The organism is Tenacibaculum dicentrarchi, from assembly GCF_964036635.1.
Taxonomy (GTDB): Bacteria; Bacteroidota; Bacteroidia; order Flavobacteriales; family Flavobacteriaceae; genus Polaribacter; species Polaribacter dicentrarchi.
Genome location: NZ_OZ038524.1, coordinates 2,384,042 through 2,614,727, shown reverse-complemented (window position 1 = coordinate 2,614,727; position 230,686 = coordinate 2,384,042). Strand labels below are relative to the sequence as shown.

At 30.2% G+C, this 230,686-nt stretch carries 215 protein-coding genes and 9 tRNA genes (2 of these 224 cut by a window edge); 119 read left to right on the top strand and 105 right to left on the bottom strand.

From position 1 onward, the window contains the following. Nucleotides 1–2,599, bottom strand: the 5' portion of a protein-coding gene (locus ABNT14_RS11500) for a glycosyltransferase family 117 protein (protein WP_101903335.1). 518 nt of this gene lie to the left of the window's left edge; only the first 2,599 of its 3,117 coding nucleotides appear in the window; it begins with the start codon at nucleotides 2,597–2,599; its stop codon lies beyond the left edge, outside the window. Between the two features lie 180 nt (nucleotides 2,600–2,779). On the opposite strand from ABNT14_RS11500, the gene ABNT14_RS11495 reads away from it, so the two are divergent. Then, nucleotides 2,780–2,851 (top strand) — tRNA-Gln (locus tag ABNT14_RS11495). Between the two features lie 80 nt (nucleotides 2,852–2,931). Next, nucleotides 2,932–3,003, top strand: a tRNA-Gln gene (locus ABNT14_RS11490). Nucleotides 3,004–3,045: 42 nt separating this feature from the next. Here ABNT14_RS11490 and ABNT14_RS11485 read toward each other — a convergent pair. Beyond that, nucleotides 3,046–3,396, bottom strand: coding sequence for an arsenate reductase family protein (locus ABNT14_RS11485; RefSeq protein WP_101903334.1), 351 nt, complete (start codon nucleotides 3,394–3,396; stop codon nucleotides 3,046–3,048). 52 nt (nucleotides 3,397–3,448) lie between these two features. On the opposite strand from ABNT14_RS11485, the gene ABNT14_RS11480 reads away from it, so the two are divergent. Then, a complete protein-coding gene (locus ABNT14_RS11480) occupies nucleotides 3,449–3,904 on the top strand; it encodes a DinB family protein (protein ID WP_101903333.1) in 456 nt (151 codons plus the stop codon). A gap of 68 nt (nucleotides 3,905–3,972) precedes the next feature. Here ABNT14_RS11480 and ABNT14_RS11475 read toward each other — a convergent pair whose 3' ends face one another. After that, a complete protein-coding gene (locus ABNT14_RS11475) occupies nucleotides 3,973–4,581 on the bottom strand; it encodes a superoxide dismutase (protein WP_101903332.1) in 609 nt (202 codons plus the stop codon). A gap of 123 nt (nucleotides 4,582–4,704) precedes the next feature. Next, entirely contained in the window at nucleotides 4,705–5,739 is a 1,035-nt protein-coding gene (fbp, locus tag ABNT14_RS11470) for a class 1 fructose-bisphosphatase (RefSeq protein WP_101903331.1), read from the bottom strand. Nucleotides 5,740–5,899: 160 nt separating this feature from the next. Between fbp and ABNT14_RS11465 the strand changes: the two genes are divergently transcribed. From ABNT14_RS11465 to ABNT14_RS11455, 3 genes are read left to right on the top strand one after another with little or no spacing between them, the layout of a single operon-like run. Then, nucleotides 5,900–6,385, top strand: coding sequence for a GNAT family N-acetyltransferase (locus tag ABNT14_RS11465; protein WP_101903330.1), 486 nt, complete (start codon nucleotides 5,900–5,902; stop codon nucleotides 6,383–6,385). Continuing rightward, the gene (locus tag ABNT14_RS11460) at nucleotides 6,372–7,646 is read left to right on the top strand and encodes an aspartate kinase (RefSeq protein ID WP_101903329.1); all 1,275 of its coding nucleotides are present in this window, start codon (nucleotides 6,372–6,374) and stop codon (nucleotides 7,644–7,646) included. The genes ABNT14_RS11465 and ABNT14_RS11460 overlap by 14 nt, the downstream gene beginning before the upstream one ends. 56 nt (nucleotides 7,647–7,702) lie before the next feature. Continuing rightward, on the top strand, nucleotides 7,703–9,511 hold the full coding sequence (locus ABNT14_RS11455; protein WP_101903328.1) for a GNAT family N-acyltransferase: 1,809 nt from the start codon (nucleotides 7,703–7,705) through the stop codon (nucleotides 9,509–9,511). A 141-nt stretch (nucleotides 9,512–9,652) separates the two neighbouring features. Here the strand turns inward: ABNT14_RS11455 and ABNT14_RS11450 are convergent, their stop codons facing one another. Both ABNT14_RS11450 and rseP read right to left on the bottom strand, forming a co-directional pair. Further along, nucleotides 9,653–10,354, bottom strand: coding sequence for a hypothetical protein (locus ABNT14_RS11450; RefSeq protein WP_101903327.1), 702 nt, complete (start codon nucleotides 10,352–10,354; stop codon nucleotides 9,653–9,655). Nucleotides 10,355–10,533: 179 nt separating this feature from the next. Next, nucleotides 10,534–11,883: an RIP metalloprotease RseP gene (gene rseP / locus ABNT14_RS11445; RefSeq protein ID WP_101903326.1), complete on the bottom strand. Its 1,350-nt coding sequence runs from the start codon at nucleotides 11,881–11,883 to the stop codon at nucleotides 10,534–10,536. Between the two features lie 159 nt (nucleotides 11,884–12,042). On the opposite strand from rseP, the gene ABNT14_RS11440 reads away from it, so the two are divergent. Beyond that, nucleotides 12,043–12,717, top strand: coding sequence for an SCO family protein (locus tag ABNT14_RS11440; protein ID WP_101903325.1), 675 nt, complete (start codon nucleotides 12,043–12,045; stop codon nucleotides 12,715–12,717). A gap of 53 nt (nucleotides 12,718–12,770) precedes the next feature. Here ABNT14_RS11440 and ABNT14_RS11435 read toward each other — a convergent pair whose 3' ends face one another. Both ABNT14_RS11435 and ABNT14_RS11430 read right to left on the bottom strand, forming a co-directional pair. Beyond that, a complete protein-coding gene (locus tag ABNT14_RS11435; protein WP_101903324.1) occupies nucleotides 12,771–13,115 on the bottom strand; it encodes an SdpI family protein in 345 nt (114 codons plus the stop codon). A 19-nt stretch (nucleotides 13,116–13,134) separates the two neighbouring features. After that, nucleotides 13,135–14,493, bottom strand: a complete 1,359-nt coding sequence (locus ABNT14_RS11430; RefSeq protein ID WP_101903323.1) for a serine hydrolase domain-containing protein — start codon at nucleotides 14,491–14,493, stop codon at nucleotides 13,135–13,137. 90 nt (nucleotides 14,494–14,583) lie between these two features. Between ABNT14_RS11430 and ABNT14_RS11425 the strand changes: the two genes are divergently transcribed. Further along, nucleotides 14,584–15,795: an aminotransferase class V-fold PLP-dependent enzyme gene (locus ABNT14_RS11425; RefSeq protein WP_101903322.1), complete on the top strand. Its 1,212-nt coding sequence runs from the start codon at nucleotides 14,584–14,586 to the stop codon at nucleotides 15,793–15,795. 370 nt (nucleotides 15,796–16,165) lie between these two features. On the opposite strand, the gene ABNT14_RS11420 is transcribed toward ABNT14_RS11425, so the two are convergent. Then, complete coding sequence (locus ABNT14_RS11420) at nucleotides 16,166–16,867, bottom strand: Bax inhibitor-1/YccA family protein (RefSeq protein WP_101903321.1); 702 nt, start codon at nucleotides 16,865–16,867, stop codon at nucleotides 16,166–16,168. Between the two features lie 178 nt (nucleotides 16,868–17,045). Here ABNT14_RS11420 and ABNT14_RS11415 point away from each other — a divergent pair, with 178 nt between their 5' ends. Both ABNT14_RS11415 and glpQ read left to right on the top strand, forming a co-directional pair. Then, entirely contained in the window at nucleotides 17,046–18,539 is a 1,494-nt protein-coding gene (locus tag ABNT14_RS11415) for a YfcC family protein (protein ID WP_348719385.1), read from the top strand. 3 nt (nucleotides 18,540–18,542) lie between these two features. Beyond that, nucleotides 18,543–19,529, top strand: coding sequence for a glycerophosphodiester phosphodiesterase (glpQ, locus tag ABNT14_RS11410; RefSeq protein ID WP_101903319.1), 987 nt, complete (start codon nucleotides 18,543–18,545; stop codon nucleotides 19,527–19,529). Nucleotides 19,530–19,533: 4 nt separating this feature from the next. On the opposite strand, the gene ABNT14_RS11405 is transcribed toward glpQ, so the two are convergent. Both ABNT14_RS11405 and ABNT14_RS11400 read right to left on the bottom strand, forming a co-directional pair. Beyond that, a complete protein-coding gene (locus ABNT14_RS11405; protein WP_145993585.1) occupies nucleotides 19,534–20,781 on the bottom strand; it encodes a hypothetical protein in 1,248 nt (415 codons plus the stop codon). After that, nucleotides 20,768–23,230, bottom strand: coding sequence for a DUF2339 domain-containing protein (locus ABNT14_RS11400; protein WP_101903317.1), 2,463 nt, complete (start codon nucleotides 23,228–23,230; stop codon nucleotides 20,768–20,770). Before ABNT14_RS11400 ends, ABNT14_RS11405 begins: the two co-directional genes overlap by 14 nt. A 187-nt stretch (nucleotides 23,231–23,417) precedes the next feature. Between ABNT14_RS11400 and ABNT14_RS11395 the strand changes: the two genes are divergently transcribed. From ABNT14_RS11395 to ABNT14_RS11360, 8 genes are all read left to right on the top strand, one after another. Beyond that, nucleotides 23,418–23,921, top strand: a complete 504-nt coding sequence (locus ABNT14_RS11395; protein WP_101903316.1) for a hypothetical protein — start codon at nucleotides 23,418–23,420, stop codon at nucleotides 23,919–23,921. Nucleotides 23,922–23,983: 62 nt separating this feature from the next. Continuing rightward, complete coding sequence (locus tag ABNT14_RS11390) at nucleotides 23,984–24,658, top strand: hypothetical protein (protein WP_145993584.1); 675 nt, start codon at nucleotides 23,984–23,986, stop codon at nucleotides 24,656–24,658. Beyond that, nucleotides 24,658–25,662 carry a PspA/IM30 family protein gene (locus ABNT14_RS11385; protein WP_101903314.1) on the top strand — a complete coding sequence of 335 codons (1,005 nt, stop codon included), beginning with the start codon at nucleotides 24,658–24,660 and terminating at the stop codon, nucleotides 25,660–25,662. Before ABNT14_RS11390 ends, ABNT14_RS11385 begins: the two co-directional genes overlap by 1 nt. 46 nt (nucleotides 25,663–25,708) lie before the next feature. Then, nucleotides 25,709–27,259: a phosphate ABC transporter substrate-binding/OmpA family protein gene (locus tag ABNT14_RS11380; RefSeq protein WP_101903313.1), complete on the top strand. Its 1,551-nt coding sequence runs from the start codon at nucleotides 25,709–25,711 to the stop codon at nucleotides 27,257–27,259. After that, nucleotides 27,259–28,221 carry an ABC transporter permease gene (locus ABNT14_RS11375; RefSeq protein WP_101903312.1) on the top strand — a complete coding sequence of 321 codons (963 nt, stop codon included), beginning with the start codon at nucleotides 27,259–27,261 and terminating at the stop codon, nucleotides 28,219–28,221. The genes ABNT14_RS11380 and ABNT14_RS11375 overlap by 1 nt, the downstream gene beginning before the upstream one ends. A 13-nt stretch (nucleotides 28,222–28,234) precedes the next feature. Beyond that, nucleotides 28,235–29,044, top strand: coding sequence for an ABC transporter ATP-binding protein (locus tag ABNT14_RS11370; RefSeq protein WP_101903311.1), 810 nt, complete (start codon nucleotides 28,235–28,237; stop codon nucleotides 29,042–29,044). Between the two features lie 13 nt (nucleotides 29,045–29,057). Then, nucleotides 29,058–30,962: an AAA family ATPase gene (locus ABNT14_RS11365; RefSeq protein ID WP_101903310.1), complete on the top strand. Its 1,905-nt coding sequence runs from the start codon at nucleotides 29,058–29,060 to the stop codon at nucleotides 30,960–30,962. A gap of 2 nt (nucleotides 30,963–30,964) precedes the next feature. Further along, entirely contained in the window at nucleotides 30,965–31,885 is a 921-nt protein-coding gene (locus ABNT14_RS11360) for a 2OG-Fe dioxygenase family protein (protein ID WP_101903309.1), read from the top strand. Between the two features lie 21 nt (nucleotides 31,886–31,906). Here the strand turns inward: ABNT14_RS11360 and ABNT14_RS11355 are convergent, their stop codons facing one another. From ABNT14_RS11355 to ABNT14_RS11345, 3 genes are read right to left on the bottom strand one after another with little or no spacing between them, the layout of a single operon-like run. Beyond that, nucleotides 31,907–32,791, bottom strand: coding sequence for an rRNA adenine N-6-methyltransferase family protein (locus ABNT14_RS11355; protein ID WP_101903308.1), 885 nt, complete (start codon nucleotides 32,789–32,791; stop codon nucleotides 31,907–31,909). A gap of 33 nt (nucleotides 32,792–32,824) precedes the next feature. Continuing rightward, complete coding sequence (locus ABNT14_RS11350) at nucleotides 32,825–33,652, bottom strand: tetratricopeptide repeat protein (RefSeq protein WP_101903307.1); 828 nt, start codon at nucleotides 33,650–33,652, stop codon at nucleotides 32,825–32,827. Next, nucleotides 33,624–34,178 carry a hypothetical protein gene (locus ABNT14_RS11345; protein WP_101931408.1) on the bottom strand — a complete coding sequence of 185 codons (555 nt, stop codon included), beginning with the start codon at nucleotides 34,176–34,178 and terminating at the stop codon, nucleotides 33,624–33,626. Before ABNT14_RS11345 ends, ABNT14_RS11350 begins: the two co-directional genes overlap by 29 nt. Nucleotides 34,179–34,277: 99 nt before the next feature. On the opposite strand from ABNT14_RS11345, the gene ABNT14_RS11340 reads away from it, so the two are divergent. Next, nucleotides 34,278–35,051, top strand: a complete 774-nt coding sequence (locus tag ABNT14_RS11340) for a hypothetical protein (RefSeq protein ID WP_101903305.1) — start codon at nucleotides 34,278–34,280, stop codon at nucleotides 35,049–35,051. Nucleotides 35,052–35,339: 288 nt separating this feature from the next. Here the strand turns inward: ABNT14_RS11340 and ABNT14_RS11335 are convergent, their stop codons facing one another. From ABNT14_RS11335 to ABNT14_RS11310, 6 genes are all read right to left on the bottom strand, one after another. Continuing rightward, nucleotides 35,340–35,534, bottom strand: a complete 195-nt coding sequence (locus tag ABNT14_RS11335) for a hypothetical protein (RefSeq protein WP_101931406.1) — start codon at nucleotides 35,532–35,534, stop codon at nucleotides 35,340–35,342. A 59-nt stretch (nucleotides 35,535–35,593) separates the two neighbouring features. Continuing rightward, nucleotides 35,594–36,313, bottom strand: coding sequence for a DUF1266 domain-containing protein (locus ABNT14_RS11330; protein ID WP_101903304.1), 720 nt, complete (start codon nucleotides 36,311–36,313; stop codon nucleotides 35,594–35,596). Between the two features lie 4 nt (nucleotides 36,314–36,317). Beyond that, entirely contained in the window at nucleotides 36,318–36,575 is a 258-nt protein-coding gene (locus ABNT14_RS11325; protein ID WP_101903303.1) for a hypothetical protein, read from the bottom strand. Nucleotides 36,576–36,750: 175 nt separating this feature from the next. After that, a complete protein-coding gene (gene aspS, locus ABNT14_RS11320; protein ID WP_101903302.1) occupies nucleotides 36,751–38,505 on the bottom strand; it encodes an aspartate--tRNA ligase in 1,755 nt (584 codons plus the stop codon). A 137-nt stretch (nucleotides 38,506–38,642) separates the two neighbouring features. Beyond that, the gene (locus tag ABNT14_RS11315) at nucleotides 38,643–38,837 is read right to left on the bottom strand and encodes a helix-turn-helix transcriptional regulator (protein WP_101903404.1); all 195 of its coding nucleotides are present in this window, start codon (nucleotides 38,835–38,837) and stop codon (nucleotides 38,643–38,645) included. Nucleotide 38,838: 1 nt separating this feature from the next. Continuing rightward, nucleotides 38,839–39,261 carry a hypothetical protein gene (locus ABNT14_RS11310; protein WP_101903301.1) on the bottom strand — a complete coding sequence of 141 codons (423 nt, stop codon included), beginning with the start codon at nucleotides 39,259–39,261 and terminating at the stop codon, nucleotides 38,839–38,841. A 184-nt stretch (nucleotides 39,262–39,445) separates the two neighbouring features. On the opposite strand from ABNT14_RS11310, the gene ABNT14_RS11305 reads away from it, so the two are divergent. Next, nucleotides 39,446–39,793, top strand: a complete 348-nt coding sequence (locus ABNT14_RS11305) for a HopJ type III effector protein (protein ID WP_101903300.1) — start codon at nucleotides 39,446–39,448, stop codon at nucleotides 39,791–39,793. 212 nt (nucleotides 39,794–40,005) lie between these two features. Here ABNT14_RS11305 and ABNT14_RS11300 read toward each other — a convergent pair whose 3' ends face one another. Together ABNT14_RS11300 and pheS are read right to left on the bottom strand one after the other, a co-directional pair. After that, nucleotides 40,006–40,401 (bottom strand): hypothetical protein, encoded by a 396-nt coding sequence (locus ABNT14_RS11300; RefSeq protein WP_101903299.1) that lies wholly within the window; start codon nucleotides 40,399–40,401, stop codon nucleotides 40,006–40,008. An 83-nt stretch (nucleotides 40,402–40,484) separates the two neighbouring features. Then, on the bottom strand, nucleotides 40,485–41,504 hold the full coding sequence (pheS, locus tag ABNT14_RS11295) for a phenylalanine--tRNA ligase subunit alpha (RefSeq protein ID WP_101903298.1): 1,020 nt from the start codon (nucleotides 41,502–41,504) through the stop codon (nucleotides 40,485–40,487). A 309-nt stretch (nucleotides 41,505–41,813) separates the two neighbouring features. Between pheS and gdhA the strand changes: the two genes are divergently transcribed. Then, nucleotides 41,814–43,157, top strand: coding sequence for an NADP-specific glutamate dehydrogenase (gdhA, locus tag ABNT14_RS11290; protein ID WP_058885994.1), 1,344 nt, complete (start codon nucleotides 41,814–41,816; stop codon nucleotides 43,155–43,157). A gap of 72 nt (nucleotides 43,158–43,229) precedes the next feature. Here the strand turns inward: gdhA and glmS are convergent, their stop codons facing one another. The 3 genes from glmS to ABNT14_RS11275 are packed head-to-tail and all read right to left on the bottom strand — an operon-like array spanning nucleotide 43,230 to nucleotide 47,504. Beyond that, nucleotides 43,230–45,086 (bottom strand): glutamine--fructose-6-phosphate transaminase (isomerizing), encoded by a 1,857-nt coding sequence (glmS, locus tag ABNT14_RS11285; protein WP_101903297.1) that lies wholly within the window; start codon nucleotides 45,084–45,086, stop codon nucleotides 43,230–43,232. 9 nt (nucleotides 45,087–45,095) lie between these two features. Beyond that, nucleotides 45,096–46,676, bottom strand: a complete 1,581-nt coding sequence (locus ABNT14_RS11280; protein WP_159459554.1) for a DUF4270 family protein — start codon at nucleotides 46,674–46,676, stop codon at nucleotides 45,096–45,098. Between the two features lie 9 nt (nucleotides 46,677–46,685). Further along, nucleotides 46,686–47,504, bottom strand: coding sequence for a glycogen/starch synthase (locus ABNT14_RS11275; protein WP_101903295.1), 819 nt, complete (start codon nucleotides 47,502–47,504; stop codon nucleotides 46,686–46,688). A 96-nt stretch (nucleotides 47,505–47,600) separates the two neighbouring features. Between ABNT14_RS11275 and panC the strand changes: the two genes are divergently transcribed. The 4 genes from panC to radA all read left to right on the top strand — a co-directional run bounded on the left by panC (nucleotide 47,601) and on the right by radA (nucleotide 51,411). Beyond that, the gene (panC, locus tag ABNT14_RS11270; protein WP_101903294.1) at nucleotides 47,601–48,446 is read left to right on the top strand and encodes a pantoate--beta-alanine ligase; all 846 of its coding nucleotides are present in this window, start codon (nucleotides 47,601–47,603) and stop codon (nucleotides 48,444–48,446) included. Nucleotides 48,447–48,495: 49 nt separating this feature from the next. Next, complete coding sequence (gene panD, locus ABNT14_RS11265; RefSeq protein ID WP_101903293.1) at nucleotides 48,496–48,846, top strand: aspartate 1-decarboxylase; 351 nt, start codon at nucleotides 48,496–48,498, stop codon at nucleotides 48,844–48,846. A 44-nt stretch (nucleotides 48,847–48,890) separates the two neighbouring features. Beyond that, on the top strand, nucleotides 48,891–49,796 hold the full coding sequence (locus tag ABNT14_RS11260; RefSeq protein ID WP_232121238.1) for a lysylphosphatidylglycerol synthase transmembrane domain-containing protein: 906 nt from the start codon (nucleotides 48,891–48,893) through the stop codon (nucleotides 49,794–49,796). Nucleotides 49,797–50,049: 253 nt separating this feature from the next. After that, nucleotides 50,050–51,411: a DNA repair protein RadA gene (gene radA / locus ABNT14_RS11255; protein WP_101903290.1), complete on the top strand. Its 1,362-nt coding sequence runs from the start codon at nucleotides 50,050–50,052 to the stop codon at nucleotides 51,409–51,411. 195 nt (nucleotides 51,412–51,606) lie between these two features. Here radA and arfB read toward each other — a convergent pair whose 3' ends face one another. The 5 genes from arfB to ABNT14_RS11230 are packed head-to-tail and all read right to left on the bottom strand — an operon-like array spanning nucleotide 51,607 to nucleotide 54,143. After that, complete coding sequence (arfB, locus tag ABNT14_RS11250; protein WP_101903289.1) at nucleotides 51,607–52,011, bottom strand: alternative ribosome rescue aminoacyl-tRNA hydrolase ArfB; 405 nt, start codon at nucleotides 52,009–52,011, stop codon at nucleotides 51,607–51,609. Next, nucleotides 51,989–52,609: an AAA family ATPase gene (locus tag ABNT14_RS11245; protein ID WP_101903288.1), complete on the bottom strand. Its 621-nt coding sequence runs from the start codon at nucleotides 52,607–52,609 to the stop codon at nucleotides 51,989–51,991. Before ABNT14_RS11245 ends, arfB begins: the two co-directional genes overlap by 23 nt. Next, nucleotides 52,570–53,214 (bottom strand): nicotinamide riboside transporter PnuC, encoded by a 645-nt coding sequence (pnuC, locus tag ABNT14_RS11240; protein ID WP_101903287.1) that lies wholly within the window; start codon nucleotides 53,212–53,214, stop codon nucleotides 52,570–52,572. Before pnuC ends, ABNT14_RS11245 begins: the two co-directional genes overlap by 40 nt. After that, on the bottom strand, nucleotides 53,198–53,458 hold the full coding sequence (locus ABNT14_RS11235; RefSeq protein WP_101903286.1) for a hypothetical protein: 261 nt from the start codon (nucleotides 53,456–53,458) through the stop codon (nucleotides 53,198–53,200). Before ABNT14_RS11235 ends, pnuC begins: the two co-directional genes overlap by 17 nt. Before the next feature lie 49 nt (nucleotides 53,459–53,507). Continuing rightward, nucleotides 53,508–54,143: a 4'-phosphopantetheinyl transferase family protein gene (locus ABNT14_RS11230; RefSeq protein WP_101903285.1), complete on the bottom strand. Its 636-nt coding sequence runs from the start codon at nucleotides 54,141–54,143 to the stop codon at nucleotides 53,508–53,510. A gap of 63 nt (nucleotides 54,144–54,206) precedes the next feature. Here ABNT14_RS11230 and ahcY point away from each other — a divergent pair, with 63 nt between their 5' ends. Then, nucleotides 54,207–55,523 (top strand): adenosylhomocysteinase, encoded by a 1,317-nt coding sequence (gene ahcY, locus ABNT14_RS11225; protein WP_101903284.1) that lies wholly within the window; start codon nucleotides 54,207–54,209, stop codon nucleotides 55,521–55,523. A gap of 88 nt (nucleotides 55,524–55,611) precedes the next feature. Here the strand turns inward: ahcY and ABNT14_RS11220 are convergent, their stop codons facing one another. The 11 genes from ABNT14_RS11220 to ABNT14_RS11170 form a co-directional block, all read right to left on the bottom strand. Beyond that, nucleotides 55,612–56,118 carry a ferritin gene (locus tag ABNT14_RS11220; RefSeq protein ID WP_101903283.1) on the bottom strand — a complete coding sequence of 169 codons (507 nt, stop codon included), beginning with the start codon at nucleotides 56,116–56,118 and terminating at the stop codon, nucleotides 55,612–55,614. Nucleotides 56,119–56,638: 520 nt separating this feature from the next. Continuing rightward, the gene (locus ABNT14_RS11215; RefSeq protein WP_101903281.1) at nucleotides 56,639–57,646 is read right to left on the bottom strand and encodes a TlpA family protein disulfide reductase; all 1,008 of its coding nucleotides are present in this window, start codon (nucleotides 57,644–57,646) and stop codon (nucleotides 56,639–56,641) included. Nucleotides 57,647–57,697: 51 nt separating this feature from the next. Then, nucleotides 57,698–59,236, bottom strand: a complete 1,539-nt coding sequence (locus tag ABNT14_RS11210; protein WP_101903280.1) for a YifB family Mg chelatase-like AAA ATPase — start codon at nucleotides 59,234–59,236, stop codon at nucleotides 57,698–57,700. 136 nt (nucleotides 59,237–59,372) lie between these two features. Further along, nucleotides 59,373–61,340: a protein-disulfide reductase DsbD family protein gene (locus tag ABNT14_RS11205; RefSeq protein ID WP_101903279.1), complete on the bottom strand. Its 1,968-nt coding sequence runs from the start codon at nucleotides 61,338–61,340 to the stop codon at nucleotides 59,373–59,375. A 26-nt stretch (nucleotides 61,341–61,366) separates the two neighbouring features. Then, on the bottom strand, nucleotides 61,367–62,680 hold the full coding sequence (gene tilS, locus ABNT14_RS11200) for a tRNA lysidine(34) synthetase TilS (RefSeq protein WP_101903403.1): 1,314 nt from the start codon (nucleotides 62,678–62,680) through the stop codon (nucleotides 61,367–61,369). Nucleotides 62,681–62,682: 2 nt separating this feature from the next. Further along, nucleotides 62,683–63,543: an alpha/beta hydrolase gene (locus ABNT14_RS11195; protein ID WP_101903278.1), complete on the bottom strand. Its 861-nt coding sequence runs from the start codon at nucleotides 63,541–63,543 to the stop codon at nucleotides 62,683–62,685. A gap of 12 nt (nucleotides 63,544–63,555) precedes the next feature. Beyond that, nucleotides 63,556–63,855 (bottom strand): DUF190 domain-containing protein, encoded by a 300-nt coding sequence (locus ABNT14_RS11190; RefSeq protein WP_234985005.1) that lies wholly within the window; start codon nucleotides 63,853–63,855, stop codon nucleotides 63,556–63,558. Beyond that, nucleotides 63,856–65,205, bottom strand: a complete 1,350-nt coding sequence (locus ABNT14_RS11185) for an anthranilate synthase component I family protein (protein WP_101903277.1) — start codon at nucleotides 65,203–65,205, stop codon at nucleotides 63,856–63,858. A 135-nt stretch (nucleotides 65,206–65,340) separates the two neighbouring features. Then, entirely contained in the window at nucleotides 65,341–65,868 is a 528-nt protein-coding gene (locus ABNT14_RS11180) for an inorganic diphosphatase (protein WP_101903276.1), read from the bottom strand. 121 nt (nucleotides 65,869–65,989) lie between these two features. Continuing rightward, nucleotides 65,990–68,494: a DUF5686 family protein gene (locus tag ABNT14_RS11175; protein WP_101903275.1), complete on the bottom strand. Its 2,505-nt coding sequence runs from the start codon at nucleotides 68,492–68,494 to the stop codon at nucleotides 65,990–65,992. Nucleotides 68,495–68,586: 92 nt separating this feature from the next. Beyond that, on the bottom strand, nucleotides 68,587–69,570 hold the full coding sequence (locus ABNT14_RS11170; protein WP_101903274.1) for a pyruvate dehydrogenase complex E1 component subunit beta: 984 nt from the start codon (nucleotides 69,568–69,570) through the stop codon (nucleotides 68,587–68,589). A gap of 549 nt (nucleotides 69,571–70,119) precedes the next feature. On the opposite strand from ABNT14_RS11170, the gene ABNT14_RS11165 reads away from it, so the two are divergent. From ABNT14_RS11165 to gldA, 10 genes are all read left to right on the top strand, one after another. Beyond that, entirely contained in the window at nucleotides 70,120–70,908 is a 789-nt protein-coding gene (locus tag ABNT14_RS11165; protein WP_101903273.1) for a hypothetical protein, read from the top strand. 73 nt (nucleotides 70,909–70,981) lie between these two features. Beyond that, a complete protein-coding gene (locus ABNT14_RS11160) occupies nucleotides 70,982–71,308 on the top strand; it encodes a hypothetical protein (RefSeq protein ID WP_145993583.1) in 327 nt (108 codons plus the stop codon). Then, nucleotides 71,283–71,951 (top strand): carboxypeptidase-like regulatory domain-containing protein, encoded by a 669-nt coding sequence (locus ABNT14_RS11155; RefSeq protein WP_145993582.1) that lies wholly within the window; start codon nucleotides 71,283–71,285, stop codon nucleotides 71,949–71,951. The genes ABNT14_RS11160 and ABNT14_RS11155 overlap by 26 nt, the downstream gene beginning before the upstream one ends. Nucleotides 71,952–72,201: 250 nt before the next feature. Beyond that, a complete protein-coding gene (locus tag ABNT14_RS11150) occupies nucleotides 72,202–72,939 on the top strand; it encodes an electron transfer flavoprotein subunit beta/FixA family protein (protein ID WP_101903270.1) in 738 nt (245 codons plus the stop codon). A gap of 98 nt (nucleotides 72,940–73,037) precedes the next feature. Then, on the top strand, nucleotides 73,038–73,991 hold the full coding sequence (locus tag ABNT14_RS11145; protein ID WP_101903269.1) for an electron transfer flavoprotein subunit alpha/FixB family protein: 954 nt from the start codon (nucleotides 73,038–73,040) through the stop codon (nucleotides 73,989–73,991). A gap of 146 nt (nucleotides 73,992–74,137) precedes the next feature. Next, complete coding sequence (locus ABNT14_RS11140; RefSeq protein ID WP_101903268.1) at nucleotides 74,138–74,758, top strand: bifunctional nuclease family protein; 621 nt, start codon at nucleotides 74,138–74,140, stop codon at nucleotides 74,756–74,758. 13 nt (nucleotides 74,759–74,771) lie between these two features. Next, a complete protein-coding gene (locus tag ABNT14_RS11135; RefSeq protein WP_200809382.1) occupies nucleotides 74,772–76,532 on the top strand; it encodes a NupC/NupG family nucleoside CNT transporter in 1,761 nt (586 codons plus the stop codon). Between the two features lie 95 nt (nucleotides 76,533–76,627). Further along, a complete protein-coding gene (locus ABNT14_RS11130; RefSeq protein WP_101903400.1) occupies nucleotides 76,628–77,452 on the top strand; it encodes a thymidylate synthase in 825 nt (274 codons plus the stop codon). Between the two features lie 88 nt (nucleotides 77,453–77,540). After that, on the top strand, nucleotides 77,541–78,032 hold the full coding sequence (locus ABNT14_RS11125) for a dihydrofolate reductase (protein WP_101903267.1): 492 nt from the start codon (nucleotides 77,541–77,543) through the stop codon (nucleotides 78,030–78,032). A 56-nt stretch (nucleotides 78,033–78,088) separates the two neighbouring features. Next, a complete protein-coding gene (gene gldA, locus ABNT14_RS11120; RefSeq protein WP_101903266.1) occupies nucleotides 78,089–78,985 on the top strand; it encodes a gliding motility-associated ABC transporter ATP-binding subunit GldA in 897 nt (298 codons plus the stop codon). A gap of 94 nt (nucleotides 78,986–79,079) precedes the next feature. Here gldA and ABNT14_RS11115 read toward each other — a convergent pair. Continuing rightward, nucleotides 79,080–79,161, bottom strand: a tRNA-Leu gene (locus ABNT14_RS11115). Between the two features lie 101 nt (nucleotides 79,162–79,262). Here ABNT14_RS11115 and ABNT14_RS11110 point away from each other — a divergent pair. Further along, nucleotides 79,263–80,651 carry a dipeptidase gene (locus tag ABNT14_RS11110; RefSeq protein ID WP_101903265.1) on the top strand — a complete coding sequence of 463 codons (1,389 nt, stop codon included), beginning with the start codon at nucleotides 79,263–79,265 and terminating at the stop codon, nucleotides 80,649–80,651. A gap of 110 nt (nucleotides 80,652–80,761) precedes the next feature. Here the strand turns inward: ABNT14_RS11110 and ABNT14_RS11105 are convergent, their stop codons facing one another. The 4 genes from ABNT14_RS11105 to ABNT14_RS11090 form a co-directional block, all read right to left on the bottom strand. Beyond that, nucleotides 80,762–81,577 carry a purine-nucleoside phosphorylase gene (locus tag ABNT14_RS11105; RefSeq protein ID WP_101903264.1) on the bottom strand — a complete coding sequence of 272 codons (816 nt, stop codon included), beginning with the start codon at nucleotides 81,575–81,577 and terminating at the stop codon, nucleotides 80,762–80,764. A gap of 171 nt (nucleotides 81,578–81,748) precedes the next feature. After that, nucleotides 81,749–81,832 (bottom strand) — tRNA-Leu (locus ABNT14_RS11100). Nucleotides 81,833–81,902: 70 nt separating this feature from the next. Then, nucleotides 81,903–81,986: transfer RNA gene (locus tag ABNT14_RS11095), tRNA-Leu, on the bottom strand. A gap of 51 nt (nucleotides 81,987–82,037) precedes the next feature. Then, a tRNA-Gly gene (locus ABNT14_RS11090) sits at nucleotides 82,038–82,109 on the bottom strand. 180 nt (nucleotides 82,110–82,289) lie between these two features. Here ABNT14_RS11090 and cyoE point away from each other — a divergent pair. The 10 genes from cyoE (at nucleotide 82,290) to tsaB (ending at nucleotide 89,676) form a co-directional block, all read left to right on the top strand. Beyond that, on the top strand, nucleotides 82,290–83,192 hold the full coding sequence (gene cyoE, locus ABNT14_RS11085) for a heme o synthase (RefSeq protein WP_058885952.1): 903 nt from the start codon (nucleotides 82,290–82,292) through the stop codon (nucleotides 83,190–83,192). Nucleotides 83,193–83,197: 5 nt separating this feature from the next. After that, nucleotides 83,198–83,782: a cytochrome c oxidase subunit 3 gene (locus tag ABNT14_RS11080; RefSeq protein ID WP_058885951.1), complete on the top strand. Its 585-nt coding sequence runs from the start codon at nucleotides 83,198–83,200 to the stop codon at nucleotides 83,780–83,782. A gap of 56 nt (nucleotides 83,783–83,838) precedes the next feature. Beyond that, a complete protein-coding gene (locus ABNT14_RS11075) occupies nucleotides 83,839–84,852 on the top strand; it encodes a cytochrome c oxidase subunit 3 (RefSeq protein WP_101903263.1) in 1,014 nt (337 codons plus the stop codon). 18 nt (nucleotides 84,853–84,870) lie between these two features. After that, on the top strand, nucleotides 84,871–85,209 hold the full coding sequence (locus ABNT14_RS11070; protein WP_058885949.1) for a cytochrome C oxidase subunit IV family protein: 339 nt from the start codon (nucleotides 84,871–84,873) through the stop codon (nucleotides 85,207–85,209). Between the two features lie 76 nt (nucleotides 85,210–85,285). Continuing rightward, complete coding sequence (locus ABNT14_RS11065) at nucleotides 85,286–85,966, top strand: hypothetical protein (RefSeq protein ID WP_101903262.1); 681 nt, start codon at nucleotides 85,286–85,288, stop codon at nucleotides 85,964–85,966. After that, complete coding sequence (locus tag ABNT14_RS11060; protein ID WP_101903261.1) at nucleotides 85,953–86,600, top strand: SCO family protein; 648 nt, start codon at nucleotides 85,953–85,955, stop codon at nucleotides 86,598–86,600. The genes ABNT14_RS11065 and ABNT14_RS11060 overlap by 14 nt, the downstream gene beginning before the upstream one ends. 14 nt (nucleotides 86,601–86,614) lie before the next feature. Further along, nucleotides 86,615–87,136, top strand: a complete 522-nt coding sequence (locus ABNT14_RS11055) for a DUF420 domain-containing protein (protein WP_101903260.1) — start codon at nucleotides 86,615–86,617, stop codon at nucleotides 87,134–87,136. Further along, on the top strand, nucleotides 87,129–87,344 hold the full coding sequence (locus ABNT14_RS11050) for a hypothetical protein (protein ID WP_101903259.1): 216 nt from the start codon (nucleotides 87,129–87,131) through the stop codon (nucleotides 87,342–87,344). The genes ABNT14_RS11055 and ABNT14_RS11050 overlap by 8 nt, the downstream gene beginning before the upstream one ends. A 212-nt stretch (nucleotides 87,345–87,556) precedes the next feature. Then, on the top strand, nucleotides 87,557–88,891 hold the full coding sequence (locus ABNT14_RS11045; protein ID WP_101903258.1) for a TolC family protein: 1,335 nt from the start codon (nucleotides 87,557–87,559) through the stop codon (nucleotides 88,889–88,891). 107 nt (nucleotides 88,892–88,998) lie between these two features. Then, complete coding sequence (gene tsaB / locus ABNT14_RS11040; RefSeq protein ID WP_101903257.1) at nucleotides 88,999–89,676, top strand: tRNA (adenosine(37)-N6)-threonylcarbamoyltransferase complex dimerization subunit type 1 TsaB; 678 nt, start codon at nucleotides 88,999–89,001, stop codon at nucleotides 89,674–89,676. On the opposite strand, the gene ABNT14_RS11035 is transcribed toward tsaB, so the two are convergent. Further along, nucleotides 89,673–90,479: a mechanosensitive ion channel family protein gene (locus tag ABNT14_RS11035; RefSeq protein WP_101903256.1), complete on the bottom strand. Its 807-nt coding sequence runs from the start codon at nucleotides 90,477–90,479 to the stop codon at nucleotides 89,673–89,675. The two genes, tsaB and ABNT14_RS11035, sit on opposite strands and share 4 nt — an antisense overlap. Before the next feature lie 571 nt (nucleotides 90,480–91,050). Beyond that, on the bottom strand, nucleotides 91,051–91,251 hold the full coding sequence (locus ABNT14_RS11030; RefSeq protein ID WP_058885941.1) for a dodecin family protein: 201 nt from the start codon (nucleotides 91,249–91,251) through the stop codon (nucleotides 91,051–91,053). A gap of 182 nt (nucleotides 91,252–91,433) precedes the next feature. Between ABNT14_RS11030 and ABNT14_RS11025 the strand changes: the two genes are divergently transcribed. After that, on the top strand, nucleotides 91,434–91,781 hold the full coding sequence (locus ABNT14_RS11025; RefSeq protein WP_101903399.1) for a toxin-antitoxin system YwqK family antitoxin: 348 nt from the start codon (nucleotides 91,434–91,436) through the stop codon (nucleotides 91,779–91,781). A gap of 96 nt (nucleotides 91,782–91,877) precedes the next feature. Here ABNT14_RS11025 and ABNT14_RS11020 read toward each other — a convergent pair whose 3' ends face one another. Continuing rightward, nucleotides 91,878–92,513, bottom strand: coding sequence for a viroplasmin family protein (locus ABNT14_RS11020; RefSeq protein ID WP_101903255.1), 636 nt, complete (start codon nucleotides 92,511–92,513; stop codon nucleotides 91,878–91,880). A 9-nt stretch (nucleotides 92,514–92,522) separates the two neighbouring features. Beyond that, nucleotides 92,523–93,110 carry a phosphoribosylglycinamide formyltransferase gene (locus ABNT14_RS11015; RefSeq protein ID WP_101903254.1) on the bottom strand — a complete coding sequence of 196 codons (588 nt, stop codon included), beginning with the start codon at nucleotides 93,108–93,110 and terminating at the stop codon, nucleotides 92,523–92,525. Between the two features lie 178 nt (nucleotides 93,111–93,288). Between ABNT14_RS11015 and ABNT14_RS11010 the strand changes: the two genes are divergently transcribed. The 5 genes from ABNT14_RS11010 (at nucleotide 93,289) to pyk (ending at nucleotide 97,521) form a co-directional block, all read left to right on the top strand. After that, nucleotides 93,289–93,525, top strand: coding sequence for an acyl carrier protein (locus tag ABNT14_RS11010; protein WP_068702406.1), 237 nt, complete (start codon nucleotides 93,289–93,291; stop codon nucleotides 93,523–93,525). A gap of 17 nt (nucleotides 93,526–93,542) precedes the next feature. Further along, the gene (gene fabF / locus ABNT14_RS11005; protein WP_101903253.1) at nucleotides 93,543–94,793 is read left to right on the top strand and encodes a beta-ketoacyl-ACP synthase II; all 1,251 of its coding nucleotides are present in this window, start codon (nucleotides 93,543–93,545) and stop codon (nucleotides 94,791–94,793) included. 6 nt (nucleotides 94,794–94,799) lie between these two features. Continuing rightward, nucleotides 94,800–95,537 carry a ribonuclease III gene (gene rnc, locus ABNT14_RS11000; protein ID WP_101903252.1) on the top strand — a complete coding sequence of 246 codons (738 nt, stop codon included), beginning with the start codon at nucleotides 94,800–94,802 and terminating at the stop codon, nucleotides 95,535–95,537. 82 nt (nucleotides 95,538–95,619) lie between these two features. Next, on the top strand, nucleotides 95,620–96,090 hold the full coding sequence (locus ABNT14_RS10995; RefSeq protein ID WP_101903251.1) for an IPExxxVDY family protein: 471 nt from the start codon (nucleotides 95,620–95,622) through the stop codon (nucleotides 96,088–96,090). A gap of 3 nt (nucleotides 96,091–96,093) precedes the next feature. Continuing rightward, the gene (gene pyk / locus ABNT14_RS10990; RefSeq protein WP_101903250.1) at nucleotides 96,094–97,521 is read left to right on the top strand and encodes a pyruvate kinase; all 1,428 of its coding nucleotides are present in this window, start codon (nucleotides 96,094–96,096) and stop codon (nucleotides 97,519–97,521) included. A gap of 54 nt (nucleotides 97,522–97,575) precedes the next feature. Here the strand turns inward: pyk and ABNT14_RS10985 are convergent, their stop codons facing one another. Both ABNT14_RS10985 and ABNT14_RS10980 read right to left on the bottom strand, forming a co-directional pair. Next, entirely contained in the window at nucleotides 97,576–97,926 is a 351-nt protein-coding gene (locus ABNT14_RS10985) for a hypothetical protein (RefSeq protein WP_058885933.1), read from the bottom strand. Between the two features lie 104 nt (nucleotides 97,927–98,030). Next, on the bottom strand, nucleotides 98,031–99,866 hold the full coding sequence (locus ABNT14_RS10980; RefSeq protein ID WP_101903249.1) for a hypothetical protein: 1,836 nt from the start codon (nucleotides 99,864–99,866) through the stop codon (nucleotides 98,031–98,033). 942 nt (nucleotides 99,867–100,808) lie between these two features. On the opposite strand from ABNT14_RS10980, the gene ABNT14_RS10975 reads away from it, so the two are divergent. Both ABNT14_RS10975 and ABNT14_RS10970 read left to right on the top strand, forming a co-directional pair. Further along, nucleotides 100,809–101,147, top strand: coding sequence for a single-stranded DNA-binding protein (locus ABNT14_RS10975; RefSeq protein WP_101903247.1), 339 nt, complete (start codon nucleotides 100,809–100,811; stop codon nucleotides 101,145–101,147). Between the two features lie 159 nt (nucleotides 101,148–101,306). Further along, nucleotides 101,307–102,164: a YitT family protein gene (locus tag ABNT14_RS10970; protein ID WP_101903246.1), complete on the top strand. Its 858-nt coding sequence runs from the start codon at nucleotides 101,307–101,309 to the stop codon at nucleotides 102,162–102,164. 231 nt (nucleotides 102,165–102,395) lie between these two features. Here the strand turns inward: ABNT14_RS10970 and ABNT14_RS10965 are convergent, their stop codons facing one another. Both ABNT14_RS10965 and metG read right to left on the bottom strand, forming a co-directional pair. Then, on the bottom strand, nucleotides 102,396–104,519 hold the full coding sequence (locus ABNT14_RS10965; RefSeq protein ID WP_101903245.1) for a Tex family protein: 2,124 nt from the start codon (nucleotides 104,517–104,519) through the stop codon (nucleotides 102,396–102,398). Between the two features lie 72 nt (nucleotides 104,520–104,591). Further along, nucleotides 104,592–106,646, bottom strand: a complete 2,055-nt coding sequence (gene metG, locus ABNT14_RS10960; RefSeq protein ID WP_101903244.1) for a methionine--tRNA ligase — start codon at nucleotides 106,644–106,646, stop codon at nucleotides 104,592–104,594. A 153-nt stretch (nucleotides 106,647–106,799) separates the two neighbouring features. On the opposite strand from metG, the gene ABNT14_RS10955 reads away from it, so the two are divergent. The 4 genes from ABNT14_RS10955 (at nucleotide 106,800) to ABNT14_RS10940 (ending at nucleotide 111,553) form a co-directional block, all read left to right on the top strand. Next, on the top strand, nucleotides 106,800–109,247 hold the full coding sequence (locus ABNT14_RS10955; protein WP_101903243.1) for a TonB-dependent receptor: 2,448 nt from the start codon (nucleotides 106,800–106,802) through the stop codon (nucleotides 109,245–109,247). Nucleotides 109,248–109,315: 68 nt separating this feature from the next. After that, a complete protein-coding gene (locus ABNT14_RS10950; RefSeq protein ID WP_145993581.1) occupies nucleotides 109,316–110,095 on the top strand; it encodes a hypothetical protein in 780 nt (259 codons plus the stop codon). 88 nt (nucleotides 110,096–110,183) lie between these two features. Beyond that, nucleotides 110,184–111,194: a S66 peptidase family protein gene (locus ABNT14_RS10945; RefSeq protein ID WP_234985002.1), complete on the top strand. Its 1,011-nt coding sequence runs from the start codon at nucleotides 110,184–110,186 to the stop codon at nucleotides 111,192–111,194. Continuing rightward, nucleotides 111,194–111,553: a YraN family protein gene (locus tag ABNT14_RS10940; protein WP_101903241.1), complete on the top strand. Its 360-nt coding sequence runs from the start codon at nucleotides 111,194–111,196 to the stop codon at nucleotides 111,551–111,553. Before ABNT14_RS10945 ends, ABNT14_RS10940 begins: the two co-directional genes overlap by 1 nt. 65 nt (nucleotides 111,554–111,618) lie before the next feature. Here the strand turns inward: ABNT14_RS10940 and ABNT14_RS10935 are convergent, their stop codons facing one another. Together ABNT14_RS10935 and ABNT14_RS10930 are read right to left on the bottom strand one after the other, a co-directional pair. Further along, nucleotides 111,619–113,001, bottom strand: a complete 1,383-nt coding sequence (locus tag ABNT14_RS10935) for a TlpA disulfide reductase family protein (RefSeq protein ID WP_101903240.1) — start codon at nucleotides 112,999–113,001, stop codon at nucleotides 111,619–111,621. Between the two features lie 132 nt (nucleotides 113,002–113,133). Next, nucleotides 113,134–113,499 (bottom strand): hypothetical protein, encoded by a 366-nt coding sequence (locus ABNT14_RS10930; protein WP_101903239.1) that lies wholly within the window; start codon nucleotides 113,497–113,499, stop codon nucleotides 113,134–113,136. A 126-nt stretch (nucleotides 113,500–113,625) separates the two neighbouring features. On the opposite strand from ABNT14_RS10930, the gene ABNT14_RS10925 reads away from it, so the two are divergent. Continuing rightward, nucleotides 113,626–114,111 (top strand): CvpA family protein, encoded by a 486-nt coding sequence (locus tag ABNT14_RS10925; protein WP_101903238.1) that lies wholly within the window; start codon nucleotides 113,626–113,628, stop codon nucleotides 114,109–114,111. 15 nt (nucleotides 114,112–114,126) lie between these two features. Here the strand turns inward: ABNT14_RS10925 and ABNT14_RS10920 are convergent, their stop codons facing one another. Next, nucleotides 114,127–114,483, bottom strand: coding sequence for a hypothetical protein (locus ABNT14_RS10920; protein ID WP_101903237.1), 357 nt, complete (start codon nucleotides 114,481–114,483; stop codon nucleotides 114,127–114,129). A gap of 2 nt (nucleotides 114,484–114,485) precedes the next feature. Then, on the bottom strand, nucleotides 114,486–118,859 hold the full coding sequence (gene dnaE, locus ABNT14_RS10915; protein WP_101903236.1) for a DNA polymerase III subunit alpha: 4,374 nt from the start codon (nucleotides 118,857–118,859) through the stop codon (nucleotides 114,486–114,488). Between the two features lie 271 nt (nucleotides 118,860–119,130). Here dnaE and ABNT14_RS10910 point away from each other — a divergent pair, with 271 nt between their 5' ends. The 4 genes from ABNT14_RS10910 to ABNT14_RS10895 all read left to right on the top strand — a co-directional run bounded on the left by ABNT14_RS10910 (nucleotide 119,131) and on the right by ABNT14_RS10895 (nucleotide 121,653). Further along, nucleotides 119,131–119,322, top strand: a complete 192-nt coding sequence (locus ABNT14_RS10910) for a cold-shock protein (RefSeq protein WP_101903235.1) — start codon at nucleotides 119,131–119,133, stop codon at nucleotides 119,320–119,322. 171 nt (nucleotides 119,323–119,493) lie between these two features. Further along, a complete protein-coding gene (locus ABNT14_RS10905) occupies nucleotides 119,494–119,994 on the top strand; it encodes a 30S ribosomal protein S16 (RefSeq protein WP_101903234.1) in 501 nt (166 codons plus the stop codon). Between the two features lie 20 nt (nucleotides 119,995–120,014). Next, nucleotides 120,015–120,542, top strand: coding sequence for a ribosome maturation factor RimM (gene rimM, locus ABNT14_RS10900; protein ID WP_101903397.1), 528 nt, complete (start codon nucleotides 120,015–120,017; stop codon nucleotides 120,540–120,542). Between the two features lie 520 nt (nucleotides 120,543–121,062). Beyond that, nucleotides 121,063–121,653 (top strand): PhnA domain-containing protein, encoded by a 591-nt coding sequence (locus ABNT14_RS10895; RefSeq protein ID WP_101903233.1) that lies wholly within the window; start codon nucleotides 121,063–121,065, stop codon nucleotides 121,651–121,653. 199 nt (nucleotides 121,654–121,852) lie between these two features. Here ABNT14_RS10895 and ABNT14_RS10890 read toward each other — a convergent pair whose 3' ends face one another. Together ABNT14_RS10890 and ABNT14_RS10885 are read right to left on the bottom strand one after the other, a co-directional pair. Continuing rightward, nucleotides 121,853–122,902: a nucleoid-associated protein gene (locus ABNT14_RS10890; protein ID WP_101903232.1), complete on the bottom strand. Its 1,050-nt coding sequence runs from the start codon at nucleotides 122,900–122,902 to the stop codon at nucleotides 121,853–121,855. 33 nt (nucleotides 122,903–122,935) lie between these two features. Beyond that, nucleotides 122,936–123,535, bottom strand: a complete 600-nt coding sequence (locus ABNT14_RS10885; protein WP_101903231.1) for a ribonuclease HII — start codon at nucleotides 123,533–123,535, stop codon at nucleotides 122,936–122,938. Nucleotides 123,536–123,605: 70 nt separating this feature from the next. On the opposite strand from ABNT14_RS10885, the gene ABNT14_RS10880 reads away from it, so the two are divergent. Then, nucleotides 123,606–125,570 (top strand): putative porin, encoded by a 1,965-nt coding sequence (locus ABNT14_RS10880; protein ID WP_101903396.1) that lies wholly within the window; start codon nucleotides 123,606–123,608, stop codon nucleotides 125,568–125,570. 183 nt (nucleotides 125,571–125,753) lie between these two features. Beyond that, entirely contained in the window at nucleotides 125,754–127,259 is a 1,506-nt protein-coding gene (gene nhaC, locus ABNT14_RS10875) for a Na+/H+ antiporter NhaC (RefSeq protein ID WP_101903230.1), read from the top strand. Between the two features lie 68 nt (nucleotides 127,260–127,327). On the opposite strand, the gene ABNT14_RS10870 is transcribed toward nhaC, so the two are convergent. Next, entirely contained in the window at nucleotides 127,328–127,786 is a 459-nt protein-coding gene (locus tag ABNT14_RS10870; protein ID WP_101903229.1) for an Lrp/AsnC family transcriptional regulator, read from the bottom strand. Between the two features lie 211 nt (nucleotides 127,787–127,997). On the opposite strand from ABNT14_RS10870, the gene ABNT14_RS10865 reads away from it, so the two are divergent. Together ABNT14_RS10865 and galE are read left to right on the top strand one after the other, a co-directional pair. Then, complete coding sequence (locus tag ABNT14_RS10865) at nucleotides 127,998–129,125, top strand: DegT/DnrJ/EryC1/StrS family aminotransferase (RefSeq protein WP_101903228.1); 1,128 nt, start codon at nucleotides 127,998–128,000, stop codon at nucleotides 129,123–129,125. A 76-nt stretch (nucleotides 129,126–129,201) separates the two neighbouring features. Beyond that, nucleotides 129,202–130,209 (top strand): UDP-glucose 4-epimerase GalE, encoded by a 1,008-nt coding sequence (galE, locus tag ABNT14_RS10860; protein WP_101903227.1) that lies wholly within the window; start codon nucleotides 129,202–129,204, stop codon nucleotides 130,207–130,209. Between the two features lie 298 nt (nucleotides 130,210–130,507). Here the strand turns inward: galE and fabD are convergent, their stop codons facing one another. Next, nucleotides 130,508–131,410, bottom strand: a complete 903-nt coding sequence (gene fabD, locus ABNT14_RS10855; RefSeq protein WP_101903226.1) for an ACP S-malonyltransferase — start codon at nucleotides 131,408–131,410, stop codon at nucleotides 130,508–130,510. 268 nt (nucleotides 131,411–131,678) lie between these two features. Between fabD and ABNT14_RS10850 the strand changes: the two genes are divergently transcribed. From ABNT14_RS10850 to ABNT14_RS10820, 7 genes are all read left to right on the top strand, one after another. Next, on the top strand, nucleotides 131,679–132,929 hold the full coding sequence (locus ABNT14_RS10850; RefSeq protein ID WP_101903225.1) for a mechanosensitive ion channel family protein: 1,251 nt from the start codon (nucleotides 131,679–131,681) through the stop codon (nucleotides 132,927–132,929). Continuing rightward, a complete protein-coding gene (locus ABNT14_RS10845; protein ID WP_101903224.1) occupies nucleotides 132,904–133,992 on the top strand; it encodes an ABC transporter permease in 1,089 nt (362 codons plus the stop codon). Before ABNT14_RS10850 ends, ABNT14_RS10845 begins: the two co-directional genes overlap by 26 nt. Before the next feature lie 79 nt (nucleotides 133,993–134,071). Further along, nucleotides 134,072–136,462, top strand: a complete 2,391-nt coding sequence (locus ABNT14_RS10840) for a TonB-dependent receptor (RefSeq protein WP_101903223.1) — start codon at nucleotides 134,072–134,074, stop codon at nucleotides 136,460–136,462. A 76-nt stretch (nucleotides 136,463–136,538) separates the two neighbouring features. Continuing rightward, nucleotides 136,539–137,612 carry a PepSY-associated TM helix domain-containing protein gene (locus ABNT14_RS10835; RefSeq protein WP_101903222.1) on the top strand — a complete coding sequence of 358 codons (1,074 nt, stop codon included), beginning with the start codon at nucleotides 136,539–136,541 and terminating at the stop codon, nucleotides 137,610–137,612. An 88-nt stretch (nucleotides 137,613–137,700) separates the two neighbouring features. Next, entirely contained in the window at nucleotides 137,701–138,141 is a 441-nt protein-coding gene (locus tag ABNT14_RS10830; RefSeq protein WP_101903221.1) for an acyl-CoA thioesterase, read from the top strand. A gap of 16 nt (nucleotides 138,142–138,157) precedes the next feature. Then, nucleotides 138,158–138,952, top strand: a complete 795-nt coding sequence (locus ABNT14_RS10825) for a DNA/RNA non-specific endonuclease (protein ID WP_101903220.1) — start codon at nucleotides 138,158–138,160, stop codon at nucleotides 138,950–138,952. A gap of 156 nt (nucleotides 138,953–139,108) precedes the next feature. After that, on the top strand, nucleotides 139,109–141,547 hold the full coding sequence (locus ABNT14_RS10820) for a helix-turn-helix domain-containing protein (RefSeq protein WP_101903219.1): 2,439 nt from the start codon (nucleotides 139,109–139,111) through the stop codon (nucleotides 141,545–141,547). Between the two features lie 266 nt (nucleotides 141,548–141,813). Here ABNT14_RS10820 and sufD read toward each other — a convergent pair whose 3' ends face one another. The 5 genes from sufD to ABNT14_RS10795 all read right to left on the bottom strand — a co-directional run bounded on the left by sufD (nucleotide 141,814) and on the right by ABNT14_RS10795 (nucleotide 146,614). Beyond that, entirely contained in the window at nucleotides 141,814–143,130 is a 1,317-nt protein-coding gene (sufD, locus tag ABNT14_RS10815; protein WP_101903218.1) for a Fe-S cluster assembly protein SufD, read from the bottom strand. Between the two features lie 8 nt (nucleotides 143,131–143,138). Further along, nucleotides 143,139–143,891, bottom strand: coding sequence for a Fe-S cluster assembly ATPase SufC (sufC, locus tag ABNT14_RS10810; protein ID WP_101903217.1), 753 nt, complete (start codon nucleotides 143,889–143,891; stop codon nucleotides 143,139–143,141). Between the two features lie 25 nt (nucleotides 143,892–143,916). Then, on the bottom strand, nucleotides 143,917–145,365 hold the full coding sequence (sufB, locus tag ABNT14_RS10805) for a Fe-S cluster assembly protein SufB (RefSeq protein ID WP_101903395.1): 1,449 nt from the start codon (nucleotides 145,363–145,365) through the stop codon (nucleotides 143,917–143,919). 13 nt (nucleotides 145,366–145,378) lie between these two features. Continuing rightward, complete coding sequence (locus ABNT14_RS10800) at nucleotides 145,379–145,708, bottom strand: HesB/IscA family protein (protein ID WP_101903216.1); 330 nt, start codon at nucleotides 145,706–145,708, stop codon at nucleotides 145,379–145,381. A gap of 153 nt (nucleotides 145,709–145,861) precedes the next feature. Then, the gene (locus ABNT14_RS10795; RefSeq protein ID WP_101903215.1) at nucleotides 145,862–146,614 is read right to left on the bottom strand and encodes an MbnP family protein; all 753 of its coding nucleotides are present in this window, start codon (nucleotides 146,612–146,614) and stop codon (nucleotides 145,862–145,864) included. Between the two features lie 76 nt (nucleotides 146,615–146,690). Here ABNT14_RS10795 and thiL point away from each other — a divergent pair, with 76 nt between their 5' ends. The 8 genes from thiL to ABNT14_RS10755 all read left to right on the top strand — a co-directional run bounded on the left by thiL (nucleotide 146,691) and on the right by ABNT14_RS10755 (nucleotide 154,383). Then, nucleotides 146,691–147,749: a thiamine-phosphate kinase gene (gene thiL / locus ABNT14_RS10790; RefSeq protein ID WP_101903214.1), complete on the top strand. Its 1,059-nt coding sequence runs from the start codon at nucleotides 146,691–146,693 to the stop codon at nucleotides 147,747–147,749. Nucleotides 147,750–148,090: 341 nt separating this feature from the next. Beyond that, complete coding sequence (gene lysM, locus ABNT14_RS10785; protein WP_101903213.1) at nucleotides 148,091–148,579, top strand: peptidoglycan-binding protein LysM; 489 nt, start codon at nucleotides 148,091–148,093, stop codon at nucleotides 148,577–148,579. A gap of 123 nt (nucleotides 148,580–148,702) precedes the next feature. Next, nucleotides 148,703–149,605: a DMT family transporter gene (locus ABNT14_RS10780; protein WP_101903212.1), complete on the top strand. Its 903-nt coding sequence runs from the start codon at nucleotides 148,703–148,705 to the stop codon at nucleotides 149,603–149,605. Between the two features lie 31 nt (nucleotides 149,606–149,636). Then, nucleotides 149,637–150,503: a YicC/YloC family endoribonuclease gene (locus ABNT14_RS10775; protein WP_234985001.1), complete on the top strand. Its 867-nt coding sequence runs from the start codon at nucleotides 149,637–149,639 to the stop codon at nucleotides 150,501–150,503. Between the two features lies 1 nt (nucleotide 150,504). Next, complete coding sequence (gene gmk / locus ABNT14_RS10770; protein ID WP_101903210.1) at nucleotides 150,505–151,104, top strand: guanylate kinase; 600 nt, start codon at nucleotides 150,505–150,507, stop codon at nucleotides 151,102–151,104. A 45-nt stretch (nucleotides 151,105–151,149) separates the two neighbouring features. Next, nucleotides 151,150–151,746, top strand: a complete 597-nt coding sequence (nadD, locus tag ABNT14_RS10765) for a nicotinate (nicotinamide) nucleotide adenylyltransferase (protein WP_101903209.1) — start codon at nucleotides 151,150–151,152, stop codon at nucleotides 151,744–151,746. A gap of 264 nt (nucleotides 151,747–152,010) precedes the next feature. Beyond that, the gene (locus ABNT14_RS10760; RefSeq protein WP_101903208.1) at nucleotides 152,011–152,874 is read left to right on the top strand and encodes a M23 family metallopeptidase; all 864 of its coding nucleotides are present in this window, start codon (nucleotides 152,011–152,013) and stop codon (nucleotides 152,872–152,874) included. Between the two features lie 15 nt (nucleotides 152,875–152,889). Beyond that, nucleotides 152,890–154,383, top strand: coding sequence for a GH3 auxin-responsive promoter family protein (locus tag ABNT14_RS10755; protein ID WP_101903207.1), 1,494 nt, complete (start codon nucleotides 152,890–152,892; stop codon nucleotides 154,381–154,383). A gap of 214 nt (nucleotides 154,384–154,597) precedes the next feature. Here the strand turns inward: ABNT14_RS10755 and ABNT14_RS10750 are convergent, their stop codons facing one another. The 4 genes from ABNT14_RS10750 to ABNT14_RS10735 all read right to left on the bottom strand — a co-directional run bounded on the left by ABNT14_RS10750 (nucleotide 154,598) and on the right by ABNT14_RS10735 (nucleotide 157,757). Then, nucleotides 154,598–156,160, bottom strand: coding sequence for a S41 family peptidase (locus tag ABNT14_RS10750; protein ID WP_101903206.1), 1,563 nt, complete (start codon nucleotides 156,158–156,160; stop codon nucleotides 154,598–154,600). Further along, nucleotides 156,147–156,578 (bottom strand): deoxycytidylate deaminase, encoded by a 432-nt coding sequence (locus ABNT14_RS10745; RefSeq protein ID WP_101903205.1) that lies wholly within the window; start codon nucleotides 156,576–156,578, stop codon nucleotides 156,147–156,149. The genes ABNT14_RS10750 and ABNT14_RS10745 overlap by 14 nt, the downstream gene beginning before the upstream one ends. A gap of 70 nt (nucleotides 156,579–156,648) precedes the next feature. After that, nucleotides 156,649–157,230, bottom strand: a complete 582-nt coding sequence (locus tag ABNT14_RS10740; RefSeq protein ID WP_058885881.1) for a HupE/UreJ family protein — start codon at nucleotides 157,228–157,230, stop codon at nucleotides 156,649–156,651. A gap of 65 nt (nucleotides 157,231–157,295) precedes the next feature. Further along, nucleotides 157,296–157,757 (bottom strand): Lrp/AsnC ligand binding domain-containing protein, encoded by a 462-nt coding sequence (locus ABNT14_RS10735; RefSeq protein ID WP_101903204.1) that lies wholly within the window; start codon nucleotides 157,755–157,757, stop codon nucleotides 157,296–157,298. Nucleotides 157,758–158,208: 451 nt separating this feature from the next. Between ABNT14_RS10735 and ABNT14_RS10730 the strand changes: the two genes are divergently transcribed. After that, entirely contained in the window at nucleotides 158,209–158,646 is a 438-nt protein-coding gene (locus ABNT14_RS10730; protein ID WP_101903203.1) for a LexA family protein, read from the top strand. Between the two features lie 56 nt (nucleotides 158,647–158,702). Here ABNT14_RS10730 and ABNT14_RS10725 read toward each other — a convergent pair whose 3' ends face one another. Then, nucleotides 158,703–159,113: a BrxA/BrxB family bacilliredoxin gene (locus tag ABNT14_RS10725; RefSeq protein WP_101903202.1), complete on the bottom strand. Its 411-nt coding sequence runs from the start codon at nucleotides 159,111–159,113 to the stop codon at nucleotides 158,703–158,705. A gap of 275 nt (nucleotides 159,114–159,388) precedes the next feature. Between ABNT14_RS10725 and ABNT14_RS10720 the strand changes: the two genes are divergently transcribed. The 7 genes from ABNT14_RS10720 (at nucleotide 159,389) to ABNT14_RS10690 (ending at nucleotide 167,917) form a co-directional block, all read left to right on the top strand. Next, nucleotides 159,389–160,144 (top strand): TerB family tellurite resistance protein, encoded by a 756-nt coding sequence (locus ABNT14_RS10720; RefSeq protein WP_101903201.1) that lies wholly within the window; start codon nucleotides 159,389–159,391, stop codon nucleotides 160,142–160,144. Nucleotides 160,145–160,233: 89 nt separating this feature from the next. Continuing rightward, on the top strand, nucleotides 160,234–163,632 hold the full coding sequence (gene ileS / locus ABNT14_RS10715; protein WP_101903200.1) for an isoleucine--tRNA ligase: 3,399 nt from the start codon (nucleotides 160,234–160,236) through the stop codon (nucleotides 163,630–163,632). Between the two features lie 26 nt (nucleotides 163,633–163,658). After that, the gene (locus tag ABNT14_RS10710) at nucleotides 163,659–164,036 is read left to right on the top strand and encodes a TraR/DksA family transcriptional regulator (RefSeq protein ID WP_101903199.1); all 378 of its coding nucleotides are present in this window, start codon (nucleotides 163,659–163,661) and stop codon (nucleotides 164,034–164,036) included. A 135-nt stretch (nucleotides 164,037–164,171) separates the two neighbouring features. Beyond that, nucleotides 164,172–165,599, top strand: coding sequence for a gliding motility-associated C-terminal domain-containing protein (locus ABNT14_RS10705; RefSeq protein ID WP_159459552.1), 1,428 nt, complete (start codon nucleotides 164,172–164,174; stop codon nucleotides 165,597–165,599). A 46-nt stretch (nucleotides 165,600–165,645) separates the two neighbouring features. Next, the gene (locus ABNT14_RS10700) at nucleotides 165,646–166,569 is read left to right on the top strand and encodes a PorP/SprF family type IX secretion system membrane protein (RefSeq protein WP_101903197.1); all 924 of its coding nucleotides are present in this window, start codon (nucleotides 165,646–165,648) and stop codon (nucleotides 166,567–166,569) included. 68 nt (nucleotides 166,570–166,637) lie between these two features. After that, the gene (locus tag ABNT14_RS10695; RefSeq protein WP_101903196.1) at nucleotides 166,638–167,210 is read left to right on the top strand and encodes a lipoprotein signal peptidase; all 573 of its coding nucleotides are present in this window, start codon (nucleotides 166,638–166,640) and stop codon (nucleotides 167,208–167,210) included. Between the two features lie 95 nt (nucleotides 167,211–167,305). After that, on the top strand, nucleotides 167,306–167,917 hold the full coding sequence (locus tag ABNT14_RS10690) for a DUF4230 domain-containing protein (protein ID WP_101903195.1): 612 nt from the start codon (nucleotides 167,306–167,308) through the stop codon (nucleotides 167,915–167,917). A 150-nt stretch (nucleotides 167,918–168,067) separates the two neighbouring features. Here ABNT14_RS10690 and ABNT14_RS10685 read toward each other — a convergent pair whose 3' ends face one another. The 9 genes from ABNT14_RS10685 to pdxA all read right to left on the bottom strand — a co-directional run bounded on the left by ABNT14_RS10685 (nucleotide 168,068) and on the right by pdxA (nucleotide 175,292). Further along, entirely contained in the window at nucleotides 168,068–168,481 is a 414-nt protein-coding gene (locus ABNT14_RS10685; protein WP_101903194.1) for a DUF6691 family protein, read from the bottom strand. A 15-nt stretch (nucleotides 168,482–168,496) separates the two neighbouring features. Continuing rightward, nucleotides 168,497–169,060 carry a YeeE/YedE family protein gene (locus ABNT14_RS10680; RefSeq protein ID WP_101903193.1) on the bottom strand — a complete coding sequence of 188 codons (564 nt, stop codon included), beginning with the start codon at nucleotides 169,058–169,060 and terminating at the stop codon, nucleotides 168,497–168,499. Beyond that, a complete protein-coding gene (locus tag ABNT14_RS10675) occupies nucleotides 169,060–170,298 on the bottom strand; it encodes a 3-deoxy-D-manno-octulosonic acid transferase (RefSeq protein WP_101903192.1) in 1,239 nt (412 codons plus the stop codon). The genes ABNT14_RS10680 and ABNT14_RS10675 overlap by 1 nt, the downstream gene beginning before the upstream one ends. Nucleotides 170,299–170,366: 68 nt before the next feature. Further along, on the bottom strand, nucleotides 170,367–171,710 hold the full coding sequence (gene accC / locus ABNT14_RS10670; protein ID WP_101903191.1) for an acetyl-CoA carboxylase biotin carboxylase subunit: 1,344 nt from the start codon (nucleotides 171,708–171,710) through the stop codon (nucleotides 170,367–170,369). 72 nt (nucleotides 171,711–171,782) lie between these two features. Then, nucleotides 171,783–172,268, bottom strand: coding sequence for an acetyl-CoA carboxylase biotin carboxyl carrier protein (gene accB / locus ABNT14_RS10665; RefSeq protein ID WP_101903190.1), 486 nt, complete (start codon nucleotides 172,266–172,268; stop codon nucleotides 171,783–171,785). A gap of 27 nt (nucleotides 172,269–172,295) precedes the next feature. After that, nucleotides 172,296–173,291 carry a beta-ketoacyl-ACP synthase III gene (locus ABNT14_RS10660; protein WP_101903189.1) on the bottom strand — a complete coding sequence of 332 codons (996 nt, stop codon included), beginning with the start codon at nucleotides 173,289–173,291 and terminating at the stop codon, nucleotides 172,296–172,298. A gap of 152 nt (nucleotides 173,292–173,443) precedes the next feature. Beyond that, entirely contained in the window at nucleotides 173,444–173,638 is a 195-nt protein-coding gene (gene rpmF / locus ABNT14_RS10655) for a 50S ribosomal protein L32 (RefSeq protein WP_028892219.1), read from the bottom strand. A gap of 6 nt (nucleotides 173,639–173,644) precedes the next feature. Next, nucleotides 173,645–174,181, bottom strand: coding sequence for a YceD family protein (locus ABNT14_RS10650; RefSeq protein ID WP_101903188.1), 537 nt, complete (start codon nucleotides 174,179–174,181; stop codon nucleotides 173,645–173,647). Nucleotides 174,182–174,254: 73 nt separating this feature from the next. Next, nucleotides 174,255–175,292, bottom strand: coding sequence for a 4-hydroxythreonine-4-phosphate dehydrogenase PdxA (pdxA, locus tag ABNT14_RS10645; protein ID WP_101903187.1), 1,038 nt, complete (start codon nucleotides 175,290–175,292; stop codon nucleotides 174,255–174,257). Between the two features lie 75 nt (nucleotides 175,293–175,367). Here pdxA and ABNT14_RS10640 point away from each other — a divergent pair, with 75 nt between their 5' ends. Next, a complete protein-coding gene (locus ABNT14_RS10640) occupies nucleotides 175,368–175,955 on the top strand; it encodes a riboflavin synthase (protein ID WP_101903186.1) in 588 nt (195 codons plus the stop codon). An 89-nt stretch (nucleotides 175,956–176,044) separates the two neighbouring features. Here ABNT14_RS10640 and ABNT14_RS10635 read toward each other — a convergent pair whose 3' ends face one another. The 3 genes from ABNT14_RS10635 to ABNT14_RS10625 form a co-directional block, all read right to left on the bottom strand. After that, nucleotides 176,045–176,251 (bottom strand): hypothetical protein, encoded by a 207-nt coding sequence (locus ABNT14_RS10635; protein WP_101906937.1) that lies wholly within the window; start codon nucleotides 176,249–176,251, stop codon nucleotides 176,045–176,047. Nucleotides 176,252–176,465: 214 nt separating this feature from the next. Continuing rightward, nucleotides 176,466–176,539, bottom strand: a tRNA-Ile gene (locus ABNT14_RS10630). 49 nt (nucleotides 176,540–176,588) lie between these two features. Next, nucleotides 176,589–177,560, bottom strand: coding sequence for a polyprenyl synthetase family protein (locus tag ABNT14_RS10625; RefSeq protein WP_101903185.1), 972 nt, complete (start codon nucleotides 177,558–177,560; stop codon nucleotides 176,589–176,591). Nucleotides 177,561–177,686: 126 nt separating this feature from the next. On the opposite strand from ABNT14_RS10625, the gene ABNT14_RS10620 reads away from it, so the two are divergent. The 5 genes from ABNT14_RS10620 to ABNT14_RS10600 all read left to right on the top strand — a co-directional run bounded on the left by ABNT14_RS10620 (nucleotide 177,687) and on the right by ABNT14_RS10600 (nucleotide 184,884). Beyond that, complete coding sequence (locus ABNT14_RS10620; RefSeq protein ID WP_101903394.1) at nucleotides 177,687–178,292, top strand: TetR/AcrR family transcriptional regulator; 606 nt, start codon at nucleotides 177,687–177,689, stop codon at nucleotides 178,290–178,292. 90 nt (nucleotides 178,293–178,382) lie between these two features. Beyond that, a complete protein-coding gene (locus tag ABNT14_RS10615; protein ID WP_232113844.1) occupies nucleotides 178,383–179,633 on the top strand; it encodes a TolC family protein in 1,251 nt (416 codons plus the stop codon). A 9-nt stretch (nucleotides 179,634–179,642) separates the two neighbouring features. Next, nucleotides 179,643–180,854: an efflux RND transporter periplasmic adaptor subunit gene (locus ABNT14_RS10610; RefSeq protein ID WP_101903393.1), complete on the top strand. Its 1,212-nt coding sequence runs from the start codon at nucleotides 179,643–179,645 to the stop codon at nucleotides 180,852–180,854. A gap of 5 nt (nucleotides 180,855–180,859) precedes the next feature. Beyond that, nucleotides 180,860–184,324 carry an efflux RND transporter permease subunit gene (locus ABNT14_RS10605; RefSeq protein ID WP_101903183.1) on the top strand — a complete coding sequence of 1,155 codons (3,465 nt, stop codon included), beginning with the start codon at nucleotides 180,860–180,862 and terminating at the stop codon, nucleotides 184,322–184,324. A gap of 77 nt (nucleotides 184,325–184,401) precedes the next feature. Next, nucleotides 184,402–184,884, top strand: a complete 483-nt coding sequence (locus tag ABNT14_RS10600; protein ID WP_101903182.1) for a regulatory protein RecX — start codon at nucleotides 184,402–184,404, stop codon at nucleotides 184,882–184,884. On the opposite strand, the gene ABNT14_RS10595 is transcribed toward ABNT14_RS10600, so the two are convergent. Further along, a complete protein-coding gene (locus ABNT14_RS10595; protein WP_101903181.1) occupies nucleotides 184,871–185,401 on the bottom strand; it encodes a hypothetical protein in 531 nt (176 codons plus the stop codon). The two genes, ABNT14_RS10600 and ABNT14_RS10595, sit on opposite strands and share 14 nt — an antisense overlap. A 249-nt stretch (nucleotides 185,402–185,650) precedes the next feature. Continuing rightward, nucleotides 185,651–186,505, bottom strand: a complete 855-nt coding sequence (locus ABNT14_RS10590; RefSeq protein WP_159459551.1) for an AraC family transcriptional regulator — start codon at nucleotides 186,503–186,505, stop codon at nucleotides 185,651–185,653. A 95-nt stretch (nucleotides 186,506–186,600) separates the two neighbouring features. Between ABNT14_RS10590 and ABNT14_RS10585 the strand changes: the two genes are divergently transcribed. The 9 genes from ABNT14_RS10585 to ABNT14_RS10545 all read left to right on the top strand — a co-directional run bounded on the left by ABNT14_RS10585 (nucleotide 186,601) and on the right by ABNT14_RS10545 (nucleotide 192,488). Further along, nucleotides 186,601–187,260 (top strand): NAD(P)H-dependent oxidoreductase, encoded by a 660-nt coding sequence (locus ABNT14_RS10585; RefSeq protein ID WP_101903179.1) that lies wholly within the window; start codon nucleotides 186,601–186,603, stop codon nucleotides 187,258–187,260. Nucleotides 187,261–187,267: 7 nt separating this feature from the next. Then, nucleotides 187,268–189,040, top strand: coding sequence for a polysaccharide deacetylase family protein (locus ABNT14_RS10580; RefSeq protein WP_234985000.1), 1,773 nt, complete (start codon nucleotides 187,268–187,270; stop codon nucleotides 189,038–189,040). Between the two features lie 4 nt (nucleotides 189,041–189,044). Next, nucleotides 189,045–189,464, top strand: coding sequence for a DoxX family membrane protein (locus ABNT14_RS10575; RefSeq protein WP_101903178.1), 420 nt, complete (start codon nucleotides 189,045–189,047; stop codon nucleotides 189,462–189,464). After that, on the top strand, nucleotides 189,454–189,837 hold the full coding sequence (locus ABNT14_RS10570; RefSeq protein WP_101903177.1) for a cupin domain-containing protein: 384 nt from the start codon (nucleotides 189,454–189,456) through the stop codon (nucleotides 189,835–189,837). Before ABNT14_RS10575 ends, ABNT14_RS10570 begins: the two co-directional genes overlap by 11 nt. A gap of 1 nt (nucleotide 189,838) precedes the next feature. Then, nucleotides 189,839–190,330 (top strand): DUF1097 domain-containing protein, encoded by a 492-nt coding sequence (locus tag ABNT14_RS10565; protein ID WP_101903176.1) that lies wholly within the window; start codon nucleotides 189,839–189,841, stop codon nucleotides 190,328–190,330. A gap of 12 nt (nucleotides 190,331–190,342) precedes the next feature. After that, on the top strand, nucleotides 190,343–191,452 hold the full coding sequence (locus ABNT14_RS10560) for an alkene reductase (RefSeq protein ID WP_101903175.1): 1,110 nt from the start codon (nucleotides 190,343–190,345) through the stop codon (nucleotides 191,450–191,452). A 74-nt stretch (nucleotides 191,453–191,526) separates the two neighbouring features. Continuing rightward, nucleotides 191,527–192,117, top strand: a complete 591-nt coding sequence (locus ABNT14_RS10555; RefSeq protein ID WP_101903174.1) for a thioredoxin family protein — start codon at nucleotides 191,527–191,529, stop codon at nucleotides 192,115–192,117. A 164-nt stretch (nucleotides 192,118–192,281) separates the two neighbouring features. Beyond that, nucleotides 192,282–192,354: transfer RNA gene (locus ABNT14_RS10550), tRNA-Lys, on the top strand. Nucleotides 192,355–192,405: 51 nt separating this feature from the next. After that, nucleotides 192,406–192,488, top strand: a tRNA-Tyr gene (locus tag ABNT14_RS10545). Nucleotides 192,489–192,548: 60 nt separating this feature from the next. Here ABNT14_RS10545 and rodA read toward each other — a convergent pair. From rodA to ABNT14_RS10510, 7 genes are all read right to left on the bottom strand, one after another. After that, on the bottom strand, nucleotides 192,549–193,826 hold the full coding sequence (gene rodA, locus ABNT14_RS10540) for a rod shape-determining protein RodA (protein ID WP_101903173.1): 1,278 nt from the start codon (nucleotides 193,824–193,826) through the stop codon (nucleotides 192,549–192,551). After that, complete coding sequence (mrdA, locus tag ABNT14_RS10535) at nucleotides 193,807–195,690, bottom strand: penicillin-binding protein 2 (protein ID WP_101903172.1); 1,884 nt, start codon at nucleotides 195,688–195,690, stop codon at nucleotides 193,807–193,809. The genes rodA and mrdA overlap by 20 nt, the downstream gene beginning before the upstream one ends. Before the next feature lie 57 nt (nucleotides 195,691–195,747). Further along, the gene (gene mreD, locus ABNT14_RS10530) at nucleotides 195,748–196,254 is read right to left on the bottom strand and encodes a rod shape-determining protein MreD (protein WP_101903171.1); all 507 of its coding nucleotides are present in this window, start codon (nucleotides 196,252–196,254) and stop codon (nucleotides 195,748–195,750) included. Then, nucleotides 196,247–197,062, bottom strand: a complete 816-nt coding sequence (gene mreC, locus ABNT14_RS10525; RefSeq protein WP_101903170.1) for a rod shape-determining protein MreC — start codon at nucleotides 197,060–197,062, stop codon at nucleotides 196,247–196,249. Before mreC ends, mreD begins: the two co-directional genes overlap by 8 nt. 17 nt (nucleotides 197,063–197,079) lie before the next feature. Further along, nucleotides 197,080–198,108, bottom strand: a complete 1,029-nt coding sequence (locus tag ABNT14_RS10520; protein ID WP_058885847.1) for a rod shape-determining protein — start codon at nucleotides 198,106–198,108, stop codon at nucleotides 197,080–197,082. A gap of 83 nt (nucleotides 198,109–198,191) precedes the next feature. Then, a complete protein-coding gene (gene purH / locus ABNT14_RS10515; protein ID WP_101903169.1) occupies nucleotides 198,192–199,718 on the bottom strand; it encodes a bifunctional phosphoribosylaminoimidazolecarboxamide formyltransferase/IMP cyclohydrolase in 1,527 nt (508 codons plus the stop codon). 69 nt (nucleotides 199,719–199,787) lie between these two features. Continuing rightward, nucleotides 199,788–200,240, bottom strand: coding sequence for a GAF domain-containing protein (locus ABNT14_RS10510; RefSeq protein ID WP_101903168.1), 453 nt, complete (start codon nucleotides 200,238–200,240; stop codon nucleotides 199,788–199,790). A 107-nt stretch (nucleotides 200,241–200,347) separates the two neighbouring features. On the opposite strand from ABNT14_RS10510, the gene ABNT14_RS10505 reads away from it, so the two are divergent. The 3 genes from ABNT14_RS10505 to ABNT14_RS10495 all read left to right on the top strand — a co-directional run bounded on the left by ABNT14_RS10505 (nucleotide 200,348) and on the right by ABNT14_RS10495 (nucleotide 203,425). Beyond that, the gene (locus ABNT14_RS10505) at nucleotides 200,348–200,761 is read left to right on the top strand and encodes an HYC_CC_PP family protein (protein WP_101903167.1); all 414 of its coding nucleotides are present in this window, start codon (nucleotides 200,348–200,350) and stop codon (nucleotides 200,759–200,761) included. 68 nt (nucleotides 200,762–200,829) lie between these two features. Further along, nucleotides 200,830–203,061 carry a TonB-dependent receptor gene (locus tag ABNT14_RS10500; RefSeq protein ID WP_101903165.1) on the top strand — a complete coding sequence of 744 codons (2,232 nt, stop codon included), beginning with the start codon at nucleotides 200,830–200,832 and terminating at the stop codon, nucleotides 203,059–203,061. Nucleotide 203,062: 1 nt separating this feature from the next. Then, nucleotides 203,063–203,425, top strand: coding sequence for a heavy-metal-associated domain-containing protein (locus ABNT14_RS10495; protein ID WP_101903164.1), 363 nt, complete (start codon nucleotides 203,063–203,065; stop codon nucleotides 203,423–203,425). Between the two features lie 61 nt (nucleotides 203,426–203,486). On the opposite strand, the gene ABNT14_RS10490 is transcribed toward ABNT14_RS10495, so the two are convergent. The 7 genes from ABNT14_RS10490 to ABNT14_RS10460 form a co-directional block, all read right to left on the bottom strand. After that, the gene (locus tag ABNT14_RS10490) at nucleotides 203,487–204,422 is read right to left on the bottom strand and encodes a pseudouridine synthase (RefSeq protein WP_180947659.1); all 936 of its coding nucleotides are present in this window, start codon (nucleotides 204,420–204,422) and stop codon (nucleotides 203,487–203,489) included. A gap of 38 nt (nucleotides 204,423–204,460) precedes the next feature. Further along, on the bottom strand, nucleotides 204,461–205,378 hold the full coding sequence (locus ABNT14_RS10485) for a geranylgeranylglycerol-phosphate geranylgeranyltransferase (protein ID WP_101903162.1): 918 nt from the start codon (nucleotides 205,376–205,378) through the stop codon (nucleotides 204,461–204,463). 11 nt (nucleotides 205,379–205,389) lie between these two features. Further along, on the bottom strand, nucleotides 205,390–206,316 hold the full coding sequence (locus tag ABNT14_RS10480; RefSeq protein WP_101903161.1) for a mevalonate kinase family protein: 927 nt from the start codon (nucleotides 206,314–206,316) through the stop codon (nucleotides 205,390–205,392). A 50-nt stretch (nucleotides 206,317–206,366) separates the two neighbouring features. After that, entirely contained in the window at nucleotides 206,367–206,690 is a 324-nt protein-coding gene (locus ABNT14_RS10475; RefSeq protein WP_101903160.1) for a hypothetical protein, read from the bottom strand. A gap of 166 nt (nucleotides 206,691–206,856) precedes the next feature. Then, on the bottom strand, nucleotides 206,857–207,951 hold the full coding sequence (locus tag ABNT14_RS10470) for a diphosphomevalonate/mevalonate 3,5-bisphosphate decarboxylase family protein (protein WP_101903159.1): 1,095 nt from the start codon (nucleotides 207,949–207,951) through the stop codon (nucleotides 206,857–206,859). Between the two features lie 144 nt (nucleotides 207,952–208,095). Beyond that, the gene (locus tag ABNT14_RS10465; RefSeq protein WP_101903158.1) at nucleotides 208,096–209,544 is read right to left on the bottom strand and encodes a SusD/RagB family nutrient-binding outer membrane lipoprotein; all 1,449 of its coding nucleotides are present in this window, start codon (nucleotides 209,542–209,544) and stop codon (nucleotides 208,096–208,098) included. 15 nt (nucleotides 209,545–209,559) lie between these two features. Then, nucleotides 209,560–212,724 (bottom strand): SusC/RagA family TonB-linked outer membrane protein, encoded by a 3,165-nt coding sequence (locus ABNT14_RS10460; RefSeq protein WP_101903157.1) that lies wholly within the window; start codon nucleotides 212,722–212,724, stop codon nucleotides 209,560–209,562. Nucleotides 212,725–213,131: 407 nt separating this feature from the next. On the opposite strand from ABNT14_RS10460, the gene ABNT14_RS10455 reads away from it, so the two are divergent. The 4 genes from ABNT14_RS10455 (at nucleotide 213,132) to ABNT14_RS10440 (ending at nucleotide 214,941) form a co-directional block, all read left to right on the top strand. Then, nucleotides 213,132–213,365, top strand: coding sequence for a hypothetical protein (locus ABNT14_RS10455; protein WP_101903156.1), 234 nt, complete (start codon nucleotides 213,132–213,134; stop codon nucleotides 213,363–213,365). Between the two features lie 21 nt (nucleotides 213,366–213,386). Beyond that, nucleotides 213,387–213,674, top strand: coding sequence for a hypothetical protein (locus ABNT14_RS10450; protein ID WP_101903155.1), 288 nt, complete (start codon nucleotides 213,387–213,389; stop codon nucleotides 213,672–213,674). Between the two features lie 92 nt (nucleotides 213,675–213,766). Further along, a complete protein-coding gene (locus tag ABNT14_RS10445; RefSeq protein ID WP_101903154.1) occupies nucleotides 213,767–214,363 on the top strand; it encodes a hypothetical protein in 597 nt (198 codons plus the stop codon). A 131-nt stretch (nucleotides 214,364–214,494) separates the two neighbouring features. Further along, a complete protein-coding gene (locus ABNT14_RS10440) occupies nucleotides 214,495–214,941 on the top strand; it encodes a KTSC domain-containing protein (RefSeq protein ID WP_101903153.1) in 447 nt (148 codons plus the stop codon). Nucleotides 214,942–215,030: 89 nt separating this feature from the next. Here the strand turns inward: ABNT14_RS10440 and ABNT14_RS10435 are convergent, their stop codons facing one another. Genes ABNT14_RS10435 through ABNT14_RS10425 form a run of 3 tightly spaced genes read right to left on the bottom strand, consistent with a single transcriptional unit; the run spans nucleotide 215,031 to nucleotide 218,505 of the window. Next, nucleotides 215,031–216,239 (bottom strand): NAD(P)/FAD-dependent oxidoreductase, encoded by a 1,209-nt coding sequence (locus ABNT14_RS10435; RefSeq protein WP_101903152.1) that lies wholly within the window; start codon nucleotides 216,237–216,239, stop codon nucleotides 215,031–215,033. 48 nt (nucleotides 216,240–216,287) lie between these two features. After that, complete coding sequence (locus ABNT14_RS10430) at nucleotides 216,288–217,229, bottom strand: GYDIA family GHMP kinase (protein WP_101903151.1); 942 nt, start codon at nucleotides 217,227–217,229, stop codon at nucleotides 216,288–216,290. Between the two features lie 4 nt (nucleotides 217,230–217,233). Continuing rightward, complete coding sequence (locus tag ABNT14_RS10425; protein ID WP_101903150.1) at nucleotides 217,234–218,505, bottom strand: hydroxymethylglutaryl-CoA reductase, degradative; 1,272 nt, start codon at nucleotides 218,503–218,505, stop codon at nucleotides 217,234–217,236. Nucleotides 218,506–218,647: 142 nt separating this feature from the next. Between ABNT14_RS10425 and ABNT14_RS10420 the strand changes: the two genes are divergently transcribed. From ABNT14_RS10420 to ABNT14_RS10405, 4 genes are all read left to right on the top strand, one after another. Next, nucleotides 218,648–220,792: a DPP IV N-terminal domain-containing protein gene (locus tag ABNT14_RS10420; protein ID WP_101903392.1), complete on the top strand. Its 2,145-nt coding sequence runs from the start codon at nucleotides 218,648–218,650 to the stop codon at nucleotides 220,790–220,792. 12 nt (nucleotides 220,793–220,804) lie between these two features. Further along, the gene (locus tag ABNT14_RS10415; protein ID WP_101903149.1) at nucleotides 220,805–222,175 is read left to right on the top strand and encodes a peptide MFS transporter; all 1,371 of its coding nucleotides are present in this window, start codon (nucleotides 220,805–220,807) and stop codon (nucleotides 222,173–222,175) included. A 17-nt stretch (nucleotides 222,176–222,192) separates the two neighbouring features. Continuing rightward, entirely contained in the window at nucleotides 222,193–224,310 is a 2,118-nt protein-coding gene (locus ABNT14_RS10410; protein ID WP_101903148.1) for a peptide MFS transporter, read from the top strand. A gap of 98 nt (nucleotides 224,311–224,408) precedes the next feature. Next, nucleotides 224,409–224,927, top strand: coding sequence for a thioredoxin family protein (locus tag ABNT14_RS10405; protein ID WP_101903147.1), 519 nt, complete (start codon nucleotides 224,409–224,411; stop codon nucleotides 224,925–224,927). Nucleotides 224,928–224,944: 17 nt separating this feature from the next. Here ABNT14_RS10405 and ABNT14_RS10400 read toward each other — a convergent pair whose 3' ends face one another. Further along, complete coding sequence (locus tag ABNT14_RS10400) at nucleotides 224,945–226,969, bottom strand: ComEC/Rec2 family competence protein (RefSeq protein ID WP_101903146.1); 2,025 nt, start codon at nucleotides 226,967–226,969, stop codon at nucleotides 224,945–224,947. Nucleotides 226,970–227,123: 154 nt separating this feature from the next. Continuing rightward, nucleotides 227,124–228,818, bottom strand: coding sequence for a lysine--tRNA ligase (gene lysS / locus ABNT14_RS10395; protein WP_101903391.1), 1,695 nt, complete (start codon nucleotides 228,816–228,818; stop codon nucleotides 227,124–227,126). 627 nt (nucleotides 228,819–229,445) lie between these two features. Between lysS and ABNT14_RS10390 the strand changes: the two genes are divergently transcribed. Both ABNT14_RS10390 and ABNT14_RS10385 read left to right on the top strand, forming a co-directional pair. Further along, complete coding sequence (locus tag ABNT14_RS10390) at nucleotides 229,446–229,814, top strand: BlaI/MecI/CopY family transcriptional regulator (protein WP_101903145.1); 369 nt, start codon at nucleotides 229,446–229,448, stop codon at nucleotides 229,812–229,814. Further along, nucleotides 229,811–230,686: the 5' portion of a M56 family metallopeptidase gene (locus ABNT14_RS10385; RefSeq protein WP_101903144.1), read on the top strand. 660 nt of this gene lie beyond the right edge of the window; 876 of the gene's 1,536 nt are visible here — the first part of the coding sequence; it begins with the start codon at nucleotides 229,811–229,813; the stop codon falls past the right edge of the window. The genes ABNT14_RS10390 and ABNT14_RS10385 overlap by 4 nt, the downstream gene beginning before the upstream one ends.

Below are 230,686 nucleotides of genomic sequence, written 5' to 3'. Positions count from 1 at the left end.
TCCATTTTTTAACGTTATCGTACATTTTTTTAGTGTCGATACGTCCCATACTCATTATTGATTTCCCTTTGTTTGATGTTTTAATAGGAACAAATTTGTATGACATTCCGTCTAACTGTAAATAATCTTTTAACCAAATATATTCTTCATCTGCATTTGCACCTCCTGTAAAATAAATAGGACGTTTCCACTGAAAATTATTTAAAATATCGAGCATTAAAATTCGATTTTTGGTTAAACCTTGCTCGCTAACAGTAATATCGATATAGTCTAAAATTTTATCGGCATCTTTTTGTGCTACCAATCCTGTTTTTAAAACATTGGCTTTATTTACAGGAATTCGAATATGATTTGTAGGATAAAACTTTTCTCTAACATCATTTTCTTCATCAATATAATAGGTTTGGTCATTATCACTTTCAATCCATCGCATAAAATTATTTATAGACATTATAGAGTCTTTAAATCGTGGATGTGCAATATGATACGCCATATCTAAGGTTCCGTATTTATATTGTTCGTGTGTTAATTGCGACGGAATAGGTTCAGCTTGGTATGTTTTCTTTTTCATTTGGTCGATATACCAAGCAGTTTGAAAAAGACTCGTATTTACAATTTTAATATCCTGACGAACACCCTCGACCTGTTGCATGTACCAAAGTGGAAAGGTATCATTATCGCCAATGGTAAAAATTATCGCATTTGGATCGCAACTCTCTAAATAGGTTTGTGCATTTAATTGTGCTATAAAACGGTCGCCTCTATCGTGGTCATCCCAATTTTGAACGCCCATTAATACAGGAACAGCCAATAATGAAACTGCCGATACTCCAATAGCAACGGTTCTTTTGTTAGCATAATTTTTTAAATAATCATACAAAGCAAAAACACCAAAACCGATCCAAATTGCAAATACATAAAACGAACCAACTACGGCATAATCACGTTCACGAGGTTCAAAAGGTCTTGGGTTGGTGTAAAATATAATAGCAAAACCAGTAAAAGCAAAGAATAGGGCAAGGGTATATAAATTGTTTTTATCTTTTTTAGATTGATAAATTAATCCGATTAATCCTAAAATTAAAGGCAAGAAAAAGTATTTATTACGTCCTTTATTATTTTTGATGTCATCAGGTAAGTTTTGTTGAGAACCCAAGCGGATTTCATCAATAAAATCGATACCGCTTAACCAGTTTCCGTTTTCAATATCTAAATGACCCTGTGCATCGTTTTGTCTTCCAACGAAATTCCACATAAAATAACGCCCATACATGTATCCAAATTGATAATCAATCATGAATTTCATGTTCTCAATAAAAGTTGGTCGTCTTTTACTACGTGCAGGAATTCCTGTAATTCGTTTGTAATGTTGTTCTGAAGCAGGGTTTACCATTCTTGGAATAAATCCTTTGTGTTTGCTCGAATAATTAGGAACTATATTTTTGTATTTATTTACAATAATATATTTTCCGTTTTTCTTTTCGTATTTCGGTTTATCATCCTTAAAAGGTTGCTCAGCATCCTGTGTTCTATCATGTGCAACTGAATAATAATTATCATAAAAAACATTAGCATCACCATATTGTTCACGGTTGTAATAGGCTAATAATTCACGAGCACTCGACGGATTATTTTCGTTAATAACAGTGTCGGCATTGGCACGAATAGGCAACATCAACCAAGATGAAAAACCAATCATAATAAAGAGTACTGACAATACCAAAGTATTTGCCATTACTAGGTTTTTTTTGCGGGTAAAACTTAATCCGAAGTAAAATAACCCGATTAAAATAATTCCAGCAATAATAGTTCCTGTGTTGTATGGTAAGCCTATTTCATTGATAAAAAATAATTCTGAAACACTAAAGAATTTAAGGGTAAACGGAAACAAAAATTTAAAAACAAAAGCTAAAACTAATATGGAAATTAAAGTAGCAACTGCGGTTGTTTTTAGGGTGATATTTTTATAGGTTTTGAAGAAATATAACATCACAATTGAAGGAATAACTAAGAGCGATAAAATATGAACTCCAAACGATAATCCAACTACAAAACTAATAATTACGAGCCATTTGTGTCCTCTTGGAGTATTTATTTCGTCTTCCCAACGTAGTCCTAACCAAAATAATAACGCCATTAAAAATGACGACATTGCATATACTTCACCTTCTACGGCACTAAACCAAAAACTATCTGAAAAAGTATAGGTTAATGCACCAACTAATCCACTACCTAAAACGGCGATGGCTTCATTTTTACTGAATTTACCATTTTTGATAGCCATTTTTTTAGCCAAATTGGTAATGGTCCAAAACATAAATAAAATAGTAAAAGCGCTGGCTAAGCCTGACATGAAATTTACCATTTTAGCCCATTGACTAGGGTCGTTACTAAACATAGCGAAAAAAGCACCTAACATTTGAAACAAAGGCGCTCCTGGTGGATGCCCAACTTCTAGCTTAACAGCGGTAGAAATATATTCGCCACAATCCCACGAACTAACGGTTGGCTCTAGAGTTAATGTGTAGGTTATTAGCGCTACAGCAAATGAAAACCACCCTAAAAGAGTGTTCCATTTTTTATAATTAAAATTGTTCATAGTTTTTATATAGTAAAATACGAAAGTATTAATAACTGTTCATTTTTTATTGAAAACAAAAATATAATTTTAAGGAATTTAAGCAAATAGTAGGCTACATAAAAAGATGTTAAAATAAAAAAGTAAAAAAAATTTGTGAATATAAAACTTTATGCTATATTTGCACCCGAAATAAGTAATTGGCCTATGGTGTAATTGGTAACACACCGGTTTTTGGTACCGACATTCAAGGTTCGAGTCCTTGTAGGCCAACTTAGTAATTTTAAAACTTTAAGTTAGCTTTAAAAATTACTGAAATATGAAAAATATTTTTATATTTGCAACTTATTAACTGGCCTATGGTGTAATTGGTAACACACCGGTTTTTGGTACCGACATTCAAGGTTCGAGTCCTTGTAGGCCAACAAAAGCTTCATAATCGTTAAAATTATGAAGCTTTCTTGGTTTTATGAATTTAATTCTTTTTTTACCACTTCAATTACTTTTTTACTATTTCCGATAAATATTTTATCTTCCAAAATAAAAACAGGGCGCTTTAAAAAAGTGTATTCTTCTAAAATAAAATCACGATATTCAGCTTCTGTAATATCTTTATTCTTTAAATCTTTTTCTTTGTACAATCTTGCACGTTTATTGAATAAACTTTCATAACTGTCGGTTAATTTTCGCATTTCTTCTAATTGGCTAACAGTAACGTTATTGGTTTTTATTTCTTGCTTTTCAAATCCCTTAATGTTCACTTCTTTTAAAATGCGTTTGCAAGTGTCACAAGTTTGTAAAAAATATACTTTCTTCATCGTTTGACTGGTTTAATAATTATCTTTGAATTCCGCTAAAATAGGTAGAATAATGAACACGCAATTTGAAATTTTAAGAAAATCAAGAGGAATAGTTTTAAAAAAAACAGAAAACTTATCGATAGAGCAATTACATAAAATTCCTGAAGGATTTACAAATAATATAGCTTGGAACCTTGCTCATTTAGTAGTAACTCAACAGTTATTACAGTATAAATTATCAGGATTAAATTGCTTGGTTTCTGATGAATTAATTGAAAATTATAAAAAAGGAACAGTTCCTACAGAAACATTTTCGGAAGAAGAGCTGGAGGAAGTAAAAGAGTTGTTTATCGGCTTACCTGATACCTTACAAGAAGATTTTGAGGCAGGTATTTTTACAGAATATACAGCTTATGAAACAAGTACAGGTTTTACAATAGATTCTATAGAATCGGCAATAGCTTTTAATAACTTACATGAAGGTATTCATTTAGGTGTTATTTTAGCTTTAGTAAAGTTAGTTTAAATTATAAAAAAACTCCAAAGTAATTATTACTTTGGAGTTTTATATTCTTTAAAAAAATTGCTTAAAGATTATTTAGCTTCAGTAAATCTTCTTTCTACTTCGTTCCAGTTGATTACTTTAAAGAAAGCATCAATATAATCAGGACGACGGTTTTGGTAGTTTAAGTAGTATGCATGTTCCCAAACATCTAATCCTAAAATAGGAGTTCCTTCACAAGCAACACCAGGCATTAATGGATTGTCTTGGTTTGGAGTAGAACAAACTTCAATTTCTCCACCTTTTTTAACACATAACCAAGCCCATCCTGAACCAAATTGAGTTGCAGCAGCCTTAGAAAAAGCTTCAATAAAAGCTTCTTTTGAACCAAATTTAGCTTCAATAGCATCTTTTAATTCTCCAGATAAGTAACCTCTATCTTCAGGGTTCATTACTGTCCAGAATAAAGAGTGATTAAAAAAACCACCTCCGTTATTACGGACTGCTCCGTTACTCATATCTAAATTAGCAAGAATATCTTCAATAGATTTTCCTTCTAAATCAGTACCAGTAACTGCAGCATTTAATTTAGATGTATATCCGTTATGGTGTTTACTATGGTGAATTTCCATAGTTCTTGCGTCAATATTTGGTTCTAATGCATCGTAAGCATATCCTAATTCAGGTAATTCAAAAGCCATAATTATTTATTTTTAAGTGAGTTAATTTTTTGTTTTAATAAATGTAAATTTAATTCAAAAAAATAAGGCAAACAACTGTTTGCCTTATTCTAAATTTATAGAACTATAAATAATTGTTATTATTTAATATATAGGTTTTTCATCCGAAGAAAATTCTCCCATAAATTCTTCTGCTTTTTCTACCATTTGCTTACTTCCACAGAAAAAAGGTACACGTTGGTGTAATTCTGATGGCGCAATATCCATAATTCTTGTAAAACCATCGGTTGCTTTACCACCTGCTTGTTCACAAATAAAAGCCATTGGGTTACATTCGTATAATAAACGTAATTTTCCGTTAGGGCTAATAGTGGTTGATGGATAAATATAAATTCCTCCTTTAATCATATTTCTATGAAAATCGGTTACTAATGAGCCAACATAACGTGCTGTATAAGGTCGGTTATCTGCTTTGTTTAAATCTTTACAATGTACTAAAAAGCGCTTCATTCCTTCTTGAAAATACGTAAAATAGCCCTCACTTACAGAGTATATTTTACCAATGTCAGGAAATTTCATGTTTGGGTGCGATAGGTAAAAAGTACCAATTGCAGGGTTTAGTGTAAATCCGTTTACGCCATTTCCTGTAGTAAAAACTAACATGGTTGAAGTTCCGTAAGCAACATAACCAGCTGCTACTTGTTCGCTTCCTTTTTGTAAGAAGTCTTCTTTTGTTACAGGAGTTCCTACAGGAGAAACTCGTCTGTAAATAGAAAAAATAGTTCCTACAGATATATTTACATCAATATTTGACGAACCGTCTAAAGGGTCCATTAATAAGACATATTTATTTTCGTTTGTTTTATTTTTTCCTTCAACAATTACAAAATCATCTTCTTCTTCACTAGCAATACCACAAACAATTTCACGGTTTATAAGTGTTTGTTTAAAAAGATCGTTTGCTAAGATATCTAGTTTTTGTTGTGTTTCTCCTTGTACGTTGATATCGCCAGAAGCACCTGTAATATCTACTAAACCAGCTTTTCTAATTTCATGATTTACTACTTTTGCAGCTAAACGAATTGAGTTGATTAAACGAGATAACTCACCCGTAGAGTATTTAAAATCTTTCTGATATCCAATAATAAACTCTCCTAGAGTCATGTGCTTGTTGTTCATGTCAAATTTTTGTGTGGTTTACAAAGATGCCAACTTTTTTGCGCTTTTACAATGTTTTTATTTGTTAAAAATTTTTAACAAATAGAAACGATGTGTTTTAAATTTCTATTTGTTTTTTAGCAAGATATATTAAGAATTATCTTTACACAAAATTTTTAGAATGAGTTTTATAATTAGAGAAGGAGAAAAAAAAGATGCACAATCAATATTAAATTTAATTATTGAATTAGCTGTTTTTGAAAAAGAACCAAATGCTGTTGAAATTAATCTTGACACTTTAATTGCCGATGGTTTTTCTAAAAATCCGAAGTTTAAAACCTTTGTAGCTCAGGATATTGATGGAACAATTATAGGGATGACACTTTTTTATGAACGATATTCTACTTGGAAAGGAAAAACAATTCATTTAGAAGATTTAATGGTTACTCAAGCAAAAAGAGGCATTGGTGCAGGTAAAAAATTATACGGTTCTGTGATGAATTATGCACAAAAAAATGGTTTTAAAAGAGTTGCTTGGGAAGTATTAGATTGGAATACAAATGCCATCGATTTTTATAAAAAAACAGGAGCAACTGTTTATAATCAGTGGCGAGTTTGTCAAATGGGAGAACAGCATTTAATACAATTTTGTAATGAGAATATTTAAGTTTGGAGGCGCATCAGTAAAAGATGCTAACGCTGTAAAAAACGTAGCAAACGTGTTACAGCACGAAGGTACAGAAAATGTTTTGGTAGTAATTTCGGCAATGGGAAAAATGACCAATGCTTTTGAAGAAATTATCAATGCTTATTTTTATAAAAAAGATAATTTAAAAGAAGCGATTTGTTTTGTTGAAAATTTTCATCAAAAAATAGTAACCGATTTATTTGACAAAAAGCATCCTGTTTTTAATAAAGTAAACCATTTATTAGGTGAATTAAGTGGTTTTATGGTTCAAAATACTTCGGATGATTATGATTATGTCTACGACCAAATTGTTGGTTTTGGCGAGTTGTTATCGACGATTATTGTGAGTGCTTATTTATCTGAAATTGGCATAGAAAACAAGTGGATAGACGTTAGAAACTGCATTAAAACGGATGCCAATTATAGAGATGCAAAAATTGATTGGAAGCTAACTGAAGCGCAAATAAATACGTATATTGTTAAAAAAACCTTAAATATTACCCAAGGTTTTTTAGGAAGTACATCACTTAAAACAGTTAAAAACAAGCAAAATACGCCTATAACAACAACCCTAGGAAGAGAAGGTTCTGATTACACAGCAGGTATTTTTGCTTATTGTTTAAATGCCAAAAGTGTAACTATTTGGAAAGATGTTACAGGAGTTTTAAATGCCGATCCTCGGGTGTTTACACAAACGGAATTGCTACACGAAATTTCTTATACCGAAGCTATTGAAATGGCTTTTTATGGAGCGTCTGTAATTCATCCAAAAACGATTCAACCTTTAGAGAAAAAAAATATCCCACTTTTTGTGCGTTCTTTCGATGATTTATCAAACAAAGGAACTTGTGTAGGAAAAGGCACTAAAATTAATCCTGAAGTACCGTGTTTTATAGTAAAAAAACATCAAATTTTGATTTCAATTTCGGCTAAAGATTTTTCTTTTATGGTAGAAAGCAATATCAGTGCTGTTTTTGAGAAATTACATAAATATAAATTAAAGGTAAATTTAATTCAAAATTCAGCCATTAGTTTTTCGGTTTGTGTAGATGATAAATATGATTTATTCGACGCTTTTTATACCGATTTAAAATCAGATTTTAAAATAAAAACTTACAAAGAAGTTACACTTTATACTATTCGTCATTTTGATGAAAAAGCGCTTGAAAAAATACGTAAAAAAGGAAAGTCAATTATAAGTCAAATTAATACAGAAACAGCGCAGTTGGTTATACAATAAAAAATTATAGTCTCGCAAAATTCAGTTATATTTGCATTTATGCCAAATTTGAATTAATGGGAATAGTTACATCAAAAGAAATTGCTAAAGTTATCGGATTAGATAAATTAGGTGTTGTAGGAACTTTTACAGGATGGTTATTGATGAGGGTTTTACGCATTTCTGCAATTAATAAAATATATGATAATAATAAAGATAAAACAGACTTAGAATTTTTAAATGGTGTTTTAGCTGACTGCAAAGTTACTTATGAAATACCTGAAGAAGATTTAAAAAGAATTCCTAAAGAAGGACCTTTTATTACTATTTCTAATCATCCTTTAGGGGCTATGGATGGTGTTTTATTACTTAAAATATTAGTAGAAAAAAGACCAGATTACAAAATTATAGCCAACTTTTTATTACACAAAATTGAACCTTTACAGCCGTATATAATGCCAGTAAATCCTTTTGAAGATAGAAAGGATGCTAAATCGAGTATTGCAGGGATTAAAAATTCATTATTGCATTTACGTGAAGGAAAACCTTTAGGAATTTTTCCTGCCGGAGAAGTTTCTACGCATCGTGATGGTAAATTAATGGTTGATAAACCTTGGGAAGATGGAGCTGTACGCTTAATTAAAAAAGCAAAAGTACCGGTAATTCCTATTTATTTTCATGCTAAAAACAGCCCGTTATTTTATTTACTGTCTAGAATTAGTGGAACTCTTAGAACAGCAAAATTACCATCGGAAGCAGTTTCTCAAAATAATAAGGTGATAAAAGTACGAATAGGAAAAGCTATTTCTGTAAAAGATCAGGCAGAATTTAAAGATATTCCTTCTTTTTATCAATTTATAAGAAAGAAAACATATATGTTGGCGAATCCTTTTGAAAAAGAATCGTCAAAAATATTATCACCTAAAAATTTAAAAATCCCTAAAAAAGCTAAAAAAATTACGACACAAAGAGCACCCGATTTATTTACTAAAGAAGTAGATGCTTTAAGGGAAAAGGGAAGCCGATTACTAGAAAGTAAAAATTATGAGGTCTTTTTTGCAAATGCAAAAGAAATACCAAATGTTTTACATGAAATTGGCCGTTTACGTGAAATTACCTTTAGAGATATTGGCGAAGGAACAAACAAAGCCATCGATTTAGATAAGTTTGATAAATATTATCATCACCTATTTTTATGGGATAGCGTTGCTAAAGAATTAGTAGGGGCTTACCGAATGGGGTTAGGGAAAGATATTTTTAAAAAGTACGGAATTAACGGTTTTTATATACATACTTTATTTCGAATTGAACCTGAATTGTATAGCATGATGGAAAATTCGATGGAGTTAGGGCGTGCTTTTGTTGCAAAGAGTTATCAGCAAAAACCAATGCCATTATTTTTACTTTGGAAAGGAATTGTACACGTTACATTGCGTCATCCTGAATATAAATATTTATTGGGCGGTGTGAGTATTAGCAATAAATTTTCGGCGTTTTCGAAGTCGTTAATGATTGAGTTTATGAAGTCTCATTATTACGATCCGTATGTGGCGCAATATATTTATCCGAAGCAAGAATTTAAAGTAAAACTAAAAGATGCCGATAAAGATTTTGTATTTGATGCCACCAAAGCAGATATGCAAAAATTTGATAAAATTATCGATGAAATTGAGCCAGGAGCATTGCGTATGCCAGTACTTATTAAAAAATATGTAAAGCAAAATGGGCGTTTAGTAGCTTTTAATGTCGATCCGAAATTTAATAATGCTGTGGATGGTTTGTTGTATATAAAAGTAGCTGAAATACCTGACAGCACTTTAAAACCTGTTATAGAAGAGTATCAGGCACAATTAGAAAAGCAAGCTTCTGAAAATTTAAAGAAGTAGTTTTTAAAGGTTTTGAAATCAAATAAAATAGAAAAGCATCGTGGTTATTACGATGCTTTTTTTGTGTTTAAATCGACGCTAATTTCACTGATTTTTGCAAATATTGAGTTTAGAATCTGTTTAAATTCTATCTAAAAAAAATTACAGTAATTCGTCTATACCTCTCATTTCTAAGGTTCTTAAATTGACTACATTATGAATAAAAACATAAGGCTCATTATCATTATTCTTTTGAATAAAGAAGCCGTCAGGTGAACTTTCTATATGCCCGAAAATATAATATTCATCATCAGATATTGTTATATTTTTATCAAAAAAAGAAGTTATTCTAAATTTAAGACTATTTTTTTTAACGTAAATTTTTGTTATAAAATCACAGTTTTCTTTTTTAATTTTTTCAATTTTAACTTTAAAACTAATATAGCCGAAAAGATCATTATACTCAGATAATTTTTTACCTTCTACATATTTGTTTGTAATAATTGAATCTATTTTTGATTTGAGTATTGTTTTTTTTAAAATTTTTTGATTTAAAAAATCGAATGATAGTTTATTAAAGTAACAACATTTACTAGAAAGGGAAGTGAGTATTTTTGATTTTAAATAATTTTTTTTCTTAATCTCAATATTATAAATATCTGCTTCTTTTTTAGTTAAGTTAAACTTCTTCTTAATTATATTCTGACAATTAGTAAATTCAATTTTTAGGTTTTTATAATTTTCAATTTTCTGAATACATTCGCATAAATTCGGTGTTATTTTATCGATTAAACGATCAATTTCTTGTGAATTTATTGTGGTATAATTTATTAAAAAGATAAAAAATACAATTAATTTATTCATTTTAAAGGTGTTAAGTGTTTTATTAATAAAGCCTGTACTGTATTTCGGGAAAAACAGATTTTATGAAATTATTTTATCCGATTCTATTGTAAATATTTTCTAAACACGAATATAGCCCAAAAAAAGGGACTCGTTAAAACGAAATCCCTTTTTAAATTATAATTATTTAGTTAACTATTTTACTTAAAAAATGTCCTAAAAATATCATTACCGTTGGCAAATAAAAGCAAGGTTATCAACAAGATAAAACCTATTAATTGTGCGTATTCTAAAAATTTATCACCAGGTTTTTTACCGGTAATCATTTCCCATAAAGTGAACACTACATGACCACCATCTAAGGCAGGAATTGGCAATAAATTCATAACGCCTAACATAATTGATAAGAAAGCGGTGATGTTCCAAAAAACTTCCCAGCTAAATTCGGCAGGAAAAATACTTCCGATTGAAATAAAACCTCCCAAACCTTTATAAGCACCTGTGCTTGGGTTAAAAACCTTTTTTAATTGCTTAATATAATTGGTAACCGTTGACCATGCTTTTACTGTTCCCGCAGGAATCGCTTCGCTAATTGAATATGTTTTTTTAGCTAATTTATAATAGCCTAATTTTTCTAAATCTTTTGAAGATAATTGCCCTAATCCAACTCCTAATTTTCCTTTTTCAGTAATTTTTACAGGAATACTTAAGCTTTCAGAAGCTCTTTGAATAGTTATATTAACCGCTTGTCCTTTGTTTTTTTCTAGTTCAATTTTTGCCTGATCTAAATATTTTGTTGAAACACCATTTATTGCAGTAACAATATCTTTAGCTTGTAAATCGCTATTAATATTTGGTGAATCTTTAGAAATATTTGCAATAACAAGCGGTAAACGAACCGAAATAAAACTTCCAGAATTTTTATCTCTATCAACTAATTTTGAAATAAAATCAGTAGGAATTTCTTTTTCAATAACAACGCCATTTCTTTGAATCGTATAATTATTTCCGTTGATAAACTCTAAAGGAAGTTCGCTAAATTTTCGAATTGCTTTCCCGTCAATTGTTAATATTTTATCACCAGTAAGTAATCCTAAATCTTTTCCTAGCTGATTTTGTACCCAAACACCATCTTTTAAATTATCGTTTGGTAAAAATTTTTCGCCGTAAGTGTACATCAAACAAATGTAAATTACAATCCCTAAAATAAAGTTTACCGTAACACCACCTAGCATAATAATTAACCGTTGCCACGCTGGTTTTGAACGAAATTCCCAAGGTTGTGCGGGTTTATTTAGCTGTTCGGTATCCATACTTTCGTCAATCATTCCCGCTATTTTTACGTAGCCTCCAAGCGGAATCCACCCGATTCCATACACGGTATCGCCTATTTTCTTTTTGAAAATAGAAAACTTATAATCAAAAAATAAGTAAAATTTTTCAACCTTAGTTTTAAATATTTTTGCAGGGATAAAATGCCCTAATTCATGTAAAACAATTAAGAGCGATAAGCTCAAAATAAATTGTACTGCTTTTATTAACGTCTCCATAAAGATGTATTTCTAAATTTAAAAATAGCACAAATGTACGTATTTTCAATACAGCTGTAAAAGTTTGTAGTATTGATGTGGTTTTGTTTTTATATTTTTCTTTAGATAAGATATATAAAAGTTGTTTTTAGCTGTATTTTAGCTGAAATTTAATCAAAAATGGATTTAAAATTCTTTAAAAAATCAAAAAGCACCTTACTTTTTTTACTTGTTTTTTCGCTGGTAGGCATTCCTGTTTTTTATCATTTGGTAAAAGTAGATGATAAATTACCTGTTTACAATCCTGCCGATATCAACCCTCGATTGGTAGATACATCAGTGCGTTCAAAATCAAAAAATCATAAGATTGGCGCTTTTAAACTCATCAATCAAAATGGCGAAATAATTACCAATGCCAATTATAAAGATAAAATTTATATTGCCGATTTCTTTTTTACCCGATGCCAAACAATTTGTCTTTTGATGGCATATAATATGAGTGAATTGCAAGAAAATTTTAAAAATGATGACGACATTATGTTTTTATCGCATTCGGTAACCCCTGTAATGGATAGCGTTCCGCAATTACGAAAATATGCCGATGCAAAAGGTGTAATTGATGGAAAATGGAACGTAACTACTGGCGATAAAAAGCATATTTATAACTTAGCCCGTAAGCATTATTTTGCTGTTTTAGATGAAGGCGATGGCGGTGACCAAGATTTTGTACATACCGAAAACTTTGTTTTAATCGATAAAAAAGGACAAATTCGAGGAATGTATGACGGTACAAAAGAAGAAAATATGCAAAAAATTATTGATGATGTTGCCTTGTTAAAAGAGGAGTATAAATAGAATATAATAGACCTCACAGGTTTTTAAAACCTGTGAGGTCTGACAGACTAATTTTACTTTAATTTATTTCCTTCATCATCAAAATTTTTGCTAATTTCTTGCTCTGTTTTAATTACCGATACGGCTAACGACAATAACATAATCGCCATAGGTTGCCAGCTGATGGTTTTATTTAAAGAAACAAAAATTAACGAAGCGACTAATGAAATACTCGAATAGATTAAAAATTGTTTGGTAAAAAACTGATTTGCAAATTGCCAAATAGTTTCATTTTTGATGGTTTTATTGGTGCGATACCCATAAATACTATTTATTTTTTTAGGCGGAAAAAAATAAAAGATAATACTGAATAAGAATAAAAATCCGTTTATGGAAAGCACGTAATAATAAGGGTTCATATTTATTTTTTAATTTATTTTAGTTATTTTTTAGTCTTTTTTTAGTTTTAATCGAAGCTATTATTTCTTTTAAAAATAGATTCATATCGGCATTTTTGGTTAATCCTGTACGAACGATGACCAAATTTTCAGTGGGCAAAATAAACACATTCTGTCCTTTATACCCATTAAAAGAATACATATTTTTTGGCACATCAGCATATTTTCCGCCCGCATTTAACCATATTTGCGCACCGTATTGCTTATCGGAAGTTGGGGTAGGCTTGGTGGCGTACTCTACCCAATCTTTATCAAAAAGATGCGTTCCGTTCCATTGACCGTTGTGCAAGTATAAAAGCCCGAGTTTTGCCCAATCTCTAGTGGTTGCCCAACCATAAGAAGAACCTACAAAGCTACCATTTACATCAGTTTCGATAAGCATTGAATTCATGCCTATTTTATCGATTAAAGCCGTGTACCAATATTCTAAATATGCTTGATGCGTGTTAAATTTACTACGAATAAGCCCCGAAATTAAATTTGTTGTTCCTGATGAATAATTCCAATTTTCGTTCGGTTTTGATGTTAAAGGTTTTTTTAACTGTGTTTTAGTCATGTCATTTTCTAGAAAAAGCATTTTTGTAGCATCGCAAATGCTGTTGTAATCTTCTTTCCAAGCCAAGCCTGAATTCATCTGTAATAAATTATGAAGCGTAATATTTTTACGCTCATCGTTTTGCCATTCTTCAAATAAATTAGCAGTATTTACCTTTATTTTGCCTTCGCATTGCATAATTCCAACAATGGTACTAACAATACTTTTAGTCATCGACCAACCTAATTGTTTGGAGTTTTTATCAAAACCATCGGCATATTTTTCGGCAATAATTTTATCCTTATAAATTACTAAAACCGACCGTGTTTTGTTTTTTACATCAAAAAGGGTGTCAATAACGTTGTTTAATTTTTTATAGTTGATATTCTTAAAAATGCTGTCTTTCTGATTGGCATTTCCGTACGGAAAAGGCGTAGTATTATCGGGTTTACTACGTTTTGGAATGTGTGTTTTTTTAGTGATATCATAATCATCATTAATTAAAACAGCGCCTAAACCTTCACGATAAACGGCTTTTCTGGTTAATAAACCAAAAACGGAACCTGTTGCTGATTTTTCCTCGATATTTATTTCATCCGAAGTTAAATTTATTGGCGAAAAATTATTGTCGTTTTTATCGGTAAATTCTAAACTTCTACTCGCCAAAAAAACGGAGGAAGTGGTGTTTTTAGCCGAATATCCTGCTAGTATGTTTAACTTCGGATAATTTAAATAAACAAGAATGCCAAGTGTTAAAACACTAAAAAAAGTGATGAATAACACGATTTTCTTTAAATTTTTCATAAAAAACAGTTTTAACAAATGTAAGAATTTAATTGATTGATGTTTGTAATTGAAATACAACTGCTACCTTTGTTACAAATATTATTTTTTATGTTTATTGTAGATAAAATTAGAGCTGATTTCCCGATTCTTAACCGAGAAGTTCACGGAAAAAAATTAGTATATTTTGATAATGGAGCAACTTCTCAAACGCCACAAATTGTTATTGATGCTATTGTTGATTATTATTCAAATTACAATGCAAATATTCATCGAGGCGTGCATACGTTAAGCCAAGAAGCTACCGATAAATATGAAGAAGCGCGTTTAAAAGTACAACAACATTTTAACGCTAAACATTCGTATGAAATTATTTTAACCGCAGGAACAACGCATAGTGTTAATGTGGTTGCTTCGGGTTTTTCGGCTATTTTAAAAGCAGGAGATGAAGTAATTGTATCGTCTTTAGAACATCATTCAAATATTGTTCCTTGGCAGATGCTTTGTGAAAAAACAGGCGCTATTTTAAAGGTAATTCCGATGAATGAAGATGGTTCTTTAAAAATAGAAAAATATCATGAATTATTAAATGCAAACACAAAATTAGTATTTTGTAATCATGTTTCAAATGCCTTAGGAATCATCAACCCGATTCAAGAAATTATTGATTCGGCACATAAATTTGGTGCTTATGTTTTAATTGATGGAGCGCAAGCAGTACCACATATAAAACCAGATGTACAAGCCTTGGATGCTGATTTTTATGTAGCATCGGCACATAAAATGTGTGGGCCTACGGGAGTTGGTGTATTGTACGGAAAAGAGGAATTGTTAAAATTATTACCGCCTTATCAAGGAGGTGGCGAAATGATTGAAACGGTAACTTTTGAAAAAACAACCTACGCAGGATTGCCTCATAAATTTGAAGCAGGAACGCCAAATATTTGCGGTGGAATTGCTTTTGGAGCGGCAATAGATTACTTAAATTCAATAGGTTTTGATAATATCGCCAAACAAGAAAACGAATTATTAGCCTACGGAACACAAGAATTAGAAAAAATTGAAGGCTTAAAAATTTACGGAACAAGCGATAAGGTTGCTGTAATTTCTTTCAATTTAGAAGGAATTCATCCGTATGATGTAGGGTCGATTTTAGATAAATTAGGCGTAGCAGTTCGTACTGGGCATCATTGTGCACAACCGATTATGAATTTTTACGGAATCCCTGGAACGGTTCGAGCGTCGTTTGCTTTTTATAATACAAAACAAGAAATTGACGTTTTAGTAGCTTCTGTAAAAAGAGCCAAAATGATGTTGAGTTAATTTCTTTTTTTTTGATGCTAATTTTTGTCAATTCGAGTGATTTTAATGACTAAAAAGAATTAAAATTGTATCGAGAATTTGATTTTTTTATGTTGATGAATTTTTATTCATTTTGATGTTAAAAAAGTTCTCGATACAATTTTTTTGAAGGAAAAAAATCACTCGAACTGATATTTTGTTTGTAATAAAGCCAAGTATAGGTTCTAAAAATAGTTCTTATAAAATATACTTGGTTTTAGCTACTTATAAAATGAAGCAGAAATTCCTAGCCCCGATTGAAGCAATTGTTTGAGCTCTTTTTTTGATTTTTCTTCAAAAAAAAGCGAGTGCGGAAAGCGGGAAATAGCTTCAAATAATTTTTATAGTTCTTTTAATCTCTCGACATAAAAATTTGTAAAACATACCAAAATAACAGCATTAAAGAAGCAAATAATCCAATGGCAGCAGGGATATAGTCATCAGTAGAAAATTTGTGAACAAGGTTTGAGGTTTGGTATAAAATAGACCCCGCAGCTAGTACGCACATTCCTACAGAAAACCATAAACCAAGGTTAAAACCAAATAATGTTCCTGCAATTAATAAGGCAATGGCAATGAAAAAACCAATACTTAAACCTGCTTTTATAAAGGAGAAATCTTTTTTGGTGATAAATACAATTGATGAAATTCCTGCAAATAATCCTAGGGTTACAATTCCTGCTTGCTTGATAATTTCAAAATTATTGGTGTATGAAATTGCCATGTAAATTAACGGAATAAAGATAAATGCTTCGGCAAATACATAGCCGGAATAGGCTAAATATTGTAAGTTTTTGTCAGTTGTTTTTAAGGCGGTGCTTTCGGCATAATTGGTTATTAGCATAAAACCACCGAGCAATAACAGCCACTTGTAGCCTTGTGTCATTGATAATGCAAATTCGACAATGCTGGCGTTTTGCAATAATAAATATTCAAAAAAGATAAATAATAATACGCCTAAACCAACGTGTGCGTATGTTTTTTTGTAAAAAGAAACGCGGTCTGTTACTGATAATTGCCCTACGCGAATTTTGTTGTTAAATGAGTTTTCCATGAAAATTTTTTAAGATAAAATGTAAATGTAAAGGTATGTTTTTTAAGTGAAATTTAATTTTTGTTTTACTTTTTGAAAAAACCTTTTTTGTAATTTTTGTTTCATAATTATTTATTTAACAAGGGCTGTCTGTGTCTTGAATTTGTTTTACTTTTATCAAAAATAAAATTTTTACATTTTGAAAAATATTAAATTTCCTACACCGCATACTATTTTGTTATTAATAGCTGGTTTGGTGGCACTTTTAACTTGGTTTATTCCTGCGGGTAAATTTGATGCTTTGCAGTATCAAAAAAGTAGTAATTCGTTTACATATTCACATTTAAAAGAACAAAAAACACTTCCTGCAACTCAAGAATCATTAGCGGAATTAGGGATTAAAATTCCTTTAGAAAAATTTACAAATGGCGATATTTCTAAACCGATTAGTGTGCCGGGAACTTACACCGAATTACCTGCGCAACCTCAAGGAATTTTGGCTTTTTTAAAATCGCCAATAAGAGGAATCACCCAATCGTCAGACATTATTTTGTTTGTGTTAATTTTAGGAGGTGTTATCGGAATTATGAATTTTACGGGTGCTTTTGATGCAGGAATTGCATGGCTGGCAAAAAAATTAAAAGGGAAAGAATATTGGTTAATTTTTGTGGTAACAAGTTTAATAGCCACAGGTGGAACTACCTTCGGATTGGCAGAAGAAACCATTGCTTTTTATCCTATTTTAATTCCTATATTTTTGGCGGCAAGATACGATGCTATTGTTGCTTTAGCCTGTGTTTATATAGGTTCATCTATTGGAACAATGTGTTCAACAGTAAACCCGTTTAGTGTTATTATTGCTTCGGATGCGGCAGGAATTAACTGGACAACAGGTTTTGCAGGAAGGTTGTTAATGCTGGTTTGTGGAATTGTTATTTGTGTTATTTATATTTTACGTTATGCTAATAAAGTTCAAAAAAACCCTACGAAATCAATTATTTATGACCAAAAAGAAATGATTGAAAATATCTTTGGAAGTAGTACTTCTGATACTCACGTTTTAACAGGAAGATTACGTGTTATATTAACTGTTTTTACGCTTTGTTTTGTGGTAATGATTTACGGGGTTTCTCGTTTAGAATGGTGGTTTGAAGAAATGACTGTGGTCTTTTTAGTAGGGGCAATTCTTATTGGTTTTTTAGCCAAAATGAAGGAAGAAAATTTTGTAACAACCTTTATAAAAGGTGCAAATGATTTATTGGGTGTTGCGTTTATTATTGGAATCGCACGAGGGGTTTCAATATTGATGGAACAAGGATTAATTAGCGATACTATTTTACAAAACGCTAGTGAATTTACTACAGGAATGCCAAAAGGAATTTTTGCAAACGTGTTATTGTTTATTTATTCGGGCTTATCATTTTTTATTCCAAGTTCGTCAGGAATGGCGGTTTTAACCATGCCGATAATGTCGCCACTAGCCGATACGGTTGGTATTGGGCGTGAAATTATTGTCAATACTTATTTATACGGAATGGGTTTATTTTCGTTTATCAACCCAACAGGATTAATTTTAGCCTCTTTGGCAATTGTAAAAGTTGGTTATGATAGATGGCTGAAATTTGCACTTCCTTTGGTTGTTATTTTAACAATTTTTACCATGATTTCTTTAACAATTCAGGTATATTTATAAACGATGAAACATTATTATACATTTATTCTTTGCTTTTTTATCTTCGGATGTAATAAGGTAGACAAAACGAGTATTAAAAAGATGAAATTATCTAAAATAGTAATTGCACATCGTGGTGCATCAGGATATTTACCTGAACATACCATGGAATCAAAAGCAATGGCATATGCTATGAATCCTGATTATATTGAGCAAGATTTGGTACTAAGTAAAGATAATATTCCAATTGTTATTCATGATATTTATTTAGATGATGTTACCAATGTAGCTACTATTTTTCCTGATAAAAAAAGAGCAGATAATCGGTATTATGTAATCGATTTTACTTTTGATGAATTACAGCAATTACAAGTAACCGAACGGTTTGATACCAAAACACAAAAACAATTTTATCCAAAGCGATTTCCTAAAGGAAAAGGAAATTTTAAACTTCATTCTTTACAACAAGAAATTGAACTTATTCAAGGTTTAAATTATAGTACAAATAAAAATATTGGAATTTATCCAGAGATAAAAAATCCTGATTTTCATCATAAAAATGGAAAAGATATCGCTAAAATAACGTTAGATATTCTTTCTGATTATGGTTACAAAACTAAAAAAGATGCCTGTATTTTTCAATGTTTTGATGCCAAGGAATTAGAAAGAATTCGAAAAGAATTAAAATCCGATTTGTTTTTAGTTCAGTTAATAGAATTTGAAGAAGAAACAAAAGAATTAAAACATTTTGCAACTTATGCCGATGGAATAGGACCTTGGTATAAGCAAATTTTAGCCGAAAAAATAGCAGATAAATTTACTTTTACAAATTTAGTTTCAGAAGCGCATCAGCTCGGCTTAAAAGTGCATCCATACACTTTTAGAGCCGATAGTTTAGACGAATTCTCTTCGTTTGAAGAAATGATGCAAGTATTATTTTTTGAAGCTAATATTGACGGTGGTTTTACTGATTTTCCTGATAAAATGGTCGCTTTTTTAAATGATAATTAAATTTTTAAGATTGTTTTTTTTCTTGATTACCAATATCTTTTATCAAAGAAAAAGCAAAATAAATAATAAAACCACCACTTAATACAATACAAATCCACATAAAAATAGTGGTTTGCCAAAAAGGTGTATTTTTAGGCGATACAGTTTTAGTTTTGTTTTTAGAAAACGATGTAATACTTGTTTCTGTGATATTTTTTGTAGTCGATGAAATGAAATTTTCTAAATCGTACGACGGTTTTGTTAAGGTAGAATCAACTATTATTTTGTAATTATTTGCTTTCTTTAAATTAGCAATTAAATAAATTGGCTTCTGAAATAATTGGATATTTTCTATTGCTAAAGCAGGATTATCTTTATTTTCAATTGCTATGATAAACTCTTTTTCGTTTAAGTTGTTAAACGTAAATGAGTTTTTGTTTTTAGAATTTAATTGAAAAGAAGCGATGTTTTCAGTGTAAGTTTCTACACGTTTTTTAATTTTTCGTTCTCTTTTTACAAGGATTTTAGCATTTCTTAGAAAAAAATCAGTGTCAATTTTAAAAGAAATACTATTTATTTTATGCGAATTTTCAGCCGTAAATTTAAGTTGTGTAACCTTTTTCTTTTTTTCGGTAGAAATAGCTTCTTGTTTGTATTGATTTATTTCAATTGCATTTTGAGTGAAAATTTTACTTTTATAGATTCCTGCTTCTAAAATATTTATGGGTAATGAGTTTTTATCATCAAAATTGATGCGTAAAAAAGGATAGGTATTTAAAGGGAAATGAATAGTTTGCTCTAAAAATATTTTTCCTGAAGCTGTTTTTTTAGGTGTGCTTTTATGCGATAAAATACGATTAGAAGTTAATCCAAACCAGTCAGAACCATTGTCACTTCCGTATAGATTATAGCTTTTTATTATTTTTGTATTGGCAATTTTTAGCGTAATTGTAGCTAGTTTTTCTACGGATTTATTTTCGATTACAATTGACGTTACAGAATCTTTAATAACATTTTTTGATGCTATTTTAAGTTGCTCAAAGGTTGAGAATTTTTTATCATTATTATATATTAAAACATACGGAACATCGTTTTTTAAAGAGTCTTTAATTCTTAAAAAACTGTAATTTTCAGCTGCTGCCGAACGAACTTTTATCGGTAGCATTATTTTATGCAAACCGTTTTCATTTATCGGATGAATACTACCTGTATAATTTTGAGTAAAAGTAGTAAGAGAAATGAATAAGCTAATTAATAAACTATATTTTTTCATCTTGATGGTTTTTTTTAGCGTCATTTTCAATATCATTTTTAGCTGTTTTTTCATCAATAACTAATTTTTTTAATTTTTGATACACAAAAGAAATTATCAAAATTAAAACCCCTAATAATATAAAGGCAATAATTTTTCCTGTTTCTGAAACGTTTTTAATATCGTAAATAAAAAGTTTTAAAATAGTTAAACCAAGTAACGATAGTGCGATTACTCGTAAGTTTTTCCATTGTTTTTTTATCCCAATAATTAAAAAGATAAAAGAAAAAACTCCCCAAAGTATTGGATATCCTATTTTAATAATTTGTGTTTTAGTCGCTGATATTTGGCTGCGTACAAAAATATTTTTATCGTAAAAATCATTTTTTGATTCCGTGAATTTTTCAGATAATACTACTGTATCAATTGTATTTGAAAGATGTAAACCATGTATCATTATTTCATTACTTAAAATATATACAATGGCAAAAGTAAATATCCAAGGCAATAATTTAGCCAATTTTGGTCGTATTTTAAATAAAATATTAAATTTTAAATAACACTGATATCCAAAATAAATTAAACAACTTAAAACGATATAATGAAAGTAAAAAGCATAGTTTGTATCAGTGTTTTCTACGAAGTTTTCAATTAATTCGTTTGCAGGTAATTTGTAAAAATCAACAATATAAAGTGCTGTTGAAACAATACCTACCACTAAAATTCCTTTTGAAATATTTTTATTTTTTAATATTGATGCTACATATAATATGGTCGTAATAAATATAAAATGATATGTGACAGGAAAAGATAAGGCAGAAAAAGTGTTCTTTAAATATTGATAAGCTTGATAATTTACTTCTAAAATACCCGTAAAATAAGTTATTAAAATAGTGATAATTAAAAGTATATTTCGATATAAATTAATATTTATAGAAAAGTGTTTTATAACGATTTCTTTCTCTTTTTTTAATAACCAGTATGTTAAAAATAGCGAACTACTAACCACTAAACCTGCAATAAATAACGGATTTAAAATGATAGTTAAATCTTTTGTAAAGCTGTATTTTTCCCAATCTAAAAATAAACTGATAAGTGTTAAAACTTGTATTATAAATCCACCAATTTTAAAGGTGTTTATTTTTGATTTTTGAGATAACCAAAATAATAAAATAGCTTCCGAAGCCCAAAAAAGAGTAATGATATTACCTTCAAACTGAATTGGAATTGTTAAGGTAACAAAAGTTAAAGCAAGTCCGATTAATAAGTAAATAGCGTTTTTATCTAATCCGAATTTTTTATATAAAACAGTAGCGTAAGCAATGTTATAAAGTGCCAATAATAACGTAAATAATCCTGTTAAATTTGATGCTAAATCATTTAAAATTAACATTCCTAATCCGAAAAACACAAAGGTATTTGCTACTAAAATAAAATATTCTATTTTAGAAAAAACACCTTTATTTCTAAGGTTATTTAAAACAATAGTGATGCTAAATATAAAATAGAATAAGGTTGCAAAAATTAAAGCTCCTGAATGTGAAAATGTGTTGCTACCTATTTTTAAAGCACACCAACTTCCGAATAATATTGTTGTAAATATAAAAGATAATATTGTTGAAATTCGCCATTTTTTAAAATAAGAAATCCCTAATATTCCGATGTTTAAAATAGCAATGTACGTAAATAAAACTACGTAATTACCTTCGCCCGTACTTACCATAAATGGCGCTGAAAATCCACCAATTAATGATAAAACAGCGAGTTCTTGTCGGTTATAAGAAACCGCAACAAGCGTACTGAAAATGGTTATTACCGTCATAATAGCAAAAGCTACCGTTTGACTAAATAACTCATATTCATGAAAAGCAATATAAATAGTAAAGTAAAAAATACTAATAGCTCCCGCCACTAAAACAGAACTAAAAGAAGTGTAATTTTTCTTTAATTTATGAGCAATTACCATAATTAAAGAACCACATAAAACACCAATTCCAACTCTTGCAGGTTCGTTTATCCAATCTTTATCAATGGCATATTTTACAAAAAAACTAATACCTAATACTAAAATTAAGATTCCAAGTTTATTAATCAAATTTTCACCGATGAACTTTTCTAAATCAGGATTTTTCTCCTTAAATCGTTCAAAAAATGATTTTTTAGGAATTGATTTTATGGTATCTTTAATCGGTTTTTCTATTGTTTTTTTATCCTCTAAAATAGGATTGACTTTTAAAGAATCAGTAATAGGAGGTATTATAATTTCCTCTTTTTTAGGAGTAGGAATTATCGGAGTTACTATTTCTTCTTCTTCGGATGCTACATTTTTATTAGCTATAACGGTGTTTTTTGAAAAAATTTCTTTTTGTAAATCTGCAATTGTTTTATTGAGTTGCTCAAATTTTTTGTTGATATTTTTATTGATAAAATAAAAACAGAGTAAGGGCATTATAAAGTATAAAAATTCCATAGCATATCATTTTGAATTTCACATCAAATGTAAACCTTTATAATGATACCGATTTTTAATATCATCAAAAGTAAAAAATACGTTTATAAAAGCTGTTATTATTTGTTTTTTGATATTTTTTAGGTAAAAACTAAATCAATAGTATTATTCTTATAAATTTGTGAGTCAGCTATAAAAGAAGAAAAACATGACAGTATACGACCTTATAAACATACTTAGTAATAATTCAAACAATATAATAAACTACTATGTAGCCTTACTTTTAGTTACATTATTAGGGCTTTTATTTTCAAATATGATTCGTCCTAAATCGCCAATTTTATATGTGTATAGTATTTTAATATATGCTTTAGCGATACCTGGTCTTTTAGCTATTATTTTGGTTATTTATAATTTTTTCTTCTTGCGTAAAAATTTAATGCAACTTCAATTAGTAACCTATTATTTACCGATAATAGCTATGATATTGCTGTTTTTAATTATTAAAAAAACAGTTCCTTTAAAAGAAATTCCTGGTTTTGATAAATTATCAGGCTTATTTATCATCTTATTTATTACTTTTTTAAGTACCTATTTTATTCAAAAAGCAATTATAGGTGTTTTCTTTATTGGTAGTTTTACTCAGCTTATAGCTATATTCTTAGTCTTATTAGTGGTTTTAAAATTAGGTTGGAATAAATTTGTAAAGTAATGTATTAGGATAAAGACTTTTACTTGGTTAATTTTTTTAAATTTGTTAAAACTAGAGTAACTATGTTAAAAAATTTAAAATCGCTATTTTTTACTGAAGATGAAAGTGAAGAGGTGAACAAGAAAAAGGTAGTTTCAAAAGAGACACCAAAATCATCAGTAGAAAAAGTAAGTGTTGTAAATGAATCAGCACCTATAAGTTCTAACACAAATACTAGTGGTACTGTTGATAATGCTATTGTAGAAAAATTATTAGTAGCAATTGAAAACAATAACTTAGAAGGATTTGATTATCTAGAATTTAAAAAAGCCTTAAAAGCTTTAGAAAAAATTCCGATGGACGAGGCTACAAAATATCGTTCAACCTATGCAGCAGCTTCGACAATGGGAGCAACTTTAGAGAGTTTATTAGAAACTATAAATCATTATATTGGGGTATTAGATACTGAAAATAGTACTTTTACAAAAGCTTTTGAAGGGCAATTAGTAGCTAAAATAGGTAATAAAGAAAAAGAAATTACACAGTTTGAAGCGGTTGTTAATGAAAAATCAGAAAAAATAAAACAACTTACAAACGAAATTACAAAGCATCAAAATCAAATTGAAGAGTTAAAAAAATTGATAGCTGATAGTAGCCATAAAATTACAAAAACTCAAAATGATTTTAAAATGTCGTACTTACATTTAAGAACGCAGTTTGAACAAGATGCACAAAAAATAAAACAATATATAAAATAATGGAAAATTTTGCACCCAAATCTTTTTGGGAAAAACCAGAAGGAAAAACAGGAATGTTTTTTACAGCACTATTAGCAGGTGGAAGTATGTATTTTTTATACAAAGCACTGCCTTATCTTATTAATATTGTTGAAAACACCTTACATTTAGGATTACTTTTAGCAGGTTTAGGAGCGTTAATTTATATGATTTTAGATCCTAAAATGCGTAACCTGATTTTTTATATGTATAAATCATTTATGCGATGGATTACAGGTTTATTTATTTTAATTGACCCAATAGGAATTTTAAAAAGTTATATTGATGATTTAAAAGATAACTTAAAGAAAATGAACAAACAAATTGCTGTTTTAAAAGGTCAAATGAGAAGGCTACAGCAAATAATGAATGAAAATAAAAAGAATATCAATAACAACTTAAAGCTTGCAAGTGCTGCCAAAGAGAAAGATAAAAAAGGAATTATGATTCTGAAATCTCGAAAAGCAGGAAGATTAAGAGAATCTAATTTAAAGCTTGATGAGTTGTACAGAAAAATGGAAATTTTATACAGAGTATTAACAAAAATGTATGAAAATTCTGAAATTTTAGTAGAAGATATTGAAGACCAAGTAATGGTAAAAGAACAAGAACGTAAAGCAATACGTGCGAGTCATTCTGCTATGAAATCGGCAATAAATATTATTTCTGGGAACAACGATAAAAAAGAAATGTTTGATAGAGCTTTAGAAGCAATTGCTGATGATGTTAGTATGAAAATTGGTGAAATGGAGCGTTTTATGGAAATGTCAAACGGTTTTATGGATTCTATCGATTTACAAAACGGAATTTTTGAAGAAGAAGGTTTAGAGTTATTAGATAAATGGGAAAAAGAAGGAGTTTCTTTAATCCTTGGAAATCAAAAAGATTTATTAGTAAATGACAGTCATAGTGTAGATTTAGATGCACCAACATTAAAGAAAAACAAAAATCATAATAATCAGTATTCAGATTTATTCAATTTTTAAATCTTTACAATCTAAAAATAATATCAAAAAAAGTAAATAGTAAATTATGGCAGGAAAAAAATTAACTCCATTATCTAAAATATTAATTGTTGCAGTAATTATTGGAGGTGTTTATTTTTTATTAAATAAACTAAGAGACCCAAAAGTTAAAGACAAAATAAATGAAGTAACTGCAAGTGCTGATAATTCAGAAACTAAAGAAGGGTATCAAGATGTACTGAATATCGGAGTTGTTACTTGGGGAGGTTATGCTGGTGGACAGTATTTTAATGAAGGTTTTAAAGCAAATACAAATTCTCGATTTTATAAAGATTACGGATTTAAAGTAAATTTTAAAGTAATTGATGATTTTGATGCTTCTCGTGATGCGTTTAAAAATGGCGATATCGATTTAATGTGGGCAACTATTGATGCCTTTCCTACCGAAGTAGCAGGATTATCGCAATATCAACCACAAGTTGTTTTTCAAGCAGATTGGAGTCGTGGAGGAGATGCAATTGTTGCACGTAGAGGAATTAATAAAGTAAGCGATTTAAGAGGTAAGAAAATTGCAGTAGCACCAATGACACCATCGCACTCGTTTTTAATTTGGTTATTAGAAGCTGGAGATATCAGTGTAAAAGATGTTAAAATAATTGAAGTACCAAGTGCTATTGATGCTGCCGATGCTTTTAAAAGTGGAACTGTAGATGCTGCCGTTGTTTGGAGTCCTGATGATGCAGATTGTGTTCAAAAAGTAGCAGGAGCTAGGGTTTTAGAAAGTACTAAAAATGCAACGCATATTATTGCTGATGTTTTTGTCGCTAAAAAAGATTTTATCGAAAATAATAAAGAACAATTAAGAGAATTATACGAAGGTTGGATGATTGGAGCATCTGAACTTAATAATTCGGATGCTAATAAAAAGAAAGCAGCTAAAATTTTAGCTGAAGGTTTATCGCAACCAGAAGATTTTTGTTATGATGCGATTAATAATGTACGTTTAGCTACGCATGGCGATAATCAAAATTTCTTCGGATTAAATACTAATTACAACGGTGTAACAGGAGAAAATTTATACAATAAAATGAAAGTAAAGTATCAAAATTTAGGATACAATACTTCAGGTGCAAAAAGTTGGAGATTACTTTCTACAAAAGATTTAGTAACAAAAACAACTTCGTTAACAGGAGCAAATCATGTTTCAGAAAAAGAAAAACAATTTTCTAAAGCCAATGATAAATTAGCTAAAAAGGCATCTTTATCATCAAAAAAAGTAAGTATCAGTTTTAGAACAGGTCAGTTTATTTTAAGTGATAATGCAAAGCAATTAATAGACGTACAATTTACGCCAATAGCAAAAGCTTTTGCAAATACACGCATCCGTATTGAAGGAAATACAGATAATGTTGGAAAAAGAGGTTCTAATGTGTTACTTTCTAGAAGAAGAGCACAATCGGTTGCTAATTATTTAATTGATGAACATAATATGCCTAAAAATAGGTTTATTATTTTAGGAAATGGACCTGATAAACCAGTTGCTGGTTGTGAGAGAAATCAGAATAAAAACTGTCAGGCTAAAAATAGAAGAACCGATTTTGAATTAGTTGTAGACTAATGAATTATAAAAAATTATTTGAGTTACGAGGAGAACTTACATCAAAAGAAAAAATTACGCTAACCATTCTGGGAAGCGTAATTTTGATGTTATTTTGGTTTGTATTTGCAGAAGTTTTATCGAAAACAATTATTACTCAAAACGATAAAATTTCACCTAGTTCTTTATCCGAAGAAAATAGAAAATACTACGAAAGCGATTCGCTTTTAGTTGCTAATTATACACTTTTAGAAACAAAAAGTATAGAGAATTTAAAAGAGTTAGGTTTAGTTAAAAACAAAGTATATCCTATTTTACCTTCGCCAATAAAAGTAATCAAAGCTTTTCCTGAATTAAATAAGGATGATGACGTTATTGGAAATACTTTTTTATCAATTAAATTAAATGTTTTAGGATATTTATTAGCAATTATTATTGCAATTCCGATTGGATTTTTATTAGGATTAGTACCTCTTTTTAGAGGTTTGTTTAGCAAAATAATTGATTCATACCGTTTTATTCCGCTAACAGCAGTAACAGGAATTTTTATTATGTGGCTCGGTTTAGGAAGTCAAATGAAAGTTAGTTTTTTAGCTTTTGGTATTATTGTTTATTTAATTCCTGTTGTGGTTCAGCGAATCGATGAGGTTCAAAAAGTATATTTAAATACTGTTTTTACTTTAGGAGCAACACCATGGCAAACTATAAAATCGGTTTATATGCCGTATGTATTTTCAAAATTAATTGATGATATTCGAGTATTAACCGCAATTTCTTGGACATATATTACCATTGTAGAAATGCTAAATAAAGGAGGTGGAATTGGTGAGTTAATTTGGACAGCAAAAAGACAAAGTAGAATAGATAAGGCGTTTGCAATATTAATTATCATTGTTATTATTGGCGTAATACAAGACCGATTATTTGTAATTATAGACAAACTATTGTTTCCTTACAAACACATTAATACCAACAAACGTTAATAAAAAATAAACGATGAGTTTACTATTTACAGACAACGCACAGGCATCTAATATTATTGAATTACGCAATATTGAGCAGTCGTATAATAACGGACAAACTAAAATTATTCAAAATTTAGATTTACTAATCGAAGACAAACCAATGCAAGGGCAACTCGCTGTTATTTTAGGAATGTCAGGCTGTGGGAAATCTACTTTATTGCGTTATATAGCAGGTTTGCAACAACCAACATCAGGAAGTGTTTTGGTAAAAGGGCAACCTGTTAGCAAACAAAATAGGGTGAGTATGGTTTTTCAGCAATATTCTTCTTTACCTTGGATGACTGTTTTAGATAATGTTGGTTTAGCATTAAAATTTGAAGGGATTTCTAAAAAAGAACGTGATGAACGTGCTATGGAAATGATTCAATTAGTAGGTTTAGACGGACACGAAAAAAAGTATGCGCAATATCCTAATTTATCAGGAGGACAGTTACAGCGAATAGCCATTGCACGTAGTTTAATGTCGAATCCAGAAATTTTATTGATGGATGAGCCTTTCGGAGCTTTAGATGTTAAAACGAGGTTACAAATGCAAGATTTATTAATCAATATTTGGGAGAAATTTAGCCCAACTATTTTGTTTGTAACGCATGATATTCAAGAAGCGGTGTATTTAGCTGATGATATTTACATAATGAAACACGCACCGTCAAATTTTGTAAAACATATTAATGTCGATTTACCTTTTCAACGAAATAGAGATACTAAAAGATTACCTCATTTTGATGAATTAGTGCATCAAGTAGAAGATGCAATGATGGCAATAGATTCAAAAAATTAATAATAAATAGTCTATGAATAGTACAAAATCGTATAAAATAATCGACCTGTTTTTTAAGAAATTATCTTTAGAAAATACGCCTTATTTTTTTAAAGGGAAATTGGTAAATCCTTTAAAAATAATTGCTATTTCTGCCGATTTTTCAAAACTGAAAATTAAAGATGAAGATTTATTATTGCTTTATTCGTCAAAGAAAGATAGCAATAATTTCGATTTTGTAATTACCTCAAAACATATTCACACAAAAAGTAACACGTATTTATTAGAAATTACGGCTTTAAAAAATGACGAATTTCTTTCTTTTGATGAAGAGCATTTATCATTAATAAGAAATTTGGTGAGCGATTTAGGTGTATCAGTAAATGAAGAAAAGAAAAATTTAGCTTCTTTTACTGATAAATTTAAACGCTTTGTAAATCAAAAAGAGAGTAGTGCTACTAATTTTGATATCGATGCTTCTTTTTTAGAAATTTTAAAAAATGAAGGTGATAAAATTCAAAATTTAGCAGACGATTTAAATAATAACAAACGATTTTCATCAGTAATTAATGATATTGTAACTAAAACTGATGATGCCGTAAAATTTACAGCCGAACACATCATATTACAAGATATTATTAAAGTTTTTAATAAGGTTTGTAATTTAACAAGTGAAGAAAATAAAGTAGCAACGCTAAGAATTAAATTTTTATTGGCTTTTTTGTTTGAAAAATTACAAGGAAATGATATTATAAGTAGTTTGAGTATCGCTCGAATAAATGAATTTGTTGCTTCGGATAGTTTTGATAAAAATATTGAAATTATAAAAAAAGCCACTCTTTTTGATTTAGGAGATACCTATAAAAATGAGTTTTTGTTACCGTTAATTTTAAAGCGATTAAAGAATCCACATTTTTCAAATTCAGCTGCTTTTTTATATCGAATTGCTTCTTTAATTGTAAAAGCAGATGGAACAGTATCTGAAAAAGAACAAGAAATTCTTAAAAAGATAAACGATAAATTACAGCATCCGAAGGAGAAATTACAAGGTGTAAAAGAGGTTGAGATTGATGAAAATGAGACTTTAGAAGAAGTTTTAGAAGAATTGAATCAATTGGTAGGTTTGGACAATATTAAAGTTGCAATTGCTGAATTATCGAATTTTTTAAAGGTTCAAAAATTACGAGAATCTGAAGGATTAAAAAGTGTAAATAATTCGTTGCATTCTGTTTTTATGGGGCCTCCAGGAACAGGAAAGACCACGGTAGCACGTTTAATTTCTAAAATATACAAACATTTAGGATACTTAGAAAAAGGACATTTAATAGAAACTGACCGTAGTGGAATGGTTGCGGGGTATGTTGGGCAAACAGCTTTAAAAGTAGAAGAAATTGTAACTGCTTCGTTAAATGGTGTTTTATTTATTGATGAAGCATATGCGTTGGCAAAAGATGCTAAAAAAGATTTTGGAAACGAAGCAATTGAAGTATTGCTGAAAAAAATGGAAGACCACAGAAAAGAATTGGTCGTTATTGTTGCTGGATATCCTGATGAAATGAAAAGCTTTGTCAATTCAAACCCAGGATTACAATCTCGTTTTAACAGGTATTTTACTTTCGACCATTATAAACCGACAGAATTGGTCGCTATTTTTGAACTTTTTTGTAAAAAGAACGATTTTGTTCTAGCTTCTGAAGCTAAAGAAAAGCTCTTATTTATCTTTGAAAAACTTTACGGAAAAAAGGATAAAAACTTTGGAAATGCTCGTGTAGCAAGAAATCTTTTTGAAAAAATAATTGAATATCAAGCAAACAGAATTATTGCAATTGCTCCCATAACAAAAGAATTATTAATTACCATTGTTGAACAAGATATACCGCCAGTAAATAAAACAGTGGAAAAATATTTGATGTTTCAAGAAGCTGAAGAAGTAGTATAAAAATGATTACTGAAAAAGAGATATCCGAACAATTAAAACGAACTATAAAAGCGCCAATCCGTATTGGTTCGTTAACTGATTTAGCCATTAATAAAGCTGATTTTATAGCATCTTTTAAACCTTTTTTTGATGCTGATTTAATGGATGATGAGTATTTGGTTAAAAATAATCAAATTGCATTTTTAAAGTCGATTTTTATAGAAGATAGAATTTCTTTAGAAAAAATACATCAAGATTATTTTGAAGGAAAGTTATCAAAAACTGTTTTAAATCCGTGGATTGATAAGTTATCAGAAAATCAAAAGAAAGAATTTTTAATCCTTTCTAAAATTACAAGACAACGAAATATATCTTCTTTTACAGTAGAAAAATTATCAAAAAAACAAAGAGATAATTTACTTGTAAAACGAATTGAAGTAAAATCATTTAAACAAGATGTATCTGATTTTAGAGTTTGGAAACGTGTTTTTAAACAAGCATCTAAAGCATCCGTAGAAAATGAATTATTTAAAACTCTTTTAAAACAAGTATTTCTTTTGATAAGTGAAATTCATCCAACGGTTCAAAAGATAAAAATTACGAGTCATTTTATGCGCACAATTTCTGATATTCAGATAAAAGGAGAAAACTCTCCAGAAGGTGTTCATGAAGATGGTGCAAAATATATTGTGTCTGCTTTGGTTATCAACAGAACGAATATTTTAGGTGGAGAAACTCAAATTTTTGAAGCTATTTCAGAAAAAAAAGAACTTATTTTTAATACGATTTTAGAAGAAGGAGAATTTGCTTTTCAAGCAGATACTGGCGAAGAAAAAGAGTTCGGAACTGATTTATGGCATTATGTAACGCCTATTCAGCCCATAAATTTAGCTGAAAAAGGCGTTAGAGATATTATTGGTTTTGATATTGAAATCGTATCTTAATAAATAATGTTTACTCTAAAATTAAGAAAGCATACAGCTAATTTTATCAAGAGAATCGCCATATTTAAAACTAAAATCAATATGTATTAAATCACCTGCTTTAACATCTAAAGTATTGGTGGTTTTTAAAACGGTAGGAGGCATTAAACTATCTGTTCCTGTAAAATTAGCACCTTCTGTAACTTCTACATACGATTCTAAATACAAAGCATTAATTGTGCCCGAAAATAAAGCAGGAACTGAAAAACTTAAATTTACACCTTCTTTTTTCTCTTTTAACAATTCGATTTCATTAGCTAAAAATTGTTGCGATAAAAACATCGGCTGATGTCTTGTAAACATTACAGGATAATGGTGTACATTTTCATCTATTTCAGCCTCGCATAACCTTGCAAAGTTTACAATTCTATTTGGGAATAATTTACCATCAGGTTTTAAAAACTGACGCATATGCTGAAAAATTTGTACTTGAAATTCATTAGCACAATAAATACTCATTAATTCACCAATAATATGGTCAACTTTTTCGGGTAAATTGACGGTAAGTGCATCGGCATAAATAACTTCTACTTTATCTTTCCAATCGTATTTTTGAATTTCTTTGTTGATAAAAGGGATTAAATCAGGATTGTTTTCAATTAAATACGCCTTTTTAACATACGGCATATATAATTTTGTTAGCGGTAAAGTACCAACGCCAATTTCACAAACAACGGTATCTTTAAAGTTATTATGTAGCTCAAAAGCTTTTTTAAATGCGTTGACTCTTTGTGTATCAGTTTCCATTATTTTATAATAAATTTCAGGAAAACCAAAATGAGATTCATCAAAAGTTTGTGCTTTTAACAAGGCATATTTTAACGTATCGTAATTATCTATAATTTGATTGTGTAATTTATCATTCATTAATTTTGTAGCTTTTTAATTTTTTAAAGCATTTTATAAAGTGGCTTCTAACTCTTGATAATCGCCTAAATATAATTGTCTTAAAGCTTCTATATAAGGTCTTTTATTGTAGTAACCATCATTAAAATCTTTAAGAGCAGTAGTTAGCATTATTTTTGCTTCTTCGTTTTTTCCTTGTTTAGATAATATCAATGCTTTGTAATATTTAGCATCGGCACTAAAACCGTAAGAGTTTTTTATCATCTTATTAAAAGAAGCTTCAGCTTTAGCGTAATTTTTTAATTCAAGATAGGCAATTCCTTGGTATAAAAAAGCAGTAACATCAACAGAGTTTTCACTAAAATCTTCAATTTCTTTTTTTATATATTTATCAAAATAAAAGATAGCTTTCTTATAATTATTTAAACCTAAATAAGCAATACCACGCCAACAATCTACACTAAGTCCTTGAGGAGCATCAATAAAATTAGGTGTTAAAACATCACTCATATCAAAATCTGCAATTGCTTTTTTATAATCACGGTAAAACCACAAATACAAATAACCACGCCATGGAATTCTTTTAATAGAATCTAATTTTACAGCTTTGTTATATTGAGGTTTCCATTTATGAGGCATTCCTCTTTTTAAATGTGCAACAGATAATTCGTAAACAGCTGCCTCATAGGTTGAATCTATTGTTACGGCTTCAGCAATACCATTTTGAAATGGAGTAGAACCTTGCCTGAATTTGATAGCTTTTTCATATCTTTTTTCGGCAAGCATTCTTTTTTCTGATGCGTTTAAAACGGTTTCTTTTTCACAAGATACAACCATCAAAACAATGCTAATACTAAGGGATAATTTGAGTAACTTTTCCATTTTCTATTCTATAAGATACGTACATATAATAATTTTGAGGTTCGTTATTGTAAGGAATAATATTCCAACGAGCTGGTTTTGAGGTAAACTTAAAAAGCTCATTAACCATATTTGTATTTAAAGTCGCTTCTTTTAAGTCTAAATCCATTTGAATAGTTTCAAACCAACCTGCATTTCCTTCACAATTCACTAAAAATCGAAAATTTAAATAACCTGAATCAGTATAATTATTAGTGTTAAAATTGGCATTTAAAGCATCTCTAAACTGTTTTTTAGAGCCTTTATAGGCTTTTAAACTAGCTCCGCTATAAGTGTTGTAAATATCACCATCATTACATAATTGATATTTATTATTAAGTAAAGCTTTGTTTTGATCGATATAACCAATGTAGTTTTTATAGGGTTTGTTTTCGGTATTGTAGGCCTCTTTAAAATAGCAATATCCGTAGAGTAGTACTCCAGCAATCATCACAAATAGCGTTGTAATAATGATGATAGTAATTTTTATAATTTTCTTTTTTTTCATAGGATAAAAGTACTAAAAAATCTCTTAGTAAAATTAGCATAAAATACGCTTAATTTTAGTAAAAAGCTGTAATTTTAACCTTAAAACAAAACAAGAATAATGAAGTATTTTACCGTAATTTTTTTAGTAATAACAAGTGTTTTAACAGGGTGTAAAAATTCAGGAAAAGTAACAACTAAAAATCAAGAATCTACAACAGAAAAAGTTGCTGTAGAAAAAACCAATGAAACAATAGCAAGCTCTTCAAACACACACAAAGTGGTTGTAATTGAAAAAATACCTGCAGGAGGTTATGTTTACTTGAAAGTTTCAGAAAAAGAGAAACAATATTGGATTGCCGTTCCAGGAAAACAAGTAAAAATAGGTGCTACTTATTATTACGATGGAGGAATGGAAATGAGAAATTTTGAAAGTAAAATTTTAAAACGAACTTTTGACCGTGTTATTTTTGCACAGGGGATTCGAGAAAAAAATAATGAAGTAGGGAGCAAGCCTAAAAAAGAAACTAATAAGAAGGTAAATGCTGTTAAAAAAAAGAATACGACACCAAAATCGAAAGTAGGTATTATTGAAAAAGCAAGCAACGGAATACGAGTTGCCGATCTTTTTGAAAACCCAAAAGCGTATCAAAATAAACAGGTTATTATTAAAGGGAAAGCTGTAAAGGTAAATAATGGAATTATGGGTGTTAATTTCATCCATTTACAAGACGGAACAACAGGGAACGGGCAATATGATATTACCGTAACTAGCGATGAAATCGTAAAAATTGGCGATATTATTACGCTAAAAGGAACTGTTATTTTGAATAAAGATTTCGGAGCAGGCTATGTTTTTGATGTTCTTATCGAAAAGGCGGTTGTTTTAAAATAGTTCTTTAAAAAAAAGTATCTAAACTGAACTGAAATCCCTTTTAAAAATATGTTTTTAAAAGGGATTTTAATTTTATATATCTTTAATTAAAAATAATTAGCAGGAAAAAAAAGTTCGAACGGACTATCTTTTTTAACTTCTAAACACGTTTTTGTGTATTTAATAAACAGCTTTTAGTTTAAAATAAAGGGAAAAAAAGTTCCTTTAAAAAAAGAATAACTTATTTCTATCAAAAATAGTACAACAACGATTGTTAAAGTAAATTTTACACTTTTTTTCGCACCTAATTTATTTGGTTTTTTCTTCAATTTTTATAGTTTTATTGATAAATAGTAATACTACCGATGCAATAAGAAGTATTGAAGCGCTTATAAAAATCCAAGTGCTTTTTGATTCAATATTGAAAGTAGCAAAGTCAAAATTTAAAATAGTTAAAAACATAGCCAATATAGTCATTACTAATGATAGCTTTCTTTTAGTCATGTTATAATCGATTTAATTATAAGGTATTTCACAATAATTTTTAATGCTATAAGTTGTTATTATTTGTACGGAAATCTTGAATAAACAGTTAAAAATTCTTTTTCTCCAAGTAAATTTTTACCACTTAAAAGCTGTTCAGATTCTATAATTACATCGTCTAAATCAAAACCTTGCATTGTTCTTCCTAATAAAAATGAAATGGTATAATCTTTCCAATTTGAACCTAAATTTTGTGCTGTATTAACTGCTTGATTAATAAAGCCCCAACATTCTTCTTCTGTTAAATAATCACACCAAAAACACCATTTTGCTAAGGATACTGCTCTACAAATATCCCAAGAAAAAGTTGATTTTACTTGCTGTATTTCTCCTAGTTCTAATTTTAAGCCTTTTGCTATTTTCTTTGCTATCTTGGTTAAATCTTCCGAAGGATTTGATAGATATTTATCAAATTCTTGACTTCTTTCAAGTGAAATTAAAGTACTAATTGTTTGAATAGCTTCTTCTTTAGTTGATATTTCCCAAGAGTCTCTTAATCCGTTTTTATAGGTGTCAATTGAATCTTTAGGTTTAATTTCTAAGATATCTTCACCTCTGTGGTAAGAAAGTATTGCTCCAAAGACTAAGGCATTTTTTTCGTTTTTGTTTAAAGGTTTAAGATTATTAAATTTTTCTAATTGTTTTTTCTTTCTTTTACTAGCGTAAGTAATTACAAAAATTATATATATGGTAAAAATGATTGCAATTCCTCCTATTATGTAGTATGTATTTTGATTCATATTATTATAATTTATTTCTTAATTGTTGTATTCCTGAAATTAATGCAAAAAGCCCTAAGCCTTCAAAAATTGCAAGAATTGCGTATTTCCCACCAAAATCATAGACTATTTGAAATATTTTTTTCATTCTTACGGGTAATCCAGCTTCTTCTGTGGTTTTCATATCAAAAAAGAAATATATTCCTCCAATAATTAAAACGATACCAACAATAAATACCCAGAATTTGTTTTGTTTCTCTAATACATTTTCAATTTTTTCCATATTTTTTTATCTTATTTTAAATACGAATATAATTAATCTAAATAAATTTTATTGATTTTAAAATGTTAATTTCGATTAAGTTAGATAAATAATATTAGCCCAATCCCAACAACAAAAAAATCCCGCACTAAAAGCACGAGATTTTATAATATTTTAAAAAATAGATTACTCAGTATTATTCTTTCAAGTTTAATTTAATGCTTAATTCTGATAATTGTGCATCATTTAAAGCAGCAGGAGCATCAATCATTACATCACGCCCAGAGTTGTTTTTAGGGAAAGCGATAAAATCACGAATTGTTTCTTGTCCGCCTAAAATAGCAACCAATCTATCTAATCCGAAAGCCAAACCTCCGTGTGGTGGTGCACCATATTCAAAAGCATCCATTAAGAAACCGAATTGCTCTTTTGCTTCATCTTCGGTAAATCCTAAATGTTTAAACATGATTGCTTGTGTTTCTTTGTCATGAATTCTGATAGAACCTCCACCGATTTCATTTCCGTTTAACACTAAATCGTAAGCGTTTGCTTTAACTGCTCCAGGATTTGTATCTAACAATTCTAATTGCCCAGGTTTTGGCGATGTAAACGGGTGGTGCATTGCGTGATAATGCCCTGTTTCTTCGTCTAATTCTAATAATGGGAAATCAATAACCCATAACGGAGCAAATACTTTAGGGTCTCTTAAACCTAAGCGTTCTGCTAACTCCATTCTTAAAGCAGATAATTGAGCTCTTACTTTATTTGTATCTCCAGATAAAACACAGACTAAATCACCAGCTTTTGCGCCTGTAATTTTTGCCCATTTCGCTAAATCTTCTTGATCGTAGAATTTATCTACAGAAGATTTGAATGTTCCATCTTCGTTTACACGAGCATAAATCATTCCTAAAGCGCCAACTTGAGGACGTTTTACCCACTTAATAATATTGTCTATTTCTTTTCTTGTGAATTTATTTCCTCCAGGAACAGCGAAACCAACCACTAATTCAGCACTATTAAAAACGCCAAAATCTTTGTGTTGTGTTACTTCGTTTAATTCGCCAAATTCCATTCCAAAACGGATATCAGGTTTATCATTTCCGTATAAACGCATTGCGTCATCATATAACATTCTAGGGAATTTATCAACTTCAACATTGTTGATTTCCTTTAATAAATGACGTGTTAATCCTTCAAAAATATTTAAAATATCTTCTTGCTCAACAAAAGCCATTTCACAGTCAATTTGTGTAAATTCTGGCTGACGGTCGGCACGTAAATCTTCATCTCTAAAACACTTTACAATTTGAAAGTATTTATCCATTCCACCAACCATTAATAATTGTTTGAAGGTTTGAGGCGATTGTGGTAAGGCATAAAATTGCCCTGCATTCATTCGAGAAGGCACTAAGAAATCACGTGCTCCTTCAGGAGTTGACTTGATTAAATAAGGCGTTTCAACATCAATAAATCCTTCATCTGTTAAATATTTACGTACTTCCATAGATACTTTTGAACGGAAAATCAAACTATCTTTTACAGGATTACGACGAATATCTAAATAACGATATTTCATTCTGATATCTTCACCACCATCTGTTTCATCTTCAATAGTAAAAGGCGGTGTTTTTGCTTGGTTTAAAATTTCTAATTTAGAAACCAATACTTCAACTTCACCAGTAGCGATGTTTTTATTTTTAGATTCTCTTTCAATAACAGTACCTGTAACTTGAATTACAAATTCACGACCTAATGTTTTTGCTTGTTCCATTAAATCACTAGAAGTACGTTCTTCGTCAAAAATTAGTTGTGTAATTCCGTAACGATCGCGTAAATCGACCCAAATCATAAAACCTTTATCACGTGATTTTTGTACCCAACCAGCAAGGGTTACTTCCGTATTAATATGCGAGGCAGTTAATTCGCCACAAGTATGCGTTCTGTACATTTTTAGAATTTTAGATATGCAAAATTACGCAATTATAAATATATTTTATCTAAGTTTTTTAACTTAAGATTATTAGCAATTTTTCTATAAGGTAAATGATAATTATGAGAATAATTTGTATCATAATTGTATTTTTTTTACTGATCAATATCAAATAAATATTCTACGGTAACATTAAATAAGCGTGCCATTTTAATTGCCAATGTTACTGACGGATTAAATTTTTGGGCTTCAATTGCGTAAATAGTTTGCCTTGAAACCCCTAATTTTTCAGCCAAAGCACCTTGGGTTAAATTATGCCTTGCACGTTCTACTTTTAGTAAGTTTTTCATGTTAAAATTGTCTTTTTTTAATCCCAAAAATGAGTAAATAAATCCATGAGTAAACGCTAATAAAACTGTCTATATTAACAGTGAAATTATTAGAAATACAATAAAGTAACAGGGATGCCGATAATACAATTAATGCTGTTATCTGATAAGATTCTAACCTTAGTTTATTGATATAGTCATCTTCTATTTTTTCTTTGGATACTATATAAATAATCATCCCAATTAAAGAGAACATTCCAAATAAATGAATCAAATTATCGCCAAAATACTCTCGAAAGGTAAATACTCCTGTATTTTGAAGAGATTGATATGGTTTTCCTGTAAATCCTTCTATAAAATTGTCTCTTCCTTCTATAAAAGAACCGATTACAAAAACGGTTAAACCTATTTTTTTACACCAATTAGGTAAAATTTGCGTGTTCATTTTTTTTTTATCAAATGTAAATAAAACTTTACATTATTAAATTAAAACTTTACTTTTTTTCTATTGATGCGATACTGAACTAAATTCAGTATGACGAGAATCTAGTTTTTATTTAGTTTTTTATCCTTTGAAATTGTTTTTTTGTAGTGCTATTTTATCAAAATAATAATTAAAATATATACTTATGACCTTACAAGAATTTAAAAACAAACTAAAAAATACGCCTAAAGAATTAGATTTTTCTGAAACAATTAATATTATTGAAGATAACTATAATTTTACGCCATCGGCATTTAAAAATGGCGATTTACAAAATACTAGCACCCAAAATTTAGGTTCGTGTAAAGTACTTTCATTTGCTATTAAACAGCAATTAACCAAAGAAGAAACCTTGGCTTGTTTTGCACAATATTATTTTATTGATGTTTTAGAAAATCCAACAGCAACCGACCATCAGAATATTAGAAATTTTATCAAAACAGGTTTCGAAGGACTTTCTTTTGAAAATGAAACTTTAAGCGAAAAAGTATAATTTTCAAATATAAATAATCAAAATTAGTAACAATGCCTAGCCCTGATTGAAGCATTTGTTTGAGCTCTTTTTTTGATTTTTCTTCAAAAAAAAGCGAGTGCGGAAAGCAGGAAATTGCTTCAAAAAAAAAAGTGGCTTGTAATAATGTTACAAGCCACGTTTAGGTATTTTCGTTGAATTAAGTATCAAAAAAAAGCTATTTGAAAATGAAATTATTTACAAACTACGCCTTCTTTATTTAAAAGGTCGATATGTCTGAAAAACCCTTTTTGAATTGTTCCTTCTTGAAAGATAAATGTTTTATCGTGTAAAATATTATTTTCGAAAAAAGTAACCTGAAATTGATTGTCTAAAGCAAATAATTCTGGTTGCATTATTTCAAATTTAGAAAATGATTTCGCTTTTAAAAGATCTATTTTTCTTCGGAATAAAGAGGTTTTTTTAGTTTCAGAAAATCCTTGTGATACAATAACAACCATTTCTAAATCTACGTCTTTTTTGTTGATAATATAAACGCTCCATTGTTCTAAATTATCCTGTGGATTTTTTTCTAAAGTGATGGCAATTTCTACATCAGTAACTCCTGGTATTTTTATGTCTTTTCTCATGTAATAGGTGTTAAAAGCAAAAAGTTGAAAAGCAGAATTGATTCTTTACTTTTCAACTTTTTGTATTTAATAGTAACTTTTATTTATATAACTGATTTAAATTGCTCTAAGAAACGTTTGTCGTTTTCGTAAAACATTCTAATATCAGGAATTTGATATAATAACATTGCGATACGTTCAATTCCCATTCCGAAAGCGTATCCAGAATATTTAGTAGGATCAATATTAGCGTTTTTCAATACATTAGGATCTACCATTCCGCAGCCCATAATTTCTAACCAACCTGTTCCTTTTGTAATTCTGTAATCGGTTTCAGTTTCTAATCCCCAGTAAATATCTACTTCGGCACTTGGCTCTGTAAATGGGAAATAAGAAGGTCTTAAACGGATTTTAGACTTCCCAAACATCTCTTTGGTAAAGTATAATAAAGTTTGCTTTAAATCGGCAAAAGATACATCAGTATCAATATACAAACCTTCTACTTGATGAAAAATACAGTGTGCTCTGGCAGAAATATCTTCATTTCTAAAAACACGACCTGGCGAAATAGTTCTAATAGGAGGCGTGTTATTTTCCATATATCGAACTTGTACCGATGAAGTATGTGTTCTTAATAAGGTATCAGGATTTTTGTCGATAAAAAAAGTATCCTGCATATCGCGTGCTGGGTGGTATTCAGGCAAGTTTAATGCAGTAAAGTTATGCCAATCATCTTCAATTTCTGGCCCTTCAGAAACGGTAAATCCAATTCTGTTAAAAACCTCAATAATCTGATTTTTCACCAATGAAATTGGATGACGAGAACCTAAGTTAATCGGTTCTGACGGACGGGTTAAATCGCCATAAAAACTTTTATGCTCAAAAGTGCTATCTAAATTATCATTTAATTCGGCAACTTTTTGTTCTGCAGATTTTTTTAAAGTGTTTAATGCCTGCCCAAAATCTTTACGCATTGCTGGATCAACATTTTTAAATTCAGCAAATAAATCTTTCAATAACCCCTTACTTCCTAAGTATTTTATTCTGAAATCTTCTACTTCTTGTTTTGAAGTTGCTTGAAAAACATTTACATCACCAATCAATTCTTTTACTTTGTCTAACATCTTATCTGTCCAAAATTTGACTGCAAATTTAATATTTTTATATCAAAATACATAATAACTGTCATTAACTATCTTAATTAAAAAGTAGTGAATAAATAAGAAGCTTAGTAACTTGGTAATAATGACTATAAAAAAAAATTAGTGATTATTTTTTTCGTTGTAATTTGCTTTTATGATTGAAAATCATAAATAAATATTAAAACAGTTAATTTTTGATGATTTTAAATTTAACAGATTGTAAATTAATTATATTTGCCTAAAGGAATTTGTTAATCAGAATTACAACACATAAATAACACAAACTAGATTATGGAATCTAAAATAAATGATTTTATGAATTACGTTAACGAACGTAATTCTAACGAGCCAGAATTTTTACAAGCTGTTCACGAAGTAGCAGAAACTGTAATTCCATTTATTGAAAACAATCCTAAGTATCAAGGGAAGAAATTGTTAGAAAGAATGGTTGAACCAGAAAGAACTTTAATGTTTAGAGTTGCTTGGGTTGATGACAAAGGAGAAACGCAAGTAAACAGAGGGTACAGAGTAGAGTTTAACTCGGCTATCGGACCTTACAAAGGTGGTTTACGTTTTCACCCGTCTGTAAACTTATCAATCTTAAAATTCTTAGGATTCGAACAAGTATTCAAAAACTCTTTAACTACTTTACCAATGGGTGGAGGAAAAGGAGGTTCTGATTTTAATCCAAAAGGAAAATCTGATAGAGAAGTTATGGCTTTTTGTCAGGCTTTTATGTCGGAATTATTCCGTCATATTGGAGCTAATACTGATGTTCCTGCGGGAGATATTGGTGTTGGAGGAAGAGAAATCGGGTTTATGTTCGGTCAATATAAAAAATTACGTAACGAATTTGTTGGAGTTTTAACTGGTAAAGGTGCCTCTTGGGGTGGATCTTTAATACGCCCAGAAGCAACAGGTTACGGTGATGTTTATTTTGCTCAAAACATGTTAAAAGTAAAAGGAGATTCTTTTGAAGGAAAAACTGTTGTGGTTTCAGGTTCAGGGAATGTTGCACAATACGCTACTGAAAAAGCTACTGAATTAGGAGCTAAAGTAGTTACTTTATCAGATTCTTCAGGATATATTTATGATGCTGATGGAATCGATGCTGAGAAATTAGCACACGTTATGGAAATTAAAAATGTTCGTAGAGCTAGAATTAGCGAATATGTAACGAAATATCCTAACGCAAAATTCTTTAAAGGCGAAAGACCTTGGAGCGTTAAATGTGATGTAGCTTTACCATGTGCAACTCAAAATGAGTTAAACGGTGAAGAGGCAAAAACATTAGTTGCAAATGGAGTTATTTGTGTTGCAGAAGGAGCAAACATGCCTTCGACACCAGAAGCTGTTGAGGTTTTCCAAAACGCAAAAATCTTATTTGCACCAGGAAAAGCATCTAATGCAGGTGGAGTAGCAACTTCAGGATTAGAAATGAGCCAAAACTCATTACGTTACAACTGGACAAGAGAAGAGGTAGATGCAAAATTAAAACAAATTATGAACGATATTCACGCATCTTGTGTTGAGTATGGTACTCAAGCTGATGGTTTTGTAGATTACGTAAAAGGAGCAAATGTTGCTGGTTTCGTAAAAGTTGCCGATGCAATGTTAGATCAAGGAGTTGTATAATAATTCCCTATTATAATAATTAAAAGCACGCTATTTATAGCGTGCTTTTTTTAATTTTAAAATAATAACAGTTTATTCAACAGTTACAGATTTCGCTAAATTTCTAGGCTGATCTACATTTTTATCTAGTAATACCGCAATATGATACGATAATAATTGAAAAGGAATTGTTGTTAATAATGGCGTAAAAGCTTCTTCAGTATCAGGAATTTCAATTACATGATCTGCAATTTCTTTTACTGTAGTATCGCCTTGTGTTACAATAGCGATAATTTTACCACTTCTCGATTTTATCTCTTGAATATTACTTACTACTTTTTCGTAGTGTCCTTTATTAGTAGCAATTACAAAAAGAGGCATATCTTCATCGATTAAAGCAATAGGTCCGTGTTTCATTTCGGCAGCAGGATATCCTTCTGCATGAATATATGAAATTTCTTTAAGCTTTAAAGCACCTTCTAAGGCCACAGGGAAATTAAATCCTCTACCTAAATACAAGCAGTTTTTAGCATCTTTATAAACCTTTGCAATTTCTTTAATTTGTGCATCTGCTTTTAATAAAGTTTCTATTTGCGTAGGAATTTGTTGCAAGGTTTGTAAATAGGTATTTACAGCAGATTTAGATAGTGTCCCTTTTACTTGTGCAATCTTTAAAGCAATTAATGATAAAACGGTTATTTGCGTAGTAAATGCCTTGGTTGATGCAACTCCAATTTCAGGACCAGCATGTGTGTAAGCCCCTGCGTGAGTTTCTCTAGCAATAGATGAACCTACTACATTACAAATACCAAATACAAATGCCCCTTTTGATTTAGCTAACTTAATAGCAGCTAAAGTATCGGCAGTTTCTCCTGATTGAGAAATAGCAATAACAACATCATTTTCATTAATAATTGGGTTTCGATATCTAAATTCAGAAGCATATTCTACTTCAACAGGAATACGAGCCATATCTTCAAAAAGATATTCACCAACTAAACCAGCATGCCAAGAAGTACCACAAGCAACAATAATAATTCTGTTTGCATTGGTAAATTTTGATAAATTATCATCAATACCGGCCATACGAATAATGCCTTTATCGGCTAACATTCGTCCTCTGTAAGTATCAATAATAGCTTTTGGTTGTTCATAAATTTCTTTTAACATGAAATGCTCATAACCACCTTTTTCAATTTGCTCTAAGCTTAACTGAAGTTCTTGAACGGTAGCGTCAATTTCTTTGTCATTTTCAATTTGATGAACTTTGATTCCTTTATTTTTTTTGATGATAGCTAATTCACCATCTTCTAAATAAATAGCATCTTTAGTATATTCAATAAAAGGAGAAGCATCCGAAGCTATAAAAAATTCTTCGTTATTTTTTCCAACACCAATAGCAATAGGGCTTCCTAGACGAGCAACAACTAGTTCATTTGGTTTCTTTTTATCAAAAACAGCAATTGCATAAGCACCAATAACATTTGTAAGTGCTAATTGAACAGCTTTTCCTAATTTACATTTTTCATTTTTTTTAACCTCTTCAATGAGGTTAATTAATACCTCTGTATCGGTATCACTTTTAAAAGTGTATCCTCTTGATGTTAATTCTTTTTTTATGGTATCATAATTTTCAATAATTCCATTATGAACAATCACTAAGTTTCCAGATTGAGAAATATGAGGATGTGAATTTACATCGTTTGGTACTCCATGAGTAGCCCAGCGTGTATGTCCAATTCCTATGTTTCCTTTCTTTCGTTTTTCGTCTTTATTTGTAATGTTTTCTAGGTCAGCAACTTTTCCTTTTGTTTTTGTTAAATGGATTGTTTTACCATCGTACATCATAATTCCTGAACTATCATAACCTCGATATTCTAGACGTTTTAATCCATTAATAACAATAGGATAAGCCTCTCTGTGCCCTATATAACCTGTTATTCCACACATAGCAATGTTTTATTTTTCTTTTGAATATGATATTTTTAATACGGTTCTTTTTGCTCCATTAGCCGCTTTGTTTCCATTTAATAAGGTAACACCTCTTGGGTTCCAGTTATAGGTTTTAACATTTACATCAGGTACTTTATTTTTAAAAGCATTATCTGTAGGGTTGTTGTAAACCTTTAAAATTAAAGGGTCAATACTGCCATTACCTTCTAATAAATTAGTAATATAATCTGTTATTCTGAAAGAATATTTTTCAGGTTTATCATCTTCCGATATTTCTAGATTACCACCAAAAAAAGCTACTTCTTTATAAGCGTCTGTTAATTGTATTGCTTGAACACCTTCTATTCCTTTGTCTATATTTTGATAAACAAATAACTTTTGAGGAACTGTTTTTTTATCGGTATTAATATTTTGATTTACATGAAAAGTTAATGAAGCATCATTAATTAGTAAATTATTAGCTCTTAACTCCTCAAGTTTTGTTGTATTTAATAGCGTGATTTTAGCCATTGAACCTGCAGTTCCTTGAATTACAAAATTATTAGAAGGTACAGGTATTTTTGCCTCAGACATTATATATTTACTATTTTTAATACCTGATAAAGCAAAAGAATACTCTTCATTTTCGCTACTTTCAACTTTACCTTCTTTTAAAATAGATTTCGAATACTGAAATGTTAAAGAAGCATCATTGGTTAAATTTAAAGGAATTAAAGCACCCTGATTACCAGAAGCCATAATTTTTAATCCTTTAAAATAAATATCAAAAGCTTGTTTAGAAGCAAAATTAGTGCCTTCAAATTTATCCCAAAATAAGGTTTTCATCTTAGCAAGATTTAAAGGAATTGCTAAAAAAGGTACTGCTGCTGATTTACTTGATTTTTTAACTTTAACCTCCTCTAAATATGTTTTAGAAGTGTCCATTCTATCTATTCTTTGATAGTTAAAAACAGTATCTTTTTTTGTATCGATAATAAAGGTAAAATTAGGATCTTCGTTTAATAAATTATCACCTAAATATTCAGCATTTGATAAATAAGTATTTCTTTTACCAGGGTTGTCTTGTGTAGGATTATCACTCTTTAAAAATGTTTCATTTTGAAATACTTTTAAAGAAGTCGGTTCTGTTAAGTTCCCTAAAAACGAATCAAGTTCAAAACTAGTTCCTTGTTTCGATGTTGTTTTAGCAGTTGTTTTGTAAGGTATTTTTAAAATAACTTTATCTAAGTTATAAATAGTGTCTGTACCAGAAACGGCTTTGTTTTTTAGCCCTGATACGTATGCTAATTGACTAATAACAGATGCTTCAATTCCTTTATAATTTTCATTATTTTTAGAAACACCTAGCCAATATTCATTTAAAGAACCAAGACTAATATTATCTGCTCTAACAGCTTTATAAGCATCATTTGTATTGGTATTTGCGATGTCAATTTTTTCAATTTTAACATCTAACAATAGTTCACCAGTTTCAAATTTTGAGTTATTAATAACATTACCTCCTAGGTCACTAAAATCTTTTTCACACGATATTGTGGTTGCTAAACATAGCAAGCTAAAACCTAAAACACCAATTTTTTTTATCATTTGCATTGTTTATTCGCTTAATTCTAAAACATTTTCTTTGTAGAAATCTAAATATGCTTCGGCTAAAGTTTCTTCTGATTGAAATTCTAAAACTTTTGTGCTTTTTTCTGCAATAAAAGCATTTATTTCATCAGGTAAAACTTCACTACCTTTTACAATAGCATCTGAATTTTCAATAGCACTTTTTAAAATATTGATTTGATTAGGAGTTGCAATTGTTGCAATTTTAGATTCCTCAATTTTATCAAATCTAATTTTATTTGCCAATTCAGTATTTAATTCACCTTCAAAATTATTTTCATAAATTGAAGTTACAATTTTACTTTCTGTAAACAATGGTTCTTCTTTATAAAATTCTCTTAAATATAATGGAAGTAAAGATGCCATCCATCCGTGAATATGAATCACATCAGGTGCCCAGTTTAATTTTTTAACAGTTTCGACAACTCCCTTTGCAAAGAAAATCATACGTTCGTCATTATCATCAAACATTTTGTCATCTTCATCAGAATATACAGCTTTACGCTTAAAATACTCTTCATTGTCAATGAAATATACCTGCATTCTTTCTTTAGGGATTGAAGCAACTTTAATAATTAGTGGCATATCCATGTCATTAATTATTAAATTCATTCCAGACAAACGAATAACTTCATGTAATTGATGCCTTCGTTCGTTAATTACGCCAAAACGAGGCATGAAAATACGGGTTTGAACTCCTTTAGAATGTGCATTTTTAGCAACATTGAATGCAGTAGACGATAATTCTGTTTCAGGTAAATAAGGTATTACCTCCGATGAAACATATAATATTCTCTTATCCTTCATTAAATCTGTCTCTTTTATTAAAGAAGCAAAAATACGAAAATTTATGCTATAATGATGTTAAATTGCTAATTTTGCACCTTTTCCAACTATAAGACCATGAAAATTTATAAAACCAAATCAGCATTGAAAGAATATTTAGCAAGCCTTAAAAAGGCTGATAAATCAATCGGGTTTGTCCCTACTATGGGCGCTTTGCATCAAGGACATTTATCGCTGATAAAAAAATCAAAACAGCATAATGCTATTACGGTAGTGAGTATTTTTGTAAATCCTACGCAGTTTGATAATCAAGAAGATTTGGTAAATTATCCAAAAACCATTGACCAAGATATTGCCCTTTTAGAAACTGTAAACTGTGAGGTATTATTTTTGCCATCAGTAGCCGAAATTTATGATGAAAAAATAATAGCAGAAAATTTTAATTTTGATGGATTAGAGCATCAAATGGAAGGGAAATTTCGTGACGGACATTTTGATGGTGTAGGAACTATTGTAAAATCATTATTTGAAATAGTAACACCAAACATGGCTTATTTTGGTAAAAAAGACTTCCAACAATTGCAAATTATCAAAAAATTGGTTAAAAAACACAAAATTCCTGTAAAAGTAAAAGGCTGTGCTATTTTTAGGGAAGAAGATGGTTTGGCAATGAGTTCTCGTAATAGCCGTTTATCGGAAGAATACAGAGAAGTTGCACCTTTTATTTATAGAACACTAAAAAAAGCTAAGAAAAAATTTGGCATAAAAAGTGCAGATAAAGTAACAAAATGGGTGGTTAAAAAGTTTAAAAAACATCCGTTATTACGCTTAGAATATTTTACTATTGCATCCGAAGAAACCCTAAAAACTGTTAAAATAAAAGTCGAAAACGAAAAATACCGTGCCTTTATTGCTGTTTTTGCAGGCGATATCCGATTGATAGATAATATTCGATTAAAATAAAATTAATCAAAAAACAATACATTAATCATTAAAAAACTATTTTTGCAGTATGTTAGTACAAGTAGTAAAATCTAAAATCCACCGCGTAAAAGTTACGGGTGCCGATTTAAATTATATAGGAAGCATTACCATTGATGAAGATTTAATGGATGCTGCAGGAATTATAGAAGGGGAACGTGTTCAAATTGTGAATAACAATAATGGAGAACGTTTAGAAACATACGCTATTCCAGGACCAAGAGGAAGTGGTGAAATTACATTAAACGGAGCTGCTGCAAGAAAAGTAGCTAAAGGTGATGTATTAATTCTAATCGTGTATGCGTTTATGGAATTAGAAGAAGCTAAGAAATTTAAACCTTCTTTAGTTTTTCCTAATGAAGCAGATAATACCCTTACGTAATTTTGAATTTCAAAAAAATCTTAAAAATCATATTACCGCTCATTTTGGGCGGTTTTTTAGTTTGGTATTCTGTTTCTAAAATTTCATTAAATGTTTTAGTTCAATATTTTAAAGACGCCAATTACAGTTGGATAGCCTTGGGCTTATTTTTTGGAATTTTAAGCCATTTATCAAGAGCCTACAGATGGAAATTTCTGTTAGAACCAATGGGTTATAAACCCGATTTTGGTAATAGTACATTAGCTGTTTTGGTTGGTTATTTAGTTAATTTAGCATTACCAAGAGCAGGCGAAGTTTCACGAGCAGCTGTGCTAGCAAACTACGAAGATATTCCTTTTGAAAAAGGATTTGGAACCATTGTAGCCGAAAGAATTGCTGATGTAATTATGATGTTAAGCATCATTGCAATCACCCTTTTTTTACAGTTCGATTTTATTTATAACCTGCTTACTAAAAATTTTGACCCGCTAAGAATCGTCATTATTTTAAGTGTTTTAGCATTTGTTTTTTACGCCATAACCCGTTATGTAAAAAAAGCAAAATCAGGGATTGGTTTAAAAATTAAAACTTTTATTTCAGGCTTAGTCGAAGGCGTAACAAGTATTTTTAAAATGAAACACAAGTGGGCTTTTATATTCCACACCGTTTTTATTTGGGTAATGTACGTGTGCATGTTTTGGGCAACAATCCCTTCAATAAACGGCTTAGAAGTTCCGTTAGGCGGCGTTTTAATTGGTTTTATTGCAGGCGCATTTAGCATCGCAGCCACCAATGGAGGCATCGGTTTATACCCAATTGCCGTGGCAGGAGCAATGGCATTATTTGGAGTATCGGCAGAACCCGCAACCGCTTTCGGTTGGATTATGTGGACGTCACAAACCGCTATGATTATCATTTTCGGAGGCTTGGCATTTCTATTTTTACCACTTTATAATAAAAGCAAGAAATAACAATATTTTTTTGGGCGTTACCTTGCAGGTCGCGCTTTCATTACTCGCTTTTTTTATTTTTTTAAAAAGAAAAAATAAAAAAGAGCTCAAACATGCCATTCAATCGCTAACGCAGTTTCCGAGTAAAATTTTTACATTAAAATTAAACAAGCTTTTAAAAAACAACGATTCATATTTAACGATTAGTTTGTAACTTTGAATCTTACTTATAATAGTACGAATTAAGATTTTAAAAAACTTCAAATTACTTCCAATGGCAAAAATAAAAACAACATTTTCCTGTCAAAGCTGTGGCGCACAACATTCAAAATGGGCTGGGCAGTGCAACACTTGTAAAGAATGGAATACCATTGTTGAAGAAGTAATTCAAAAAGAAGAAAAAAGAAGCTGGAAGACTCCTGAAAATGTAGGGAAAATAGTTTCGAAACCCTTAAAAGTACAAGATATTGAGTTAAATTCTGAAGAACGTATTGCTACTAAAAACACCGAATTAGACACCGTTTTAGGCGGAGGAATTGTAAAAGGAGCTGTTGTTTTATTAGGAGGAGAACCAGGAATTGGAAAATCAACATTATTGTTACAAATAGCATTAAATATTCCTCAAAAAGTACTGTATGTTTCAGGAGAGGAAAGTCAATCGCAAATAAAAATGCGTGCCGAACGCTTAGAAGCAAGCAATTCAAACTGTTTAATTTTAACAGAAACCAACACCCAAAAAATATTTAAAAATATTGCTGAAGTAGTACCAGATGTATTGGTTATCGATTCTATTCAAACCCTACATACCGATACCATTGAAGCATCACCAGGAAGTGTTTCTCAAATTCGAGAAACCTCGGCAGAGCTTATAAAATTTGCAAAAGAAACAGGAACACCAGTTTTATTAATCGGGCATATTAATAAAGACGGACATATCGCAGGACCTAAAATTTTAGAACACATGGTTGATGTTGTTTTACAATTTGAAGGCGATAGAAATCATACGTATAGAATTTTACGCTCTCAAAAAAACCGATTTGGTTCCACTGCCGAGTTAGGAATTTACGAAATGCTATCTACAGGATTGCGAGAAGTATCAAATCCATCAGAAATATTAATATCTAAAAAAGATGCCGATTTAAGCGGAACCGCAATTGCTTCAACTCTAGAGGGAATCCGTCCGCTAATGATTGAAATTCAAGCTTTGGTAAGCACCGCAGTTTATGGAGTTCCACAGCGTTCTACCACAGGATATAATTTAAAAAGATTACACATGATTTTGGCTGTTTTAGAAAAACGAGCAGGTTTTAAATTAGGCGCAAAAGATGTGTTTTTAAATGTTACTGGAGGAATCCGTGTCGATGATCCCGCAATTGATTTAGCCGTTGTTGCTGCAATTATTTCTTCCAATCAAGACATGGCAATAAACCCGAATGTGTGTTTTGCTGCCGAAGTTGGTTTATCAGGAGAAATAAGACCTGTTTCAAGAATCGACCAACGTATTTTAGAAGCCGAAAAATTAGGGTATAAAACTTTAGTCGCATCAAAATATAACAAAATATCTTCAAAAAATCACTCTATAAAATTGCTTTTAGTCGGTAAAATTGAAGAAGCTTTTGCAACGTTGTTTGCTTAAAAATAAGGTTTTATGATAAGAACCTGTTTAAATTTCATCTAAAAAACATTTTAGCTAAAAAATCGAATATGTCAAACTGAATTTATTTCAGTTTCACATCCTGATTTGCCGTGACTCTTCACTTTATGCGATTCTGAAATAAATTCAGAATGACGATAATTTGGTTTTTATTTAATTTTTAAAAAGACTTTAAAACTACTCTAAATTCGGTTTTTTTCGGAGCGATTTTTTTAACTTTTGTCGTTTTTTATTTTCGTGTTTTCTTAGTACCGAATTTCGGCTAGGTTTGGTTGCACGTCTTATTTTGGGTCTTTTTAAACCGTCTTTGATAAGTGCTAAAAAACGTTTAATCGCCAATTCTTTATTTCTGTGTTGCGAGCGAGTTTCATCAGAAAAAAGTATTAAAATCTGTTCTTTTGTTAGGCGAGAAGCGAGTTTTGTGCAAAGTATTTCTTTTTGATTTTCTGATAATTGATTAGACTTAGCTACATCAAAAGAAAGTTCAATTTTAGAAGATACTTTATTTACATGTTGCCCGCCTGCACCAGAACTTCTAGTGGCTTTAAAATGTAATTCTTTAATCAGTTCGGGAATATTCATCGTTTAAAAGAGTAGAAAAAGAATATAAATCTTTTTTATTAGCAAGTAAATTATCAATTATTTCAACGGCTTTTTTAAGACGGGTTTCTTTATCGCCTTTTAACAAAACATACGGACGCTTATATTTGATCAAGGTATTTTCAAAAGCTTTAAACATTTCTAAACGTTCGCCAGGTTTATCACGCAAATCGTCAGCTTCCCAAGGAGTATCAATATAGGTTAAAAAATAAATGTCGTAGGTGTTTTTAATGGCTGCTTCATCTAAATTAGCATCTACAAAACCACCATAATATTCTTCTGAATATACTTTTGTTTCAAGTAAATCGGTATCGCAAATTAATACTTTATCGGCTTTTTTTGATAATTCATTTTCCAACTTAATTTGACCTTCGGCAATGGGAATAATGTCTTTTTGTTCGCAAATTTTACGCTCATTATTCCATTTATCTTGCAAATATTCACGGGCAAATTCGGGTGTCCAAACAGTATTGTAATGTCGTGCTAATTGCCCTGAAAGTGTGGTTTTTCCAGTAGATTCTGGTCCGAATAAAACAACTTTTACAAGATTGCTTTTTTGTTGTTTAAGTCTTTTTTCCATGCTAAATAACCGCTAACGGCAATAAAAGTAAATATTAAATATTGAAAAGAGGTAAAGGTAAATCCTTTGTAAAAATAAAGGGGGACAGAAATAATATCGCCAATAATCCAATAAATCCAATTTTCGATTTTTCGCTTTGCCATCAGCCACATTCCTACAAAGAAAATTGCGGTCGTAAAAGTATCGACATAAGCAGTCCAATTGTTCCATTTATCAAAATAAGTATAAACCGCATACACGAAAATTAACGTTGCTAAAAAGATAAAAACACTGGTTTTTTTTTCTACTGATGTTGTTTTTGAAATCGGGTTTATTGGTGAATTATCCACAGTTCTCGTCCAAAGATACCAGCCGTAAATACTCATTATAAAATAATAGGCGTTAATCATCATATCACCTAATAATTGCCATTTTAAAAGTAAATAGACAAAAATAAGTGTACTAATCATTCCTGTTGGAAATACCCAAATTTTATTCTTTTTAGAATACCAAACTGATAAAAAACCAAAAATAACAGCAATAATTTCAAGCCAAATATCTAAAGCATCATAACTTTGATATTGACTAAAAAGAAAATCAAAAACAGTATTAAAAACTTGGCTCATATTTGCTACGGTCAGATTTTACAATTTTTAACAAAATTATTCCGCTGTCTATTAATTCGAAAGCATCTTTTATTTCCGAAGTTAATAATTTCATTACGGTATCATAATCGCCATAAACTTGCGTGCTTAAAGGGTTTTCAAGAATTGTTAAACCTGAAGTTCTTAATTTTTTGATGAAATTTATAATCGGTGCTTCAAATTCATTTTGAAGTGGCATTAAAGTAAGTTCTACGGATATTTTCATGTGTTTTTGATATATTATTATAATAAAAATTTAAAAAAACAAAGATACTTTAAATAGCATAAACACAGGTAAAGCCTTCGGTTTCTAAGAAATAAATTTGATATTCATCAGTAATTCCTTCGTATAAAATTTTCCCTGTGGTTTTGTTATTTTCGTTGCTTTCAAACGAGAAATCATCAATATAAATATTTTTTAAAAAGTGTAATTTCTTTTTTCCGTAAATTTTATATAAACTTTCTTTTGCCCCCCAAACAATGGTTAATTTACTCACCAAAGCACTATGATTCGCAATAGATTTATAGGCTTCAATAGGCGTAAATTTAGGGGCTATTTTAACGATTTTATCACGCTGTTTTTCAATGTCAATTCCAACAGGTTTATCATCAGAAATAATAATAGCCGAAAAAATAAAGGAATGTGTTATCGAAATAAATTTGCCATCTTTTAAATGTGGCTTTCCAAATTCATCATAAATTAAATCATCATCAGTATAGCCTGCTTTTTTTAATAACTGACGAACACTCAAAAAACCTTTACGATGCAAGTCTGATTTCATGCTGTTAAGCCTGTTAATACTTCGTTTATTAAGGGTAATATTTTCCGATAATTCATCAAAAGATTCTTCAATCTTCCAAATCAATACGTTAGTGTTTGAATTTATGGTTATTGTTTTGTGAACAGGCATAAGTTAAAAAGTTATTTCGTAATTTTGCTCTATAAAAATTTAGATACATAAATATACATAAATATGAGCACAAAAACCGCTGCATACGTTCCTTTTAAGGTAAAAGATATTTCTTTAGCCGATTGGGGAAGAAAAGAAATTAAATTGGCAGAAGCTGAAATGCCAGGATTAATGAGTTTACGTGAAGAATATAAAAACGAACAACCATTAAAAGGCGCAAGAATTGCAGGGTGTTTACACATGACTATTCAAACTGCGGTTTTAATTGAAACGTTACAAGCTTTAGGTGCTGAGGTAACTTGGAGTTCTTGTAATATTTTTTCTACACAAGACCAAGCTGCTGCTGCAATTGCTGCTGCTGGAACACCTGTGTATGCTTGGAAAGATATGACAGAAGAAGAATTTGACTGGTGTATTGAGCAAACATTATTTTTTGGTGAAGATAAAAAACCATTAAACTTAATTTTAGATGATGGAGGTGATTTAACCAACATGGTTTTGGATAGATACCCTGAATTAGCTGCAGGAATCAATGGTTTATCTGAAGAAACAACTACAGGAGTTCACCGTTTATACGATAGAGTAAAAGCAGGAACGTTACCAATGCCAGCAATTAACGTAAACGATTCTGTAACAAAATCGAAATTTGATAACAAATACGGATGTAAAGAATCGGCAGTTGATGCAATTCGTCGTGCAACCGATATTATGTTAGCAGGAAAACGTGTAACCGTTTGTGGTTATGGTGATGTTGGTAAAGGTACAGCCGCTTCTTTTAAAGGTGCTGGTTCTATTGTTACTGTTACTGAAATTGACCCAATTTGTGCGTTACAAGCTGCAATGGATGGTTTTGAAGTTAAAAAATTAGAAACTGTTATAGCAAATTCTGATATTGTTATTACCACTACTGGAAATAAAGATATTATTCAAGGTCATCATTTTGAGGCTATGAAAGATAAAGTTATCGTTTGTAATATTGGTCACTTCGATAATGAAATTGACATGGCTTGGTTAAACGAAAACCACGGAAATACAAAAGATACTATTAAGCCTCAGGTTGATAAATATAATATTAACGGAAACGATATTATTATTTTAGCAGAAGGACGTTTAGTAAACTTAGGATGTGCAACAGGTCACCCAAGTTTTGTAATGAGTAATTCATTTACAAACCAAACGTTAGCACAAATCGAACTTTGGAATAATAAAGAATCATATACAAACGATGTGTATATGTTACCAAAACATTTAGATGAAAAAGTAGCAAAATTACACTTGGCTAAAATAGGTGTAGAGCTTACTGAATTACGTGAAGACCAAGCATCTTATATTGGTGTAACTGTTCAAGGACCATTTAAACCAGAGCACTACAGATACTAATATATAGTATTTAATAGTTTTAAAATTAGAAAAGGTTGCTATGAAAATAGCAACCTTTTTATGTAATATATTTTTATAAGACTGTTTTTTAAGCAGTAGGAATACGCTCGTCAATCATTTTTAAAGGCATATCACCCATTAAATTTATCATATCTAAAATATCTCTTACTTTTTCTTCTTCTTCAGCTTGTTCGGTAATAAACCATTGTAAAAATATTTCTGAAGTAAAATCACTTACTTTTCTAGCAGTTTTAAATGTGTGATGAATAGCGTTAGTTACTTCAATTTCAGCATCTAAAGAAGCTTCAAAAACAGCTTGCAGACTTTCATATTCATGCGTAATTTCTGATACCGTAGGAGATTGTGCATTTCCACCGTTATCATTAATAAACTTAAATATTTTCATCATATGAGTTCTTTCTTCTTCTGCCTGATTATAGAAATAAGTAGCACTATTTCTAAGTTCTCTTTGGTCGCACCATGATGCCATAGCTAAATATTTTGAAGAAGCTTGTTGCTCCATCATTACTTGATTATTTAGTAAATCTACAACTTCTAGATTCAAAATTATATCTCTTCTTACTGAAATTTCCATAGTGGTTTTTTAATTTATTAGGTACTATAAAGATACTTAATAAAGCATTTCAAAAAGCCTTCTCAGCTTAATTTAAAAGTAATCTTAGTAAATATGAAGTTTGTGTGTGTTTATTATTTAAAAGCTGATAATAAAGCTTTTTTTAGTTTTAATATTTGAGGCACATCCAGTAACAATACATGTTTATTATCAGCTACAAAAATTAGTATAAAATTATCTGTATCTATTATATTCTCTAGTGCTAGGCAAGAAGAATTGTCTAGTATTTTTTTTCGAAAGGTTAATAATTGACAAAAAGTAAAATCAATTATTTTATACCCCAAGTTTAACCGATAGCTATTTCTAGCTTTAGATACTAAAATTTGAGAGGAGGTATGTTTAAGGGTACAATTCACGCTACAAAGATACTTGTTTTTAATCAATCTAAAGAAGAATAGTTTATTTTATGAAATTTAATTAAAAAAATCCTGCAATTTAATTGCAGGATTTTAGAGGTAATAATATTATTAAATGAAAAAAATTAAATTTTTAAAGAATCAAATAAGGTAATTAATTTAGGGTTAGAAGGTCTTGGTGCATTTGCGTCTACAATATTTCCTTGTGGGTCAATTAAAATAAAACGAGGAATACTATTTACTTTATAAGCTCCTGAAAAAGTTTTATCACCTTTTGCATACAATTGAATTCCGCTTAAATTTTTATCAGCAACCATTTGTTTCCACTTTTCATAATCTCTTTGATCATCTACAGAAATACTTACAAACTCAATTTTTTTATCATGATATTTTTTCTCAACTTTTTGTAAAAAAGGAATTTCTTGTTTACAAGGATTACACCAAGTTGCCCACATATCAATATAGACATATTTTCCTTTTAAATCATCTAAAGATATATTTCCACCTTTATGATTTTCATATTTAACAAATTTAGGTGATACCGCTCCTTTTGCTAATTTTGTTGCTGAATATGATTTATCAGCATAGGTTTTGTTTAAATACTTTGTTAATTCTGTAATATTTTTTTCTTGAAAAGAAACAAATGCGCTATCTAAAGTTGTATTTTTCATATTAGTGTTAAAATCATTTACAAAATGATTTACTTTGGCATCAAATTTTTCTTTAGATAGGTCATATAAGTTTTTATCTTTAAAAAAGTCTTCTTGTAATAAAATGACTTTTGCTAAAAAATTATTTTCATTAGCACCTTCTCCTGTAAATTTAGCAGTACTTAAAAAATCTTTAGCATCGATATTTAAGGTAATATTGTCACCATTTTTTAAATATAAGGTTGTCATTTTTTGTCCATTAGAAAGACGGTAAAAATCACTTTTTACTTTTAAAGTATCTTTAAAAGCACCATTTTGGTCAAGTTTAATTGTTTTTTCAAATTTTAATTGTGGGTTCGAAATTACAACAGATTCGGCATTTTTATTCGTTATTTTTCCAGAGAAAGTAACAAAGTTATTTGGTTCTTTTTTACAAGAAATGACTGTGATGGCAATAGCCATTAAATAGATTATTTTTTTCATTTAGATTATTTTTTAGTAAAAATTAATAATTTACTAAATTACTATTTTTTTTTATCCTAGCCATCCATCTCTATCTAAGCTTCTGTATTGTATTGCTTCTGTTAAATGTTCCGATTTTATATTTTCTTCGGATGCTAAATCGGCTATAGTTCTTGATACTTTTAAAATTCGATCATAGGCTCTTGCCGATAGGTTTAGTTTTTCCATGGCATTTTTAAGAAGGAGGTAAGATTGTTCTGAAAGTTTACAGTAGTCACGTTGCTGTTTTACATTCATTTGTGCATTATAATGAACAGTTTCGGAGTTTATAAAACGAGCAGTTTGAATTTCACGAGCTTTGGTAACTCGTTTTCTAATTTTAACACTCGATTCTCCTTTTCTTTCTTCGGATAATTTATCAAAAGGAACAGGGGTAACTTCAATGTGAATATCAATTCTATCTAATAATGGTCCTGAAATTTTACTTAAATAGCGTTGCATTTCAGCAGGTGATGAGGTCATTGGAGAGTCAGGGTCATTAAAAAAACCTGATGGGCTAGGGTTCATACTTGCTACTAACATAAAACTACTTGGGTAATTTACGGTAAATTTTGCTCTTGAAATAGTTACTTCTCTATCTTCTAAAGGTTGTCTCATAACTTCTAGAACACCGCGTTTAAACTCGGGTAATTCATCTAAGAAAAGCACTCCATTATGGGCTAATGAAATTTCGCCCGGTTGTGGTAAGTTATTTCCACCACCAATAAGTGCGATGTCAGAACAACTATGATGTGGTGCTCTAAATGGACGGTTGTATTGTAGTCCTGTACTTTTTACTTTACCAACAACCGAATGTATTTTTGTTGTTTCAAGTGCTTCTTCTAAGGTCATTGGAGGTAGAATAGAAGGTAGTCTTTTTGCTAGCATTGTTTTTCCAGCCCCAGGAGGACCAATTAAAATAATATTATGACCACCAGCGGCGGCAATTTCCATACATCTTTTGATACTTTCTTGTCCTTTTACATCAGAAAAATCAAATTCAGGAAAGTCTACATGTTTATAAAATTCTGCTCTAGTATCTACAATAGTAGGGGTAATTATTTTACGACCTTCTAAATGATTTATAACTTCCATAATATTATTGACAGCCAATATATTTAAGTCATTAACAATAGCAGCTTCTTTGGCATTTTCTTTAGGTAATATAAAATTTTTATAACCTTCTTTACGTGCTTTAATAGCAATTAGTAAAGCGCCTTTAATGGGATGTACACTTCCGTCTAATGAAAGCTCGCCCATAATTATATATTCTTCAATATTCTTAGCATTAATTTGTTTAGATGCCGATAAAATTCCAACAGCTATGGTTAAATCATAAGAAGCACCTTCTTTGCGAATATCGGCAGGTGCCATGTTTATAATTATTTTTTTCCCAGGGAGTTTATATCCATTATTATTGAGTGCAGCAGAAATTCGATACGAACTTTCTCTAACTGCATTATCAGGTAAGCCTACCAAATGATAACCAATTCCTTTATCAATATTTACTTCCACCGTAATGGTTGTAGCATCAATGCCAAAAACAGCCGATCCATACGTTTTTATCAACATAACTTTCTCTTTGTGTTAAAGATAGCTAAAAAAAATAGCTAATTATAAATTAGCTAAAAAATAGTTGGATTTTTTTAAGTTAAAACGAAAAAAAGCCCCTTTATAAAAGAGGCTTTTTAAAATATAATACGTTTATTTATTTTTTATTAAAATTATCTAATCCTGTTTTTAACCAATTAGAATATTCTGAATGACTACTATATTGTTGAGGTGAATTTAGTAATTCTAAACTAGGACTCATTAACACATAAAATGGTTGAGAAGCTGTTTTAAAGTTTGCAACTTGTAGTGTAACCCATTTATCACCATAGGTTCTAATTCTTTTTACTTTACCATTTGGCTTAATAAAATCGAACTGTTCTTCTTTAGGTAATTGTCTTTGATGGTCATCAACGTATAATGAAATTAATACATAATCATTATTAATCATGTTGTAAATTTCGGGTTTAATCCAAATGTTTTCTTCCATTTTACGACAGTTTACACATGCCCACCCTGTAAAATCTAATAAAACAGGTTTATTTACTGATTTTGCATAAGCAATACCTTCTTCAAAGTCTTTAAAACAATTTAAACCTAACGGACATTGATTATCTTTTACGTAAATACTATGAAATTTAGGAGGTGCAAAACCACTCAATAAATTATTTTGATTCCATGTTGGATTTTTTAAAACCCCTGGAGCTAAATAGATTGATAAAGCTAAACAACTTCCTCCTAGTAAAACTCTAAAAAAAGATATTTTACCATACTTTTGCCCCATAAGCCCCAGTAAATATAACGACATCAACAAGGCTATTACAGACCATATTCCGATAAAAATTTCTCTTTTGAAGAAGCCCCAATGCCCAACTAAATCAGCATTTGATAAAAATTTAAAAGCAAACGCTAATTCTAAGAACCCTAAAACAACTTTAACGGTATTTAACCATCCACCAGATTTTGGCAAAGTAGTTAACCAACCAGGAAACATAGCAAATAAGGCAAAAGGCATCGCTAAGGCAAGTCCAAAACCAATCATACCTGCCGATAATTGCATAGCACCACCATTGCTTCCTAATGATCCTGCAAGTAAAGAACCTAAAATAGGACCTGTACAAGAAAAAGATACAATTGCTAAGGTTAAAGCCATAAAAAATATTCCAATAATACCACCAATATTCGATGCGGTATCTGCTTTGTTACTCCAAGAACTAGGTAAGGTTAATTCATAAAATCCAAAGAAAGACCCAGCAAAGAAAACTAAAATGGTAAAGAAAAATAAGTTCAACCACATGTTGGTCGAAATACTATTTAAAATTTCAGGATCTAAAGTGTCTAAATAATGAAAAGGTAAGCTTAATAAACCGTAAATTAAAATTATAAAAGAACCATATAATATAGCACTTCCGATTCCTTTACCTCTTTTTTCTGTATGTTTTGTGAAAAAAGATACTGTTAAAGGTACCATGGGAAAGACACAAGGTGTTAAAAAAGCTAATAAACCACCAACAAATCCAAGTAAGAAAATATTTAATAAAGAGCTATCTTCTTTTTGATTATCTGCTTTTTTTGCAGTGTTTTTTAATAATGCAGTATTCTTTAAGTTTAAATTTAATGATTGTGACATTGCCTGACTTTTATCATCAACTTCTGTAACAGTTTGTGATACTTTTTCACCAGTTAATGAAAAAGTAAAGTCTTCGTCAAAAGGCAAACAGTATTCTTTACAAACTTGTGCATCTAGGTTTAAGGTTATTTGAGTTAAACCAGTATTTGAAACAGTAATTCTTTGTGTTAAAAGACCTTCCTCAGCAAAGAAAACTTCATCTTTCCCCCAAATTTCACTAAACTCAGTATGAGTTTCTCCTTCTTTGGCTTTTCCTTTCAGCGCATAACCACTTTGTCCTTCAGCAGGAGATATAGTCATCGGTAAAGAAGCGTCTTCAGGGTTATATTGCGAATATAAATGCCAGTCTTCTGCAATTTCAATATTGAAAATTAAGTCGTATTCTGTCTCCGAAATTTTTTCAACGGTAGGTGTTATAACAATAGGATTATCATCAGATTGAGAGAAGACCATTAAACTTAAGAATAATAAAAATAGCGTAAATAATTTTTTCATTCGATTTAGTTTATAAAGGGTTGTTTTTAATTAATTATTCTTAATAATTCTGTTGTTTCATTGCTTGGTAAAAACCGTCTATCTTGACGTTTTCCGATAATCCATATAATGTTATCATCATTTGTACAAAGCAACCAAATATTTTTTTTATCAAAAAGGGAAAGCTTTTCGTCTTTAAAGTATTTACTAACTTTTTTCTTGCCCAACATACCTGTTGGATAAAAATAATCACCAGTTTTCCATCTTCTAATAGTGAGGGGGTAATTTAATAAAATTTTATCAACAAAAATAGTGTTTTTATTAAAACTTGTTTTTTTATCAACTTCTGTAAGTTCTAACTTGATAGGGCTTGTTACTTTAGTATTTTCTTTATGTATGCTAAATTGTTCCTTTTCTAAAATTTTGTTTTTATCTATGTTTTGTAGCAATAAAAAACCCCTATCTTTTAATAAAATATGTGAATTACTGCTAATTTTTTTACCTGATTGCCCATATATTAACTGGTAAACATCTTCCCATTCTGTAAATTTATAATCTTTTAAAAGTTGGTATAAATAAGCTTTTGGATTTGATAATTTTAAGACTTCTGAAATGTCTATTTTAAGTAAATTCCCTTGCTTACAAACGATTTTTAAAGAAATTTCATCGACTTTATCAGTAATAATTTGTTGTGATTGCTTTAAAAAATCGGTTGTTTTTAGATGTGCTTTTAATAAACTAGGGTTTAATTCTTTTAAAATAGGAATTACTTGGTGCCTTATTTTATTTCGAAGATATTTTGTTTTGGCATTGCTAGCATCCTCTCGCCATTTTATATTATTTTCTAGGGCAAAATTTTCAATTTTTTCTCTTGAAAAAATTAATAACGGACGTACAATAGTTCCGTTTATAGCAGGAATTCCTGTTAAACCGTCCAAACCAGTTCCTCTTGTGAGGTTAATTAACACGGTTTCTAAGTTGTCATCGGCATGATGCCCTGTTAAAACATAGTCAAAATCATGTTTTTTAAGCAATTCATCAAACCAATTGTAGCGTAATTTTCGTGCAGCTAATTGCGTTGATAATTTATTTTGATTAGCATATTTACTCGTTTCAAAACGTGTTGAAAAAACAGGAATTTCTAATTCTTTACCTAAATTTTTAACAGATTTTTCATCTAAATCACTTTGATCACTTCTTAATTGAAAATTACAATGCGCTAATGAAATATCGTATTTTAATTGATGCAATAAATGTGTTAAAACCACGCTGTCAACACCGCCAGAAATAGCAATTAAGAGTTTTTTATCTTTTAAAAATAAAAAATTATGGTCTATATGTTTCGCTAATTGTTGTAGCATTTTTATTTCTGTGCTTTTTTTAGTTGATTTTCTAACCAATGAATCACATCTTTTAGCATTTCATCTTTGCATAAATCATGTTGCAATTCATGATAAGCACCTTTGTAAAGCTTTAAATTTGCGTTTTTTGTTGCGTTTGCAAATTCTTGTGAACCTTTATAATCAATAATTTTATCGGCAGTTCCGTGTAAAACGAACATTGGAATTTGCAATAATTGTGCATTATCAATCGCCCATTTTCCAGCATCTATAAACGATAAAGAAAAATTAGGGCTAATTTTATCGTGTACTAGAGGATCGTTTAAATATTTTTGAACTTCAATTTCATCTCTAGAAATATCGGCGATATCTAGTTCATTACTCAAGGTAATTGACGGCGCGATTTTTTGCATAATTTTACCCAATTTAAGTTTCCAAGCAGGTGGAGTAAAGGCTAAATTTAGCATCGGGCTTGTGGCAATAACACCGATTAAATGTTTGTTTTTTTGAATATTTTTTCTGCGAAGCACATAATTAATAACAGCATTTCCACCCATAGAATGTCCGTATAAAAACTGCGGTTTATCGCCAAAAACTGCGGATGCTTTTTCAATTAATTGAGAAATACTTGTTAAAACTGCATCAAAACCCGGATTATGCCCTCTTTTTCCTGTGGTTTTTCCGTGTCCGAAATGATCAAAAGCAATCACACCAAAATTAGCATCCGTTAAATTTTTTGCAACCGATTGATAGCGCCCCGAATGTTCTCCCATTCCGTGAACAATAATCACGACAGCTTTTACTGAATTTGGATTTTTAGGTTGCCAAAACTGCCCGAAAAAATTCGTGTTATGATACTTAAAATGGAACTCTTGATGTGTCATTTTTTGATTATTTTATTGTTTTTGCAACCAAATTCGGATATCTTTACGTAAAGAAACTTCAGGTTTTGGTAAAGGTATTGTTTTTCCAAATTGTTTACTTCTTTTAAATTTAGAAAAGGTAATTTTATGTTGTTTCCAAGCCTCAGGATATAAGTCTAAAAAAGCATTAAAAAAACTTTGTTCATTTACATTTCCTTCTATTGTAGGAAGTACTGCTTTAAATTTTTCTTCTTGGTCAATAATCATTAATTCTATTATTTTAGGTACGTTTTTGTAAGCGTTTTGTTCTTGATTTATTGAAAATATAAGCAACTATTTTGAATGAAGTAACACATATTTCATTGCTTTTGCTTTTAGCAAACATTCTTCATATTCTTTTTCAGGAATTGATTTTGCAGTAATTGCGCCACCCACCGAAAAGGACACGTATTTACTGTCTGAATTGTATAAAATACTTCGGATAATTACATTAAAATCAAAATCGCCATTAGGTGTAAAATACCCTATAGTTCCTGAATATAAACCCCGTTTTGTTTGCTCTAATTTTTCCATTATTTTCATTGCCGACACTTTCGGGGCGCCCGTCATACTACCCATTGGAAAGGTATCTTTTATAACATCAATAGGATGTGTATTTGGTGTAATTTCCGATACAATGGTCGAAATCATTTGATGCACCTGTTTAAAAGAATGGATTTTACAAAGTTCCTCTACCTTAACACTTCCTTTTTTAGCGGTTTTCGATAAATCATTGCGTACCAAATCGACAATCATAATGTTTTCAGCACGTTCTTTTTCATCTCTAGCTAAATCGAAGGCAATTTTTTGATCTTCAATAGGGTCAATTAAGCGTTTTGCAGTTCCTTTTATGGGTTGCGAAATTATTTTATCACCTTCCTTTTTTAAATACCTTTCAGGTGTTGCCGATAATACATACAAATTTTCATGTCTGAAAAAAGTAGCAAATGGAGGTGTTGATATATCGTTTAAATGCGAATATATTTTATATGGATTGATACGTGTATTTTCGGCATAAAATTCTTGACAAAAATTAGCTTCATAAATATCGCCTCTATGAATATGTTCTAAAACTTTTGTTACTTTTTGTTGATATTCATCTTTGTGAATTCGAAGTTTTATTTTGAGGTTATCTTCTTTTATTTCTTCGGATGTTTTTTCCGCTTCTTTTTTTAGGGTATCAGAAAGGGTAGTGATATGATTAATATTACTGATAATATCTTCAAAATCTTCTTCAATTTCATCATCAATCATTTGCAAATACTCAAATTCAATGGTATTTCCTTTGATGAAAATTAATTTTTGAGGCTGAAAAAAGTACAAATCAGGAAAGTTTAAACCATCAAAATTAGTAGAAGTGAGTTTTTCAACGTCATTTTTTACATCATAAGAAATATAGCCAAAAATATAATCTTTTGTGTAAGATTGATATTCTTTTAGTTTTTCAAAAGCATTTTGATAATCTGTTTTTATTGCCGTAAATTCTTCGACAGCCAAGCAGACATCAAAACAAGAATAGGCTTGTTCGTAATTATTAGAATCTAGCCAAATAGCGGTTTCAAACTGTTTTGCCCAAGCAAATAATTTCTGCTTAAAGTTTGTTGAATCGTCTATTTTAAAATTACGTTTGGTTCTTTTAAACATTTTGCAAAAATAAGAAACCCAGTATAAATACAGGTATTTGTAAGGGTTTTAAAAATGAAAAAAGCCATTTTAGCATAGACTAAATGGCTTTTTTTGATAAGAATTTTTTAAATTAAGGCTTAAAATTAAGTTTAATTATATTTTAAAATCTCCTTTTGCTTTGTGTTCGCTATCTTCATAACGCTTGATACAAGTATCTAAAATTTGGTATGCTTCATCAGCATTTCCCCAATCTCCAATAATTACTTCTTTCTTTTCTAAGTCTTTATAAACTTTAAAGAAATGTGTAATTTCGTCTTGTAAATGAGCGTTTAAGTCTGATAAATCATTGTATTTATTCCAAATAGGATCTGAAACTGGTACACAAATAATTTTTTCATCTGGCCCTTTTTCATCCGACATATGGAAAACACCAATTGGTTTTACTTCCATAACACACATTGGAAATGTTGGTTCTGCACTTAAAACTAACACGTCTAAAGGATCATTATCTAAGGCTAAAGTTTCAGGAATGAAACCGTAATCACCAGGGTACATCATTGATGAAAACAACATTCTATCGAAACGGATTTTTCCTAAATCAAAATCGTATTCGTATTTATTTCTACTTCCTTTAGGTATTTCAATTAAAACATCAACTGTCTTTTTCTCTTTTGAAGTCATATATATCTTTTCTTCGTTTCTAAAAATCGGATTGCAAAAGTAATAATTTATTGTCATTTTAAATAAAAAATAACGTTATCTTATTATTAAATCGATTTATAAAAGGTATTACTGTATGTTTTTAAAGGCTTGGTTTTATTGCCAAACGTATTGAAAATTTTGGTGTTGGCGCTATTATTGAACCTGCTGGTGGCGTGTAATTGCTTCTCCAAATAGCATCGATTCGTAAAAAACGTAAGTTTCCGTACCCAATATTGTCTAATCCAACGCCATATTCATAATACACTTTATTAGGAGCGTTGTAATTAATATTCGATTTGTTAGCAGCAATATTTTTATCAGAAATAGTTCCGTAAGCGGCTCTAAAAGTGAGCAAACTTCGCAGTTTTAATTTATTTAATAACGGAATTCTATTTAAAATAAAACCGTTAAAATTGTGTTCAAAATGCGATGCTACATATTTATCTGTGACAAAATCGTAGTAATTTAACAAAGCAAAGGTATTTTCAACCAAGGTAAAAGTTTGATTTGCTGGAATAACATTTAGCAAGGCAATTGGCACAGTTCCGAATGTTTTTCCAGCTTCAAAAGTCGCATTAAAAATACCGAATTTACCTAACAATATAGGCTGATTATATTTGAATTGCAGTTTGTCATAATTATGAGATCCGTTAAAAAAACCTTTATATCCTCGGCGATAATTTAGAATAAAAGTAGGGTATATACCTCCTCCAAAACTCCTTTGAACACCTAGTCCGTACACATATCTTCCAGGTGTAAATGAAATATAAGGGCTGGAGGTTACGTCGGTTATTTGAGACTGTATGATGTTATTTTCATCCTTATAATTGATTGAAAAATCAACAGGAGAAGCCGATTGTATTTTCGAGTGGGCAAAATTAATACCGATATGCAGGTTTTTTTGTAGCTGATAATCAAAATTAGTGGCTATTTTTTCAACTTTAGATAAAAAGAAATTATCACCTCTTGAAAGCAATCCGCCCGTTCCGATACTTCCTCCTAAGAGTTGCGAAGTATTTAGTAAAACACTCCCTAATTGTTCAATGTCTTTTTGATATGCCACTCCTACCGAAATTCGTGGTGTGTATGACAAAAGATAACGTGCTTCTGCGCCGTATTTTATTTTTTTATCTTTCAAACCATAGGCTAAGTGCGCTTTTAAACGAAACCTATCTTCTCTTGATTTATAGGTTCTAAAGCCAAATTTTATCCGATATCCTTCCACTTGATTGTTTCCTAGAATGTTCCATAACGAACCGAACTGAATACCATATTTAGTATCAACATAGCCACTTGCAAGCATATTAATAAGCCCTGTAATATTTTTTATTTGCTTTATTTCTTTAACCTCTTGAATTAGTTTATAGGTTGATTTTTTATCATCATTTTGTTTTGAATTCCAGTAACTAGCTTCCTTTTTATATTGATTTGGCTTTATTTTTAGGCGTTTTTGTAGGTAAAAACTTTCCGCTAACGGTTTATTTAATAGGTGTTTATTTAGGATAGTGTTTTTTTTAACCGTTAATCCTTTATTTTTATCACTTTTATCGATGACCGTAAAATCACCTTCGTATCCATTTTTAGTGGAAATATAAATACTATCATTTTTTACTTTAAATTCTTTTTCAAAAGATAAACTTCGCACAAAATTAAGATTGATACTTTCGTGGACTTTCATTTTTATTTTGTTGATAGAAAAAGCGGTATCGGTAACCCAAAAATTTCCTTGAAAAGCCAAATCGCCATCTCTAATAGGAAAGAAATAAATATTGTATAATTTTTTATTATTTTTAATAATACTGTCGTATAAAACGTAATCGTAGGTAGCAAAACCATCGCTAGACAAAGGGCTAACAAATGATTTATCTAACAGAGTGATGTTATTTTTAAAGATGTCAATTTCTTCAAAAGTATTGGCAATTCGATTAAAAACAAAGCCTTCTGCACCTAAACCTTCTATTTTTTCGGCTTCAATATCTTCTCTAAGAGTTTTGTTTTTATTGTTTCCATAAACCTTTGAAACTTGTTCTTTGATATAAATAGGAATGTAGTAATTAACACCATCACTATCATATTTTACCTTATTTAGCGTTTCTTTATATTGTTTTTTAAAGATTCTTTTTAAAAAGGTGGTATCTAAATTATTCAGCCCAATTTCGGTGGTACTGTGTTTTTTATATTGATAATAATCGACTAAATCAAGCCCATTTTTTCGTTTTCGTTTCCAAATTTCTTTTAAAATTTTATATGCAGGATTTTCTTTTTTCTTTAAGCGTTTTTTAGGTTTGGTAACAATAATGACCTCATCAAGTTCGTTAGCATCTTCTTTGATGATAATTTTTAAGTTTTTTGTTTGCTGATTTACTGGTAGGGTTTGGGTTTGAAACCCAACAAAAGAAATTTCTAATACGCCTTTTTTCTTTTTTGTTTTCAGATAAAATTCACCCTTATTATTGGTTGTAGTTCCTTGAACAGTGTTTTTTAAATAAACACTAACAAAAGGCATCGGATTGTTAAATTCATCAATAACTGTACCTTGTAATGTAAGTTGTGCGTATAAAATATTGGTTGCGAGTAGTAGAAGTATTAATAGCTTTTTTTTCATCTTTTTCTTTACTAAAAAATCCTTTTGACAGCAGCCAAAAGGATTTATTTATTATTCAAATATACCTAAAATGGTATTGAACTTATCAACAATTACTTGTTAATATATAATACATCTTTTACTGCTTTAATAACATCGTTAGCATTTGGCATCCATTCCGCTAATAAAACAGGAGAATATGGCGCTGGAGTATCGGCAGTGGTAATTCTTTTGATAGGCGCATCTAAATAATCAAATGCTTCATCTTGTATTCTAAAGGTAATTTCTGATGAAATACTTCCAAAAGGCCATGCTTCTTCTAAAATAACTAATCTATTAGTTTTCTTTACAGATTCTAAAATAGTTTTATGATCCATTGGACGAACGGTACGTAAATCAATAACTTCAACAGAAATACCTTCTTTTGCTAATTCATCAGCAGCTTTATATGCTTCTTTTATAATTTTTCCAAAAGAAACAACAGTAACATCTGTACCAGCTCTTTTAATGTCAGCAACTCCAATAGGGATAATATATTCTCCTTCAGGAACTTCCATTTTATCACCATACATTTGTTCTGATTCCATAAAAATTACTGGATCATCATCACGAATAGCAGCTTTAAGTAAACCTTTCGCATCATAAGGATTAGAAGGAACGATAACTTTTAAACCAGGAGTATTTGCAAACCAGTTTTCAAAAGCTTGTGAGTGTGTTGCTCCTAATTGTCCTGCAGCACCTGTTGGTCCACGAAAAACGATAGGACAATTAAATTGACCACCTGACATTTGGCGAATTTTAGCTGCGTTATTGATAATTTGATCAATACCAACTAAAGAGAAGTTAAAAGTCATGTATTCAACAATTGGACGATTTCCGTTCATTGCCGATCCAACTGCAATACCACCAAAACCTAACTCTGCAATAGGAGTATCAATAACTCTTTTTGCACCAAATTCATCTAGCATTCCTTTAGAAGCCTTGTAGGCTCCGTTATATTCAGCTACTTCTTCACCCATTAAGTAAATGCTTTCATCTCTTCGCATTTCTTCACTCATGGCCTCACAAATAGCCTCTCTAAATTGTATAGTTTTCATACCTTATATTCGTAGTTGTTTATCAATATAGCAAAAATAACAAAAATAGAAATAACAAATAGGTTTTTAAGGATAAACAAATCATTGTTCTATCTTTAACTTGTTATTTGAAATATACTATTTGTAATTTTTTATCTGAATATGATGATATATATATTCGTGTAAAATTTAATATATGAAAACAAGAAAAAACAAAATTGAAAAAGTTTTAAAAGCAGGGCTACTATGTTTTAGTATTTCCTTATTTTTATGGAGCTGTGAAAATGAAGAAATTTTAAAATTGAAAATCAGACATTAGACAACTTTCTATATAAAACCGTATCTTTTGATGAAATTTCTAATTTTAAAAAGAGCTATAACTTTGCTTCAAAATCTAGTAGAAAAGACAAGTTAAATTTAAAATTAGATTTTTCTAAGATTCAAAAACAAAAAATAAAAAACACCAATGAACTTACGACTATTATACCTGCTAAAACAAAGTATAAAAATATTACTTCAAAAGTAATACTTATTAGTCAAAATAATAATACCATTAAAGTATTAATAAGTTTGATTCCTGATAAAAATACATCTTCTGAAAATTTTACAGGAATACTAAGTATTAATGATCTAAATGGAGATTTTATTAATGGCTATAGATTAAAAAATGGACTATTTAAAACTAGATTTATTAAGCGGATTAAAAAGAAAAGTACTCTTCAATTTCGTAATCCTGAACCTGATTGTGATGAAAATGCCGCTCCTGATATTTTTTGTGATAATGAATTAGATGAAGTTATTATAGGTGGAAGTGGAAGCTCTTCTAATTATACTATAACTACTCCTATTCCTACAGGACCTAGTGCATATTCTTATAGTTTTAGTTCTAGCTCTAATTCTAATTATGGTGGAAGTTCTTCAAATCATCAACCCGCTAATTATAACAATTATGTTAATGTATTTCCTTGTAATGATTCTGTTCATGGTTGTCAAAAAACACCTTGTGATAATGGGAATGGTTATCAAGATTATTATGGAAATTGTCTAGAGGATGATGATAAGATTATTAATAAGCTTACGAACCCTTGCGCTAAAAGTATTTTTACAGAATTAGAAAGTGGGCTATATAAAGATCATCCTTTAAAACCTAATGTTCAAATACCAAACACTTCTACTTCTTTAAATCTTTCAAAAATAATTTTGAACTTATTTAATAATAGTAAGAATATCCATTTAACAATTCAAAATGGTGAAACGGGTGACTCAAATGCTAACACATTTGGTACTACAATTACAATTGGAAATGGATACCTCTCCAATGCAACTGAACTATCTATTGCTAGAACAATGATTCAATGAAGGTTTACATGCTTATTTAAATCTTTTATATTCAAGCCCTTTTTCTTTTAATAGCATGTCATTAAGGCAAAAAATGGATAAATATGCAGAAGATAATGGGTATGTTATTGGAACTAATAATTTTCATCATAATTTTATGGGAAAATATATAGAAGCTATGGCATATTCTTTATATGATTGGGATAAAAAAGATGGGACAGGCGGAAATCTTGGTTGGCAATATTATAAATCTATGGCTTATGGGGGAATGTTTCAAGTAGACTCAAGTGGAAATATTGCTATAGAAACAGATACTTTTAAAAAATTAGTTCCAAAGCTAAATGATAGACAAAAAATAGCGAATATAGTTGTTAATGAACAAAAGAATAATGATTATGCAAAAGGAACAAAATGTGATTAAATGGATATTAATAATGTGGATTTTTTCTTTATCAAGTCAACTCTATTGTCAAGAAGAAATTATTGGAAGATATACTAATTTAATGTCTTATCAAGAACACTACAATTATTTTAATTTTAATGAAAATGGAGTATTTGAATACCATTCAGGAGCAAGTTTAGGAGATGATGAGTTTGGTAAAGGGCATTATTTAATAAAAAATGATAGTTTAATTTTAAACTATGATTTAACTGAACCAAGTTTTAAAAGTTATCATAAAATAAAAGAATATTATAATTCTAAAGGTTCTATCTCTATAAAAATTGTTGTGAAAGACTTTAAAAACAACCCAATTATTAATGCTGAGACCTATATCTTAAAAGAAAATAAAGGGTATATCGTAAATTCTAATGGAAAAGCTATTTTTGATTTAAAAAAAGAAGATAAAAACTTTGTTTTAGGTGTTTCTGATGTAGGATATGAATCTTATAATATAAAATTATCAAAATTAAAAAATTATATAATAGAGGTTTTTTTAAAACAAGGATCTAATGCTCCAAAAGCAATAAAAGGTGAGATTTTAAAATATAAATTAATTGAATATAACAATAGTTTCATTAAAATAAAAAAGAAGAATAAAGTTTTGAAACTAATTAAACAATAAAACACAAACTACACATCAAAAAAACAGCAGTTAAGCACAAATTTTAGTTCTTAACTGCTATTTTAAATTCAATGTATTTTACTCTGCTACTTTTTAGCTAATAATTGCCATTATTATACCGACATTTATCTAAAATTTTTTGAACTAAGCTGAAAATTAACTTTAAAATTTATTATGCACGCATAGTAAATTTTTAAAAAAAAAGTGTAACTTGTCAGCTCAAAATTAAGTTTCTTAAAAACAACGATATATGAAAATATTAGTTTGTATTAGCCATGTACCTGATACTACCTCGAAAATTAACTTTACTGATAACGATACAAAGTTTGATACAAACGGCGTTCAATATGTTATAAATCCTTACGATGAATTTAGTTTAACTCGTGCCATGTGGTTTAAAGAAAAACAAGGCGCAACTGTAACGGTTGTAAACGTTGGAGAAGCTTCAAGCGAGCCAACCTTACGTAAAGCATTGGCAATTGGTGCCGATAACGCAATTCGTGTAAACGCAGTGCCAACCGATGGTTTTATGGTGGCTAAAGAATTAGCCGAAGTGGTTAAAAACGGAGCATATGACTTGGTTTTAGCAGGAAAAGAATCTGCTGATTATAACGGGCAAATGGTACCGGGAATGTTAGCGGCTTTGCTTGATTTTAATTTCGTGAATTCTTGTGTAGGTGTTGAAATTGAAGGAACAAACGTAACTTTAAATAGAGAAATCGACGGAGGAGAAGAAAAAGTTTCTTCAGTATTGCCAATGGTTATTGCTGGTCAAAAAATGGTCGAAGAAAAAGATTTACGTATTCCCAATATGCGTGGAATTATGATGGCTCGTAAAAAACCATTATCAGTAGTAGAATCAGTAGGTGCAACGCCAAGTACAGCAACCAAAAACTTTGAAAAACCTGAAGCAAAAGGCGCTGTAAAATTAGTAGATACTGTAGATGCTTTAATTGATTTATTACACAACGAAGCAAAGGCAATTTAAATATCTATTTGAAGTAAAGAGTCATTTAAAAAAAATCAAGTTTTAAAACCATATTGTTACAAAATCATTTTTTGTGATAAATTAAAAAATATAAAAATATGTCTGTATTAGTTTTTGCCGATTCATCGGAAGGGAAATTTAAAAAAACTGCTTTTGAAGTAGTTTCATACGGAAAAAAAGTAGCCGAACAATTAGCTAGTGATTTGGTTGTTTTAACAATAAATGCAGGCGATGCTTCTGAATTATATACTTACGGAGCTCAAAAAGTTGTGGAAGTAAAAAATGATGTAGCATCATTCAATGCCAAAGCATACGCATCAATAATAACACAGGTTGCCCAAGCAAAAAATGCCGATACGGTAATTATAGATTCAAGTATTGACGGTTTTACCGTAGCGCCTTTAGTAGCAGTAGCCTTAGAAGCAGGATATGCTTCAAATGTAGTTGCTTTGCCAAGTAGCACGAGTCCGTTTACAGTAAAAAGAATTGCTTTTTCGAACAAAGGATTTAACAATACGGAAATTTCTACGGATAAAAAAGTAGTAGGTGTTGCTAAAAACTCTTACGGAGCACACGAAAATCCAGTAAGCGGAGCTACCGAAAGCTTTGATGCTGTTTTACCTGAATTAGGCGTAAAATCAGAAAGCATTAATAAAGCTAGCGGAACAGTAACTATTGCTGATGCTGATATTGTAGTTTCAGCAGGTAGAGGTTTAAAAGGTCCTGAAAATTGGGGAATGATAGAAGAGTTATCGTCAGTTTTAGGAGCAGCAACTGCTTGTTCTAAGCCAGTTTCTGATTTAGGATGGCGACCTCACAGTGAGCACGTTGGGCAAACAGGAAAACCTGTAGCGTCTAATTTATATATCGCTATTGGGATTTCTGGTGCAATTCAGCATTTAGCAGGAATTAACGCATCAAAAGTAAAAGTAGTTATTAATACCGATCCTGATGCGCCTTTCTTTAAAGCTGCAGATTACGGAATTGTTGGTGATGCCTTTGAGGTAGTGCCAAAATTAATAGAAAAATTAAAAGTATTTAAACAAGCATAAATTTTAATAGAAGAATTTTCTTTTTATAGAAATTAGAAATCAATTCATAATTTTTAGTAAATTGCACCCGATTAAAATGGCTGTCTAAAATTTGAAGCATATCGCCAAAATTTAGACAGCCTTCTTTTTATTTATTATAATCATACATGAGTTTAATAAAACTGAATATTAAAGGAATTTCGTATAGCCAAACTCAAAGTGGTGCGTATGCGTTAGTGCTAAGTGAAACAGGTGGAGAGAGAACTCTGCCTATAATTATTGGTGCTTTTGAAGCTCAATCTATAGCCATTGCTTTAGAGAAAGAAATTCGTCCACCACGACCACTTACCCACGATTTATTTAAAACATTTTCCGATAGATTTTCGATTAAAGTAATTCAAGTTGTTATCCATAAATTGGTAGATGGCGTTTTTTATTCGAGCTTAATTTGTGAAAGAGATGGATTTGAACAGGTTATTGATGCCCGAACTTCGGATGCAATTGCATTAGCCGTTCGTTTTGATGCTCCTATTTTTACCTACGAAAATATATTAGATAAAGCAGGTGTATTTTTAAAAATGGATGAAGAATTAATTATTGAAGAAGATTTAGAATCGGATGAAATAGCGTTTTCTTTAGAAGATGAATATGATGATGACCATAATGATGAACAAGGATATTCAAACCTGTCTTTACCCGAATTAAACGAGCAGCTTAATGAAGCTGTAGCGAATGAAAATTATGAATTAGCTGCGGAAATTCGCGACGAAATTAGCAAACGTTCTTAATAAACCACATACAATGAATAAATTATTTACCCTTCTGATGCTTTTTGCATCTGTAATTACTTTTGGGCAAAACATAGAGAAAAATTGGAACTTCTCATCAATTACAACAATAAAAGGAACATCTTTAGTATCATCTACAGACGCTAAAGATGTTTTAAATTTATCGAAAGGTGAATTTAACTATTCGGTATTTGCTAAAGATAGTTTACACTTTTCAGGAAGTTACATACATCAAAACAATTTATTAATTTTTAATTATAAACAGCCAAAAGACACGGTTCGTTATTATAATATTACCCAATTATCAGACAGTTTATTAACTTTTTCTGAAAACAATGTGCTATATAATTTTAGCTCAAAACCTCAAAAAGTAATGTCGGAAGTGGCGGTTTTAAAGGCATCCGAAGAAAAAAATAGTAGTATCGAAATAGTTCCAAGTCAAGGATTTTCAACACAAAGTTTATGGCGAGGTGTTTTAGGAATGTTTTCATTATTATTGATTGCATTTTTATGTAGCGCTAACAGAAAAGGGATCGATTGGAAAATAGTTGGGCTAGGGCTTGCTTTTCAATTGGTAATCGCAATTGGTGTATTAAAAGTTCCTTTTGTACAATCAATTTTTGAATTTATAGGAAAAGGATTTGTTAGTATTTTAGGATTTACCCAGGCAGGAAGTGAATTTTTATTTCAAGGATTAATTTCTGATATGGATACTTTCGGATTTATTTTTGCCTTTCAAATATTACCAACAATTATTTTCTTTTCGGCATTAACATCTTTATTATTTTACTTAGGGGTGATACAAAAAGTGGTAAAAGGCTTGGCGTGGTCATTAAGTAAGGTGTTAAAAATATCAGGTGCAGAAAGTTTATCGGTAGCAGGAAATATCTTTTTAGGGCAAACCGAAGCACCTTTATTGATCAAGGCATATTTAGAAAAAATGAATAAGTCGGAAGTGTTATTGGTAATGATTGGCGGTATGGCAACTGTTGCTGGAGCGGTTTTAGCAGCTTATATCGGGTTTTTAGGTGGCGATGATGAAACGTTAAAATTGTTTTATGCAAAACATTTATTAGCAGCCTCAGTAATGGCAGCGCCTGGAGCAATTGTTATTTCTAAAATTTTGTATCCGCAAACCGAAGAAATTGTTACCGATATAAAAGTGTCGCAAGACAAAATAGGTTCAAATATATTAGATGCCATTGCAAACGGAACTACCGAAGGCTTACAATTGGCAATGAATGTAGGAGCAATGTTATTGGTTTTTGTCGCTTTTATCGCTATGATAAATGGAATTTTAGGAGGAATAGGAGGCTTTGATGGAATCAATTATTTAGGCTGGAAATTTACTTCTTTAAACAGCCTTATTGAAAGTTCAACAGCTTATAAAAACTTTTCTTTAGAATTTATTTTAGGGTATATTTTTGCACCTTTAATGTGGTTAATTGGTGTTGCTAGAGAAGATATGGCTTTAATGGGACAGTTATTAGGAATTAAATTAGCTGCAAGTGAATTTGTAGGATATATTCAGTTATCAGAGCTTAAAAATGCAGCAAACTTAACACATTTAACTTATAATAAATCAATTATTATGGCTACTTATATGTTATGTGGTTTCGCAAATTTCGCCTCTATTGGTATTCAAATTGGTGGAATTGGGTCGTTAGCGCCAGGACAACGTAAAACATTATCAGAATTTGGGATAAAAGCCTTAATTGGTGGAACAGTTGCTTCTTTAATGTCAGCAACAATTGCTGGTATGATTATTGGGTAATAGCCAAATTTAATAATAGTATATCATTTAAAAAGTTTCAATACTAAAAATTGAAGCTTTTTATTTTATCAGCAGGGTATTTAGAACAACAACAAATGAAGCAATATTTAGACTTAGTACAACAGATTTTAGAAAACGGAAACGAAAAAGGAGATAGAACAGGAACAGGTACAAAAAGTGTTTTTGGGCATCAGATGCGATTTGATTTAAGTAAAGGTTTCCCGATGGTAACCACTAAAAAGTTGCACTTAAAATCGATTATTTATGAATTACTTTGGTTTATAAAAGGCGATACAAATATTAAATATTTGCAAGAAAATGGTGTTAAAATTTGGAATTCTTGGGCAGATGAAAATGGCGATTTAGGACCTGTTTATGGGCATCAATGGCGTAACTGGAATAGCGATGAAATTGATCAGTTAAAAGAGGTAATTGATACATTAAAGAACAATCCGAATAGCCGTAGAATGTTAGTTTCTGCTTGGAATCCTTCTGTAATGCCCGATACTTCAAAATCATTTTCAGAAAATGTAGCCAACGGAAAAGCAGCATTACCACCCTGTCATGCATTTTTTCAGTTTTATGTAGCTGACGGAAAATTATCATGTCAATTATACCAACGAAGCGCCGATATATTTTTAGGTGTTCCTTTTAATATCGCTTCTTACGCTTTGTTTACCATGATGATTGCACAGGTTTGTGGCTATCAGGCGGGCGACTTTATCCATACTTTTGGCGATGCACATATTTATAATAATCATCAAGAGCAGTTAGCTTTGCAGGTTTCTCGCGAGCCAAAACCGCTTCCGACGATGAAAATAAACCCGGCAATTAAAAATATTGAAGATTTTACTTTTGAAGATTTTGAATTAGTTGGTTATGATTCGCATCCGCACATAAAAGGTGTGGTGGCGGTGTAATTTTTTATATCTTCGGAAAAGAAAAAATAAAGCGGTATAAAAGCATCATAAAAGTGTAAGAAAATAGCCGTTTATTAAATTAAAATCTATGATTACAATAATTGCAGCAATAGCAAATAACAATGCTTTAGGGAAAGGAAACGATTTAATTTGGCATTTACCTGCCGATTTAAAACGCTTTAAAAAAGTTACCACTGGGCATCATATTTTAATGGGACGAAATACCTTTGAAAGTATCGGGAAGCCTTTGCCAAACCGTACTTCTGTTATTATCACCAGAAATAAAAATTACCTTAAAGAAGGCTGTTTAATTGCCGATTCTATTGAAAAAGCTATTGATTTATCAAAAGATGAAACCGATATTTTTATTATTGGAGGCGCACAGATTTACAAGCAAGCACTTGAAAATAATTTAGTAGATAAGCTAGATATTTGTTTGGTACATCAGGAGTTTGAAGCAGATGTTTTTTTCCCTGAAATTGATTTGAATATTTGGGAACAAACCGCTAGAGAAGATTTTAAAGCAGATGAAAAAAATAAATATGATTATAGTTTCGTTTCTTATCTAAAGAAAAAATAATTTAGATTGGTTTAATTTTTTTTGATACTAAAATTTGATAAAAATATAGCAATAAAATGTCAATACAACTTACCGAAATTTCTAAATTTTATGGCAGTCAAAAAGCTGTTAATAGCATTTCTTTTGATGCTCAAAAAGGAGAAATTGTTGGTTTTTTAGGACCAAATGGTGCTGGGAAATCAACGAGCATGAAAATTTTAACAGGTTTTATTCTCCCAAGTGAAGGATCGGTTTTTGTAAGTGGTATCGATGTGCTTAAAAACCCTATTGAAGCGCAAAAAAAAATCGGCTATTTACCAGAGCATAATCCGTTGTATTTAGAGATGTATGTTCGAGAGTACTTGCAATTTCAAGCAGGTATTTATAAAATTACTAAAAATAAAATATCCGAAGTTATTCAAAAAGTTGGATTAACAGCTGAAGCACATAAAAAAATAGGGCAATTATCAAAAGGATATCGTCAAAGAGTAGGCTTGGCAGCGGCTATTTTACACGACCCTGAAGTGTTAATTTTAGATGAACCAACCACAGGTTTAGACCCAAATCAGTTGGTTGAAATCCGTGAATTAATTAAAGAACTCGGTAAAGACAAAACAGTTTTAATTTCTACGCATATTATGCAAGAAGTAGAGGCGGTTTGCACCCGAGTAATTATAATAAATAAAGGAAAAATAGTTATTGATAAACCTATTGCCGAACTTAAAACAAGCAAAGAACAAATTATAAAAGTAACCTTTGATTATAAGCTAGAAGAGCAATTTATTCAGCGTTTACCAAATATTGTACATTATAAAAATACGGTTGAAAACAACTGGATACTGACTTTTGAAACATCCGAAGATATGCGTCCTGTAATTTTTGATTTCGCTCAAGAAAATGGCTTGAAAATACTCGGTTTAAATACCGAAAATAAAAATTTAGAGAGTTTATTTAGAGAGTTGACTAAGGAGTGAAAATTGTTTAATGCTTGAAAATAATGATTTTAAAATAATTTTCAACCAACAAAAAACCCTTAATTCGAAAGAATTAAGGGTTTTATAATTAAAGTACGGGCGGAGAGACTCGAACTCTCACACCTTTCGGCACTAGATCCTAAGTCTAGCGTGTCTACCAATTCCACCACGCCCGCGTACCTAGGTAATTGTGGGTGCAAATATAAACAATACTTCGAAACTACAAAGCAGAAGCACAAAAAATTTATTATTTTTGTGAGATATTAAATAACAACACATGGAAAACGTACAAAAATACATTGAGCAACATAAAGATAGGTTTATAAATGAACTTATCGATTTATTAAAAATACCTTCAGTAAGTGCCGATCCTGCCTACAAAAAGGACGTGTTAAATACTGCTGACTTTGTAAAAGAAAGCTTAGAAAAAGCAGGTTGCGATAAAGTAGAAATTTGTGAAACTCCAGGATATCCTATTATTTATGGTGAAAAAATAATCGATTCTAGCTTACCAACTATTTTAGTGTATGGTCATTATGATGTACAACCAGCCGATCCTATCGAATTATGGACTTCGCCACCGTTTGAGCCTGTTATCAAAAAAACAGACATTCATCCTGAAGGAGCAATTTTTGCTCGTGGCGCTTGTGATGATAAAGGACAGATGTATATGCACGTAAAAGCGCTAGAATACATGACAAGTACAGGGAGTTTACCTTGTAATGTTAAATTTATGATTGAAGGTGAAGAGGAAGTTGGTTCAGAGAGTTTAGCTTGGTTTGTAAAGCGAAACCAAGAAAAATTAGCCAACGATGTTATTTTAATTTCTGATACAGGAATGATAGCCAAAGATGTACCTTCTATTACTACAGGTTTACGTGGATTGAGTTACGTAGAGGTTGAGGTTACAGGTCCTAATAGAGATTTACATTCTGGTTTATATGGTGGAGCAGTGGCAAATCCTATAAATATATTAACAAAAATGATCGCTTCTTTACAAGATGATAAAAACCAAATTACGATTCCTGGTTTTTACGATAATGTAGAAGAATTAAGTTTGGAAGAGCGTGCAGAAATGGCGAAAGCTCCTTTTTCGATAGAAGCTTACAAAGAAGCTTTAGATATTAAAGAAGTACATGGTGAACAAGGGTATACGACAAACGAACGTAACTCTATTAGACCAACTTTAGATGTAAATGGAATTTGGGGAGGCTATACTGGCGAAGGTGCAAAAACGGTAATTGCGTCAAAAGCTTATGCCAAAATTTCTATGCGTTTAGTACCACACCAAACTCCTGATGAAATTACAGAGAAGTTTACTACTTACTTTAAAAGTTTAGCTCCAGATTCGGTTACAGTAAAAGTAACTCCGCATCACGGAGGGCATGGTTATGTTACGCCAATTGACAATATCGGTTATAAATCGGCAAGTAAAGCTTATACAAAAACCTTTGGAAAATCGCCAATTCCGCAACGTAGTGGAGGAAGTATTCCTATTGTTTCTTTGTTTGAAGAAGAATTAAATAGTAAAAGTATTTTAATGGGATTCGGATTAAATTCAGATGCCATTCATTCGCCAAACGAACATTTTGGTGTTTGGAATTACCTAAAAGGAATTGAAACAATTCCTTATTTTTATGAGTATTTCACCGAATTATCAAAATAAAATATCTTTTAATTATAAAAATAGCCTTGATTTATTTCAAGGCTATTTTTTTTATCAATAGTTTTAATGCTAGCTATTATTCATTTAATAGCGCTTATTTATAAATAAGATTATAATTTAGCGATTAATTCTTTAAATAATACAATCATTTTTGGTTCTGCTTTACCCGCCACGGCAATAATATCAGCAATATTTACAGGCTGTAAATTTTTAGGATCACACTCATCGGTTAAAACAGAAATAGCAGCACAAGGAAGGTTTAATTGCTTTGCTACAATCACTTCAGGAACGGTACTCATCCCTACAGCATCTGCTTCTAAAATTTGTAACATTCGGTATTCTGCTCTGGTTTCTAATTGCGGCCCTACAACACTTGCATACATTCCTTCATGTAATTCTATGCTATTATTACTTGCAATTTCTTTTAATAAAATATTGATTTTTTTAGAATATGGTTCAAGCATATCAGCAAAAATATTTCCGAAATTTTTAGCTCCTTTAAAAGCTAGGGGAGAACCGCCTTGTAAGTTTAAATGGTCTTCTAAAAGCATTAAATCGCCTTTTTTATAGCTTAAATTAATTGCTCCAGCGGCATTTGAAATTAGTAAGTTTTTAATTCCTAAGCTGTGCATTGTTCTAATTCCGTAAGTAACTTCCCATAAATTATAACCTTCATAAACATGAAAACGCCCCGCCATTACAAGTACTTTTTTTCCTGATAAAGTTCCATAAATTAATTTCCCTGAATGAGATTCAACAGTTGCCTGTGGAAAATGAGGAATATCGGTATATAAAATTTCTTTTTCAATATCAATTTCGTTGATTAATTTACCTAAACCTGTTCCTAAAACAATTCCTATTTCGGGGTTTGTAACTCCGTTATCGATTAAATATGTAGTAGTTTCTTGTAAGTGTTGTTTTTTCATTTTTGATGATTTAAGAAAACAAATTTACGGTTACTTTTTGATATTTTTTTGTTAAAGAATATAGTGAGTTTTAAGAAACTGTTTGAAATTTATTGGTAATTAAATTTCAACTTTCAATCATTTAAATAAAAGACAATAAAAAAGCCTTAACAAATAAATGTTAAGGCTTAGTACTGAAGGCGGGACTTGAACCCGCACGACCCAAAGGTCATTGGATTTTAAGTCCAACGTGTCTACCAATTCCACCACTTCAGCAAGTGGATTTTTATATTTAATTTTTTGACTCTTTCTTAAAATAAACCTCGCTAATAAAAGCGAGGCTTAGTACTGAAGGCGGGACTTGAACCCGCACGGCCCAAAGGCCATTGGATTTTAAGTCCAACGTGTCTACCAATTCCACCACTTCAGCTTGTTTGATTGTAATTAATCAAATTGGTATATTTTTTTAAGAAAGTCTCAGAGCGAAAGACGGGATTTGAACCCGCGACCCCCACCTTGGCAAGGTGATGCTCTACCCCTGAGCTACTTTCGCGTAGTCAAAAATTATTTTAAAGATCGTTTGCATGTGTTGCAATGCGGGTGCAAATCTACAACCTTTTATTAGATAAAAAAAACTTTTTTCATTTTTTTTTAAAATATTTCAATTACCCCCCTTTTTTATGGTCATTCAGTAAGAAAGAAATATCTTTGCAAAAATAAAATAACCATCGCATTGAACTCAAAATTACCCGTACATAATAAAGTATCTTTAAAATCATTATTTAATGATTTTAAACAATTAACCAAAGTAGGCTTGTCTATAAGTGTTGTTTTCACTTCTATTACTGGGTACTTATTAGGGGCTGAAACAATCGATTATACGGTAGTACTTCTATTAGCCTTTGGAGGTTATCTAATGGTAGGAGCGTCGAATGCTTTTAATCAAGTTATCGAAAAAGATATTGATGCTTTAATGCAGCGAACTAAAGATCGCCCTTTACCAGCAGGTAGAATGAGTACAGCTGTAGCATTAACTATTGCAATTATTTTTACTATAGTAGGTATTGGTGTTTTATACGTCATTGACCCTAAATGCGCTTTGTTTGGAGCGGTGTCAATTTTTTTATACACCAGTGCTTACACGCCTTTAAAAGCCGTAACACCTTTGGCTGTATTTGTAGGCGCTATTCCTGGAGCCATTCCTTTTATGTTAGGTTGGGTTGCTGCAACAGGTCATTTTGGTATTGAAGCAGGATTTTTATTTATGATTCAGTTTTTCTGGCAATTTCCTCATTTTTGGGCAATTGGTTGGTTGCAATTTGAAGAATATAATAAAGCAGGCTTACACATGCTTCCTATGGATAAAAAAGACAAAGGAGCAGTTGTCCAAATAATTTTTTATACCTGTATAATGATTTTAATGTCGGTAGCACCGGTGTTAAAAGTAACAGGTAACTTTTATATTTATCCATTAACCGCTGTAATAGTATCATTATTAGGGGGGGTAATGTTGTACTATGCTTTTCAATTATATAAATCAGAAAAAAATACTGACGCACGAAAATTAATGTTAGCCAGTGTTTTTTATATAACAATCGTACCTATAATTTACGTGGTCGATAAATTTTTACACTAATAAAAATGAGCGCACAAACTTTACAAGAAGAATTAAGGGCTGGTAAAAGAAAATCAGCAAAACCAATGTTATGGATAGCCATGATTAGTATGGTGATGTTTTTTGCCGGACTAACAAGTGCTTACGTAGTAAGTATGAAACGAGATGACTGGGTTACTTTTGATTTGCCACAGGCATTTTACATTAGTACCGTTTTAATAGTATTAAGTAGTATTACTTTAATAATATCTCAAAAACTTCTAAAAAAAGATAATTTAAAAGCTTCGTTGCTCTTTTTGTTAGCTACTTTAGTATCAGGGGTTGGTTTCGTATGGTATCAATATGTAGGTTTTAATGAATTAAGAGCTGTTGGCTTATTTTTTACAGGACCTGAAAGTACTGTATCTACATCTTTTATTTTAGGAATTACATTTATGCACATTCTACACCTTTTAGCAGGTGTAATAGTCTTATTAGTCGTTATTTATAATCATTTTAAAAAGAAATATTCATCAGCTGATATGCTTGGCTTTGAGTTAGGTGGAATCTTCTGGCATTTTGTAGATATTTTATGGATTTATCTATTTTTCTTTTTCTATTTCATAAGATGATGAAAATTACGTAATTTTGGCACACTGTTTTAACAAAAATTAACAAAAAAAGATTTATGGAAGCAAATATTGCTGTAAATTCTGACAAGAAAGAAGCCTGGGGCGGCGGTGGTGAAAAACCATTTGGTGCTACCTATGGTAAAATGATGATGTGGTTTTTCATCGTTTCAGATGCGTTAACCTTTTCAGGTTTTTTAGCCGCTTATGGATTAACTCGTTTTAAATTTATTGATTCATGGCCAATCGCCGATGAGGTGTTTACTCACTTCCCAGGTTTACATGGTGTGCATGCACCGATGTATTATGTAGCCTTAATGACATTTATTTTAATTATATCATCGGTAACAATGGTGTTAGCGGTTGATGCGGGGCATCAAAAGAAAAAAAATAAAGTTGCTTGGTATATGTTTGCAACGATCATTTTCGGAATTATTTTCGTAGGATCACAAGCATGGGAGTGGAAAAACTTTATCAACGGTTCTTATGGAGCTGTTAAAACGACCAATAATCATATTTTACAGTTTGCAAAACAAGATGGTGTTGATGCTGAAGGAAACCCTAAATATCATCAAATAGCTTTAGCTGATTTTGTACATGCGCAAAGAAAAGATGATAGAATTCAGCACACACGTGAAAACGGGTTGTGGTTTGAAAAAGAAGCAACAGTTTCTGAGTATTCAGTAGCACAAATTAAAGAAGCTTTTAAAGCGGATCCTTCTTTATTAATAAGAACGGAAAAATTAGACCTTGCTACAAAGCAAAAAATAGTTTTATCAAGAGCTGAAAGTTTAGCTAAATTACCTTTAATAACCAAGGTTGTTGAAGGAGCTAATTTACATGAAAATGAATATGGGAATCCTATTTTTGCTGATTTCTTTTTCTTTATTACAGGTTTCCACGGTTTTCACGTATTATCAGGAATTATCTTAAATATTATTATATTTTTCAATGTAATTTTAGGTACTTACGAACGTAGAGGGCACTATGAAATGGTTGAAAAAGTAGGTTTATATTGGCACTTTGTAGATTTAGTTTGGGTATTTGTATTCACCTTTTTCTATTTAGTATAATTAAAAAACGATATTAAAATGGGTCACGCACACGAATCAAATAAAAAAAGAATCTGGATTGTTTTAGCAATTTTAACAATGCTGACAACTGTAGAAGTAATACTAGGTATTATTAAGCCAGATTCATTACATTTAAATGGAGTAGGTACTAGTTGGTTAAACTGGATTTTTATCATTCTAACCCTTGTTAAAGCATATTATATTGCATGGGCATTTATGCACTTAGAAGGCGAAAAAACATGGTTTAGAAGATCAATTGTTTGGACAGCGGTATTTTTAGTTTCTTATTTACTATTTATTATTTTAATAGAAGGTAATTATTTACATGAAACATTAGCGCCATTAGTAAAATGGTAATCAAATAAAATTTTTAGAAAAAAGGTGGTTTTAACCACCTTTTTTTGACTTTAATTAGAACTGAATTAGATTTAAAATGAAAAATTTTAAAAAATTTACGGTATTATTTGCACTCTTTATAGTGCCATTATTGTTTTATATACTACTACAATTAGGAACGCATAATTTTGGAAAGTTACCAATAGTATCTAAAAGTGTTATCGATATTTCGCTAATCGATAAAAGTATTTCTTTTGATAGAAGAGTATCGGTAGTTACTTTTTTAGGAAATGACATCGCCTTGGCAAAAGGAGAGGTGTATAATTTAAAGGAAAAAATTTACAATAAATTTTCTAATTATGTAAGTTTTCAAATGATTTCTTTGGTTGATAAAAGCCAGAAAGAAGAAATAGAGGCTCTGAAAAAAATGCTAAGTGTTAATACTGATTTAAGCAGGTGGGATTTTGTTTTTGCTTCATCCGAAGAAATGCAAGCCTTACACGAAAGCTTTAAGACTCCAAATCTTTTAGATAAAAATAGTCATTCACCAAAAGCCTATATTATTGATAAAGAACTTAATTTAAGAAGAGGTAAATCAACAATTAAGAGTTTAGAAAACGAAAATTTATTTGGTTATACGATGAGTTCTGTAGCCGAACTTAAAAATGATATGATTGATGATATCAGCGTTGTTTTAGTCGAATATAAAATGGCATTGAAAAAGAATAATAGTAGTGACGACCGAAGAAAAAACAGTATTTCAAATGAAAAAAAATAACTATTCATACGTTGGAATTTCGTTTATAATTTTATTATTTGGTATTTATTCGATACCAAAAATTGTAAAACACTTTCAAACTTCCGATTTACATACTTTTAATAAAGTACCAAGTTTTGAGTTTATCAATCAAAATGGTAAAACAATTAGCAACAAAGATTTCGAAAATAAAGTATATGTTGTAGAGTTTTTCTTTGCTAGTTGCCCAAGTATTTGCCCTATAATGAATGCTCAAATGGTTACCATTCAAAATGAGTTTATGGGAAATCCTAACTTCGGAATTGCTTCTTTTTCGATTACTCCCGAAATTGATAGCCCAAGGCAATTAAAACAATATGCACTTCAAAACGGCATTAATCATAAAAATTGGCATTTATTAACAGGTAAATCTGAAGATGTTGTGTATGATTTATCGAATAGAGGATTTAAACTATTTGTAGGAAAAGGAGAGGTTTCGCACGGAGGTTTTGAACATTCAGGCTTGTTTGCTTTGGTTGATAAAAACGGAAATATCCGCTCTCGTTATGACGAACATGGAAATCCTATTATGTATTATCGAGCCTTAGATGAACACGGTTTTGGAAATCAAATTAAAGAATTAAAACAAGATATTAAGTTATTATTAAAGGAATAATTTAAACAAGTATTATGAATACAAAAGAACAAAAATATAAAAAATTAATCAGCATTGTATCTATTGTAATTCCAATAGCTGTTGCAGCATTGTTTGGAATTAAAATCCCTAATGTTGAGCCACTATCGTTTTTACCACCAATATATGCGAGTATAAACGGACTAACCGCTGTATTATTAATAGCATCAGTAATTGCGATTAAAAAAGGAAATAAAAAATTACACGAACAACTAAATACTACAGCAATTGTTTGTTCGGCACTATTTTTAGTACTGTATGTGGCATATCATATGACTTCAGATTCCACCTCATTTGGAGGGCAAGGAATTGTGAAGTATATCTATTTATTTATTCTGATAACACATATTATATTATCAATAATTGTAATTCCTTTTGTATTGATTACCTTTATGAGAGCTCGTTTAGGTGATTTCCCTGAACATAAAAAAATAGCAAAAATTACGTTTCCTTTATGGTTATATGTTGCTGTAACAGGTGTAATTGTGTATTTAATGATATCTCCATATTATGTATAAAAAACTTTTAATAATTTTAGTATTAATTATTTCTTCGGATGCAAATGCCCAATGCGCTATGTGTAAGGCGGTTGTAGAAGGCGGAAATGAAACCATTGCCGAGGGTGTTAATAACGGAATTACCTATTTAATGATATTTCCTTATATTTTAGTAGGAGTATTATTTTACTTTATCTATAAACATAAAAAATCATCAAAAAAGTATTAAAAAATGAACACTCTAAATAAGAGTGTTTTTTTTTGTAACATATATTCATTTTAGTCGTCTTATAAAAAAAAGAAAATACTGGTTTTTTCATTATACTTAAAAATAAAAAAGAAACCTGTTTAAAAACACATCGTTTAGTAATCAATAACTTAGTAATTTCATTTTATTGATGACTTCTTTTGAATTAGCTAACTATATTAAAAACATTCGTCTTGAAAACAAAAATGGTAATACTCGCAGCTTTATGTACTTCGATAGCTGGTTTTTCTCAAAAACAATGGACATTAAAACAATGTGTTAATCACGCATTAGAAAATAATATTACGATTAAACAAAATAAGCTACAAATTAAATTAGCTGAAAAAGATACAGAAATAGCAAAAGGTAATTTTTTACCCAACCTAAACGGTTCTACAAGTTCCAATTTAGGTTTTGGTTCCACTTTACATCCTGTTACAAGAAATTTAGTATCACAAAATACCTTTGGAAACTCATATAGTTTAAATACAGGAGTAACAATTTTTAATGGTTTTAGAAATTTAAACACCTTAAAACAAGCAAGGTTAGGCGTTCAATCACGTAAATTAGAGGTAGCCAAAATAACTAATGATATTTCTTTAAACGTTGTAAATTACTATTTAAATGTACTGTTTGCAAAAGAAAATTTAAAGGTCGCTAAGGTACAGTCTGAAATAAGTAAAAACCAAACAGCACAAGCAACTATAAAATTTGATGTAGGTGCAATACCAAAAAGTGATTTATTAAATGCAAAAGCAACTGCTGCTAATGACCAACAAAATTTAGTACTACAAGAAAACACCTTAAACTTAGCCTTGTTAAATTTAAAGCAAGTATTGCAAGTTTCTAGCCCTAATTTTGATGTAGCAGCTATAAAAATTGACGCACCATCTGCCGCTTTATTGTATGATTCGGCACAAAGTGTTTACAGAAAAGCGCTTACAAACAGACCTGAAATAGCCAAAGCTAAATTGAATATTAAAAATGCAGATTTAAGTATTGAAATGGCAAAAGGAGCTTATTTACCAACACTAACAGCCTCAGCAAATGCCGCCACAAATTTTGGGCATAGTTTTGATTTACTTCCAGGGCAAAAACCTAACACTTACTTTTTTAAACAATTAAAAGATAATTTAGGCTATGGTATTGGGCTTTCATTAAATGTGCCTTTATTCAATCGTTTTCAAACTAAAAATAGGGTCGCAAAAGCTGCAATTAACAAAGAACAAAGTACTTTTAATTTACAAAGCAAACAATTACAATTAGAACAAGAAATAACAACGTCATTTTTAGAAGCCAAAGCAGCAGCAAAAACATTTGAAGTAGCAAAAATATCATTAGAAGCACAACAAGAAGCCTTTAAAAATGCACAAGTAGGTTATAAACATGGTTCAATAACACAATTTGATTTTGACCAAGTACGCAATAAGCTGGTAACTGCTCAAGGCGCAATGATTCGCTCTAAATACGATTATGTGTTTAAAACAAAAGTCTTAAAATTCTATTTTGGAGAAGCTATTGTTGATTAATAATCACATTGTTTTATACTAAAAAATAGCGTTATGTAAAAATGAACGCCATTTTTTGTTTATAATGTATCTTTGCAAAAAATTTGTAATAAATAAATAGATTTCAATTGGCGATAATTTTAAATATAGAAACAGCAACTAAAAATTGTTCGGTATGCTTAGCAGAAAATGGCGAAATTATCGCTATTAGAGAATTAAACGACGGTAATTATTCTCATGCAGAAAAATTACACCCTTTTATTGATGAACTTTTAAAAGAAGCAAAGATAACAGCTCCTAATATTGATGCCGTAGCCGTTAGTAAAGGACCAGGCTCATACACAGGGCTTCGTATTGGTGTTTCGGCAGCAAAAGGAATTTGTTTTGCCATAAATAAACCGTTAATTTCTATTGAAACATTAAATTCATTAGCACATAGTATTTCTGTAGATCAGGGTTTAATTGTACCGATGTTAGACGCTCGAAGAATGGAAGTATATTCAGCAGTTTATAACTCAAAATATGAAGATGTACGTGAAATTCAAGCTCAAATTATTGATAAAAACTCTTTTAAAGAAGAATTAGCACAAGGAAACGTTTATTTTTTAGGCGATGGAGCAGCTAAATGTAAAGAAATATTACAGCATGATAACGCTATTTTTATTGAAGATAAATTTCCATCGGCAACACAAATGGCAGTATTAAGTGAGGCTAAATACAAAAAAAACGACATCGAAGATGTCGCTTATTTTGAACCTTTTTATTTAAAAGATTTTGTTGCTGGTGTTGAAAAAAAGAAAGTTTAAGCTTCTTTTTGAATTTCAACAGCATGTGGATAAGGAATTTCAATTCCGGCCTTATCTAATGCTATTTTCATATTTTCAATAATATAAAAATGAGCCGTCCAGTAATCGGCAGATTTCACCCAAGTTCTTGTGGTAAAATTAACAGAACTATCTGCTAATTCACTAACCATAACAGCAGGTTCAGGATTTTTCAAAGCATAAGGAGTATTGTTTAAAACACTTAACAATACCTCTTTTGTTTGTTTGATATCAGCATCATAAGAAACACCAAAAACCAAATCAACACGCCTGTTTTCTTCCGAAGAGTAATTAACAATATTTCCGTTAGATAATATCCCGTTAGGAACAATTACTTCTTTATTATCAACAGTATTTAATTTTGTTGTGAATATTTGAATCTCTTTAACAGTACCTTGTTCACCTTGGGCTTCAATATAATCACCAATTTTAAAAGGCTTAAAAACCATAATTAATGCACCACCAGCAAAGTTAGATAAAGCACCTTGTAATGCCATACCAATAGCCAAACCTAAAGCGGCAATAATTGCTGCAAAAGAGGTTGTTTCTATCCCTAATTGACCTGCAACAGTAACGAATAAAAATATTTTTAAACCCCAACCAATTAAACTAGCTAAAAAACCTTGTAAAGAGGCGTCTAAATTACGTTTTAGCATTAATTGATTTACTGCTTTTGTTAGAATTTTAATAACCCAAAGTCCTACAAATAAAAGAATTAATGCCGAAATTACTTTTGGGCCAAATTCAAATAAAAGGTCTTTTAATTTTAGGATGTTTTGTTCCATTTTATGATTTTTTTAAATTAGACTGTAAAAGTAAAGTATAAATTTAAAAATATCTGTAAATTTTTTTTAAATGAAAAAATAAATAAACGACACTAAAACTCTAAAAACAGGAACTATATAAAGGTATTTACTGCCTTGTTTCGTTATTTTATTTTGAAGCAATTTCCCGCTTTACGCACTCGCTTTTTTTATTTTTTCAAAAAGAAAAATAAAAAAGAGCTCAAACAAATGCTTCAATCGGGGCTAGGCATTGTTACTAATCTTCAACTATTTTACAAAATAGGTTGTATCTTCTTTAAAAAAAGAGGAGTAATTGTATTCAGGTTTTAGCATCTGTTTAAATTTTATCTAAAAATTTTTTGTAACATAAAAATAAAAAATAGCATCCGTCAATCTGAATTTATTTCAGTTTCACATCCTTATTTTCCGTAAGTTTTTAGCTTTTTTTTGATGATTCTTGTTAATTCGAGTGTTTTCTTGAAGCTATTTTGATTCTATGTGTTTATTTTTAGCTAAAAAAAGCGGTTTTGCTTTCACAAAACCACTTTTATAATAGTAAGTGTTTATAGTATTACTTTACTTCAAAAGTAATTTTCAAATTGACTCTAAACTCAGTAACATCATCACCATCAACCACTGCACTTTGCGATTGTACAAATACCGATTTAATATTTTTTACCGATTTAGAAGCTTGTTTTACTGCTTTTCTTGTTGCTTCTTCCCAACTTTTATCAGAATTAGATAAAACCTCAATAACTTTCATAACTGCCATATTATTTTTGTTTAAAATAGTTAATACATTGTAAATGTAGTGATTATAAAATTAATTTAAGAATTAAATAATACGCCATAAAACCCCAATGTTAAATTAATGTTACGTAAATGGTTGTTTTATGTAAATTTTTTTATATATTTGTAATATCGAAAGAGAATATTAATTTAAAAAGAACATATATGAAAAAATTTATATTAGTTGTTTGCATATTATCTATATCATTATTGCAAGCTCAGACGCCAGAAACAACATTTGAAAAAGAAAATGATTTAGTAAAAGCTACTTACTTTCATGAAAATGGTCAAGTAAAAGAACAAGGCTTTTTTAAAGATAAAAAATTAACAGGAACTTGGATTTCTTTTAATGAGAAAGGCATTAAAACTACAATTGCACATTATGAAGCAGGAAAAAAAGTAGGGAAATGGTTTATGTGGAAAGAAGATGGTTTAAAAGAAATTGACTATAATAATAATGTTATTGCAAGTGTTCAAACCTGGAAAGAGGAAACAAAAATGGCTATTAAATAGTTTTAAATAGCTATAGTGCGTTAACAATAATTTCTTATTGTTAATAAATTGGAAATAACCAAGTACAAATTTGTACTTGGTTATTTTTTTGTTATTTTATTTCCTGCCAAAATCGGCGGGTATTTCACCCCAAGCCTTGGTTTCCCATTTCAATATAGGGTTGTTATAAGTGTTTTCTTTGAGCCATTTTTCGGCACGTTTTATCAAATTTAAAATTTCTTGATTACTACTATTAAAAGCTAAGTTTGTTCTACATTGTTTTTTTTGAACCCAACTCATTGCTGTTCTAGAATCAGAATAAATAGGGTAGGTATCCATTTTTTTATTCTTTAAAAGAGCAATTCCGTGTACTAAAGCTAAAAATTCACCAATATTATTGGTGCCTTTTTTAAAAGGACCTAACCTAAAAATTTCTTTTTTACTTTTGGTTAAAACACCCCTGTATTCCATTACGCCAGGGTTTCCTGAACAGGCGGCATCTACTGAAATACTTTCTAAATTAGGTATTCCGTAGCTTGCTTTTTCTTTATCAGATAAAATAACTTTTTTGGTGTCTTTTCCTTTATAGTCATCGTAACTTTTGGTAAAAGCGATTTCGGCTTGTTTTTGATCGATAAAAGCCTTGTATTGGGCTCCTTGAAAATTAGTGATGTACTTTTTACAAACATTCCAAGAGGTAAAAACACCTGTTTTTTGACCTTTCCAAACGACGTAATATTTTTTTTTAGCCATTTTTTGATATTACTTCTTCAAGTCTTCTTCAATAATTTTTTTAATGACCTGTTCAATAACTTGAGGAAAATTATCCTGCTCTAAAACATGAATTTTAGCGGCTATATCATCCGAAGAATCCGAAGGAGTTAAAGCTGTTTTTGCTTGAAAAATAATAGCACCTTCATCGTAATTTTCATTTACATAATGAATGGTAATACCTGTTTGAGCTTCGTTATTTTCTTTAACTGCCTTATGAACATTATTACCATACATGCCTTTTCCACCGTATTTAGGAAGTAAAGCAGGGTGAATATTGATGATTTTATTAGGAAAAGCAGCAACTATTTTAGCAGGAATACGCCATAAAAAACCAGCAAGTACAATTATGTCAGCTTCTGCTTGTAAAAAAGATAAAACAGTGTCATCTTTTGTAAAGCTCTCTTTATCAAATAATGACGCGTCAATTTGTAGGCGTTCACATCTGTCAAAAACTTTGGCATGTTCATTGTTAGATAGTACATGAGTAACGGTGGCGGTTGTACTTTTTTGAAAGTATTTAATAATATTTTCGGCATTACTACCCGAACCTGAAGCAAAAATTACGATACGTTTCATGTTAAATTTGATTATTTTGTTACTACAAAAAAAAGGATAATTATTAACAACGACGGTGTTTGTAGCAAAAGATTTAGAATTATTTTTATATAAAACATCACATTTTTGTACAAAAGTTAGTATTAATAGCTAAGATTTGTATTTTTGCCTCGACTTTAAATTTAAAAACAAACAAATTATGTCAGACATAGCATCAAGAGTAAAAGCAATTATCGTAGATAAATTAGGAGTAGACGATAACGAAGTAACGAACGAAGCAAGCTTCACAAATGATTTAGGAGCAGATTCATTAGATACTGTTGAATTAATCATGGAATTCGAAAAAGAATTTGATATCCAAATTCCAGACGATCAAGCAGAAAACATTGGGACTGTTGGACAGGCAGTTAGCTATATTGAAGAAGCTAAAAAATAATTTTATATAAAATTCATATGCAATTAAAACGAGTTGTAGTAACTGGACTTGGCGCATTAACGCCAATAGGAAATAATAAAGAAGAATATTGGAATAGCTTAGTTAACGGAGTTAGCGGAGCAGCGCCTATAACGTATTTCGATGCTGCCAAGTTCAAAACTCGTTTTGCATGTGAGTTAAAAAACTTTACGGTAACAGATTTCATTAACAGGAAAGATGCCCGTAAAATGGATCGCTTTACCCAATATGCAATGGTAGCTTCTGATGAAGCTATTGCAGATTCTAAATTAAACTTAGACCAAATTAACAAGTTTAGAGTAGGTGTAATTTGGGGAGCAGGTATTGGAGGTTTAGAAACTTTTCAAAACGAAGCAATAAACTTTGGTGCTGGTGACGGTACCCCTAGGTTTAATCCATTTTTTATACCTAAAATGATTGCTGATATCGCACCAGGTCATATTTCTATTAAAAATGGATTTATGGGACCTAATTATACAACGGTATCTGCTTGTGCATCATCGGCAAATGCAATGATTGATGCCTTAAACTATATCAGATTAGGGCACTGTGATGTTATTGTAACAGGAGGTAGTGAAGCTGCAATTACATATGCAGGTGTTGGAGGTTTTAACGCAATGCATGCACTTTCTACAAATAATGAAAATGCAACATCGGCATCAAAACCTTTTGATGCAAACCGTGATGGTTTTGTTTTAGGTGAAGGAGCTGGAGCAATTGTTTTAGAAGAGTACGAACATGCAAAAGCTCGTGGAGCTAAAATTTATGCAGAAGTTATTGGTGGAGGTATGTCATCAGATGCACACCACATGACTGCGCCACATCCTGAAGGTATTGGAGTTGTTGCTGTAATGAAAAACTGTTTAGAAAATGCAGGGCTTCAACCAGAAGATGTTGACCACATTAACACACATGGTACTTCTACTCCATTAGGAGATGTAGCCGAATTAAAGGCAATTTCTAAGGTTTTTGGTGAACATGCTAAAAATATTAATATTAACTCAACAAAATCTATGACAGGGCATTTATTAGGTGCTGCTGGTGCTGTTGAATCTATTGCTGCAATATTAGCAATGGAACATGGAATTATTCCTCCAACAATTAATCATGTTAATGTTGATCAAAATATTAATCCTGAATTAAATTTAACACTAAATAAACCTCAAAAAAGAGATGTTAAAGTAGCGATGAGTAATACATTTGGTTTTGGTGGGCATAATGCTTGTGTAGTTTTTAGAAAATTAGATTAATAATATATGGATTTTCTTCGTAGAATAGTTAAACCCCAAAATAAAGAGGATGAAATTTTTTACTACGAGTTAAAAAAACTACTTAATTTTAAGCCTATAAAGCTTTCTCATTATAAAAAAGCATTTACACACAGGTCTTTAAAATTAGTTGATAAAAAAGGACGCCCTATTAATTATGAACGTTTAGAGTTTTTAGGCGATGCTATTTTAGGGTCTGTAATTGCATCTTACTTATACAAAAAAGTGCCTGAAGGTGATGAAGGTTATTTAACTCAAATGCGCTCTAAAGTAGTTAGTAGAGAGCATTTGAATACTTTAGGTAAAGACTTAGATTTAATACGTTTTGTAAAAAGTAATATTGCACAAGAACATATAAGTAATAACCTTTATGGTAATATTTTTGAAGCTTTAATTGGCGCTATTTATTTAGATAGAGGTTATAATTACTGCCTAGAATTTATTTACAAGGAAGTGATATTACCATATGTTAATATTGAAAGACTAGAAGGTAAAATATCGAGCTATAAAGGATATGTTATTGAGTGGTGTCAAAAAAATAAGAAAAAGTATAAATTTGAATCATTTGAAGATTCAGGAAATCAAGCTAAAAAACACTTTAGTGTAACACTTCATATTGATGGAAAGGTTACAGGAAAAGGAAGAGCTACATCAAAAAAGAAAGCAGAAGAAATAGCCGCAAAAAGAGCTTATTTTGCAATGCAAACACAAATGGGAAAATCTTAACATAACTACATAAAGGTTTTCTTGAAATTCACATTATATTTAGATACATTCAGTAATTTAGCCATAAGCAAATAATTGTTTTATGGTTACTTATACATTAAATATAGATGAGTTATCTATTAATGATTATACATTAATAGGTGTTCAAACAGTACTAGATGAATATAAACTAGCCTATTTACTAAATAAATTTTTAGGTACAAAATTTAGTAAAGCAGTTTATAATTTAGACTTCACAGAAAAAAATAATACATTTTTTTATCCTGTATATGAATATAAAGATACAGTATTGGGCTACGATTGGTTTTTAATAGCTAATTCTTATAAGGCTATTGATAAAATAGGAGTAACAACTATTTTTGATAAAAAAAATGAAGTTAAATATCTTCTTCCAGAAAAACAAAAAATAGACTATTTTTTAAAAATAGAAAGTGGTTTAGATATTAATTACATTATTGAAATAATTAAAAAAATAAATGAAATTCCCCAAATTATAACCTCATACGAAGTAAAAGTTGAATCTTTAAAGTCGAAAGATTTTTTAATATTTTAAATTATGCCACACAATAAAAAAACAAAAATAGTAGCAACATTAGGTCCTGCAATTAACAACAAAGAAATTTTAACAGAAATGGCAACTGCTGGAGTTAATGTTTTTAGAGTAAATTTTTCACATGCCGATTATGATAATGTAAAAAATCGTATTCGAGAAATAAGAGAAATTAATGAAGAAAAAGGTTATAACCTAGCAATTTTAGCTGATTTACAAGGTCCTAAATTACGTGTAGGAGTTATGAATGATGCTGTAGAATTAAAAGCAGGTGACACATTTACTTTTACAACAGAAGAATGTATTGGTACAAACGAAAAAGCATTTATGACTTATCAACGTTTTCCTAAAGATGTGAAAGCAGGAGAACATATTTTAGTAGATGATGGAAAATTATTATTTGAAGTAGTTTCTACTGATAAACATAAAGAAGTAAAAACAAAAGTAGTTGTAGGTGGTATTTTAAGTTCAAAAAAAGGGGTTAATTTACCAAATACTAATATCTCATTACCAGCATTAACGGAAAAAGATAAAAAAGATGCAATTTTTGCTTTACAACAAGAAGTAGATTGGATTGCTTTATCATTTGTTAGAAATCCTGAAGATTTGAGAATGTTACGCGATTTAATAGACCAAAACTCTATGTATAGAGTTCCTGTAATTGCTAAAATTGAAAAACCAGAAGCAATTGAAAATATCGATGCTTTAATTCCGTATTGCGATGGGTTAATGGTAGCTCGTGGTGATTTAGGTGTAGAAATACCAATGCAAGATGTTCCATTAATTCAAAAAATGTTGGTTCGAAGAGCTAAACAAGCAAGAATTCCTGTAATTATTGCTACTCAAATGATGGAAACCATGATTGAAAATGCCGTTCCAACAAGAGCAGAGGTAAACGATGTTGCAAATTCAATTATGGATGGAGCAGATGCAGTTATGCTTTCAGGTGAAACATCAGTAGGAAAGCATCCTTTAAGAGTTATTCAAAAAATGACTGAAATTATCGGAAGTGTTGAGTTTTCAAATTTAATAGAAGTACCACAAGAAGCACCACATATTCGTACTAATAGATTTATTACAAAATCGATATGTCATCACGCTGCTTTAATGGCAGATGATATGAAAGCATCAGCAATTACAACTTTAACAAATAGTGGATATACAGCTTTTCAAGTTTCGGCATGGCGACCAAAATCGCACGTATTAGCTTTTTCATCTGAAAAAAGAATACTTGGAAAATTAAACCTTTTATGGGGAGTTAGGGCTTTTTATTACGATAGAAATTTAAGTACCGATGATACCCTAGAAGATATTAACGAAATAGCAAAAGAAAAAGGTTTTGTGAAAACTGGCGATTTTATGATTAATTTATCGTCAATGCCTGTACAAGCAAAAGGAATGGTAAATACTTTGCGTGTATCTCAAATAGCATAGTTTTTTAATAATAGTATTAAAAAAGCGTTTTACTACTAAAGTAAAACGCTTTTTTTAATCTTGTTTAACTAATAAATAAAGTTCGTTTTCGAGTACTAAATAACCTTGGTCATATACATAAAAATAGGTGTTTCCTGTTTTTGTAGTATATATTGATGTAATGAATTTAAAGTCAAATCCTTTGTCAAATAATGTGCGCCTGCTTACTTTTGTTTTTCCTGAAATATTTAGTTCGCTTAGTGTTTTATAGTTTTTTCGCAAGCGATTATTCGTGTTTCTAATCAGGTTTTTACTCTGTTTATTAACTTTGTTATTATAGGCATTTCTACAATAATCAGAACAGAATTTTTTATCAATTCGACCGATAACCTTGTTTTCACATTCTAAACATTTCTTATATTCCATAAGGTCTCATATATTTATAAGTTGATGTTACAAAATAGTGTGTTTTTAGAAGTATTACAACATTAGAACTTCTCAAAATAATTTTTATATAAAAGAATATCCTTTTAAAATTCTGAAAATCGTAATGCTTTACCATCGTTAAAAAAAAGATACATTTTGCTATTAATTTTTTTTAAATATTCTAATTGTAAATTATTAGTACTATTTATTTCTTCTATTGGTAAATTTGAATAGACGCATTTTTCATTAATAAGTTTTTTGTTATTGTCAAATTCTCGATATGTTATTTGGTATAAATAATTTGTTCTATGAGTACTTACAATACCAAAGCCACTTTTATTTTTGACTATGATTGAAGAATATCTATTGTAATTGTGATTTACTGGGATAAATTTTTCGTTTACTTTTTTTAAATCAAGGCTGTATGTCCATACATTAATTTTTGGATTTTTACCCCTATTATAATAGTCGTCATCTTGGTTAATAAACTGAATTAAATTAGAAGATTGAATAGCCGTAAATTTATCTTGAATTTTAGATGAAATTTTACTTAGACTTACATTATTTAAATTGCTATTCATTTTTATAATATAATAATTATTATGACTTCCAAAGGCGGTAATAAAATATTGACTAGTATTACTTCCGTAGTTTAATTTAGCAATTGAACTGTTTTTTTTATCATATTTAATATCAACTCTTTTTGTAAGCTCGGTAATACTTTTTATCGCTGTGGTTTCTCCATTTTTAGTGTTTAGACTTACGATGTAAATTTCTTTTGTATCTTCTGTTTGAAACGTAAAAAACATATTAGTAAGATTTGTATAAGTTTGGTCAATAGGAGGTCTTTTTTTGTTTTTAGTGAATTTAGGAGGAAGAATATCCTTTTTAGAAACCAAATCATAGTTATCAGTTTCTGTGTTTAGTTTATAATGAAACCATTTGAAATACTTATTTATTAAATATAAGTTATCATTATTACTTTCAATTGCTTTAATGCCATTAGGAATATTTTTGGGATTAAATTTTCTTTTAAAATCTTCTCCTTGCTCAAGGTCAAAAGCTAAAATTTGTTTGTTTTGATACTTTTTGTAGTTAGGATTTACTTCTATTCGTAAAACTTGATTATTACTTGAATTAAGATTAAATTTTGCTGGGTCTCTAAAGTTGTTTTTGAAATATGAAGGTTTACTCCAGTTTTTTGAGTTGCAGTCTTTCAGTGTTTTAGGTTCGGTATTTATGGTGTTTTCAAACCATTCTTGCCACTGTTTTTTAGTCCAGTTCTCTCTATCGATTTCCCTAAATAAATTTGCGACATAATGTAATTGTTGCTTTGCTAAATGGGAAATTGATTTTTTATAAAAAACAGATTTTGATTCAAATTCTCTTAGATATTTACCAGTTATCCCACAATTCCTAGAGCTAGTTTTAATGACGACTTCTTTCGGATTATCGATATTTTCAATCCATTCTTTGGTGTAGGTTAGTTTATGCTGATTGCCTTTTACCTGCCTGTATTCAATAGTATCTTTGATTGTTGTGATTTTAAAAAACTCCTTGTTTATATCACTTGAAATTATATCGTTTTTAATGTAGTAAACAAACGGATTATCAGGGGTGAGTTGGCATACTTTTAGATTAAGAATTTTGCCTTTACTATCATTAAATTCATACCTATGTTTTGAGGGAATTATTACTAAATATTTTCTGTCGTATTTTATTGCATCTTCTTCTGTAAGCATTAAAATAAACCCATATTCAGGTAATATAAGATGTCCTTTTGTCTTTATAAATAATGCTCTTTGAACTTCTTTACTAATATATAAAGTGCTGTTTTGCTCCATAAATTTTCCAGAAACAGCAACTACTTTCTCTTGAGCAGAAAGATTTCTTAAACAACTAAATAAAATTAAAGTAAAAACTATATTCACATTTTGCATTAGTTATAGCGTTTATATATAAGATTAGTTGCGTGTTTTAAGCACTAAAGTTAGTAAATAAATCACGGATAGAAAGTCTGCAAGGACTTTCGTAAATTGGCTAAAATCAGCAATTAATATTATACTGTACTGGCTATCAATGTTTTTAGCCTTCGTTTTTCGGCATTAATTTACTCTAAAACACTAATTTATATTCATAAAAGTTATTTGTATGTCAACTATTCTTTAGTTTCTGATTGTACTTTGTATAAATAATCCAGCCTACATATGTTAATATTGAGGTAAACCACCCAGGAAAACAAAAAATAATGGCAACCATAGGTGTAGGCAACAAACAATTCCTTGGATATCTAATTCTTCCTTCAGAATCTGCGATAGGTTCGGGTTTGTTCATTTCGAAAATAATTTGGAAAAACACAAAATAAAACAATAAACTTAAAAACAATATGAACCCATTTGTCATTTTATTTCCTTTATATTTATGTAGTACTAATTGTATTAAAAGTATTAAAAGTATTAGAAAATAAAATACTATCAAAAGATATGACATAATTCTTTTTTATATTAAGTATGCAACTACAAATTCTTGTTTTTTCAAATATTCAAATATTAATTGTAAAAAGGTTTATCATTCCATTGCTTAAAAAATTTTATAATGTTTCGTTGTTCAGTATTTCCTTTTTAGTTTAATATTCCCATCGTTGCTCTTATATTCTAACCAAACGTTAGCATAAAGTAATTATTTTCTTTCCCGAAAAAAGGGGAATTGTTGCCAACTTTCTGATAAAACACGAAGTATTAAAGTAAATTAAACGTTTACATTCATTTACAAACGAAAACAAACGATTACTAACCGATTAGAGGTTTAATACTGTTTCATCTTTGCAGTGTCAATTTATTTGAAAGGCAATTTAAAATTATTTAACTATAAAAACAAACATGATGAACGCATTAAAAAACAAAGTACAGTTAGTAGGAAATTTAGGAAATGATCCAGAAATAATTACATTAGAAAGTGGTAAAAAGTTAGCTAAATTTTCATTAGCAACTAACGAAACCTATAAAAATTCGGCTGGTGAAAAAGTAACAGATACACAATGGCATAATTTAATAGCCTGGGGTAAAATTGCGGAACTTATTGAAAAATACCTAAAAAAAGGAAAAGAAGTAATGGTTGAAGGTAAATTAACCTATCGTTCTTATGAACCTTCGGAAGGTGAAAAACGATACGTAACTGAAATAACTGTAAATGAGTTTTTAATGTTGGGTGCTAAAAAGTAACTATCTTCTGAAATAGAAGCAGTAAAAATATGAAATGTAAATAAACGGTCTATTAAACTTAATTTGTGCTGAATTTTACTCAAATAAATAACATTAAAAATACTCTTATTTTTTAATATTAGAGGTATTTTTGCGCCCTAAAAAAATAAAACAATAAGAATGAATATTATAAAATTAAAAAATGAGTTAAAAAATTATTTTTTCATACTCAGTGGTAGTTTAATTTTAGCTATTGGTGTTGTTGGCTTTTTAGCACCAAATAAAATAGCAACAGGAGGAACTTCTGGTTTGTCAATTGTGTTAAATTATATTTCTAATATTCCGATAGGGATGTTGTTGTTAATTACAAATGCACCTTTATTATTAATAAGTGTAAAATATATAGGAAAACGTTTTGCTTTTAGAACTATGATTTCTATTGTTTCTTTGGCTTTATATATTGATTTATTTAGAGAGGTTTTTAAATTCCCTGCATTAAGTGATAACACATTGTTATCTACTATTTATGGTGGTGTTTGTGTAGGCTTAGGGATTGGAGTTATTTTTAAAGGAGATGCGTCGGCAGGTGGTGGTGCTATTATAGCACGTATTTTAAAAGATAAATATGACTTTAAACCAGGAACAGTAATTTTAACTTTAGATATTTTAATAATTCTTTTATCAGCACTTGTTTTTAAAGATTTAGAACTTGCCTTGTGGGCAATGCTAAGTATTTTTGTAGCTAGTAAATTTATAGATTTAGTAGTTACAGGACGTAAGCAAAATAAAATTGTACATATTGCTTCAGATGATTTAAATACCTTAAAAATGGTGATAGCCTCTAAAATGGGAATTTCAGGAACTTTAATTGAAGGTAATAATTTATCGCAAGGTAATCAGCGTAATATTTTATTTTTATCGATAAATAAAAATAGAATTATGACGCTTAAAAATCTTGTTGAAAAGCACGACTCAGAAGCTTATATGATTGTTTTAGAAGCAACACAATTATTAGGTTCTTCAAATACAATAAAGTAAATTGTATCTTTTTTGATATAAAAAATACCCGAAAATTTAAACGTTTTCGGGTATTTTTATTTGATAACTTATGATTTTAAAATTATCTAATAATTTAAAAATGTGTACAAATTTCTAGCCCCGATTGTAGCATTTGTTTGAGCTCTTTTTTTGATTTTTCTTCAAAAAAAAGCGAGTGCGAAAAGCGGGAAATTGCTTCTAATAATTATTTGTTTTATCCTTAAAAAAATATTAGAAATTCATAGAAAGTTGAATGCGTTTTCTTGTTACATCGACCTCTAAAACCTTTACTTGTACATGCTGATTTAAAGTAACATGTTCATTTATATCTTTTACAAAAGTATTTGAAAGGTTAGAAACATGAACTAAACCACTTTCTTTAATTCCGATATCGACAAAACAACCAAAATTTGTAATATTGTTGATAATTCCTGGAAGAATCATTCCTATTTTTAAATCATCAATAGTTTTAACGTGTTCGTTAAAACTAAATTCTTTTGCTTTTTCTCTAGGATCTAATCCAGGTTTTTCTAATTCTTTTACAATATCCTGAAGGGTAGGTAATCCGTAAGAATCGGTAACATATTGTTGTAATTTTAATTGTTTTAAAACTGAGTTATTTCCTATTAAATCGATAATTTTATTACCAGAATCTTTTGCCATTTGTTTAACTAAGGCGTAACGTTCGGGATGTACAGCCGAATTATCTAAAGGATTATCGCCATTTTTAATACGTAAAAAACCTGCGGATTGTTCAAATGCTTTTCCGCCTAAACGAGGTACTTTTTTTATGGCAGTTCTGTTTTTAAAAGCACCATTTTCATTTCGATAATTTACAATATTTTCGGCTAGTTTTATTCCAATCCCTGAAACAGCACTTAATAACGAAACACTAGCCGTATTTATATTTACGCCTACTTTATTTACACAATGTGCTACAACAGTATCTAATGATTTTTTTAGCTTATTTTGGTCAACATCATGTTGATATTGCCCTACACCAATCGATTTTGCATCAATTTTAACTAATTCAGCCAATGGGTCAGCCAATCTACGACCAATAGAAATTGCACCACGAACGGTAACATCGTAATCAGGAAATTCATCTCTAGCAATTTTTGAAGCCGAATAAATAGATGCTCCAGCTTCACTAATAACAAAAACCGAAATGTTATTTTTAAAAGATATTTTTTTGATAAACTGTTCCGTTTCTCTTGATGCAGTTCCGTTTCCAATTGCAATTGCTTCAATGTTATGTTTTTCAACTAAAGCATTTATTTTTTGAATAGCTTCATCAGATTTATGTTGCGGTGCGTGTGGATAAATAGTTTCATTTTGTAATAAATCGCCTTGTTTATTTAAGCAAACCACTTTACAACCTGAACGAAAACCTGGGTCAATCGCTAAAATTCGTTTTTCGCCTAACGGAGCACTTAATAAGAGTTGTTGTAAATTTTTTGTAAATACTGTTATTGCACTCTCATCTGCTTTTTCTTTAGCAATTACCATTGCTTCATTTGTTAAAGCAGGCAACAATAAGCGTTTATAAGCATCGGCAATAGCTAATTCAATCTGTTCACTACAATTATTTTGAGAACGAATAATACTGTTTTCTATTTTCTGAATAGCTCTTTCGTTATCTATATCAATTTTTATTCTGATAAAACCTTCCTTTTCGGCACGAAGAATAGCTAAAAATCTATGAGAAGGAATTCTACTAAAACTTTCATTCCAATCAAAGTAATCTTTAAATTTTTGGGCGTTTTCTTCTTCTTTTTTTGTTTTTACAATTTTAGTATTTATAACAGAAAAACGTGCTAATTCTTTACGAATATTATTTCGAACATCGGTGCGTTCATTTATCCATTCTGATATAATATGACGTGCGCCTTCTAAGGCTTTTTCTTCGGATAAAACTTCTTTGTTTTTATATTTTGATGCAGTAAAATTTAAGTCATTTATACGCTGACTCATTATCATTTTTGCCAGAGGTTCTAATCCGTTTTTACGAGCAGTTTCGGCTTTTGTTTTTCGTTTCTTTTTATAAGGAAGATAAATGTCTTCTAAAGCAGTAATATTTTCTGTTTTATCAATCTTATTTTTTAGTTCATCGGTTAAAGCATCTTGTTCTTCAATGGCTTTTATGATTGTTTTTTTTCTTTTTTCAAGGATTTCAAATTGCTCTTTTAATTCGACTATTAAACCGATTTCAACTTCATCTAAATTACCAGTTTTTTCTTTTCTGTAGCGAGCAATAAAAGGAATAGTACAATCTTCATTTAATAATTCAATAGTACTTTGAATCGATTTTAAAGAAATTTGACAGCGAGAAATTATATAATTGATGAGTTGCATAGCGTAGTTATTTGAAATAAAAAAACCTCACTTTTTAAAGTGAGGTTTCAAATATAGTAAAATGTTATTTTTTTAAGATATAAACTCTCCGTTTGTTACCTTTTCAGAAGGTTGTGAAAATGCAAGTTTACCATCAGGCGTATCAATCATTAAAATCATTCCTTGACTTTCTATTCCTTTTAATTTACGTGGTGCTAAATTACAAACAACAGAAACTTGTTGTCCAATAATATCTTCAGGTTTAAAGCTTTCAGCAATTCCCGAAACAATTGTTCTGGTATCAAGCCCAACATCAACAGTAAGTTTTAATAATTTTTTAGTTTTTGCAACTTTTTCGGCAGCAGTAATAGTTCCTACACGGATATCTATTTTTGTGAAATCATCAAATTCAATGGTTTCTTTTTGAGGCTCAAGAACTCTGTTTTCAGCTTCATTTGCTTTTTTAGTAGCTTCTAATTTTGCTAATTGTTTTTCAATTTCAACATCTTCAATTTTAGAAAATAATAATTCGGCTTTATTAATTTGATGATTATCTGAAATTAAAATGTCTTTTTCTGATACATCATTCCAAGTTAAATTAGCATCAATATTTAAAATTGATTTTAACTTTGTTGAAGTAAAAGGTAAAAAAGGTTCTGATAAAATAGCTAATCCAGTAGCAATTTGTAAAGCTACATTCATAATTGTTTTAGTACGTTCTGTATCAACCTTAATCATTTTCCAAGGCTCTTCATCGGCTAAATATTTATTACCTAAACGTGCTAAATTCATTAATTCTTGAGATGCTTCTCTAAAGCGGTAACGCTCAATTGATTTAGCAATTACATTAGGAAACTCTTTTAAAGTAGCTAAAGTATCTTCATCAACTTCTGATAAATCACTCGCAACAGGTACTTTTCCTTCGTAATATTTGTTAGTTAAAACAACCACACGATTTATAAAATTCCCAAAAATAGCGACTAACTCATTATTATTTTTTGCTTGAAAATCTTTCCAAGTAAAATCGTTGTCTTTACTTTCAGGAGCATTTGCTGTTAAAGTGTAACGTAAAACATCTTGCTGATTTGGGAAATCTTCTAAATATTCGTGCAACCAAACTGCCCAGTTTTTAGAAGTAGATAATTTATTACCTTCTAAATTTAAAAATTCGTTTGCAGGTACATTTTCAGGTAAAATATAATCTCCATGTGCTTTTAACATTGATGGAAAAATAAGACAGTGAAATACAATATTGTCTTTTCCGATAAAGTGTACTAATTTAGTATCGTCTTTTTTCCAATAATCTTCCCAATTTTTACCTTCACGTTCTGCCCATTCTTTGGTTGATGAAATATATCCGATAGGCGCATCAAACCAAACATATAAAACTTTTCCATCAGCTCCTTCAGCAGGAACAGGAATTCCCCAGTCTAAATCACGAGTTACGGCTCTTGGGCGTAATCCGTCATCAATCCAAGATTTACATTGCCCTAAAACGTTTGGTTTCCAATCACTTTTATGACCTTCTAAAATCCATTTACGTAAAAAATCTTCGTGTTTATCTAAAGGTAAAAACCAGTGTTTTGTTTCTTTTAAAGTAGGAATATTTCCCGTAATTGCCGATTTTGGATTGATTAAATCTGTTGCATTATGGCTTGTTCCACATTTTTCACATTGGTCACCATAGCTTTCTTCATTTCCACATTTTGGGCAAGTTCCAACCACAAAACGGTCAGCTAAATATTGATTAGCTTCAGCATCGTATAATTGCTCTGTAACTTCTTCAATAAATTCTCCATCATTATATAATTTTGTGAAAAAATCAGAAGCTGTTTTATGATGAACTTCAGAAGATGTACGAGAGTAATTATCAAAAGAAACACCAAAATCAACAAATGATTTTTTAATAATTCCGTGATATTTATCAATAATATGTTGTGGTGTAACACCTTCTTTTTTTGCACGCATTGGTATTGCTACACCATGCTCATCAGATCCGCAAATAAAAGTAACATCTTTTCCTTTTCCACGTAAAAAACGTGCGTAAATATCTCCAGGAACATAAACACCTGCTAAATGCCCAATGTGTATAGGACCGTTTGTATAAGGTAATGCCGCTGTAATTGTATATCTTTTTGGTGTAGTCATTTTAAAAATCAATTTTGATAGGCAAAAATACTTAAAATTAAACAGCTTTTTAAAATATCCTTAAAAACAGTTATCTTTATTTTGTCTAAATAAGAATAATGATATACTTTTGTCCTCATTTAAAAATTATTATAAATAAAATATATAAATAAGATGAATAATAAAGGACTATTGTTATTAATGATGTTCGTAACATCCGTCATTTTTTCTCAAGATTTAAAAACAGTAAAAGGGAAAATCACAGACAAAAATGGAAATCCAATTGAAAATGTAACAATTGTATTATCTGACCTTAATAAAGGTGTGTATTCTAATAGTAAAGGAGAATTTTATTTAGATAAATTAAAATCTAAAAAAATAGTTTTAAAAGCTTCAAAAATAGGGTATGCAACAATTATAAATAAGATTACATTATCAACTAAAAATAATATTGTAAATCTAGTAATGTTGTCTAAAACCGAAGCATTAAAAGAGGTAATAGTTAATGGTAATTTACAACAAAAAAACAAATCTAAAGTATCTACAAACCGATTAGGTGCTAAAACTATTGATATGCCAAATTCATCTGATGTTGTAGGTAAATCATTAATAGAACAACAACAATCCTTGACTTTAGGGGAGGTAATGACTAATGTTTCTGGAGTTTTTCAATTTAATAAAGGTTATGGAGGAGTTTCTGAAACTTTTGGTGCTAGAGGTTTAAGTTTACGTTACTTAGGTTTTATGTTTAGAGACGGTATAAGGTTTAGTACTAATCAATATTTAGCAACTCCTGAATTACAATCATTTGAAAAAGTAGAAATTTTAAAAGGTGGAGCGGCTATTAATTTTGGATATGTATCGCCAGGAGCAACTATAAATTATGTGACTAAAAAACCATTTTTTGAAACCAAAGGAACTATTTCTTTCAGATATGGAAGCTACGATTTTATCAAGCCAACGTTAGATTATAATTTTAAATTATCAGAAAAATTAGCCTTCAGATTTGTTTCTACAACCGATATGGCAAACAGTTTTAGAGAAACCGTAAAAACCAAGCGTTATTTTAATTATGGAGCTTTTAGATATTTAGCATCAGAAAATACCACTATCGATTTGAATGTAGAATATTTAAAAGATAAACGTCCGTTTGATTTTGGATTGCCAATTTTTGAAGATAGAATTATTACAGGAACAACAATAGATAATGAAGGAAAAGAAAAACCTGTTTATTTACAAGAAAAAGGACAGCAACGTTTGTATTCTAAAATAACAAAAGATTTAAGAAAAAGATTTATAGGAAGTCCTTTTAATAACAGAAATTCAAATCAATTTAATGCTAATTTAAAATTAGATTCTCAATTAAATGAACAATGGAATTTAAATATTGCCTTAGGAACTTCTATTTCTGATTATGATTATGTTAGAACAGGAAGTGGTTTTTCTAATCAATATTTTTTAGAAGGAAATGATATTAGAATTAGCAGAACACTAGAAAAGCAATCTTGGATTGAAAACGGTTTTGGAGCACAAATTAATTTAACAGGTAAATATGCTGTTTTAGGAATGAAAAATCGTACTAGTTTTAGTATCGATTATGATAATAGAAATCAAAAAACAGTAAATTATAATTCAATAAGAGGCTTTGATGATGTTTATTTATTTAATAAAAACACAATTCAAAAGGGATTGGTAACGATGGATAAATCTTATTTAGGCGATAATAAATTTGTAGGCGTAGGAATTTCGTTTCAAAATTTATTAAGCATTACTGATTATTTAAACTTATTGGCATCTGTAAGAATGGATGTTGTTGATGGTAGTTCAGAAAATGTTTACTTAATCGATTACAGCGGAAATAAACCTGGGGATATTGTATTGAAAGAATATGATGATGTCGCTTTTACACCAAGTATCGGTTTAACGTATAAACTCACAGAAGATAATTCAATTTTTGCAAGTTTTACAAATACTTTTAATCCAAATAATAGATTCAGGTTAAATGATGATGATGATATTTTACCATCATTTTACACAAATCAATTTGAAGTAGGAACAAAAAATAGTTTTTACGCTGGAAGATTTAATGTAAATGCGACTTATTATATTATTAATAGTGATGATTATGTAACAAGTCCTAATAGACCTGAAAGACATGCAATAGGTCCTGGAACAAAATATAGAGGTTTAGAGTTTGATGCTTCTGCAAAACCTTTTGAAGGATTAACATTAAGTGCAAATTATTCTTATATAGATGCCGAATATGGCGAAGGCGGATTTTTTAAAGCAGGAACTAGACCACAGCAAACTCCAGAACATCAGTTAGGTTTTTGGTCTAATTATAAATTTAATAGTGGTGCTTTAAAAAATTTCTCTCTTAATTTTGGAGGTCAATATACAAGTGAACGCCTTGGAAATGATTTTTATAGAGGAAATAATCCATACATCCAAAAAGCATACACATTGTTAAATGCGGGTGTTGGTTATCAGCAAAAAAACTTTGATGTGAATTTAAAAGTAACCAATATTTTAGATGAATTTACATTTTTTGCCTATCGATATGGTAGTGTAAACCCTATAGACCCAACACAATTTAGCTTAACAACACGATACAGATTTTAATTCCCCTAAAAAAAACTTACACAATTTTATAGTTTTAAGATTGTGTCGGTTTAAAAAAATAATATATCATGAAAAAAATAAATTTTTTAATAATTTTGATAGTATTGCCAATATTCATGTCACATAGTGTTTGGATGCAAATAAAAAATAAAGGAAAAGTAGGCGATAAGGCTAAAGTGAATTTATATTTTGGTGAAATTAGAGAAAATGTTATAGAAAAAGGCTTAAAATGGTATGATGGTGAAATTTTTAAAGAATTTAAAGGCTATGTAAAACTTCCTAATTCGGATAATAAAGAAACCTTATTATTAACACCTTCTGAAACATCTGTATCAGGAAAATTTACCCCAAAAACATCTGGAATTTATCAAATAGTAGCCTTTAACGAAACAGGTACAATTAAAGATTATACCAAACATGGTTTAGGTTTATTAAAGGATGCAACTTATTTACGTACTACTTTTGAAGCTACTTCATGGAGAACAAAACAAGAAGGAACGCCCAATTTAAAGCCGATGATGAAATATGATATTGTTCCTTTTCCTGCTAAAAATGGCTACGGAAGTTATAACAGTCATAAAGCTACTTGGCGAGTAAAAGAAAAAGTATATGCTACGTTTTATATTGATGGAGAAATTGCTATTGATAAAGAAATAAAAGTATATAGCCCCGATGGTTGGACATCAGTTAAAAAAACTGATAAAAATGGAATGTTTTATTTTATACCTTATAAAAAAGGAACGTATCAGGCGATTTATCAATTAAAAAAGAAAGAAAACGGTGTTTATAAAGGAGAAAAATATAATACCACACGAATAAAAATGATTACCAATTTAAATATTGAATAATTTCTAGATTAAAAAAGAAGTTAAAAACTAGTTGAATATTATTAGTTTTATTATTTTGAGCGTAAATTAACTTAAAACAACATTATTTATGAGATTTACGAAACAAAAAATGTTTGTTTTTTCATTGTTAGTATCGCTATTATTGTCAATGTCAATGAACGCTCAAAATAATTTTATGAAATTAAAAACACCACCATTTTTACAAAAAGGCGATACTATTGTAATTCTAGCTCCTGCTGGAATTTTAAAAAATAGAAAACATATTATTGATAAAGCCAAAAAACTTGCCCAAAGTTGGGGATTAAAAGTTGTTTATGGAAAACATATGTTTAATCAATCTCATCATTTTTCGGGAACAGACGAACAGCGTTGTCAAGATTTTCAAGATGCTTTAGATAATCCGAATATTAAAGCTATTTGGTCGGCTCGTGGCGGTTATGGTTCTGTTAGAATATTAGATAAATTAGATTTTTCTAAATTTATTGAAAATCCTAAATGGGTAATTGGTTATTCTGATATTACAGCGTTTCATAATCATATTCATAATTTAGGCGTAGAAACGATTCACGGAATAATGGGAACAAGTTTGCAAGATAAACCTGAAGTACTTGCAGAAAGTATTGCATCGCTTAAAAAAGTATTGTTTGGTGAAAAATTATCATATCAAATTATAACGTCAAAATATAATAGAACTCCTAATAAAATAAATAAATTTTCAGGTGAATTAATTGGCGGAAATATTGCTATTTTAACATCGATGTTAGGCTCGGAGAGTCAAATATCAACAGAAAATAAAGTTTTATTTATTGAAGAAATAGGCGAATACAAATATTCGATTGACAGAATGTTACAAAGCTTAAAACGTGCAGGATATTTTACAAAAGTAAATGCCGTTATTGTTGGCGATATGACTAAGGTTAAAAAAAATTCAACACCTTGGGGAAGTTCTATCGAACAATTAATTTTAGATGTAATTCCTAAAGATATTCCTGTTGTATTTAATTTTCCTGCAGGTCATGAACCTGATAACAGAGCTTTAATTATGGGAAGAACTGTTGAAGTAAATAATGATAAAATAGTAACTGTAAAATTTAAGTAGTGGCACAACATAATGAACTTGGAATAAAAGGTGAGCAGTTAGCTATTGAATATTTACAAAATAAAGGATACGTTATAGTTGAGAAAAATTATCGATTTAAAAAGGCTGAAGTTGATATTATCGCTAAAAAGTCAGATACTTTAATTGTTGTAGAAGTAAAAACAAGGTCTAGTTCTTATTTTGGTAATCCACAAGATTTTGTAAATCCGAAGAAAATAAAATTATTGGTTTATGCAATTGATAATTATGTAAATCAAAAAGATTTAGATGTTGAGGTTCGATTTGATATTATCGCAATTTTAAAAAACAAAGAAGGTTTTAATATTCATCATATAGAAGACGCATTTTTATATTTTTAAAACAGCAACCCCAACAATAATGTTAGGGTTGCTGTTTTAATCAACGTATTTATAAAATAAATGTTTTATTTTGATTGTTTTGCGAAATATTTTTTAACATCTTCTAAATCGTTTGGTATCGCAATTATTTTTTTATCTTTATCTAAAACAAAATAAGAAGGCGTTCCTGTTAAATTGTACTTAACTATGGTTTCGTTGTCAAATTTATAGGTAGGATGTGTTCCCATAGCATTGTGCCAGTAAGGTAGGTTTTTTTGAAATTCATTCCAATCAGTTGACTTGTAGTTTTCAACAGCAAATGATACTACTGATACTTCATTGTATTTTTGCATTAGGGTATGTAATTCAGGAATGTCTCTAGTACAGTGAGGACAAGAGGTGCTCCAAAAAATTAATAAATATTTTTCACCATCAGCTAAGGTTGATAATTTAAGTTCTTTACCTGCTTCTTCCCATGAAAAATCAGGTGCTATTCTACCAACGGTAGCATTTAAAAATTGTAAGGTTTCTTTTCTAAATACAGGATCAATTTCTTCTTCAGGTAACTTATCATAGTAGTTTTCAAACATCCAATCTACTATTGGACCATTGCGTTTTTCAGCTAAAGAAGTAATTAAAAATACTGTTACTGATTTTTTTAATTGAACACCAGAAAGTTTGCCCATTACCTTTGTAATAGATTCTTTAAGTAGTTTTTGTTGTAATTCTTTATTATCAGAATAATTTAAGTAAAAAACATAATCGGCAATGCGATCTACTAAAAAAGAAGAGTTATATAAAGCCTCATTTTTAAAATCGATATATTTAAAAAAATGATTAACTGTAGAAGAAAGATATTCGTCCATATTATCAATAGGACTAGATGGGTTATAACGTTGTGAAGCTTCTATAAAATTATTAACTAACATACCATCTGATTTATTTTCATAAATATCTTGCACATCTTCTAATTCTTTTACGGCTACTTTATATGCTTTTTTAGTTTCTTTATTTCCATTTTTAATATAATCAACTTGATTTTCGTCAATTTTATTTTGAATTAAAGCATAAGATTGTAAATATTCGGTATATAATTTATTTTCTCTAGAAGCTGTAAAAACAATAGATTGTCCTGGGTATTTCGGATTGAATATAAATTCGATATTTTCTTTATTGAAATAGAAGTCTACAAAACCAGCACCTTTATTTCGATAAGTAGCTCTGTATGCACCAGCAGGAGCATCTTCAGGAAGAGTAAATTCAAATTTACCTAAAGTTTGTTTTTCTCCACCAACAACAATGGTGTTCGATTTTATAGTTGTATTACCGATAAATTTAGGCTTAGCTCCTTGTAATTTATGTAAGTAAACCCAGTCACTTTTTTCAGGAGGAGTCATTGTTCCTTTAATTGTGTATTGAGCACTAACTATTGAAGTAGCAAGTATTAATAGCGAAAGTAATTTTTTCATTAGTATATTTTATAAGAGTTGAATTAATATTTAAAACTAGTCATTTACTAACTTCTATCCAAGAAGTGTACCAATTTTATTTTTTGTTGTTTTATCAAAATAAAAGTACTATTTATGATTTTAAACGAATATTTAATTCTTTTTTTTAAAGAATGCTATTAATTCAAAATAATTAATAATAGCTTCTTTTATTAAAACGGCTTGTTCTCCTGGTTTTAAATTAGGTAATTCTGTGATAGTTTTATAGTGAGGCCAACCATCTTGATCAAAGAAATCAAACTCATAATATCCGTAGGGTTCTAAAAGTTTACAAATAGCAATGTGCATTAAGTTTACTTTTTCATCTTTTTTAAAAGGTCGTTGTCCTTGTCCTAGTTCTTGAACTCCAATTAAATATACAATGGAGTCTACATTTAATGTATCGCCATCGGCAAATTGTTCTGATAAATTTTTTATCAGAAAATCCCATTTTTCTTTTAAGTTAACTTCTTTTGACATCTGTGTTTTTTGAATAGACAAATATACAACTGAGTTATGTATATTTGATGTACAATTTACAGGCATAACATTTTAATTGAGATGCTATTTTTTAAACGATATTTTATAACCCTTATTTTTATACCTATGAATATTTTTGATATTATAATAGCTGTTCTTTTACTATTTGGTTTTGTACGAGGAATTCTCAAAGGATTATTTGTTGAGGTAGCCTCTTTGGTAGCTTTAATTGCGGGAGTTTATGGTGCAATGCATTTTTCTTATTTTATTTCAGATTGGTTAGCAAGCAGTGTTTCTTGGGATGAAAAATACATTAGTTTAACTGCCTTTGCAGGAACATTTATTGTTATTATTATAGTAATATCTTTACTAGGAAAAATACTAACTAAAGTTGCCGATTTTGCTTCTTTAGGAATTTTAAATAAAATATTGGGCGGTGTTTTTGGTGCTTTAAAAATTGGATTAATATTAAGTGTCGCTTTTATTTTCTTTGGAAAAATGAACGATACCATTCCTTTTGTAACCAAAGAAAACTTAGCCGAATCTATTTTATACCGCCCTGTTAAAAAAATTGCCCCGATGATTTTTCCATCAATAATTAAAGAAGATTAAATAATAAAAACCTAATTAACGGGAATAATTGGCGTTAAACCATACTTTTTTCCAAACTCTTTTTAAGATTAAAAAAACAACAGTTTTTACGTAATTATCAATATCGGAAGTATCAATTTTTTGTATCATTTCTTCAGGAATATCAATAATATATAAAAGCGTTTTATAAGTATTCGAATCTTTAAGAATTAAATTTTTTATAGCATTAGTTAGTACTTTTTTTAACGTATCAGGAGGAGTTTTTTCTGAGATTTTTAAATCAGAATTTGCCAAGCCAAAATCTTTAGTAAGCTGTATAATCAGCTTACTAAACAATTCGTTTTCTGCTACGTTTATTAATAAATCGTTGCTATTATTGTAAGTTGGTAGCATTTTTAATTCAATTTATATTTAATATGTTGATTTTCTAAAGAACTTAAAAAATCATTAGTTACTTTTACTTTAGTATTTCTACTAGGCATATTTAATTCTATTTTTTCTTTAGTATCCCAAATGGTAAAATGTAAATTTTGAGAACCTTTATTAGTTGTAAATAAATGTTGTAAGTTTTTTATTCGGTTTTCATTTACTTCTTTTAAATGCATTTTTATAGTTATTTTTTTACACATTTTATCCATAATATCATGAAGTAATATAAACTCTGTAAACCCAACTCTTGGGTCTCCTTTTATACCTTCTCTATTTGTCCAACCAGGTTTTACCATAGTTTTTACAAATAAAAATGAATTAGGAACTAAAAAATGTTTGAATTTTAAATATTCTTCACCAAAAATTCTGAACTCAAAATTTTCACTATAATCTTCAATAAAAAATGTTGCCCATCCTTTTCCTGCTTTCGAAATTCGATGTTGTACATCGGTAACAATTCCTCCAAAAGTTAATGCCATACCTTCATATTTAGGTAGGTCATTATAATAAGAAAGCTTTGCATTACAAAAACTCAATTCATTTTTAAAATCATCTAGCGGATGTGCAGAAATATAAATACCAACAACTTCTTTTTCTTTTCCTAACAACTCCATAGTTCCCCAAGTATCGCAAATAGGTATAATTGGTTCGGGCATTTCTTCTTCGGATGCACCACCAAATAATGAAACTTGTGCTGAATTTAAATTTTCTTGATATTTATTTCCAAAACGCAATACTTTTTCTATAAATTTTTGGTTTTTTTCATCTTCGATAAAATATTGAGCTCTGTGTGTATTTTTAAAAGAGTCGAATCCACCTGCTAAAATTAAACCTTCAAAAGCTTTTTTATTTGCTACACGTAAATCAACACGTTTGGCAACATCAAAAACAGAGTTAAACCCTCCATTTTTTTCACGTTCGGTAATAATCGCTTTTACAGCAAGTGCACCAACCCCTTTAATAGCTGCCATTCCGAAACGAATAGCACCTTCTTTATTTACTGAAAATTTAGAAAAAGATTCATTAACATCAGGACCTAAAACTGTAATTCCAGCTCGTTTACATTCCTCCATAAAAAAGGAAACGGATTTAATATCATTCATATTATTTGACAATACCGCTGCCATATATTCGGCAGGATAATGCGCTTTTAAATAGGCTGTTTGATACGCAATCCAAGCATAACAAGTAGAGTGTGATTTGTTAAATGCGTAGGATGCGAAGGCTTCCCAATCTGTCCAGATTTTTTCTAGTTTTTTTTCATCATGTCCGTTTGCAATTGCTTGTTTTACAAACTTAGGTTTCATTTTATCGAGTACTGCAATTTGTTTTTTACCCATTGCTTTACGTAAAACATCGGCTTCACCTTTTGTAAAATCGGCTAATTTTTGCGATAATAACATTACTTGCTCTTGATAAACTGTAATTCCGTAGGTTTCAGATAAGTATTCTTCCATTGCTGGTAAATCGTACTCAATTTCTTCATCTCCGTGTTTTCTTCTGATAAAAGAAGGAATATATTCCATCGGTCCAGGACGATACAAGGCATTCATAGCAATTAAATCTTCAAAAACAGTAGGTTTTAAAGAACGCATGTGTTTTTGCATCCCTGGAGATTCATATTGAAAAATACCAACAGTTTCTCCTCTTTGGAAAAGTTCGTAGGTTTTCACATCATCTAAAGGAAAAGTTTCGGGGTCTAAAAGTACATCGTGACGTGCTTTTACAATTTTAACGGTATCTTTAATTAAAGTTAACGTTTTTAATCCTAAGAAATCCATTTTTAATAAACCTGCATCTTCCACAACCGAGTTATCAAACTGAGTTACGTACATGTCAGAATCTTTTGCCAAAGCAACGGGTACAAACTTGGTAATATCATCGGGTGTAATAATAACACCACAGGCATGAATACCCGTATTACGAACAGAACCCTCTAAAATTCGTGCTTTATTAATGGTTTCTGCCATTAAATCAGAACCATTAGAAAGTCTTTTTAGTTCGTTTACCAATTCAATTTCTTCGGCTCTAAGTTTTTCACTTAGTTGTTTATCATCCAAAGAAAATATTTTCTTCAGCTTCATTCCTGGAATTAATTTGGCAATTCTATCGGCTTCAAACAGCGGTAAATCTAGTACACGAGCAGTATCTCTAATAGAAGATTTTGCCGCCATAGTACCGTAAGTAATAATTTGCGCTACCTGATTTGCACCATATTTATCAATTACATAATCCATAACTCGACCACGTCCTTCATCATCAAAATCAATATCAATATCGGGCATTGATACACGTTCAGGATTTAAGAAACGCTCAAAAAGTAAATCGTATTTAATTGGGTCAATATTTGTAATCCACAAACAATATGCAACTACCGAACCTGCTGCCGAACCACGCCCCGGACCTACGGCAACATCCATTTTTCTTGCTTCACGAATAAAATCTTCAACAATTAAAAAATACCCTGGATACCCTGTTTTTTCAATTACTTCCAGCTCAAAATCTAAACGTTCACGAATACTTTCTGTAATTTCTCCGTATCGTTTTTTTGCACCAACATAGGTTAAATGACGTAAAAAATTATTTTCTCCACGTTTTCCTTTATCTTGGTTGTCTTTTTCATCTTTAAATTCATCAGGAATATCAAAAGCAGGTAATAAAACATCACGAGCTAGGGTGTAAGGTGTTATTTTATCAACAATTTCTTGAATATTTATAATTGCTTCAGGAATGTCAGCAAACAACGTTTTCATTTCTTCGGATGATTTGAAGTAATATTCATCGTTAGGTAAACCGTATCGATAACCTCGTCCTCGTCCTTTTGGAGTTGCTTGTTTTTCGCCATCTTTTACACACAATAAAATATCATGAGCATTGGCATCTTTTTTATCTAAATAAAATGTGTTGTTAGAAGCAACTGTTTTTACGTTATGTTTTTTCGAAAATTTTAAAAGTGTTTCATTTACAACTCTTTCATCATCTTGGTTATGACGCATTAATTCGATGTATAAATCATCACCAAATTGTGCTTTCCACCAAAGTAATGCTTCTTCGGCTTGTGCTTCACCAACATTTAATATTTTACTAGGAACTTCACCGTATAAACTACCAGTAAGTACAATAATATCTTCCTTGTATTGTTCAATTACTTTTCTGTCGATTCTGGGGATATAATAAAATCCATCAACAAAAGCGATAGATGACATTTTTGCTAAATTGTGATATCCTTTTTTATTTTTTGCTAATAAAACAACTTGATAACCGTTGTCTTTTTGGCTTTTATTAGTATGGTCGGTACAAATATTAAATTCACAACCAACAATAGGTTTTAAAGGTTTTTGAGTAGGGACTTCTCCTTTCTCAATGGCTTCAGTGTTTGCTTTTTCTACGGATTTATTATGATTTAAAACTGCTTGTACAAAATGAAAAGCAGCCATCATATTTGCTGTATCGGTCATTGCAACTGCCGACATATTGTCTTTTGCGGCAGCTTTTATAATATTACCAATTTGAGTGGTAGATTGTAAAACAGAATATTGTGTATGATTATGAAGATGTGCAAAAGCTACATTTTCTAATTTAGCTAATCCTTCATTGGTACTTACAGTTGTTGTAACACCTTTAGCCTTTTCAATTCTATCACGAATTTTTTCACTTTCTTTTTTTAAATTTAAGTGATTTAATCCTATTACCTGAATAGGAGTAGGGTTGATATTATTGTAGTTATCAAAGAAATCATCAGAAACATCTAATTGTTCTTTTGTAAATTGACGTAAACGAATCAATTCTAAAAAACAACGTGTTGTAGCTTCTACATCGGCAGTAGCATTGTGGGCTTCACCAAAACCAATACCAAATAAATGTTGATGTAATTCGGTTAGTGTTGGTAATTTAAATTTACCTCCACGACCACCAGGAATTTGACACATTTTAGCAGTTTGCTCGGTACAGGTATCTAAAATAGGGAGGTCGTTTAAAATGGTATCAACCCCTAAACGATGAAATTCACATCCCATAATATTTAAATCAAAACCAACATTCTGACCAACAACAAATTTTGTTTTACTTAATGCTTCGTTGAATAAAGCCAAACCTTCGGGAAGTTCAATTCCTTGTTCTTGAGCTAAATCAGTAGAAATACCGTGTATTCTTTCAGCATCATAAGGAATATTAAATCCTTCTGGTTTGATAAGAAAATCATTATGTTCAATTAAATTACCTACTTCATCATGTAATTGCCAAGCAATTTGTATTGCTCTAGGCCAATTATTAGTGTCAGTAATTGGAGCGTTCCAGTTTTTTGGTAATCCAGTGGTTTCAGTATCAAAAATTAAATACATCTAGTGTGTCGGTTTTGAAGTTTTTTAATGATTTTTTATTAAAATAAAATGTAAAAATACAAAGAATTTATCGTGTTTATCATACAGGTTGCTAATCGGCTTTTAGCGTGTGAGTTGTTTTAGGAGTAAAATCATTTTGATAACTAATTGATAATTAATTGTTACTTTGGTGTTAAGTTTTTTTTTTTGATAAAAAAAAGCAATTTATAGTTGATTTATAAATATTTTTTAAAAGTATATTTGCGGCATATTTAATATAATATTTTTTACAATGAAAGAAGGAACAATTAAGTTCTTTAACGAATCTAAAGGTTTTGGATTTGTTACAGAGTCAGGGTCAAACACAGAATATTTTGTACACGTATCAGGTTTAATCGATGAGGTTAGAGAAGGTGATACTGTAGAATTTGACCTTAAAGAAGGAAGAAAAGGATTAAATGCTGTTGATGTTAGAGTTTTATAACATTTAAACATAACTTATTTTCTTAAGAGCTTGGTATTCAAGCTCTTTTTTATTGTATTAATGTTTGATTTTTGCTTTTTAATTAAAAATAAATTATACATTTGCATCCGCTTATCACGAGATGATAAGATTTATTAATAATAAAGGTCGAGAACCTTAAAAATTAAAATTATGCCTGTAAAAATTAGATTACAAAGACACGGAAAGAAAGGAAAACCTTTTTACTGGGTAGTAGCTGCTGATTCAAGAGCTAAAAGAGATGGACGTTTCTTAGAAAAAATTGGAACTTATAACCCTAACACTAACCCTGCAACTACTGACTTAAACGTTGATGTAGCTGTATCATGGTTAGAAAAAGGAGCACAACCAACAGATACTGCTAGAACTATTTTATCTGATAAAGGAGTTTTATTAAAAAAGCATTTAGCTGGTGGAGTTAAAAAAGGTGCTTTAACACAAGAACAAGCAGATGCTAAATTTGCAGCTTGGTTAGAAGAAAAAACTGGTATCGTTGCAAGTAAAGTTGATGGTTTAGCTAAAGCAGAAGCAGAAGCTAAAGCAAAAGCTTTAGAAGCTGAAAAAGCTGTAAATGCTGCACGTATTGCTGCTAACACTCCTGTTGCTGATAGCGAAGAGGTTGTTGCTGAAAATGGAGCAGATAGCGAAGAATAAAAAACTGTACTATAATGATGATGCAAAAAGAAGATTGCTTTTATCTTGGCAAAATCGTTAAAAAACATAGTTTTAAGGGAGAAGTTGTTATCAAATTAGATACCGATGAACCCCATCTTTACGAAAATTTGGAATCAGTTTTTGTCGATTTAGGCAATAATCTGGTTCCTTTTTTTATTGAAAAATCTTCATTAAGTAAAAGTACTATGTTTCGCGTAAAATTTGAAGACGTAGATTCTGAACCAGATGCAGATGCCATTATGAGAGCAGGAATTTATTTACCTTTAAATTTATTGCCAAAACTTTCAGGAAATAAGTTTTATTATCATGAAGTTATTGGTTTTAGCATTGTTGATAAAAATTTTGGTGAAGTAGGTACTTTAGCATACATAAATGATAAAGCTGCTCAACCTCTTTTTGAAATTGAAAATGGTGATACTGAAATTTTTATTCCTATGATTGATGACTTTATTAAAAAAGTTGATAGAGCTAATAAAATTATTGAAGTTGAAACTCCTAAAGGATTGATTGAATTATATTTTGAATAAAAATAAAGTGATATTACTTTTTTATGAGTTATTAGAATATAATTCAGTAGATTTTAATTAGTTATAGTTTACTGTAGTTTTTAAAAAGTAAAACCTTGACGATTAATTGTCAAGGTTTTTTTATTTCGGGGGATTTCTTAATGGCAATATATTGGTATAACTCAAATAGAGAGTCCGAAATCATGTAAAATGGATGATTTGGAACAAATTTTTGGTTTATTATGTACTTATTTGGCTTTAAAAGTTAATTATAATACTTTATTTATTATTATTTGATAAGCTATTTATAATTTTATTTTGATGATGTACTACTATGAAATTAGCACAAATTCCTAGCCCCGATTGCAGCAATTGTTTGAGCTCTTTTTTGTTTTTCTTTTTAAAAAAACAAAAAAAGCGAGTGCGGAAAGCGGGAAATTGCTTCAAATAATTTATATCTAACTGATTTTAAATCCATTTTAGATTTATTTCTGATAAAATAATAATGTATTTTTACAACTTATAATTTATAGTAAAAAAGATGGGGTTATTACAAGACTTAGAAGATAGAAGTGGAAAGCAATGTGAATTATGTGCTTCAAAAGAAAATTTATCAATTTATGAAGTAAAACCAATGCAAACTGGTGGTGTAGATGGAAGTTTATTAGCATGTAATACTTGTATTGAACAAATTGAAGATGCTGAAAAAACAGCACCTAATCATTGGCGTTGTTTAAATGATAGTATGTGGAGTGAGTATAGAGCTGTAAAAGTTGTTGCTTGGAGAATGTTATCAAGACTTCGTAACGAAGGTTGGCCTCAAGATTTACTTGATATGTTATATTTAGAAGATGATGATTTACGTTTTGCTAAAGAAAGTGGAGACCATTTAGATGAAAGTGAAAAAATTATTCACAGAGATGCAAATGGTGCTATTTTACAGGCAGGTGATTCTGTTGTATTAATTAAAGATTTAAAAGTAAAAGGTTCTAGCATGGTAGCTAAACAAGGAACAGCTGTTCGAAGAATTTCTTTAGACCATGAAAATGCTAATTATATTGAAGGTAAGGTAGGACCTACTCAAATTGTAATTATTACTGATTATGTGAAGAAAATGTCTGAAAAAGAGTAATTTTTTATAAAAAAAACAAAAAAGCTGAAGTTTTAAAACTTCAGCTTTTTTGTTTAAAATAAAGTGTTTTTCAAGACAGATAAACGTCATGCTGAATTTATTTCAGCATCGCATCAACAGGAAAACTACGGCAAATCAGAATGCGAACCTGAACTAAATTCAGGTTGACGGATGCGATTCTTTATTTTTCTGTGTTTTTTTATTTTTCAGTATTGTAAAAAACTTTGTAGTATTTCATTTTTTTATCTTCATCATAACCTTGTTCTAAGTAATCTGAAGAAGCATCAGGAGCATCAATATCAATTTTAATTTGAATATTGGTATCTAATTTAATTTCAGTTTTAAATTTGCTTTTTTCTTTCTTTAAAACAACATCAGAAACTTCAAAATTATTACGAATTAAAACATCATTTAACTTTTCAAAATGTTTTTTGTAGTCTTCAAACATTCCTTGATGTTTATCATCTTCAAAAACTTCTTCTTTAAATTTATGATAGTCTACATCTTCATTTTCTTTGAAATAATCAACGGTGCTGGCTAAGAAATTACTTTGTTCTTGTTTACCAAATTCAGGTTTGATGATTTCTTCAGAAAAATCTTTACACATCTCTAAATAATTTTGAGTATGTAAGTTTCTATCATCTGCAAATTTTGCGTTTAAGAAGTTTTTAATCCAATATTGGGCATCATAATTATTATTATCAACAGATAAAATTACAGTTCCTTCTGCATCGGTAGAATTTACAATTAAACAACCTTTATCTAATTTTTTAGTTGAAATTCCTTTTTGAACTACTACATCAAAACTATCATCATCTAAATAAGTTTGTAAAAAATCTACTTTACTTTCAATTTTAAAAACACCAACAGCATCTGTAAGAATATCTTTATATTCGATGTTTTCAAAATAAACAACAAGTACATCACCGGTTTTTATATTTGCAGAATTTGATTGCTCATATAAATGATTTACAATATTTTTTGAATGTTCAATAAACGTTTCATTATTGTCAAAAATATCAGAAGTATATTTGTTAATTTCGTTTAAACGAACATCAGCATGATGCTTAAAACGATAACTTTGTGTAACTGTTCCAAAGTTTTTTAATAAAAAAGGCATCAGTAATTCGTAACTTTCTTCATCAAAACGAACTAAACTTTCTGAAAAAGCATTTTGACCGCTATTATACTTATTAGCAACTTTATGAATAATACATTTGCTAATTTCTGCACGTGTTCTTTTAATCATCTTCTAAGTTATTGGATGACAAAAATAAAGAAACTAAAGCTTTAATTTAAGTTGTTCGGGAAGTAATTTAAAAGTCTTCCTATGATATGGTGTAATACCAAACTCACGAATAGCATTTCTGTGTTCTTTTGTAGGATATCCTTTGTTTTTTTTCCAGTTGTATTGCGGATATTCTTTATGGATTTTCTCCATATATTCATCTCGATATGTTTTTGCTAAAACAGATGCCGCAGCAATACTCATAAATTTGGCATCACCTTTTACAATTGTTTCATACGGAATATCTTTATAAGGATTGAATTTATTTCCATCAACAATAATAAATTCGGGTTGTATAGAAAGTTTTGAAATAGCACGATGCATACCCGTTATAGAGGCTTGTAAAACATTTATTTCATCAACTTCTTGATGACTGATAAAAGCAACACCATACGCTAAGGCATGTTTTTCAATATATGGGCGTAATTCTTGGCGTTTTTTTTCTGAAAGTTGTTTGGAATCATTCAACAAATCATGTTTAAAATTTTCAGGTAAAATAACGGCAGCAGATACCACAGGCCCACTTAAGCAACCTCTACCAGCTTCATCCGTTCCTGTTTCTAATTTGTATTGACTATAATTTAATTTTAGCATGCTACAAATTAACAGTTTTCAAAGAAAATATTCACAATTTTTGTCGTTTAATTATTTTACTTTTGTAGTTATGAAGAGATTTTTTGTAGTGTTTTTTTGTTTGCTAAGTGTTCAGTTGTTTTATGCTCAAATAAGGCAGTTAGATGGTGGGATGGCTAATTTTAATGGCGGTGGTTTGAATCAAAACTTAGATTCAATTTCTGATACTGAAATTAACGTAAAACTTAGTGGGAAAACTAAATATACCGATTATAAAATTATATCATTTAAAAACGATACCACCATTGTTGACACCACTTTAACCATTCAAAAACATTATAAATTCAATTTTTTAAGAAAAGATAATTTTGAGTTATTAGGTTTTCATAATCAGGGGCAAACGTTTACCAATTTAGGCTATAATTTTACAGATATTTCATCATTTCCTGACATTGGTTTTCGCGCCAAACAATTTAATTTTTTTGAAAAGGAAGATGTAAATTATTATCATGTACCAACACCCACTACAGAGGCTATGTACAAAACAGGTTTGCAGCAAGGGCAGGTGTTAGATATTTTATTTACAAGCAATTTTTCAAAACGATTTAATGTAGGAATAGCTTATAAAGGACTTCGTTCATTAGGTGCTTATAGGCGTTCGTTGGTGAGTTCGGGTAATTTTAGGGTTAGTTTTAGCTATGAAAGCCCAAAACAGCAGTATGCGATGCGAGGTCATGCGGTAAATCAAGATATTTTAAACCAAGAAAACGGCGGTTTAACAGACGATTCATTAGCTGCTTTTTTTAATGATGATCCTAATTTTAGTAAAGATAGAGGTAGGTTAGATACCAAATTAATCGATGCTCAAAATAAATTAGATGCAAAACGCTTATATTTTGAACAGACTTTTAAATTACTAGCCTCTAAAGATAGTTTACATCAAAAAGATTTTTCAAATTTAAAAATAGGACATTCATTTACTAGAAGTTCAAAACATTATACTTTTGAGCAAGGAACAGCAACGCCTCTTGTTTTTGGAAAAACAATTTTAGCAAATAATATTAATGATAAAACCTCTTATTTACGTTATAATAATTCGGTTTTTTTAGATTTTAATTCAAAATATATTTTAGGGAAATTCAGTGTGAAAACAGGTTATACAACCTATGAATATGGCTACGATAACTTGCAAAATAATGTGGTAGGCATCACTAAAAATAAATTAATAGGAAAAGCGGTTTCTTTTGGTGCAAGTTGGAATGGAAAAATTAAAAACTTTCATGTAAACGCCCTTGCAAATATAACACCAGGCAATGCTAGGCTTTCAGGGAACAACTTAAAAGCCGAAGCTTTTTACAAAAAAGATAGTGTATTAACAGTAAAAGCACATTTAGAAATTAGCAATAAACGCCCAAATTTTAATTTTTTACTACATCAAAGTAGCTATAACGATTATAATTGGGAACATAATTTTACATCCGTAGGTACAAGAACAATTGGTGGGGTTTTATCTTCAAAATGGATAAGTACTTCTTTAGATATTACTAATATTGACAACTACACCTATTTTGATCAAAATAATTTGCCAAAACAATTTTCAGGAAATATTAATTATTTAAAAGCAAAAGTTTCCAAAGAATTTACGCTAGGGAAATTTGCCTTAGATAACACACTGATGTATCAAAAAGTTGCCAGCGGAAACCAGGTTTTTAGAGTGCCCGAATTGGTAACACGAAACACCTTTTATTATTCCGATAATTGGTTTAAGGGAAAACCTTTATTTGTACAAATAGGCGCAACGTTTAAATACTTTTCTAAGTATAAAATGAATGCTTATAATCCGTTATTGGCTGAATTTACTTTGCAAGATAATACCGAAATAGGGTATCCAACAGTTGATTTATTTTTCAATGGAAGAGTGCGTCGAACTCGTATTTATTTTAAGGCTGACAACATCAGTTCTTTTGTGTTAGATAAAAATTATTTATCGGCACCAAATACTCCATATCGAGATTTTACAATTCGTTTTGGAGTTGTTTGGAACTGGTTTATTTAATAAAATAACGTCTTTTTAGTAATTTTATGAAGATAATCGAACTGGTTTTATTCGATAATCTTCTAGAAAAATTAATCAAATTAATTAAATTAGTGTAATTTAACTATTAATTATGTTAGAAACTGATTCTATTTGCGTACTTCTTAGTAATATCGTAACATTACATATCTAAAAAAACTATAAATGCAAGACGGTAAAAACATCTCTGAGATTAAAACAGGAGACCAAAAAATTATTGAAAATAAAGAGTTAAATATCTGGGAAGCTTTAATTCCTGTATTTGCTTTAATAGCAATGTTGGCGTATAATGTTTTTATTTATGGAGATGACGCTTTGGGCGGAAGTAATCAATTTATTTTATTGTTAGGTGGTGCAGTAGCTGCAATTGTAGGTTTTAGAAACAAGGTTTCTTACAAAAGAATGATGGATGAGGTTGCTGAAAATATCAAATCAACCGCAGGAGCTATTTTAATTTTGTTGATGGTGGGGTCATTAGCAGGAACTTGGCTCATTAGCGGAATAATTCCTTCCATGATTTACTACGGATTACAAATTTTAAATCCTACCATATTTTTAGTAGCATGTTTAATTATTAGTGCCGTAATATCAATAGCAACAGGTAGTTCTTGGACAACATCAGCAACAGTTGGTATCGCTTTAATAGGTATTGGAGAAGCTTTAGGAATTTCATTAGGAATGACCGCAGGAGCTGTTTTATCGGGTGCTTATTTTGGTGATAAAATGTCGCCAATGTCCGATACTACAAATTTAGCTCCCGCAATGGCAGGAACCGATTTGTTTACTCATATTCGCTATATGACCTATACTACCATTCCTACTTTTATGGTAACAATGATCTTTTTTATTATTTTAGGATTTACACAAACAGCAACAGGCGAAGCCAATACACAAGGAATTCTTACCGATATTGATAAAGCCTTTAATATTACACCATTACTATTCTTAGTGCCAGTATTTGTTATTGTTTTAATCATCAAGAAAACACCTCCTTTAATTGCTTTATTAGCAGGAACACTTTTAGGCGGAGTTTTTTCATTAATATTTCAACCTGAGGTAGTGGCACAAATTGCAGGGGTAAAAAGTTTAGATTTTAAATCGGCATATAAAGGCGTAATGCAGGCAATTACTGTAGAAACTTCAGTGGCTACTGATAATGAGGTTTTAAAAGATTTATTTACCGCAGGCGGGATGAAAAAAATGCTAGGAACTGTTTGGTTAATTTTATTAGCGATGGTTTTTGGTGGTATTATGGATGCCATTGGAGCATTGGCAAGAATAAGTAGCTTTATGCTTGGTTTATTTGATTCTGTTTTTGGGTTATTTGCCAGTACAGTTGCAACTTGTATCGGTTTAAATTTTACAGCTTCAGACCAATATTTAGCTATTGTAGTACCAGGTAAAATGTATGCAAAAGCCTATCGAGATAAAGGGCTAGCTCCTGAAAATTTGAGTAGAACTTTAGAAGATTCAGGAACAGTAACTTCTGTTTTAATACCTTGGAATACTTGTGGAGCATATCATTCAGGTGTGTTAGGTGTTCCTGTAATTGATTATGCTTTCTTTGCTATGTTTAACTGGTTAAGCCCATTTATGACCTTATTATTTGCAGCCTTCAGAATAAAAATTAGAGAACTAGCGAAACCATCAAAAGAAAATATTAAAAAATAACATAAATTATCAACACAACAAAGCCTTATTTTAAAAGTGAGGCTTTTTTAGTGATATCAATAAAAATATTATAAAACAATAGTATTTGAATTTTTAACCTGTCCAATAGTAAAAGTACTATGAGTACTACCAATATGCTTTAAAGTTGTTAATTTATGTACCATAAATTTACGATATTCATCCATGTCTTTCAGGTAAATTTTAAGAATATAATCATAATCACCACTTACATGAAAACACTCTGTTACTTCTTGTAATTTACTAATTTCTCGCTCAAAAATTACAATATATTCTTTGGTATGTTTCTCTAACTTGATATGACAAAAAACTAAAAAATTCTTTTCAATTTTATTTTTATTTAGTAATGCAACATACTGAGTTATTACGCCTTCTCTTTCTAATTTTTTAATTCGTTCATAAACTGCCGTTACTGATAATCCTAAATGTAAAGACAACTGTTTGGTAGTTTGTTTGCTATCTTTTTGGAGTAATACTAAAAGCTTTTTATCAATTGTATCTAATTTCATTTGAAAATTTTCACAGTTTAAAACATAAAGGAATCTCAAAATTAAATAATTTTAGTTTTAAATATCTAAATAATTTTTATTTCTTCTATTATTTTTTAAGAAACATAAATAATGTTACTTACTAAAATTAATATTTACTCACGAGTTTATTTCATTAAAGATAACAGAAATTTAATTCGTATTTTTGAAACTCAATAAATCGATTTCTTAGATGAAAAAAATTCAAATGGTTGACCTACAAGGTCAATATGCAAAAATAAAACCACAAGTAAATAAAGCTTTTGAGAGTGTTTTAGACACTGCCTATTATATTGGAGGTCCTGAGGTTAAAGGATTCGGAAGCGATTTAGAAAAATATTTAGACGTAAAACACGTAATTCCATGTGCTAACGGAACCGATGCTTTGCAAATAGCAATGATGGGTTTAGGTTTAGAACAAGGTGATGAAGTTATTACTGCCGATTTTACTTTTGCTGCAACTGTTGAAGTTATTGCTTTATTAAAGCTAACACCTGTTTTAGTTGATGTTGAAGCAGATACCTTTAACATGAATATTGATGCTTTAAAAAAGGCTATCACCCCAAAAACAAAAGCTATTGTTCCTGTTCATTTATTTGGTCAGTGTGCAAATATGGAAGCTGTAATGCAAGTAGCTAAAGAACATAATTTATTTGTTATTGAAGATAATGCTCAAGCAATTGGTGCTGACTATACTTTTTCTGATGGAACAAAAAAGAAATCTGGAACTATTGGAAATGTAGGAACCACTTCTTTCTTCCCTTCTAAAAACTTAGGTTGTTATGGTGATGGTGGTGCTATTTTTACTAATGATGATGATTTAGCTCATACAATTAGAGGAATTGTAAATCACGGAATGTACAAACGTTATTACCATGATGTTGTTGGTGTAAATTCTCGTTTAGACAGCTTACAAGCAGCTGTTTTACAAATAAAATTACCTTTATTAGACGGTTTTTGTGATGCTCGTAGAAAAGCAGCTACTTACTACTCTAATGCTTTTGCTAATAATCCAAATATTATTACACCAACAATTAGCGATTTTACTACGCATGTTTTTCATCAATATACGTTAAAAATTACAAACGGAAAACGTAACGAATTACATCAGCATTTATTAGACAATAATATTCCTAATGCTATTTATTATCCTGTGCCATTACATGCTCAAAAAGCATATACAGACGAGCGTTATAATGAAGATGATTTTAAAGTTACCAATCAACTAATTGACGAAGTAATTTCATTACCAATGCACACCGAATTAGATGAAGAACAATTAGCTTTTATTACTAAAACTATTTTAAATTTTATAGGTTAATACATATTTTACAACAAAAAAGCTAACGTTAATATGTTAGCTTTTTTTGTTAATCTAATTAAAAAAATCACCAAATATGAAAAAGATATTAGTTACTGGTGGCTTAGGTTTTATAGGCTCACATACAGTTGTAGAATTACAAAACAAAGGTTTTGAAGTTGTTATTATTGATGATTTATCAAACTCTAAAATAACTGTTTTAGATAAAATTACAGAAATAACAGGGGTAAAACCCGATTTTCATCAATTAGATTTACGTATTAAATCAAATGTTACTAATTTTTTCAATAATAATTCTATTGATGGAATTATTCATTTTGCTGCTTTTAAAGCCGTAGGTGAAAGTGTTCAAAATCCGTTAGATTATTACGAAAATAACATCGGAAGTTTAGTTTATTTACTACAAGAAATTAGAAACAGAAAAATTGATAATTTCATTTTTAGTTCATCTTGCACCGTTTACGGACAAGCCGATGAATTACCTATAACAGAAAATGCACCAACAAAACCAGCTGAATCTCCTTACGGAAACACAAAACAAATTGGCGAAGAAATTATAAAAGACACCTGTCATGCACACAATATAAATGCTATTGCATTGCGTTATTTTAATCCGACAGGAGCGCACGAGAGTCTTAAAATTGGAGAATTACCTTTAGGAATTCCTCAAAATTTAATTCCGTATGTAACGCAAACAGCTGCAGGAATTAGAAAAGAGTTAGCGGTTTTTGGTGATGATTACGATACGCCTGACGGAACAGCAATTCGTGATTATATTCATGTAGTCGATTTAGCAAAGGCACATATTGCTGCGTTAAATCGTTTATTAGATAAAAAGAATAAAACTAATTTTGAGTTTTTTAATGTGGGTACAGGAACAGGAAGTTCGGTTTTAGAGGTTATAAATTCATTTGAAAAAGTTACCAATAAAAAACTAAACTATAAAATTGTTGAAAAACGAGCAGGTGATATTACAGCTGCATATGCCGACACTACCATTGCAAATAAAGAACTGAATTGGAAAACTGAAAAAACTTTAGAAGACGCGTTATTATCTTCTTGGCAATGGCAAGAAAACCAGTAAAATACTTTTTTATAATTATTAAAAACAGGGTTCAATATTTTTTTATTGAATCCTATTTTTTTTATTTGAAGCAATTTCCCGCTTTCCGCACTCGCTTTTTTTTGAAGAAAAATCAAAAAAAGAGCTCAAACAAAGCTTCAATCGGGGCTAGGCATTTGTACACTATTTTAAACTTTTAGTTAACATACTAAAAACAACTAATATTTATTTTCTTTAAATAGTAATAAATACAAAACAAAACCTCCAGCTAAGTAAATAGTTGGAGGTTTTTTATTGAATAATTAGGTGTAAAATAATCTTAAATTTCAGTTTGTTCTACAGGTAAAACAGCTGCGCTTGCAGTAACGCTTCTATCAATTTTACGCATTAAACCTTGTAAAACTTTACCAGGACCAACCTCAATAAACTCTGTTCCACCATCGGCAACCATTGCCTGAATACACTGAGTCCATTTTACAGGAGCAGTTAATTGGGCTATTAAATTTTCTTTAATCTCCTCTGGGTTAGTAACTGCTTTTGCCACTACATTCTGATATACTGGGCAAGTTGGCTCACTAAAAGTAGTTTCTTGAATTGCTTTTGCTAATTCCTCACGAGCAGGTTCCATCATTGGTGAATGAAATGCTCCTCCAACAGGTAAAACTAAAGCTCTACGTGCGCCTTTTTCTGTTAATATTTCACAGGCTTTTTCAATAGCTGTTACTTCTCCTGAAATTACTAATTGCCCAGGGCAGTTATAATTTGCCGCCACTACAATTCCATCAATTTCGGCACAAGTATCTTCAACAATTTTATCTTCTAAACCTAAAACAGCTGCCATAGTTGATGGCTTTATTTCACAGGCTTTTTGCATTGCCAAAGCTCTTTTTGAAACTAAAGTTAATCCATCTTTAAATGATAAAACACCGTTTGCTACTAATGCTGACAATTCTCCTAAAGAATGTCCTGCAACCATTTCTGGTTTAAAATTATCGCCTAAAACCTTTGCTAAAATTACCGAATGTAAAAAAATAGCTGGCTGGGTAACTTTGGTTTGTTTTAATTGTTCGGCTGTACCTTCAAACATTACGTCTGTAATACTAAAACCTAATATATCGTTTGCGCTTTCAAATAGCTCTTGGGCTAAAGGATATTTTTCATATAAATCTAATCCCATTCCTGTAAATTGTGCTCCTTGACCTGGAAAAATATATGCTTTCATCTGTTTATTTGTTGTTTTTTATGCTATGCAAACATACACATTTTAAAAATTTATCGTTAATGAGTTAATGTATTAAGTTCGGTTTTATAAAATGATGCAGAAATACCTAGCCCCGATTGTAGCAATTGTTTGAGCTCCTTTTTTTCTTTTAAAAAAAAGAGCGAGTGCGAAAAGCGGGAAATAGCTCCAAATAAATAGTTATAGTGTTTTGAAAAAAATAAGTAACAATTGCCCTAGAAATTCCTACTTTTGATACTCAAATAAAATTATGATAAGTAAATCTTTTTATCGATTAATTAAAAATTATTTTTCAACCTCAGAAGCATTAGCGATTAACTTAAATTTGATAGCAAACTTACTTGTTATTGGAATTTTAGGCTATATCTTTTTTAAATTATTCCGTTATTATGGAACGCGTTTTGTAAAAAAAATAGTGTCAAAAACAAGTACTAATTTTGATGATTTTTTATTGAATAATCGGGTGTTTTTAAATGCTTCTCGAATTGTAGTTTTTTTATTCTTATATTCTTTACTAGCTCCTCTTTTAATTGATTTTCCTAATGTTTTAAACTATGGACAACGTTTTATTAATTTAGCTATTTTACTTTCAATCATCTGGTTTGTTCGAAGTATTTTATTAACAATTAAAGATTTTTTACGCACTTTAACCGCCTTTAAAGACAAGCCTTTAGAGAGTTATGTTCAAATTTTTATGATTGTTTTATGGATTATCGGTTTTGTTATTTCGTTTTCGATAATAACAGGAAAACCATTGATTCGTTTTTTAACGGCTTTAGGAGCTTTTTCGGCTGTTTTATTACTTATTTTTAAGGATACAATTTTAGGTTTTGTAGCAAGTATTCAAATAACGGTAAACGATACGGTGCGTTTAAATGATTGGATTACCATTGATAAATACAATGCCGATGGAAATGTAACGGCAATTAATTTAGCCTCCGTAATTGTGCAAAATTTTGACAATACTGTAACCAGTATTCCTACGTATTCGTTGATTTCGGAATCGTTTAAAAACTGGCGTGCCATGGATAATTCTGGCGGACGTAGAATAAAACGCTCGGTACTTATAAAATCGAATAGTATTCATTTTTTAACAGATGAAGATATTGAAAACTATAAAAAAATAAGCTTATTAACCGATTATGTTACCACAGCTTACCAAGATATAAAAGCGCATAATTTGAAAAATAATATTGATAAATCAATATTAATTAACGGTAGAAACTTAACTAATTTTGGGATGTTTCGTAAATATTTAGACGAATATTTAAAACAACATCCGAAGATAAATCAAGAATTATTGTTTATGTCACGTCAGTTACAGCCTACCGAAAACGGGATTCCGTTAGAAATATATGCGTTTTGTAAAAATAAATCTTGGCATATTTATGAACGAGATATGGCAGATATTTTTGACCATATATTAGCTAGTGTTTCTTATTTTAATTTAGAAATTTTTGAAAATCCAACAGGAAATGATATTTCAAAACTTAAAAAATAATTCTTTATGGCAATTGGCTTTGCGAAAATTTATAGAAAGTAAAACAGGGGTTTTTAGCTTTTTATTTATCGTTTTCTGCGGATGTATGGCTGTTTTTTGTTATCTAATTGCACCTGATAATAGCAATTCTGCAAATCAGATGCACTTAGAAATTCATTCAAAATCACCAGGTTTTTCAGTACAGATGCTTAGTATTCCGTCAAAATTAAAAGAAAAACAATCGTGGTTTTCGGTTTTTATCGATGGAAAAAAAAATGTTGCTACAGAAATTCCTATAAAGTCGTATCAATTAAAAGATAATCAATTAGAAATTGTAAAATATTCGGATGGTTTATCAAAAGCATATCCGCTGTCTTTATTTAAAAATAAACCTGAAAAATATATTCAACAAAAAACATTTTGGTTTGGAACAGATAAATATGGACGCGATTTATTAAGTCGCTTATTAATTGGAGCACGAATTTCATTTTTCATCGGATTTATAGCTGTTTTTATATCGCTTTTAATCGGTATTCCTGTTGGAGCAATTGCTGGGTATTTTGGTGGAAAAATCGATAATTTTATTATGTGGATTATCAATATTACTTGGTCTATTCCTACATTGTTATTGGTAATCGCTATTACTTTAGCTTTAGGAAAAGGTTTTTGGCAGGTGTTTATCGCCGTAGGCTTAACCATGTGGGTGGAAGTTGCTCGTGTAGTACGAGGGCAGGTAATTACCACCAAAGAACAACAGTATGTAGAGGCTGCAAAAGCTTTAGGTTTTTCTGATTTTCGAATTATTTTTAAACATATTTTACCTAATATTTTAGCGCCTATTATTGTAATTTCATCAGCAAATTTTGCAGCGGCTATTTTAATTGAAAGTGGGTTGAGTTTTTTAGGAATCGGTGCGCAACCTCCAACACCATCGTGGGGCGCGATGATTAAAAATCATTATAATTACATCATTTTAGGAAAGCCTTTTTTAGCCTTAATCCCAGGATTGGCAATTATGAGCTTAGTAATGGCTTTTATGCTAATAGGAAATACGCTTCGTGATGCTTTGGATGTAAAAGGGTAGTTTTTGGGTTTAAAATACATCTATCTTTATTTACTCTAAATAAGAATAAGTTGTATTTTTGCATCCAAAAATAACTAAAATGAAAATATATAAAATTTTATTAATAACATTATTCTCGGTATTTAGTGTGTATTCACAAAATGTACTAACAGGAACTATTACTGATACGCATGGAGAGGGAATTGTAGGGGCTGCTATTTTTATAAAAAAAATAGAAAAAGGAACAACAACAAATATTGAAGGAAAATACGAACTTAAAAATTTAGAAAAAGCAACGTATTTAATAATGTTTCAATCTTTAGGATACAAAACAGAAGTTAAAGAAGTAAGTATTACTACTAATATTACGACTTTAAATATGGTTTTAGAAGAGGATAAAAGTCTTTTAGATGAAATTGTTGTTTCTGCAGGAAGAACTTCAGAAAAAATTTCAGAAATACCTGCTTCTATTACAATTGTAGGAACAAGGGAGTTGGAAAAATTAGGTACAACGACTACGAATATTAATGATATTTTAGAGTTTTCTGTCCCTGGTTTAGCTTCTAGTACAGGAACTTATTCTAATTGGGGGCAAACACTTCGTGGTAGACAACTGCTAGTAATGGTAGATGGAATACCGCAATCTACACCTCTTAGAAATGCCAAAGTGGGTTTAAAATCTTTAAATCCAAATGATATTGCCAGAGTTGAAGTTATAAAAGGAGCTACTGCTATTTACGGTAATGGTGGAGATGGTGGTATTATAAACTATATTACAAAAAAGCCAAATAAATATAAAAAATTAAGTGGTACAACAAATTTGTGGCAAACTGCTAATTTGACTAAAACTAAAGATGCTTTAGGATGGGGAGCATATCAATCTTTATCAGGAAATATAAATAATTTTTCATACTATGCCTCTGGAAGTTTCGAGCAAACAGGTAACAAATATGATGCAAATGCAGATGTATTATTACCTACTTATGGCTTAGATAACACAAAAATATTTAGTGGTTTATTAAAATTAGGCTATCAACTTAATGACAATCAAAAATTAAGTTTAATGGCGAATCATTATCAAACTCGTCAAAACACTCCTTTTGTTGCTACATTAGGTTCAATAACGGTATTAAATAAAGAAGGAGATTACAAAATAACTCCAGGAAAAGGAATATTACCAACATCAACAAATCCGATACTAGGTAGTGAAACAGGAGTTACCACTACAAATGCACAATTAAAGCACCAATTATCTGATATTTTTAACGGTACAACAAATTTAGATACTGATGTATTTTATCAAAAAAGTAAAAATATATTTTTCTATTCTCCTAGGTTTGTTGGTGGAGGACAATCTGTTGTAAATTCAGAAAAAATAGGTTTTAGACCTAATTTTCATACTGTTTTAAACATCGATTCTCTCATAAATATGTCTTTTACTTATGGTGTTGATATTTTAAAAGATAAAACAAACCAAGGGTTATTAGATGGACGCTTATGGGTTCCTAATTTAGATTTATTTAGCTACGCACCATATTTGCAAGCTAAATTTAAATATAATCAAGATTGGGTTTTTAAAGCAGGTGTACGTTACGATGCGATGAATCTTAAAATTGAAGATTTTACTACATTACCTTATTCATCTAAGTCAGATAATAATTTTACAGATCCTGTTAATGTTATTGGTGGTGATTTAGATTTTAAAAATACCGCTATAAACTTAGGGCTTAGATATATTAAAAATGATGAATTTATACCTTATGCAAGTTATTCTCAAGGGTTTTCTCTACCTGATTTAGGTAGAACATTAAGAACTGCAATGACTGATAATGTAAATCATTTAGATATTAACGCAATCAAAACAAACAATTACGAATTTGGATTTTTATCAAAATTTAAGCACGTACGTTTCGAAGCTGTAGGTTTTTATAGTACTTCAAACTTCGGGTTGGGGCTTATTTTTAACGATGATATTAATAGGTTTGAACAATCTAAAAATCCTCAAAAAATATATGGAGCTGAAGTTGCTACTGATTTTACTTTTTTAGAAGATAAATTACAATTTGGTGGTTCGTATTCTTTTGTTGAAGGATTAAAACATACTCCAGGAAATCCAAATGATTTAAGTTATATTGGTGGCGATGTTATTTCTCCTCCTAAAACGACTGCGTATATTAATATTGAACCAATAAAAAATCTAACGTCATCAGTGCGTTTAATTTATACAGGTAATCGCAATCGATTTAATCCGAAGGAAAAAGAAGGTATATATTCTTATAATTATAGAGAAGTACCTGTAAAAGGATACACAATGCTTAATTTTTCAAGTACATATACTGTAAAAAATAATATAAAATTATCGGTTGCGGTAAATAACTTATTAAATGAGTTCTTTTTACCTGCAAGAGCACAATGGGCAGCCCCATTAAGAAGTCAAACTAGCGCAGGTGAAGGAATAAATGCTAAACTAGGAGTGGTTTATGAATTTTAGAAGAAAATAAATAAATAATTTTATCAAAAAAAGCGAATGATTTACATTCGCTTTTTTTTAATATGTAACGAAGTAAATGAAACCCTATAAAATAATTAAAATACTTCATTTATGGCTTGGTTTAACTGTTGGAGCTATTGTTTCTTTTTCAGGAATAACAGGCTCTTTATATCTTTTGCAACCTGAAATTGCTGCTTATTTAACAGCTAAAGAATTAAATATTGATACTTTTAATAAAACAAAGATATCTTATCAAAAAAATATTCAGACAGTCGCTAAACTAACAGAAATACATGGTGATTCTATCAAAAAAATACAACTTCCTTATCGAAAAAATAATTATATTATTTTAACTTTTTTAAATGGAACAACTTCTTATTTTCATCCTGAAAAGGGTGTTTATTTAGGAAATAATTTAAAAATAAACTCTTTTTTTGAAATACTATTACAACTTCATAGAAACTTATGTTTTAAACCTTATGGAAGTTATATTATAGGAGTGTCATCTCTTATTTTTTGCTTTTTGATATTAATTTCAGGGTTTTTATTGTGGCGTAGGAGCTATAAAAAAAGATGGAAAAAAGGGTTTACGATAAATTGGTATTCTTCTAAAAAGAAATTTAATTATAATTTGCATAAAGTAGCAGGCATTTATTTTATAATACCATTAATAATGCTTTCTTTTTCAGGAGCATATTTTACTTTTCATAAAGAATATAGAATATTATTATCGGTATTACCAGCGTATAAAATAGCAGAAAACTCTAGTATTCATAAAACCAAAATAGGTGGTTTTTTCGATATTGAAAAGCAAACAAAAAGGTTATTTCCTGATGATAAACTTTGGTCAATATATTATCCTTCAAAAAAAGATGAATATTATCGATTTAGGTTTATAAACACGCTTAAAATTGAAAGTGGACTTAGAAAGTCAACAGATATTTTTACAGATAAAAATTCAACAATAGTTAAAATAAACTCTTTTTATAAAAATCCATTATCTTTGAGAATAACAGCACAAATGTATCCAATTCATATTGGCGAATCATTCGGCTTTTTTCATCGTATTTTAGTTTTTATTACAGGGTTTATTCCACTGATTCTTTACATAACAGGAATTCGTTTTTATTTATATAAAAAACGTAGATAATCCATTATTAAAAATGATTTTTGAAAACAGTTTAACTGAATTTCAATATTATAAATTATGATGTACTTTTGTTATTAAAAAAGAACAGATGAGTTTTAGCGTACAATTTAAAACACGATGGGCAGATTTTGATGCCAATATTCATATGCGTCATACCGCATACAACGATTATGCTGCCGAAGTTAGATTGCGTTTTTTTAAAGAACACAATATTTCTATTCAAGATTTTACTAAAGAAAAAACAGGTCCTATTTTATTTGAAGAAAACACCAAATTTTTACGTGAAATTCACATGGGAACTGATATTTCGGTAAATTTAAAAATTATTGGTTTATCAAATAAAGGTGAGCGTTGGAAAATTCAACATGAAGTTTTTAATGAAAAAGGCGATTTATCGGCAGTAATTACCGTGTATGGAGCTTGGTTAGATTTGGAAAAAAGAAAATTAACGGTTCCGTCTGAAAAATTTCAAACAATTTTCAATAAAGTAGAAAAAACAGCCGATTTTCAAGAAATTATCTTAAAATAATAGTAAATAATATTTAATGAGTATATCTAAAAAAATAAAATTAATTGTAGCAATTATTGTCCTTATTACTGGGTGTTTATTAAAACAAACCCCTGGCGATACTACCACAGATGTTACACGAAATCCTAGTGGTTTTAATTATTTACCTACTTCAACAACGGGCGTTATTGTAAAGCATGATGGTTTTCAATTATCGTATAACGAAAAACATGAACAGGCAGAATGGGTAGCTTATTCTTTGAGTAAAAATGATATTAAGACTACTAAAATTAAGCGTCCTTATTTTATTAATGACCCAAAGGTAAAAACACGGTCGGCAAATTATAAAAGTTATAAAAAATCAGGCTACGATAGAGGTCATTTATGCCCTGCTGCCGATAAAAAATATTCAGTAGAGGCGTATAATGAAACTTTTTACACTTCTAATGTTACGCCACAAAGACATAGTTTTAATGCAGGAATTTGGCTTCGATTAGAAGAAAAAACGCGTTATTGGGCTAAGAAATATCAAAATATATATGTGGTAACAGGTGGTATTTTACAAGATGATTTAAGAACTATCGGACGTGATAAAGTATCTATTCCTAAAGAGTTTTATAAAATAATTGTAGATTATACAAATCCAAGCCAAGCAAAAGCGATTGCTTTTTTAATACCTCATAAAAAAAGTAAAAAACCGTTGTATGAATTTGTGGTTTCTATTGATGCTTTAGAAGCAAAAACAGGAATCGATTTTTTCCCTGAATTACCAGATAATATTGAAGATAAAGTAGAAAGTTCTAGTAATTATAAAGCGTGGGTTTTTAGGTAAATTAAACCTAGTTATCTATTATAGAATATGAAATAAAATCCTACGCAAAATGTGTAGGATTTTTTATTAGTGAGTATTCTATTCAAATTAAAATAAAAGAGTATCTTAAAAAAAGTACTTTTACATTTCCAATAAATAGCGTAGCATAACTTTGTAATGATAGAAAATAAAGAATTAGACCTTGCCGTTCAGTTTATAGAAAAAACAGATAGAAACCTTTTTATCACAGGGAAAGCAGGAACAGGAAAAACTACTTTTTTACATAAAATAAAAAATGAATCTTTAAAAAGAATGGTTATTGTAGCGCCCACTGGCGTTGCGGCAATTAATGCAAAAGGAGCAACGATTCATTCTTTTTTTCAGATGCCTTTTGGGCCTATTTTACCAAATCAGATTGAAAATACTTCGACTCAGCAACGTAAGTTTAATAAAACTAAAATTGATATTATTAAATCATTAGATTTAGTAATTATTGATGAAATTAGTATGGTTCGAGCCGATTTATTAGACGGAATTGACCAAGTTTTAAGAAAATATAAGAATCGTCATAAAGTTTTTGGCGGTGCACAGGTTTTAATGATTGGCGATTTACAGCAATTATCGCCAGTAGTAAGACCAAATGATTGGAATTTATTAAAAGAACATTATAAATCTGTTTATTTTTTTAGTAGTAAAGCTTTTCAAGAATCGAATACAATAGCTATCGAACTAAAAAAAATATATAGACAAAAGAATGATGCTTTTATAAAAATATTAAATGAAATCAGAAATGACTCTTTGTCTTATGATTCTGAAAAAATATTAAATGAAAGATATGACCCTAATTTTCAGCCTAAAAAAAATGAAGGGTATATTACATTAACTACTCATAATAAAAGGGCAGAGGCAATTAACACGCTAGAATTAGAAAAAATAAAGAAGAAAAGTTTCTTTTTTAAAGCTGATGTTTCTGGTAAATTTAATGAAAACTCCTATCCAAATAGTGATGATTTAGAATTAAAAATAGGGGCTCAGGTAATGTTTATTAAAAATGATAGCTCACCTGAAAAACGATACTTCAATGGTAAAATTGGCGAAATAAAAAGTATTGATGATGATACTATTTACGTAAAATGCCCTAATGATGATTTTGAAATTGAAACAAAGAAAGAAATTTGGGAGAATATAAGCTATTCAATCGATGAAGAAACTAAAGAAATAAAAGAAGATGTTGCGGGTTCTTTTACACAAATTCCGTTGCGATTGGCTTGGGCAATTACCATTCATAAAAGCCAAGGGTTAACTTTTGAAAAAGCAATTATTGATGCAGAAGCTTCTTTTGCACACGGTCAAACCTATGTAGCACTTAGTAGATGTACTAGTTTAGAAGGAATTGTTTTGAAAACAAGGATTGGAAGTAGTTCAATTATTAACGATAGAACCGTAGATTCTTTTAATAAAAATGTAAGCCAGAATATTCCTGATAAAACTGTTTTAGATGATTCTGAAAAAAAATATCAGCTTAATTTAATTGCCGAATTATTTGATTTCCGCCCGTTTTTATATCCAACCACAAGGGCTATTGATATTTTTTATAAAAATCAAACTAGTTTAAATGGTATTATGATTACTCATTTAGAAACTATTAAAGATGATGGAATTATTCCGTTATTAAAAATTGCCAATGGTTTTAAAAATCAATTAGAAGCACTTTCTAAAGATACAGAATTAGCTGAAAATAGCACTGTAATTAATGATAGATTTGCAAAGGCGATTACTTATTTTAAAACGCAAACGCAAGAGTTTATAAAAAAACCATTAAGTGGAATTTCTTTTTCTACCGATAATAAAGCAGTTCAAAAAGACTTAGAAACTCAAATTTATACCTTAAAAAATTTACTATCGATTAAATTATATTGTTTCTTAAAATTAAAAGATACTTTTAAGGTAAAAGATTATTTGCAAATTCGTGCCGATGCAGTTTTACTAAATACCGAAAAGCCTGTTAAAAAAATATTTGTATCAGCAAAAGATCCTGCTTTGGCGGTAAGTTTACGTATGTTAAGGGATGAAATTTCTAAAAAACAAAATACGGCTCCTTTTCAAATTTTTAGTCAAAAAACATTGTATGCAATTTGCGACAGTCTTCCTAAAACTGCTAAAGAATTATTAAAAGTAGAAGGTATGGGGAAAGTTAGAGTACAAAAATATGGTGGTCAAATTTTAGATGCCGTTAGTTTTTATTGTAAGAAAAACAAATTGAAATCGTCGGTTAAAACTGTTTCAAAAACAGGGAAATTAGCTGTAAAAAAAAGAACTGAAATAAAAATACCTACCAGAGAAATTACTTATAATTTCTTTAAACAAGGGGTGTCAGCAAAAGAAATAGCAACTAAAAGAGGGTTAACTTTAAACACTATTGAAACACATTTAATGAGCTATATTAGTGCTGGAGATATTGATGTATTAGATGTTATACCTTTAAAAAAGTATAAAGAATTAGTAGAAACCATTGAAGAAACGGAATTTAAAAGTCTAAGTGATTTAAAGAAAAAAATGGATAAGAAATTTTCCTTTTCAGAATTAAAAATGGTGTTACTTTCATTGAAATTATAAGAGCCTGTTTAAATTTTATCAAAAAAAAGTTTTATAACAGGAAAACAGAAAATCGAATCCGTCATGCTGAATTTATTTCAGGTTCGCACCCTGATTTGCCTAGTTCTCCTGTTGATGCGATGCTGAAATAAATTCAGCATGACGAGAATTTGATTGTTTATTTAATTTTTAAAGCTAAATTAAATAAATAATCAAAAAAATTATTAAAAAAAAGACCATTCAATTATTTTGAATGGTCTTTTTTATACAATATGTTTAGAGTGAATTTACAAATCAAAACCAATATTAACAGCAAGTTTTTCGGCTATTAATTTATTAATTCGTTTTTTTACCTCTGGTATTTTTACACTTTCTAAAACCGTGTTGGCAAAGGCATACATTAATAATGCTTGAGCTTCTTTTTTAGGAATTCCACGTTGTTGCATGTAAAATAAAGCATCTTCATCTAACTGCCCGATAGTACAACCGTGTGAACATTTTACATCATCAGCAAAAATTTCTAATTGCGGTTTTGCATTAATTGTTGCTTTATCGCTAATTAAAACATTGTTGTTTTGCTGATACGCATTTGTTTTCTGAGCTTCTTTTTCAACAATTACTTTTCCGTTGAAAACTGCCGTAGAACGTCCTCCGTAAATTCCTTTGTAATCTTGATGAGACTCACAATTAGGTTCAATATGATGCACCAACGTATGATGGTCAATATGTTGTTTTCCTTCAGAAATCGTAATTCCTTTTAAAATAGAATCGATATGTTCGCCTTTTTGATAAAAATTCAAATTATTACGAGTAATATTTCCTCCAAAAGAAAAAGTATGCACCGAAACAATACTGCTCGATTTTTGTTCGATATAAACATTATCAACTAATGACGCATTTTCATGGTCATTTTGAATTTTATACATATCAACCGTAGCATCTTTTTTAGCAAAAACCTCGGTAACCGCATTTGTTAAAACAGGGTTTGAAGTTAAACTTTGATGACGCTCAATAATTTGAACATGGGCATTCTGCTCGGCAATAATTAAATTACGAGGCTGTGTCATTACCGCATCTTTTTCTTTATCCGTGGTAAAATAAATAATTTGAATCGGCTTTTGAACTTCTACATTTTTAGGAATATAAATATAGGCTCCCTCGTTTGCAAAGGCGGTATTTAGCGATGTTAAATTATCTTGTTTGGCTATTTTATTGAAATAATCTTCAATAATAGTTGAATATTTTGGTTTTTTTAATGCCGATGACATTAAACAAACATCAATAGTATCGTGCGTGGTTTCTGATAAAAAAGAACTGTATTTTCCGTTGATAAAAACTACTTTATAAGTATCTATATCGTGGATGAAATATTTCTTTACATCGGCTAAATCAATAGCAACTTCCGAGTTTGGAAAAATATTATAATCGTGCTTTAACACCGAATTTAAAGACGTGTATTTCCATGCTTCTAATTTCTTAGTAGGAAATCCTGAATCTTCAAAATTTTGAAATGCTTTGCTTCTAATATCGTGTACATCAGAATTAATATCTTCACCATTTTCAAAGGCAACGTACGATGCGGTTATTTTGTCTTTTAATTCCATATATTTTTTTAAGAATTAACTTCATCTTTAATCCAATCATATCCTTTTGCTTCTAATTCTAAAGCTAAAGAAGCATCACCAGATTTTACAATTTGACCATTGTATAAAACGTGTACAAAATCAGGAACGATATAATCTAATAAACGCTGATAATGTGTAATAACAATTACTGCGTTATCTTTCGATTTTAATTTATTAACTCCGTTAGCAACAATACGTAAAGCATCAATATCTAAACCAGAATCTGTTTCATCTAAAATGGCTAATTTAGGTTCTAACATTGCCATTTGAAAAATCTCGTTTCTTTTCTTTTCTCCACCAGAAAACCCTTGATTTAATGAACGAGATAAGAATTTACGGTCTATTTCTAATAATTCTGATTTCTCACGAATCATTTTAAGCATATCTTTAGCAGGCATTTCTTCTAAGCCTTTAGCTTTACGAGATTCGTTTATAGCTGTTTTAATAAAGTTAGTTACGGTAACTCCAGGAATTTCAACAGGATATTGAAAAGATAAAAACACACCATTGTGTGCTCTTTCTTCAGGAGCTAATTCACTAATATCTTCTCCATTAAGTTCTATTGAACCTTGTGTAACTTCATATTCTTCTTTTCCTGCAATTACAGAAGCCATAGTACTTTTACCTGCACCGTTTGGTCCCATTATAGCATGAACTTCTCCTGCTTTAATTTCTAAATTCAATCCTTTTAAGATTGATTTATCTTCTATGTTAGCGTGTAAATTTTCTATTTTTAACATGGTAATATATCTTTGTTATTGGCTATTAACCAACGCTTCCTTCTAAACTGATTTCTAATAATTTTTGTGCTTCTACAGCAAATTCCATTGGTAATTTATTTAGTACTTCTTTACTAAATCCGTTTACGATTAATGCAATTGCTTTTTCGGTATCAATTCCACGTTGATTACAGTAAAATAATTGGTCTTCTCCAATTTTACTTGTCGTTGCTTCGTGTTCTATTTGCGCCGATTTATTTTTTGTTTCGATATATGGAAAGGTGTGTGCACCACACTGATTACCCATTAATAAAGAATCACATTGCGAGAAGTTACGTGCATTTTCGGCACGAGAGCCAATTTGGACTAATCCTCTATAACTGTTTTGTGATTTTCCTGCGGATATTCCTTTTGATATAATGGTTGACTTGGTGTTTTTACCTAAGTGAATCATTTTAGTACCAGTATCGGCTTGTTGATAATTATTGGTAACGGCAATTGAATAAAATTCTCCAACCGAATTATCTCCTTTTAAAATACAACTTGGGTATTTCCAAGTAACTGCCGAACCAGTTTCTACTTGTGTCCAAGAAACTTTTGCATTGGTTTCACAAATGGCTCTTTTGGTTACAAAATTGTAAACACCACCTTTTCCTTCTGCATTTCCTGGGTACCAGTTCTGAACCGTAGAATATTTAATTTCAGCATCGTCCATGGCAATTAATTCAACCACGGCGGCATGTAATTGATTTTCATCTCGACTAGGAGCGGTACAACCTTCTAAATAAGAAACATAACTTCCTTTGTCGGCAACAACTAACGTTCTTTCAAACTGTCCTGTTCCTCCTTCGTTAATTCTGAAATAGGTTGATAATTCCATTGGGCAACGAACGCCTTTTGGAATATAACAAAATGAACCATCAGAAAAAACTGCGGAATTTAACGCCGAATAAAAATTATCCGTAGTTGGCACAACAGTTCCTAAATATTTTCGGACTAATTCAGGATGCTCTTGAATCGCTTCAGAAATAGGCATAAAAATAATCCCTTTTTTACCTAAAGTTTCTCTAAAAGTTGTTGCAACAGAAACAGAATCTACTACAATATCAACCGCTACGTTTGCTAACTTTTTTTGTTCATCTAAAGAAATTCCTAAACGTTTAAAAGTGTCCAATAATTCAGGGTCAACTTCATCTAAACTGTTTAATTTTGGCTTTTCTTTTGGTGCTGAGTAGTAGGCAATATCTTGAAATTTAGGCTTTTCATACTGAACATTTGCCCATTCAGGTTCTTCCATTTTTTCCCAAACTCGAAAGGCTTCTAAACGCCAATCGGTCATCCATTGTGGTTCGTTTTTCTTTTTTGAAATTGCTCGAACTACATCTTCATTTAACCCTTTTGCAAAGGTTTCACTTTCTATATCAGTATAAAAACCATATTCATATTCTTTGGTTTTTAACTCTTCTCTTAAATCATCTTCGGTGTACTTGCTCATTTGAGTTGTAATATTATAAAGAAAAACTTTCACCACATCCGCAGGTACGGTTGGCATTCGGATTGTTAAAAACAAAGCCTTTTCCGTTTAACCCTCCAGAATACTCTAAGGTAGTTCCTACAAGGTATAAAAAGCTTTTTTTATCAACAACAATTTTTATATTATTTTCTTCGAAAATTTTATCGTTTTCTTGGGTGTTTTTGTCAAAAGTTAAGTCGTATGATAATCCTGAACAACCTCCGCTTTTTACGCCAACACGAACAAAATCGGTGGTAGCATCAAAGCCGTCTTCTGTCATTAATTGAACAACTTTATTCTTTGCTGTTTCTGAAACTTTTATCATATTTTTAGTGGTTTAACTATAAATAAGTTGCAAATATACTTACAAAATATGATTTTTATTAGCTTTTTAATCAATAAACTAGACTGTGTTTATCGAACTACTTAAATATTTTTCACAAAAAATAAATACGATTACTTGTTTATCTTTTAATAATTATTGCGAAACAGTTCCTAAACTAAAAACGCCTTTCTTTCCATTTTCAAACATCATTTTTTGGGTATCATAGCTTTTTGTTAAATAGGTGTTTAGTTCATTTAAATCCCAATCTTTAGGGTTTTTAAACCATTGTGCAACATTCATTTTTAGTTCGATAGTTGCATCATTTTTAATAGGAATTACACCTAAATCAACTAAAAAAGACGTGTTTTCTGTTTTTTTAGTTGCGGTATTAAAAGGGCTAATTGTATGGTAGTTGAAAGGTACGTAAATCTTTTTAGCATTAAAATAAGTACCGTCCATTTTCATAAAATGATAGCCGCCACCTAATTTTTCTGACACATTAAAATTTTCTAAACCTTTTAAATTTTTAGTAGAGTTTTCTTCTTTATTTAAGCCAAAAGTAACAGAAACTGTATAAATTCCTTCCGATATTTTTTCAGGTAAAACAGCTGTTAAACTTTTTGAATCTTTTAAATTTACTAAATAATGAGTTTTAAAAACGGTAGAAATCCCTGCGCCATCGGTAAAAATAACATTTGAAATAATATAATATAAATCATCAATAATAAGTTTTGTACCGAGTTTATTCGTGAATTTTGTACGGCTTAAATCATCGGTATTTATAGGTGTTTTATCCCAATTTTGAGTAAAATTAAGTTTGATAGTAGCGTGTTTAATTAATTCATCATCATCAGTACTGCAAGAAAAAAAAAGGGCACTTATAGTAAATAAGAAAATATATTTCATTCGGATATTATTTAGGTTTTAAAAATCAATAAAAGAGCATCAAAGATAATTAAATACTTGTTGTTATCTTTGCCAGATGTTAGAAGATAAAAATCAAGAGAGAACATCATTAGCCAAACTAGGAGAGTTTGGATTAATAAACCATTTAACTGAGCATTTTAAGCTGTACAATTCATCAACGGTAAAAGGAATTGGCGATGATGCTGCGGTTATTAGCGCATCAGAAAAAGAACGCTTAATAACTACCGATTTATTGGTTGAAGGCGTGCATTTTGATTTAAGTTACATGCCTTTAAAACACTTAGGATATAAAGCTGTAATGGTTAATTTATCAGACGTGTATGCAATGAATGGCGTTGCCGAACAAATTACGGTTTCTATAGCCGTTTCAAACCGTTTCCCGTTAGAAGCTTTAGAAGAATTATACGCAGGAATTCAACTTGCTTGTGATACGTATAAAGTTGATTTAATAGGAGGAGATACAACTTCATCAACCAAAGGAATGCTAATTTCTATTACAGCAATAGGAACAGCAGAAAAAGAAGAAATTGTATATAGAGATGGCGCAAAAGACACTGATTTAATCGTTGTTTCAGGCGATTTAGGTGCGGCATATTTAGGATTACAAGTTTTAGAAAGAGAGAAACAAGTATTTCAAGTAAACCCACAAAATCAGCCCGATTTAGATGCTTATACTTATTTAATTGAACGTCAATTAAAGCCCGAAGCTCGTAAAGATGTTGTTGCCTTATTAAAAGATTTAGAGGTAAAACCAACATCTATGATTGATATTTCTGACGGATTATCATCAGAAATAATGCACATTTGTACCCAAAGTAAAATGGGATGTAAAATTTATGAAGATAAATTACCGCTAGACCCGCAAGTAATTTCAACATCCGAAGAATTTAAAATGGACAGCACCATGATTGCTTTGAGTGGTGGCGAAGATTACGAATTGTTATTTACCGTACCGCTTGCCGATTTTGATAAAATAAAATCGAATCCGAATTTATCAATTATCGGGCATGTTGTTGCGCAAAATCAAGGAATGAATTTAGTAACCCGTGCCAATCAAGAAATTGAATTAAAAGCACAAGGTTGGAATACTTTTAAGCAAGACGATCAAGAATAATTCGATAATAAATACAAGACTTATTATTATATCAAAAAACCATACTTTTTAAAAGTGTGGTTTTTTTTAGTCATTTTATTAAAGGATGATATAAAAATAATTATTTGAAGCAATTTCCCGCTTTCCGCACTCGCTCTTTTTATTTTTAAAAGAAAAAATAAAAAGGAGCTCAAACAAATGCGTCAATCGGGGCTAGGCATTTGTGCTAATATTAATTTTTTTAACTTCAAAAAATAATCGATTTAAAAAATTTTATAAAAAAAAATAAAAATGGCGTAAAAATTGTATATTAGTAATCAGAAAGTAACACTATTAATTAACTAAAAAAAATCTAAAAGAAAATGGGAATTTTTTCATTTATTAAAAACGCTGGAGCTAAAGTATTTGGTGTAGGAAAAACAACAGAAGAGGAAGCTGCTGAAAAATCTATCAAATTAATAGATGCAGTAAACGGATTAGAATTATCTGTTGAAAATTTAGCAATTGCTATAGAAGAAGACAAAGCAATTATTTCTGGTGAAGCTGCCGATTTAGCAACCAAAGAAAAAGTAATTTTAGTAGTAGGAAACACTAACGGAATTGGTTCAGTTGAAGACAACATGAGCGTTGCACCTGTTGAGGTTGTAGCAGAACAAGTTGAAGTTGTAGAAGAAATAATGGCGCAATTTCATACTGTAGGAAGTGGAGATACTTTAGGTAAAATAGCAAAAGAATTTTATGGTGATGCTATGAAGTACACCGTAATTTTTGAAGCAAACAAGCCAATGTTATCGCACCCTGATAAAATTTACCCAGGGCAAGTATTAAGAATACCTGCTTTAGTAGATTAATTATAAACGGAAGGTAATTGAAATACTAAATAAAATTAAAAAAAGCACTGCACTAGCAGTGTTTTTTTGTGGTTAAAATTCAGTAATAAACCGCATCTTTGTATTTTTTTAAAGCATAAAAGAATGAATCAAAGAACCCTTGCATTAATAGCCTCGTCAATAGCTACAGTTATTTATGGAATTACCTTTACAGTAGCTAAAGAAGTAATGCCAATGTATATAAAACCTTTTGCATTTATCATACTTCGAGTAGCAGGAGCTACTACTGTTTTTTGGGCTTTAGGATTTTTTGTAAACGCAAAATCAATAGAAAAATCAGATTATAAAAAAATTCTAATTACGGCTTTTTTTGGTGTTGGGCTAAACATGCTTACTTTTTTTAAAGGACTAAGTTATACCACGCCAATTAGTGCATCGGTAATGATGGTTACTGCACCCATTTTAGTATTAATATTCGCTAGTATTTTATTAAAAGAACGTTTAATTCCTCGTAAAATAATAGGTGTAATTGTAGGAATGGTAGGTGCAATTATTTTAATAGCCTACGGAAGTTCGGCTAATGTAGCAGCTAAAAATATTATGTTGGGTAACTTTTTAGTGTTTGTAAATGCCGCTTCGTACGCAATGTATTTAGTACAGGCTAAAAAATTAATCGCAAAATACCATCCGATTGTTTTTGTAAAATGGCTGTATTTATTTGGGTTATTACTTGTGTTACCTTTCGGATTATCAGAATTAATGGAAGTACAATGGCAAGTAATGCCAACGTCTATTTATTTAAAAGCAGGTTTTGTCGTATTATTTACCACTTGTATCACTTATTTATGTAATTTATTTGCGCTAGCACGCTTAAAACCCACAACAGTAAGTGTTTTTATTTATTTGCAACCTGTAATTGCTTCTATTTATGCGTTAATGGTAGGAAGCGATAGTTTTAATACTGTAAAAATAGTAGCCACATTATTTATCTTTTTAGGTGTTTTTCTAGTAACCAAGCAAGCAGAAGTAGTAGTTAAAAATAAATAACTGTATATTTGCGTCTTATTAAATTGATGATATGATACAATCTATGACGGGTTATGGTAAATCCGTATTGCATTTACCTTCTAAGAAAGTAACTATTGAAATTAAGTCGCTTAACAGTAAAAACTTAGACTTAAACACAAGAATTCCATCTTATTACAGAGAAAAAGAATTAGCCGTTCGTAAAAAATTAGCTAGTAATTTAGTCAGAGGAAAAATTGATTTCTCAATTTATGTAGAAATGACTGCCGAGCAAACATCAACAGTTGTAAATAAAGCAGTGGTTGAAAATTATGTAGCGCAGTTAAAAGAAGTAATGCCTATTGCTGAAAATCAGGATGTTGAACTGCTTAAAATGGCAGTTAGAATGCCTGATGCTTTAAAAACCGAACGTGAAGAATTAGACGAAAACGAATGGGCTCAAATCGATATACATATTGATGAAGCTTTAAAAGAAATTATCGCCTATAGAACCGATGAAGCAAAATCATTAGAAGACGATTTTCAACTAAGAATTTCAAATATTCAATCGGCATTAGAAGAAGTTAAAAAATTAGATACTCAAAGAATTACTAATGTAAAAGAACGTTTGCAAAAAGCATTAACCGATTTAAAGGTTGAGGTTGATGAAAATCGTTTTGAGCAAGAATTAATTTACTATCTAGAAAAATTAGATATCAACGAAGAAAAAGTTCGTTTAGAAAATCACTTATTATATTTCTTAGACCAATTAGCAACCGATGATTCTAATGGAAAAAAATTAGGATTTATCGTTCAAGAAATTGGAAGAGAGGTAAACACAATGGGCTCGAAAGCTAATTTTGCGGTAATGCAAAAAATAGTAATCCAAATGAAAGACGAGTTAGAAAAAATAAAAGAACAAATTTTAAACGTTTTATAAGATGTCAGAAAATTCTAAAAAAGATTTTAAAGGAAAATTATTTGTGTTTTCAGCACCTTCAGGATCAGGAAAAACAACAATTGTTCGCCACTTATTAAAACAAGAAAAACTTAATTTAGCTTTTTCAATTTCAGCAGCATCAAGAGCACCTAGAGGCGAAGAAGTTGATGGGCAAGATTATTATTTTATATCTACCAAAGATTTTAAAAACAAAATTAAAGCAGATGAGTTTTTAGAGTGGGAAGAGGTATATCGCGATAACTTTTACGGAACTTTAAAAACCGAAGTTGAACGAATTTGGGCATTAAAAAAACACGTTATTTTTGATATCGATGTGGTAGGAGGTTTGCGAATTAAAAGCAAATTTCCAAACGAAACATTATCTGTTTTTGTAAAGCCACCAAGTGTTGATGAGCTTAAAATCCGCTTAAAAAAGCGTAGTACAGAAAGCGAAGACAAAATAAATATGCGTATCGCCAAAGCATCTGTTGAATTGGCAACCGCACCACAATTTGATGAAATCATCAAAAATTACGAATTAGACGTAGCTTTAAAAGATGCTGAAAATTTAGTAGCTAATTTTTTAGGAACAGATAAATAAAAGTTAAATAATATAAGCGTAGCAATACGTATTTTTAAGCGGGTTATGAAAAACTTCAAAAAAAATATAGGACTGTATTTTGGAACTTTTAATCCTATTCATATGGGTCATTTAATTATCGCCAATCACATGGTTGAAAATTCTGATTTAGATGAAATATGGATGGTGGTAACGCCACATAACCCATTTAAAAATAAAAATTCGTTGTTAAATAACCACCACCGCCTAGACATGGTGTATTTTGCTACTGAAAATTACGAGAAAATTAAACCTTCCGATATTGAGTTTAATTTACCACAACCCAACTACACCATTACAACCTTAACCCATATTTCTGAAAAACATCCGAGCTATAATTTTAGCTTAATTATGGGCGAAGACAATTTAAAAAGCTTTCATAAATGGAAAAATTATGAAGCAATTTTAGACGATTATAATTTGTATGTATATCCTCGAATATCCGAAGGAATTGTAGAAAATCAATTTATAAAAAATGCTAAAATTCACAGAGTTGAAGCGCCGATAGTACAAATTTCATCGACCATGATTCGCAATGGTATTAAAGACGAAAAAAACATTCAGCCCTTAGTATCGCCAAAAGTTTGGAAATATATTGATGATATGAACTTTTATAAAAAGTAGTTGATTTAATACCTATTTTTTGAAGCAATTTCCCGCTTTCACTACTCGCTCTTTTTTTGAAGAAAAATCAAAAAAAGGAGCTCAAACAAGCCGTTCAATCGGGGCTAGGCATTTCAACAAGCAATTAAAATACTACAAAGCTATTTTAATTTTGCTTAAAAAATTGTTAAAACGTTAAAGATATCTTATATTGTAGGTATGTCTAATTTACTCAAAATAGTTTCGTGAAATTTTCGTTGTATCTTTGAAGCAAACAACAAAAACGTGGCTAAAAACAAAAAACGACAAAAATTAAAACAAAAACTCGTTGCTAAATACCGATTGGTTATTTTAAATGAAGATACATTTCAAGAAAAATTTTCTTTAAAACTATCCCGCTTAAATGTTTTTGTTTTTGGAGGTATTTTTTCAATATTATTAATTGCTTTTACAAGTGTATTAATTGCTTTTACAGGTTTACGAGAATATATTCCAGGGTATTCATCTACTTCTTTAAAAAGAAAAGCGACCCGATTAACATATCAAACCGACTCGTTAAAAACCCAATTAGAAATTATTGAGCGATTTACAAAAGCTTTACAACCTGTTTTAACAGGTGAAATAATTCCCGATAAAATAGACTCAATAAAAACAACTGTTGAGAATATTGTTCTTGATACTCGAAATTTATCGGCTACCAAAGAAGATTCGTTATTTAGAGATAAAATAGAAAAAAAAGACCGTTTTCCTTTATCTGAAGGAGTAGAAGGACGGGCTAAAATTGTTTTCTTTTCGCCTTTAACAGGTAGTGTTTCGCAAGTTTTTAACAGAAATGATAAACACTATGCTATTGATATTGTAGCCAAAAAAGGTACACCAGTAAAAGTAGTTGCCGATGGAACGGTAATTTTAGCAGAATGGACGGCAGAAACAGGGTATGTAATAACAATACAACATGCCGATGAATTTATTTCTGTTTATAAGCATAACGGAACATTACTAAAGCAACAAGGCGATTTAGTAAAATCAGGAGAAGCAATTGCAAGCGTTGGAGCAACTGGCGAATTATCTACAGGTCCGCACTTACATTTTGAATTATGGCACAGCGGATTTCCTGTAAACCCAACCGATTATATCGATTTTCAATAGTTAAAATAGTTAAAGATGAGCATCAAATCAAAATTAGCAATACCTTTTGCAAAGCAAGTACGAAAAAGCGTTTATAGATGGGCAAACAAGCCACATAAAACGCAGGAAAAAATGTTTCAGTATTTGGTTAGTGAAGGTTGTAAAACAGCTTTTGGAAAAGATCATGATTTTATTTCTATTAATAGCTATGCCGATTTTAAAAAACGTGTTCCGGTAACCGATTACGAAGGTTTACGTACCTATGTTGACAGGATGGTTGCTGGCGAACAGAATGTATTATGGAAAGGTAAACCCTTGTATTTTGCAAAAACTTCAGGAACAACTTCAGGCGCAAAATACATCCCGATTACTAAAGAATCAATGCCAACACATATAAAAGCGGCGCGTAATGCCTTGTTATTTTATATTGCCGAAACAAAGGATGCTAGTTTTGTAGATGGAAAAATGATTTTCTTACAAGGAAGCCCTGTTTTAGAAAACATGAACGGCATAAAATTAGGACGTTTAAGCGGTATTGCAGCACATTATGTACCGAATTATTTATTAAAAAATCGCTTGCCAAGTTGGAAAACCAATTGCATTGAAGACTGGGACACCAAAGTTGATAAAATAGTAGAAGAAACCATTAATCAAGACATGTCTGTAATTAGTGGGATTCCATCTTGGGTACAAATGTATTTTGAAAAATTAATCGCGAAAACAGGAAAACCGATTTCAGAAATATTTCCAAACTTTAATTTTTTCGTGTATGGAGGCGTAAATTTTGAACCGTATAAAAATAAATTTGAAGCCTTAATAGGTAAGAAAGTAGATTATATAGAGTTATATCCTGCATCCGAAGGATTTATTGCCTATCAAGATACGCAAACCCAAAAAGGAATGTTGTTGCAATTAAATTCAGGTATTTTTTATGAGTTTATTCCTGCAACTGAATTTTATAATGAAAATCCAACCCGTATTTCGTTAAAAGATGTAAAATTAGGTGTTAATTATGTTATCATTTTAAACACTTCAGCAGGTCTTTGGGGATATAATATTGGTGATACAGTAGAGTTTACATCACTTAAACCATATAGAATAAAAGTTACAGGACGTATCAAACATTTTATATCTGCTTTTGGTGAGCATGTAATTGGTAAGGAAGTTGAAAAAGCTTTAAACGATGCAATAGTTGGAACAAATACAAATATAAGTGAGTTTACAGTTGCGCCACAAGTAAACCCTGAAAGTGGTTTACCATATCATGAATGGTTTATTGAATTTGAAAATGAACCTGAAAATTTAGTAGAATTAGCTTCTAAAATTGATGCTTCTATGCAAAATCAAAATGTATATTATTTCGATTTAATTAAAGGTAAAGTTTTAAAACCATTAGTTATTAGCAAGGTTAAAAAAGGTGGATTTCATGAGTATATGAAATCTATAGGGAAGTTTGGCGGACAAAATAAAATTCCACAATTGTCGGATAACCGAAAAATTGCCGATGTTTTAAAAAACTTTTTAGTGTAAATTATTTGAATGAATTTATAAAATTTTAATACAGCTAAAAACAAGGTGATTATCGCTATAAAAAATGAATAATAAAGGTTTATTTGTTCTCTTATTTTTTTTATCAATAACTGTTTTTTATAGTTGGTGAAAATTATTATTAAAAATAAATTTAAAACATAAAAAACCAGCTATTATAGCTGGTTTTTTATATAGATATATGTTAGAAAGTAATTTATTTACTTTCTAATTTAAAAACTTTTTGAAGCATTTTATCATCAATTTGATTTACTTTGTACAAGCCTTCATCACTGAAAAGCTCTCTAGCAATGATTGTTTTTAGGTTTTTTTTTAATTGTTTTTTAATTTTTGACGAAAGCTTATAGCCCTTAATTTTTAATAAAAAAGCTTTAAAAATTTTGTTATCGGTATCAAAATTTTTAATAAAGTCATTTACATTACTGTTTTGTAATTCTTTGCGATTACGGTCTACATAATTAAATGCAAAATTATTTAAAGGCATAAAAAAGATAGTAGGAATATAAGTGGCTGTATCTACCCCTACAAAATAATCAGGAATAATTCCGCCGCCGCCATACACAATTTTACCTTTTGGAGTGGTAAATTTTAAGCTATCAATAGTTTTAATGCTGTCTTTAGTAAATAATTCACCTGTTGAATATCGACTTTCTATATCGTGTTTATAAGCTTTGTCGCCCTTTTTTTTGTTATACGGTTTTTGAATAGATCGCCCTGTTGGCGTGTAGTAACGAGCAATTGTTAAACGCACGGCAGAACCATCGCCTAAATCCATTTCTTGTTGTACCAATCCTTTACCAAACGAACGACGACCAATAATAATTCCTTTGTCATTATCTTGTAAAGCACCTGCAACAATTTCAGAAGCCGAAGCTGAATTTTCATCAATTAAAACATATAATCCACCTTTCTCAAAACTACCTTTTTCAGTAGCAAACGATTTACGAATGCTTCCTTTGTTATTTTTGGTAAAAACAATCAGCTTGTCATCTTCTAAAAATTCATCAATAATACTATTGGCAATATCAACAAAACCACCACCATTTCCACGAAGGTCAAGCACTAAATCGGTCATGTTATTTTTTATAAGTGTATCTAAAGAAATTTTAAATTCTTTATAAGAACTACGAGCGAACCTGTTTAGTTTTATGTAACCAATGCTGTCATTTAACATATAAGCAATATCAATACTTTTAATATTTACCTTGCCTCTTTTAATATTTAGCGTGAAAAGACTATCGGTTGTTTTTCGGTAAATTTGTAAAGCAACGTTGGTATTTGGTTTCCCTTTTAAGGATTTCATTATTTTTTTTGTCGATAATTTTTTTCCGAATAAGGTATCTTTATTTGCTTGTAAAATTCGATCGCCCGCTTTAATACCTGCTTTAATACTAGGACCCCCTTTTATAGGTGAAACGACCATAATTGTATCGCCAATCATGCGATATTGCACCCCGATTCCCACGAAATTACCTTGCATGTTTTCGGTAACTAATTGTAGGTTTTCCTTTGGGATATACACTGAATGTGGGTCTAATTTACCAAGCATTTGGGTAATAGCGCCGTCTAATAAATCATCGGTATTTACAGTATCTACATAATCTTGTTGTATGTAGTCTATTAGTCGTTTTATTTTTTTTTGAGAAGCAGAATTTGTTCCGATAAAATTACGACTACTTCCTGTGCTGAAAAAAGTTCCGATAAAAATACCTAAAACTACAGCAATTGATAAGTAAAAAGGAAAATTATTCTTGTTCATAAGGTAAATGTAAGAGTTCAATGCCTGCTTTTTTTAAGAAATCAACACCAGAAATGTCTTTATAATCTTCGGCATAAACTACGCGTTTAATACCTGCCTGATGTATTAATTTACTGCATTGTTGGCAAGGAGAAAGTGTAATATATAAGGTAGCGCCTTTGCACGATTGTGTGGAAGCGGCAACTTTTAAAATAGCATTTGCTTCGGCATGTAAAACATACCATTTTGTATAGCCCTCTTCATCTTCACAATAATTTTCAAAACCAGAGGGTGTTCCGTTATAGCCGTCAGAGATAATCATCCGATCTTTAACCATAATAGCGCCTACTTGCTTTCGTTTACAATGCGATAATTTACCCCATTCTTGCGCCATTTTTAAATAGGCTTTGTCGTATTTTAATTGTTTTTTATTCAAAATAATAAATTATGTGATATGCTTTTTTAAGAAGCTAAGATAGTTAGATTTAAAAAAATATTTTCTTAATTTGTTACCAAAAGATACGGTTAATCATCATTTGAAAAGCAACCCCCATAACAATGGAAGAAATGACTAAAATCCAATCACGACGTTGTACCTTAAATACTGATTTTGTTAGTATTCCGATGCCTAAAATTGCTAAAACAATAATAATTTGAGCCATTTCTACACCGCCTGCAAATTCTAATAACGGAATCAATTTATCGGAAGTTTTACCAATCATTATTTTAAAATAATTTGAAAAACCAAGCCCGTGAATTAATCCGAAGAAAACAGCGAAAAATAAATTCTGATTTTCTTTTCCTACGGATGCTTTTTTAGCCGTTAATACATTTAGTAAGCCAGTGATAAAAATGCTTAACGGAATTAAAAATTCGACCAAATCGGCATTTACTTTTAATATTCCGTACGCCGATAACGCTAAGGTAATAGAATGCCCAACAGTAAATAAAGTAATTAACCATAAAACTTTTTTCCATTGTTTAAATTGATAGACAATAGCCAAGACGATTAAAAATAGAATATGGTCGTATGCTTTGATATCAAGCACGTGAAATAAGCCCATTTTAAAGTAAAAAATAAAGTCGTTCATTGATTTGAGTAAGTATTAATGAAAAATAAAAAATTAAAATGATAAATAATTAACAAATAAAACGTTTAAATTTTTATTTGGCGGTTTATTTGTTGGTCTAAAGAAATAAAGGTTTCGGTTCGTGAAACACCTTTAATATTCTGAATATCTTTATTTAACAAATGCATTAAATCTTCATTGTTTTTGCAAAGTATTTTGATGAAAATAGCATAATTACCCGTTGTGTAATGGCTTTCAACAACTTCAGGAATTTCTTTTAATCTTTTTATAGCCGATGAATATAAGCTAGAAGAGTCTAAAAATACCCCCACAAAAGCTGTAGTATTATAGCCTAAAGCCTTCGGATTTAAGACCATTTTGTAGCCGTCTATTAAATCGGAAGCATCTAATTTTCGTAATCGCTGATGAATTGCCGCCCCTGAAATTCCTACTTCTCTAGCAATACTTAAAATAGGCGTACGAGCATCAGAAACCAATCGTTTGATGATAATTTTATCAATTCCATCAATTTTTAATTTTTTAATCATCTTACAAAAATAAGAAAACTTCAGTAGATTATTTTTGAGCTTATCATGCAATATTTATTATCTATTCTTAATTTATTTAATATTTAGAGCCTGTTTAAAAATTAAATTAAAACTAAATTCTCGTCATGCTGAATTTATTTCAGCATCGCATCAACAGGAGAACTACGGCAAATCAGGATGTGAAACTGAACTAAATTCAGTTTGACGGATTTGATTTCTTATTTTTATGTTACAAAACGTTTTTATATGAAATTTAAACAGGTTCTTAATAAAATCATTACTTTAAATTTTCTCCTTTTTTTGATACATTTCAATTAAAGTATTAAAAATTAATGTATTAAATTAGCAGTCCTCCAAAAAAGATTGCTAATGTATTTAGGGAACTCAATAAAAATAGTTAAAACCAAAGTACTGTAGTAATAGTAATGACATTATTATCATAAAATAACGTATGAGTACATCAAAAAAATTAACTTTTTTAGCACCTAAAGAAATGAGTAAAAGTGAGGGAGCAATTTTTATCGATATGGGGATTTCTGCAGGTTTTCCATCTCCTATTGATGATTTTAAAGAAACTCGTATTTCATTAGATGAAGAGTTAATAAAAAATAAAGAAACTACTTTTTTTGCTAAAGTTAGCGGACAATCAATGATTGGTGCAGGTTTAGATGATAATGATTTATTAGTAATTGATAGAAGTATTCCGCCAACAAATAATAAAATAGCAGTTTGTTTTTTAGATGGAGAGTTTACTGTAAAAAGATTAAGAGTTACTGAAGATGAAGTTTGGTTACAACCCGAAAATCCTGATTATCCTGTAATTAAAATTACAGAAGAAAATAATTTTATTATTTGGGGAATTGTAACAAGTGTTATAAAAAAAGTGTAATAAAATAAAAATCCAGCAAATTTGCTGGATTTCTATTTTATATCATCAATTTATGACTAACAAAATTCATCATAAGCTGCTGCTAAATTCTGAGCAATAGCTTGAGCTGAATGACCTTCAATATGGTGACGCTCTAAAATATGAACTAAATTACCATCTTTAAATAAAGCAATTGCTGGAGATGATGGAGGAAAAGGAACCATGTGTTCTCTAGCTCTAGCAGTAGATTCTTTTTCTACACCTGCAAAAACAGTAGTTAAGTTTGTAGGTGTTTTTTCTGCACCTAAAGAAGCAATAGCTCCTGGTCTTGCAGTACCTGCTGCACAACCGCAAACAGAGTTTACCATTACTAAAGTTGTTCCTTCTTTTGCTAATGCAGTATCAACATCTTGAGCAGTATATAAAGCGTCAAAACCAGCATCGATTAATTGATCACGCATCGGTTTTACTAATTCTTCTGGGTACATATTTTTTGTATTAAATAGTTCATTGCAAAGATACTTTATTTAAAAACAAGAATCAAACCAAAACAATTGATGCTTTTTTAGAGGTATTTTATTTTAGCCCCGATTGAAGCAATTGTTTGAGCTCTTTTTTGTTTTTTTTCTTCAAAAAAATAAAAAAAGCGAGTGCGCAAAGCGGGAAATAGCTTCAAAATATCTTAAATAATTATTTAAAAAGAAATAATTATTTAAAAATGGTATTAATAGTATATTTACATCTTTTAAAAATAAAAAATAAAATGGGGAAGTTTGCAAAATGGCTTGGTGCTGGTGTAGGATTTACAATGGGAGGTCCAATAGGAGCAATTATCGGATATGCTATCGGAACTTTTATTGATGGTGTTTCTATTAAAGATTTTACCAAAGAACAACAAGAATATCAACAAAATACAGCACAGCAAAAAAGAGGTCGTGCTACTTCTGGTGATTTTGAAATAACATTACTAATTTTAGCATCGGTAGTTATTAAAGCTGATGGAAGGGTAGACCAACGAGAATTAGATTTTGTACGATTACACTTTGTAGAAATGTATGGTAAAGAACGTGCGAATCATGCTTTTAAATTGTTTGGAGGCATTATTAAAAAAGAAATTTCAACACGACAAGTTTGTATGCAAATTCGTCAGCATATGTCACATGCTTCTCGTTTACAGTTGCTACACTTTTTATTCGGAATAGCTAAAGCAGATGGGCAAGTAACAGCACTTGAAGAACAAGAAATAAGAAAGATTTCAGGGTATTTATATATCAATCAACATGATTATGTATCAATAAAAGCGATGTTTTATGAAGAAGTTGATAGCGCTTATAAAATTTTAGAAATTACAAAATCAGCTACTGATAATGAGCTAAAAAAAGCATATCGAAAAATGGCTAAAAAATATCATCCAGATAAATTAGAAGGTTTAGGAAAAGCTCATAAAGAAGGAGCTAATCAGAAATTTCAGCAAATTCAAGGAGCATACGAACAGATAAAAAAAGAAAGAGGGCTTTAATTTTAAAAAACAATGCCTTTTTTAAGTGTCAACTACTACAATTACAAGAAAATACGTAATTTCGCGAAATTAATAAATACAAAGAAAAAATGAGTACGAAGTTTACTGAATACAAAGGGCTTAACTTGCCAAATGTTGCGAATGAAATCCTAGATTATTGGAAAGAAAACAACATTTTTGAAAAAAGTATAACTACGCGTGATGAAAATAAACCGTTTATCTTTTTCGAAGGACCTCCTTCGGCAAATGGTTTACCAGGTATTCATCATGCAATGGGACGTACCATTAAAGATATTTTTTGCCGTTATAAAACTTTAAAAGGTTTTCAGGTAAAGCGTAAAGCTGGTTGGGATACCCATGGTTTACCTGTTGAATTAGGGGTAGAAAAAGAGTTAGGAATTACCAAAGAAGATATCGGAACTAAAATTACCATTGAAGAATATAATATTGCTTGTAAAAAAGCAGTAATGAAATATACTGATATTTGGAATACGCTTACCGAAAAAATGGGTTATTGGGTAGATATGGAAGATCCGTATGTTACTTATAAGCCAAAATATATGGAAACTGTTTGGTGGTTGTTAAAGCAAATCTATAATAAAGATTTGATGTATAAAGGATATACAATTCAGCCATATTCACCAAAAGCAGGAACAGGTTTAAGTTCTCATGAGGTGAATCAGCCAGGAGCGTATCAAGATGTTACCGATACTACCGTAGTTGCGCAATTTAAAGCAGTTGCTGAAACTTTACCAAGTATTTTACAAAATGGAAATGATGTTCATATTTTAGCTTGGACAACAACTCCTTGGACATTACCTAGTAATACGGCATTAACAGTAGGTCCTAAAATTGATTATGTTTTAGTAAAAACATTCAATCAATATACATTTGAGCCTACACAAGTAATTTTAGGAAAACCTTTAGTAGGAAAACAATTTGCTGGTAAAAAGTTCAAAGCTGTTGAAAGCGAAGCTGATTTAGCAACCTATAAAGCAGAAGATAAACAAATACCTTATTTAATAATTGCTGAATGTAAAGGTGCTGATTTAGTTGGTACTAAATATGAGCAATTATTACCATATACGTTACCACACGATAATCCTGAAGAAGCTTTTAGAGTAATTCCTGGAGATTTTGTAACTACTGAAGATGGTACAGGAATCGTACACACAGCACCAACTTTTGGAGCAGATGATGCTTTAGTTTGTAAAGATGCAGGTGTACCACCAATGTTGGTTAAAGATGTAAATGATAACTTAGTTCCTTTAGTAGATTTACAAGGTAAGTTTACCAAAGAAATGGGTGAGTTTGCAGGTATGTATGTTAAAAATGAATATTATGCTGATGGTGAAGCACCTGATAAATCAGTAGATGTACAGATTGCTATCAAATTAAAAGAAGAAAATAAAGCCTTTAAGGTTGAAAAATATGTGCACAGTTATCCACATTGTTGGAGAACTGATAAGCCTATTTTATATTACCCGTTAGATTCTTGGTTTATAAAAGTAACAGACGTTAAAGAACGTATGCACTCTTTAAATGAAGAAGTTAATTGGAAACCAGAATCAACAGGAACAGGTCGTTTTGGAAATTGGTTGAAAAATGCTAATGACTGGAATTTATCTCGTTCTCGTTTTTGGGGGATTCCTTTACCTGTTTGGAGAACAGAAGATGGTAAGGAAACCAAAATAGTAGGTTCTGTAGCAGAGCTTAAAGAAGAAATGGCACTTGCTGTAAAAGCAGGCGTAATGACCGAAGATATTTTTGCTGATTTTGTTTCAGGAGATATGTCTGATGAAAATTATGATACTATTGATTTACATAAAAATGTAGTTGATAAAATCACATTAATATCTGCTTCGGGTGAACCAATGCAACGTGAATCTGATTTAATTGATGTTTGGTTCGATTCAGGTTCTATGCCGTATGCACAATGGCATTATCCGTTTGAAAATAAAGAAATAGTAGAAGAAGGTTGGAAAACTGCCGACTTTATTGCCGAAGGAGTTGACCAAACTCGTGGATGGTTTTATACTTTACACGCTATCGCAACGATGGTTTTTGATGATAAAGCTTATAAAAATGTAGTATCTAACGGATTGGTGTTAGATAAAAACGGACAAAAAATGTCTAAGCGTTTAGGAAATGGTGTTGACCCATTTACTACCTTAGATAAATATGGTCCTGATGCTACACGCTGGTACATGATTTCAAACGCAAATCCTTGGGATAATTTAAAGTTTGATTTAGATGGAATTACCGAAGTTAGTAGAAAGTTCTTCGGAACATTATATAACACATATTCTTTCTTTAGTTTATACGCTAATTTAGATAACTTCAATTATAGTGAAGCTGAAGTACCATTAGCTGAAAGACCAGAAATTGACCGTTGGGTTTTATCAGAATTAAATACATTGATTCAAAAAGTAGATGTTTTTTATGCTGAATACGAACCAACAAAAGCAACAAGAGCAATTTCTGATTTTGTACAAGACCATTTAAGTAATTGGTATGTACGTTTATGTAGAAGACGTTTTTGGAAAGGGGAGTATGCACAAGATAAAATATCAGCATATCAAACTTTATATACTTGTATGCTTACGGTGGCTAAATTAGCATCGCCAGTAGCGCCTTTCTTTATGGATAAATTATATAAAGATTTAGTAAGCACTACGAATGCTGAAGGTTTTGAAAGTGTACATTTAGCAGAATTTCCTGTATATAATGAAGCTTTAATTGATAAATCATTAGAGCGTCAAATGGAAAATGCACAAACTATTTCTTCTTTAGTGTTATCATTAAGAGCAAAAGAAAAAATAAAAGTACGTCAGCCATTACAAAAAATAATGATTCCTGTTTCTGATGCTACTCAAAAAGCAGCAATTTTAGCAGTTGCTGATTTAATAAAATCAGAAGTAAATGTGAAAGAAATTGAACTTTTAGATGATGCTTCAGGTATATTAGTGAAACAAATTAAACCAAATTTTAAAGCTTTAGGCCCAAAATTTGGAAAAAATATGAAGTTAATTGCAGGGAAAATTAAACAATTTAGCCAAGATGATATCATCAAAATTGAAAGAGAAGGAAGCATTTTAGTAGAAGTTAATGGTGAAAATATTAGCTTAGAAACTGCAGATGTCGAAATTTCATCAAAAGATATTGAAGGCTGGTTAGTGGCAAATGCCGATGGTTTAACCGTAGCATTAGATGTTACCATTAACGAAAAATTACGCAAAGAAGGAGTTGCTAGAGAATTAATCAATAGAATTCAAAATGGGCGTAAAGAAAATGGGTTAGAAGTTACCGATAAAATTAAATTAAGTATCTTAAAAACAGCTGATTTAGAAGTATCTGTAACTGAAAATGAAAATTATATAAAGGCAGAAACATTAACGAATGAACTGATTTTTGTAGACGAATTAATCGGTGGTACAGAAATTGAGTTTGATGCCATAAAAAGTAGCATGTTAATCGAAAAAGCATAAAACTATAATATAAAAACATAAAAGTTATGAAAGATGTTAATATAAGATATTCCGATAGTGATTTAGAAGAGTTTAAAACTATTATTTTAAAAAAAATTAAGCATGCTGAAGAAGATTTATTATTGATACAATCTTCTTACAAAAATGGTTCTGATAATGGTACAGAAGACACTTCTCCAACATTTAGATCGTTTGAAGAAGGATCAGATACTATGGCAAAAGAAGCAAATATGCAATTAGCAATTCGTCAAGAAAAATTTCTTCGCGATTTGAAAAATGCTTTAATTCGTATTCAAAATAAAACATACGGAGTTTGTAGGGTTACAGGTAAGTTAATTCAAAAAGAACGTTTAAAATTAGTGCCACACGCAACCTTAAGTATTGCAGCAAAACGCAAACAATAATTAATAGAATAATAAAGTAATTACACTTAAAAACTGTTTAATGCCATTGTGGTATTAAACAGTTTTTTTAAATATCCCCCAAAAATAATGTCTCCAGAAAAAAAGACAATTAAAGGTCGTATAAATTTTATTTATATGCCTTTTATAATAGCATGTTTATCTATTACAAGTAATAGCTTTAGCCAAACAGATTTAGATTCCGATAATGATGGTATTTTAGATTCCGAAGAATGTGGGTTTAATATCTGTGCTCAACCAATTATAAATGGTGGTTTTGAAAAACCAATTAGAGCTGTATCTACTTACAATTTTATTAAAGAAAATCAGGTTGCTGGTTGGGAAACTACCGCTTCAGATAATGAAATTGAAATTTGGAATGGTCCTTTAGAAAATGTAAATGCCATAGAAGGAAATCAATTTGCGGAGTTAAATGCCAATGAAGAATCAACATTATTTCAAAAATTATGCTTAAGTCCAGGCACGAAAATAAAGTGGTCTGTTAAACATAGAGGTCGAAGAGGTGTCGATGTTGCTGAAGTTAGAATAGGAGCTTCATTAAGTAGTTTAGAATTTCAAAAAACCATGTCTGATGGTAAATCGGCTTGGGTTACATATGAAGGTGAATATATCGTACCACTAAATCAAACCGAAACTATATTTGCTTTTAAATCAGTATCAAGTTCGGGGAATGATAAAACAGTCGGTAATTTAATTGATGATGTTCAAATTATCGTGCTTTCAAGTCCACCTTGTAGAGATACTGATAATGATGGAATACCAAATAATTTAGATTTAGACTCAGATGGCGATGGTTGTTTTGATGTTCTTGAAGCTGGTTTTTCAGACCCCGATAATGACGGTATTTTAGGTACAGGAATACCCGTAGAAAATGCTAATGGTTTGGTAACATCAGCACCTGATGGTTATACCACACCTGCTAATTTAGATAGTAATACGGCTAATGATTATCTACAAGATATTCCTGTTATCGTTTTTAATAAAAAACTAAAAAACACTAGTGTTAAAATTGGTGAAACTGCAAGTTTTAGTTTTTCAGGTAATATAAATCAAGTAAATATTCAATGGCAAGTAAGTGAAGATAAAGGAAATTTATGGAACACTTTAATAGATGATTTAACCTATTCAGGAACCAATACAACTCATTTATCAATAGCAAATGTAGCGGCAAGTTTTTCAGGAAATTTATACAGAGTACTTGTAAGCCCTAAAGCAAATATTTGTGCGAAACCCAACACGTCAAAAGCTACGTTATTGGTAGCAATACCAACAAAACCGATTAGTATATCAGATGGTTTTTCACCAAATAATGATGGTATAAACGATATTTTTTCTATTAAAAATTTAGATACTTATTTAAACCATAGTTTAGAGATATTTAATCGATATGGCTATTTAGTTTTTAAAGGAACTATAAATTCAAGCCCTTGGGATGGTACCGATACCAAAGGAAATGTATTGCCTACAGGTGTTTATTTTTATCGAATAAAATTAAATGAATCTGGTAGCGAATTATTACAAGGACGCATACATTTAAGAAAATAAGCAACACAACTTTAATAGATTTTCAATACAATTTTACGACACCATCATGACTAAGAAATTATTTTTCATAATATTCTGTTGGGTAAGTTGTGCGGTAGCACAACAACGCCCTCAATTTTCACACTATATGTATAATTTAAGTATGCTAAACCCAGCATATTCTAATGCCGATAAAAGCCTTGTTGAATTTGGTGCATTTTACCGAAATCAATGGAACGGAATAACAGGTTCGCCTAAAACAGGGCTTCTTTTTGGACACGGAGCTTTAAATAAAAACTTTGAAGGAGGTTTTTCAATTTTATATGATAATATTGGAAATGATATACAAACAACCAATGCTACTGTAGATTTATCACATGTAATTAAGTTGCAAAAAGAACTGCATTTATCAGTGGGGATTAAAACAGGAATTTCATCGTATAAAGCAGTTTTTAATACTTTAACTTTAGCATCGGGCTTGGCAAGTACTGACCCTTTATTTAAAGAAAATATAAATATGGCAGACCTGGTGTTTGGCGCAGGATTATTTTTGTTTTCTAAAGAGTTTTATATCGGGCTATCAAGCCCTAACTTAATTAAAAGTGAACTTTATAAAAATACTCTACAAAGTGAAAGTAGCTTAGAAAATCATTATTACGCAACCGCTGGTTATGTACATGAAGTTCATCAAAATTTAAAAGTAAAACCATCTGTTTTAATAGCTTATTTAGAAAATGCACCTGTATCGGTAGATATAGCCGCCAATGTGTTAATAAACAATAAACTAGAATTAGGCTTGGGCTATAATTTTAGCAATAGTTTAAATGCGTTGTTTAAATTTAATGTTTCACAAAACATAGCTTTAGGATATTCATACGGTAAAATGTTTAATAGCCTAGGAAGTTTAAGTAATGGATCGCATGAATTTTTTATGCTTTATAACTTTAGAAAAGAAAGAAGTAGTCGTTGTTATTACAATCGTTTCTTTTAAAGCAAAGCGAATAAAGCTTGTTAATTAACTAAGAATATGCTTATTTTTGTTACTCTTAAATTAAAAAAATGTCTAAAAAAACCATTGCAATAGTTACCGTAATTCTGGCAATCTTAATAGATCAAATTAGTAAAATATATGTTAAAACACATTTTCAACTTGGTGAAGAGGTAGTTGTTTTTGCCGATTGGTTTAAAATTCATTTTACTGAAAATAATGGTATGGCTTGGGGCTTTGAATTTGGCGGTAGAGCAGGAAAATTATTTTTAACCTTGTTTAGGGTTGTTGCTGTTTCAGGAATTATATATTGGTTATTGCAAACTATAAAAAAAGAAGTGCATACGGCGGTAGTTATTGCTATTTCTTTGGTATTGGCAGGCGCTATCGGAAATATTATTGACTCTGTTTTTTATGGAGTTATTTTTGATAGTTCATATCATAATTTAGCCACCTTATTCTCAGATAAACCTTATGGTGAATTATTTCATGGTAAAGTAGTAGATATGCTTTATTTTCCGATGTATCAGGGTGAAAATTTCACTTTTTTTAACGCTATTTTTAACGGTGCCGATGCTTGGATTAGCATCGGTGTTGCCTTGTTGTTTTTGTTTAATAAACAGGCTTTTCCTAAAGAAGAATAGTTTTAAAGTAACGGCTCTTATTTTGAATTGTATTTTTTTTAGCCGATATTTAAACAGGCTTTCAGGTTCTTTTATTATATTTATAAAAAAACAAAATGATAGGTTTATTTAAGTATATCGCTATTTTTTTACTCGGTTTTTTACTTGCCAAATTATGGTATGAAAAAAAGATAGAGAGAACACAGCAAAAGGAAGAAATTCAAGTGGTTTTAAACGGTATTAAAAACCTACGTAAATTGGTAGTTTCGCAAGGGAGTTTTTCTGAAATGTATCATTTTTCTGATACTAAAAAATACTTTTATGATTATGTAGCTTTTGAAAAAAAAGCCATATTGTCGGTCAATGCAAAAGTGGAGGTTGGCTATGATTTATCAAAATTAACTATTGAAATTGATAGTATCGGCAAGCAAATAATTATTCATAAAATACCAGAAGAGCTGGTGGTTATTGCTCCTGATATTAAGTATTTTGACTTGCAGCAAAGTCAATTTAATACGTTTTCAAAATCAGATTTGAATAATTTAAATACTAAAGCTATTGAAAATATTAAATCGACAATTACAGTTTCTCGGTTAAAAATAGATGCCAAAACACGTTTGTTTGAAGAGTTATCAAAAATTTATCAACTTTCGAAAATTTATAATTGGAAAGTAGTTGATAAAACCAATTCGCAAAGGCTAGTTGATACCGATTTATTGAAAGACTAGGCATAAACAAGCTTGCTGATTGTTAAAATTTAGTACAAATGCCTAGCCCCGATTGAAGCAATTGTTTGAGCTCTTTTTTTGATTTTTCTTCAAAAAAAAGCGAGTGCGGAAAGCGGGAAATTGCTTCAAATAATCTTTAGTATTCTAAACCTAATTCGGTAATTTTTTACTTAGTAATCCGTATATGAAAGCGCCCAATATTGCACCTATTAAAACAATAATAATAGGAAACACACTATGACCAATTAATACGAAAATAGGAGCGGGGCAAGCACCTGCTAACGCCCATCCAAGCCCAAAAATAGTTCCACCAACAAGGGTTCTTATATATCCTTTTTTCTTATCTTTTATATTGATTTTATTTCCTAGATAATCTTTAATTGTGCCTTTTTTAAAGAGATACATAAATACCATAGAAACCGCCACTGCCGAGCCTATAATTCCGTACATATGAAAGGATTGGAATTTAAACATTTCGTAAATTCTGTACCATGAAATTGCTTCCGATTTGGTCATTATAATACCAAATAAAATACCGATTATTAAAAATTTTATATTTTTCATACTGTTTTTTAAAAATTAAAGCTCAAAAATTAATGGGAAAAAGACCCATGTCATTAATAAACCTCCAATAAAAAAACCGATTACGGCAATTAAAGAAGGTAATTGCAAACTACTTAAGCCTGTAATTGCATGCCCAGATGTACATCCGCCAGCATACCTAGTTCCGAAACCAATTAAAATTCCTGCAATTAATAATAGTGAAAATCCTTTAAAAGTTAGCATATTTTCGATGCTGAAAATTTCAGGAGGTACAAAAGAATTTCCTGCGTTTGCAAAGCCTAAATTAGCCAATTCTTGTACTGTTTTTGGGTTTAATTGAATCGTTTTTGTTGCCGATAAATAATTAATAGCGATAAAACCACCAATAATTAATCCGATTAAAAAAGTAAGTGCCCAATCGCGTTGTTTCCAATCTTTTTTGAAATAATCAGAAACTTTTCCTGCGCCCGCAATGGTACACATGGTTTCTAAGTTGGTCGATACGCCAAAGCTTTTTCCGAAGTAAAAAAATAAAAAAAGTACAAAGGCAATTAAAGGACCAGCAACATACCATGTCCAAGGTTGTAAAATAATATCCATTATAAGGTGTTTTTTATATAGTTCATGATAATTTTAGTCGCGCCAATATTGTTTTTAATATAATGATAGTTTTCACTGCCCATTTTTGTTCTCAAATTAGCGTTTGCTTTTAAAGTTGTAAAATTACTAGAAAAATCTTCATTATTTGTAACAATTGTAACACTGCCTAGTTTTAGTAAATCGGTAGCTTCTTGAAATTTTTTGTATTTGTTGGCTCCAAAAACAATGGGTATTCCAAAAGTTGCGGGCTCGAGTATGTTATGAAGCCCTGTGGCTAAGCCTCCGCCCACGTAAGCTACATCGGCATAGGAATAAATTTTTGTTAACAAACCAATGGTATCAATAATAAAAACTTGATTTTCTGATAAATTTTGACCTTCTTTTTCAGAATATAAAATTGTTTTTTTATTGATAGATTTTTGAAGTTCCTTTATTTGTTTTTGATTGATGTTATGCGGTGCGATGATAAATTTTTCATCGGCTGAAGCGTGATTATTTATGTAATTTACGAGTAGCTTTTCATCTTCTTCCCAAGTACTTCCTGCAACTACGGTATAGCTGTTGTTTTTAAATTTATTGATAAAATCAAGCGAATTATCTTGTTTTAAAATATCGTGAACCCTGTCAAATCGGGTATCGCCAGCAATGGTTATGTTTTGAAAACCAATACTAGAAAGTAGTTTTTTAGATGCTTCATTTTGAACATAAAAATGATTAAAAGCTTTTAATTTATTACGCATAAAACCACCATACCATTTAAAAAATGATTGTTTTTCTCTGAAAATTCCTGAAATTAAAATGGTATTAATCCCTTGTTTTTTTACTTCGGATAAAAGATTTGGCCAGAATTCGTATTTGATAATAATAGCTATTTCGGGATGTATTTTAGCAATAAATTTTTTAACATTTGCTTTTGTATCGAAAGGTAAATAACAAACGACATCGGCTAGAGGATAATTTTTTCTGATTTCATAGCCCGAAGGAGAAAAAAAAGTAACCACTATTTTATGATTTTTATAGCGTTCTTTTAAGGCTTCAATGATGGGTCTGCCTTGTTCAAATTCGCCCAATGAAGCGGCATGAAACCAAATAACTTTATCGGTTTTTTTGATGTTTTCTAATTTCGAAAATGTTTGTTTTCGTCCATCAACAAAAAGTTTTATTTTTTTATTGAATAAGGCTATAAAGCGAAGTAGTATTGATACTTTAAAAAGTAATAGGTTATAAATAAAATTCATAACGCAAATTTAGGAAATAAAAAAATCAGTGGGTTTAATCACTGATTTTTTTTATATAATTTGAAAAATTATTCTACTTTCATTTCAAAATCTTCCATAAACTTAGTGGTGTAATTCCCTGAAATATAATCAGGGTGATCCATTAATTGTCTGTGAAAAGGAATGGTTGTTTTTACTCCTTCAATAATATATTCATCTAAGGCACGCTTCATTTTGTTAATTGCTTCTTCACGAGTTTGTGCGGTTACAATTAATTTAGAAATCATTGAATCGTAGTTTGGCGGAATCATATAACCAGCATATACGTGTGTATCTATACGAACTCCATGACCTCCTGGTGCATGGTATGAGGTTATTTTACCTGGTGCAGGTCTAAAACCATTAAAAGGGTCTTCTGCATTAATTCTACATTCAATAGCATGTAATTTTGGGAAGTAATTTTTTCCTGAAATTGGCACACCTGCGGCAACTAAAATTTGCTCACGAATTAAATCGTAATCAACAACTTCTTCGGTAATTGGGTGCTCTACTTGAATACGAGTATTCATCTCCATAAAGAAGAAATTACGATGTTTATCGACTAAAAACTCAACAGTTCCAGCACCTTCATACTTAATGAATTCGGCAGCTTTTACAGCAGCATCACCCATTTTAGTACGTAATTCATCGGTCATAAACGGCGAAGGAGTTTCTTCGGTTAATTTTTGATGACGGCGTTGTACCGAGCAATCTCTTTCTGATAAATGACATGCTTTTCCGAAAGAATCTCCAATAATTTGAATTTCGATATGGCGAGGCTCTTCAATCAGCTTTTCCATATACATATCATCATTACCAAAGGCAGCTTTTGATTCTTGACGTGCAGAATCCCAAGCGTCTTTTAAATCTTCGGCTTTCCAAACAGCACGCATTCCTTTTCCACCACCTCCAGCAGAAGCTTTTAGCATTACAGGGTATCCAGTTTCTAAAGCAGTTTTTACACATGCATCAAAATCTTCAATAACACCTTCACTTCCAGGTACACAAGGTACACCAGCAGCTATCATGGTAGATTTAGCATTTGCTTTATCTCCCATACGGTCAATCATTTCAGGTGAAGCACCAATAAATTTTAAATCATGTTCATCACATAATTTAGAAAATTTAGCATTTTCTGATAAGAAACCATAACCAGGGTGAATAGCATCTGCATTTGTAATTTCAGCAGCAGCAATAATACGATCCATTTTTAAATAAGATTCGTTACTAGCCGCAGGACCTATACATACTGCTTCATCAGCAAATTTTACGTGTAAGCTTTCTGCATCTGCTTTAGAATAAACAGCAACAGTTTTGATGCCCATTTCTTTACAGGTTCTAATTACACGTAGTGCAATTTCACCTCTATTGGCAATTAATATCTTTTTAAACATACGTTCTAAAAATTTTAAAACTCCAAATAATAGCGTAAATATTTACTTCTATTATTTGGAGTTATATGTAAATTAAGATGGATCTACTAAAAATAATGGTTGATCAAACTCTACAGGTGTAGCATCATCTACTAATACTTTAACGATTTTACCTGAAATTTCAGATTCAATTTCGTTAAATAATTTCATTGCTTCAATAACACAAACGGTATCACCTACTTTTACTTCAGTACCTACTTCAGCAAAATTAGGTTTGTCTGGAGATGGTTTTCTATAAAAAGTTCCAATAATTGGAGACTTTATAGTAATATATTTAGCGTCTTCTTCTGTTTTAGCAGCGTCATTTGACGTAGCTACAGGTGCTGCTGTAGTTACAGGAGCTTGAGCCATCATTTGAGGAGCTACTCCCATAGGAGCAGCAGTCTGAATAAATGTAGTTTCAGGAGTTTCGCTTCCAGTTTTAATGGTGATTTTAATATCTTCCATTTCTAACTTTACTTCACTTGCACCTGACTTTGCTACAAATTTAATAAGACTTTGAATTTCTTTAATATCCATATTCCTAAATTTTAGTTTTTTGGTTTTTTATGAATTATATGCCCATTTTAAGTAGATAGAACCCCATGTGAAGCCTCCACCAAATGCAGCAAAAATTAAGTTATTTCCTTTTTTAAGGTCGTTTTCATAATCAGCAAGTAGTAAAGGTAGAGTAGCTGAAGTAGTATTTCCATATTTATGGATATTAACCATTACTTTTTCAGATTCTAATCCAACTCTATTTGCAGTAGCTTCAATAATTCTGTTATTGGCTTGATGAGGCACTAACCAATCAACATCATCTTTAGAAAGATTATTTCTTGTTAGTATTTTTTCAGAAACATCAGCCATATTAGAAACGGCATATTTAAAAACAGTTCTTCCTTCTTGGGTTATAAAATGCTGTCCATTTTTAAGAGTTTCTTCTGATGCAGGTAAAATAGATCCACCTGCCTGAATTTTTAAGAAATCTCTACCAATTCCATCACTTCTTAAATATTCATCTTGTAAGCCTAAGCCTTCTGAATTTGGTTCAAATAATACGGCACCAGCACCATCACCAAAAATAATACAGGTTGCTCTGTCGGTATAATCAATTACTGACGACATTTTATCGGCACCTATTAACAATACTTTTTTATAACGACCACTTTCAATATATTTTGCAGCTGTTGACATTCCGAATAAAAAACTAGAACAAGCAGCTTGTAAATCGTAAGCAAAAGCATTTACAGCTCCTATTTTGGTAGCAGTATACGCCGCTGTAGCAGCAACTAACATATCAGGAGTTGCAGTAGCTACAATAACCATATCAATCTCTTTCGGGTCGATATTTGATTTTTCAAGTAAGTTTTCGGCAGCTTTAATAGCCATATATGACGTACCTACTCCTTCTTTTTTTAATATTCTTCTTTCTTTGATACCTGTTCTGCTAGTGATCCATTCATCATTAGTATCTACCATTGTCTCTAGCTCCTTATTTGTTAAGGCGTATTCAGGAACAAATTTTCCTACTGCGGAAATCGCTGCAGTTATTTTAGTCATAATTGTTTGTTTAGTAGTAAAATCAGTTTTCAAAAGTAATGAAAAATATATCAGTTTTTAAAGTATAAAACATCAAAATGTATATTTTTTACTTAAAATCACAAAAAAAACCCTCATAAAGAGGGTTTTTTTATTTTGCAAAAAATTATTTTTTAAGCCTCAGCAGTTGCGCTTTCTAACACAACTTGACCTCTGTAATATAATTTTCCTTCATGCCAGTGAGCTCTGTGGTATAAATGAGCTTCTCCAGTTGTAGGATCAACAGCTATTTGAGGTACAGAAGCTTTATAGTGAGTTCTTCTTTTATCTCTTCTAGTTTTCGATATTTTTCTCTTAGGATGTGCCATTATGTTTTATTTATCTGTTAGTAAGTCCTTTAATTTATCCCATCTTGGGTCTGTTGAAACCTCTTCAACAATTTTTTTGTCTTGTATTTTTAATTTATTAAGTCTTTGTAAAGCTTCAGATTTCATCGTTCCATTTAAAACATCAGGGTGTACTCTTCTGTTAGGAACAGATAATACGATTAATTCGTAGATATATTGTGCTACGTTTAATTGATATCTTTCATGTGGAAGTATCAAAATTTCATCGTGTTCATCATTATATTCATCTCCAAATTGAACAACTAAATTCAAAATGCCATCAATTTTTAAATCAAATGGCTCACCAGTACTATCACAAGGTACGTTTACCGTACCATCTATTGCGAAAGAAAGTTCAAAAAATGTACTTTTTTTTACAAAGTTAAGTGTAGTAACAATGTTTGCGTCGTCAAATTCATCAAACTGAAATACTTCAAAGAACTTTTTGTCAATTTGATAGTTAAACAAGTGACTTCCTTCTTTTAAACCTACAAAAGGGATATCGAAATTTTTTAAGTCTTTCATGTATATTTATCAATTTGAGCTTGCAAAGATATAAAAAATGTTTATAAATTTATATTTTACCTTTAAAAAAAAACTATTTTACTTTTAAAACGTTTTTTGTGAGTTCGGCATATTGTTTTCTGTTCTTAAATATTTGTAATGAGGTAAATAAAGCCTCTTTGAAAGAATCGGGGTTAGCTTTGTTTTTTCCTGCAATATCAAAACCTGTTCCGTGGTCAGGCGAGGTTCTTACTTTGTTCAGTCCTGCTGTAAAATTAACACCATTTCCAAAAGATAAAGCTTTAAAAGGTGCTAATCCTTGGTCGTGATACATTGCTAAAACACCGTCAAATTGCTTGTATGTTTGAGAGCCAAAAAAACCATCGGCAGCATAAGGACCAAAAATTAATTTGCCTGTTTCTTTAATTTCGGCAATTGTTGGGCGTACAATTTCGTTATCTTCTCCACCAATAATTCCGTTATCGCCACAATGAGGATTTAACCCTAAAATAGCAATTTTTGGTTTGGTAATGCCAAAATCTTGTTTTAATGATGTGTGCATAATTTTTACTTTCGCTTTAATTAGCTCAGGTGTAATTTTTTCTGCTATTTTTGAAATAGGAATATGCCCGGTAATTAAACCGACTCTTAATTTATCGGCAATTAAAATCATGAGGCTTTTTCCGTCTAATTTATCTTCTAAATATTCGGTATGCCCAGGGAAATTAAATATTTCTGATTGAATATTTTCTTTACTAATAGGTGCGGTAAGTAGCACATCAATATGGTTATCTTTTAAAGCATTGGTGGCGGTTTCTAATGATTTGTATGCAAACTTTCCACCAATTTCTGTTAATTTACCCAATTCAATTTTAACATCTTCTGCCCAAGAGTTCATTAAATTAATTTTATTATCAGCAATTTTATCAAGTGAATTGATGCTAAAAATATTGTTGTTTAGTTTTAGGTTTTTCTTATGATAAGAAACCAATCGATTAGAGGCGAATATAACGGGCGTACAAAAATCAAGCATGCGCTTGTCTTCAAAAGTTTTTAAAATAATTTCAATACCAATTCCGTTTGTATCTCCAACTGAAATTCCAACAATAATTTTGCTTGTATTACTATCCATAGTTATTTTTCGTGCGTGTTTCTGTGTGTAAAGTTGTATTTTTGGTACAAACAAAAGTAACTAAAAATTTAGAGAATGTTTACAGGAATAATTGAAACTCTTGGAATTGTAAAAAGGGTAGTGCGTGATAAAGAGAATTTACAGCTTACTATTTTAAGTGATATAACTAATGAATTAAAAATTGACCAAAGTGTGGCACATAATGGCGTTTGCTTAACCGTGGTTGCTATTGATGATACTCAATATACGGTTACGGCAATTAAAGAAACACTTGATAAAACTACGATTGGTAATTTATCGGTTGATGATGAAATTAATTTAGAAAGAGCCATGAAATTGGGCGCTCGTTTAGATGGACATATTGTACAAGGACATGTTGATAAAACAGGGGTTTGCAAGGCGATAAAAGATGAAAACGGGAGTACGGTGTTTACTTTTTCTTATAATTTTGACCCAAGTGCGATTACTATTGAAAAAGGTTCTATTACCATAAATGGCGTAAGTTTAACAGTCGTAAATTCAAAGAAAGATGAATTTAGTGTAGCAATTATACCTTATACTTTAGAGCATACAAATTTTAAAAATTTTAAAATAGGTACAGAAGTAAATTTAGAGTTTGATGTTATCGGTAAATATGTAGCACGTTTAACGCAGCTGAAATAGTTTTTTTCTTCGGATGATAAAAATAGTAAAGCAAGGGGAGAAATCCCCTTGTTAAAATAAAATGCTGTTAAATAATCGAAGCGCTTTATCTAATCGTGTTGATAACAAAAAGAATCTCCTGAATTCGATACACAGTGTTTACATTGATTTCCTGTGCTTTTTGCAGTTGCTTGACATTGATTGTATTTACACTCTGAATAGTTGGAGCTGATTTCTAAAGTGTTTCTATTTACTTCTTCAAGTGTTTTAAAGGATAATAAACAAGCAATACCTATTACAGATAGTAGTAATTTCATATTTTTTTTTACGGGTAAATATATTATTTATAATGTAATAAATATCATATTAAAATCATTTTATTGTAGGGTAACGATAAATTCCTAGCCCCGATTGAAGCAATTGTTTGAGCTCCTTTTTGTTTTTTTAACAAAAAGAGCGAGTGCGGAAAGCGGGAAATAGCTTCAAAAAAGAAAAAACCTCATAATCAATTAAGATTATGAGGTTTAAACGTGGTCCCACCAGGACTCGAACCTGGGACCACCTGATTATGAGTCAGGTGCTCTAACCAACTGAGCTATAAGACCGTTTTAGGTTTGCAAAAGTAAGAACTTTTTTTAAATAAAAAAGCTTTTTTTAAACTTTTCTGCTCATTAAATTTTCAGCAAACAAACGAAGTCCACTTTTTGCAGCATCGCTAATGTTTAAATGTGTTAAGCTTTCAAATGACTTATTTGTGTAGTATTCAATAAGTTGCTCTGTATGTTTAGGGATGTTATTTTTGGTGAAAATCGCAGAAACCGTTGCTATTTTTGCTTGGATATTTTCTTGTTTATTGTTGTAAAGCGTGGTTAATTTTTCTTTATCGGTAGTATTTGCTACTTCAAAAGCTTTTAAATAGAGGTAGGTTTTCTTGTTTTCGATGATATCGCCACCAACTTGCTTCCCGAAAGTTTCAGGATCGCCATAAGTATCTAAATAATCATCTTGTAATTGAAAAGCAACACCTAAATGTAATCCGTAGTTATATAAATGTTGCGCTTGTTCTTCGTTCGCATTGGCTACAATAGCGCCCATTTTTAAGGCTGCTGCTACCAAAACAGATGTTTTTAGCGTAATCATTTTAATGTACTCATCAATAGTAACGTCGTTTCTAGTTTCAAAATCAACATCTAATTGTTGTCCGTCGCAAACTTCTAAGGCTGTTTTACTAAATAATTGTGCTAATTTTTGAAAAATTACAGGTTCGTAGTTTTCAAAATATTGATAGGCTAAAATTAACATGGCATCGCCAGATAAAATTCCAGTGTTAATATCCCACTTTTCATGAACAGTTTCGTGCCCACGTCGCAAAGGTGCGTCATCCATAATATCATCGTGAACTAAGGTGAAATTATGAAAAACTTCTACGGCTAATGCTGCTGGTAAGGCTTTTTTATAATCTCCAGAAAAAATATCGGAAGCCATAAGTGTTAGCATTGGGCGAATTCTTTTTCCGCCTATTTGAAGAATATAATCTATCGGTTCATAAAGGTTTTTAGGCTCTTTTAGTGTTTTTTTAGAAGTTAAGTAAGCTAAAAAGTCTGACTGATATTGTAGTATGTCCAAATCTTAAATTTTTTGTAAAAATAAGATAAACAAAAATTCTAATTGTTAGGTAATGTTAAAAAAACAATAAAACGAAGGAAACTTTTATTGTTTTTAAAGTTTCCTTGTGTACATTTGCAAATAATTATGAGAGATAAAATTTTAAATAAAGCGGGAGAAATGTTTTTAAACTTTGGTTTTAAAAGCGTTACGATGGATGATATTTCAGGTGAACTTGGCATCTCAAAAAAAACACTGTATAAATATTTTTCAAAGAAGACAGAATTGGTAGATGCTAGTACAGAAGCAGTTCATAATACCATAAACGATGCCATTACAAAAATAAAAGAGAAAGGATATAATGCCATTGAAGAGGAATTTGCGGTAAAGGCAATTTTTAAAGAAATGTTTAAAAATGCCAAGACTTCGCCAATGTTTCAGCTTAAAAAATATTACCCTGAAACGTATGCAAAATTAATGGATCGTGAAATATGCTTATTTCGAGATTGTAATATTGACAATTTAACAAAGGGTATTAAAGAAGGGTTTTATCGTGAAAATTTAAAAATAGATTTGATGGTGAATTTTTATTTCACCTTAATTTTTGGCGTTTTTGAAACAGAAATGTACGGTAGCGAAATGCAGGAGGTAATGAAAGTAGAATATGAAATTTTAGAATATCATATTAGAGCAATTGCCACTCAAAAAGGATTAGACGAATTATCGAAGCAACTACAAACTATAAATTTATAAACTTAATAAACAATGAGGAAATATATATACACGGTATTTATATGTTTTTGCACAAGCTTTTTATTTGCGCAAAAACAACTTAATTTATCAATGCAAGAAGCTATTGATTATGCTATAAAAAATAGCTATGCCAATAAAATTGCTAAAAATGATATTAAAGTAGCAATTAAAAGAAAATGGGAAACAACGACTATCGGTTTGCCTAGAATTGATGGGAAAGTGGCGTATCAAAATAATTTAAAACAAGCCGTTTTATTAACAGATTTTAATAATGATGGTATTGATGAAGAATTGATTTTTGGTAAAAAACAAACCATGAATGCTACGGCAACACTAAGCCAATTAATTTTTGACGGTTCGTATTTGGTAGGTTTACAGGCAGCAAAAACCTATTTAAAAATATCAGAACAAGCTAAGCAAAAAACAGCATTAGCAACTAGAGAAGCAATTATAAACGCTTATGGAAATATTCTTGTTTCTGAAAGATTAATTGAAATTCTTGAAAAAAACACGAGGGTTTTAGAAAAAAATTACAAGGATGCAAAGAGAATTAATGAAAACGGATTAAATGAACAAGAGCAGGTGGAGCAATTAGAAATCACCTTAGGAAATGTTCAAAATAGTTTAAGAAATGCTGTTAGATTAAAGGAAATTGCCTATCAAATGTTAAATCTTTCTTTAGGAAATGATATCAATACAAAGTTAAGACTAACCGATAGTTTAGATAGCTTGATGCTTAACAGTAGTAGTTTAGCCTTGCTGTCAAAAACATTTAATTTGAATGGGCATATCGATTTTAAAATTGCCGAAAATAGTAGAGAAAGTAAGCGCTTATTAATGCGTTTAGAGCAAAGTAAAGGTTTGCCTAGTTTGAGTGCTTTTTTAAATTATGGGCTTGCAGCAAACTCTAATTCTTTTACTTTTTTAGATGAAAAACAAAAATGGTTCGGATCTTCGATGTTTGGTGTTAATTTGAATATTCCAATATTTAGTAGCTTAGGAAGATCTGCTAAAACGGCACAGGCAAAAATCGAATTAGAATCGGCTGATATTCGTTTGGAAGAAATTAAGCAACAATTAAACTTACAAACACAATCGGCAAAAAGTGAATATCAGTTAAGTATTGAAAACTATGAATCTGCTATGAAAAACATGAAATTGGCAGAACGCATTGAAAAAAAGCAGCAAATTAAATTTTTTGAAGGAATTTCTTCAAGTTTCGATTTATCGCAAGCGCAAAATCAATTATATAGCCAACAAAATAACTACGTGCAGTCAATGTTAAACGTTATTAGTAAAAAGGCTGCCTTAGAAAACGCATTAAATATACCCTTAAAATAAAAAATGACAATGAGAAAAATATATTCACTACTAGCAATAACAGTATTTTTAGCATCCTGTTCAGGGAGTAAAAAACATTCCGTTGAGGCGGTAATTGCTTCTAACGATTTGGTGAAAATTCGTGCTAAAAAAACTAAGTTAAATAGTCAAATTCAGGTTTTATCCGAAGGAATTAAAGCCTTAGATACTAAAATTGCAACCTTAGATACTTCAAAAAAAGTGCCTTTAATTACGGTGGTATCGGCTAATAAAACAAATTTTAAGCATTATTTAGAATTGCAAGGAGCTGTTAAAACAACACAAAATGTTTTGATATATCCTGAAATGCCAGGGCAATTGGTTCAAATTTATGTAAAAGAAGGACAGTACGTAAAAAAAGGACAGGCTTTGGCTAAAATAGATGATGCAGGGCTTTCTGATCAGTTGGCGCAAATAGAAGTGCAAGCAGTTTTAGCAAAAACAACTTACGAGCGTCAAGAGCGTTTATGGAATCAGAAAATTGGTTCAGAAATTCAGTTCTTACAAGCAAAAACTACGTATGATGCTCAAAAAAATGCTGTAAGTCAATTAAGAAAAAAATTAGGGAAATCAGTTATAAGAGCACCTTTTTCGGGTATTATTGATGATGTAATTAAAGAGCAAGGAATGGTGGTAGCACCAGGAGCTGGTGCCGAAGTTTTTAGAATTGTAAATCTTTCTAAAATGTATATTGAAACAGCGGTGCCTGAAAGTTATATTTTATCAATTAAAAAAGATAAAAATGTATTGGTTGAGTTTCCTATTTTAGGAAAGGTTATTACTTCAAAAATTCGTCAGGCGGGTAATTTTATCAATCCTGCAAATCGTACTTTTAAAGTTGAAATTGCTGTTGATAATAAAGATAAAAGCATTAAACCGAATTTAACGGCTAAGTTAAAAATTAACGATTATACAAACCCTGATGCTATTTTAATTCCGCAAAGTATTATTTCAGAAAATGCCAAAGGAGAGCAGTATATTTTTGTGGTAAACGATATTTTAAAGCAAGGAAGTAAGGTTCAAGGAATAGCAAAACAGATTATTATTAGCACCGGAAAAACGCAGGGCGATGTTATAGAGGTTTTAGCAGGGCTTAGTAAAGGTGATAAAATTATTAAAGAAGGTGCTCGAAGTGTAAAAGATGGGCAGCAAGTAGAAATTTTATCTTCGGAAGAGGGAACTACTGTTAACGCTAAAAAATAAAGATAATGAGCGAGCAAAAAAAGCACGTAGATAAAGAATTCGGGTTGTCTTCATGGGCTATTAATAATAAAACCACCATTTATGTAATGATGGCAATTATTTTATATGCTGGTATTTCGGCATTTTTAAATATGCCACGTGAAAATTTCCCTGAAATAAAGGATACTAAAATTTATGTAAGTTCTATTTATCCTGGTAATACAGCGGAAGATATAGAAAAACTAATTACCGACCCTTTAGAAGATAAATTAAAAACGGTTAGTAATATGACCAAAATAACATCAACCTCGCAGGAAGATGTGTCAATTATTACTGTTGAATTTAATGATGAAATACCTATTGAACAAGCAAAGCAAAAGGTAAAAGATGAAATAGATGAGCAGGTTTCAAGTGAAGATTGGCCTACTTTTAATGGGGCTAAAGTAGCGCCAAATGTTTTTGAATTAAATATATCGGAAGAAACACCTATTTTAAATATTAATATTTCGGGCGATTATACCGTGCATCAATTAAAAGAATTTGCAGAGGTTTTACAAGATGAAATAGAAGATTTATCTGAAATAAAAAAAGCAGATATTCGAGGTGCTGAAGAGAAAGAAGTTGAGGTGGCTGTTGATATTTATAAAATGATGGCTGCAAAGGTTAGCTTTGATGATATTTTAAGAGCTATTCAGGGTGGAAATGTAACCATGTCGGCAGGAAATATTATTGCCAGTGGACAGCGTAGAACCTTGCGTATTTTAGGGGAAATTGAAACTCCTCAAGAATTACAAGATTTTGTGGTGAAAACAGAAAAAGGAAATGCCATTTATTTAAAAGATATTGCTAAAATAACCTTTAAAGATAAAGATAAAACCACTTATGCTCGTCAATTTGGTGATCCGGTGGTAATGCTTGATGTTAAAAAACGTGCAGGGCAAAATATGGTTACCGCTGCTGAAAAAATTCAGCAAATTGTAAAAGATACCAAAGCCAATATATTTCCAAGTAATTTAACCGTAACAATTGCGAACGATCAATCGTCAAAAACAATTGGACAGGTAGACGATTTGGTAAATAATATCATTTTTGGAGTGATGTTAGTGGTACTTGTTTTAATGTTTTTCTTAGGATTTAAAAATTCATTATTTGTAGGTTTTGCCATTCCGATGTCAATGTTTATGTCGTTAATGATTTTACATTTAATGGGCTACACCATGAATACCATGATTCTTTTCGGGTTAATTATGGGGCTAGGAATGTTAGTAGATAACGGTATTGTAGTGGTTGAAAACGTATATCGTTTAATGGATGAAGAAGGAATGACCCGCTTAGAGGCGGCAAAATTAGGGATTGGTGAAATTGCATTTCCTATTATTATATCAACAGCAACTACGGTAGCGGCGTTTATTCCTTTAGGGATGTGGCCAGGAACTATGGGGCAGTTTATGATTTATTTCCCAATTACTTTATCGGTTGTATTAGGGTCGTCATTATTTGTGGCTATTTTCTTTAATTCGGTAATGGTTTCTCAATTTATGAGTACTGAAGATAAAAATATCCCCTTAAAAAAATTAATTATCATCACCGCGAGTATTGGTGTTATTGGTATTTTGATTTTACTTTTCGGTGGTGCTGTAAGCCCGCTGGGAACTTTAATGGTTTTTACTGCGGTAAATTTTTGGCTTTACAGATATGTATTACGCCCAATGGCAAATGGGTTTCAAAATAAAATACTTCCACTTTGGGAACGTCTTTATGAAAAAATGATTCGTGCTTCCTTAAAAGGATGGCGTCCTTACGGAATAACAATTGTAACGATTATTTTACTTTTTCTAGCGTTTATCGGTTTTGGAGCTTCTGTAAAAAGTAAGCGAACAAAAATTGAGTTTTTTCCTGATAATACGCCCAATCAAATTGTGGTATATGTAGAATATCCGCAGGGAACAGATATTGAAAAAACCAATACTATCATGAAAAGTTTAGAAGCTCGAGTGACCAAGGTTTTAAATGAAGATATGTATATGGATGGCGACCGTAATTTTATGGTAGAAAGTTCTATAGCACAAATAGGAGCGGGGTCAGGAAATCCTCAAACTGATGGTGGTTCGGCTGCCGAAATGCCACATAGAGGTAAAATAGTAGCCTCTATGCGTGAGTACAAATACCGTAAGGGTTTAGATAGTAAAGTATTAAAGAAAAAGGTAACAGATGCTTTGCAAGGTATTTACCCTGGGCTGTCTATTTCTGTTGAAAAAGACCCTGTAGGACCGCCGGCAGGATATCCTATTAATATTGAATTAGAAGGTGAAGATTACGATGAATTAATTATTACTGCTGAAAAAATGCGTGATTTTATCAATACCAAATCAATTCCTGGTATTGCTGAATTAAAAATAGACGTAAACAAATCGAAGCCAACTACATTGGTTGAGGTTGATAGAAAAAAAGCAGGTGAATTAAAAGTGAGTACTTCTCAGGTAGGAAAACAACTGCGTAATTCTATCTTTGGAAGCAAAGCTGGTGTGTATAAAGAGGCTGGTGAAGATTATGATATTTATGTTCGTTTTAATAAAGATAACCGCTACAATTCAAGCGCTATTTTTAATCAAACAATTACTTTTAAAGACATGTCAACAGGGCAGGTTAAATCTGTTCCTGTTTCGGCAGTAGCAAAACAGCGTAACAGATCAGGTTTTAGTGCCATTAAGCATAAAAATGTGAAGCGTGTAGCAACGGTATATTCGGCATTAGCGCCAGGTTACACCGATGCCGCTGCAATTGTAAGTGAAATTCAGAATGAAATGAAATCGTTTACAGCCTTGCCTAAAACAGTACATGTTGATTATACAGGGCAAATTGAAGAGCAGAACAAACAAATGACCTTTTTAATAGGTGCATTTTTCTCTGGATTAGGTTTAATTTTCTTAATTCTAATTTTCCAATTTAATTCTATTTCAAAACCTACAATTATTATGTTGGCTATCTTTTTAAGTTTGATAGGGGTATTTGGAGGAATTGTAGCATCAGGAACATCATTTGTAATTATGATGACCATGATGGGGATTATTTCTCTAGCGGGTATTGTAGTAAATAACGGTGTGGTATTGTTAGATTATACACAGTTATTGATAGACAGACAAAAAGCACAACATAATTTAGGTAAAGATGACTTTTTAGAAATTTCGGTATTAAACGAAGCCATTGTAAAGGGAGGAAAGGCACGTTTACGCCCAGTTTTATTAACTGCAATCACTACAATTTTAGGATTGATTCCTTTAGCAACGGGTTTAAATATTAATTTCTTTACCTTGGTAACAGAATTTGATGCAAATATATATGTTGGTGGTGATAATGTTATTTTTTGGGGTCCTTTAGCTTGGACAGTTATTTACGGGCTATTTGTGGCAACTTTTTTAACATTAATTGTAGTGCCGATATTATTTTATTTAGTAACTAAATTAAAGATGTGGTTACATCGTGTTTTCTAAATTTTTTTTATTTTTTTGATAGATAAAAAAGGGTTAAAGGCAGGTTGTTTTTAACCCTTTTTTATATTTTTGAACTTATGAACGATAAAAATTATACTAATAAAGGTGTTTTTACGGTAGCTGAAATAAAACGAAAACTAGAGCACTATTGCGTGTATCAAGATCGTTGTCATAAAGAAGTAGAAGCAAAATTAAAAGAATATAATACTGCCGCTGATGCTAGAGAATTAATTTTGCTAAGCTTAATGCAAGATAATTTTTTAAATGAAGAACGCTTTGCTAAAAGTTTTACAAGAGGAAAATTCCGCATTAAAAAATGGGGAAAAAACAGAATTGTAAGAGAATTAAAATTTAGAGATATATCAGCATATAATATAAAAACAGCCTTAAAAGAAATTGATCAAGAAGAATATATTACAACACTTTATAATTTAGTAGCTAAAAAAAACAAATTAGTAACCGAAACAAATATTTTTAAACGAAAAAAGAAAATTCTAGATTATGTACTATACAGAGGCTTTGAACCTCATTTAATTTACGAAGCTATTAGCGCTCTTTAAAATTAAATAAACTGTCTAGGTTTATTTCTTTATCGAATTGTTGTTTTGTATAAATGGTATTAATTTTAGTATTCATACTACCAAAAAGTAAGCGTATTTTACCTACTTGACTATTTATGTCTTTAGATGTAATTGCTGGTATATAAGTCATATCGGCAAGTCTTAAAACTTCATTTTCAAAAACATTTATACGGGCTTTAAAAGCAGGTTTTTGAAGCGTTTTTATTTTTAAACTGTCTTTTAGTTGCTTGGTTAATTCTTTTAATTCGATAGCATTATTTAAAGCAGTCGTTGGTGTGGTGTTTTTAAATTGTTGTAAAAATTTTTCTACAAGCATATATTCTTTCCAATTTTCTATGTTTTTAGCTGCATATTTATGTAGTGGGGTATATTTTAAATGCTTTACACTTCCATCCATCCCTGTTTTTTTAACAGTAACATTTTGTTGAGGTGTTTCTTTTTTACAAGAAGAAGCAATTAAAATTAAAATATATAAAATATATAAAGGGTATTTCATCAAAATAAAATTAAAACCATAAAAGTACGTATTTTACTCGGTTTATGAATTGTACTGTTTTAAAAATAAAATTAATAAAATAGTTTTAGATTCTAATAGCTTATTTAAAAATTAAATAAAATGTCAGTTTGAGTGATTTTTTCTTCAAAAAAAATGTATTGTGAACTTATTTAGTATCAAATTTATCAACGTAATTTTTTCAGATGAAATTTAAACAGACTCTAAGTAGTATTGAAAATTTACAATTTTTTAAAAAGAGCGTTTAAATTCACTAGGGTTTAAATTATTATATTTTTTAAAAATCTTATTAAAGTGACTAGAATCTACAAAACCTATTTTTTCAGAAATTTCAGAAATATTCAAATTTGTTTGTTTTAATAATTGTTCAGCCATTTTTATTTTAGTTTGAATAACATATTGTTGAATAGAAATTCCTGCATGTTTTTTAATATAAATACTTACATAGTTGGGAGACATATAAAAAACCTCAGCAATTGACTTTATTTTAATCAATTCTTTATCAAGTACATTTTGTCTTATGTAAGTTAATATTGAATCTGTTTTTTCTTTTTCAGAGTTGTATGGTTCTCCTGTTTTTGTAAGGCTTGACTTTAGGTTTCTTAAAACCAACACTAATAAAGCACGAAATAAATTTAGCAGAACATCTCTACTATAAATCAAAGGATTATCTACCTCATTCTTTATCAATTCATACAAATAAAATAATTGAACTTTATCAGTATCATAACTAATAATACATTTAGCAATGTTATTGGTATGAAATATAACGGTATCTAAATTTTTTCGCCAGTGTGTACTTGAAGTTAAATTTGTCTTCTCTAAAAATAACTGTTCTGTAAATTTTATAATTCCAAAGGTTGTAGGCTCGTCAACTACAAATTCGTGCTCATCTTTAGGGGTTAAAAAAAATAAATCACCTTTTTTGTAGTCAATAGCACTTTCATTTAAAAGATGTTGTCCACTACCTTTTAAAATAAAGGTAAGCTCAAAAAAATTATGCTTGTGCCGTGGATATCCCCATTTGTTGGCAGATTCAAATTCAAGAACATCCAAGTTTTTAGTAATGTAAAATCGTTGCGACATTATAAAGATGTATTTGTACAAATATACAATGTATTTATACATTAAAAATACGTATTACATGTTCTAATTTTGTAGTATTAAAAAGCAGTACTAAAATGATAGACAAACAAAAAATATTGGACGCATATAATAATAGACACGCTTGTAAATTATTCGATACCGAAAAAAAAATATCTGATGAAGATATCAACTTCATTTTACAAACCGCAAGACTTTCTCCAAGTTCTTTTGGCTTTGAACCTTGGCACTTTGTACTTGTTCAAAATAAAGGTTTACGCAAAAAATTAAAAGACAGCGCTTGGGGAGCAACAGCAAAACTAGATACAGCAAGTCACTTTATACTTGGTTTAACAATGAAAAGTGAAATGACTAAATACAACAGTGCTTACATTAAAGACTTTATGAAAAACGTACAAGAGCTACCTGAAGATGTTGTTAACAATAAAGGAAAAATGTACGAGACATTTCAAAAATCTGATTTTGATTTAACCGACGATAGAAAGCTTTTTGATTGGGCTTCAAAACAAAGCTACATACCATTAGCTAATATGATGACAAGTGCAGCAATGATTGGTATTGACTCTTGCCCCATTGAAGGGTTTAAGCGAAAAGAAATAACAACAATTTTAAAAAATGAATTAGGTATTAATACAAAAAAATATGGTTTATCGTATATGGTAGCATTTGGCTATAGCGTAAATAAGCCAAGACCAAAAACACGTAGAAATTTAAACGAAATAATAACTTTTAAATAAAATACATATGAAGGATGTAGTTCTTTTAACAATTCTACTATTCGCTTCAACAATTATAGTTGTAGCACAAAAAAACGACACAAAAAGTTATTGGCCAAATGATGCGCAATTGGTTATCTCTTTTTCAATGCAATTTGAAACAGGTGGACAACCAGAAGGAGCAGAAAGTCCGTTTTCAGGAAACCCTTTACCTAAAGGACAACCCGATTTACCAGCCGAAAGTTGGTTTCGTTATGGAGCAAAAGAAGGAATTTATAGAATGTTAAACCTTTGGAAGAAACACAAGATTCATGTAACCTCTCATGTAGTTGGAGAAGCCGCCATAAAATACCCAAAAGTTGCCAAAGCTATTGTAAATGGTGGACACGAAATTGCTGCGCATGGAATTGCTTGGAGAGATCAATGGAACTTATCTTATGATAACGAATTGGCATTTGTAAAAAAAGGAATTGATACTGTAAAAACCATTACAGGACAAAGAGGCGTTGGTTATAATTCCAATTGGTTACGTAGAAGCCCAAACACTTTAAAAGTGTTGCAAGAACTTGGTTTTTTATACCACATTGATGATTTAAGTAGAGACGAACCTTTTGTAACCAAAGTAAGAGGTAAAAACTTTGTAGTAATGCCATATACATTACGTAATAATGACATTGTAAATATAGCTGGTAAAAATTGGAGTCCAGATCAATTTTTAGCCCAATTAAAGTTCGAATTTGACCAATTATATGCTGAAGGAGCAACAAAAAGAAGAATGATGAGTATAAGTTTACATGATCGTATTGGTGGTGGTCCTGCGATAGTTCAGGTTGTCGATAAATTTATACAGTACGCAAAACAACACAAAAGAGTTGTTTTTATGAGAAAAGATGAAATTGCAAATATGATTAAAGATGATCCAAATACACCAATTGATAATTCAGAAATTGAGTATAACACAACAATTGTGAATACCAAATTACCTTTTAAACTAGAAAAAGATTGGGAAGTTTTAGGCTTTAAAAATCCTGAAAGTGTTGTTTTAGACACAAAAAACAATGCTTTATATGTCTCTAATATAAATGGGAATCCTACCGAAAAAAATGGGAATGGTTATATTTCTAAAGTAGGTTTAGATGGAAAAATAATTCAACAAAAGTGGATAACAGGATTAAACGCACCAAAAGGATTAGTTATTTATAATGATAAATTATATGTTACAGACATTGATAAAATTATAGAAATAGATATAAAAACTCAACGTGTTTTAACCTTTAAAGCAAAAGATGCTACTTTTTTAAATGACATTGCTGTAGATAAAAAAGGAAATGTATATGCCAGTAATACTTTTGGCTTTAGTGGAATTTATAAATTACCAAAAAAAGGAAAAAGAAAAATTGAATTATGGCTAAAAGATGAAAATCTAAATATGCCAAACGGGCTTTATATTTCAAAAAATCAGTTATTTGTAGCAAGTTGGGGAAAAGAGATTAACCCTAAAACCTACGAAACCAAAATAGTAGGTACGTTACAAAAAGTTGATTTCAAAACTAAAACCATAGAAAAAATAACCAAACCTATTGGAAATTTAGATGGTTTAAGCGAAACGCTTCACGGTTTCTTATTGTCCGATTGGTTAGCAGGTAAATTATTATACTATACAAACAAAACAGGTACTACAACCGAGGTACTAAATTTACCTAAAGGAACTGCTGATATTTATTTTGATAAAAACACAAAATCGGTCTTCATCCCTTTAATGCTAAATAATAAACTGGTAAAATATCACTTTAAAAAATAAATTCATGAGTAAAACAACACCACAACAAACAGCATTTGCTCTTTTACGAATAATAATGGGTATTAATTTTTTAGGACATGGATTAGTTCGTTTCTCAAAATTAAACGGATTTAGAGATTGGATGGTAACAACTTTTCAAGACAGCTTAATACCATCTTTTACTGTCTCTATTTGGGGAACTGTGTTACCCTTTGCAGAATTTGGAATTGGGTTATTATTAATTTTGGGATTATTCACCTATCGTGCAAGTATTACAGGAGCAATAGTAATTATTTTCCTCTTATTTGGTTCAACATTAATTGAAAATTGGGATTGGGCTGGTATACAAATGATTTATGGCTTATTCTTTTATTTTTTAATCTCTAATACAGAAAAAAATTGTTGGTCAATTGATAATTTAATCAGAAATAATAATGAAAATTAAAACAATCAATAAAAAAGGAGATTGGAGTTTCCCTTGGACAGTAGCATTAAAAAATGCTATGCAAAATGGTAGTAATAATACAGTTGTAGGTGAGCACTTATTACTAGAAACAGGCGAATTTAAAGTTTGGAGTATTCATTTACCAATAGGTCAATCATTACCGTTTCATAAGCACAATAAATCGTATTTCTATACTATTAAAAGTGAGGGAAAATCACGTTCATTTTATACTGATGGAACAGTAATCGAAACCAAATACGAAAAAAATGATATCAAATATTTTAATGATTTGGATGAAGAAAATTTCTTCATTCATAATTTAGAAAATATTGGAAATACCACATTGATATTTACAACAGTAGAATTTAAATAAAATGAAATATAAAAACGCACTTATACATTCCCTTTTAGTTGGCCTTATTGCTGCCTTTGTAATACTAGTTTCAGGATGGTTGGCAGTAAAAGCTTGGGTAGTTTTTTTCGGATGGGCAAACTATTTTTTACATGCTTGCAATATGAAAAAATCATTTAAAATGCTATTGGCATTTTTTATAGGAATTTTTATTGCATTAATAGGTACTTATGCTATTACCCATTTAAATACTATAGCACCTGAAAATTCTGAATTATATGTTACCGCATTTATTGTTTTTTGGATAGCAACTATTTTAATTTTCTTAGAAATCATTGAAGATTGGGGGGAATTTGTACCTGCAACATTTTTGGGAACAGTACTGTTTTTTGCTTCAGGAGTTTCATTAAAGAGCATAATACCCGAATTATTCATTCCATTATTAATTGGAATATTTGCAGGCTTTACAACCCTATTTAGTCGCGAGAAATTAACAATCTATTTAAACAAATAAAATAATACAATTATGAAAAACACACTATTTACACCCTATAATATGAACGGAATTTCATTAGAAAACCGTTTTCTAATGGCACCTATGACACGCTCAAGAGCCACACAACCAAATGACGTTCCTAATGCTTTAATGGCAGAATATTATGGACAAAGAGCATCTGCAGGAATTATTATAACAGAAGCAACCCAAATTTCTTTACAAGGAAAAGGATATGCTAAAACACCTGGCATTTATACGCAAGAACAAATTGAAGGCTGGAAGCTAGTAACTGATGAAGTTCATAAAAAAGGAAGTAAAATATTCTTACAACTATGGCACGTTGGTCGTGTTTCAAGTTCACAAGTAAACGGTTTACAACCCTTAGCACCATCAGCAAAAATAGCAAAAGAAACATCTGTATATATTTTTGATGGGGTACCAAATGGAGATGCAACTTTTGTACCTGTAGAAGAGCCAAAAGAAATGACAAAAAACGACATTAATCAAGTTATTGAAGAGTTTAGAATCGCTGCAAAAAATGCAATTGAAGCAGGCTTTGATGGTGTAGAAATTCACGGTGCAAATGGTTACTTAATAGACCAATTTTTAAGAAGCAACTCAAATATAAGAAAAGATGAGTATGGAGGAACCAAGGAAAATAGAATTCGAATATTAACTGAAATTACTCAAGCAGTAGTTAATGAAATCGGAACTAAAAAAACAGGGGTTCGTTTGTCACCATTTATCAGTTTTAAAGATATGAATGATCCTGAAATTTTAGATACAATTATGCTAGCTTCTAAAAAGTTAGAAAAACTAGGCGTTACTTATATCCATTTGTGTGAAGCTGATTGGGATGATGCCCCTGAAATTCCAACTGATTTTAGGATTCAACTAAGAAAAGTATTTAGTAGAACAATAATAGCAACAGGGAATAAAACACCAAAGGAAGCCGATGAGTTATTAGGTAGTAATTTAGTAGATTTAGTTGGTTTTGGACGTAAGTTCTTAACCAACCCTGATTATCCAAAACGTGTAAAACTAAATACAAAAATGAATCAAATTAGCGACAATCATACTTTATTTGGAGGAGGTACTGCAAGAGGTTATACGGATTATTCTTTTTTAATAAAAAAATAAAGTATTGTAACTTTAGTTACTTTAAATAGAGTCATTATGAAATATCTTTGTCTTACACATATTTATTTATAAAAATGAAAAAAATTATAGAAAACAGTTTAGAAAAATCTATTTCATATACAGAGTATAGAACATTTGTAAAAGAGTTGTTAGTTGCTAAAAAATCAACAGGAAATAACCAGTCAGACGATTTATTAAATTTTAGTTTATTAAACGATAAACGAATGAAACGATTAGACAAAACTATAAAAATATCAGAAAAAACAATCGCTAAATTAAAGGATGTAAAAGAACCACAAACTTGGTTGGTTTTAACAGAAGGATGGTGTGGTGATGCTGCTCAAAACTTACCTGTTATTAATAAAATAGTTGAAGAAAATAGTAATATTCAGTTAAAAGTTGTTTTAAGAGATGACAACGAAGTATTAATGAATGCTTTTTTAACAAATGGTGGTAAGGCTATTCCTAAATTAATTGCTTTAGATAAAAAAAATGAGGTAATAGGAACTTGGGGTCCAAGACCTAGTATTGCTACTAAAATGGTCGCAGATTATAAAGCTGAACATGGTGCTTTAGATGCTGAATTTAAAGAGTCTTTGCAGGTTTGGTATAATAAAAATAAAGGAATCAATCTTCAAGATGATATTACTTCTTTACTTGAGTAATTAATTTTTTTTAGAGGAAACTTAAATAATAATAGATAATTAACATCCAGATAATGAGCTTATTCAGGTTTTTATGCTAAATTTATTGATTTTTTTATTTAAAAAATTTTGTAAAACCGAAAATAGGTTCTATATTTGCAACCGCTAAGGAGAAAATAATAATTGACCTGGTAGCTCAGTTGGTAGAGCATCTCCCTTTTAAGGAGAGGGTCCTGGGTTCGAGCCCCAGCCCGGTCACTAAAGCTTCCCTTGTTTTTATAAGGGAAGCTTTTATTTTTTTCTAGCTTTGGGGAGATACCAAAGCGGCCAACTGGGACGGACTGTAACTCCGTTGTCTTACGACTTCGCAGGTTCGAATCCTGCTCTCCCCACAAAACCTCCATCATTTACTTGATGGAGGTTTTTTTGTTTTATGAATAAAAACATTTATTTTAAAAATCATATTTCTTGTGCGCATCTAAGCGGATAAAAATAAATAATAATACGGTAAAACCCCATAATGATGAGCCTCCGTAGCTAAAAAAGGGCAGCGGAATACCAATAGTAGGTAACAAACCGATAACCATTCCGATATTTACAACAATATGAAAAAATAGAATAGAGGCAATGCCGTATCCGTATACACGTCCAAATTTATTTGTTTGATTTTCGGCTAAATAAATAATTCGATAAAGTAATAACATAAATATTATAATTACTGCCGAACTTCCTAAAAAGCCCCATTCTTCGCCTACAGTACTATAAATATAATCGGTTTCTTGTTCGGGTACAAATTTCCCTTGAGTTCTGTCGCCTTGTAAAAAACCTTTACCAACTAAACCACCCGAACTAATGGTTAATTTTGATTGATAGGTGTTATATCCTTTGTTTTTAAGGTCGGTGGTTTTTCCTAATAAAATATCAAATCGGTCTTTTTGATGCGGTTCTAATACATTTTCATAGGTATAACCGATACCGTAAATAAATAAAGTTGTAAATAAGTATAATGATATAATTTTAAGCGCATTGAATCTTAAAAAGCGTTTGTCTTTATAAAATCCACGAGCAAGTCCTGAGCTAATAAGTAATAAACAGCTGAAAAGAATCCAATTTGCTCCGAAATAGATTGTTAGAATAAATAAAATAATTGAAATAGTTCCAAAAACAATATAATTTAATGTTAAACCTTCTCTGTTTAAAACAAAAAAGAAAGAGAAGTAAATTAAAACAGAGCCCATATCAGGTTGTAAGGCAATAAGCAGAGCGGGTAAAAAAATAATTGCAAAAGCTTTTAATTGATTTTTAAGTAGTTTAAAATTATATTTTCTATCGCTAATTAATTTAGCGAGTGCTAATGCTGTAAATGCTTTTGAAAATTCGGAAGGTTGTAGACCGATTCCACCAAAATTATACCAAGAAGTTGCACCATTAATTTTTTTTCCGAAGATAAAAACTCCTGCTAATAGCACTAACGAAAGCACGTATAGAACACTTGCAAATCGTTCATAAAATTTTGAATTTAAAAAGAGAACCAAAACTATTAGTGGAATACTGAGTCCTATAAAAATAAATTGTTTTCCATATTTGGTTGAAAAATCAAAAAATTGTCGGGTAGTATCTGTTGATGATGAGGCGTAAATATTCATCCATCCAAAGCCAACAAGTAATAGATATAGTAAAATGAGTAGCCAATCTATGTTTTCAAAAATATTATTTCGTTCCTGACGCAAGGGTATCGTTTTTTTTAATTAATTTTTCATATTCTTTTTGAAGGCTCATATGTATCATACGGTCTTCTACATATTTTCTTGAAATTTTTCCTGTAAGGTATTTTTCAATCAATAAACTTGTTATTGGTGCTGCTATTGTTGAACCGTATCCTCCGTTTTCAACAAAAATAGCAATGGCAATTTTAGGATTATCTTTTGGGGCAAACGCAATAAATATAGAATGGTCTTTTGCTTGTACTTTTTTACCATCGACCATTTTTGTTTTATTTTCGGAAGTTCCTGTTTTTCCACAAATTTCAATGCCTTTTACCTGACTACCTCTTGCGGTTCCGTTGGTAAATACTTCGTGCATTGCTTGAATAGCAATTGGAAAGTGTTTTGGGGCTATAGTGGTATGTCTTTTGGCAGTATAAAGAGTATCTTTAATGGTTTCATTATCAATTTTTTTAACAATATGAGGTGTATGAAAATAACCTTTATTGGCTATTGCTGCTGTCATATTAGCTAACTGCATAGGTGTAGTTAATATTTCTCCCTGACCAATGGCATTTGAAATTGTATAAGTAGCGCTCCACCTGTTTTTATACCATTTGTTATAAAATGCGGCATCAGGAACAGTTCCTTTTCTTCCAACAGGTAGGTCATATCCTAAAAAATTACCTAAACCAAAACTTTCTACGTGTTTACTCCAGGTATCCATTCCTGTTTTTGGGTTGCCCGATTTATCGATAATTTTTTTATAAACAGTAGCAAAATAACTATTACATGATTTTGCAATAGCTGTTTTTAAACGAATAGGTCTGCCTGTAATACCACAATGACAGCCCATAAACTGTCTTCTTCCTGATCCGTAGCTATATCCGTGGTGGCAATAAACGCCAAAATCTTTATCAATAACTTCTTCTTGTAAACCGATTAATCCGTTGAGTATTTTAAAGGGTGATCCTGGAGGATACATTGCTTGAAGCCCTCTATCGAAAGTAGGCATATTAATAGTGTCATTAAATAATTTTACAGAATTTGGAGAGCGTTTTCTTCCAACTAATAGGTTAGGGTCATAGGAAGGAGCGGTTATAAGTGCTAAAATTTCGCCAGTTTTTGGTTCAATGGCTACAATACCACCTCTTTTTCCTGTCATTAAAAGTTCTCCGTATGCTTGAAGTTCGCTATCAATGGTTAGGGTTAAATCTTTACCTGTTACGGCAAGTGTATCGTACAGTCCGTTTTTGTAAGATCCTGTAATTTTGTTTAAGTTGTTTCTTTTAAAGCGTTTTTTACCTTTAACACCTCTAAGAACTCTTTCGTATTGTTTTTCAACCCCCATTTTTCCTATCAGCTCTCCTTGCTCATAGTAGTTATTTGTTCTTGCTTTTTCTTCGTTTACTTCGGCAATAAAGCCTAAAATATTTGCAGCAGATTTAACAGGGTAATCTCTAATAATACGCTTTTGGATATAAAACCCTTTGTATTTTGGTAGTTTTTCTTGTAGATAAGCAAAATCTTCTTTAGCTAATTGTTTTAAGAAAACCGAAGGTAGCCAACGAGCAAAATTTTCAGCCTTTTTAAAGCGTTTCTTAAAGCTTTTTGTATCAATTTTTAACAGATTACAAAATTCTAAGGTATCTAAAGGAGTTACATTTTTAGGAACTACCATTACATCGTATGATAGCTGATTTGCGACTAATAATTTTCCGTTACGGTCATACATATAACCACGCTCAGGGTAATCATATTCAATTTTTACGGCAGAACTTTGTATGGGGTTAATATTTGCACCCTCAATAATTTGCAATTGAAATAGCTTTGCTATATAAATGACTCCAACTAGTGTTATTAAAAATAGGAGTAAAAAACTTCGTTTCATTTCTGATGCTTTATGTGTTGCTCAATAAACAGAGTAATAGGGGAGGATTGGTATTTTTTATTTTAATTTTTTTCTAAAGATAAAACTACCTAAAAAATACAATGTTAATGTGAAAATACTAGAATATAAGGTGTTTAAAAGTACTTTAGTGATATTGTAAAAACTAAAATTAATCAAACTAAATAAGATAAAGTGATGTACAAGTGTTAAAATTAATGTGTAATTAAATACCTTATCAAAAGTTTCTAATTTTAGGCTGAATAATAAATAATCAGGTTCATTTTTTTTAAATATTTTTTTGATAAAAAACAACCTAATATAAGCGATAAATAAAATTGAAAACGCGTGTATTCCTCCTGAATTGGAAAAAGTATCTACACCTAAACCCAATAAAAAAGCCAAGGTTAAAAAAGAAAATCGATCTGATTTTAAAGGATAGAAAAAAACAAAACAGATGTATAAATAAGGGTTTATATAGCCTAAAAACAACACGTTATTTAATACTAAAACTTGCAGTAATAATAAAAAAACAAATAAAAATAGGATGTAAATGGTTTTATTCATTGTTGTTTTCGATACTTTTAATTGCCTCTTTATCAAGGTTTGTAACAATGTAAATATGCCCTAAATTAGCCATATCATTAAATAATTTAATATCAATAGTGTTTGCTGCCGATAAATTTTCAGGAATTTTACTAACACTTCCTATTAAAATTCCTTTGGGGAAAATAGTAGATTTTCCGCCTGTAACAATGGTATCACCAATATTTAGAACAGTTTGTCGAGGAACATCAGTTAGTTGCACGGTGTTATAATCTTTACCGTTCCATTTTAAAGTTCCGTAATAATTATTGTTTTTAAACCCTGCGTTAATTTTACTTTTAGAGTTTAAAATAGATTGAACTCTTGAGTATTTACTACCAACATTGTCGGTAATACCTATAATTCCTTTACTATTTATAACCGCCATTTCTTTGGTAATACCGTGATTACTACCACGGTTTATGGTTATAAAGTTATCAATATTATTGTAAGGATTGTTGTTTATTTTTCCATTTATATATAAAAACTGTTGCGTTGAATTTAACGTATCTATATTGATGGAATCAACAATAGTAGAAAGCGCTTCTAGCTTGTTTTTAAGAATAGTATTTTCGAGAGAAAGCTCTTTATTACGGCTTTTTAAATATAGATATTCAGAAAAACTCGCTGATTTTTCATAAAACCCACCTGTAATAAAATTTGTAGAGCTGATAAATTTACTCTTATGAAAAGAATTATTATTGATAATTAATGCAACAGCAATAATTTCGAGAAAGAGAAAAAACAAGAAGTTTTTATACCTCTGAAGAAAATAAAGAAGCTGTTGCATAAATAATCATTCAAAATTTATTTGATTAATACAGTTTTGTATTTTTCAAGGTTTTTTAAGGCAATTCCTGTTCCACGTACCACTGCACGTAACGGGTCTTCGGCAACATAAACAGGTAAATCTGTTTTACGAGACAAACGCTTGTCTAAGCCACGAAGCATAGAACCTCCACCAGCTAAATAAATACCGCTATTGTAAATATCAGCAGCTAATTCAGGTGGTGTTTTTGATAAGGTTTCCATTACCGCATCTTCAATACGTAATATTGATTTGTCTAAAGCTTTGGCAATTTCTCTATAAGAAACCTGTACTTGTTTTGGTTTTCCACTTAATAAATCACGTCCTTGTACCATCATATCATCAGGCGGACTTTCTAAATCTTCAGTAGCAGAACCTATTTGTATTTTTATTCTTTCAGCAGTCGTTTCTCCTACATATAAATTGTGCTGTGTACGCATATAATACATAATATCACTAGTAAATAAATCACCAGCAACTTTTACAGATTGGTCGCAAACAATACCCGCAAGAGCGATTACTGCAATTTCGGTAGTACCTCCACCAATATCAATAATCATGTTTCCTTTAGGCTCCATAATATCAATACCAACACCAATAGCTGCTGCCATTGGTTCAAAAATCAAATAAATTTCCTTGGCATTCATATGGCGACCCGAATCAATAACAGCACGTTTTTCAACCTCTGTAATTCCTGAAGGAATACAAATAACCATTCGTAATGAAGGTGGAAAGAGTTTCTTTTTGATTGCCGGAATTTGCTTTACAAATTCTTTAATCATTTCTTCGGATGCCTGAAAATCTGCAATTACGCCATCTTTTAACGGACGAATTGTTTTGATATTTTCATGAGTTTTCCCCTGCATTCTGCTAGCTTCATGACCAGTAGCAATAATTTTACCAGTCAATCGGTTACGTGCAACAATGGAAGGGTTGTCAATAACAACCTTTCCATTGTGAATTATAAGTGTGTTTGCAGTACCTAAATCGACTGCAATATCTTCTGTCATAAAATCGAAGAATCCCATATAAATTCCGTTGTTTTTACTTATTTTTAATGTAATCTTACAAATTTAATGAAAATCTGCGGGTAATTTACATTGAATATAAATTAATGTTTAAAATGTCTTGTTCCTGTAAAAACCATAGAAACATTATTCTCATTACAATAATCAATACTTAATTGATCTTTAATAGAACCTCCTGGCTGAATTACACTTTCTATTCCTGCATTTTTTGCTATTTCTACACAATCAGGGAAAGGGAAAAAAGCATCACTTGCCATTACAGCACCATTTAAATCAAAATTAAAAGTTTTTGCTTTTGTAATAGCTTGTGTTAAGGCATCAACTCTACTTGTTTGACCAGTTCCACCAGCTAATAATTGCTTGTTTTTTACTAAAATAATAGTATTAGACTTGGTGTTTTTACACAATTTAGATGCAAATAATAAATCATCTAATTGAGCAGTAGTAGGTCTTGTATCGGTAGGATATGTTAAGTGTTCTAACTTATCAGTAATATTGTCTTTATCTTGTATTAAAACACCGTTTAATGCTGTTCTAACAGTTTGTGTAGGTAAAGCAACTTCTTTCTGAATTAAAAGTACTCTATTCTTTTTTCCTTTTAAAATATCTAAAGCATCATCATCAAAAGAAGGAGCAATTACTACTTCACAAAATAATTTATGAATTTCTTCAGCAGTAGCTTTATCTATTGTTGTATTAGCAATTAAAATTCCACCAAAAGCAGAAGTAGGGTCACCAGCTAAAGCATCTACATAGGCATTATATATGTTTTCTCTTTGTGCAAAACCACAAGCATTATTATGCTTTAAAATGGCAAAAGTAGGCGCTTCACCTTTAAATTCGTTCATTAAATTTACGGCAGCATCAACATCAAGTAAATTGTTGTAGCTTAATTCTTTTCCGTGTAATTTATCAAACATTGCGTCTAAATCACCAAAGAAATATCCTTTTTGATGTGGATTTTCACCATATCTTAAAGTTTTAGAAGTAGTTTCACTTGCTTTGTAAACAACTTCATCTTCATTAAAGTAGTTAAAAATAGCAGTATCGTAATGAGAAGAAACATTAAAAGCTTTAGCAGCTAATTTTTTTCTATCACTAATTGTAGTTGTTCCGTTACTTGCAGTAATTGTGTTTAAAAAATCGCCGTATTGTTCCATTGAAGAAACAATAATAGTGTCTTTAAAGTTTTTTGCAGCAGCACGGATTAATGAAATTCCACCGATATCTACTTTTTCAATAATATCTTGTTCAGGAGCTCCTGAAGCTACTGTTTTTTCAAAAGGATATAAATCAACAATTACTAAATCTAATTGAGGAATATTGTATTCTTGCATTTCAGCAACATCACCATCATGATCTTGACGATTTAAAATACCTCCAAATACTTTTGGATGTAATGTTTTTACACGTCCACCTAAAATAGAAGGATAAGAAGTTACTTCTTCAACAGGTACTACATTAATACCTAAGTCTTTTATAAAAGATTCTGTTCCTCCTGTAGAGTAAATAGTTACTCCTAAGTCGTTCAATTTTTTTACTATAGGTTCTAATCCGTCTTTATGAAAGACTGAAATTAGTGCAGATTTGATAGTTTTTTCGTTGCTCATTGTTGTTGTTTTGTTAAGCTTACAAAGCTACTAAAAGCCTAATGGTTATACAATAATTATTTTATTATTTTAAATAAATAAAGCTACTTTTTTACAGATATATTCTAATAAAGCTTCATCATCTGATGTAAAAATATTAGCGGTGTGAGAATCAATATCAATTTGACCAATATTTTGATTATCAACAAAAATAGGAATTACAATTTCCGATTTTACTTTCCATCCACAAGAAATATAATTATCTTGCTCTGTAACATCTTGCACAACAAAATTCTCATTACTAACAGCTACTTGTCCACAAATTCCTTTTCCAAAAGGTATAATTATATGGTCAGTAGGTTCGCCATTAAATTGTGCTAATTTTAATTCGTCTTTATCTCCATTTTTAAAATAAAACCCTACCCAGTCATAGTAAGACACTTTAGCTGCTAGGTAGTCACAAATTTGCTGTAATTTTTCTTCTTTTGTAGTATTACTTTCTGTAATATTATTTATATTATTTTTTAAATCTTGTAAGTTCATAATTAAAAATTTAGTATCTTATTCGTAATTTAAATTAACAACTTACAAAAATAACTTTAACTATTATTAAATAATAAAAAAAATGATTTTTTGTATATTTGCACTAAATGAAACTTTTTTTTACTAAAATATCAACCATATTATTAGCTTTGCTAGTATTATTCTCTACCTTATCTTTTAGTGTAGAAAAGCATTATTGTGGTGATTTTTTAGTTGATACCTCTTATTTAGGTAATGCAGATAGTTGCGGAAGTATTTCAAATAATGATACTTGCGAAACTATAATTAAGAAAAAAGAATGTTGTAAAGATGAAGTAGAACAAATTAAAGGTCAAGATGAAATATTTAAAGATTCTTTAGATAAAATAAGTTTTGATAAAGTAAAGTTTGTTCTTGCTTTTTATGCGTCTTATAAATTACTTTTTCAAGCTCTTGAAAAACAAGATGTATCACATACTGATTACACTCCGCCTGATTTAATTTTTGATATTCAGGTACTTCATGAAGTTTTTATTATATGATTTTACAATTTTTTTAGGTACGTATTAATAATACGTAACAAATTATTGTTGAATTTAAATATAATATAATGAAAATATATATACTCGGTATTTTAATACTGATTTCTTCTGTTGCCTTTTCTCAAGGTGAGTTTAAAGGTATGATTATGGATAAAAATAATCAAAAAAATAATTTAGGTGTTTACGGTGCTAGTGTTCATTGGTTAGATACAAATGTAGGTGTAACAACCAATGAAAAAGGATGGTTTACAATACCTTATAAAACCGAATATAAAAAGCTAGTGATTAGTTTTGTTGGTTTTAAAACCGATACAATTACTATAAATAGCTTAAAACCAATTCATCATTTTTTAAAAGAAAGTAATGCTTTAAATGAGGTTGTTGTTAAATCTAAAAAAAGTGCGACTCAAAAATCGTATTTAGCATCTCAAAATTTAGTAACCATTAATAGTGCAGAACTTTTAAAATCGGCATGTTGTAATTTAGCTGAAAGTTTTGAAACAAATCCGTCAATTGATGTTAATTATTCTGATGCTTTAACAGGTACAAAGCAAATTCAAATGTTGGGCTTAACAAGTCCATATTTGTTAATAACTCAAGAAAATATTCCTTCTATCCGAGGAGCATCTCAAGCATTCGGACTTTCATTTACACCAGGAACTTGGGTAGAAAGTATTCAAATTACTAAAGGAGCGGGAAGTGTTGTTAATGGATATGAAAGTATTTCAGGGCAAATAAATGCAGAATTGGTAAAACCGTTTACAAATCATCGGTTTTTTGCAAATGCTTATGCTTCGGCAGGAGGTAGGGTTGAGTTTAATACGCATTTTAATCAGAAAATAAGTGATAAATGGCAAACAGGAATTTATATCCATGGAAATTCTAGAAATCAAAAATTTGATAATAATAAAGATGGTTTTTTAGATAATCCGTTAGCCAAACAGATTAATGTTATGAATCGTTGGGAATATATTAATGCTAAAAAAGGATGGATTAGTTTTATTAATTTTAGATATTTAGATGATAATAAACAACTAGGTCAACTAGCTTTTAATCCTGATTTTGATAAAGGTTCTACCACTATTTGGGGAAGTGAAATCAATACAAAACGTTTTGATGCTTCTGCTAAATTAGGGTATGTTTTTCCTGATTTACCTTTTCAAAGTATGGGAATTCAAACAGCTTATAGTCATCATAAACAAGATTCTTATTTCGGATTAAGAGATTATAATATTGAACATGAAAGTTTATTTTCTAGTGTTACTTTTAATTCTATTATTGGCGATACAAGAAATAAATTTAAAACAGGACTTAGTTTTACATACGATACTTATAATGAGTTTGTAAAGGTTTCTGATGCTCAAAATTTTGATAGAAAAGAAAATTCTTTAGGTGCTTTTTTTGAATATGCTTATGATAATTCAGAAAATTTAAGCGTTACCGCTGGTTTAAGAGTTGATACTCATAATTTATTAGGAACTTTTTTAACACCACGTTTACACATCAGGTATACGGCTTGGGAAAAAGGAGTTTTTAGAGCATCCGTAGGAAAAGGAAAAAGAAGTGCAAATATTTTTGCTGAAAATCAACAGTTTTTTGCATCCTCTAGAGGTTTAAATATTGACAATGAAGGAGGTGATATTTATGGGTTAAATCCTGAAGTTGCGTGGAATTATGGTGTATCTTTTTTACAAGGATATAAATTATTTGGTAAAAAAGGAGATGTTACTTTTGATTTTTATCGAACAGATTTTACGAATCAAGTAGTTGTTGATTGGGAAAATCCGCAGGAAATAGCATTTTATAATTTAAACGGAAAAAGCGTTGCTAATAGTTTTCAGTTAGAAGTAAATCAAAATATAATTCCTTATTTTAATACTCGTTTTTCGTATAAATACTATGATGTAAATACTGATTTTAAATCAGGAAATTTAAATAAAGCTTTACAAGCTAATCATCGATTTTTTACAAATGTATCATACGAAACAGAGAAAAAAGAAAATAATGCTCATTGGAAATTTGATGTAACTTATAATTGGGTAGGGGAGCAACGATTACCAAATACACAGCAATTAACAGCCTATTCTAAGAGTTATAATTTATTAAATGCACAAATAACAAAAGTGTTTTCTAAGAAGTTTGAAATTTATGCAGGTGCAGAAAATATAACAAACTACAAACAAAAAAATCCGATACAGGGAAGTAGTAATCCGTTTGGTTCAAATTTTGATACAACAATTATATACGCCCCAATATTTGGAAGTAATTATTATACAGGTTTAAGATTTAAAATAGATTAAGATGAAAAAAATAGCAGTAGTACTAGTAGTTTTATTAATGAGTGTGTCTGTATCGGCACAAAAAAAGAACAAAAATGCCAAGATTTCTTTAAATGTTGATGGCGTTTGTGGAATGTGTAAAAATCGTATTGAAAAAGCGGCTTTAAATTGTAAAGGCGTTAAATATGCTAATTGGAATGTAAATACACATGAGTTAAAATTAATTGTTGATGAGCGTAAAACCGATGTTAAAACAATTCAACAAAATGTAGCAAATGTTGGTCATGATACCAAAGCAGTAAAAGCACCAATAACAGCTTATGAAGACTTACATCCTTGTTGTAAATATAGAAGTGAAGAAATACAAGAAGACCATAAGAAGTAGTAAAATATAGGTCATAAAAAAATCCCGAGCTTAAACTCGGGATTTTTATTATAAACGTTTTTTATAACATTTTTAAAGTGTTTACTTCTTGTTCAGTTAACTCACGCCATCTACCACGAGGTAAATTACGTTTTGTCATTCCAGCAAAAACAACACGGTCTAGCTTTGTAACAGTGTATCCGAAGTGTTCAAATATTTTACGTACAATTCTGTTTCTTCCAGAGTGTATTTCAATACCAACTTCTGTTTTTCTTTCACCTTCTACATAAGAAACGGCATCAATAAAAACTTTTTTACCTTCAATAATAACATCTCCACGTAATTTATCTAAATCAGATATAGATAATTTTTTATCTAAAGAAGCATGATATAATTTACGTACGTTATGTTTTGGATGTGTTAATTTTTTAGCTAATTCACCATCGTTTGTAAATAATAATAAACCAGTAGTATTTCTATCTAGTCTTCCAACAGGATAAATACGTTCTTTGGTAGCATTAGCAATAAGCTCCATAACTGTTTTACGCCCACGTTCATCTTCCATGGTAGTAATATAGTTTTTAGGCTTATTTAATAAAATGTAACGCTTTTTTTCGATAGAAATTAAAGAGCCATCAAAACGAACTTCATCGGTAGGTTGTACCTTGTAGCCCATTTGTGTCATTAATTTACCGTTTACAAAAACACTTCCGTGTTCTATGTAAGTATCAGCTTCTCTACGAGAACAAATTCCTGAATTAGAAATGTATTTATTTAAACGAATTCCAGCCGTTTCATCATTACTTACTTGGGCTGTTTTATTAGGTTGAGATTTTTTAAAATCTCTTTTAATTTGTTTTTTATTATCAGAAGCACTAGTTGCAAATCTTGGTTTTTCTGATGACTTTCTAGCAGGTCGGTCAGAATTATTAGATTTATCTGTTCTAAAAGATTTTTTTTCACGAGGATTGCTGTTCTTGTCAGCCTGTCGTCCTCTCGACGAGTTTTTTGAATTCATAATTGTGTTTTAAAAAAGAGTGCAAAGGTACAGTAATTTTAATCTAAAGCAATAACTACTTTATCTAAAATTAAAGATTTATCTATAAAAAGTAAACTAAAAACACCTATTAATAGCAATATTTTTAAGGTGTTATGTAAAATTCTATATTGATTTGTTTTTGTAGCTTTCCAAGTATAAAAACCAGTAAAAACTAAAACAATAGCAGCTAAATAAAAGTAATATTTCATGTATTCAATTGCTGGATAATTAAATAAAATCCCTATTGGAACTAATGTTAAAATCATTAATAAAATGATTAATTTTTTAGTGTTTTTTTCGCCATACTTAACAGGAAATGTATTGTAATTATTAATGAAAGCACCTTTTATATTTTCTAAGTTTTTAATCAATTCTCTAATCAATATAATTAGAAATAGAAAAATAGCATGTACAAAAATTACTTTAGAAAAATTTTTATAATGTACAAAAATGACAAAAAAAGGAACTATTGTTAAAATGGTAACGCTTATTAAGCCTATAAATGGGTGTTTTTTTAGTTTATGAGAATAAAACCAAATTCCGAAGATATAAACAGCAAAAAATAACGCTGCTCTCCAAGATACCAACCCTCCGAAGCAAAAGCCTATAAAATTTAATGAAAAGTATAGTAATAATTTAGTTTCTTGCTTTACATAAGAATCTAAGCCCGATTTTATAGGACGATTTATTTTATCAGCATCTTTATCATAAAAATTATTGATAATATAGCCTGATGCAACCACACATATTGTGGCAATAACTAAATATAATAAATGCCAATCGAAAAGTACTGGTTTTACTGATTTTTGATCAGAAAAAATAAAAATAGCAGCCAAATATTGGGCTGCTATTAATACTAAAATATTGTAGCCTCTAACAACTGATAATAGGCTGAATAATTTTTTTAAAAATGTATTTACATTAAAAGTGCTCATATTAGCATTACTTAAAATCGATACACTAATTCTAATTTATAATTTTTTAAGCTTGTTTTTGCTTTTTCGTAATCTTCAGTAAATCCTAAAATGTACCCACCACCCCCAGAACCACAAAGTTTTAAGTAGTAATCATTAGTTTGAATACCTTTTTCCCAAACTTTATGAAAAGCAGAAGGAATCATAGGTTTGAAATTTGTTAAAACAACTTTTGATAATTTTTTTACGTTACCAAATAACGATTTTACGTTTCCTTGTAAAAAATCATCAATACAAGCATCGGTATGTAATGAAAACTCTTCACTTAACATTTTTCTAAAACCTTCGTTTTTCATCTTATTCATAAAGATGTTTACCATTGGTTCAGTTTCACCTGCTTGTTCAGAATCTAATAAAAATACAGCACCTTTTCCTTGTTTTTGAGAAGGAATACCTGCTGGTTCAATATTTTCTGTTGAATTGATTAAAATAGGTAAGCTTAAATAAGAGTTTAAAGGGTCTAATCCAGAGCTTTTTCCATGGAAAAAAGATTCCATTAATGAGAAAGTTTGCTTTAAAACTAACAGTTTATCACGTGTTAGGTTTTCTAAAACAGTAATTTTGTTATCAGCATATTTATCATATATTGAAGCAACTAATGCTCCTGAGCTTCCAACACCATATCCTTGAGGTATTGATGAATCAAAATACATCCCTTTATCAATATCATTTTTAAATGAAACTAAATCAAAAGAAACTATTTCTGAATTTAAATTTTGCAAATAGTTATAAAACTTATTTAAATTTGTGTTCGATTTTTTAGCTTCACCAGTTAATGTGCTTGCTGATTTTAAAACACCTTTGTATGAGTTGAATGGAATTGCCAAGCCTTTAGAGTCTTTTATAATTCCATACTCTCCGAATAATAATATTTTTGCGTAAAATAAAGGTCCTTTCATAACTGATTTAATAACTTAGCAAAAGTACGATAAAAGTACTAGTATACAAACTAGTACACATTTTTGTAAAAAGTTTTCCAAACTCCTATTTTTTTGTTGTTTCGGTATTTTCCTTTGGTTTTTATTTTGCCATTTTTGTAAAAGGTTTTCCAAACACCTTGTTTTTGATTATTGTTATATTTTCCTTGCTCTAAAAGTTCACCTGTTTTATAAAATGTTTTTAGCGTACCTTTAAATTCTTGAACACTGTAATATTCATGATTTTTTTTAATGGTCTTTTGTTTGTTTTTATCGAGCCAAGTTATTTTTTGAGCGGTAACAGTAGTGCTTAATAAGCTCAAAAATAACAAGATTATTACTGTTGAGGTTTTCATGTTTTGATAATATAAATTAATTCATCTAAAAAAAATATAGCAAAAAGCAAAAAATCGAATCCGTCAAACTGAATTTATTTCAGTTTCTCATGTTAATTTGCCAAGCTTATGCGATGCTGAAATAAATTAAGTTTGACGATAATTTGGTCTTTTTATAATTTTTTATTTAAGATTCTAGCTCTTTCGCTCCAAAACCTACATAATCTTTAATATACTGATTTTTTTGACAATAATCGGCTAAATTATTTTTAATAAATAATTCTATTTCTGTTTTTTCATTTTCAGGATACAATACATGAACATTTGCACCAGCATCTAAAGTAAAACAAATATTGCTATTATTTTCGGCTCTATATTCCCAAATTTTATTGATAACTTCTAGTGTATTTGGTTTCATCAATATAAAATACGGATTGCTAGTAAGCATCATTGCATGCAGGGTTAATGCCTCGCTTTCTACCAAAGTAATAAATTCGTCTATTTTTCCATTTTGAAGAATTTCAGACAATTTTGACAGGTTTTCATTTGCTTGAATAAAACGCTGTTCGGCGTACGGGTGCTTGTGCATTAAATTGTGTCCGACTGTGGAAGAAACTTGTTTTTCACCTTTATCGACTAATAAAATCGTATCACAATAATTTTCAAAAATCGGATGTATTTTATACGGAAATTTAACGGCAAATAAATCAGAACTTCCTTCAATTTGAGGATGTTTTCCCCAAACGACTAATTTTCCTTGGATACTTCTGCTAGCGCTTCCAGAACCTAAACGAGCTAAAAAAGAGGCTTTTTTATGGATAAAATCGGCAGTTAAACTAGGATTCAAATCTTTTTCTAAATTTAATAAACACATGGTAATTGCCGACATTCCACTTGCTGATGATGCAATTCCACTACTATGAGGAAAGGAGTTTTCAGAAGAAATAATCATTTTATAGTCTAAGATGTACGGGCAGTATTGTTCAATTCTTTCAAAGAATTTAGCAATTTTAGGTTTAAAGTCATCTTTCTTTTTTCCTTCAAAAAATAATTCAAAAATTGCTTTATTACTTTTTGATGTTTCTGCTATTTTTTCAAATTGAATGCTTGTTATTGTATGGCAATTATTCAGTGTAAAGCTTATAGAAGCATTTTTAGGGATTTGCAGTTTGCTTTTTCCCCAATATTTTACCAAAGCAATATTACTAGGTGTTTGCCAAGTGTAAGTGGCTTTTTGAATTGTTTCTGTTACTTTTTTTGAAATAAAATCTGCTGTATTCAATTTTGTTACTGTTTACAACAAAGATATGTAAAGATATGTTTTGTAGTAGGTATTTGAAAACTTAAATTCAGTAAATAAAAAAAGGCTGTCTTTTTAAAGACAGCCTTTAGTAATAAATAAAATATACTAATTCAAATAATTATATTATTTAGCCCACCATAATTTAGTGTCTAAGTTATCAGGTCCTTGAGAGGCAACTGTAGCGGTATGGTTATCTGTATTGTTATTTGCAACACTAGTAGCATACGCTTGTCTTTGAGGAATATCCGTTCCTTGTAATTGAGTTGCTGGCTTAACAATAGTAGCTGGTCCACCAATTCTTCTCCATTCTGCCCATGATTCATATCCTTGCATATATAATGCAACCCATTTTTGCTCAGCAATAGACTGAACACCTGCATAGGTAACACTTGCTACAAATGCATCAGCATCAGCAGAACTAACACCCCATTGTGTCATAGATTCTTTGATTCCTGCTTCAAAATAATTTTTAGCATTACCAGACATCCATCCAAGTTCTACAGCTTCAGCTTTAGAGAAATTGATTTGAGCTGCAGTAAACATCATTGCTTGATAGTCTTTTACAGTTGTAATTGATGTACTCATTTGTGAGAAATCAGCATCAGCTGTATTGGCTTCTCCATAAGGAGCTCCAATAAAATGAGTACCTACAGGTTCAGCATATTTAGCTAAACGAGGATCTTGAGGTGCAGATGTAGATCCTGAACCAATCATATAGTTTACTAATACATCAGACATAATCCAATCAACTCTTCCTTCATCTCCAAATTGATCTTGAAAAGGATTGTCATTTGAATCATCTTTTAAATATTGATAAAAAATATTTTCTGATGAAGAACTAATTGCACCACCAATAGCTTCGTTAAATTTAGTTTTAGCTAAGCCACCTAAATCTGTATTTCTCTTAGATAAACGTAATGCCATTACTACTTTTAAAGTATTACCAAATTTTTTCCATCGGTTCATATCTCCGTTAAAGATAATATCTCCTTTAGGTCCAGCGTTTGCCATATTGATTGAAGCTAAAGCTCCATCAATTTCATTAAATAATCCTTTATATACATCTTCTTGACTATCTAATTTAGGTGTTTTGTTTTCAACACCTAATAAAGCTTCAGAATAAGGAATATCACCCCATCTATCTGTAGCTCCATGTAAAAAATATGCTCTTACTAAAGTAGCTACAGCGATAATATTACTTTCATTTAAAACACCAGAACCTTTAGTTGTTTTGATTACCTCATTTAATGAGTTTAAAGGACGTGTGTATATATCACCATAACTCCAGTTTAAAGTTTCATATCTACTTTCTTGAGGGTACTGTCCATTAGAAATATATTGAGAATATAACATCGCTGTTGAGTTAACTAAAACTCCACTAGGTCTGTCTTCATCAGTATTTGTATTAGAATCTGCAATAGCAACCATTGCCGTTGTTAATAAACCAGGTGCAGAAGCTTTAGTAGAAGCATTTGGATCTATATTCGTGTCTCCAAAATCTACAGAAGTACAACTAAGTACTGATGCCGAAATTGCTACGGAGAACATTATTTGTTTAAAATTTGTTTTCATTTTAATATTGTTTAATTAAAAGGTGAATTTAGTATTAATACCTATAGTACGAGCTGCAGGTAATTGCCCATTTTCAATCCATTCGTAATTGTTATATCCATTAATTCTACTTCCCCTAGATCTTCCTTGAAGTTCAGAAGGGTCTATTCCTTTTACTTCTGAGTGAATTAACCATACATTATTAGCAAATACACTTAAGTTAATATCAGTAAAAAAGCTGTTTTCAAGAGCAGATTTTGGTACGTTATAACCTAATCTGATCGTTCTTAATTTAAGGTATGTAGCATCATTAACAAATTCTTCATGAATACTTACTAAGTTTTCTTTCCATAATTTAGCTGGTGTCACTAAAAAGCTTTGTGCATTACCATCAGCATCTACACCTGAAGTTAATTGACCACCTGAATTAGGTGCTGCATCAGTTAAGTTTACACTGTAAGCTTCGTGAGCACCTGCACCAATAATTTTATTACGAATAGGGTTTCCTAAAGAGTTGTTTCCAACAGTTTCTATACCATTACCAGAATAATTAGTATATCTTCTTGTAACTCCATAAAATTTACCACCAACTTGGTAATCAAAACCTAAAGAAAGGTCAAAGTTTTTATACGTTAAATTACTTGTAAAACCACCAGTTACGTCTGGTAAAATAGATCCTAAGTATTTGTTGTTTTCAAATTCATATAATCCATCAGCACCTAGTACTTTATTTCCTTTAGCATCTCTTTTATAGGCGTTACCATAAATAGCTCCCCATTCTTCGCCTCTTCTTTCTAATAATTGAGGTCCCCAAGAGTCAATAATATTTGTTTTAACTCCTTTAGCAATAAAATCAACTTTTCTTTTTAAAGTAGCAGCATTTATTGCTACATTCCATTTTAAATCGTCGGTTTTTATAATATCTCCAGAAATAGCTAATTCAAATCCATTAGAAGACTGTTCTCCTTCGTTAGATACAAAACTATAGTAACCTGTAGATGTTGGTAACGAAACGTCAGAAGGTAAATTTTTATCCTCTCTAGAAAAATAAGTTGCATCTAAACTGATACGATTATGTAAAAAACGTAATTCTATTCCAAATTCGTTTTCAGAACGTAAACCTCCTTCTAAATTAGGATTAACAGCAGTATTAGGAGCTATAGAAGTTCCGTTAGAACCGTAAGAAGTTCCTGCATCATAGGTAGGGTTTAATTGAAAAGGATTTGGGAAATAAGGCGCTTGACTTGTTCCTGCTCTTAATTTACCAAAAGAAAGAATATTGTTTTCAGGAATTAATTCACTAAAAATAAATGAAGCTGATAAACCTTTTGTATCTAATCTATTATTATCTGCATTCGCAGTAGATCCGTAATCAATTCTGTAAGATCCTGTTAAATATACCAATTCTTTATATCCTAAATCAGTAGTAAGAAACATACCTCTTTCTTGTACTCTAAATTTGGTTGTATTAATACCTGGTCTATCTTTAGATGTTCCAATACTATAAAAATCTTTAGTTGTTAACCCTCCAACAGACCATGTGTCTAAAGTATTGTATTTTCTATCGATTAATTGAAAACCAGCACTAGCTTTTAACTCAAAATCGTTCCAGGTGTTACTATAATTAGTAATAGCAAATATTTCATCTTCAGATGAGGTAGTTTTTCTTTCTCTAAAACTTTCTGGAGCTAATCCTCCAAAACCAGTTTTATCACTTCTTTCGTATTGATTAATAGCTCTTTTGTAAGCAACAGAAGCATTTAGTTTTTCAGTAATTTTATAAGCTAAGGCTACTTTACCAAAAATAGCATCTTTTGTTTCTAAATTACCATCTTCATATAGTGTAAAATAAGGTGAGTTCCAATATTTAGGTCTAGGATTCGTAGGGCTATTTATATTCCAAGAAACCATTTCTCCATTTCTCTTGTAATCTTTTAACCTACTTACATCTATTTGACGTTGCCACCATTGATTTAAGTTACTCGCTAAGTTATTATATTGTCCATCAGGATCATTTTTAGTAACTCTATTAGAGTAATTAACAGTGGTAGAAAATGTTAATTTTTTATTTAAATCAAAACTTAAGTTTGTGTTAACTCTCGTTGTTTTTCTATCAGAATTTTCTAATACTAAATCTTGTTTTACTTGACCTAGAGTAGTACGGATAGAATACCCTTCACCACCTTTAGAAAAAGTTAAGCTATTATTAGTTACTTGTCCTGTTCTATAAAAATCTTTTATATTATCAGGATTTGCAGACCATGCTCTTAATTTACCAAATTCAGGATCACCTTTAATCCAAGAATCCCACTGACGCACTAGTGTACCATCTAATTCAGGTCCCCAAGATTCATCAGCCGCATAATTTACTATTTTTTGTCCGTTAAGGGTATTCCAATAACCAATAGAACTAGTATTCTCATCAGCACTACCTTTCCCATCATTTCTGTAACCTCCACCATATTGGTTTTGATATTCAGGTAAGCCAACTACACTAGATAAACCAATACTACTGTTAAATACAATTTTAGAATTACCACTTTTAGCTTTTTTAGAAATAATAACAATTGCTCCATTTTTACCAGAAGGTCCGTATAGTGCTGTAGCAGCTAAACCTTTTAATACTGTCATAGATTCAATGTCTTCTGTATTTACATCAGTACTGCTATTCAAACGAATACCATCAACTACATATAAAACATTTTTAGCTCCCCTTAAACGTACATCAGCACCTTTAAAAGAAGAAGAAGGTTGACCTGTAAATTGAATTCCAGAAACCTTCCCAGCAAGAGCCGTAGATATATCTGTTTCTCTTGTTTTAGTTAAGTCATCACCTTTTACCGTTTGTTGTGCTGAACCAATCGATTTTGGTTTACGCTTAATCCCTAAAGCAGTAACTACAACTTCGTTTAATAAGTTTGCATCATCAGCTAATACGACATTAATTTTGTTAGAAGTTCCTACTGTTTTTTGAACTGTAGCTTTACCTACAAAACTAAAAACAAGGATGTCATTTTGTTTAGCGTTAATTGAATAATTACCATCAAAATCAGTTTCTACACCAGTAGTGGTTCCTTTAATAATAATACTAACTCCTGGAAGTCCTCCAGATTCATCTGAGACAACCCCAGATATCGTTTTTTCTTGCGCAAATGTAAATTGAGACACAAGAAAAAGTAGCCATAATAATGTTACTCTCATGTTAAAAAAATTTAAATTATTTACTCAAATAACTTAAATAATATAACGATTACCTAATTTTTGTGAATAAAATATCTTTATGAGGTAAAAAAGTACCTTATTTTGGCGTTCTTGAGAAGAAACTTTAACATTATATTTAGATTTAATGAATAAAAAGTAATTAAAGATTTTTTTTTGATTAAAATAGTGGTGTTTAATTTTTGAAAATTAACTAAAACTCCTAGCCCCGATTGCAGCAATTGTTTGAGCTCTTTTTTGTTTTTTCCTTTAAAAAAAATAAAAAAAGCGAGTGCGGAAAGCGGGAAATAGCTTCAAAAAAATATTGAATTTAAAGAATAAAATTATTTTTTAATCGGTTCCTAGCATCTAAATAAGTATTTTTGTTTTGTAACAATAGCATAAAATATATGAGTAGGAAAATAAAATTACTTTGGGATTTTAAAGGACCAGATGGCTTAGCCACTGCAAAGCATCATTGCATTCATTTAAAAGAATTTGCGAAAATAGACGGCTTGTCTTATGATCAAGTAAATTATAAAGAATTAAATCCTATGCATAGTATTGCTTTTATTGTTGTCGCTGAAAATGATATGAAAATTTTTAGAGATGCTTTAAAGCCACACCGAGGAGAAATCGCTTAATTTAACTTAAAAAATAAAAATATGTTTTTAATAAATGCTTTAGCAAAACCAAAAAAATCATCAGAACATTATGATAAAGTTGTAGGGGCTTATGTAAGTTTGTATATCGATTATAAAGATATTTCAGGGGCTCTTAAACTTGCCAAAATGTATATTAAAGAGGAAGGTTGGAAATTAATAGAAATAGAAGAGGAATATTTTACACTCGACTCTATAAATGATGTTGATGAGGATCAAAAAGAATTATACGAAGAAGCTATAGAATACGGCTATACAATTATTTTTAACTGTTATCAAGAAGAAGATTAATTAGCTTTTATTATTTTGGTTCGCCTACATTTTGTAATCGAACCAAAATATTTATTTTAATTAAATTATATATGAAGCGTTGTTTTATTTTCATGATTCTTTTTTTGCCTGTTGTTGGATTTAGTCAGCATAAATTCACTAGCTATTCGGCACATACATCAATAACAATGGCAATTCGTGTAAACAACGAAATTATTGCTGGTAGAACGGCTTTTTTTGAAAAACAATCGGAAGAAAAACCGTTGATGTTTCAGCATACGAAAATGAAAATTGCAGGGCTAAATAAAGTATCTAATATTTTATCAAAATACATAGAAACACTCCAAAAAGAAATAAATACTGAGCAAATTTTATATAATATGTTGGCTGAAGACACATATAAAAAAATGCTTTTTACAAGTAACAATGAGTTGAGTTTTAAAGGAAGGAAATTAAAACTAAAAATAGATGATTTATATGCCTTTGCAGTAAAAATTAATGGACACAAATTATCGCAATTAGACAATTTTTATAAAAATCATTTTAAAACAGATACCATTTATTATGATTTTGAAGAAAATCAATTAAATTATTTTGAGTATCATTTTACCGATAAATCTAACTACGGTATTATGATGGCATTAAATTACTTGCTTTTAGAGGTTAAAACATTTCAGTTATTGTATTACGGTACGGTTATGAGTTATTAAATTAGGAATTGTTTTTGAAGTATTTAGCATATATTTTTCCTAAATAAAATAAAATATTTTAAATTTAAACAGCTTTGTGTCTCATATTCAGATAATTTGAGTAATTTCGCGGGCTAAATTATTTCATACAGATGAAACGCATAAAAGAATATAAGAAGCTTTTTAAGGTAGAAGGTCCTATAGTTTTAAAAGAATTAAAAACCACTTACCGTGGATTGGTAAAAGAGTGGCATCCTGATAAATTTCTAGACGAAGAAAAGAAATTAGAAGCAGAAGAAGTAAGTACTCAAATTATTGATGGATATCACTTTTTAGTAAGTATTGCTCCTGAAACTAAAGAAGCTCATGCTGAAGAATATAAAGCAACTATTACAGAATCGAGAGTTGCTGATTATCAACACAAAAGTATGTTGTTAGAAGTTACTTTTACCGATGGTAATACGTATGAATACTTTGGTGTAAATAGAAAGTTATTTCTTAAGTTTATAAATGCTAAATCGATAAATAACTTTGGAAAAAGAAATATTTTTAATTCTTTTACTTACAGAAAATCGAAAAAAGCAATGGCAAACGCTTAATAAAAATAGCGTAACTTTTATTATTGATTATATAAAAAAAACCTCTTTCAAATATTTGAAAGAGGTTTTTTATTCTTTTATATTTTAAATTATTCAGCAATGCTTTTTGCACAAATAAATGCACCTGTCCAAGCATTTTGAAAATTAAATCCGCCAGTAACAGCATCAATATTTAAAACTTCACCAACCATAAACAAGTTTTTATGTAATTTACTTTCAAAACGTTTAAAGTTAATTTCTTTTAAATCGACACCACCAGCAGTTACAAATTCATCTTTAAAAGTGGTACGTCCATTAGCATTAAATAATCCTTTTGTTAATTGCATTGCTAAATTATGTAATTGTTTATTACTTAAATCTCCCCAGTTTTGAGTGGTTTTTACTTCGGATGCGCTTACAAAACGTTCCCATAAACGACGAGGAATATCAGCAAATGGCGATTTTAAATGTATTTGTTTTCTTGCTTCTGATTTCTTTAAGGCAGTTAATGTATCTAAAACATCATCAAAATCTTGCCCTAACCAATTTACTAAAACATTATATTGATAATTTTTATCAGCTAAAATACGTGCTCCAAAAGCTGATAATTTTAAAATTGCAGGACCACTTAATCCCCAATGTGTAATTAATAAAGGCCCTGAATTTTCTAAATTTGTTCCTACTAATTTTACATCAGCATTAGGAACAGATATTCCGCCTAAATCTATAATTCTTTTATCTTTGATATTAAAAGTAAATAATGAAGGCACAGGTTCAACAACACTATGCTCTAAAGTTTTACATAAATCCCAAACTTTTTTAGAACTACCAGCTGCAATTACTAAATAATCGGCTTCAAATTGTTGTTCTTTTGTATTGAGAATCCATTGTTCATTATTTTTCTCAACAGAATTTACACCATGATTTTTTAAGACTTTAATTCCTAATTTATTAACAGCATTTTGAAAACAATCAATAATTGCTTGCGATGTATTTTCTTCAGGAAAAACTCTGTTATCATCTTCAATTTTCAAGGGAACGCCTCTGTCATCAAACCATTCAAAAGTATCGCCTGTCATAAATTGATGAAAAGGACCTAAAAGTTCTTTTTCTCCTCGAGGATAAAATTTCACTAATTCTTTCGGTTCAAAACAAGCGTGTGTAACATTACAGCGTCCGCCACCAGAAATTTTTACTTTTTGTAAAACTTCTTTTCCTTTTTCAAGAATGGTAATATCTAAATCAGGATTTTGTTCTTTTGCATTAATTGCTGTAAAATGTCCTGCAGCACCGCCACCTATAATAATTACTTTTTTCATTATTTATTTTTATCCGTTTGAATAATTTTGATATTTTTCTAAAAACGATTATAAAACCATTTTTTGATAAGGAACAATTGTATTATATTCTTTTTCTTCAAAATAATTTACTGTATTTTCATTTCCTGTAGCTAAAACAAAATCTCCACCCCAAGCACCTAAGCTTTTTATTTCGCCAAAATAATCTGGAAATAATCGTTTTTTTACGGGTTGTTGTTTGATAATCGAACTGATTATTTGTTCGTGTTCAACGATTATTTTATTGATATTTTTAGTAGAATCTGCCTTTAAAAATTGCTGTGTTAAATTGTTTATTTCAGGAATTAATTTTTTAGCTTCTTCTCGATGATTTTTATATTGTGCAATTCCTTCTCGGCTATTTTGTTTTTGATTTAAATAGATAAAAAATAATTCATCTGTAAAATTAGGATTGAATTCTATTTTTGATACAATCGGTTTTTTTGCATCTAGTTGATATAAAATAGGCGTGTTATTACTTGCACAAGCAATATCATAACCACTTCCTGAAAAGGCATTTTGCAACAAAATAAACGGATTAACTTTTGCCCAAGTAGCAATGTTATTTATTAAAGTTGATGAACTTCCTAAGCCCCAATTTTGCGGAAAAGTTAAGTTTGTTTTTACAAGATAACCGTTTTTATCATCATTTTTATCGCTTAAAAAATCAGGATTTAATTTTTTAGCTTCTTGTAAAATATCTGATAAAGTTTCTGCGATAAATTCGGCATTTCCTTCTTTATCAGAATTAAAAGTAGCAGAAGTTAGGCGTAACTTTGGCAAATCAAAAGTAGCTTCAAACCAACATTCGCCAGTATTGGTAAAACTTCCCCAAATAAGTTGTTGTTCTTTAATGGGTTCAACTGTTAAATCTTGCCCAAATTTAGTAGGAACAGCCAACGATGTTGCACCGTCTAAAACAAGATATTCACCTGTTAATAATAATTTTCCGTTGCTGTAAAATGTATCCAAAATTTTATTTTCTTAATTCGTTAACTTTATCAACTACAGCACTATGAGAAACAGTTTTGTTATCAAAATAAGTGGTAACAATTTCTTTTTCTTGGGATGTTGCTTCTAACTGATTTAAAATATTTTGCAAGTGCATTTTCATGTGTCCGTGCTGAATTCCTTTAGTTGTTAAAGCACGTAAAGCGGCAAAATTTTGAGCTAAACCAGCAGTTGCAATAATTTCCATTAACTGTTTTGCTGATGGTTTTTGCATCATGTCTAACGATAATTTTGCCATAGGATGTAAAGCTGTTAAACCTCCAACAGTACCAAGAGCAAGCGGAATTTCAATCCAAAATTTAAAGATCCCGTCTTTTGTTTCACAATGCGTTAAACTTCTGTATTGTCCATCTTTTGAAGCATAGGCATGTGCACCAGCTTCAATAGCTCTAAAATCGTTTCCTGTGGCTAAAACTACCGAATCAATACCATTCATAATTCCTTTATTATGAGTTACGGCTCTGTAAGGTTCTATTTCAGCAATTTTAACAGCTTGTTCAAATTTTTGAGCAAATTTCTGAGGATTTTCTCCGCCTAAATCTTCAATTTTACAAGAAACTTCAGCTCGAACCAAACACTGTGGAACATAATTTGATAAAATACTCATGACAATTTCTATATCATCTTTTCTAAAAGTTTTTGCAATAGCTTCTAAACAAGAATTGATGAAATTTGCACCCATGCTATCTTTTGTTTCAAAAGTTACATGAAGTTGATAATAATCAGCAAGTTTATCGGTTTTATCAATTAATTGAATATCTAAAATACCTCCGCCACGTTTTTCCATATTTTTGGTAATGGAAGCTGTTGCGGTATATAAATTTTCTTTTTGTTGCTCAAAATAAGTTGTCAACGCTTTTTTATCGCCTTGATACATAAAATGTACTTGTCCGATTTTGGTAGTAGAAACAACTTCAGTTTTAAAACCACCACGAGTACTCCAATATTTTGCAACTAACGATGCCGCAGCAACAACAGAGCTTTCTTCAACGACCATCGGAATTACATAATCTTGCCCATTGATGATGAAATTTGGCGCAATTCCGTAGGGCATATAAAAGTTAGAAATGGTGTTTTCTATAAAATCGTCATGTAATTGTTGTAGTTTTTCATCAGTATTCCAATATTGTTTTAATGTTTGTATAATTTCAGGTTGATTATTAAAATAATTTTTAATTAACCAAGCTATTTTTTCTTCTTTTGTAAGTTTAGAAAATCCAGCAATAATTTTAGACATTCTCATTTAATTTTAGGTGCTTCAAAGATAAATGAATCCTATCAAAATAGGCTGCTTATTTAGTATTTATGATTTTTTTGACACGTTTTTCGCTGATTTTTCCGTAAACTTGGCAAACTTTTCAGATAAACAACAATCTAACATGAAAAAAATACTACTACTTTTTATAGGATTATCTACATTATTGCAAGCGCAAAAAAAAGATATTTCCTTAGAAGATATATGGAGAAAAGGCACGTTTAGAGCTGATTACATGAATTCATTAAATTCAATGAATGGCGATTTTTATTCGTTATTGAATACTGAAAATGGAAATTCAACCGTAGATAAATACAGTTACAAAACTTTAGAAAAGGTTGAAACTATCGTAAACGGTGCTAATTTAAACGGTTTAAAAAGATTTGACTCTTATAGCTTTAATAGCGATGAAACAAAACTTATTTTAGGAACTAATTTTAAGCCTATTTTTCGTCATTCTTTTCTAGGAACATTTTATATGTATGATATTGCTTCAAAAACATTGAAGTTAATTGGAGAAGATATTCAGCGTCCTACTTTTTCGCCAGACAGTAAAAGAGTAGCCTATGCAAAAAATAACAATTTATTTATTAGAGATTTTTCAAATAATACCCTTGTTCAGGTAACAAACGATGGTGAAAAAAATAAAATTATCAATGGTATTACCGATTGGGTTTACGAAGAAGAATTTGCTTTCGTAAGAGCTTTTGATTGGAGTGCGAATGGTAATCATCTTGCTTTTTTACGTTTTGACGAAAGTGCTGTTAAAACATTTTCAATGGATGTGTACGGAAAAGAGAAATATCCTACGCAACACGTTTTTAAATATCCGAAAGCTGGGGAAGATAACGCCAAAGTAACCTTACATATTTATACGCTAAGTACTAACGGAACAGCAAAAATGATTTTTGGCGATTATGAATATATTCCAAGAATCAACTGGACAAAAGATGATAATATTTTAGCAGTTCGTACTTTAAATCGTCATCAGAATGATTTGAAAATGTATTTTATCAATGCTAAAACCTACAATACTTCATTAATTTTAAATGAAAAAGATGCTGCTTATGTAGCGGTAAATGATGATTTAACTTTTTTAGATGATAATAGCTTTATTTGGTCTAGTGAAAAAGATGGTTACAATCATATGTATCATTATAATAAAAAAGGGAAGTTAATAAACCAAGTAACTAAAGGAAATTGGGAAGTAACAAATTACTATGGTTTTAATGCTGATAAAAAAACAATTTATTATCAATCTGTAGAAAATGGTTCGATAAATAGAGGTGTTTATAGTGTTTCTTTATCGGGTGAAAATAAAAAAATATTAAGCAATCCTTCAGGAACAAATAGTGGTGCATTTAGTAAAAACATGAAGTATTTTATCAATACTTTTTCTGATGCAACTACGCCAAGAGTTTATTCTTTAAGAAATGATGCTGGAAAAGTATTAAAAACAATTAAAGATAACGCTGCTTTAAAGCAAGTAGTTTCAACATATAATTTAAGTAAAAAAGAGTTTTCAACGATTAATGTAAACGGAAACGACTTAAATATGTACACCATTAAGCCTGCTAATTTTGATGCAAATAAAAAATATCCTGTTTTGATGTATCAATATTCGGGTCCAGGATCTCAAAGTGTATCAAATAGTTGGAATAGCGCCAATGATTATTGGCATCAAATGTTAGCGCAAAATGGTTATATAGTTGTGTGTGTTGATGGTAGAGGAACAGGTTTTAAAGGTAGAGATTTTAAAAAAGTTACCTATTTAAACTTGGTAAAATACGAAACAGAAGATCAAATTTCAGTAGCGAAAAAATTAGCAGATTTACCATATGTTGATGCAAAAAGAATTGGTATTTGGGGTTGGTCATTCGGTGGACACATGAGTACCAACTGTATTTTAAAAGGGAATGATATTTTTACAACGGCAATCGCAGTAGCACCTGTTACTACTTGGCGTTTTTACGATTCTATTTATACCGAACGTTATATGCGTACTCCTGAAGAAAATCCAACTGGTTATGATGCAAACTCGCCTTTAAATTATCCGGAATTATTAAAAGGAAAGTACTTATTAATTCATGGAACAGGCGATGATAATGTACACGTTCAAAATGCATACAGAATGGCGGAAGCTTTAATTCAAGCCAACAAACAATTTGAATGGGGGATGTATCCTGATAAAAATCACGGAATTTACGGTGGTAATACTCGTTTGCATTTATACACGAAAATGACAAACTTTATTAAAAATAATTTATAAAATATATAAAATATGAACACTGTAAAACAAGATGAGTTTTTAGGGCATCCTAAAGGTTTATATGTATTATTTTTCGTAGAAATGTGGGAGCGTTTTTCGTATTATGGTATGAGAGCCATTTTAACATTGTATTTAGCAGCACCGATATTATTAGGAAATCCACAATCTGGTTTTGGTTGGTCAAACGCCGAAACAATTTCTTTTTATGGAACTTATACAATGCTTGCCTATATCACCTCAATACCTGGTGGTTGGATTGCTGATAAATATTTAGGACAGAAAAAAGCCGTAATGTTAGGTGGGATATTACTGTGTATTGGGCATGGTATTTTAGCAGTAGATGCACAATGGGCATTTTTTACAGGCTTATTTTTTATTGTAACGGGTGTTGGTTTTTTAAAACCAAATATTTCAACAATGGTAGGGGGATTATACCCTAAAGGAGATGATAGAAGAGATAAAGGTTTTTATATTTTTTATATCGGAATTAATTTAGGAGCATTTATAGGTGCTTTAGCAGTTGGTATTGTTGCTGCAGCCTACGGATGGCATGCTGGTTTCGGATTAGCAGGTATTGGTATGGCTTTAGGACAGGTTGTTTACATGTATGGAATTAAACATTTAAAAGGTGTTGGTGATTTTATGGGAACACAAGATTCGCCAAATAAAGAATTAATGAAAAAACCATTAACTGCTATTGAAAAAGATAGAATGTTAGTGATGTTTTTATCATTTTTAATCATCATTGTTTTCTGGGGAGCTTTTGAGCAAGCAGGAGGTTTAATGAGTTTATATACCGAACAAAAAACAGATAGATTATTATCATTTATAGGATATGAAGTTCCTTCGGCAACTTTTCAGTCAATCAACGCATTTTTTATCATTGTATTTGGTACTGCTGTTGGTGGTTTCTGGTATAAATGGGGTAAAAAAGGAAAAGAATCATCATCATTATTTAAAATGGCGATTGGTGTAATTATTATGGCTTTTGGTTTTTTCTTTATGAGTAAAGCAAGTACCGAAGTGGTAATGAATGGCGATCAAGTAATTGAAAAATCAGCAATGATTTGGTTAGTGTTAGCCTATTTATTTCACACCATTGGTGAACTATGTGCCTCTCCAGTAGCCTTATCATTTATTACAAAATTAGCACCTGTAAAGTATGCTTCATTTATGATGGGAGCTTATTTTGCCGCTACAGGTTTAGGAAATAAAGTTGCAGGTTTAGTAGGTTCAATGTCTGAAGGGGCAGGAGAATTTCAAATATTTACAGGAATTGCAGTTTTCTGTACTCTTTTTGGAGTCCTTATCCTTTTAATATTAAAACCATTAAAAAGATTAACCCACGGTGCTGAAGATGCTCAGTTAAATGTAAATAATTAAAATTAAAATATATAATAATGAGTGATACTAAAAAACAAAGTTTTTTTGATACTACTGTCTTAGGACATCCAGCAGGATTATTTGTGCTGTTTTTTACCGAAATGTGGGAGCGTTTCTCTTTTTATGGTATGCGAGTACTATTAATTAACTTTTTAACCATGAGTCTTATCGGCTTTAACCCAGGTTGGGAGTGGTCGGTTGAAAACGCAGCAGCTTTATTTGGTACTTATGCGATGTCTTTATATTTAACACCAATTTTAGGTGGAGTTATTGCAGATAGATTAACAGGATACCGTTGGGCAGTTGTAATAGGGTCTGTAATTATGACACTAGGACACGTTTCTATGGCTTTTGAAACTGAATTTTCACTTTATTTAGGTTTAGGATTGCTAGTATTAGGAACTGGTTTTTTTAAGCCAAATATTAGCTCTATTATTTCTGAGATGTACAAAGAATTGCCAGAAAAGAAAGATGGCGCTTATACCATATTTTATATGGGAGTAAATGCAGGAGCTTTTTTTGGAATGATGCTTTGTGGTTATGTTGCCGAAAAAGTAGGATGGGCTTACGGTTTCGGATTAGCAGGAATTTTTATGCTTTTAGGAACACTACAATTTTGGTTAGCAAAACCTTTGTTTGGAACAATAGGAGATGTGCCATCTAAAGTAAAAAAGGAAGTTAATACTACTGTAAAAGAAACTGCTAAAAAGCAAAGTGAAACAGTACTTGAAACAGAAGAAAAGCCTAACCCTTATACCTTAGTTGATAAAATATTAATTGCTGTTACATCGGTAATTGGTGTTGCGTATGCGTTTAATGATCCTTTAGACAAAATAGGAAACTTTAATTTATTTCCTTTCGAAGTAGCAGGATTATCAGGGCAATATGCTGTGGCAATATTCGGATTAATATTATTTTTATACCTAGTAATTTCAAGAATATTAAGATACTCTACCGTGGTAAGAGATCAAATGTTTGCTGTAATTATATTTGCTTTTTTTACCGTATTCTTTTGGATGTCTTTTGAACAAGGAGCGTCATCATTAGTAATTTTTGCAAGAGATAATGTTAATAGAGTGTTAACGGGTAATTATGCAGTACTATTTAATGTTTTAAATACCTTGTTAACAGTTGTTCCATTATGTATTATTACCTACGTATTATACTTATTAGGTAAGCGTACTTTTAAAATTATACCAGGATCAAATATTGTTTTAATTATTTGTTTTACTGGTGTTTGGGCTGTAGCAGGATGGATGCTTAAAAGAGATCACGACACTACCTCATACGATGTGGTTTATAAAGCTGTAAAAACTGTTAAAACCGATAAAAAAGGTAATAGTTTAAAAGATGAAGAAGGTAACGTGATGTATGCTTATAAGGCAATAACAGAAAGTACTAAATTAGCAGATACTGATGTTGTTGTTGATAAAATTACCTCAATAGGTGAGCCTGTAAAATTAAAAGTAGGCGCTAATATTTTAATGATTCCTAAAGATAAATTTGGAGAAAACTTCGGATATTTAGATGCTAATAGATTAAAACACGCAAAAGAAAGAGCTGAAGAATTACATAAAGATAACGGTATTGTAAAAGCAACCGTAGCATCAATAAACGATAGTGAAATTGAAATAACGGTTTCATGGTTTAGTATTTTAAACTCATTTTTTATTATTGCCTTTGCGTCAATGTTTTCTAAATGGTGGGAAAGTAAATACAATCCATCTGCAGCAAGTAAATATGCCTTAGGTTTAATTATTATGGCTATTGGTTTTGGTTTACTAGCTTACGGAGCATATGGAGTTAAAGCAGGAGTAAAAGTAAGTATGGTTTGGTTAATATTAGCCTACTTATTTCATACTTTAGGTGAATTATGCTTGTCGCCAGTAGGGTTGTCGTATGTATCTAAATTAGTACCAGCACGTATGATTGCACTAATGTTTGGTATGTGGTATCTTGCAATTGCTATTGGTAATAAACTAGCGGCAGTACTTGGTGGAAGTATAGAAAAAATAACAGAAGCCTATGATTTATCTACCTTCTTTTTAATATTTACGATAGTTCCTTTTGTAGCAGGATTACTAGTACTTTCATTAAACCCAGTGTTAAAAAAATTAATGCACGGTGTTAAATAATTAAAATATTAAAACATAAACAATTCAAAAACCTGTCAATTTGTAATAATTGACAGGTTTTTTTGTAAATTTGGAATACTTATTGACACTTAACAGATATGAAAAACTTATTTTTAGTATTATTTTTAGCGATTATTTCAGTTAATGTAAACGCCCAAGAAGAAGTAAATTGGCTTACTTTCGAAGAAGCTATTGAAAAAAACATCACAAACCCCAAGCCTATTTTAGTCAGTTTATATACTGATTGGTGTGGTTGGTGTAAAAAAATGGATAAAACAACCTATAAAAATAATGTGCTAGTTAGCTATATTAATAAGCATTATTACGCTGTAAAAATGAATGGTGAAGGGAAAGATGACATCAGTTTTAATGGAACGACATACAAATATGTAAAGCAAGGAGGAATGAAATATCATGAATTAGCCGCTCAAATTATGAAAGGGCAAATGAGCTATCCTTCTACAGCATTTTTTGATCCTGAAAAAAGATTAATTCAAACAATTCCAGGTTATTTAGAAAAGCAACGCTTTGAAAAAATAATTAACTTTTTTACAAAAGATACTTACAAGACCACTGAATGGACAACTTTTGAAAAGGAATTTAAAAGTACTATTTAAAAGGTTTTACATCTTATTTATTTAAGGATAAAAGCGCCGTTTTTTCGAGTATCGTAAAACGGCATTTTTTGTTTTTCACAAATAGTTTTCCAAAGGTTTACATCGCTTTTGTAATTGCTAGCATCGGCAATTATTTTCTTCGGATTTAACTCTTTTATCAGTCTTTCGAGGTTTATTTTAGGTGATTTTTGCAAGACCACAATCGTATTTTGAAGCCCTATATTATAAATACCTAAATCATCAACAATTAAAATAGTATCGTTTTTAAAAGCAATAATATTAGGTATTTTATTTAAAAAATTACTATTTATATTTTCGTGAATTCGATAGCATTTAACACTTCTTTCATTTGTTGTTTTAGAAGAATCTAAATTATGTAAAACCTTAAAATTACTGCCATTTCTTATTCCTATTATATTTTTTATTCCTTTATTAAAAACAATCAATTCGCAGGTTTTTTGTTGCTTGTTTTTTTCAAAAATAAAAGTTATTTGTAACAGCATTATCGAGCTAAGCAACAACATCAGTTGCTTGGTTTTTTTGTTGATAATAAATTGATACGTAAAAATAATAACAACATACCAAAGTATCATCTTATAAAAAGACATGGATATTTCTTGAAATAAAAACTGCTCTTGATTGGCAATTAAAGCCACCATTTTATTCATTAATAAAATAATCCACCCATAAAAATCGAACAAAATTTGTAAGGGTATTTTTAAAAGTGCAAGAACTATAATTAAAATTCCACCGATTAAAATACTTCCTAAAAAAGGAATAATTAATAGGTTCGCAATAAAAAATAAGCTAGGAAATTGATGAAAATAATACAAACTTATGGGTAATATTCCTATTTGTGCGGCAATAGAAACGGTTAATAAACGCCAAAATTTATCTAACAGCCAAAACTTAGAAATCCATAAATTGTAGAGTAGTGGTTGTGTCCAGATAATTCCAAAAACCGCCAAATAACTTAGTTGAAAACCAACATCAAATAAAAATAAGGGTTTTAGCAATAACAAAAAAAGCATCGAGCTGATTAGCGAATATTCTACTACTTTTTTTCTTTTGAAAGAAGCGCCAACGGCAACAAAGGTAAACATGGTAACCGCCCGAACTACCGAAGCCGATAATCCTGCGATAAAAGCGAACACCCACAACAATATTAAAATAATAATTGTTTTAAAAAGCAGCCCATTTTTAAGCCGTTCTATCGGTTTGAATAGGCTGTTTAATAACAGAAATAAAATTCCAATATGTAAGCCTGAAATAGCCAAAATATGAACTGCCCCCGCATTGGTGTAATTTTGAAGTAAATTTTTGGAGATGTTTTTTCGCTGTCCTAAAAGTAGGGCGTTAATTACCGATAGTTCCTCTTTTTTAAAGCCCTTACCTTTTAAAGAAGCTTGAATATTGTTTCTAAATTGTTCTGATAAACCATAAATAGATGTTTTTTCATTCGATAATTTCTGATAATTAGTAGGATTTATAAAAACCTGTTGATACACATATTGCTTAGCTAAATATTCTCGATAATCAAATTGATAGGGGTTTAAAGCACCTGTTAAATTTTCAAATTTAGCGGTTGTAATAATTAAATCATCTACTTTTAAAAGCGTTGAAATACTATCTTTTTTAAGGTTTATTAAAACGTTTCCGATTGTTTTTTTAGTATCAATTTGAATAACATCGGCAATATATTTATGCGCATAATTACCTGTTTTTAAAACTTTATGTATTTGTATGATGATGTCTGAATTGTCAGTAATATGGTGCTTATAATAAGAGTCATAATTTTTAGGATTGTGTAAAAAAGTAGTTGAAATCCCTATGAAAATAAAAAATAAAAGGCTTGTTAGTGTAAAATATAATTTCCATGAAACGATGTTTTTCAGAAGAAATAAAACACCTGTAAAAGCCAAGATAAAAAGGACTAAAAAACTAAAATCAAAGCGCCAAATAGCGGTATGAAATTGCAATATAATTCCAATAATAATACAAACCAGAAAATGAAAAGGCAGGTATTGCAGTAGTTTTCTCATAGTTCTTTAAAAGTTATTTTTTAAAGTTATGAAAAATAAATTAGTTGTATGTTTAATTTATCTTATTGATTTTTTAATATTTAAAAATTTTTTAAAGAAACAAAAAAAGCAACCTCAAATGAGATTGCTTTTTTATAGTATATGTAAGAAAAAATTATACTAATTCAACAAATAAACCTTCTTCAGTTTTTTCAACTTTGGCTAATTTATTTTTAGTTAAACCTTTAATTGTTTTATCCCATTTTTTGTTAGATAAACTCGATTGTATCTTTAAATTATTCAAATCTATTCTTTCAGATTTTTCAATAATCGCTAAAACCGCTTTTTCATCGTCACTTAATTCAACAGAAGGTGCTTTTTTCTCAGGTCTCATTTGAGGAAAAAATAACACTTCTTGAATAGACGCATTGTTCGTTAAATACATAATTAACCTGTCCATTCCGATTCCTAAACCAGAAGTAGGAGGCATTCCGTATTCTAAAGCACGTAAAAAGTCATTATCGATAAATTCAGAAGCTTCATCATCGCCACGTTCGGCTAACTTTAATTGCGCTTCAAAACGCTCACGTTGGTCGATTGGGTCGTTTAATTCTGAATAAGCATTGGCAATTTCCTTACCACAAACCATTAATTCAAAACGCTCTGTAAGTTCAGGGTTATCTCTGTGTTCTTTACATAAAGGCGACATTTCCTTCGGATAATCAGTAATAAAAGTAGGCTGAATGTAGTTTCCTTCACATTTTTCACCAAACATTTCATCAATTAATTTTCCTTTCCCCATGGTTTCATCAACTTCGATACCCATTCCTTTGGCAGCCTCAAAAAGTTCAGCTTCTGATTTTCCATTGATATCAAAACCTGTAAAATGTTTGATAGAATCAGCCATGGTAACTCTTGCGTATGGAGCTTTAAAATCAATCTTATGTTCTCCAAAAGTTGCTTCACTCGTTCCGTTTACCGCAATCGCACAGTGTTCTAATAATTTCTCGGTAAAGTCCATCATCCAGTTGTAGTCTTTGTAAGCTACATAAATTTCCATAGCTGTAAATTCAGGATTATGCGTTCTGTCCATTCCTTCATTTCTGAAGTTTTTAGAAAACTCATAAACACCATCAAAACCACCAACAATTAAACGTTTTAAGTATAATTCGTTAGCAATACGCATATATAAAGGGACATCTAAAGCGTTGTGATGTGTCATAAAAGGTCTTGCAGAAGCACCACCAGCAATAGGTTGTAAAATTGGAGTTTCAACTTCAAAATAACCAGAATCGTTAAAGAAGTTACGCATTGCAGTAAATAACTTTGTACGTTTTACAAAAACTTCTTTTACATGTGGATTTACTACTAAATCAGCATAACGCTGACGGTAACGCATCTCAGGATCGGTAAAAGCATCGTAAGTAACACCATCTTTTACTTTAGGCATTGGTAAAGGTTTTAAGGCTTTACTTAATAATTTAAAAGATTTTACTTTTACTGTTTTTTCACCAACTTTTGTGGTAAACAACTCACCTTCAATACCTATAAAATCACCTAAATCTAATAATTTTTTAAAAACATCATTATATAAAGTTTTATCTTCTCCAGTACAAATTTCATCTCTATTAAAATAAAGTTGAATTCTACCTTCACTATCTTGTAATTGAGCAAAAGAAGCTTTTCCTTGTATATTGATAGCCATTAAACGACCAGCAATAACTACTTGTTTATCTTCCGCAAAGTTTTCTTTTATTTCTTTAGAACTTGAATCTAAAGGAAATAAATCAGCAGGATATGGGTTGATACCTAATTCACGTAATTTCCCTAATTTTTCTCTACGTACAACTTCTTGTTCTGATAATTGCATGGCTTGTTTTTTTATTTTTAATGAAGTAGCAAAGATACAATCAATTGAAGTAGTACGCAATGATTAACAAAATCACCTTTTTTGTTAAAAAACGAAAAAATTTTGGTAAATGTATAAAAAGTTGTATATTTGTAGGCTGATTTTTTTTTAAAAGTCAGCAATTTAGTTGTGTTGTTAGGCACTTTAAATAGTGTCATGGTTTTGTTAACCAATGGAAAGCTTCCCTGAGATGGGTCGCTTTTTTTTTGTGCTAAATTTTAATTTTTGAAGCAATTTCCCGCTTTCCGCACTCGCTCTTTTTTTGAAGAAAAATCAAAAAAAGGAGCTCAAACAAATGCTTCAATCGGGGCTAGGCATATTTACTCAATTTATTATCCCTAATAAATCGAATCCGTCAAACTGAATTTATTTCAGTTTCACATCCTGATTTGCCGTAGTTCTTAGTTTTATGCGATGCTGAAATAAATTCAGCATGACGTTTATATCTAAAAAAACATTTTATTTAAAATTTAAACAGGTTCTTATATTAATAAGTCAATTAATACTTAAAAATATTTTGAACTAAATAATTAGTTTAAACTAATTATTTAGTTATATTTGAAGTGTATAAAAGTAAATAGTAAAAAAATGAGCAAACAATTAACAAAAGCCGAAGAGCAAATAATGCAGGTATTATGGAGTTTAAAAATAGCTTCGGTAAAAGAAGTTATAACGGAATTACCAGCACCAAAACCCGCTTATAATACGGTGTCAACCATCATTAGAATTTTAGAAACCAAAAAGTTTGTAGGACATCAGCAAAAGGGTAGAGGTTATGTCTATTATCCGTTGGTAGAAAAAACGGCGTATAGTAATGATAGTTTACATAAATTAATGAACGGTTATTTCGAAGGTTCTTTTAAAAGTATGGTGTCTTTTTTTATGAAAGAAAATAAAATGGATATTAAAGAATTAGAAAGCATTTTAAAAGAAGTCGATAAAAACAAAAAGTCATGATAAATTATAGTATTCAAGTAATTTTATTTCAAGTATTATTTGTGGCTGTTTATGATTTGTTTTTAAGTAAAGAAACATTTTTTGTTAAAAACAGATGGTATTTATTAAGTACTGCTGTAATTTCATTTTTATTGCCATTTTTTAAAATACCAACAATACAAAAAGTAGTAAAACAGGAATATCCTATTTTATTACCAGAAGTATTTTTATCACCTCAAAATATTATAGAAAAATCAACATTTTATCAATCTGTAAATTATTTAGATGTGCTTTTTATTGCTGGATGTTTATTATTTTTTATAATATTCATTATAAAGCTATATCAAATAATTCATTTAATTTTTAAATACGGAAGCGAAAAAAGAAACCGATATAAATTAGTGTTATTACCTAAAAACTCAAAAGCATTCTCATTTTTTAACTACATATTTTTAGGTGCTGGAATTTCTGAAGAAAAACAAGAAAAAATAATTCAACACGAATTGATACACAGTAAACAAAAACATACACTTGATTTATTATTTTTTGAATTTCTAAGGATTTTTATGTGGTTTAATCCGATGGTTTATGTGTATCAAAATAGAATAACCTTAGTACATGAATATCTTTCTGATGATGAATTAAGTAAAAAAACATTAAAAGAAAATTATATAAATAATTTATTATCAGATGTTTTTCAGGTAGACAACATTTCATTTATCAATCAATTTTATAAACATTCATTAATCAAAAAAAGAGTTATTATGATGACAAAAGGAAAATCAAAAGAAGTAAAACAATTGAAGTATTTAATATTAGTTCCATTATTGATTAGTATGATTTTATATACTTCTTGTAATGTTGAAAAAAATGAAATTGAACCATCAGTAAAA

Coding starts and splice junctions, on each gene's coding strand:
- ABNT14_RS11485 (WP_101903334.1), bottom strand. CDS start 3,396: ATGAAGAAAGTATATTTTTTACAAACTTGTGACACTTGCAAACGCATT.
- ABNT14_RS11480 (WP_101903333.1), top strand. CDS start 3,449: ATGAACACGCAATTTGAAATTTTAAGAAAATCAAGAGGAATAGTTTTA.
- ABNT14_RS11475 (WP_101903332.1), bottom strand. CDS start 4,581: ATGGCTTTTGAATTACCTGAATTAGGATATGCTTACGATGCATTAGAA.
- fbp (WP_101903331.1), bottom strand. CDS start 5,739: ATGAACAACAAGCACATGACTCTAGGAGAGTTTATTATTGGATATCAG.
- ABNT14_RS11465 (WP_101903330.1), top strand. CDS start 5,900: ATGAGTTTTATAATTAGAGAAGGAGAAAAAAAAGATGCACAATCAATA.
- ABNT14_RS11460 (WP_101903329.1), top strand. CDS start 6,372: ATGAGAATATTTAAGTTTGGAGGCGCATCAGTAAAAGATGCTAACGCT.
- ABNT14_RS11455 (WP_101903328.1), top strand. CDS start 7,703: ATGGGAATAGTTACATCAAAAGAAATTGCTAAAGTTATCGGATTAGAT.
- ABNT14_RS11450 (WP_101903327.1), bottom strand. CDS start 10,354: ATGAATAAATTAATTGTATTTTTTATCTTTTTAATAAATTATACCACA.
- rseP (WP_101903326.1), bottom strand. CDS start 11,883: ATGGAGACGTTAATAAAAGCAGTACAATTTATTTTGAGCTTATCGCTC.
- ABNT14_RS11440 (WP_101903325.1), top strand. CDS start 12,043: ATGGATTTAAAATTCTTTAAAAAATCAAAAAGCACCTTACTTTTTTTA.
- ABNT14_RS11435 (WP_101903324.1), bottom strand. CDS start 13,115: ATGAACCCTTATTATTACGTGCTTTCCATAAACGGATTTTTATTCTTA.
- ABNT14_RS11430 (WP_101903323.1), bottom strand. CDS start 14,493: ATGAAAAATTTAAAGAAAATCGTGTTATTCATCACTTTTTTTAGTGTT.
- ABNT14_RS11425 (WP_101903322.1), top strand. CDS start 14,584: ATGTTTATTGTAGATAAAATTAGAGCTGATTTCCCGATTCTTAACCGA.
- ABNT14_RS11420 (WP_101903321.1), bottom strand. CDS start 16,867: ATGGAAAACTCATTTAACAACAAAATTCGCGTAGGGCAATTATCAGTA.
- glpQ (WP_101903319.1), top strand. CDS start 18,543: ATGAAACATTATTATACATTTATTCTTTGCTTTTTTATCTTCGGATGT.
- ABNT14_RS11405 (WP_145993585.1), bottom strand. CDS start 20,781: ATGAAAAAATATAGTTTATTAATTAGCTTATTCATTTCTCTTACTACT.
- ABNT14_RS11400 (WP_101903317.1), bottom strand. CDS start 23,230: ATGGAATTTTTATACTTTATAATGCCCTTACTCTGTTTTTATTTTATC.
- ABNT14_RS11395 (WP_101903316.1), top strand. CDS start 23,418: ATGACAGTATACGACCTTATAAACATACTTAGTAATAATTCAAACAAT.
- ABNT14_RS11390 (WP_145993584.1), top strand. CDS start 23,984: ATGTTAAAAAATTTAAAATCGCTATTTTTTACTGAAGATGAAAGTGAA.
- ABNT14_RS11385 (WP_101903314.1), top strand. CDS start 24,658: ATGGAAAATTTTGCACCCAAATCTTTTTGGGAAAAACCAGAAGGAAAA.
- ABNT14_RS11380 (WP_101903313.1), top strand. CDS start 25,709: ATGGCAGGAAAAAAATTAACTCCATTATCTAAAATATTAATTGTTGCA.
- ABNT14_RS11375 (WP_101903312.1), top strand. CDS start 27,259: ATGAATTATAAAAAATTATTTGAGTTACGAGGAGAACTTACATCAAAA.
- ABNT14_RS11370 (WP_101903311.1), top strand. CDS start 28,235: ATGAGTTTACTATTTACAGACAACGCACAGGCATCTAATATTATTGAA.
- ABNT14_RS11365 (WP_101903310.1), top strand. CDS start 29,058: ATGAATAGTACAAAATCGTATAAAATAATCGACCTGTTTTTTAAGAAA.
- ABNT14_RS11360 (WP_101903309.1), top strand. CDS start 30,965: ATGATTACTGAAAAAGAGATATCCGAACAATTAAAACGAACTATAAAA.
- ABNT14_RS11355 (WP_101903308.1), bottom strand. CDS start 32,791: ATGAATGATAAATTACACAATCAAATTATAGATAATTACGATACGTTA.
- ABNT14_RS11350 (WP_101903307.1), bottom strand. CDS start 33,652: ATGGAAAAGTTACTCAAATTATCCCTTAGTATTAGCATTGTTTTGATG.
- ABNT14_RS11345 (WP_101931408.1), bottom strand. CDS start 34,178: ATGAAAAAAAAGAAAATTATAAAAATTACTATCATCATTATTACAACG.
- ABNT14_RS11340 (WP_101903305.1), top strand. CDS start 34,278: ATGAAGTATTTTACCGTAATTTTTTTAGTAATAACAAGTGTTTTAACA.
- ABNT14_RS11335 (WP_101931406.1), bottom strand. CDS start 35,534: ATGACTAAAAGAAAGCTATCATTAGTAATGACTATATTGGCTATGTTT.
- ABNT14_RS11330 (WP_101903304.1), bottom strand. CDS start 36,313: ATGAATCAAAATACATACTACATAATAGGAGGAATTGCAATCATTTTT.
- ABNT14_RS11325 (WP_101903303.1), bottom strand. CDS start 36,575: ATGGAAAAAATTGAAAATGTATTAGAGAAACAAAACAAATTCTGGGTA.
- aspS (WP_101903302.1), bottom strand. CDS start 38,505: ATGTACAGAACGCATACTTGTGGCGAATTAACTGCCTCGCATATTAAT.
- ABNT14_RS11315 (WP_101903404.1), bottom strand. CDS start 38,837: ATGAAAAACTTACTAAAAGTAGAACGTGCAAGGCATAATTTAACCCAA.
- ABNT14_RS11310 (WP_101903301.1), bottom strand. CDS start 39,261: ATGAACACGCAAATTTTACCTAATTGGTGTAAAAAAATAGGTTTAACC.
- ABNT14_RS11305 (WP_101903300.1), top strand. CDS start 39,446: ATGACCTTACAAGAATTTAAAAACAAACTAAAAAATACGCCTAAAGAA.
- ABNT14_RS11300 (WP_101903299.1), bottom strand. CDS start 40,401: ATGAGAAAAGACATAAAAATACCAGGAGTTACTGATGTAGAAATTGCC.
- pheS (WP_101903298.1), bottom strand. CDS start 41,504: ATGTTAGACAAAGTAAAAGAATTGATTGGTGATGTAAATGTTTTTCAA.
- gdhA (WP_058885994.1), top strand. CDS start 41,814: ATGGAATCTAAAATAAATGATTTTATGAATTACGTTAACGAACGTAAT.
- glmS (WP_101903297.1), bottom strand. CDS start 45,086: ATGTGTGGAATAACAGGTTATATAGGGCACAGAGAGGCTTATCCTATT.
- ABNT14_RS11280 (WP_159459554.1), bottom strand. CDS start 46,676: ATGATAAAAAAAATTGGTGTTTTAGGTTTTAGCTTGCTATGTTTAGCA.
- ABNT14_RS11275 (WP_101903295.1), bottom strand. CDS start 47,504: ATGAAGGATAAGAGAATATTATATGTTTCATCGGAGGTAATACCTTAT.
- panC (WP_101903294.1), top strand. CDS start 47,601: ATGAAAATTTATAAAACCAAATCAGCATTGAAAGAATATTTAGCAAGC.
- panD (WP_101903293.1), top strand. CDS start 48,496: ATGTTAGTACAAGTAGTAAAATCTAAAATCCACCGCGTAAAAGTTACG.
- radA (WP_101903290.1), top strand. CDS start 50,050: ATGGCAAAAATAAAAACAACATTTTCCTGTCAAAGCTGTGGCGCACAA.
- arfB (WP_101903289.1), bottom strand. CDS start 52,011: ATGAATATTCCCGAACTGATTAAAGAATTACATTTTAAAGCCACTAGA.
- ABNT14_RS11245 (WP_101903288.1), bottom strand. CDS start 52,609: ATGGAAAAAAGACTTAAACAACAAAAAAGCAATCTTGTAAAAGTTGTT.
- pnuC (WP_101903287.1), bottom strand. CDS start 53,214: ATGAGCCAAGTTTTTAATACTGTTTTTGATTTTCTTTTTAGTCAATAT.
- ABNT14_RS11235 (WP_101903286.1), bottom strand. CDS start 53,458: ATGAAAATATCCGTAGAACTTACTTTAATGCCACTTCAAAATGAATTT.
- ABNT14_RS11230 (WP_101903285.1), bottom strand. CDS start 54,143: ATGCCTGTTCACAAAACAATAACCATAAATTCAAACACTAACGTATTG.
- ahcY (WP_101903284.1), top strand. CDS start 54,207: ATGAGCACAAAAACCGCTGCATACGTTCCTTTTAAGGTAAAAGATATT.
- ABNT14_RS11220 (WP_101903283.1), bottom strand. CDS start 56,118: ATGGAAATTTCAGTAAGAAGAGATATAATTTTGAATCTAGAAGTTGTA.
- ABNT14_RS11215 (WP_101903281.1), bottom strand. CDS start 57,646: ATGAAAAAAATAATCTATTTAATGGCTATTGCCATCACAGTCATTTCT.
- ABNT14_RS11210 (WP_101903280.1), bottom strand. CDS start 59,236: ATGTTGATAAAAACGTATGGATCGGCTGTTTTTGGCATTGATGCTACA.
- ABNT14_RS11205 (WP_101903279.1), bottom strand. CDS start 61,340: ATGAAAAAATTATTTACGCTATTTTTATTATTCTTAAGTTTAATGGTC.
- tilS (WP_101903403.1), bottom strand. CDS start 62,680: ATGCTACAACAATTAGCGAAACATATAGACCATAATTTTTTATTTTTA.
- ABNT14_RS11195 (WP_101903278.1), bottom strand. CDS start 63,543: ATGACACATCAAGAGTTCCATTTTAAGTATCATAACACGAATTTTTTC.
- ABNT14_RS11185 (WP_101903277.1), bottom strand. CDS start 65,205: ATGTTTAAAAGAACCAAACGTAATTTTAAAATAGACGATTCAACAAAC.
- ABNT14_RS11180 (WP_101903276.1), bottom strand. CDS start 65,868: ATGACTTCAAAAGAGAAAAAGACAGTTGATGTTTTAATTGAAATACCT.
- ABNT14_RS11175 (WP_101903275.1), bottom strand. CDS start 68,494: ATGAAAAAAAAGCTATTAATACTTCTACTACTCGCAACCAATATTTTA.
- ABNT14_RS11170 (WP_101903274.1), bottom strand. CDS start 69,570: ATGAAAACTATACAATTTAGAGAGGCTATTTGTGAGGCCATGAGTGAA.
- ABNT14_RS11160 (WP_145993583.1), top strand. CDS start 70,982: ATGGATAAATATGCAGAAGATAATGGGTATGTTATTGGAACTAATAAT.
- ABNT14_RS11155 (WP_145993582.1), top strand. CDS start 71,283: ATGCAAAAGGAACAAAATGTGATTAAATGGATATTAATAATGTGGATT.
- ABNT14_RS11150 (WP_101903270.1), top strand. CDS start 72,202: ATGAAAATATTAGTTTGTATTAGCCATGTACCTGATACTACCTCGAAA.
- ABNT14_RS11145 (WP_101903269.1), top strand. CDS start 73,038: ATGTCTGTATTAGTTTTTGCCGATTCATCGGAAGGGAAATTTAAAAAA.
- ABNT14_RS11140 (WP_101903268.1), top strand. CDS start 74,138: ATGAGTTTAATAAAACTGAATATTAAAGGAATTTCGTATAGCCAAACT.
- ABNT14_RS11135 (WP_200809382.1), top strand. CDS start 74,772: ATGAATAAATTATTTACCCTTCTGATGCTTTTTGCATCTGTAATTACT.
- ABNT14_RS11130 (WP_101903400.1), top strand. CDS start 76,628: ATGAAGCAATATTTAGACTTAGTACAACAGATTTTAGAAAACGGAAAC.
- ABNT14_RS11125 (WP_101903267.1), top strand. CDS start 77,541: ATGATTACAATAATTGCAGCAATAGCAAATAACAATGCTTTAGGGAAA.
- gldA (WP_101903266.1), top strand. CDS start 78,089: ATGTCAATACAACTTACCGAAATTTCTAAATTTTATGGCAGTCAAAAA.
- ABNT14_RS11110 (WP_101903265.1), top strand. CDS start 79,263: ATGGAAAACGTACAAAAATACATTGAGCAACATAAAGATAGGTTTATA.
- ABNT14_RS11105 (WP_101903264.1), bottom strand. CDS start 81,577: ATGAAAAAACAACACTTACAAGAAACTACTACATATTTAATCGATAAC.
- ABNT14_RS11080 (WP_058885951.1), top strand. CDS start 83,198: ATGAGCGCACAAACTTTACAAGAAGAATTAAGGGCTGGTAAAAGAAAA.
- ABNT14_RS11075 (WP_101903263.1), top strand. CDS start 83,839: ATGGAAGCAAATATTGCTGTAAATTCTGACAAGAAAGAAGCCTGGGGC.
- ABNT14_RS11070 (WP_058885949.1), top strand. CDS start 84,871: ATGGGTCACGCACACGAATCAAATAAAAAAAGAATCTGGATTGTTTTA.
- ABNT14_RS11065 (WP_101903262.1), top strand. CDS start 85,286: ATGAAAAATTTTAAAAAATTTACGGTATTATTTGCACTCTTTATAGTG.
- ABNT14_RS11060 (WP_101903261.1), top strand. CDS start 85,953: ATGAAAAAAAATAACTATTCATACGTTGGAATTTCGTTTATAATTTTA.
- ABNT14_RS11055 (WP_101903260.1), top strand. CDS start 86,615: ATGAATACAAAAGAACAAAAATATAAAAAATTAATCAGCATTGTATCT.
- ABNT14_RS11050 (WP_101903259.1), top strand. CDS start 87,129: ATGTATAAAAAACTTTTAATAATTTTAGTATTAATTATTTCTTCGGAT.
- ABNT14_RS11035 (WP_101903256.1), bottom strand. CDS start 90,479: ATGGAACAAAACATCCTAAAATTAAAAGACCTTTTATTTGAATTTGGC.
- ABNT14_RS11030 (WP_058885941.1), bottom strand. CDS start 91,251: ATGGCAGTTATGAAAGTTATTGAGGTTTTATCTAATTCTGATAAAAGT.
- ABNT14_RS11025 (WP_101903399.1), top strand. CDS start 91,434: ATGAAAAAATTTATATTAGTTGTTTGCATATTATCTATATCATTATTG.
- ABNT14_RS11020 (WP_101903255.1), bottom strand. CDS start 92,513: ATGGCTAAAAAAAAATATTACGTCGTTTGGAAAGGTCAAAAAACAGGT.
- ABNT14_RS11015 (WP_101903254.1), bottom strand. CDS start 93,110: ATGAAACGTATCGTAATTTTTGCTTCAGGTTCGGGTAGTAATGCCGAA.
- ABNT14_RS11010 (WP_068702406.1), top strand. CDS start 93,289: ATGTCAGACATAGCATCAAGAGTAAAAGCAATTATCGTAGATAAATTA.
- fabF (WP_101903253.1), top strand. CDS start 93,543: ATGCAATTAAAACGAGTTGTAGTAACTGGACTTGGCGCATTAACGCCA.
- rnc (WP_101903252.1), top strand. CDS start 94,800: ATGGATTTTCTTCGTAGAATAGTTAAACCCCAAAATAAAGAGGATGAA.
- ABNT14_RS10995 (WP_101903251.1), top strand. CDS start 95,620: ATGGTTACTTATACATTAAATATAGATGAGTTATCTATTAATGATTAT.
- pyk (WP_101903250.1), top strand. CDS start 96,094: ATGCCACACAATAAAAAAACAAAAATAGTAGCAACATTAGGTCCTGCA.
- ABNT14_RS10985 (WP_058885933.1), bottom strand. CDS start 97,926: ATGGAATATAAGAAATGTTTAGAATGTGAAAACAAGGTTATCGGTCGA.
- ABNT14_RS10980 (WP_101903249.1), bottom strand. CDS start 99,866: ATGCAAAATGTGAATATAGTTTTTACTTTAATTTTATTTAGTTGTTTA.
- ABNT14_RS10975 (WP_101903247.1), top strand. CDS start 100,809: ATGAACGCATTAAAAAACAAAGTACAGTTAGTAGGAAATTTAGGAAAT.
- ABNT14_RS10970 (WP_101903246.1), top strand. CDS start 101,307: ATGAATATTATAAAATTAAAAAATGAGTTAAAAAATTATTTTTTCATA.
- ABNT14_RS10965 (WP_101903245.1), bottom strand. CDS start 104,519: ATGCAACTCATCAATTATATAATTTCTCGCTGTCAAATTTCTTTAAAA.
- metG (WP_101903244.1), bottom strand. CDS start 106,646: ATGACTACACCAAAAAGATATACAATTACAGCGGCATTACCTTATACA.
- ABNT14_RS10955 (WP_101903243.1), top strand. CDS start 106,800: ATGAATAATAAAGGACTATTGTTATTAATGATGTTCGTAACATCCGTC.
- ABNT14_RS10950 (WP_145993581.1), top strand. CDS start 109,316: ATGAAAAAAATAAATTTTTTAATAATTTTGATAGTATTGCCAATATTC.
- ABNT14_RS10945 (WP_234985002.1), top strand. CDS start 110,184: ATGAGATTTACGAAACAAAAAATGTTTGTTTTTTCATTGTTAGTATCG.
- ABNT14_RS10935 (WP_101903240.1), bottom strand. CDS start 113,001: ATGAAAAAATTACTTTCGCTATTAATACTTGCTACTTCAATAGTTAGT.
- ABNT14_RS10930 (WP_101903239.1), bottom strand. CDS start 113,499: ATGTCAAAAGAAGTTAACTTAAAAGAAAAATGGGATTTTCTGATAAAA.
- ABNT14_RS10925 (WP_101903238.1), top strand. CDS start 113,626: ATGAATATTTTTGATATTATAATAGCTGTTCTTTTACTATTTGGTTTT.
- ABNT14_RS10920 (WP_101903237.1), bottom strand. CDS start 114,483: ATGCTACCAACTTACAATAATAGCAACGATTTATTAATAAACGTAGCA.
- dnaE (WP_101903236.1), bottom strand. CDS start 118,859: ATGTATTTAATTTTTGATACTGAAACCACTGGATTACCAAAAAACTGG.
- ABNT14_RS10910 (WP_101903235.1), top strand. CDS start 119,131: ATGAAAGAAGGAACAATTAAGTTCTTTAACGAATCTAAAGGTTTTGGA.
- ABNT14_RS10905 (WP_101903234.1), top strand. CDS start 119,494: ATGCCTGTAAAAATTAGATTACAAAGACACGGAAAGAAAGGAAAACCT.
- rimM (WP_101903397.1), top strand. CDS start 120,015: ATGCAAAAAGAAGATTGCTTTTATCTTGGCAAAATCGTTAAAAAACAT.
- ABNT14_RS10895 (WP_101903233.1), top strand. CDS start 121,063: ATGGGGTTATTACAAGACTTAGAAGATAGAAGTGGAAAGCAATGTGAA.
- ABNT14_RS10890 (WP_101903232.1), bottom strand. CDS start 122,902: ATGATTAAAAGAACACGTGCAGAAATTAGCAAATGTATTATTCATAAA.
- ABNT14_RS10885 (WP_101903231.1), bottom strand. CDS start 123,535: ATGCTAAAATTAAATTATAGTCAATACAAATTAGAAACAGGAACGGAT.
- ABNT14_RS10880 (WP_101903396.1), top strand. CDS start 123,606: ATGAAGAGATTTTTTGTAGTGTTTTTTTGTTTGCTAAGTGTTCAGTTG.
- nhaC (WP_101903230.1), top strand. CDS start 125,754: ATGCAAGACGGTAAAAACATCTCTGAGATTAAAACAGGAGACCAAAAA.
- ABNT14_RS10870 (WP_101903229.1), bottom strand. CDS start 127,786: ATGAAATTAGATACAATTGATAAAAAGCTTTTAGTATTACTCCAAAAA.
- ABNT14_RS10865 (WP_101903228.1), top strand. CDS start 127,998: ATGAAAAAAATTCAAATGGTTGACCTACAAGGTCAATATGCAAAAATA.
- galE (WP_101903227.1), top strand. CDS start 129,202: ATGAAAAAGATATTAGTTACTGGTGGCTTAGGTTTTATAGGCTCACAT.
- fabD (WP_101903226.1), bottom strand. CDS start 131,410: ATGAAAGCATATATTTTTCCAGGTCAAGGAGCACAATTTACAGGAATG.
- ABNT14_RS10850 (WP_101903225.1), top strand. CDS start 131,679: ATGATAAGTAAATCTTTTTATCGATTAATTAAAAATTATTTTTCAACC.
- ABNT14_RS10845 (WP_101903224.1), top strand. CDS start 132,904: ATGATATTTCAAAACTTAAAAAATAATTCTTTATGGCAATTGGCTTTG.
- ABNT14_RS10840 (WP_101903223.1), top strand. CDS start 134,072: ATGAAAATATATAAAATTTTATTAATAACATTATTCTCGGTATTTAGT.
- ABNT14_RS10835 (WP_101903222.1), top strand. CDS start 136,539: ATGAAACCCTATAAAATAATTAAAATACTTCATTTATGGCTTGGTTTA.
- ABNT14_RS10830 (WP_101903221.1), top strand. CDS start 137,701: ATGAGTTTTAGCGTACAATTTAAAACACGATGGGCAGATTTTGATGCC.
- ABNT14_RS10825 (WP_101903220.1), top strand. CDS start 138,158: ATGAGTATATCTAAAAAAATAAAATTAATTGTAGCAATTATTGTCCTT.
- ABNT14_RS10820 (WP_101903219.1), top strand. CDS start 139,109: ATGATAGAAAATAAAGAATTAGACCTTGCCGTTCAGTTTATAGAAAAA.
- sufD (WP_101903218.1), bottom strand. CDS start 143,130: ATGGAATTAAAAGACAAAATAACCGCATCGTACGTTGCCTTTGAAAAT.
- sufC (WP_101903217.1), bottom strand. CDS start 143,891: ATGTTAAAAATAGAAAATTTACACGCTAACATAGAAGATAAATCAATC.
- sufB (WP_101903395.1), bottom strand. CDS start 145,365: ATGAGCAAGTACACCGAAGATGATTTAAGAGAAGAGTTAAAAACCAAA.
- ABNT14_RS10800 (WP_101903216.1), bottom strand. CDS start 145,708: ATGATAAAAGTTTCAGAAACAGCAAAGAATAAAGTTGTTCAATTAATG.
- ABNT14_RS10795 (WP_101903215.1), bottom strand. CDS start 146,614: ATGAAATATATTTTCTTATTTACTATAAGTGCCCTTTTTTTTTCTTGC.
- thiL (WP_101903214.1), top strand. CDS start 146,691: ATGTTAGAAGATAAAAATCAAGAGAGAACATCATTAGCCAAACTAGGA.
- lysM (WP_101903213.1), top strand. CDS start 148,091: ATGGGAATTTTTTCATTTATTAAAAACGCTGGAGCTAAAGTATTTGGT.
- ABNT14_RS10780 (WP_101903212.1), top strand. CDS start 148,703: ATGAATCAAAGAACCCTTGCATTAATAGCCTCGTCAATAGCTACAGTT.
- ABNT14_RS10775 (WP_234985001.1), top strand. CDS start 149,637: ATGATACAATCTATGACGGGTTATGGTAAATCCGTATTGCATTTACCT.
- gmk (WP_101903210.1), top strand. CDS start 150,505: ATGTCAGAAAATTCTAAAAAAGATTTTAAAGGAAAATTATTTGTGTTT.
- nadD (WP_101903209.1), top strand. CDS start 151,150: ATGAAAAACTTCAAAAAAAATATAGGACTGTATTTTGGAACTTTTAAT.
- ABNT14_RS10755 (WP_101903207.1), top strand. CDS start 152,890: ATGAGCATCAAATCAAAATTAGCAATACCTTTTGCAAAGCAAGTACGA.
- ABNT14_RS10750 (WP_101903206.1), bottom strand. CDS start 156,160: ATGAACAAGAATAATTTTCCTTTTTACTTATCAATTGCTGTAGTTTTA.
- ABNT14_RS10740 (WP_058885881.1), bottom strand. CDS start 157,230: ATGAACGACTTTATTTTTTACTTTAAAATGGGCTTATTTCACGTGCTT.
- ABNT14_RS10735 (WP_101903204.1), bottom strand. CDS start 157,757: ATGATTAAAAAATTAAAAATTGATGGAATTGATAAAATTATCATCAAA.
- ABNT14_RS10730 (WP_101903203.1), top strand. CDS start 158,209: ATGAGTACATCAAAAAAATTAACTTTTTTAGCACCTAAAGAAATGAGT.
- ABNT14_RS10725 (WP_101903202.1), bottom strand. CDS start 159,113: ATGTACCCAGAAGAATTAGTAAAACCGATGCGTGATCAATTAATCGAT.
- ABNT14_RS10720 (WP_101903201.1), top strand. CDS start 159,389: ATGGGGAAGTTTGCAAAATGGCTTGGTGCTGGTGTAGGATTTACAATG.
- ileS (WP_101903200.1), top strand. CDS start 160,234: ATGAGTACGAAGTTTACTGAATACAAAGGGCTTAACTTGCCAAATGTT.
- ABNT14_RS10710 (WP_101903199.1), top strand. CDS start 163,659: ATGAAAGATGTTAATATAAGATATTCCGATAGTGATTTAGAAGAGTTT.
- ABNT14_RS10705 (WP_159459552.1), top strand. CDS start 164,172: ATGCCTTTTATAATAGCATGTTTATCTATTACAAGTAATAGCTTTAGC.
- ABNT14_RS10700 (WP_101903197.1), top strand. CDS start 165,646: ATGACTAAGAAATTATTTTTCATAATATTCTGTTGGGTAAGTTGTGCG.
- ABNT14_RS10695 (WP_101903196.1), top strand. CDS start 166,638: ATGTCTAAAAAAACCATTGCAATAGTTACCGTAATTCTGGCAATCTTA.
- ABNT14_RS10690 (WP_101903195.1), top strand. CDS start 167,306: ATGATAGGTTTATTTAAGTATATCGCTATTTTTTTACTCGGTTTTTTA.
- ABNT14_RS10685 (WP_101903194.1), bottom strand. CDS start 168,481: ATGAAAAATATAAAATTTTTAATAATCGGTATTTTATTTGGTATTATA.
- ABNT14_RS10680 (WP_101903193.1), bottom strand. CDS start 169,060: ATGGATATTATTTTACAACCTTGGACATGGTATGTTGCTGGTCCTTTA.
- ABNT14_RS10675 (WP_101903192.1), bottom strand. CDS start 170,298: ATGAATTTTATTTATAACCTATTACTTTTTAAAGTATCAATACTACTT.
- accC (WP_101903191.1), bottom strand. CDS start 171,710: ATGTTTAAAAAGATATTAATTGCCAATAGAGGTGAAATTGCACTACGT.
- accB (WP_101903190.1), bottom strand. CDS start 172,268: ATGGATATTAAAGAAATTCAAAGTCTTATTAAATTTGTAGCAAAGTCA.
- ABNT14_RS10660 (WP_101903189.1), bottom strand. CDS start 173,291: ATGACTAAAATAACTGCAGCGATTTCCGCAGTAGGAAAATTTGTTCCT.
- rpmF (WP_028892219.1), bottom strand. CDS start 173,638: ATGGCACATCCTAAGAGAAAAATATCGAAAACTAGAAGAGATAAAAGA.
- ABNT14_RS10650 (WP_101903188.1), bottom strand. CDS start 174,181: ATGAAAGACTTAAAAAATTTCGATATCCCTTTTGTAGGTTTAAAAGAA.
- pdxA (WP_101903187.1), bottom strand. CDS start 175,292: ATGGATAGTAATACAAGCAAAATTATTGTTGGAATTTCAGTTGGAGAT.
- ABNT14_RS10640 (WP_101903186.1), top strand. CDS start 175,368: ATGTTTACAGGAATAATTGAAACTCTTGGAATTGTAAAAAGGGTAGTG.
- ABNT14_RS10635 (WP_101906937.1), bottom strand. CDS start 176,251: ATGAAATTACTACTATCTGTAATAGGTATTGCTTGTTTATTATCCTTT.
- ABNT14_RS10620 (WP_101903394.1), top strand. CDS start 177,687: ATGAGAGATAAAATTTTAAATAAAGCGGGAGAAATGTTTTTAAACTTT.
- ABNT14_RS10615 (WP_232113844.1), top strand. CDS start 178,383: ATGCAAGAAGCTATTGATTATGCTATAAAAAATAGCTATGCCAATAAA.
- ABNT14_RS10610 (WP_101903393.1), top strand. CDS start 179,643: ATGAGAAAAATATATTCACTACTAGCAATAACAGTATTTTTAGCATCC.
- ABNT14_RS10605 (WP_101903183.1), top strand. CDS start 180,860: ATGAGCGAGCAAAAAAAGCACGTAGATAAAGAATTCGGGTTGTCTTCA.
- ABNT14_RS10600 (WP_101903182.1), top strand. CDS start 184,402: ATGAACGATAAAAATTATACTAATAAAGGTGTTTTTACGGTAGCTGAA.
- ABNT14_RS10595 (WP_101903181.1), bottom strand. CDS start 185,401: ATGAAATACCCTTTATATATTTTATATATTTTAATTTTAATTGCTTCT.
- ABNT14_RS10590 (WP_159459551.1), bottom strand. CDS start 186,505: ATGTCGCAACGATTTTACATTACTAAAAACTTGGATGTTCTTGAATTT.
- ABNT14_RS10585 (WP_101903179.1), top strand. CDS start 186,601: ATGATAGACAAACAAAAAATATTGGACGCATATAATAATAGACACGCT.
- ABNT14_RS10580 (WP_234985000.1), top strand. CDS start 187,268: ATGAAGGATGTAGTTCTTTTAACAATTCTACTATTCGCTTCAACAATT.
- ABNT14_RS10575 (WP_101903178.1), top strand. CDS start 189,045: ATGAGTAAAACAACACCACAACAAACAGCATTTGCTCTTTTACGAATA.
- ABNT14_RS10570 (WP_101903177.1), top strand. CDS start 189,454: ATGAAAATTAAAACAATCAATAAAAAAGGAGATTGGAGTTTCCCTTGG.
- ABNT14_RS10565 (WP_101903176.1), top strand. CDS start 189,839: ATGAAATATAAAAACGCACTTATACATTCCCTTTTAGTTGGCCTTATT.
- ABNT14_RS10560 (WP_101903175.1), top strand. CDS start 190,343: ATGAAAAACACACTATTTACACCCTATAATATGAACGGAATTTCATTA.
- ABNT14_RS10555 (WP_101903174.1), top strand. CDS start 191,527: ATGAAAAAAATTATAGAAAACAGTTTAGAAAAATCTATTTCATATACA.
- mrdA (WP_101903172.1), bottom strand. CDS start 195,690: ATGAAACGAAGTTTTTTACTCCTATTTTTAATAACACTAGTTGGAGTC.
- mreD (WP_101903171.1), bottom strand. CDS start 196,254: ATGAATAAAACCATTTACATCCTATTTTTATTTGTTTTTTTATTATTA.
- mreC (WP_101903170.1), bottom strand. CDS start 197,062: ATGCAACAGCTTCTTTATTTTCTTCAGAGGTATAAAAACTTCTTGTTT.
- ABNT14_RS10520 (WP_058885847.1), bottom strand. CDS start 198,108: ATGGGATTCTTCGATTTTATGACAGAAGATATTGCAGTCGATTTAGGT.
- purH (WP_101903169.1), bottom strand. CDS start 199,718: ATGAGCAACGAAAAAACTATCAAATCTGCACTAATTTCAGTCTTTCAT.
- ABNT14_RS10510 (WP_101903168.1), bottom strand. CDS start 200,240: ATGAACTTACAAGATTTAAAAAATAATATAAATAATATTACAGAAAGT.
- ABNT14_RS10505 (WP_101903167.1), top strand. CDS start 200,348: ATGAAACTTTTTTTTACTAAAATATCAACCATATTATTAGCTTTGCTA.
- ABNT14_RS10500 (WP_101903165.1), top strand. CDS start 200,830: ATGAAAATATATATACTCGGTATTTTAATACTGATTTCTTCTGTTGCC.
- ABNT14_RS10495 (WP_101903164.1), top strand. CDS start 203,063: ATGAAAAAAATAGCAGTAGTACTAGTAGTTTTATTAATGAGTGTGTCT.
- ABNT14_RS10490 (WP_180947659.1), bottom strand. CDS start 204,422: ATGAATTCAAAAAACTCGTCGAGAGGACGACAGGCTGACAAGAACAGC.
- ABNT14_RS10485 (WP_101903162.1), bottom strand. CDS start 205,378: ATGAGCACTTTTAATGTAAATACATTTTTAAAAAAATTATTCAGCCTA.
- ABNT14_RS10480 (WP_101903161.1), bottom strand. CDS start 206,316: ATGAAAGGACCTTTATTTTACGCAAAAATATTATTATTCGGAGAGTAT.
- ABNT14_RS10475 (WP_101903160.1), bottom strand. CDS start 206,690: ATGAAAACCTCAACAGTAATAATCTTGTTATTTTTGAGCTTATTAAGC.
- ABNT14_RS10465 (WP_101903158.1), bottom strand. CDS start 209,544: ATGAAAACAAATTTTAAACAAATAATGTTCTCCGTAGCAATTTCGGCA.
- ABNT14_RS10460 (WP_101903157.1), bottom strand. CDS start 212,724: ATGAGAGTAACATTATTATGGCTACTTTTTCTTGTGTCTCAATTTACA.
- ABNT14_RS10455 (WP_101903156.1), top strand. CDS start 213,132: ATGAGTAGGAAAATAAAATTACTTTGGGATTTTAAAGGACCAGATGGC.
- ABNT14_RS10450 (WP_101903155.1), top strand. CDS start 213,387: ATGTTTTTAATAAATGCTTTAGCAAAACCAAAAAAATCATCAGAACAT.
- ABNT14_RS10445 (WP_101903154.1), top strand. CDS start 213,767: ATGATTCTTTTTTTGCCTGTTGTTGGATTTAGTCAGCATAAATTCACT.
- ABNT14_RS10440 (WP_101903153.1), top strand. CDS start 214,495: ATGAAACGCATAAAAGAATATAAGAAGCTTTTTAAGGTAGAAGGTCCT.
- ABNT14_RS10435 (WP_101903152.1), bottom strand. CDS start 216,239: ATGAAAAAAGTAATTATTATAGGTGGCGGTGCTGCAGGACATTTTACA.
- ABNT14_RS10425 (WP_101903150.1), bottom strand. CDS start 218,505: ATGTCTAAAATTATTGCTGGATTTTCTAAACTTACAAAAGAAGAAAAA.
- ABNT14_RS10420 (WP_101903392.1), top strand. CDS start 218,648: ATGAAAAAAATACTACTACTTTTTATAGGATTATCTACATTATTGCAA.
- ABNT14_RS10415 (WP_101903149.1), top strand. CDS start 220,805: ATGAACACTGTAAAACAAGATGAGTTTTTAGGGCATCCTAAAGGTTTA.
- ABNT14_RS10410 (WP_101903148.1), top strand. CDS start 222,193: ATGAGTGATACTAAAAAACAAAGTTTTTTTGATACTACTGTCTTAGGA.
- ABNT14_RS10405 (WP_101903147.1), top strand. CDS start 224,409: ATGAAAAACTTATTTTTAGTATTATTTTTAGCGATTATTTCAGTTAAT.
- ABNT14_RS10400 (WP_101903146.1), bottom strand. CDS start 226,969: ATGAGAAAACTACTGCAATACCTGCCTTTTCATTTTCTGGTTTGTATT.
- lysS (WP_101903391.1), bottom strand. CDS start 228,818: ATGCAATTATCAGAACAAGAAGTTGTACGTAGAGAAAAATTAGGGAAA.
- ABNT14_RS10390 (WP_101903145.1), top strand. CDS start 229,446: ATGAGCAAACAATTAACAAAAGCCGAAGAGCAAATAATGCAGGTATTA.